Raw genomic sequence first — 223,252 nt, forward strand, 5'->3', positions numbered from 1 at the left:
GCCCGCGCGAGGCCGGCCGAGCCGTCGACCTGCCGGCCGATCTCCTGCACGGAGGCGCCGAGTTCCTCGGCCGCCGCCGCCACGGTGCCGACGTTGCTGRCCGCCTCCTCGGCCGCGGCCGCGACGGTGGTCGACTGCCCCGCGGTCTCGGCCGCGGTCTCCGTCATGCCGCGGGCCGTGGCCTGCAGGCCGACCGCCGCGGTCGAGACCTGCGCGACGATCCCGCCGACGGCGTCGGCGAACCGGTCGGCGACCTGCCGCATCGCGAGGCCGCGCTGACGCGCCGCGTCCTGCCGGGCCGCCTCGGCCTCGGCCTCGAGCTGCCGGGTGCGGATCAGGTTGTCCTTGAACACCTGCACGGCCGCCGCCATGGCGCCGATCTCGTTGCGCCGCCGGAGGCCCGGGACGGCAACGGCGGAATCCCCGGCCGCGAGGGCCTCCATGGCCGCGGTGATCCGCCGGATCGGCCGGAGCACGCCGCGGAACAGGGCGAGCAGCCCGAGGGCGACGAGCAGCAGGGTCGCGACCAGGGCCGCCCCGTCGCGCCACAGGGTGCTCCGCGCCGCGCCGGACAGGGCCTCGGCCCGCGCGACCATCTCGTCGAGGCAGACGAAGGCGAGGTCGACGAGGGTCACCTGTTCGGGCGTGTCGAGCTTGCGCGCCTGGGCGAGCGTCAGGCCCGGCGGCGCGCCGCGAGCCAGGGCCTGCGCCACGGCGCGCCGGCGGGCGAGGGGGGCGCCCTCGAAATTGTTCTCCCGGGCTCGCCGGAACGCGGCCTGGACCGTCCCGGACGCCTCGGCCGCGGCCTCGATCGCCGCGTTCCAGGCCGCGTCGAGCCGTCCCCGCTCCTCGGCGGCCGCGACGGTCTCGTCCAGCGACCAGGACGCGCCGGCCGCCAGGGATGTCTGCACGCGCAGCGCGACGGCGCCGTTGGCCATGCGCGTCGCCCACGCCGCCCGCTTCAGGGCGAGGTCGCGCCGGAGGAGCCCGTCGGACAGCGGGATCGCGGCGTCCACGGCGTCGCTCGTGGCGATCAGGGCATCGAGCATGGCCTGGAGGGCGGCCCTGGCCTCCGCCGTCACCGCGCCGTCGCGACGCGCGCCCGGCACGTCCAGGGCGGCGTCGACCCGCGGCCGGAGGCGATCGAGGCGGCCGCTCGCCTCGTGCAGCCGGCCGAGGGTCGCCGCCACGGCGGGCATTTCCAGACCGTCGAGGAGCGGCCGGGCCGCGGCGAGCCCCGCGATGGCCCGCTGCCGGTCGGCGTAGAGCGACGCGCGGGTCTCGGCCTCGACGGGCTCGGCGGCGGCGAGGAACTGCAGCGTCGCGCCCCGCTCGAACCGGGTCACGTTCAGCGTCTGGAGGAGGGCGCGGCTCGCCCGCACCAGCGCGATGACCCGCTCGGCCTCGGCGGCGTGCTGCCGCGCCTCCCGCACGGTGCCCGTCGCGAAGCCGAGCATGATCGTGGCCATGACGACGAGGACGAGGCTCATGGTCGTCCGGATGGACAGGTCCCCTACGCGCATCGTGCCTCGGCTCCGGTCGCCCGATCGGCCGGGCATACCAGATCATAACAAGTTTTTCCCCGCACAGCCGGGACAATGCGGGCACACTCAGGCACCGAACTGTCTTAAAATTTCCCCTTCCGAACTATTTATCTGCCAAACGACCGGATAATGGTCGGGCACAAGCGCAGATATTCTCAGTCACCAATCGATCGGACGCGGATTTTTTGCAGAAACACTTCTATCTTCCCTGTGTGCAACGACACTCACGCTCGGAACGGCGCGCCGTCCGAGGGGTCTCGCGTCCCTCTCGAGCTGCGCCGCGTCAGCCGGCCAGAAGCGCGGCGAAATGGGCGACGAGCCGCCGGGCGACCTCGTCCTTGCCGAGGCGCGGCCAGGTCTCCACGGCGCCGTCCCGCCGGATCAGGTGCACCGTGTTGTCGATGCCGCCCATGACGCCGCCCTCGGCCGACACGTCGTTGGCCACGATGAGGTCGCAGCCCTTCCGGGCGATCTTCGCCCGGGCGTGCTCGACCACCGTGTCGGTCTCGGCCGCGAACCCGACCACGAGGGGCGGGCGCCCGGCCGGCCGGCGCGCGATCGTGGCGAGGATGTCGGGGTTCTCGACCAGCGGCATCGGCGCCGGCCCGGCGCCGTCCTTCTTGATCTTCTTGCTGCCCGCCTCCTGCTCCGGGCGCCAGTCGGCGACCGCGGCGGCGAAGACCGCGATGTCGGCCGGCAGCGCCGCCTCGACGGCGGCCAGCATCTGCCGGGCGGTCTCGACCCGCACGACGGCGACGCCCGGCGGGTCGGGGAGCGCCACCGGCCCGGAGACCAGGGTCACGGCGGCGCCGGCCGCGGCGGCGGCGGCCGCGATGGCGTGGCCCTGGCGGCCCGAGGAGCGGTTGGCGATGTAGCGGACGGGGTCGATCGGCTCGTGGGTGGGGCCCGAGGTCACGAGCACGCGCCGGCCGGCCAGGGGTCTGTCCCCCGCCGGCGCGCCGAGCATCCGCTCCAGCGCGTCGGCGATCTCGTTGGGCTCGGCCATCCGGCCGGGCCCGGATTCGGGCTCGGCCATCCGGCCGGCATTCGGCCCGACGATCCGGACGCCGTCGCCCTCCAGGACCGCGCGGTTCCGGCGGGTGGCGGGGTGCGCCCACATCTGGACGTTCATGGCCGGCGCGATCAGGATCGGCAGGGTTGTGGCCAGCAGGACCGTGGTCGCGAGGTCGGCCGCGTGACCGCCGGCCATGCGGGCCATCAGGTTGGCGGTCGCGGGCGCCACCACCACGGCATCGGCCTGACGGGCGAGCTTGATGTGGCCGATCTCGGCCTCGGAGGCGCGGTCGAACAGGTCGGTATGCGCCCGCTCACCGGCGAGCGCGGCCGCCGCCAGCGGCGTCACGAATTCCCGCGCCCCCGCGGTCAGGACCGGGCAGACGCTGGCGCCCCGCTCGCGCAGCCGCCGGATCAGGTCGAGGGCCTTGTAGGCCGCGATGCCGCCGCCGATGACGAGGAGGACGCGGCGATGGGCGAGGGTCTCGGTCATGCCGCCGACCCTCTGCGCGCCGGCGCGCGCGCGTCAAGCCGCCTCAGGCGGCGGCCGGGACGGCCGGCGCCTTCAGGCCGCCGAACCGGCGCTCCCGGCGGCCGAACTCGGCCACGGCCTCGGCGAGATCGTCGGGTCCGAAATCGGGCCACATCCGCTCGGTGAACAGCAGCTCGGCGTAGGCCGCCTCCCACAGCATGAAGTCGGAGAGGCGGCGCTCGCCGCCGGTGCGGATCAGCAGGTCGACATCCACCGGCGAGCCGTGCATCGGACCGGCCACCAGCTTGCCGAAGCTCTCGCGCGTCGGCTCCTCGCCGGCGAGGCGCTGCGCCGCCGCGATGATCGCGTCGCGGGCCGAGTAGTCGACGCAGATCCGCAGATGCAGCCGGGTCCCCGCCGCCGTGGCGGCCTCGGCGGCCGCGATCGCCTGGGGGATGCCGTCGGGCAGACGGTCGCGCCGACCGACGACGCTGAGACGGGTGCCGGTGCGGGCGAGGCGCTGGGTCTCGTTGCGCAGGTACGAGCGCAGGAGCCGCATCAGGCCGCCGACTTCCTCGGCCGGCCGCTGCCAGTTATCCGCCGAGAAGGCGTACAGCGTGAGCGTGCCGATGCCGTGATCCGGGCACGCCTCGGCGGTGCGGCGGATCGCCTCGACGCCCCGGTGGTGGCCGGCCAGCCGCGGCAGGCCGCGCTGCGTCGCCCAGCGCCCGTTGCCGTCCATGATGATCGCGGCGTGCAGGGCTCCCGGCACCGCTTCGCTTTGCATCGTAAAGTCTCCCGGCATGGGCGTGGCGTAGAGGTCTATCGAAACGGGATTAACATTCCCGGCGGGACGGGCGGTCTCACGCCGTTTTCGTGGCCGGATCGAGGCCGCGGACACCGGACTCGGGGCCGCGCTCGGCCGCCTCCGCAGCGTCGCGCACCACCTGCTCCAGCACGCCGAGATAGCCGATGAAGCGCCGACGCCCGACCGCCGTGAGGCGGCAGATCGTCTGCGACCGATTCTGCGCGAAGCGCTTCTCGAGGCTCACCAGATCCGCCTCGCTCAGAACGGCCAGGTGGCGGCTGAGATTGCCGTCGGTGAGCCCGCACAGCCGCTTGAGATCCGGGAAGGGCAGCCCCTTCGGGTGCGCCACCAGGGAGGTCAGCACGCTCAGGCGCGCCCGCTCGTGGATGATCCTGTCGAGCCCCTCGTAGGAGAAGCGCCCCTCGGAACGGTCAGCGGTCGTCATCGAAGGCCCGGGCCCCGTGATGGATGATCCCGGCCAGCCACGCCTGGCCGATCAGGAAGGGCAGGCCCATCGTCCAGGGCGACAGGGCCCGCGTCTCGGCCGAGACCGCCAGGACGGCGAGGCCGGCGAGCAGGTACCAGGCCCCGACGCCCTGGACCGCCCGGGGCAGGATCCGCGCCGAGGCGAAGAGGCCGAGGCCGACCAGAACCTGCCAGAGACCCGGCAGCATCCAGACCTCGCCGGGCGCGAAGCGGGCGATGACCAGGGCGAGGCAGGCCCCCGCGCCCGCGGCCGGCAGGAACACCTCGATGGCGTTCCACACCATCGCGTCGGCGAGGCCGGAATGCAGGCGCCGGCTGCGCCGGACCGCCTCGACGCCGATCATCGCGAAGGCCGCGAGGGCCGCCGCGATCCAGAGGCCGAAGAACAGGCCCGGCCGCGCCGCGGGATCGCCGAGCCACAGCGCCTGCCCCGCCGCGCAGGCGAGCGCGAGGCCGCCGGTCCCGGCGACCGTCGCCGCGCCCAAGCCGCGGAACGCCGTGTCGCGGGCGATCTGCGAGCGGATGGCCACGATGTCGGCCAGCGCCTTGTCCAGGTCCTGCATGTGCCTCAAGCCCCCGGCCGCAGCATGCCGCACATCCCACTTTGCACCGCAAAGTATCGACGGGGTCGGCCCACCGCAAGCCGATTTCCGCGCGCGCATGCCGATCTTCTCAGCATCCGGGACCGCGGTCGAGTTCGCCCCCGGGTGAATTCTACCTATCGGTTGTATTCGCCACACCGTCTTTAGTGGAACGCCACGGCGCTCCGCGGCCGGTCCTCGGCATGGCCGGCGGCGGACGAAAGCCGTCAAACCGCACCCGCGCAGGGTTTCTCGGAGCGCGATCCGGGCCCATATTGTTCTCATGCCCGCACCGAAGAAACCGCGCGCCGCCTCCGTGACGGCCACGTCCGCCAAGGCGTCGAAGCCCGAGCTGAAGCCCCTGGACACCTATCTGGCGGAGCTTCTGAACCCGGCGCTCAACCGGAACCGTCCGGCCACCGTCGAGTCGCCCCCCGAGGCGCCGGCACGGCCGGGCCGCAAGGCGGGGGGCAGGAAGGGCAACCCGAAGGACGGGGTGCCCGCGGCCGCGACCCGGAGGGCCGAGATCGCCCGCGACGGCTTCGCGGAGGCGCCCCAGGCCGGCTACGCGCTCGGCGACGCGGCCGATGTCGACCCCCGTCTGGCGCAGGCGCTCGGCCTGACGCCGCCCGAGGACGGCCCCGCGCCGGAGGGCGCCGAGCTGCCGGATCCCGGCGGCGACGGCGGCGCCTCGGCGACGGTGAGCGCGCTGGAGCGGCTGCTCACCGAGGGCAACCCGCTGTTCAAGGACGGCAAGACCTGGACGCCCCACCGGCCGGAGCGGCCGCAGAAATCCGAGGGTGGCGTCCGGTTCACGCTCAAGTCGGAATTCACGCCGGCCGGCGACCAGCCCCGGGCGATCGCCGAGCTCGTCGGCGGCGTGCAGGCGCTGGAGCGCGACCAGGTGCTGCTCGGCGTCACCGGCTCGGGCAAAACCTTCACGATGGCCAAGATCATCGAGGAGACGCAGCGCCCGGCGCTGATCCTCGCGCCCAACAAGACGCTGGCGGCGCAGCTCTACGGGGAGTTCAAGGCTTTTTTCCCCGACAACGCGGTCGAGTACTTCGTCTCCTACTACGACTACTACCAGCCCGAGGCCTACGTCCCGCGCTCCGACACGTTCATCGAGAAAGAATCCTCGATCAACGAGCAGATCGACCGGATGCGCCACGCCGCGACCCGCGCCCTGCTGGAGCGGGACGACGTCATCATCGTCGCCTCGGTCTCGTGCATCTACGGCATCGGCTCGGTCGAGACCTACACGGCGATGTCGTTCACGGTCTCGCTCGGCGAGCGGATCGAGCAGCGCCAGCTCATCGCCGACCTCGTGGCCCTGCAGTACAAGCGGATCCAGTCCGACTTCGCCCGCGGCACCTTCCGGGTGCGCGGCGACTCGATCGAGCTGTGGCCGGCCCACTTGGAGGATCGCGGCTGGCGGATCGGCCTGTTCGGCGACGAGGTCGAGAGCATCGTCGAGTTCGACCCGCTCACCGGCAAGACCATCTCCGAGCTGAAGTTCGTGAAGGTCTACGCCAACTCGCACTACGTCACGCCGCGCCCGACGCTGCAGCAGGCGATCAAGGGCATCAAGCACGAGCTGAACAGCCGGATCGAGGAGCTGACCAAGATGGGCCGCCTCATCGAGGCGCAGCGCATCGACCAGCGCTGCACCTTCGACATCGAGATGATCGAGGCGACCGGCGCCTGCAACGGCATCGAGAACTACTCGCGCTACCTCACCGGCCGGAAGCCGGGCGAGCCGCCGCCGACCCTGTTCGAGTACCTGCCCGACAACGCCCTGGTCTTCACCGACGAGAGCCACGTCACCGTGCCGCAGATCGGCGGCATGTACCGGGGCGACTTCCGCCGGAAGGCGACGCTCGCGGAGTACGGCTTCCGGCTGCCCTCCTGCCTCGACAACCGACCGCTGCGCTTCGAGGAGTGGGACGCGATGCGGCCGATGACGGTCCACGTCTCGGCGACGCCCGGCAAGTGGGAGATGGAGCAGACCGGCGGCGTCTTCGCCGAGCAGGTCATCCGCCCGACCGGCCTGGTCGACCCGGTGATCGAGGTGCGCCCGGCCCGCAGCCAGGTGGACGACCTGCTGGGCGAGGTCCGGGAGGTGGCGCAGGCCGGCTACCGGACCCTCGTCACCACGCTCACCAAGCGCATGGCCGAGGACCTCACCGAGTACCTGCACGAGAACAGCGTGCGGGTGCGCTACATGCACTCCGACATCGACACGCTGGAGCGGATCGAGATCATCCGCGACCTGCGGCTCGGCGCCTTCGACGTCTTGATCGGCATCAACCTGCTGCGCGAGGGCCTCGACATCCCGGAATGCGCCCTGGTGGCGATCCTCGATGCCGACAAGGAGGGCTTCCTCCGCTCGGAGACCTCGCTGATCCAGACCATCGGCCGCGCCGCCCGCAACGCCGACGCGCGCTGCATCCTGTATGCGGACACCATCACCGGCTCGATGGAGCGGGCGATGGCCGAGACCGAGCGCCGGCGCGCCAAGCAGCTCGCCTACAACGCGGAGCACGGGATCACGCCGCAGAGCGTGAAGCGCGGCATCGCCGACATCCTGAGCAGCGTGTTCGAGCGCGACCACGTGCAGGTCGATACCGGGCTCGCCAAGGACGCGATCACGGTCGGCCACAATCTCAAGGCCGTGATGGCGGACCTCGAGAAGCGCATGCGGGCGGCCGCCGCCGACCTCGACTTCGAGGAGGCGGCGCGGCTGCGCGACGAGCTCAAGCGGCTCCAGGCGACCGAGCTGCTGGTCTCCGACGACCCGATGGCCCGGCAGGGCGACGTGGAGCGCGAGGCCGGCAAGTTCGGCCGGAAGCCGCCGCGCGGGGGCAGCCGCATCGCCAGGCCCGACCTCGACAATATGGGCCCGGGGACGGACCGGGAGCTGCCGGTGGGCGGCGCGGCGCCGGTCTGGCAGGAGCGGCCGAAGCCGCGCTCGACGCAGGGGCTCGGCGGTCAGAAGCCCAAGTACAAGGGCGGCGGTGGGCGACGGCGGGGCTGACCCGGCCGCCGGGACCTCAGGCGGCCTCGCTGCCGCGGCCGAGGCCTTGTCCCGACCCGGCCTCGCCGGCATCGACGATGGCCTGCGCGATCCGGACCACGAGGACGTGGCAGGCCTCGTCGTAGGCGTGGGAATCCGCGCGGACCGCCGCCTCGACGACGGTCCCCGCCTGCTCGCGCACGATCTCGCGGGCGGTGCGCAGCGCGTCGGCGTAGGGCTCAAACGGTCGGGGCATCGTCGCGCTCCGGAGACGCCGGGCCTGGCCCGGATAGGCGGCTGGAACGAGCCGGGCGACGAAACTGTTCCCCCGGCCGCTGGACGTCGATGCCGCAGCGGCCCAGATCAGCCGCGATGAGTGACGAGCACGCGATGGCCTCAGAGACCAACCCGCCCCCGACCCTCGACGACGAGACCCTGGCCTTCGCGGGCCGGGTCTTCCAGTACGCGCGGATGGGTCACGCCGAGGAGCTCGCCGACCTGTTCGGGCAGGGGCTGCCGGCGAACCTGCGCAACGACAAGGGCGACAGCCTGCTGATGCTCGCCGCCTATAACGGTCAGGCGGAGGCCGCCCGGGTGATCTTGGAGGCCGGCGGCGACCCGGAACTCGCCAACGACCGCGGCCAGACGCCGCTCGCCGGCGCGGCCTTCAAGAACGACCTCGCCGTCGCGCAGCTCCTGCTCCTGCACGGGGCCGCGGTGGACGGGACCGGCGACGGCACCCGCACCGCGCTGATGACCGCCGCCATGTTCGACCGCACCGAGATGGTCGACCTGCTCCTGCAGCACGGCGCCGACCCGGATCGCCGCGACGCCTCCGGCCAGAGCGCCGCCGACATGGCCCGGGCGATGGGCGCCCAGGCGACGCCGGCGCAGCTCGACGGGGCGCCCCGGCGACAGGCGTGAGGCCGCGTCGCGAGAAGACCTGTTCGGGCGCGACAGGCGCCGCACACGGGAGCACGACCTTGTCGCGATGGATCGGGGCCGCCCTGCTGGCCTGCCTTGCCGGAACCGCCTCCCTCGGTACGGCCTCCGCCGCCGAGACGCCCTGGCCGGCCTTCGGGCACGACCCGAGCAACCGCAACTTCTCCGAGCTGACCCAGATCAACCGCGACACGGTCGGCCGGCTGCGTCCCGCCTGGATCTTCCAGACCGGGGTCACCGGCTACTTCCAGGCCCAGCCGGTGATGGTGGACGGCACCCTCTACGTCTCCACGACGCAGAACAACGTCGCCGCCCTCGACGCGAAGACCGGGAAGCCCCTCTGGACCTACATCCACAAGCCGCGCACCGAGAAGATCTTCGGCCCGCCCTCCAACCGCGGGGTCGCGGTGTCGGGGGGCCTCGTCTTCGAGGCGACCATGGACGGGCAGCTCATCGCCCTGGACGCCAGGACCGGCCGGATCGTCTGGGAGAAGGAGGCGGTGCGCCCGGAGGAGGGCGAGACCGAGACCGCCTCGGGCCTCGCCGCGACCCTCGGCGGCAAGCCCGTCCAGGGTTCGAGCCGCCTCGGCTTCAAGATGCCGCCGCTCGTCGCCGACGGGCTCGTCATCGTCGGCGTCACCGGCGCCGGCTACGGCCTCCACATCGAGGACGAGGCGGGCGGCCTCGACGGCGGCTCGGTGGTCGGCATCGAGGGCGGATACGGGCGGCGCGGCTGGCTCGCGGCCTACGACGCGAGGACCGGCGAGGAACGATGGCGCTGGTACGTGACGCCCTCGGAGGGCTGGGAGGGCGGCTTCGTGGAGAAGACCGCCGACGGCACGCCGCTCCACCGCGACATCGCCGCCGAGAAGGCGGCGGCCCCCGCCAACCGCGACGCCTGGCGGGTGGGCGGCGGCTCCCTCTGGATGACGCCCGCCTACGACCCCGATCTCGGCCTGATCTTCCTCGGCACCGGCAACCCGGCGCCGCAGAATTTCGGCCTGTCGCGCCCGGGGGACAATCTCTACACGATGTGCCTCGTCGCCCTCGACGTGAAGACCGGGAAGCTGCGCTGGTACTTCCAGCAGGTGCCACACGACGAGTGGGGCTACGACGTCGCCGCGCCGCCCTTCCTGCTGGACATGCCGGGCGGCGCCAGGGCGGTGGCCTCGGCGAGCAAGACCGGCTGGATCTACGTCCACGACCGCGCCACGGGGAAGCTGCTCGCGCGCTCGGCCCCGCTGATCGAGCAGAAGAACCTGTTCGCGCCGCCGACCCCGCAGGGCACCGTGGTGGCGCCCGGCCCGCTCGGCGCGGTCTCGTGGCCGCCCACCGCCTATGACGGGACGCGCGCCTACGTGCAGGTCCGCCACGGGGCGACGACCTACACGGTGAAGACCGTGCCGGCCGCCGCGGGGCGTCCGGAAATCCGCTACACGGAGACCGGGGAGGCCAGGGGCGAGCCGTCCTTCAGCACGCTCACGGCCGTCGATCTCGCGGACGGCGGCCGGATCGCGTGGTCGGTGCGCGGCGCGAGCCGCCTCTCCGGGGGCACCCTGGCGACCGCCGGCGGGCTCGTCTTCTCGGGCGAGGAGGACGGCCATCTCGACGCCCACGACGCGCGGGACGGCCGGATTCTCTGGCGCTTCCAGTGCGGGGCCGGCATCAGCGGGCCGGCGATGACCTACGCGCTGGACGGCAAGCAGTACGTCGCGGTGGCGGCGGGCGGCGCCTCGTTCACCAGGGCGTCGGGCTTCGGCACCGGCGACGCGCTGCTGGTCTTCGCACTGCCCGATTGACCGCGGCCGGCCCACAGCGCGGACGGATGTCGCGGCGCGCGGGACTCTCGACGCTGCGGCGGGACGGGACGCCCCGGCGCGGCCCCTTGGCTAGTGGGCCACGAAGAGGGACAGCGCGCACAGGGCACTCGCGCCCAGCGCGAACGTCACGTCGGTCCAAGCGAAACGAGCCCTGCCAGGCATGCAGAATCTCCGCGCGAATACCGACCAACAAATTCCCGGACAAGTTGTTGCCGTCCGCTACCGGACAGAAGCCTCGCGGACGGTGGCCGGAGACGTTCGAGGAGGCAGGCCGGGACGGGTACGCTCACGACGCGCGGCCTTCCGCGGCCGGCGCGTGATGTCCGGGCGCCCGGGGCGCTTCAGCCCGCCGCGACGGCGTAGCGGGTGCGCAGGCGCAGGCCGAACACTGCCATCATGAACATGCAGCAGGTGGCGTTGTTGCCGTTGTAGAGCACCGTCTCGAAGGAGGCCGAAACCAGCCCGAGGAACCACAGCCTCAGGAACAGCATGGTCTCCGCGTCGAGGCGCGTCCCGCCGGCCACGCGCTGCAGGTCGCGCACCGGGGCGAGCACGAAGGCCACCACGGTTAGGGCGAGGAACGGCAGGCCGCCGATCAGCGCGGTGTCGAGATAGGCGTTGTGGGCGTGGTCGACGGTGTTGACCCAGGTCAGCGCCTCGGAGCCGGCATACATGGTCCGCTCAGTCATCCAGAAGGCGCCGATCCCCCAGCCGCGCCAGGGCCGGATCGCGATGTTGTCGATGGCGAACTGCCAGATCTCGCTGCGGCCCGTGAAGGTCGCGTCGGTGAGCAGCGAGCCCACCGCCTCCTGGATCGGCGGCGCCAGCACCGAGCCGATCGAGATCAGCGAGAACCCGATCACCGGGCCGAGGAGCAGCAGGCGGCGCAGGAATCCGCCGGTCAGGACCTGGCACAGGCCGGTCACGGCGAGGATCACCGGCAGGAGCAGGATCGCGGTCTTGGAGCCGCTCGCCACCAGGAACCCGGCCGCCAGGAGCACGATCGCCCAGCCGAGGACGCGGCTCGCCACCCTGGCGACGTAGAGGCCCACGATCACCAGGATCACCATGGCGGCACCGGCCTCGTTCTTCTGCGGGAAGATCCCGCGCCAGAGGCCCGGGTGGCTCGGATCGGAATTGACGTCGAAGGCCGAGTGGATCGCGAGGTTCGGCACGAAGGCGACCGCGAGGTAGGAGGCGAGCACGATGACCAGGGCGGACCCGGCCATGGTCAGCGCCAGCTGGCGGGGCGAGCGGGCCACGATCAGCACGCCCGCCGAGAGCATCGCCGCGATGGCGAAGAGCGCGAGCCGCCGCAGCGACAGGCTCGGCTCGACGGAGAGCAGCGCCGTCGCCCCGAGCCAGAGGGCGCAGAGCACGAGGGGGCGGGTCACCAGGGGGCGGAGGTGGCGCACGCCGATCCGGTGGATCGCCGCCGCCATGGCGGCGCCGGCGCTGAGGAACAGGATCTGCGTCAGCAGGCTGCCGTCCTCGGAGGCCGCGAGCATCGACCGGTCGGACAGGTCCTTCAGCCAGACGTGGTTCCAGAGCAGGACGAAGACGGCGCCGTTCAGGAGCACGCGCAGAACGTCCGGCACGTCGCGGCCCGCGACGCCGCGCTGCCGCCCGTCGGCCGGGATCCCGATCGCCGCGTCCGCAGAAGCCATGCCGTCCCACCGCGAGGCCGCGCCGCGCGGCCAGGACCATTCTAGCGGCCCGCAGGTGCGGGGCGATGGAAAATCAGATGTTGCACCCCGCGATCGCGCGATAACCTTGACGCGATGCCGGCGGGGTCAGCGCCGCATCGTGTACTGCGAGCGGCCGGCGGATTGCCGCATCAGGAAGGACGCCATCTCGGCCAGTTCCGGCGCCTTCGAGCGGAAGGTGACGGACAGCGCCAGCAGCGTGTCCTTGTGGTCGAGGCCCGGGTAGAGCCGCTCCTGGACCGGGACGTGCTCGGCCCGCAGCTTGGCGGCGAGGCTGACCGTGTGCCGCGGCTTCACCACGGTGTCGGCGTCGCCGGTCGCCAGGAAGGCGGGGGGCGAGAGCGGGCCCACGAAGGCGACGGGCTGCGTGGCCTCCGGATCGGGCGCCTTGCCGAACACCTTGACGGTGGTGTCCTGGTCGAACGGCAGGAAGTCGTAGGGGCCGGACAGGCCGGCGACGGCCTTGATCACCTTGGGATCGACCCCGGCGGCGATCACGTAGCGCGGGTCGAGGCCGAGCATCACGGCGTTGTAGGCGCCCGCCGAGTGGCCGGCGAGCACGATGCGGCGCGGGTCGCCGCCGTATCCGGCGATGTTGTCGCGCACCCACGCGATGGCCTCGGCGCCGTCCTCGAGGAAGCCGGGGAACGGCGCCTCCGGGTAGAGCCGGTAATCGGGCAGCACCGTGACGAAGCCCTGCGCCGCGAGGGCGTGCCCGACGAAGGCGTAGTCGTCCTTGGCGCCGCTCTGCCAGGAGCCGCCGTAGAAGAACACCAGGACCGGCGCGTTCTCGGCGCCCGCGGTGGGAACGTAGACGTCGAGCCGCCGCCGCGGACCCTCGCCGAAGGGCTGGTCCTTCGCGGCGAGCCGCCCCCCCGGATCGCGCGGGCCGATCGCGTCGAACAGCGCGAGCGGCGAGGCAGCGGTGAAGCCGAACGCGGCGAGCCCGAGGCAGAGGAGGCTAGCGAGCGCGGTGAGGAGACGTGTCATATCCCATCCGGTTGTCCCGACCGGGCCATACCGCACCGCCCTCGGGGCGGATTGATGACGCTCTCGGGGCGGAGCACGAAAAATCAGGTCCGCAGCACGAAGCAGGCGCCGCCGACCTTGCGGATGCGGCCGCACAGGTCGTCGGCCGCCTGCCGGCTCTGCGCCGGGATGCGGATCCGGTAGAAGGCGCGGGTCCCGCGGTTGCGCAGGCGCGTGCCGATGATCATCGGCCGCACCTCGCCGATCACCCCGGCGTAGGCGCTCCGCGCGCGGTTGAAGCTCTGCAGCGCCAGAGCCTTGGAGAAGTTGCCGGCGAGCTGGATGCCCCAGGGGGCGGCCGGCCCCTCGTTGAGGCCGAGGGCGAAGCGGTCGCCGCGCGACGGGACGCGCAGGCTGGCGGTGACCTGCAGGCAGGTCTGCGGCGCTTCCGGCTTGGTCTCCCTCTTGGCCTCCTTCTGGTCCGTCGCGTCCTTCTCACCCTTCGCCTCGGACTTGCTGTCGGACCTGCCGTCGGACGTGGCGGGCGCGCCGCCCTCCGGGAACTCGATCGCCTTGCCGGGGCCGGTCCGCCAGTCGTCCACCGGCTGGCCCGTGATGTTGGCCACGTAGGCCCGCGTCTCGGCGGGCAGGCCGCCGTCGCCGGCGAGCCACTTGCTCACCCGCGCGGCGCCGCCGTTATAGGCCGCGGCGGCGAGGCCCAGATTGCCGAACTGGGTCCTCAGGTCGGCGAGCAGGTGGGCCGCGTGCGGGATCGCCTGCTCGGGATCGAACGGGTCGAGGAGGCCGCGCTCCCGGGCGGTCCCGGGCATGAACTGCGCGACGCCCTGCGCGCCGGCCGGGCTCACCACCCCGACGCGAAAACTGCTCTCGCGCCAGATCAGGCGCGTCAGGAACGGCACCGGCAGGCCGCGGGCCTTGGCCGAGTCGTCGATGAGGCGGCACAGGGCCTGCTCGACGGTCTCGGTCGCCCCCTCGGACGGGGCGGCCGCGGCCGGCTGCGCGCAGGCGAGGGCGATGAGCAGCGCGCCGAGGCGCAGGGGCGGGGCGGTCACGCCGCGCATGTAGCGACGCGCGGGGTAGGATCAATCCGCACGGCCAACCTTCCTGGGGGAACATCCGGCGCCGGCGCACGAGCGTTGCACCTTTGCACACTGGCGCGACCGGGCCGCGCCGTCGTAGCGTCCCGGGCTCAGAGAGCCGCCTCCGACGCGGCCCCACGGGAGGAACCGTCGATGTCCGATCCGGCAACCCTGCGCGGCCTGTCAGGCCTGAGCCCGGCGCCGGCCCCGCTCAGGGGCTCGGCGCTCGTGATGATCGACCTGCAGCAGACCTACCGGGAGGGCGTGATGCGGCTCGACGGCGTCGAGCCCGCGCTCCGCGAGGCGGCGGCGCTCCTGCGACGGGCGCGCGAGGCCGGGATCCCGGTGATCCATGTCCGCCACGATGCCGGGCCGGGCTCGCCCTACGACGTGACCGCCCCGATCGGCCAGATCAGCCCGGAGGTGGCGCCGCAGGGCGACGAGCCGGTGATCACCAAGGCCTATCCGAGCTCCTTCGTGGGCACCGACCTCCAGGCGCGGCTCGAGCAGACCGGCGTGAAGGACGTCGTCCTGGCGGGCTTCATGACGCATATGTGCGTCAACTCCACCGCCCGGAGCGCCTTCAACCTCGGATTCCGCCCCACCGTCGTGGCGGCCGCCACGGCGACGCGGGACCTGCCCGGGCCGGACGGCGCCGTGGTGCCGGCGGCCCAGCTCCAGGCCGCGAGCCTCGCGGCCCTCGGCGACCTGTTCGCCGTGATCGCGCGCGGGCAGGGCGATATCCCCGACTGAGACAGCGGACCGCTCCCGGCACCGGTCGAGGCCGCGCGATCAGGCCTGGAGCCGCCCGATCTCGGCGATCACCGCCCCGAGGCCCGGCCGCCCGTCGGGATCCGGCCCGGTGCAGGCCCGCGCCAGGGCGCGCAGGGAGTCCGGCGGCGCCGCGCAGCGGTCGAGCAGCTCGCCGATCAGGATGCCGACGGCGCGGACCTCGACCCGCGCCAGCGCCGCGCCTTGCGGCCCGTCCGGCAGGGCCGAGGCCGCCCCGAAATCGCTGAGCACGGCCGCGCCGGTCCCGGCATCCCAGAGCGTGTTGTGGGCGTAGACGTCGCCGTGCAGCAGGCCCCGCCCGTGCAGGTGCGCCACCGCCTCGGCCACGGCGCGGGCGATCCGCAGGACCGTGTCGGCGCCGAGGCGCAGGTCCGGGTCGTAGACGTCGCGGCTGCAGCTCGCGAGGCTCGGCGGCCCGGCGAGCGCGCGCCAGTGCGCCGGCAGGAGCCGGAGCAGCAGGCCGCGGGCACCGTCGGGATGGCCCTCGAGCCGGCCGAGCGCGCCCGTGAGGGCCGGGTGCGTCCCGGCGGCAAGGCAGGCCTCCATCTCCCGCTCGGGCAGGCCGTCGCTGGTCATCGCGCCCTTGAACAGCTTCAGGGCCACGTCCTCCCCGCCGGCCGGTCCCCGCCACCGCGCCCGGTGGACGCGCCCCGAGGCGCCCTCGCCGAGCAGGTCGCCGAGGGTCAGGTCCGTCCACGGCACCGCAGGGGCCGCCACCGGCGCCGTCGCCGGCTCGGCGGGGTTGCCGGCGTAGGCGATCCAGGCGAGGCGGGGCAGGCGTGCGAGCCACGGCGGCAGCGCGGCGAGACGGTTGCAGGCGAGCCGGATCAGCTCGAGGTCGCCCGCCCCCGACAGGCTGTCGGGCAGCGCCGTGAGCCGGTTGCCCGCCAGCATCAGCTTCTGCAGGCGCGGCCGCTCGCCGAGGGCGGCGGGCAGCTCCGCGATCGCGTTGTCGGTCAGGGTCAGCCAGCGCAGGTCGCGCGGCAGCGACTCCGCCGGGACCTCGCGGATGCCGCAGCCGCGGAAGCCCAGCTGGCTCAGCGCCGGGCAGGCGCCGAGCACCGGCGGCAGGCGCGGGAACGGGTTGCCGGAGCAGAACAGCACGCGCAGGCGGTGGAGGCGGCCGAGATCGTCCGGCAGGTCGGTGAGGCTGCCCCGGCCGAGATCCAGCACCTCGAGGGTGTCGGCGAGGGCGAAGACCTCGCGCGGCACCTCCGTCAGGCCGTCGGGCAGCCGCAGCTCGCGCGCGCCGCCGAGATCGCCGCGCCGCAGGGCGGCGAGGGTTTCGCGCCGGTCCAAGCCTCAGCCCCGCTTGAAGAACGCGTCGGCCGCGCCCTGCGCCGCCTGCTTGGCGGCCCGCGCCGCCTCGAGCCGGGCGATCTCGGCGCGCAGGAGCGCGACGCGCTCGTCGAGATCCCCGAGCGAGAGCGTGTCGAGGGGCTGCCCGATCTCGTGGGCCACGGCCTTGCGCGGCCGGTCGTCGTCGTCCCGCACGTCGTGTCCTCCCTACAGGAACGGTGTTCCGGCCCCGTCCCAGGCGAGGCCGAGACGGGCCGCCACGGTGGCGCCGATATCCGCGAAGGTCTCCCGTCGGCCGATCGGCCGGCCGGCCACGCCGGGGCCGAAGGCCAGCACCGGGACCTGCTCGCGGGTGTGGTCGGTCCCGGTCCAGGTCGGATCGTTGCCGTGGTCGGCCGTGATCACCGCGAGGTCGCCCGGTGCCAGCGCCGCCAGGATCTCGGGGATCCGCGCGTCGAACGCCTCCAGCTCCGCGGCGTAGCCCGGCACGTCGCGACGGTGGCCGTGCTCCGTGTCGAAATCGACGAGGTTGACGAAGATCAGGCCGCCCTCCGGCAGCGTCGCCAGCGCGTCGAGCCCCGCCGTCACGCAGGCCGCGTTCGGGCCCGGCCTGATCTCGCGCCCGGTGGCGCGGTGTGCGAAGATGTCGCCGATCTTGCCGACGCTCACGACCGCGCGGCCGGCCGCCTCGGCGCGGTCGAGCAGCGTGCGCCCGGGCGGGGCGACGGCGAGATCCTTGCGGTTGCCGGTCCGGCGGAAGCCGGTCTCCGGCGCGCCGATGAAGGGCCGGGCGATCACCCGGCAGACGCGGTAGGGGTCGCACAGGCGGCGCGCCACCCGGCACAGGTCGTAGAGCCGCTCCAGCCCGAACGCCTCCTCGTGGGCGGCGATCTGGAACACGCTGTCGGCCGAGGTGTAGCAGACCGGCCGGCCGGTCCGGAGATGCTCGGCGCCCAGCGCGTCGATGATCGCGACCCCGGGCGCGTGGCAGTCGCCCAGGATGCCCGGGAGGCCGCCCTCGGCGACGAGCGCGCGGACCAGCTCCGGTGGGAAAGCCGGCCGGGTATCGGGGAAATGCCCCCAGGGCTCGGTCAGGGGCAGGCCGGCGATCTCCCAGTGGCCGGAGGGCGTGTCCTTGCCGGCGGCCGTCTCCACCGCGTGGCCGTAGGCGCCGCGCGGCGGGCCGGCCGGGGCGAGGTGCGGCGGGATCCGGCCCGAGGCCCCGGCGGCGGCCAGGCCGAGCCCGAGTTCGGCGAGGTGGGGCAGGCGCAGGGGGCCCGCGCGCAGCCCCGCCCGGTCGCCGCGGCCCTCCGCGCAGCGCTCGGCGATGTGCCCCAGCGTGTCGGACCCGGCATCGCCATACGTGTCCGCGTCCGGGGCCCCGCCGATGCCCACGGAATCGAGGACGATGATGAGCGCCCGCGCCACGGTCAGGCGGGCTCCAGCTCGGCGGGGGCGTCGCTCTCGAGGGCGAAGGCGGCCTTGAACAGGGCGCGGGTGTAAGGCGTCTGGGGGTTCGCGAAGATCGTCTCCGCGGCGCCCTCCTCGACCACGCGGCCGTTCTGCATGACGATCACGTAGTTGGCGAGCGCCCGCACCACCTTCAGGTCGTGGCTGATGAACAGGTAGGCGAGGCCGCGCTCGCGCTGGAGGTCGCGCAGCAGGGTCACGATCTGCGCCTGGACCGAGCGGTCGAGGGCCGAGGTCGGCTCGTCGAGGACGACGAAGCGGGGATTGAGCACCATCGCCCGCGCGATGGCGATGCGCTGGCGCTGGCCGCCGGAGAACTCGTGCGGGTAGCGGTCCATGGCGGCCGGATCGAGCCCGACATCGGTGAGCGCCTTGGCGACCACGGCCCGGCGCTCCGCTCGGGAGCGCGCCGTGCCCTGGACCACCAGTCCCTCGGCGACGATGTCGGCCACCGACATGCGCGGCGACAGGGAGCCGTAGGGATCCTGGAAGACCACCTGCATGTCCTTCCGCAGCGGGCGCATCTGCGCCGCGCCGTAGCCGTCGATTGCCTTGCCGAGGAAGACGATCGGGCCCTCCGAGCCCGTGAGCCGCAGGAGGGCGAGGCCGAGGGTTGTCTTGCCCGAGCCGGACTCGCCGACGACGCCGACGGTCTCGCCGGTCCGGACCCGCAGGGAGACGCCGTCCACGGCCCTGACGTGGCCGGTGGCGCGCCGGAGCAGGCCCGACTTCAGCGGGAACCAGACCTTCAGGGGGCCGGCCTCCAGGAGCGGGGCGGCGTCGGCCGGGACGGGGTTGGCCCGGCCCTTCGGCTCGGAGGCGATCAGGCGGCGCGTGTACGCGTGCTGCGGATCCGCGAAGACGGCCTTGGTGGCGCCGGCCTCCACGATCTTGCCCTTCAGCATCACGCAGACGCGGTCGGCGATCCGCTCGACGATGCCGAGATCGTGGGTGATGAACAGCATCGCCATGCCGAGGCGCTTCTGCAGGTCGGCGAGCAGCGCCAGGATCTGCGCCTGCACGGTCACGTCGAGGGCCGTGGTCGGCTCGTCGGCGACCAGGAGGTCCGGCTCGCAGGCGAGGGCCATAGCGATCATCACGCGCTGGCGCTGGCCGCCGGAGAGCTCGTGCGGGTAGGCGCCCATGCGCCGCTCGGCATCGCGCAGCCCTACGAGCTCCAGAAGCTCCAGGATCCGCCGGCGCGCCGCCTTGCCGGCGAGGCCGCGGTGCAGGCCGAGCACCTCGCCGATCTGCCGCTCGATCGTGTGGAGCGGGTTCAACGAGGTCATCGGCTCCTGGAACACCATGGTGATGTCGGCGCCGCGCACGTCCCGCATCGCCCGCTCGGGCAGCCGCGCGAGGTCGCGGCCCGCGAACAGGATCCGCCCGTCCTGGCGGGCCGCGGGGTCGAGGAGGCGCAGGATCGCCAGCGCGGTCACCGACTTGCCGGACCCCGATTCGCCCACGAGCGCGACGGTCTCGCCGCGGCGGATGGTGAAGGAGACGCCGTCGACCGCCACGGTCTCGCCCTCCCGCGCGCGGAACGCCACGGAGAGGTCCTCGACGGCGAGGAGCGGCTGGGGATCGGCCTCTGACATGGACCCCTTATAGCGCGCCCGGCCCCGGACCCTAGCCCGCTCGGACGCCGCACGGGGCGGGCCGGCACGACGCGGCCGGACGGGCCGGCCGGCGGTCCCGGAAGGTCGGCCCTGCGTCCGGCCGGGCCCGGACCTAGCGCAGCGGCGCCCCGGGATCGATCGCCGGCAGCTCGTTCGCCGGGAGCCCCGTTCCCGCCTGGGCCTGCGGTCCGGCCGCGCCGCGGGCGCGGTTGGCGAGGGCGACGGTCAGGCGCTCGGCGGTCTCGGGCTGCATCACCGCCAGGACCTCGGACATCTTGCGGGGGTTCATGGCCAGCACGATCGGGACCAGCACGTCGAGCCCGAGCCGGTCGAAGACCCGGGCGGCGTCCTTGGGCTTCATCGCCTCGTACATCGTGACGATGTTCTTCAGGGCCTGCTTCTCGGCATCCTCCTTCGCCTTCGCGACGGCGTCGACCTTGTCCTCGGCCTTCTTGAGGTCGCCGAGCCCGGTCTCGAGCTTGCGCTCGGCCTCGCCCAGCATCTTCTCGCGCAGCTCGAGCTCGTCGCTCTTCTGACGCAGGGCGTCGCGCCGGGCACCGAGCTTCTCCAGGAGCAGGCGCTCGGTGGGCGAGGCCGAGCTCCCGGCCGCGGGCGGTGCGGACTGGGCCGGGGCCAGGGGAGGGGCCGACGGCTGCTCGGGCGCGGCTGCCGGCGCCTCCTTGGCGCCCACCGAACCGGTCGTCACCGGATCGAAGGGCTCGAAGCCGGTGCGCGCCCGGGCGACCGCGCGCCCGTAATCCGGCAGCGCCGCGCTCTCCGGCAGGCCGGCCTGCAGCAGGCTGAGCAGCTTGAGCACGAGCAGCCCACCGGCCGCGAGCGCCACGGCGTCGATGAGGCGCAGCCGAAACTGCCGGACGGGCTTCCGGCGCGCGCGCCGCTCGGGCGTCGCGGCGCGGCGTATCCGCTCCTCGGGATCCGGCTTCGGCGGCGGGATCTTCGGGGCCTTGACCCCGGTCACGCGGCGCGCGCCCGGACGCGGGCGAGGGCGCGCTCGCTCATGGCGAGCGCCGCCGCGGCCGCCACGCCGAGGCGCTCCCCGTTCGGACTGGCGTGCTCCGGCCGGCGCTCGGCCGGGATCTCCGGCGCGCGCGTCGGCTCGGGGACCGCCTGCGGCGCGGGCCTCGGCTCGGGCGCGGGCTCGGGACGGACCGGCACGGCGCGCATCTGCGCCACGATGGCCCCGATGCGGGTGATCACGCCCTCGCCGGCCTCGACCTGCAGCCGCAGCTCGCCGGCGCGGATCGTGGCGGTCTCCAGGCTCGCGTTCAGGGTGCGGTCGCCCTCGTCGATCGCCGCCCGCAGGCCCGCGATGGCCCGCTCGGCCGTGCCGGTCGCGACCATCAGGTCGCCGATGGTCTGGCGGAGGGCGGCCTCGTCGCCCTTCATCTGGCCGATGCGGCGCGAGAGCCGGAGGGACGTGACGATGGTCGCCGCCAGGAGGACGGCGACCAGGATGTCGGCCGCGAGGGTGACGAAGAGACTCATGACCGGACCCTCATCGGCACTAATTGTCCGAGCGGTTGTTCATCGAGGCCTCGTAGGCCTGGATCGTCGTGCGCGAGCGGCGCAGCGGCCGGGTGACCTGGACGGCGATGTGGCCGTCGACCCGGCCGATCCGCCCCTGCGTCAGCGCCCAGTCGCCGCAGCGCACGGTGATGAGGTCCGAGGGCTTGGCCTCGAACATCAGCGTCTCGCCGACCTTCAGGCTCATGACCTGCTTCAGCGGCAGCATCATCTCGTGCAGCACCGCGTCCATGGTCACGTCGGCCTGCCAGATCTCGGTGGCGAGATGGCCCTCCCAGACGTGGTCGCGGCCGAGCTTCTCGCCCATGAAGCTCTGGGTCAGCAGCTCCCGGATCGGCTCGATCGTCGCGTACGGGAACAGGATCTGCAGCATGCCGCCGCGCCCGTCGACATCGAGGCGCAGGCTGATCAGGATCGCGGCGTTGCCGGGCCGCGTGATGGTGGCGAAGCGGGGGTTGGTCTCGATCCGGTCGATGCCGAAGCTCACGGGCGAGAGCGGCTGGAACGACATCTCGAGATCGCCCAGCACGATCTCGACGAGGCGGCGCACCAGCGTCATCTCGATGGCGGTGAAGGGCCGGCCGTCGAGGCGGCTCGACGAGCCGCCGCGCTTGCCGCCGAGCAGCAGGTCGAAGGTCGCGTAGGCGAGGTTCGAGTCGACCGTGACGAGGCCGGAATTCTCCCACTGCTCGGCCCGGAACACGCCCAGCAGCGTCGGCAGCGGGATCGCGTTCAGGTAATCGCCGAAGCGCACCGAGGTGATGTTGTCGAGGGTCACCTCGACGTTGTCCTGGAACAGGTTGCGCAGGGAGGTCGACAGCAACCGGATCATCCGGTCGAAGACGATCTCCAGCATCGGCAGGCGTTCGTACTGGACGACGCCCGAATCGACGATGGCCTGCACGCCCCCGGCCCCGGAGGCCGAGAGCTCGCGCATGGAGAAGCCGAGGACGCCGTCGATCTCGTCCTGGTTGAGCACCCGGTCGTTGCCGGCGAGCTCGGGGAGGTTGTCGCTCTCCCCGTCCTCGATCATCGTCGCCCATTCGGCGGCGACGTCGCCCGCGTTGCGCGTGGTGCCCTGCTCGGCGAGCGCCGCGCCCCACTCCTCGGCCAGCGACGTGTCGCCGCCCTCGGCCCCCTGCTCCAGGAGGGCTGCCGACCAGTCGTCCTCGGGGAGTTCGTCCTCGGGTTCCATCAGGCGTGCTCGATCGGGGCCCGGCGCGGCGCGGCGCGCGATGGACGGGACGGGGTCGCGGGCGCGCTCACTGGACGATCACGTCCTTGAACAGCACCGCGTCGACCTTGGCGGGGTACAGGGCGATGTTGATCCGGCGCAGAAGCTCCTCGCGCAGCCGGAACAGGCCCATCGAGTTGGTGATGTCGCTCGCGCGCAGCTCGCGCATGTAGACCTGCAGCGCGTCCTCGACCCGCGGCATCAGGGGCTTCACCTCCTCCTCGACCTTGGCGTCCTTCAGCTCCAGCGAGATCCGGACCTTCGCGTACTTGGCCTTGTCCTGGGGCAGCTCGGGAGAGAGGTTGAGGAGCATCTCGCGCACGTCGACGAAGACCACGGCCTTCTTGGCGTCCGGGCCGGCGCCCTTGGCGTCGCCGTGCCCGCCGCCATGGCCGCCGCCCTGCGCGGCTTCCTTGCCGTCGCCCTGGCCGCCGCCGCGCATCATCAGGAAGGCGCCCGCGCCGCCGCCCGCGATCAGGACCGCGAGGGCCACCATGATCATGAGCTTCTTCTTGCCCTTCGGGGCGCCCTCGGCTTTGGCCTCGCCGTCCTCGGCGGAAGCCTTTTTCGGCGTCTTGGCCATGGAATAATGCTCTCTCGCGGGAGACCGCGCGCCAGGTACACCTGGATATCGGAGCATCACGGTTAACGCGCCGTTAAGGAGGCAATTCCTGCCGGGTCAGGTTTGCCGCGGCGCAGCCCCCGCGCCGCCGCGACACGCGAGCGTCGCTAACCAAGTCCCTGTCACACCGCTAAAATTTGCCGCAGACGGGTTTGGCACAGCGGATGCTGAATGGATCGTTGCCGCCTCCGCGGCCCGCGAGTCCCAGAGTCCACGATGCAGAATGCCCTCTTCGTCGGCGTGTCGAGCCAGATGGCGCTCCAGCGGGAGCTGGACGTGATCGCCAACAACATGGCGAACGTCTCGACCACGGGCTTCAAGGCGCGGAGCACTCGCTTCGAGGAATACCTGATGCCGGTGGCGAGCGCGGATTCGTTCGCCCGGCCCGACCGGCGCCTGTCCTACGTCATCGACCAGGGCACCAGCCTCGACCTCGGGCAGGGCCCGATCGAGCAGACCGGCAACCCGCTCAACGTGGCGGTCAAGGGCGCGGCCTTCATCGCCGTGCAGTCGCCCCAGGGCGAGCGCTACACCCGGAACGGCGCCTTCGAGCTCGACGCGCAGGGCACGCTCGTCACCAGCGACGGCTACAAGGTCGTGGGCGAGGGCGGCCCGATCAGCATCAACCCGCAGGAGACCGGCCTCGCCATCGGCCCCGACGGCACCGTGTCGACCAACCTCGGCATCCGCGGGCGGATCAAGCTCGTCACCTTCGCCAACCCGCAGCGGCTGACCAACGAGGGGACCAACCTCTACGCCTCGCCGGAGCCCGCCCGCCCCGCCGGGATCGACGGGCGCCTGGAACCCGAGTCGCTGGAGCGCTCCAACGTCCGCCCGGTGATCGAGATGACCCGGCTCATGGACGTGAACCGGACCTACGCCATGGTGTCGAGCATGATCTCGCGCCTCGACGACCTGCGGGGCACGGCGATCCGCCGCCTCGCCGACGTCGCCTGAGGAGGCCTGACCGATGCGCGCCCTCTACTCCGCCGCCACCGGCATGGCGGCCCAGGAACTCAACGTCCAGGTCATCTCCAACAACATCGCGAACCTGCGCACCACCGGCTACAAGCGCCAGCAGGTGCACTTCCAGGATCTGCTCTACCAGAACATGCGCCGGGCCGGCGCCTCGACCTCGCAGCAGAACACCCAGCTCCCGGCGGGCCTCAGCCTCGGCTCGGGCGTGAAGACCACCTCCACGGCCCGGGTGATGTCGCAGGGGACGCTGTCCTCGACCGAGAAGGATTACGACGTCGCGATCCGCGGCGACGGATTCTTCCGGGTGACGCTGCCGGACGGCCGCACCGCCTATTCCCGCGACGGCTCCTTCGACCTCTCGGCCCAGGGCCAGCTCGTCACCCGCGACGGCTACCTGCTCGATCCGGCGATCACCGTGCCGCAGAACGCGACGTCCGTGACGATCAGCGCCACGGGCGTCGTGCAGGCGAACATCCCGGGCCAGACGGCGCCGCAGGCGCTGGGCCAGTTCCAGCTCTCGCGCTTCGTCAACAAGGTCGGCCTCGAGTCGATCGGCGACAACCTGTTCGTCGAGACCGCCGCCTCCGGGCAGGCGATCAGCGGCCTGCCGGGCGCCGACGGCTTCGGCAACCTCCAGCAGAGCTACCTGGAGGAGGCGAACGTGAACGCCGTCACGGAGATCTCGTCCCTGATCGCCGCGCAGCGCGCCTACGAGATGAACTCGAAGGTCGTCACCGCCGCCGACCAGATGCTCTCCACCACCACGCAGATGTTCCGCAGCTAACCGCGCGACCCGCACCCCGCTTCAGGTCCCTGAACATGTATGCCGGCATGCATCCCGACCCGCTCGATCCCGACTTCGGGACCCTCGACCTGCCCCGCATCGCCGCGGGGGCCGGGGACGACATCAGCCCGATCGTGCGGCGCGTCCCGCGGCGGGTAATGCCCCTCGGCGCCGCCGTCATCCTGCGCGCGCTGCTGGCCTTCCTCACCTTCGCGGCCCTCGGCGCCCTGGCGATCCCGGCCATGGCGCGGGCGGAGGGCCTGCGGCTGCGCGGCGACGTCACCGCCCGGGGCGACGTCCTGACGCTCGCCGATCTCGTCGAGGGCGCGCCCGAGCGCCTGGCCACGCGCCCGCTGTTCCGCGCGCCCAGCCTCGGCGCCACCGGGACGATCCAGACCCGCCGCATCCTCGACGCGGCCTCCGCCCTGGGCCTCAGCGGCCTGGAGACCGGCGGCCGGCTGCAGATCGCCGTGCAGCGCGCCGCCCGCCGCCTCGGGCCGCCGGAGATCGAGGCGGCGCTCAAGCGCGGCCTCGAGACCGGCTACGGGCTCAACGCCCAGAACATCGCGGTCCGCCTCGACGGCGACGGACCGACCCTGCTGGCGCCGCTGGACCTCGAAGGGCAGGCCGCGGCCCTGGACCTGACCTACGATCCGCGGACGCGCCGCGTCGCGGGCCTCGTCACCCTCGGCGAGCGGCAGGTCTCGCTGCGCGTCTCCGGCGTAGTCGTGGAGCTGCGCGAGGTGGCGGTGCTCACCCGGAACCTCAACCGCGGCGAGCCGGTCAGAGAGGGCGACGTCGCCCTGGAGCGGCGCCCGCGCGAATCCGTCGCCCCCGACGCGCAGGGCAGCGCCACGACCATCCTCGGCGAGGTCGCGCAGAACACCCTCACGGCCGGCACCGTGCTGCGGGTCACCGACACGGCCCCGCCCGACCTGGTCGCCCGCGGCGAGAACGTGACCATCGTGTACGAGACGCCGAGCATCAGCCTGTCGATGCGCGGCCTGTCGAACGATTCCGGCCGCATGGGCGCCGTCGTCAACGTCGTCAACGTCGCCTCCAAGAAGGTCCTGCAGGCCACCGTGATCGGCCCCGGCCGGGTCTCGGTGAGCCCCAGCCCCGCGGCCCGGCAGGCCGCCGGCGCCGCCCCCGTCCAGGCGACCGCCTCCCTGCGCTGACCGCCCGCCCTGCACGCGTCGAAGAGTGATAGCCCGATGGCCCGTCGCACCGTCCTGAACCCGCTCGCCGCCGCCCTGATCGCCGGCGCGCTCGGCGCCTGCAACACCGCCGACCGCCTCTCGCAGGTCGGCCTGACCCCGGCCCTGTCGGCGATCGAGGACCCGACCGCGCAGCCGGGCTACAAGCCGGTGCGGATGCCGATGCCGGACGTGCAGCCGGTCTCGTACGCGCCGAACTCGCTGTGGCGCACCGGCTCCCGCGCCTTCTTCAAGGATCAGCGCGCCGCCAAGCTCGGCGACATCCTGACCGTGAAGGTCAAGGTCACCGACCAGGCGAACATCAGCAACGAGACCAAGCGCTCCCGGGCCAACACCGAGAGCTTCGGCCTGCCCAACGCCCTGGGCCTGGAGAACAACGCGGTCGGCAAGTCCTTCGGCGTCGGAAGCACCGCGCTGCTCTCCGCCACCTCGGCCATGGCCAATGACGGTGCCGGCTCGGTCCAGCGCACCGAGTCCGTCCTGACGAACGTCGCCGCGGTGGTGACCCAAGTCCTGCCCAACGGCAACCTCGTGGTCGAGGGCAAGCAGGAGATCCGGGTCAATTTCGAGGTGCGCGAGATGATCGTCGCCGGCGTGGTGCGGCCGGAGGACATCGAGTCCGACAACACCATCGACTCGGCCAAGATCGCCCAGGCGCGCATCGCCTACGGCGGCCGGGGCCAGATCACCGACGTGCAGCAGCCGCGCTACGGCCAGCAGCTCGTCGACATCCTGCTGCCGTTCTGAGGCACCTCAGGACGGCTCCTCCGGCTCCGGCCCGCGCGTCACGTCGAGGCCGGAACCGGCGCCGGGGGGCGGGCCGACCTTGACCGGCGCGCCGGTGCGGGCGGCCTCGTAGATCGCCTCCATCAGGACCTGGTCCTGCAGCCCCTCCTCGCCGGGCGTGCGGGGCCGCAGGTTCTCCTGGATGCAGCGCGCGAAGTGGTCCAGCTCCAGGGCGAACTGGTTCTTCGGGCTCAGGACCTTCTCGTCCCGGGCGGCGTTCCTGCCGTCGCGGTGGCCGATGTAGAGACGCTGGCCCTGGTAGGCGAAGGCGTTCTGGAGATCGACGGAGGCGGTCCCGGTGTGCAGCGTCAGGCTCCGCGCCTCGTAGACCCCGTAGCTCGTCAGGCACTGGGCGATCACGCCGGACGGGAAGTGGAGGGTGAAGCTCGCCGTCTCCTCGACCTCGCGGTACTTGGGATCGTCCGGCGGCGAGTGGATCTGGGCCTGGATCAGGTTCGGCTCCTCGCCGAGAACCGCGCGGGCGGTGTTCAGGCAGTAGAGCCCGATATCCGGCAGCGAGCCGCCGCCCGCCAGCGCCTTCCGCAGACGCCACTGCTCCGGCAGACCCGTGGTCTGGCCGTTGAACGCCTGGATCAGCCGCGGCCGGCCGAACTCGCCCGATCGCGCGAGCTTGATCACGGCCCGGTTGTGGGGCTCGTACTGGCACCGGTAGGCGATCATCAGCTTGACGCCGGCCTTCGCGCAGGCCGCGATCATCTCCCGGCACTCGTCCGAGGTCACCGCCATCGGCTTCTCGCAGAGCACCTGCTTGCCGGCCGCGGCGGCCGCCACGACGTTGTCCCGGTGCACGCCGTTCGGCGTGACGATGTAGACCGCCTGGACGTCGGGGTTGGCCTTCAGCCGATCCCACGCGTCGTAGCCGTAGACGGCGTCGTCTGGCAGCCCGTACTGCCGCGCCACGAGCTTCGCCTTGTCGGGCGAGCCCGACATCACCGCCGCGAGACGGGCGCGCTTGCTCTCGCCGAACGCCGGCAGGATCTCGTCGAGGCTCAGGCGCCCGAGACCCACCACGCAGTAGCCGACGCGCTGGCCCGGCGGCTGCGGCGCCGGGCTCGGGGCGGGCGGCCGGTCGCCCGGCCCGCGCCAGTTCGGGAACATCACCTTTCCGCCCTGCACGGCGCCGGTATCGGCCGGGACCGCGGGCGCCGGCGGGGCGGCCTGCGCGCCGCCGCCGGCCGCGGCGCCGGCCAGGGCGCCCCCGGCCGCGAGGAGAGTGCGTCGTGAGAGCCGGGTGTCGTCCGCCATGTGCCTCGCCGTGTCGCCGGATCGGGAGGGCCGCGCCTGGGGCGCCGCCCGCGCCGGGAGCCGCCGGATGGCGGAACCGCGCCCTCAGTGAACGCGACCCGGCTCCGGGCTGTTTCCGTCGAGGAGCGCGGCGCGCAGACGCGCCACCTCCGCCTCGCTGGCGGCGAGCCGGCGCGCGACCGCCTCGGGCTCCGTCGCCGCGCGGGTCTCGGCGAAGCCGAGGCCGACCGACTCGCCCGCGCGCCAGGCCACGAAGGCGCGCCGGGTCTCGCCGCGACAGGGGATGAACAGCTCGACGCAGTCGGGGAGCACGGCCTCCGCCGGCAGCCGGACCCGCGCCCCGTCGAGGGACACGTCGCGGACCGTGCAGTCGATCTCCGGGAGGAAGGCCGCGACGCGCAGCCGCCCGCCCAGGCAGACGCGGCGTCGGGCAGTGCGGCGGCGCTCGACCACGATCGTCTGACCCTGACGGTTTCGGTTGCGGGGACAACCGCCATCCAGCCCAAACGGCCCCCGCCCGTCCAATTTAACCGTCTGTTTACCTTAACAGCAGGTTCAGGCGGGCGGCGGCGGGTCGGGCGCCTCGACCTCGCCGCGGCGCTGCAGCTGCAGGGCGACGAACCAGCACAGGGACGCCCAGGCGGCGCCGATGCACCAGCCGGCCAGGACGTCGCTCGGCCAGTGCACGCCGAGATAGATGCGGCTGATGCCGACGAGCAGCGTCACGCTCACCCCGAGCGCCAGGACCAGCGCCTTGGCGCGGCGGTTGCGCTCGATCCGGGCGATCAGGGTCGCCAGGGTCAGGTAGGCGATCGCCGACATGGTGGCGTGGCCGCTCGGGAAGCTCGCCGTGAACACCTCCATGCCGTGGGGCACGAGGTCCGGCCGGGGCCGATGGTAGAAGATCTTCAGCACCGTCGAGACCAGCTCGCCGCTCCCCACCGCGGCGAGGACGTAGAGACCGATGCGTCGGCGCCCGGACACGCCGAGATAGGCCGCCACCGCGCAGGTCAGGAACAGCACGGTGAAGACGCTGCCGAGCCCGGTGATGTCGCGCATCGCCTCCTCGAGCCAGGGCGGCCCGATCGGGTCGGCGAGATCGGCGGGATTGCGCAGGGCGAGCAGGATCCGCCGGTCGAGGGCCGCGGTGGAGCCCTCGCCGACCTCGTGGGCGAGGTAGAAGAACCCGTAGCCGAGGATGCTCAGGCAGAGCAGGGCGACGAGGGGACCGACCTCGTTCAGGCGCAACCGCAGCCAGACCGCCATCGCGGGCTCGATCAGCCGGTTCTGCCGCAGGTTGCCCGGCGCCCTCATGGCGCGGTCTCCCGGTGCGCGTCGACATCCATCAGGCATTCTCTCCGAAGGGCAGGCGGGCGACGGCGTCCCAGGGGCCGCCGCGGTAGCGCCAGAGCAGGGTGCCGGGGGCGGTGAACCGGAACGGCACGAACCCCGCCGACAGGTCGGCGTGCAGCGCCCGGGCCGTGTCCGGCGACACCTTGTTCTGCACCGTGACGTGCGGGCGCCAGCCCTGCCGGTCCTGGGCGGTGAGGTGGGCCGCGAATTCCTGCGCGAGGCGGCCCCGGAAGCGCGCCAGCGCGTCGGAGTCGAGCGCGTAGGCGACGCCGCGGCCGGTGAAGCGCAGGCCGGTCACCGCGACCTCCGGCGGCGGCACCGTGCGGGCGAGGGCGGTGATCGCCTCGATCACGCCCCGCTCCCGGTCGCCCGGCAGGTGGTGGAACAGGGTCGCGTGCGCCGGGATGCGGTTCAGGGCTTCCGGGAAGTGGCGGCGCCGCTCGCCGTCGAACCGCGCGAAAGTCGGCTCGTCGAAGGCGAGCGTCAGGATCAGGGGGGCCGCGTCGATCATCGGGGCCAGATGGCGCCCGCGGGCGCTCAGGTCCAGTACAGGATCCGCGCGGCCGGCAGGTCGCGGGCGAGGCAGGCGGTGAGATGGGCGCGCATCGCCTGCATCAGGGGCTTCGGGAAGACGTGCTTCACCGAGCCGAACTTGGTGCGCTTCTCGACGCGCTCCGCCTCGTCCAGCGGCAGGTCCGAGCCGGGATACCAGCCGCGCAGCACCGCCTTCGAGCCCGGCGTGAACCGGTGGGTGATGAGTTCGGCGGTGAGGTCGAGATCGGGCACGCCGGCCAGCGCGTCGGCGGCGGCGCGGACCAGCCCGGCATAGGCGTCCTCCCAGTCCGGGACCGGCAGGATCGGCGCGACGGTCAGGCCGACCGGGTAGCCGGCCCGCGCCGCCGCCGCCAGGGCGGCGAGCCGCGCGTCGAGGGGATCGGTGCCGCCCTCGTAATGCGCGGCCGCCCGCGGATTGACCGAGAAGCGGATGCGCGTGCGCCGGTTTTGCGGCAGGTCGAGGAGCGGTTCGACCGCGGCGAACTTGGTGGTGAAGCGCAGCTGCACCGGCGTGTCCCAGGCGCCGAAATGCCGGATCGCCGCCGAGAGCGAGCCGGTCAGGTGCTCGATGCCGAGGGGATCGGTGTAGCAGGACGCCTCGAAGGTGGTCCCCTCCCGCGCCCGCTCGGCGGAGGCCGACGTCACCGCGCCGCGCCCCGCATAGTCCGCGAGGTTGTCGAGGATCGCCGCCAGATTGGCGTAGGCGCGGGTCACCGGCGGCCCGGACAGAGAGCCCGCGAGGTAGCAGTACTGGCAATGGGCCGGGCAGCCCTCGGCGAGGTCGAAGCGCCAGTCGGCCGAGGGCGGGATCGGCTGCAGTCGCAGCTTGGTCGGCGGGGCGACCGTCAGCGCGAGGGTCGCCTTGGCGGCCGCGTAGGCGCGGCGCGGATCCGGCTCGCGCGGGCTCGGCAGGCGATTGGACGCCAGCCGCTCCACCGGCAGGCCCAGCGCCTCGGCGCGGGCCAGCATGGCGCGCCCGTGGGCGTGCTCCAGGGCGGCGGGCATCACCAGCACGCGGCGCGGGCGCCACAGCCGCACCGGGCGGGCGGGCTCCGGGCGGATGGGCTCCGGGCGGATGGGCTCCGAGCCCCCGGGTTGCTCCGGGCGATCGCGGGTCTGGACGGCCGGTGCGGGCGAGGGCGTCATGCCTGACGAACGCGCGGTCCCGGTGCCGGGTCCGGCCTAGTCGCCCGCTCGCGGTGCGGCTAAAGCACCGTCATGTCTGCAGGCAGGGAGAGCGTACATGTCGGCCGCGACGGCTGGTTATTCCTCATCGGGGGGACCAACCGGGTCATGGACCGGTATCGCGGCGGCCTGCGGCACTGGCTGCTGCTGCGCGGCTGGACACGGCTGATCAAGGCCCGCGCGCGGCGGGCCGAGAGCCTCGGCATCCGCTGCCTGCACGTGATCGTGCCGGAGAAGCTATCGGTCTACGACGACAAGACCGACGGCCTGCGTTACGCCCCCGGCAAGGCCTCGACCCGGCGGCTGGCCCGCAGCCTCGCCCGGCATCCGGCCTATCTCGACCTTCTCGCCCCGCTCCGCGCCGCCCGGAACGGGCCGGTGCCGCTCTACCTGCGCACCGACACGCACTGGACCGCGCAGGGCTGCCTGCTGGCCTACCGCGCGATCATGCGGGCGCTCGGGGCGGTCCCGCCGGCCGACATCGGCGCGCGTCCGGGCATCGTCTCGGACCAGCTCATGGATCTCGGCGAGAAGCTGCCGGAGCGGCCGCGCGAGCGCCTGGAACGGTTCATGCTGCAGCGCGACGCGTCGCGGGTCGAGACCGGGCCGCTGCTCGCCGCCTACGAGGCGGAAGGGCGCGACCGGGAGGTGCATGTCGGCGCGCATGTCGTCTACCGGAACGCGTCACCGGCGGCCGATCCGCGCCGGCTCGTCCTGTTCGGCGATTCCTGCGCCCATTTCGACCCGTTCCTGCTGACCGGGCTGCTCGCCGAGAGCTTCAGCGAGGTGCACTTCGTCTGGTCGTCGAGCCTCGACTGGGCCTATATCGAGCGGGTCCGCGCCGACATCCTTCTGTTCGAAATCGCCGAGCGCTTCCTCGCCAAGCTCCCGAAGGACGATTTCGACGTGGCCGTCGCCGGCCAGCGCGGGACCGGCGGCCGCCTCGCGAAGCTCCGGGCCGGCGGCCTCGACGCCGTCGGCCGCGGGGCGAAGCCTCAGTAGATGGCCTGATCCAGGCGGGCGAAGTCGGCGACGCTCGCCGCCTGATACTTCGCGAAGGATTCCGGCGCGCAGGCGATGCCGATCATCAGGACGAGGAGCGTCGCGAGGCACGCGAGCGTCGCGGTGACCACGTCGGCGTGGCGCCGCAGGGCGTGGATCACCAGGCACCCGAACGTGAACAGGGCCGCCTCGGCGACGGGCACCAGCGCGAACGACATCACTTCACCTCCATCGATCCCCCACCGGGTCGGGCAGCTGCGGCACGCGCACGGCGACGGGTGGGTGACGCGAGACATGGCGGACTTTGCTGCACCGCAACAGACAGGCGGGCGCAGGCCTGCCTTGCGTGGCGTTCGCGGGCGGACGCGTCCCTTCACACCGACCGCGCGAGGCCCATCTCGGTCGGACCTCTCGGACAGGCGGAGACGACGATGGGCCTCCTCGTAGACGGCATCTGGCGCGACCAGTGGTACGACACCGCCGCGACGGGCGGCCGCTTCGAGCGCAAGGCCTCGGCCTTCCGCAACTGGGTCACCGCCGACGGGTCGGCAGGCCCCTCCGGCGCGGGCGGCTTCCGCGGCGAGCCGGGGCGCTACCATCTCTACGTGTCCCTGGCCTGTCCGTGGGCGCACCGCACGCTGATCGGCCGGACGCTGAAGGGGCTGGAGGACGCGATCTCCGTCTCGGTGGTCGACCCGCACATGGGCGCGGAGGGCTGGGTCTTCGGCGACACGCCGGGCGCGACGCCGGACCCGATCCACGGCGCCCGGCGCCTCTACGAGGTCTACCTGGCGGCGGACCCGTCCTACAGCGGCCGGGTCACCGTCCCGACCCTCTGGGACCGGGAGCGCGCCACCATCGTGTCGAACGAATCCGCCGAGATCCTGCGGATGCTGAACGACGCCTTCGGGGGCACCGGCCCCGACCTCTATCCCCCGGACCTGCGCGCCGAGATCGACGCGGTGAACGGTCGCGTCTACGACCGCGTGAACAACGGCGTCTACAAGGCGGGCTTCGCGACCACGCAGGAGGCCTACGCCCAGGCCTTCGAGGCCCTGTTCGCGGAACTCGACGCGCTCGAGGCGCGCCTCGACCGGAGCCGCTACCTCTGCGGGGACCGGCTGACCGAGGCCGACATCCGGCTGTTCACGACGCTGGTGCGGTTCGACGCGGTCTATGTCGGACACTTCAAGTGCAACAGGCGCCGGATCGCCGACTACCCGAACCTGTCGAACTACCTCCGCGACCTCTACGCGCTGCCGGGCGTCGCGCCGACCGTGAACCTCACCCACATCAAGCGGCACTATTACGAGAGCCATCCGACCATCAATCCGACGGGGATCGTGCCCCTCGGGCCGGACCTCGACCTCGCCGCGCCGAACGACCGGGCCCTGCGGTTCGTGGGCTAGCGGGCCGCCCCGCCCGGCGTCCCTTCCGCGCCCGTGCGGGTAGGGTTGAGGGCGTCCGGCGCGTCCGCGACACACCTCCCGTCGCGCCGGTCCGGGCGCCGTGCCCCTCGACGGCGTGCGCGGCGCGCCTAGTTCGGCTCTCAACCGGAGGATGCCCGACACGCCATGACCAACAGCCTGCGCCTCGCGCTGCTCTGCGCCCTCGTCAGCCTGCCCTCCGCGGCCCGCGCCCAGGCGGCGCTGCGGCTGGAAGGGACCTGCGAGAAGCTCGTCATCGGCACGCAGGACCTGAGCGCGGCCTGCAGCAACGTCCTGACGAACGCGGTGAGCCGCAACCGCACGAGCTTCGACTTCACGACCTCCGACGGTCAGACCCTCAGCTTCAGCGGCAACGGCGCCCAGCAGGAGGCCACCGAGGAGACCGATCCGCTGCAGCCGATCAACGTCGTCACCACGGGCAAGGACGGCGCCCCGATCCTCGCGATCGGCGCCTGCCGCTTCTCGACCCCGGAAGCCGGGCGCACCGCGATCACCTGCGAGGCCAGCACCGCCGACGGGCGTCCCTTCGCCGGCACGTTCGTGACCGCCGCCAAGGCGGCGGCGGGCGCGCCGGCCGCCGCGCCGCCGCGCTGAGGATCCGGCCCTCCGGGCTGGTCAGACCGGGGCGGAAGCCCCATTTAAGGCGCTCCACGAAAAAGGTTCCGAAGCCAGACCGATGCTCAACGAAACCCTCGCCGCGGGCGGTACCCCGGCCGGCGACACCGGCTCCCTCATCAAGGACACGACCACCGCGAGCTTCCGTCAGGATGTCATCGCCGAGTCGATGAACCGGCCGGTCCTGGTCGATTTCTGGGCGCCCTGGTGCGGGCCCTGCAAGCAGCTCACGCCGGTCCTGGAGAAGGTCGTCCGGGAAGCCGCGGGCGCGGTCGTCCTCGCGAAGATGAACATCGACGAGCATCCCTCGATCGCCGGTCAGCTCGGCATCCAGTCGATCCCGGCGGTCATCGTCTTCCAGAAGGGCCAGCCGGTCGACGGCTTCATGGGCGCTGTCCCCGAGAGCCAGATCAAGGAGCTGATCGCGCGCGTGGCCGGTCCGCAGCAGGACCCGCTGGAGGCGGCCCTCGCCGACGCGGCGGCCCTGATCCAGGAAGGCGACCTCGCCGGCGCCGCCGAGATCTACGCGGCGGTGCTGGAGCAGCAGCCCGACAACGTCACCGCGCTGGCCGGCCTCGCCAAGATGCAGCTCGACGCGGGCGAGATCGAGAACGCCAAGCGCGTCCTGGCGATGGTTCCGGAGGCGAAGGCCGGTGACCCGGCGCTCGTCGGCATCCGCGCCGCCCTGGAACTCGCCGAGCAGGCGGCGTCGCTGGGCGACCTCGCGGGCCTGCAGCGCGAGGTCGAGGCCAACCCGGACGCCCATCAGGCGCGGTTCGACCTCGCGCTCGGGCTCGCCGCCCGGGGGGAGCGCGGCCAGGCGGTCGATCACCTGATCGAGCTGCGCAAGCGCGACAAGGACTGGAACGAGGACGGTGCACGCAAGCAGCTGCTGCAGTTCTTCGAGGCCTGGGGCGTGATGGACCCCGACACGATCCGCGGCCGGCGCAAGCTTTCGGCACTTCTATTCTCGTGAGGCACCGGCTCGCGCGCCGGCCCACCGTTCGGCCCCTCTGGGAGGCGCCATGAGCACCCATGCGAGCTACAAGGGCCCCGCGGATTGCCCGGCCGTGATCCCGGTCTTCCCGCTGTCCGGCGCGCTGCTGCTGCCGCGGGGACAGATGCCGCTCAACATCTTCGAGCCGCGCTATCTCGCGATGGTTGACGATGCCATGCGGACGGACCGGATCATCGGGATGATCCAGCCCGACCCGGAAGGGTCGGGCGGATCGAATCCGAAGCTCTACCGCGTCGGCTGCGCGGGCCGTGTCACCCAGTACGCCGAGACCGGCGACGGCCGGTACCTGATCTCGCTCACCGGCGTCACCCGGTTCCGGGTCGAGAGCGAGCTGGCCTCGATCGGCCCCTATCGCCGCTGCCACGTCTCCTACGACGAGTTCGCGGTGGACTTCGAGCCGCGGGCGGGCGAGGAGCAGGTCGACCGCGAGGGCGTCCTCAAGGCGCTGCGCGATTTCGTGGAGTCGAACGACCTCAAGGTGGACTGGGCCGGGATCGACGAGGCGCCCGACGAGGCGCTGGTCAACGCCCTGTGCATGATGAGCCCGTTCGGCGTGCGCGAGAAGCAGGCGATGCTGGAGGCTCCCGACCTGAAGACCCGGGCCGAGATCCTGATCGCGGTCACGCAGATGGAACTGGTTCGCGGCTCGGGTCCCGAGTCGCCGATGCAATAGGTTGCCCCACCGATGTCCAACGATCTCACCGCCCCCGTCGAGGCGACCCGCGTCGACCCGAAGCTCCTGGAGATCCTGGTCTGCCCGCTGACCAAGGGCACCCTGGAATACGATTCGGCCCGGCAGGAGCTGATCAGCCGCTCGGCGAAGCTCGCCTACCCGATCCGCGACGGGATCCCGATCATGCTGCCCGAGGAAGCCCGGCCGCTCACTGACTGAGCACCGCGAGTCGCTCCGGCCGTCCCGCGCGCGGCCCCTCACAACCCGAGAGGGCGGCGCGGCGCGCTGGTCGGCTGCCCGCGCCCGCCGACGGATCCGATCATGGATCCCGCCCGGCCCGATCGAGGCCGGTTGCTCAATCGCCGGCCCGCCCCGAGACGCCCGAGGCTCTCCCGCGCGGGCAGCTTCGGCCGCGGTCTCGCGGGCGCTTTCCCGCGGGCCCGGCGATCCTCGACATGCGCGTGCAGGACCTCGGCCGCCTCCGTCTCCTCCGTGATGAGCGGAGACTTGGACGCTCCGGTCGGCAGATCAGTCCACAGCATCGTCCGCAACGAGCTTGACTATTGGCCGGGGGACTGTCGGCCGTAATCTATCTTGAACAAGCGGGGGGCAGCCATACTCTTGCCGCTTCCATCGTTCAGCGTCGAGTCATCCTCGATCGATGATTCTGACCGTGCACGCCGCTTCCGGCGGTGTCCGCTTCGCTGAAAGATTGCATCGCATGACCAAGCTGACCGCGGTCGCGGCCCTCGCCGCCGGCCTTCTCCTCCCGACGTGCCTGCCCGCCAGCGCGGGGCCGAGCGCGCATAACGGGCGGTGGTCGGTGGAGCTGGTGACGGAGAGCGGCCTGTGCAGCGCCCGCTACACCTACGCGCTCGCGATCCGCGAGGGGCAGGTGCAGCTCATTTCCGGCAGCGCCGGGGCGCAGGTCAACGGCCACGTGCGGCCCGACGGCAGCGTCGGCATCACGGTCAGCAACGGGACGGCGAGCGGCACCGGCACCGGCCGACTCCAGGCCGGCAGCGGCGCCGGCACCTGGAAGGTCTCGTCCCTGTGCTCGGGCCACTGGACCGCGCGGCGCAGCGACACCCGCACCGCGCAGGCCGACTGAGGTCGCTCAGGCGGCCGCGGCGAGCCAGCTCCGCGCCTCGTCGATGCGGGCGCGCTCGAACACCTTGATCTGGGTCGGCGACACGAAGTTGAAGGTCTCGGCCAGCGCCTTCAGCCAGGGCGCGTCCGTCACCAGGGCGACGTGGCTGATGCTCTTCATCATCGAGATGCCGAAGCGCGGGTCCTTGAAGAAGGCCGCGGGCTCCATGCCCTCGAAGGCGCGGATATCCTCGAGCAGCTTGATCTTGCCGCCCTTGTCGAGGTCGGCCTTCATCGCGGTCATCGCCGCGTTCATCTCCTCGTCGGTGATCTTCCCGTCGACCACGATCTCGGCGACATTCGAATCCGGCGTCTTGGTGTAGGTCAGCACTGATCGCTCCTCCGGGAACCGCATGCGTCCCGTAGCCGGTCTCCGACCAGGGTCCGCCGCCCGTGACCTGAGCCATACCCGATCGCGGGACGAACCGGTATGGCTCCGGACCCTCGCTCTGACGTGCCTCCCGACGGCGAACCGGCGTTCACGAGACCGGGAGGCCCGCGAAGTCTCCTACAAAAAACTCTGCGGGTCGACATCGATGGCGACCCGGACGTTGCCCCGCACCTTCGGTCCCCGGGCGATCCAGGCGCGCAGGTAGGCCTGGAGATCGACGTTGCGCTCGGTCTTCACGAGCAGCCGGAACCGGTAGCGGCCGCGCACCAGGGCGAGGGGCGCCTCGGCGGGGCCCAGGACCATCACGCCCTCCGGCGGCTCGGCGGCGCGGGCGAGCGCCTGCCCGTGCGCCTCCGCGACCTCGCGCTCGCTCGCCGAGACGATCAGGGCCGCGAGCCGCCCGAACGGCGGCAGGCCGGCCGCCTCGCGGGCCTGGATCTCCTCCGCGTAGAAGCGCTCGGCGTCGCCCGAGAGGAGCGCCGCGATCACCGGGTGGTCCGGCTGGTAGGTCTGGACCAGGGCGCGCCCGGGCTTCTCGCCGCGTCCGGCGCGCCCGGTGACCTGCTGGAGCAACTGGAAGGTGCGCTCCGCCGCCCGCGGGTCGCCCGAGGTCAGGCCGATATCGGCGTCGAGGACGCCGACCAGCGTCAGGAACGGGAAGTTGTGGCCCTTGGCCACGAGTTGCGTGCCGATCACGACGTCGCACGCGCCGGCCGCCACCGCCTCGAGTTCCTGGCGCAGACGCTCGGCGCCGCCGGGAAAGTCGCTCGACAGGACGACGATGCGCCGGTCCGGGAACATCTCGGCCGCCTCCTCGGCGATCCGCTCGACGCCGGGCCCGCAGGCGGTGAGATTGTCGAAGGTTCCGCACTCGGTGCAGGCCTCCGGCCGGCGCTCCGCGTAGCCGCACTGGTGGCAGACCAGCGCCCGGCGGAACCGGTGCTCCACGAGCCAGGTCGAGCAGTTCTTGCACTGGTAGCGGTGGCCGCAGGCGCGGCAGAGGGTCAGCGGCGCGTAGCCCCGGCGGTTGAGGAACAGCAGCGCCTGCTCGCCGCGCTCCAGGGTGCTCTTCACCGCGTTGACCAGCGGCGGGCTGAGGAAGCGGCCGCGCTCGGGCTGGTCGAGGCGCATGTCGATCGCGGCGATGTCGGGCAGGCGCCGGCCGCCGAAGCGCTCGGGGAGCAGGACGTGCCGGTAGCGCCCCCGCGCGGCGTTGACGCGGGTCTCGATCGCGGGCGTCGCCGAGGTCAGGACGACCGGGCAGCCCTCGAGGCGCCCGCGCACCACCGCCATGTCGCGGGCGTGGTAATGGACGCCGTCCTCCTGCTTGTAGGCCGTCTCGTGCTCCTCATCGACCACGATCAGGCCGAGCCGCGCGAAGGGCAGGAACAGGGCGGAGCGCGCGCCGACCACCACGAGCGCCTCGCCCTCGGCCACGGCGGCGCGCAGGCGCTCGCGCCGCTTGCCGCCGATCCCGGAATGCCATGCCGCCGGCCGGACCCCGAACCGGGCGGCGAACCGGTCGAGGAACTGCGCCGTCAGGGCGATCTCGGGCATCAGGATCAGGGCCTGCCGCCCGGCCCGGACGCAGGCCGCCACCGCCTCGAAATAGACCTCGGTCTTGCCGGAGCCCGTGACGCCCTCCAGCAGGACCGGGCGGAGATCGTCGGATTCCCGCGGCTGCGGCCGGTCCCACGGGAAGGGGGCGACGAGGGCCGCCACCGCCTCGGCCTGCGCGGGCGAGAGCGGCGCCCGCGGGAAGTCCGGGTCGGGCCGCGGCGCGACCGGCTCCGGCTCGACCGCGACGGTCTCGAGGACGCCGTCGTCGATCAGACCGTCGACCACCGAGAGCGAGACGCCGGCCTCCTTGGCGAGCGCGCTCTTGCCGCGCAGGGCGCCGTCGGCCGCCGCGGCGAGCACCTTGGTGCGGGCCGGGGTCGGCCGGGACGGGGGCTTGTCGGTGAGGCGCACGGCGACGCGGGCGGTCTCGCCGGCGGCCGCCTCGTCGGGCAGCCGCAGGACCATGGCGAGCGCCGAGCCCTTCGGCGCCAGCGTGTACCGGGCGATCCAGTCGACGAGGCTGCGCAGCGGCTCCGACAGGGGCGGGTAGGGGAGGCGGCCGGTCACGGGCCGCAGGTTCGAGCCGCCGGGCGTCTCGGCGACGCCCCAGACCACCCCGACGATCTCGCGCGGGCCGAGCGGCACCTGCACCACGTCGCCCGGGGCGAGGTCGAGCCCGGCCGGCGCCACGTAGCTGTAGGGCGTATCGAGGGCGAGCGGGATCAGGATCTCGGCGACGGCGGGCATGCGGGGCTTTTCGGGCGGGTCCGTTCCGGGTCCGTACCATAGGCGCGGGAAAAGAACCCGCCGCTTCAGCGATCCCGCAGCGCCGGCACGAGCGGCAGGGCCGCGAGGCTCAGCGCCGCCATGGCCCAGAAGGCCGATGCGCCGAACGCCCCGTAGAGCGCCCCGGAGGCCAGGGTCGCGGCCACCCCCGACAGGCCGAGGCCCAGCGTCCCGTAGAGCGCCAGCGCGGTCGTCCGGAGATCGGCCGGCGTCGACGCCTCGATGAGCCCCAGGCAGGCGAGGTGCAGGAGGGCGAAGCTCAGCCCGTGCAGGGACTCGGCGGCGGCGAGCCAGGGAAGCGCGGTCGTGGATGCCAGCACCGCCCAGCGCAGCCCCCCCGCGCAGGCCGCAACCGCGATGCCGGTCGCCGGGCCGATCCGCGCCAGCAGGGGCGGTCCGACCAGCAGGAAGACCAGGACCTCGGCGGCCACCGAGACCGACCAGAGCAGGCCGGCGGTGGTCGCCGCGATCCCGGCGGACCGCCACAGGATCATGGCGAAGCCGTCGTGCATCGCGTGCGCGCCGATCACCAGGGCGGCGACCAGCACCGTGCGGCGGAAGCGCGGCAGGGCCACCAGGGCGGCGAAGCCCCGCCACCGCGCCCCGGCCTCGGCCGCGCCGCCCGGAGGAGCGGCGGGCAGGGCCAGGGCGGCCGCGCCGGCGGCCAGGAACAGGCCGCCGCTCGCCACGAGGGCGGCGGCGAAGCCGTGGAGGCCGATCAGCCAGCCGGCCGCGGCGGTGCCGACGATGAACGCGGCCGAGCCCGCGCCGCGGACCCAGCCGTACTGGAACGCCGCGCCGCCGCGCGCGGCGGCCAGGGCCAGCGCGTCGGCGAGGGGCGCCGGGGCCGCGGTGCCCGCCGCGTAGAGGAGCGCCGGCCCGATCAGCTGCGCCAGCCCGGTGCCCGGCAGGTGCGCCAGGGCGCTGAGCCCGGCCAGCGCGAGGCTCGCCGCCAGGACGGATCGCCCGGCCCGGTGGCGGTCGGCGAAGGCGCCGGCGAGGGGCCCGACCGCGAGACGCAGGGCGCCCGCGGCGGCGAGGAGGAGGCCGATCTCGCCGGGCGTCAGGCCGCGCGCGGCGAGGAAGCCCGGCAGGACCGGCGACAGCACCCCGTAGGCGCCGTAGAGCGCCGCGTAGAGGACGAGGAATCGGGCGAGCCCGCCCCACCGTCCCGCCCCTGTCGCCCGCCGCTCCATCGGCGGAGCGTAGCACCGGCGGGCGTCCCGGAGTCAGGTCCGCGCCGGGCTTTCGTCAGCAGGGTCGGCGGACGGCGTAGCGGTAGCGCCGCCCCTGCGCGTCGAGCAGTTCGCTGTCCGGCCCTTCCTGCCACACGACCTCGTCCTCGGGACGGGCCGCGTCGGTCAGGGTCGCCCCGCGGACGATGTCGAGGCTGAGGCCGAACCCGTAATTGGTCGCGGTCGCGTCGGTGATCGCGGCCGAGATGTCGGCCTCGTCGGGCAGGCAGGCGAACAGGACGCCGTCGGCGATGGCGAGGGTGTAGGTTTGCACGGATGGCCTCCAGGAGGCTCGAGGAGCGTGGACCGGCTGCGAGGGGCCGAACCTAGGCATCGCGGCCCGGATGTGAACCCTCTCCACCGAGATGCTGCATTGCACCATTTCGTGAGCACGAGCTCCGCGCGAGCCCGCGCCGCGGCGCCTCAGCGACCCAGATGATCGTCGAAGAAGTGCGCCAATTCTCCGAAGACCTCCCTGGTTTCGGGCGCGTCCGGCGTGAACAGGTACTGCGCGTGGGACATGCCCTCGAACACCTGCAGCGACGCCTCGATCCCGGCGGCGCGCAGCTTCCGGTGGGTGCGCACCGTGTTCGACAGGAAGAGGTCGCGGGTGCCGGTGACCAGGATCGCGGGCGGGAGGCCGGCCAAGTCGCCGTAGATCGGCGAGAGCTGCGGGTCCTTCAGGTCGCGGCCGGCGGCGTAGAGCTTGGCGGCCGGCGTCAGGTAGCCGGAATAGCTGACGAGCACGTTGTCGAGCCACTCGTTGGTCCGGTAGCTGTCGCCGGTCTCGGTCATGTCCGACCAGGGCGTCCCGAGGCCGATCGCCGCGGGCAGCGCCAGCCCCTCGGCCTTGGCGCGGAGCATCAGGGCCAGGGTCATGCCGCCGCCCGTTGAGGTGCCGAACACCGCCATGTTCCCGGGCTTCTGCATGGACAGCATGGCCCGCCACACGGCGGTCGCGTCGTCCATGGCGGCCGGGTAGGGCGCGTCCGGCGGCATGCGGTAATCCACCGAGATGACCTTGTAGCCGCCGAGGCCGGCCATCAGGATCGCCTCCAGCGTTCCGGCCTCGCCGGGATTGTAGACGTAGCCGCCCCCGTGGATGTGCAGGAGGAGCCGGTCGCGGTTGGCCTCGGGGATCTGCCGGGGCTGGATCACGAAGGCCTTCACGCCGCCGATCACCGCGGCCTCGCTGGTGACGCCCAGCTTCTCGCGGAGCGCCGGCAGGGTGGCGGCTCCGGCGGCAGCGAGCTTGTCGACCAGCGCCTTCCAGGCCGCGGCGTCCGGCGGGTTCGCGTTCCAGGCCGGCACCCGGTAGGGCGCCGCCACCGCGGTGCGGAATTGCGGGCTCGTCGTGTCGGGGACCGGCACGACCTTGGCCGGCACCGTCCGCGGCCCCGGGGCGGCGTTGGCCGCGCCCATCTCGGCCTCCAACTGCGCGAAGCGCGGCACGGCCCGCTCCGCGGGCGGGGCCTGCCCGAAGGCGGCCGGGGTGCCGCAGGCGATCATCAGCAGCGCGGACAGGCTCAGGCGCATCTCGATTCCTCCCGCGGCAGCCCGTTCCGCGACCCGTCTCGGCGGGTGCCGGCCGCGCTCGGCCGATACCTATCGGAGCGGGCGGCCCGCGACAGCCGCCCGGGTGACGATCGCGGCCGCGCGGTCACGCACCGAGCCGCGGGAGCGCGGCCGGCGTCTCCGGCTCGACCACCAGGGTCGCCGGCACGGCGCCGTCGCCGGCGAGGGCCTCGGCGATCGCCTCCGGCCCGATCGGGTCCTCGGCCGCGTCGGCGACGCCCGACGGCTCCGGCGTGATCCGGGCGGTCTCCCGGCGCGGCCCGGTCTCGGCCGCCGCCGCGTGCTCGTCGGCGACGCCGGTCACCGCCCCGGGCGCGATCAGCCCGATGGCGGCCGCGTGCTCGGCCATGGCGACGCTGTCGGCGGCGAGCACGAGGCTCGATCCGGCCCGGGCAACGGCGCCGGCAAGCCGGACGATCTCCTCCACCCGTGCGGAGCCTCGGGACACGTTGCGGATGTAGACCGCCAGCACCCGCCCGGGATTCTCCTCGACGATCTGCGCGTAGACCTCCGGGTCATGCTGGCCGCTGTCGCCGATCAGCACGAAGGGCAGGTCGCGGTAGAGGGCGAGCATGTGGCGGATCAGCGCGTGCTTGTGGTCGGTGGCCCGGCGCGGCAGCGGGTGGGTCCAGGAGAGGCCCCATTCCCGCAGGAACAGCACCGGGCCCGCCGGGATGCCGTGGCGCTGGAAGAACTCCGAGAGCATCTCGTAGAGACCCCAGGGCGCGCGGGACACGTAGAGCATCGGGTTGCCCTCGTCGCCGCCGGCGCCCGCGTGGAGGGCGCGGTAGAGGGCGGCGACGCCCGGGAAGGCGACCCGGCTCTCGGCATCCTCCACGAACAGGCGCCAGAGCATCTTGAGCTTGTTGGCGACGCCGGTGCGCATGACCGTGTCGTCGATGTCGCTGACCACGACGCAGCGGCAGCGGTCGGGCGGGATGAACACCGCGCCCTCGGCGGGGATCGGCGGATCGGCATCGAGGAGAAGATCGACCGCGTGCCAGTCACCCGTCTCGGCCGGGGGCGTGCGCGGGTGCAGGTGCACGCGGAAATAGCCGTCCCGGTCGGTCTCGACCCGCACGGCATCGTCGCCGAACCGGGCGGTGATGCCCGCGCCGGCGATCGTCCGCCGGGCGATGCGGCGGCGCAGGTCGCGCCACTGCGCTCGAAGGGATTCGGGATCCTCGCCGGGAATCCCCGGCGACTGCCGGAAGACGCGGCCGATGAGGAACACCTCGTCCCGTGACCCGTAGCCGCGGTAGGGCTCGACCACGAGCCCGCCCCGGCCCTTGCCGCCACGCCCCTGCGCGCGGCGGACCGGCCGGGTGAGGACCCGCAGCGCCTTCGTGGCACCCCTGCGCGCGCGCGAGGCCATGGCGAACGGCCGCCGTCCGGGCGCTCAGGCCTGAGGCAGTTCGGGGCTGAGCCCCATCGCGTCGAGGCCTTCCTCCAGGAGGTCGCCGGCGTCGGGAGAGCCCAGGAGTTCCCGCGCGGCGCCCTCGCCGGCGGCCTCGCGCTCGCGGGCGAAGCGGACAGCCTCGCTCCACTCCTCCGGCTCCATGTCGCCGCGCCCGACGTAGAGGAGGGCGAGCAACTCGGCACGGGAATCGTCGTCGAGCCCGGCGATCAGGCCGCGGACCTCGGACTCGGTGGCGTCGTCGGTGCCGGAGACCAGGACGTCGGTGGCGCCGTCATCGATCGGGTTCGAACCCGAATCCGGGTCGGTATTGCCCTCCTTCACCTCGATGGCGCGCAGCCGCATGACGATGTCGGTGACGGTCTCGACGGCGATGTCCATGCGCTGATCTCCGGGCGCTGAAAGGGTCGGGCCAGCGGGGCCCTCAAGCCGCGACAACGGGCGAGCGGGCGCCGGGTTCGCCCCGTCCCCATCGAAGGGGGCTTGCGTGGTCCGCGCCACTTTCCGGCTCAGCGACCGTGAGTTAGAGGCTGCGAGACTGTTCCGACATCCGGATCGACATCGGCGATAGACGTGATTTCTACAAAGACTGCCACGACATCGCCTGCCGATACCGTCATTCCCCCTGCACGCGACGCCGCGTCCCGGCGCTCGGGCCGGCGCTCCGGCAGGCGCCTCGCGGCCCTCGCGGCGCTCTCGGCGCTGGCCGGATCCGCGCTGATCGGGACGCGCCCCGCCGAGGCCCGGTCCGCGGGCTACGAGGGCAGCGCCCCGAGCTGTTTCCTGACCGGGGGCGGCGCGCTGGAGATCTGCCGCGAGGGCTCGGAGGCCGAGGGCGTCCTCATCGCGCCGGCGCCCTGCGCCTTCGTGCGCGGCGTGCAGATCCTGCGGCTCGCCCGCTCCGAGGCGCCCGGCCCGCTCCAGGCCGTGTTCCAGGGCCAGACGCCGGTGGCGTCCCGCCGGGACGAGCCGTGCCCGGAGCGGCGCGCCACCGACAGCCGCGACGGCGGCGCCCTGCGCACCGGCCGCACCTTCGAGGCCCTGGTCACGACGTTGCCGCCCTCGGCCGACCGGTTCTGGGTCGACCTGCCGGAGGAGCGCGCGCGGACGCGCGGCTGGTCCGAGCCGACGCCGTCCGCGGAGGGCATCGGCCCGCGCGACCCCATCGCCGTGACGGGCCGGACCTGGGCCGGCGAGGCCTACAGCTACGTCTTCCTGCTCGGGCAGGAGCGCGTGGGCGTCACCGGCGGCGACGCGGCCGAGCCCGAGCGCCGCGGCCGGCGTCGGCGCCGGCGGGCGGAACCGGACGCGCCGGCGACGGGCCCGGCCGACGTCCGGCGCCGCGTCCAGATCGAGGCGCGCACCCTCGACTTCCAGACCTTCGAGATCCGGACCCGCACCGCCGACGGCTACGGGCTGGCCTGGACGCCGTTCGAGGCGGGCGCCGGCCGCGGCCGGCGCGCCGACCCGCCCGTCCCCGCCGCGGTGGTCGACGAGGCGGGCAAGCCGGTCACGTCGGCCTGCACGGCGCCGGCCTTCGAGACCCACGGACTCGCCGGCTCGATCAGCGTCGTCGACCGCACCTATCACTACGTCTACACCGACGTGCTGCCCGAGGATTGCGGCCTCGCCCCCGAGAAGCGCCGCACCGGGCTGTTCCTGCGCACCGCGCAGGACCTGTCGGGGCCGAAGGTCTGGTCGACGGCGCGCAAGCTCGCCGGGCCGCTGCCGCCCGGGACCCTCGTGCGGGTGGCCCGCGCCAAGGGCATGCCGCGCTGGGCGGTCTCCTACACGTGCCAGCGGCCCGCCAACGCCCCGGGCGGTCCGGTGGCGGATATCTGCCTGCAATACACGGCCGACCTGAACCTCGACGGGATCGGCGCCCTCAAGCTCTACGCCGATCCGGTGGAGGCGGGCCGCTCCGCCGCCTATCTCGGGCTGCGCTCGGGGGGCGACGGCAGCGGCCGGTACGACCGGAGCGCGCATTTCTGGATGACCGACGCGGAGGGCAACCTCGACACGCCGGCGATCTACCCGAACAAGGCGGGCTTCCTGACCTGGCTCGACCGGCTCGCCCCGACCGCCTCCGGGCGCGACGCCTCGAGCCTGTACGGGCGGCCCGTCTACTGGGGGACGTGGACGGTGCGCCCGATCGGCGCGCAATAAGTCGCAGGAGGCGCTATATGGGCGGCCGACAAGCCGCGCGAGGCGTGCCTGACGGACCCGATGGAAACCCATATCGACCTGTGGTTCGCCGCGAGCATCGTGGCGATCTCGCTGCTGCTCTCGGCCTTCTTCGCGGGCGCGGAGACGGCCTTCACGGCCGCCTCGCGAGCCCGAATGCACGCCCTGGAGCAGGCGGGCGACCCGCGCGCCGCGATCGTCAACCGCATCCTGGCGATCCGCGAGCGCTTCATCGGCGCGATGCTGATCGGCTACAACATCGTGGCGATCGGCGCCTCGGCCTTCACCACCAGCGTGCTCACGGCGCTGTTCGGCAAGAGCGGCGTCATCTACGCGACGATCGGCATGTCGGTGCTGGTCATCGTCTTCGCCGAGGTGCTGCCGAAGACGCTGGCGATCTCCAAACCCGACAAGGCCGCGCTGCTCACCGCCCGCCCGGTGGCCTTCGCGGTGGCGCTGATGGGCCCGCTGGCCATCGCCATCGAGCACGTCGTGCGGGTGATGCTGAAGCCGTTCGGCGTCACCATCGGCGAGCACCAGTCGATCCTCACCGCCGCCGAGGAGCTGCGCGGGCAGGTGGCGCTGATGCACCGGGAGGGCGGCGTCGCCAAGGCCGAGCGCGACATGCTGGGCGGCCTCCTCGACCTGTCGGACCTGTCGGTCTCCGACGTGATGGTCCACCGCACGAAGATGCGGGCGATCGACGCCGACCAGCCCTCCGAGGACATCGTCCGGGCGGTGCTGGCCTCGCCCTACACCCGCATGCCGCTGTGGCGCGGCACGCCCGAGAACATCGTCGGCGTCCTCCACGCCAAGGACCTGCTGCGGGCGCTCGACGCCGCGGGCGGCGACGCCTCCGGCCTCAAGGTCGAGGCGCTGGCCCTGGAGACGTGGTTCGTGCCGGGCACGACGTCGCTGCGCGCCCAGCTCAAGGCCTTCCTGACCAAGAAGACCCACTTCGCCCTCGTGGTCGACGAGTACGGCGAGGTGATGGGGCTCGTGACCCTGGAGGACATCTTGGAGGAGATCGTCGGCGACATCGCCGACGAGCACGACGTCACCGTCTCGGGCGTGCGCCCGCAGGGGGACGGGTCGGTGAACGTGGACGGCGGCGTGCCGATCCGCGACCTGAACCGGGCCATGGACTGGGACCTGCCCGACGAGGAGGCGACCACCATCGCCGGCCTCGTCATCCACGAGGCGCGGACCATCCCGGACCAGGGCACCGCCTTCAACTTCCACGGCTTCCGCTTCCAGGTGCTGCGGAAGGCCAAGAACCGGATCACCACGCTGCGCATCACGCCGCTGACCGCGGCGGGGCTCCAGGCGGCCGCGCTGCCGGACGCGTCGCGCGACGCGGTGTGATGGCGGCAGGCGACCGCCGCGGCCGGAATCCGCGCCCGCGCCGCGACGCGCGCGGGGCGGTCCTCAGCCCGGCATCGCCTCCAGCCCCTCGGCGCGAATCCAGTCGCGGGTGCGGTCCAGCGCGCGGCCGAGCCGGTCGAACAGGGCGTCGATCTCGTCCGGCGCGATGATCAGCGGCGGGCAGACGGCGACGCGGTCCCCGGCAAGCGCCCGCACGATCAGCCCCTCGCCCTGCGCGAAGGCGACGCAGCGGGCGGCCACGCCCTTCTTCGGGTCGTACTGCCGCTTGCTGGCCTTGTCGGCGACGATCTCCAGGCCGCCGATCAGCCCGAGGCCGCCGGCCTCGCCCACGATGTCGTGCCCGGCGAGCGCCGCCAGGCGGCGCTGGAACTGCGGCGCCTTCTCGGCCGCGCCCTCGATCACCCGGTCGCGGCGGTAGATCTCGATCGCCTTCAGGGCCACCGCGGCGGCCACCGGGTGCCCGGAATAGGTGGTGCCGTGGCCGAAGGTGCCGATCTTCTCGCTCTGGCCGATCAGCGCCTCGTAGAGCGGTTCGTCGATGCTCACGCCGCCGAGCGGCATGTAGGCCGAGGTCAGGGCCTTGGCGAAGGAGATCGAATCGGGCCGGGCCCCCAGCGCCTCGCTGCCGAACCACGTGCCGAGCCGGCCGAAGCCGCAGATCACCTCGTCGGCGATGAAGCGGACGTCGTACTTGGCCAGCACCGCCTGGATCGCCGCGAAGTACCCCCGCGGCGGCACGATCGCGCCGCCCGCGCCCATCACCGGCTCGGCGATGAAGGCCGCGACCGTCTCCGGCCCCTCGCGCAGGATCGTCTCCTCCAGCTCGGCGGCGAGGCGCGCCGAGTAGGCTTCCTCGCTCTCGCCCGGCTCGGCGCCCCGGTAGTGGTGCGCGGGCGAGACGTGCAGGAAGCCCGGCAGCGGCAGGTCCCAGTCGGCGTGGTTCGCGGCGAGCCCGGTCATCGAGGCGCTCGCAACCGTGACGCCGTGGTAGCCCTTCTGGCGGGCGATGATCTTCTTCTTCTGCGGCCGCCCCAGGGCGTTGTTGTAGTACCAAGTCAGCTTGACCTGCGTGTCGTTGGCCTCCGACCCCGAGGAGGTGAAGAAGATCTTCGAGGTCGGGACCGGCATCAGCTCCTTCAGCGTCTCGGCGAGCTCGATGCCCGGATCGTGGCTGCGGCCGGAGAACAGGTGCGTGAAGGGCATGCGCGCCATCTGCGCCCGGGCCGCCTCCACGAGCTCCGCGTTGGAGTAGCCCAGCGCCGTGCACCACAGGCCGGACATGCCCTCGATGTAGGAGCGCCCCTCGGTGTCGTAGACATGCACGCCCTCGCCCCGTTCCAGCACCAGCGGGCCGGTCTGTCGGTGCGTCGACAGGTTGGTGTAGGGATGGAGGAGGGTTTCGACGTCGCGGGTCGCGAGGTTCGAGAGCATGGTTCGCAAGGTCCTCGTGCGCGGGTGACCGCCGCCACACTACCGACCCGATGCCCCGTCAGGTAGCCCGGAGGATCCGCGTCCGGCCGTTGCCGGACGCATGCCGCCAGCGCTACTCCAGCACCGCCCCTCGCCGCGCCCGACCGATGCTCAATCCGGAAGCCTACGTCGCCCAACCCGCCCCCGGCCGCGCCTGCGGCGCCTGCACGCTGTGCTGCAAGGTCTACGACGTGCCCGCGGTCGAGAGCGTCGCGGGCCAGTGGTGCCGCCATACGAAGGCCGGCCAGGGCTGCGCCATCCACGCCACCCGCCCGGACCATTGCCGGGCCTTCCACTGCCTCTGGATGACGGAGGGATGGCTCGGCCCGGAATGGAAGCCGGACCGCGCCAAGATGGTGCTGAGCCTCGATCCGCTCACCCGCAACATGAACGTGCAGGTCGATCCCGGACAGGCGAACGCTTGGCGGCGCGAGCCCTATTACGGGCAGCTCAGGCGCTGGGCCGTGGCCTCGGTGCCCCTGCGCCGGCACGTGCTGGTCCACGTCAACAAGAGCACCACCGTCATCCTGCCGGACCGCGACGTCAGCCTCGGGATCGTCGGCGCCGACGAGCGCATCGTCACCACCGACCGGATGACGCCCCAGGGCCCGAGCTTCGACGTCCGGAAAGTGCCGGCCTGAACCGGGCGACCGGCCAGACCCGGGGCAGGGTCAGCGCTCGGTGCCGGAATGCCGCCGCATGACCGGGGATTCGACCACCAGGAACGTCATCTGGAACAGGATCAGCCCCGTCTGGTCCGTCACCTCGATCCGCCAATCCTCGCCGAGGGCGATGCGCTGGGCGTCCTGCCTCAGGATGTCGCCGGCGCGCCGGACGGCTTCGAGCCGGGCGGATTGCCAGTCCGGCAGCTCCGTTCCCGCGCCGTCCAAGATCGTGGATCCGTCGTGGATGTTGAAGTGATAGCGCGGCATCCACACGTCCCGGTCGGGTCCAGGCGGGGGATGCGGGTACCCCTCACTCGCGGCCGTGCCGAGTCCCGTCGCCGCGATTGACGGACCCGTTACCCCACGCGCGCGGGCTCGGCCATATACGGGGTTAGAGTCGCGGCCGGGATCTCGGGACCGCGTCGCGGCGCCGACGCCATGTCGCGACGCGCGAGCCTTGCGGATCCGGCCGGTTTGCCCGAGTGATCGGCCATGACGACCGTTCACGATTTCAGCGTCTCCGCGGCCGACGGAACGCCGTACCCGCTCGCGCAGCACCGCGGTCAGGTGCTGCTCATCGTGAACACGGCCTCCCGCTGCGGCTTCACCCCGCAATACGAGGGGCTCGAGGCGCTCTGGCGCCGGCACCGGGATGCGGGCCTGACGGTCCTGGGCTTTCCCTGCAATCAGTTCGGCGCGCAGGAGCCGGGCGACGCCGTCGAGATCGCGAGCTTCTGCGCGCTGCGCTACGACGTGAGCTTCCCGGTGCTCGCCAAGGTCGCGGTGAACGGGTCGGGCGCCGATCCGCTCTACGCCCATCTCACCCGGGCCCGGACCGGGCTGTTCGGCACGCGGGCGGTCAAGTGGAACTTCACCAAGTTCCTGGTCGGACGCGACGGCCGGGTCATCGCCCGGTTCGCGCCCGGGACGAAGCCCGCGGCCCTGGAGGCTAAGATCCAGGCGGCCCTGGCCGAGCCCGCCTGAGCCGCGCCCGCGTCAGACCGCGTCGAGATCCGCGGCCTCGGCGGAGACCGCGCGGCGCGCGTCGATCCGTTCACGCACGCGCAGCACCGTCCGCAGGGGCGCGATCGGGAACGGGCGCACTGACTCGCGCAGGATCCCCGCCAGGAACCGGATCTCGGCAATCTTGCGCAAGGTCAGATCGGGCGCTCCGGCGCCCTGTGCTCGGCGCTCGAGGTCCGAGAGGGCGTCGAACAGCGCGTAGCGCCCGTCGAGATCGCGGGAAAACTGTTTCGACGCGATCAGATTGGCCAGTTCGCCTTCAAAACTGCAACGGACAGGCTGATCGGAACGCATCGTCGACTCGAACACAATGTACTTCGAACCCTAAAACAGTGTTCGCGCTTTGTCAGCCGCCGACGCGGGGCGGGCGCCGCGAATGCGGGATTGTTGCGCAATTGCATCTGCGCGACCGCGCCGGATCGCGGCCCGGGCTCAGCCGCCGGCCGCGACGAACGCGGCGGCCGCCTCGAACTCCGTCCGGCGCGCCTCGAGGCGGGCCTCCGCCTCGGCGTCGCGCCCCCAGACGGCGGCCTGATAGGTCTCGTCCACGTGGGCCGCGGCCCAGGCCTCGGCCGGCGTCAGCCGGCCCTCGAGAACCGCCAGGGCGATCAGCAGGGAGCCGGTCAGCGTGGTCAGGGTGTGCAGGCCCGCCAGCCGGAACGGGTCGGTCACCGCGTTCACCGCAGCGGAGAGCGCCTGGATCGTGTCGGCCGGCTGCGCGACTTGCATGACGCCCTCGCTCAGGATCACCCGCGCACCGAACGCGTCCCGTGCCCAGGCGAGGATCGGATCCCAGGCCTCCGCCTGGGCCGCCACGAGGCGCTCCGGATCCCCGGCGCGGTAGGCCACGAGATCGGTGCCCGCGTAGGCGCAGAGATCCGCCGCGACCTCGGCGAGGCGGGGCGTGACGCCGTCGATCGCCGTGTTGGCCAGCCGGGTCAGGGGCATCCGCGCGGGGTCGATCGCCGTGTCCTGGGCCTGCCACTCCGCCGCGACGCGCTCGGCCAGGGTCCGGCTGGGGAGACGCAGAGGGTTGCGGGCCGGCGTGTTGGCCGGACGTCCGTCCAGGGTCAGCCGGAACCCGTCGGCATCCTCGGAGAAGCCGGCTTCCTTGTAGAAGCGGTGGGGCAGGGCCGGCTTGGCGTGGCCGCGGGCGGCCCGGACCGGGTCGGGCCTGTCACCGTCGCTCGGTTGCCCGAGCCAGTCTGTCGTCTGATCGCTCATGGAGGCGAGATAGGCGCTTCCGGCCCCGCGCGCGAGCCTCCCGCGATCAGGAGCCGGTCGCGAGCCCCTCGAGGAGCAGCGCCTCCAGCGCGGCGGCACTCGGGACCACCGTCACGGCCCCGGCTCCGTAGAGCGCGTCCGGCGGATGGTAGCCCCAGGCCACCCCGACGGCCGTTGCACCGGCCGCCACGCCCATGGCGATGTCGAAGGTGGTGTCGCCGACCATCACGGTGGCCTCGGGCTCGCAGCCCGCCTCGCGGATCGCCTGCTGCAGCATGGTCGGATCCGGCTTCGACGGCGCGTCGTCGGCGCTCTGGGTCGTGGCGAACCAGTCCGCCCAGCCGTAATGCGCGATCAGCCGGTCCACACCGCGCCGCGACTTCCCGGTGGCGAGGCCGATCAGCACGTCGGAGCGCCCGTGCAGCCGGGTCAGCAGGTCGGCCATGCCGGGGAACAGGGGCTCCTCGTGGGCGGGGTCGAGCCGCAGGCGGTTGTAGGCCTGCTTGTAGCTCTCCGAGAGTTCCGCGACCGGGCCGTCCTCGCCGACGAGGCGCCGGAAGGCCTGCGGCAGCGACAGGCCGACCACCGACAGGGCCTCCCGCCGCCCGGGCGCCGGCAGGCCGTTCTCCGCGAACGCCACCTCCTGGGCCGCCACGATCAGGTGCTGGCTGTCGACGAGGGTGCCGTCGACGTCGAAGACGACGAGCCTCATCGCGACCGACGCGCCGGAAGTCGCGCCGCGAGCCGCCCCGCCGGCGCGGGTAAAAGGAGGCGGGTCCCCGTCACGGCTTCCGGCCCGGCTGGGCCGGCGCGGCCGCGGCGGGCTGGCCGCCGGGGATCCGGGTCCGCTCGTAGCCGAGCCGGCACCGGATCAGGAAGCGCCGGCGCTTGCCGCCGCGCAACCCGCGCTGATGCGAGGCGCGGTTGCAGGCCGCGTAGGAGCGCCGCCGGCGCTCCGCGCGGGCACTGTTGGCGGTGCGCGGGGCGGCCTGCGCGGGCGCCGCGCCCGGGGCGGGCGCCGGGGCCGGATGCGGGGTCGCCGTCTCGGGGGGGTGGGTGCCGTTCGCCGTCGGCGCCGCCCTGGTCGTCTCGCCCGGCGCGGCATGCGCGATCGGCCCGGTGAGGCACAGGGCGGCGAGGCAGGCCAGCATCGCGAGCTTCATGTGTCAGGGTCTCGAACCGCCGGGAACAGGCCCCGCGGCGGATCGGCGGGGCGCGGGGCAGCATATGAGGCGGCGCGGCCGGTTGCCAAGGCATGCGCCGCGCGGGACGCCCGGACCGCACCCGACTTTCACCGGAGATGCCGCGGCGCTGACGGGCGCTCGCGTGACGGTTATCTGGGGGACGGGAAGGGTGATCCGGCGATGAACCTCGTGCTGCTGCCCGGCTTCATGACCGATGCCGACCTCTGGTCGGACGTGGTCGCGCGCCTCGCCGAGGTGGGTCCGATCACGCACGGCGACCTCGCGCGGGACGCCGCCATCGCCGACATGGCGCGCCGCGTCGTCGCGGAGGCGCCGCCGCGCTTCGGGCTCGTGGGCTTCTCCATGGGCGGCTACGTCGCCCGCGCGGTCGCCCGGCTCGTGCCGGACCGGGTGGAGGCGTTGGTCCTCGTCGCCACCTCGTCGCGGGCCGACACGCCGGCCCAGGCGCGCCGGAAGGCGGCCGCCGTCGCCCATATCCGCCAGCAGGGCTACCGGGGCCTCAGCCGGTCGGCGATCCTCCAGTCGGTGCACCCGGACCGCGCCGGCGACGGCGCCCTCCTGAGCCGGATCCGGCAGATGGGCGACCGCCTCGGCGGAGAGGTCTTCCTGCGCCAGGCCGGGCAGGCGCGCGAATCCGATGGCGACCGCCTCGGCGCGATCGGCTGCCCGACCCTGGTCGTGGCGGCGGCCCAGGACGCCCTGCGCAGCCTCGACGAGGCGCGGGAGCTCCGCGACGGCATCCCAGGCGCGACGCTGAGGGTGATCGACGGGTCGGGCCACATGCTGCCGCTCGAGGCCCCGGACGCGCTGGCGGACGTGATCGTGCCCTGGCTGCGGGCTCAGGCCTCCGGAGCCTCGACGATCGGGTCGTAGCGGGCGGCGTCGAAGCCCAGGAGGTTCCAGCTCTGCGCCATGTGGGGCGGGAGCGGCGCGCTCACGTCGACCGGCTTGCCGGTCCGCGGGTGCGGAATGACGATCCGCCGGGCGAGCAGGTGGAGGCGGTTCTGGATGCCGCCCGGCAGCTCCCAGTTCTCGACGGAGAAGTATTTCGGGTCGCCCACGATCGGGTGGCCGATATGGGCCGCGTGGGCGCGCAGCTGGTGCGTGCGGCCGGTGACCGGCTTGAACGACAGCCAGGACAGCTTCTGGGCGGCCTGATCGACCATCGCGTAGTAGGTCAGCGCGTGGCTCGCGCCCTCGTCGCCGTGCTTGGCGACCCGCATCCGCGCGTCGGCGTCGGTGGGCTCCTCCTTGGCGAGGTAGGTCGAGACGCGCCCCTGCCGGACCCGCGGCACGCCCGCGGTGAGCGCCCAGTAGATCTTCCGGGCCGCCCGCGAGCGGAAGCTTTTCGCCAGCGTCGCGGCGGCGAGCCGGGTCTTGGCGATGATCAGGCAGCCGGCCGTGTCCTTGTCCAGCCGGTGGACGAGGCGCGGCTTCTGGCCGTCCGGACCCGTGAGGGCGGCGAGCAGGCCGTCCACGTGCCGGACCGTCCCCGAACCGCCCTGGACCGCGAGGCCGAAGGGCTTGTTGAGGATCATCATGTCGGCATCCTCGTAGAGGATCAGCGACCGGATGAAGGCGGCGTCGTCCTGCTCGCGGGCGGCGCTGCGCGGCCGCTCGGTGGGCTGGTCGAGGCGCAGCGGCGGCACGCGCACGCTCATGCCCGGCTCCAGCCGGTCGTTCGGCTTGGCGCGCTTGCCGTCGACCCGCAACTCGCCCTTGCGGACGATGGTCTGCACGCGGGTGAAGGGCAGGAGCGGGAAGCGGGCGGTGAGGAAGCGGTCGATCCGCATCCCAGCCTCGTCCGGCTCGACGGTCAGGGTCTGCACGCCGGAGGCGAGGGTCGCGGAGGCGGCGGCGCGCTGCTCGCGCCGGGTCGGACCGGGCGCGGGGGCAGAGGCGAGGGCCGGGGAGGGGGCCGCCGAGCGCTTGGCCGGCGGCCGGCCGCCGGGCTTGCCCGCCGCGGCGTCGCGCGGTGCGGCGTCGCGCGGTGCGGCGGCGTCGCGGCGCGGCTTCGGCGGCCGGGCCGGCGCCGGGGCCGCAGCGGCCTGCGCGCCCCAGGGATCGCGGGTGCCGGCATCCTCGCCGCGGTTGCGGGCCGCGCGCTCGGCGGCGTCGCGGGCGCTGGTGCGCGGGCCCGTGCGGGCGCGGCCGTCGGCCTGGGCCTTGCCGCCCCTGAACTTGCTGGCGCTGGACTTGCCGGCCTGAGGCTTGCGCCCCGTCGGCCCGCCGCTTCTGGGAGGTCGTATCGTCATGCTTCCGCCGGCACCCGTCTCCGCGTCGGACGGAGCGTCCGGGCGCATGGGCCGCGGCGTCGCGGACGTCCGGACCGATGGGATTGCCCGGCTGTAGCATCGCCCGCGCCGAGCGGCAAAGGCGGTGGGCCGGCCCGGTCCGTCAGGGCTCCGCGCGCCACGCGTCGCGGAGGCGGGCCTTCAGGCCGGCGGGGAAGAGGTCGGGACCGCCCGGCACGTCGAGCCCGTCCAGATCGCACCACCGCGCCACGCAGGCGGTGCCGGAATCCTCGTGGAAGACGAAGCGCTCCTGCCCGTCGAACCGCCGCGGCGGCAGGGCGACGGGGAACAGGAACAGCACCTCGTGCCCGACCTGCCCCTCGTGCGTGAAGATGTTCTCCATGACGCGGGGGCCGCCGAGCACCGAGACGGTGACGCCGAGCTCCTCCTGGAATTCCCGGATCACGGCGTCCTCGACCCGCTCGCCGAACGTGACGCTGCCGCCGAGCGGCCGGACGCCTTTCAGCCGCCCGTCATCCGCGCGGACCTCGGCCACGAGCAGGCTGTTGCCGCGCCGGGGCAGACCCAGTGCCTTCACGCGAATCTCCGCAGGGGGCCGCCAGACCGTCATCCCGCACGGGCTAGCCCGTCGTCGGCGAGGCCGCAACGGACCGGCGCACAGCGCGCCGATCCACGGCAACAACCGGACACACGGTTGACGCCCGCCCCCGCTACGGCCAAGCTGTGCTCGACGGTTCCCCTCGGGGATCAAAAGGGAACGCGGTGAGGGGTTCGCCCCGAAGCCGCGGCTGCCCCCGCAACTGTAAGCGGCGAGCCCTTCACCACCACGTCACTGGGTCCACCCCGGGAAGACGGTGCGAGGGCGGCGACCCGCGAGCCAGGAGACCTGCCGTCAGCCGTGGTCACACGCGAAACGCGCCGGGCGGGGTGTCCTGGCGGGTGTCGAGGCGACGCCAGTCCCGAGGGGAGGCGGCCGCCGAGGCCTCGTTCGCGGTGACGTGCCACAACAAGCGCGCCCGCGACGCCGTTCCCCATGCCCGTCTCCGCCGTCTCGAACCCCTCGAGCCCTGTCGCAGCACGCCGTCGCGCGCCCGCACGGGCAGAGGCTACCGGACAGCGAGCGCATTGTAATGTTATTACAATGCTTGTAGGACGCGGGGGCCGGCGCGCGCCGTGCACGGACCGCTTTCCCCATGTCTCTATCGACCCATCGCTCCCGCCCCGGCGGGCGGGCCCCGCTCTGCGGCGTTCTCCTCGCGCTCCTCGCCAGTCCGACCGCCGCCCAGGAGGCGGTCACGCTGGATGAGCTGTCCGTCGCCGGCGCGGGCGGCGACCCGAGCCGCCTGCCGCCGAATGGCCTCAACCTGCGCACCCCCGACCGGACCGCGAGCCGCCTCGGCCTGACGCCGCTGGAGACGCCGGCCAGCCTCGACATCGTGTCGGGCGAGACCGCGCGGCTGCGCGGCCAGGACACGATCGCCGAGGCCGTGACTCAGGACGCGACCGGCATCACCACCATCGCGGCGCCCGGCAACGGCAACGGCGCGTTCACGTCCCGCGGCTTCGCCGGCCCGAACTCGATCCAGCAGCTCTACGACGGCACGCGCTTCTACGTCGGCGCCAACACCGTGACCTTCCCGTTCGACACGTGGAACGTCGAGCGGATCGAGGTGCTGCGCGGGCCGTCCTCGGTGCTCTACGGCGACGGCGCCATCGGCGGCGTCATCAACGTGGTGCCCAAGAAGCCGGTCTTCGTGCCGATCAACGCCGCCCGCGCGGTGATCGGCACCGACGGGGTCGCGCGGCTCGCCCTCGATTCCGGCGGCCCGCTGGGCCAGGCTGAGTACGGCGACACCTTCGCGTACCGCCTCAACGTCAGCGGCAACCGCGCCGACGGCTGGATGCGGCCGGAGGGCGATTTCCGTAACCTCGCGGTCTCCGCCGCCCTGCTGTTCCGGCCGAGCGCCGACCTCGCCTTCACCCTGAGCCACGATCTCGGCTACCAGGAGCCCGCCCGCTACTGGGGCACCCCGCTGGTCGAGGGACGGATCCCGGATCTCATCCGGTTCAACAACTACAACGTCCGCGACGCGAAGATCACCTGGGCCGACAACTGGACCCAGCTCAAGACCGAGTGGTCCCCCTCGGCCGACATCACGATCCGCAACACCGCCTACCGGCTGACCAGCCGGCGCCACTGGCTCGACGTCGAGCAGTACAGCTACAACCGCGGCACCGGGCTCGTGGACCGGGGCGACTACCTGGAGATCTACCACAACCAGGAGCAGGTCGGAGACCGCCTCGACGCGACGTTCCGGGGCAGCCTGGTCGGGCTGCCGAACCAGTTCGTGGCCGGCTTCGACGTGAATCACATCGACTTCCGCCACACCAACAACTTCTACTTCGACCAGACCACGAGCGTGCCGCTCACCGGCTACGATCCGGGCCTCTTCCCGCAGAACGGCCGGGCGCGTCCGGCCTACGCGACGCAGACGAGCCAGGCCTCGGTCTTCGCCGAGGACCGGCTGATCCTGTCGGACAAGCTGTCGTTCCTCACGGGCGTGCGCCTCGACGTGCCGACGCTGAACCGCGAGGACTTGCAGACGGGATCGCGGTTCGAGAAGACCTACCGGGCGCTCGGCTACCGGTTCGGCCTCGTCTACAACCCGACGCCGGACAGCGCGCTCTACGCCCAGTACAGCTTCGCCACCGACCCGGTGAACAGCCTGATCACGCTGTCGCAGTCGCTGGCGGGCTTCAAGCTCGCGACCGGCGATCAGGTCGAGATCGGCGCCAAGGGGCTGGCCTTCGACGGCGCCCTCGAATGGACCGTCGCGGGCTACCGGATCGTCAAGGACAACCTGATCTCGGCGATCCCCGGCCAGCCGACGCTGTCCACGCAGGTGGGGAGCCAGTCCTCGCAGGGCTTCGAGCTGGCGCTCGGCTGGCGCTTCGCGCCGGGCTGGCGGCTCGACGGCAACCTCGCGCTCCTCCACGCGCAGTACGACCGGTTCGACCAGACGGTGAACGGCGCCACCGTCTCGTATGCCGGCAACCAGCCGATCGACGTGCCCGAGCGCGTGGCCAACCTCTGGCTGACCTGGGACGTCACCCGCGACTGGACCGCGCGGGTCGGGCTGCAGAACGTCGGGCAGGTCTACAGCGACTTCGGCAACACGGCGCGGCGCCCCGCCTACAACCTCGTCAACGCGGTCCTGGACCATCAGGTGACGGCGGACTCGCGCCTGTCCGTGCGGGTCTACAACCTGTTCGACAAGGTCTACGCGATCTCGGGCAACGCCGTGAACGGGGTCGGGACCAACTGGCTGCTCGGGCGCCCGCGCTCGGTCGAGGTCGCCTACACGGTGACGTGGTGAGCCGACCGCGCCGGCTCGGCAAGGCGGGACGGCGCTGGCTGCTCCTGTTCCACCGCTGGGCCGGGATCGCCGCGGGGCTGTTCTTCGCGCTGTGGATCGGCTCCGGGCTGGTGATGCTCTACGTGCCGTTCCCGGCGCTCACCGAGGCCGAGCGGCTGTCGCGGCTCGCCCCGATCGCCTGGGATCAGGTCGCGGTCGCGCCGGACGCGGCGCTGCGGGCCGGCGGGCTCGCCGGCGTGCCGGCCGCCTTCGGCCTGGAGATGCGGGGCGACGAGCCGGTCTACCGGATCGCCGGCCACGACGGCACCCGGGTGACGGTCTCGGCACGGACCGGCGCGCGGCTCGGTCCGCTGACACCCGCAGACGCGCTGCGTGTCGCGGCCGGTGGTGCTCCGGCTGCGCAGGCCGAGCAGGTCGCGCGCGACCAGTGGACCGTCACGGCCCGCTACGACCCGCTCCGGCCCTTCCTGAAGGTGGCCCTCGGCGACGCCGCGGGGACCGAGCTCTACGTGTCTGCGGTGACCGGCGAGATCGCCCTCGACACGACACGCTTCGAGCGGGGCTGGAACTGGGTGGGTTCGGTGGCGCACTGGATCTACCTCACGCCGCTGCGGGCCCGGCCGGAGCTGTGGCGGACGATCCTGTTGTGGCTCTCCGGTTTCGCCGCCCTCGGCGCGCTGAGTGGAGGCGCGATCGGGATCTGGCGCCTGCGCCTTCGGCGGCGCTACGCGGCCGGGGCGGTCACGCCCTATCGCGGGCTGGCGCGCTGGCACCACCTGCTCGGCCTCGCGGGGGGCCTCGGCTTGAGCACGTTCATCGTCAGCGGCTGGATCTCCATGAACCCGAACCGCTGGTTCAGCGCGACCAGCCCGCCGGTAGCGTTGCGCGCCGCCTATGCCGGAACCCCGCCGGCGCTCGGCCTCGATCCGCACCGGCTCCGCGATGGCGCCATGCCGGATACGCGCACCCTGCGCTTCGCCGCCATCGGTGGACGCTGGTGGATCGTCGCCGAGACGGCGGACGGCCTCCGGACGGTCGCAGCGGACGGCGCGACCGCCCTCGACGCGCGCAGCATCGCGACGGCCGCGGCAGACGGTTTCGCGGACGGTCCCCTCCGGTCGATCCGCCCGTTATACGCCTACGACGCCTACTGGTATCCCCACGGGGCCGACCCACGGCCGCTTCCGGTGCTGCGCCTGCGCTTCGGCGACGCGGCCGCCACGTGGCTCCACGTCGATCCCCGGGACGGCACGATCCTCCAGCGCCTGGACCGCTCGGGCCGGATCAACCGCTGGCTGTTCGACGCCGCGCACCGGCTCGACCTGCCGGGGCTCACCGGCAACCGCCCCCTGCACGATACGGCCCAGTGGGTCCTGAATCTCCTGGCGGCGGGCATCGCGGTCACCGGGATCGTGGCGGGCTGGCGCAGGCTGCGTCGGACGCTGTCCGCCTGAGGTCGGTTTCAGCGTGTGCTGTCGAGCGGTCGAGATCGGCCCGGCGGTGGCTTCCGATCCGGTCGTGCTGCGCGTCAGGACGACAGCCCGGAGGCGGACGCAAATACCTCCACGTCCGGCCTGTGCGCCTGTCGGTATTCACGGGGGCTCACGTCGTAGCGATCCTTGAAGCGGCGCGCGAAATGCGCCTGGCTGCTGAAGCCACAGCCATAAGCCAACAGGCCGATCGACAGGGTGGCGCAGGCCGGGTCGGTCAGGCGCTTGGCTGCCACCTCCAGTCGGCGTCCCCAGATGTAGTCGGAGATGTGCCGGCCGCGCTCATGAAACAGCTCCTGCAGCCGCCGCAACGACACGCCCATCGCGGCGGCGAGCCGGGGCGGGTCCAGGTTCGGATCGCTCAGGTTCGCCTCGACATAGGCCTTGGCGCGCTGGACCGTGACGTTGCCGTGGATGGAACGCGGCGCCTCCTGCGCCATCCGTTCGGCGAGGCTCGCCACGATCAGGTCGACGCCGATCGATGCCATGCGCTCGGCCGCGTCAGGAGTGAGGCGATCGCTGACCCGGACGAGTTCCTGAAGGTACGAGCCCGTCAGGGTCGTCGAGGCGAGGTCCGCTGCGGCCGTGAGCGCGGTGTAGAGTCGGGACGGGCCCAGAACGGTCTCGAAACGCTGGCGCGGCAGATCGATAACCAAGGAGTCGCCGGTCTCCGCCTCCATCACGGGTGAACTCGAGTCGAGCAAGATGAGGTCGCCCGGCTTGGTCTTCGCCTCCCGGTCAAGCTGCTGGATTGTATCCCGTCCGGACAGCTTCAGGAGCACGAAAACCCGATCGGGGTTCCCGCGGCGTCGCGCTTCGGCGTCCGTGATTCTGGTCCGCACGGTTGTGTGCCAGAAATGCGAGATCGGCATCGCGCCGATACACGTCACGTCCAGCCGTCCCTGGAACGGGAGACCATCCGGCGTCTCGATCTCGGCAGGCACGAGCCGCTCGTTGACCAGCTCCCGCCATTGGCGGACCGCGTTTCTGGGATGAATCCCGTCTGTCGAGAAAAACGGTTGCATCTGCCGCCTGGGCACCCCTGTCGCCACCCGGTGGCGAAGATCGGGAACCCCGGCGTTTATTGTATATAATCTACCTTCACAACAGGTAGGCGGGGGACAAGGGGCGGAGCAGCGGCGCCCGGCCAAACAGCGCCGTCCGGAAGCGGACCGGCGATGATCCATCCCTCTCGAGCATGATCACGATTCCGCGGCCTGATGTCCGACCCTAGAACCGCGCCGTCAGGAACAGCCGCACGTTCCGCCCCGGCAGCAGGATCTCGTCCTTCTTGAACGAGGTCGAGTTGCGGATATCGTCGTTCAGGAGGTTGCGGCCCTGGAGGCCGAGGGTGATCGCGCTCGCCCCGTAGACCGCAGGATCGACGGCCTTGGTGTAGCTCAGTTCGGCGCGCAGGTCGTCGTAGCCGGGGGTCGGCGTCTCGTACACGGCCGTGGCGTCGTGGCTGAAGGCGTGGAGCAGGTTCACCCGCGCGAACCACCCGTCGGCCCGCAGGTAGACGCCGCCGCCGAGCCGGTAGGGCGGGATGCGCGGCACGTTCGCGCCGTTGTCGAACTGAGCGCGGACGAAGTCGAACTGCGCCTCGACGCCGGCGAAGCCGTTGCCCACCGGCACGAGGTCGTACTGGCCGATGATCTCGGCGCCGTAGAAGGTCGCGTTCTGCTGCTGGTAGACGATCTGCCGGTTGTCGGTGCCGACGCCGCAGGAGGCGAAATCGTCGTCGCAGGTCAGACCCGTGTAGTTCCGGTAGATGAAGCCGGTGTAGCGGGTGAAGTAGCCGGTGGCGTCCAGGCGGAAGGGCCCCTCGGCCCGCCGGATGCTGGCCTCGACGGTCCGGGCTCGCTCCTTCTTGAGATTCGGGTTGCCGATCTCAAAGGTCGCGGTGGCGTCGTGCGGGCCCTGCGAGAACAGCTCGTAGCCCGTGGGACCGCGCTCGACGTAGGAGCCGGTGAGGCTCGCCACGAAGCCGTAGGGCAGGTCCTGCAGGGCGCCGATGCTGGCGCTCTTCGGGGCGAAGCGCCGGGTGCGCGCGTACTGGAACGGCTCCTGTCCGTCGACCGGCACGTAGTCGGCGGGGAACTGCGCCGCCGTGCTCGAGAGCCGGTCGACCTCGTAGCGCCCGGCCGCCTGCAGCCGCGTGCCCGGGCGCAGTTCCAGCTCCTCGAAGAGGTAGACCGCGTTCGCGCGCGACTCCGTCTTCGGCAGGAACGATTCGAGCTGCGTGTTGATCACGCGCCGGTCCGACTGGAAGCCCAGAGCGCCGGTGAGCCTGCCGAACTCGGTGATGACCGGGACGTGCTGGAGTTCCAGGCGTCCCTCGGCCTCGCGGTTCTTGAAGATCGCCTGGACGCCCTCGATCCCGTCGTCGCCGATCCCGACCTCGTTGTGGCGGTAGACCGAATAGCCCGCCCAGTAGCGGATCACCTCGAAGGGCCCGTCGAGCGGACGGTACTCGCCCCGCGACAGGACCCGGTCCTGGTTCGGGGTCAGGCGGGTCCGGTCCTGCTCGGCCACGCCGCCGGGGATCGCGTAGACCGCGTCGTAGTGGCTGAAGGAGATGCCCACGAAGCCGCGGTCGCCGATCGCCGAGATGCCGACCGCGCCGCCCTGCGACTCGTTGTACGAGTTGCGCTGGATCCCGCCGGGGATCGCGTAGCTGTCGTTGGCGGTCTTGAAGCCGTCGGCGTGGACCGCGATGCCGTCGGCGCCGGCGTCCACCGTGGCGGCCCCGAGCCGGCCGTTATCCACGCTGGAGAAGCCGCTGGTGACCTGCCCCTGCACCCCGTTCGCCGGGATGAAGGTCGGGACCCGGTTGTTGTCGGCCGAGACGACGCCGCCGATGGCCCCCGAGCCGTAGCGCAGGGTCGCGGGACCGCGGATCACCTCGATCCGGTCGGAGACCAGCGGGTTCACCGGCACGGCGTGATCCTCGCCGAGGTCGGACACGCCGCCGTTGACGATGCCGTTCTCCTGGATCCGCACCCGGGCATTGTCGAGGCCGCGGATGATCGGTCGCGAGGCCGCACCCGGCGCGTAGGTCGTGCCCGAGATGCCCGGACGGTCGAACAGGGCGTCGCCCAGGGTCCGGGGCTGGTCGCGCGCGATCTGGTCCTGGGTCACCACCGTCACCGGTGAGAACGTGTTGGTCGCCACCGGCAGGACGCCGATCGGCACCGCCGCATCCGCCGCGACCGCGCCGCGCGACGGCTGGATCGGGCTCGGGCTGGTGACGCTGATCTCGTCGAGGGCGACGGCCTGCTGCGCCCGCGCGGCGGAGGGCGTGAGGAGGCCGGCGCAGACGGTCGAGGACAGGACCGTGCTGGCGAGGAAGCCGAAGCGGCGCGAGGGAGGCATCGAGACTCACAGAGTGTTATATCGTTTCATTGTTGCGGCCCGTCGGATTGGTGCAAGCGTTAATCCCGCGCCCGTCGGACACGGTCGAGAAACGTTACATCGTTGCAACAGCCGCCCAGGTGGCGCTTCGGCGAGATCCCTCGATGCGGATTGAATTTGAAACGTTATAACATTTTGATGCCATCATGACCCAGCGCGACACCCGCCTTCCCGTCACCGTCCTGTCCGGCTTCCTCGGGGCCGGGAAGACGACTTTGCTCAATCACGTGCTCAACAATCGCGACGGCCGCCGCGTCGCGGTCATCGTGAACGACATGAGCGAGGTGAACATCGACGCCGATCTGGTCCGCGCCGGGGGCGCCGACCTGTCCCGGACCGACGAGACCCTGGTCGAGATGACCAACGGCTGCATCTGCTGCACCCTGCGCGACGACCTGCTCGCCGAGGTCCGGCGGCTGTCGGAGACGGGGCGGTTCGACTACCTGCTGATCGAGGGGACCGGCATCGCCGAGCCGCTGCCGGTCGCATCGACCTTCTCGTTCCGCGACGAGGCCGGCCGGTCGCTCTCGGATCTCGCCCGCCTCGACACGATGGTGACCGTGGTCGACGCGGTGAATCTGCTGAAGGATTACGGCTCGGCCGCCTTCCTGCGCGAGCGCGGCGAGACGGCGGGCGCCGAGGACACGCGCACGCTCGTGGACCTGCTCGTGGAGCAGATCGAGTTCGCCGACGTGGTGGTCATCAACAAGGCGCGCGACGTGCCGGCCGAGCACCTCGCGCTGGTGCGCTCCGTCGTGCGCGGCCTGAACGCCGATGCCCGCATCCTCGAGACCGATCACGGGCGCGCGCCGCTCGCCGAGATCCTCGACACCGGCCTCTTCGACGAGGAGAAGGCGCAGCAGCACCCGCTCTGGTTCAAGGAACTCTACGGCGCCCACGCGCACGTGCCGGAGACCGAGGAGTACGGGATCGCCTCCTTCGTCTACCGGGCCCGGCGGCCCTTCGACCCGGAGCGCTTCAACGCCTTCGTCAACGCCACGTGGCCGGGTCTGATCCGCGCGAAGGGCCACTTCTGGCTCGCGACCCGGCCGGACTGGGTCGGCGAGTTCTCCCTGGCGGGCGCCGTGGCCCGGGTCTCGGCGATGGGGTTCTGGTGGTCGGCCGTGCCGCGGCGGCGCTGGCCGGAGGCGCCCGAGTTCCAGGCGCGGCTCCGGGACGTCTGGAGCGAGGTCTGGGGCGACCGGCGCCAGGAGCTGGTCTTCATCGGCACCGGCATGGACGCCGCGGCGCTTACGGCAGCGCTGGACGCCTGCCTGATCGAGACCGGCGCGGACCGGGCGCCGTTCGATCCCGCGCCCTATCGCGGCCTGCCGGACCCGTTCCCGGCCTGGCGCCGCGCGGCCTGAGGGCGACGGTCAGGTGGCCAGCGCCTCCGCCTCGTCCTCGGCCTCGATCTCGGCATCCGCCTCGGTCGTCTGACCGGATGCGCCGGCCGCCTCCGCGAGGCCGCGGGCCGCCTTGCGCAGGAGCTTCCGGAGGCGGCGGCGGTCGGTCTTGTCGAGGTGGTCGAGCAACTCGGCCTCGACCTCCTCCTGGATCCGCTCGATGGCCTCGGCCTTGGCCCTGCCGGTCTCCGTGAGCTGGACCCGCACCACGCGGCCGTCGCCCGATTCGGCCCGGCGCTCGACGATGCCGAGGGCCGCGAGCCGCGTGACGGTCTTGGAGGCGGTGGGCGGCCGGACGCGCAGCAGGGCGGCGAGATCGCCCATCGTCATCGTGCCGGCCGCGGCGAGCGCCTGCACCACCTGCTCCTGGCCGGCGAACAGGCCGAGCTTCGCCAGACGATCGCCGGTCCGTGCCCGGTGCAGGCGCGCCGCCTGCACCAGCGCCCAGCCGACGCTGCGCACGCCGGGCGGCCTCAGCTTCTTGGACGGGAGTCCGAGCACCGCGGCCTCGTCCTGATGATCGCGCTTCTGCTTGTCGCCCACCGGAGCGCCCGAATTAGAGCCGGCGGCCGCCGGACGATCCTGAATCTGCACCGTCCACCCCCATCAAGCGGCCGCCCAGGTCCCTGTGGCGCCGACCGGTGACGGTGCGATGACGGGGCTGGCGCGGAGGCCCGCTCAGCAGTGCATGAGACGCTGGAGACGGTCCAGGATGTCCTCGCCGGTGCAGGGACGGGCGATGAACTCGGCATGCTCGGGCATGCGGGCCGGGTCCGGGGCCGCGCGCCCGGACACGATCAGGATCGGCAGTTGCGGCCGCGCCTCGGCCACGGAGCTCGCGAGGTCGAAACCGTCGGTCTTTCCCGAGAGCTGCACGTCGGTGACCAGCCCGCAGATGTCCGGGCGCGCCTGCAGGATACTGAGCGCCCGCTCGGCCGAGGCGCACTGGACGGTGTCGTAGCCGCCTTCCTCCAGCACGTCCCCGAGGTCCATGATCGTCAGCGCCTCGTCCTCGACGAGGAGGATTACCGGCCGATCGCCGCTCGAACCCGTCTGCTCGCTCGCCACTGTGTACTCCCTTCGGCAGCACCCGGCCGCGCGGGCCGCCGCACGCATCTCCAGCCGTAGGCCCAACGGCAGAAACGGTCCCGGGTTGCAGGCCGGCACGGGGGCTCGTCACGGGAAAGTGGAACGCGCGGCCCTCATGTCGATGTCGGCGCCAGCTCGGTCACCACCCCGGCGACAGCCTCGATGAGCCGGTCGAGATCCGCCGCACCGATCGTGAGCGCGGGGGTGAGGTAGACGATGTCGCCGAAGGGCCGCACCCAGACGCCGCGGGCGAGCAGTTCCGCCTTCAGGACGGCCAGATCGGGCGCCCGCGCGAACTGGACCGCGCCGATGGCTCCGAGGACCCGGACATCCGCCACGCCGGGCACCCGCCGCAACGGCTCCAGCCCCGCGGCGAGGCGCTCCGCGACGGCGCGGGCCTGGCTCAAGCGCGGCTCGGTCTCGAACAGGTCGAGGCTGGCATTGGCCGCCGCGCAGGCGAGGGGGTTGGCCATGAAGGTCGGGCCGTGCATCAGCGCCGCCGCCGGATCCTCGGACCAGAACGCCGCGAACACTTCCGTGCGGGCGATCGTGGCGGCGAGCGCCATCGTGCCGCCCGTGAGCGCCTTCGACAGGCACAGGATATCGGGCACGATCCCCGCCTGCTCGCAGGCGAACAGGCTGCCGGTGCGCCCGAAGCCGGTGAAGATCTCGTCGGCGATGAGCGGCAGCCCGTGGCGACGCGCCAGCCCGGCGACCGTCGCCAGCACCTCCGGCGGGTGGGTCCGCATCCCGCCGGCCCCCTGCACCAGCGGCTCGACGATCACCGCCGCCAGGGTGTCGCGATGGGCCGCCAGGGCCGCGTCGAGCGCCGCGGTCTCGGCCGCGCTGCGCGGCAGGTCGCAGAAGATCTGGCTCGGCAGGTAGGCACCGAAGCGGCGATGCATGCCCTCCTCGGGGTCGCAGACCGACATCGCCCCCATCGTGTCGCCGTGGTAGCCGCCGCGGAACGCGAGGACCTTCGTCCGCCCGCTCACGCCGCGGTTGATCCACATCTGCGCCGCCATCTTGAGCGCGACCTCCACGGCGACCGAGCCCGAATCGCTGAGGAAGACGTGGTCGAGATCGCCCGGCAGCAGGGCGGCGAGCCGCCGGGCCAGGGCCTCCGCCGGCGCGTGGGTGAGGCCGCCGAACATCACGTGGGGCATGCGCGCGAGCTGGTCGGCCACCGCGCCCGCTATGTGTGGGTGATTGTAGCCGTGCACCGCGGTCCACCAGGAGGCGATGCCGTCCACGAGCTCGCGCCCGTCGGCGAGGCGGATGCGGGTGCCCTGGGTCGCGACCGCCTCCAGGGGCGGCGCCGCGCGGCGCATCTGCGTGTAGGGCCGCCAGAGATGGCCTGCGGGCGTTGCGAGGGTCATGCGCCTGGCATGATGTGGCCTCGGACGGGGGTCAAGGACCGGCACCCGCCGCTTGACATTGTCCGCGCGGCACCGCCCATCCCCGTCCCCATGGACAGCCTCGACGCCTTCGCCACCGGGAAACTCGACGCCCTCGAGGCCGGCAGCCTGCGCCGCAAGCTGGTGCCGACCGAGCGCGGCGCCGGCGCCGCGGCGGCGCGGCGGGGACGGGCGCTCGTCTCCTTCTCGTGCAACGACTATCTCGGCCTCTCGCATCACCCGCGGGTGATCGCGGCGGCCCAGGCCGCGGTCGCGAGCCACGGCGCGGGGGCGGGCGGGTCGCGGCTCGTGACCGGCGACCACCCCTATCTCGGCGCCCTGGAAGCCGGCCTCGCGCGCCACAAGGGCACGGAGGCCGCTCTGGTCTTCGGCAGCGGCTACCTCGCCAATCTCGGCATCACCCCGGCGCTCGCCGGGCGGGGCGACCTCGTCCTGCTCGACGAGCTGTCCCACGCCTGCATGTGGGCGGGCGCGCGGCTCTCGGGCGCGCGTGTCCTGACCTTCCGCCACAACGATCCCGGCGACCTCGCGGCGCGGCTCGCCGAGCACCGGCCGCACCACGGGCGCGCCCTCGTGCTGACCGAGCGCGTGTTCAGCATGGACGGCGACCGGGCGCCCCTCGGCGACATCCTGGGCATCGCCGAATCCTTCGACGCCTGGACGCTCGTGGACGACGCCCACGGCATCGGCGTGGTCGAGGACGGACCGCGGGCGCCCCTGGAGATGGGCACCCTGTCGAAGGCGCTCGGCTCGTACGGCGGCTATCTCTGCGCCTCGCGCCCAGTCATCGACCTGATGACGAGCCGCGCCCGCAGCTTCGTCTACACCACCGGCCTGCCACCGGCCTCGGCCGCCGCGGCCCTGGAGGCGCTGGCGATCTTGGAGGCGGAGCCCGAGCGCCGGGCCCGTCCCCTCGCCCTCGCCCGGCGCTTCACCGCCCGCCTGGGCCTGCCGGAGGCCGAGAGCGCGGTCGTGCCGGTCCTAGTCGGCGAGGCGCAGGTGGCGCTCGACATCTCGGCGGCGTTGGAGGCGCAGGGCTACCTCGTGGTGGCAATCCGCCCGCCGACCGTGCCGGCCGGCACCGCGCGGCTGCGGGTCGCCTTCTCGGCCGCCCACGACGAGGCCCAGGTCGACGCCCTCGCGGAGGCCGTGGCCGCCCTGATCGGTTGAGCGCGGGCGCTTCTTGGTGATCGCGCCAATTCTCATATCTGCGGGCCGAACACGCGGCTGCGGACACCATTCGTCTCTGCGAGCGCAGCGAAACTAGCCAGGGCAGCGCGACTGCTGAGATCGTGGCGCCAAACTGGATTGCTTCGCTGCGCTCGCAAAGACGGTGAGGGCGTCGCGACAACCTGCTAAGGCGTTTCGCGCATCGAGAACCCGATCCGGCCGCCCGAGGTCGGGCGACATCATCGAGAGGACGACGCCATGGACGCCACCGCGCTGCGAGCCCTCCAGGCTCCGATCAAGGACAAGTACCGCACCGCGCCGGACGCGGCGGTCATCACCTTGAAGGCCAGGGGCACGCTGGACGACACCAAGATCGCCTGCAAGGTCGAGACGGGCCGCGCCATCGCGGAGGCCGGGCTGCATCCGGCCACGGGCGGCTCGGGCGCGGAGCTGTGCTCGGGCGACATGCTGCTGGAGGCGCTGGTCGCCTGCGCGGGCGTGACGCTCAAGGCGGTGGCGACCGCCCTGGAGATCCCGCTGCGCGCCGGCACGGTCAGCGCCGAGGGCGACCTCGATTTCCGCGGCACCCTCGGGGTCGACAAGGAGGCGCCGGTGGGCTTCCGCAACATCCGCCTGTTCTTCGAGCTCGACACCGACGCGTCGGAGGACAAGCTCGCGCAGCTCCTGAAGCTGACCGAGCGCTACTGCGTCGTGTTCCAGACCCTCAATCACAAGCCGGAACTGTCCGTCGCCGCGACGACGGCCTGACGGAGGGCAGCATGGCGGGCGGCATCACCCAGGCCGAGTACTGGAACGGCGAGGTCGGGACGCGCTGGGCGCGCAATCAGGCCGTCCTCGACGCGATGTTCGTCCCGCTGACGGAGGCGCTCTTCGCCCGCGCGGGGCTCGCCCCGGGCGAGACGGTGCTCGACATCGGCTGCGGCGCGGGCGCCACGACCCTGGAGGCCGCGCGCCGGGTCGGGCCCGGCGGGAGCGTGACGGGCGCCGACATCTCGGCGCCGCTCCTCGCCGTGGGGCGGGATCGCGCCGAGGCGGAGGCCCCCGGGAGCGCGCCGCTCCGGTTCGTCGAGGCCGATGTCGAGACGGCCGATCTCGGCCGGTTCGACCACGTCGTGTCGCGGTTCGGCGTGATGTTCTTCGCGGATTCCGCCCGCGCCTTCGCCAACGTGCGCCGGATGCTCCGGCCGGGCCACCGGATGACCTTCCTGTGCTGGCGGCCTCTCGCCGAGAACCCGTGGGTGGGCGTGCCGCGCGACGCGGTGCTGCCGCTCCTGCCGGAGGTGCCGCCGCCGCCGCAGCCCGACACGCCGGGTCCGTTCCGCTTCGCCGACGCCGACCCGCTCGTCGCGCTCCTGCGCGGGGCCGGGTTCGACGCCGTCACCTGCGATGCCCTCGACCGGGACATCGTCCTCGGGCAGGGTGAGACCGACGCGGCGGCGGTCGCGGCGGCCACCCACGTCGCCCTGAACCTCGGGCCGAGCTCCCATCTCGTCCGCGAGGCCGCGCCGGATCTCCGGGCGCGCGCCGAGGCGGCCGTGGCGGAGGCCCTCCGGCGGCACGCGGCGGGCGGCGCCGTGCGCCTGCGCGCCGCCTGCTGGCTCGTCCAGGCGGGATAGGTTCCGCGCCGCTGCTCGCTCTCACCGTCTTCGCGAGCGGAGCGAAGCGATCCAGCCCGCGCGACGATCCGGGGCGTCCCGCTGCCCTGGGTCACTGCGCTGCGCGCGAGATGACGAACGGCGCGACGGCCGCCGAAGGGTCGATCGGAAACGGTCTCAGAGACCCAGCGCGCCGCCGTCCGAGCGCGGGTCGTGGGTCGCCTCGATCCGCCCGTTCCGGGGATGGCGGACCAGCATGCCGGCATGGCCGAGCGAGTCGATGTAGGAGCCGCCGAGTTCCTCGATCTCGTGGCCGAGTCGGCCGAGGGCCGCGATGCAGGCCGGATCGAACCGATCCTCCACCTTCACGCTGAGGGAGGGCGCGCCCCAGGTGCGCCCGTAGAGCAGGCGCGGCGCGTTGACCGCGTCCGCCACCGACATTCCGTAATCGGCGTAGCGGGTGAAGATCTGGGCTTGGAACTGCGGCTGCCCGTCGCCGCCCATGCTGCCGTAGCTCATCACCCGCCCGTCGTCGAAGGCGGCGAGCGCCGGGATCAGCGTGTGGAAGGGGCGCCGGCCCGGCTCCAGGGGATTCACGGCCTTCGGGTCGAGGGAGAACGACATGCCCCGGTTCTGCCAGCAGATTCCGGTGGCGGGCAGGACCGTGCCGGAGCCGTACTCCCAGTAGACCGACTGGATGTAGGAGACGGCGAGGCCGTCCTTGTCGATGGCGCCCATCCAGACCGTGTCGCCGTGACCGGGATCGGGCAGGGGCACCCCGGCGGCGCGGCCCATGTCGACGAGCGCGGCCTCGCGGGCGAGCCGGTCCGGGGTCAGGAAGGTGGCGGGATCGTGCCGCAGGCGGGCGAAATCGGTGACCACCCGGTCGCGGATCGCGAAGGCCCGCTTCGTCGCCTCGATCAGCCCATGGTAATGGGCCGTGGTCTCGGGCTCGGCGATGTTGAGACGGTCGAAGATCCCGAGGATCAGGAGCGCCGCGAGCCCCTGGGTCGGCGGCGGGAAGTTGTAGAGCGTCGCGTCGCGGCGGCGGATCGACAGGGGCGCCCGCTCGACCGCCGCGAAGGATTCCAGATCCGCCCGGGTGACCGGCGCGCCGAGGCGCTCCAGGTCGGCGGCGATCTCCCGGCCGATATCGCCGCGGTAGAAGTCGCCGAGGCCCGCATGGGCGAGCTGCTCCAGGGTGGCGGCGAGCAGCGGGAGGCTCCGGGTCTCGCCGGCCGGGAACGGCTTGCCGTCCTTCAGGAACGTCCGCGCGAAGTTCGGGGCGTCGTGGAGGGTGTCGAGTTCCTGGGGCACGTAGTGCGCCTCCGACGGGGAGACCGGGACGCCGGCCCGCGCCTGCGCGATCGCGTCGGCCAGTAGGGTCTCCAGCGGGAGGCGGCCGCCCAGCGCCCGCGCCAACTCCAGGGCGAGGCGCCAACCGCCCACCGCGCCGGCGACCGTCACCATCGCGTCGGGGCCGCGGGCGGGGATCGCGTCGTAGCCCTTCTCGCGATAGCGCGGGATCGTGGCGAGGCGCCCGGCCGGACCGCAGGCCTCGATGCCGCGCACCCGCCCGCCGCGCTCGCGCACGAGCCAGAAGCCGTCGCCGCCGATTCCGTTCATGTGCGGGTAGACCACCGCGATGGAGGCGGCCATTGCCACCATCGCCTCGATGGCGTTGCCACCCTGCGCCAGGACGGTCTGGCCGGCCTGGGCGGCGAGGCTGTGGGGCGCGGCGACGGCGGCGGACGTGAAGACGGGGGTCTCGGGCATCGACGGTCCTGTGGTGTACCGGCCGCAGGGTTAGGCGAGCGCGCGGCTCCTGCAAAGGTCGAGCGTGCTCGACCAGCACGCCGTGCTATTCTGCGGCCCGCACTGTCGCCGACAAGCGGCCCATGGTCCGGAAGCTCATAGCCTTTTTTGCCCTGGCCCTGTCGGCCGTGCCCGCCGCGGCCCAGCAGCACGTGCCCTCGGTCTTCGAGGGCGCGGGCGCCGATCCGCGCGTCTCGGTCTCCCAGCCGGAGACCACCAGCCAAGCCTCCGGCGGCTACGTCCGCTCGGTCGAACCCTCGCTCGGCCCGCTCGGCGATCCGCTGGGAATCCGCCCGGTCCTGAAGGAGCGGGGCATCGAGTACAGCCTGACCTACATCGTCGACGGGCTCGGCAACCCGGTCGGCGGCCTGCGGCAGGGCGCGATCGTCGAGGACCGCCTCAATCTGCGCCTCAACCTTGACCTCGACCGGCTCGCGGGCTGGCAGGGCGCGACGGTCCACGCCAACGCCTACTTCATCCACGGCACCGGCCTGTCGCGCTACTACGTCGGCAACCTGCTCACGACGAGCGTCATCGAGGCGCTGCCGTCCACGCGGCTCTACGTTCTCTGGCTCGATCAGAGCCTGATGGACGGCCAGCTCGGGATCCGGATCGGCCAGCAGGCCGCCGATACCGAGTTCTTCGTCAGCCAGACCGCGACCCTGTTCGTGAACTCGACCTTCGGCTGGCCGGCCATCACCGGGCTCGACCTGCCGAGCGGCGGCCCGGCCTACCCGCTCGCGGCGCCGGCGATCCGGGCCAAGTACGTGCCGGGCAACGGCTTCTCCCTGCAGGTCGGCCTCTACGACGGCGATCCGGCCGGCGCGAACCGCCCCGGTCGAGATCCGGAGGCGCAGCGCCTCGACCGGACGGGCACGAATTTCCGCTTGCGCGATCCGGCCCTGGTCATCGCCGAGGCCACCTACGCGTACAACATCGCGCCCGGCGCCCGGGGATTGCCCGGGGACATCACCCTCGGCGGCTGGCAGCATTTCGGCCGGTTCGACAGCCTGCGCTTCGACATCACCGGCGTGCCGCTGGCCGACCCGAACGCCACCGGGATCGGCCGGCCGGTGCGCGGCAATGCCGGCCTCTACGCGATCTACGACCAGACCCTCTACCGGGAATCCGGCAAGGACGACGAGGGCCTGGGCTTCTTCGTGCGCGCCGCGTGGTCGCCCACCCGCTCCAGCCTGATCGACGCCTACGTGGATACCGGCCTCGCCTACAAGGGCCTGCTCGACGGGCGCGACGACGACACGGTCGGCCTCAGCTTCGCCTACGCCCGCATCGGCGACGACGCCCAGCGGGCCGACCGGGACACGATCCTCTACACCGGGATGCCGATGCCGCGCCGCCGCGCCGAGGCGGTGATCGAGGCGACCTATCAGGCGGTGGTCGTGCCGGGCTTCACGGTGCAGCCCGACGCGCAGTACGTCATCCGGCCGGGCGCCGGCGTCGCCGGTCCGGACGGGCGCCGGCTGCGCAACGCGGCGGTGCTCGGCCTGCGCGCGACCGTGCAGTACTGAGCCGGCCTGCGACCGCGGCACCCGGAACGCTCCCGGGCCTCCGCCTCTTTCAGCAGCATGTTGATTTTCGAGTGGGTCGTCGGCGTCCTGTTCGGCGCCGTCCTCCTGGCCGGCGTCGCGCGCCGGCTCGGTGCGCCGTATCCCGCCTTCCTGGCGCTGGGCGGCGTCGGCCTCGCCTTCGTGCCCGGCGTCCCGAACCTGCGGCTCGATCCCGAACTGGCGCTCGCCCTGTTCCTGGCCCCGGTCCTGCTCGATGCCGGGTTCGATGCCTCGGTGCGGGACCTGAAGGAGAACTGGCGCGCGGTGCTCGGGCTCGCGGTCGGGGCCGTGGCGGTGACGACTGTCGCGGTCGCGGTCGTGGCGCGGCTCGTCGTGCCGGACATGCCGCTCTCCGCCTGCATCGTGCTCGGCGCCGTGGTCGCGCCGCCCGACGCCGTGGCGGCGCTGGCGGTGCTCAAGCACGCGCCGATGCCGCACCGGCTTGCCACGATCCTGCGCGGCGAGAGCCTGCTCAACGACGCGGCCTCGCTGCTGATCTACCGGCTCGGCGTGACGGCCGCGATGGCCGGCACCTTCCACCCGGCGGAGGTGGCGCCGGCCTTCCTCCTGGGCGTGGTCGCGAGCCTCGTCGTCGGCCCCTGCCTCGGCCTGCTGTTCGTGGCCGTGACCCGGCGCGTGACCGATCCGGCGAGCGCGATCGTGCTCCAGTTCGTCGCCGCCTTCGGGATCTGGCTCGCCGCGGAGAGGCTGGAGCTGTCGGGGGTCCTGACCATCGTGACCTTCGCGGTGACGGTCGCCCGCCGGGCACCCGGCGTCACCGCGCCCCGCGCCCGGGTGATCTCCTACGCGGTCTGGGACACGGCAGTGTTCGTGCTCAACGTCCTGGCCTTCGTGCTGATCGGCATCCAGATCGACCCGATCCGGGATCGGTTGAGCGGCGCGGACGCGTGGCAGGCGCTGATCCTCGCGGGCGCGACCTTCGCCACCGTGGTCCTGACCCGCCTCGCCTGGGTGATGCCGACCACAGGGATCCGCGGGTTCGGCCTTCGGCAGGCCGGCGCCCCGGCGCGGCTGGGCCCTGGGATCGCCCTGTCGTGGGCGGGCATGCGCGGGATCGTCACCGTGGCGGCCGCCCTGGCGCTGCCCGCCGAGTTCCCGCACCGGGATCTCGTGGTGGTCACCGCCTTCGTCACGGTGCTCGGCACCCTGATTATCCAGGGCCTGACCCTGCGGCCGCTGCTCGCCCGTCTGCGGCTGGAGGACGATGATCCGGTGGGCCGGGAGACCGGTTGGGCCCGCGCGGCGGCCTACGAGGCCGCCCTGGAGAGCCTCGCCGACGCCGAGAACGAGCCGGCGACCGACGCCCTGCGCGCCGAGTTCCGCGCGGCCCTCGCGGAGGCCGAGGCGCACGACGAGGGCTTGGCGCCGGAGAGCCTGCCGGCGGATGCCGCGCGGCGGCGCGCCGTCGAGGCCGCCCGCGACGCGGTGCTCGCCCTGCGCCGCCAGGGGCGGATCGGCGACGACGCCTACTACCTGCTGGAGGAGGAATTCGACTGGGCCGAACTCAGCGCGACCCCGCGCGCGGAGACCTGAGCGCGCCCCGTCAGACGCCCTTGCGCGCGGCGATCCGGGCCTCGATCGCGTCCCAGACCGCGACCGACAGGTCGGGGCCCCCGAGTCGCTGGATCGCCCGGATGCCGGTGGGGGAGGTGACGTTGATCTCGGTGAGGTGCCCGTCGATCACGTCGATGCCCACCAGGATCAGGCCCCGCCGCGCCAGTTCCGGGCCGATCGTGGCGCAGATCTCGCGCTCGCGGTCGGTGAGCTCGGAGGCGGAGGCGGCGCCGCCGCGCACCATGTTGGAGCGGATGTCGTTCGCGGCCGGCACGCGGTTGACCGCCCCCATCGGGACGCCGTCGACCAGGATGATGCGCTTGTCGCCCTCGGTGACCCGGTCGAGGTAGCGTTGCACGACCCAGGCCTCCCGGAAGGTCGTGGCGAACAGGTCGAACATCGAGCCGAAATTCGGGTCCTTCTCGGTGACCTTGAACACGGCCGCGCCGCCGTGCCCGTGCAGCGGCTTCATCGCCACGGTCCCGTGCTCCAGCCGGAAGGCCTCGATCTCCGCCTTGTCGCGGCTGATCAGCGTCGGCGGCATCAGCTCGGGGAAGTCGAGGACGAACAGCTTCTCGGGCGCGTTGCGCACCTCGAAGGGATCGTTGACCACGAGGGTCTCCGGATGGATCCGCTCGAGCATGTGGGTGGCCGTGATGTAGGCCATGTCGAAGGGCGGGTCCTGGCGCATCAGCACCACGTCCGCCTCGGCGAGGTCGATCCGCTCCGGCGGCCCCAGGGTGAAGTGCGCGCCCTCGACGTCCTGCACGGTCAGCCGCTCGACGCGGGCCGTCACGCGCCGGCCCTGCATCGAGAGCCGGTCGGGCGTGTAGTAGACGAGCGCGTGCCCCCGCCGCTGGGCCTCCAGCAGCAGGGCGAAGGTGGTGTCACCCGCGATCCGGATGTTCTGGATCGGGTCCATCTGGACCGCGACGGTCAGGCTCATACCAAACGCCCCTCGCCAACGGCGGGCAACTCGACCGGGTCCCGTCTCAATCGTCGGACAGGGACTTGCTGCCCGTGCGCTTGTCGTAGTCGCCGATCGCCGCCCGGCATTCCGGGGACAGGCGCTTGCGGTTGCGCATCATGCAGCGATCCGCGTCCTGGCTGTTCGGATCGACGCCCGCGCATAGGCGGAAATAGTCGTTCGCGCAGCCGAGCTGCAGGCCCTGATCCTCCCGCTGGGCGTAGGCGGGGCCGGCGGTCAGCGCGAACAGCGCCAGCGCCGCAGTAGCCAAGCCGCGGCGGCGGAAGGCGCGCAGGGATCGTTCCGGAACCAGTCGCATTCAGCGGTGTCCTCAATCTCGATCGGGCGGAGAGCCGACACGGCGGTCCCGCCATCGCCCGTGCCCGGCATATCGGTCGGGCCGGGCGGTAGGCAAGCGCCGAGGGTCCCGACGGGTTCCGCGCGGCAACGTCGCGGCCACGCTTCGCCGCGGTGTGGCGCGCGGGTCGCACAGCGCCGCCGCCCGGCGGGCCGTCCGCACATAAGAAGGCCCCGTCCGGATCGGACAGGGCCTCAAGTCGAAGGGAGGAAACGCCCGCCATGGGCGCGAACACCCACGCAATTCACGCGCCAACTCCCGCCAGCACCGCGATTCCCGGCCGGGGCCCGGAAAGACTCCGTTAACCACGTCGTGCTGGATTGTTTCGGTAGCCCTTGCCGACGCCCTCCGAAGGGCCCGGGCCAGATGCTCGGACCGCCGACAGGAGCCGGAGACCATGACCCTCATCAAGCCGCTGGAGACCGGCGAAGCCCGTTCGTCGAAGCCCGCCGCCGATCCGGCACGCAGAGCCGCCCAGGCCCCGTCCGCCACCCTGATCCCGTTCCCGGGCGCGGAGTCGCGGCGGACCTGCCGGATCCCGCGCTCCGGCGAGCGGCGCGGCGAGATCCTCCTGTTCCTCGGCGTGCGCTACGAGCGCCTCGCGTCCTGAGGACGTCCCCGCGCATGTCAGCCCGGCCGCGCGACACCACCGACGGTTCTCCCATGTCAGCCCCGGATCGCCGGCAGCCCGACCGCGCGCGCACCGCGCTGCGCCTCGCCCCCGCCGGCGCCGCGCTCGCCCTGCTCGCGGCCTGCACCCAGAGCGGCGATTTCGGCCGGCCGCGCACGGGGGTCTGGAACGGGCTCATCGACACGACGGGCAGCTTCAGCACCCGGGATCGCGGGCGCCTCCTGCTCGATTCCGGCCTCACCGACGACGAACTGACCCTGCGCGACCGCGCGTGGCGGTTCGTCGCGCCGGCCAGCAACTTCACGGCCTTCCAGGACACGGTGTTCGGCCTCGCCAGCGCCCACGCGCTCCCGCCGACGTGGCGCTACGAGGAAGTCGGCGCCTATTACGAGGCCCTGACGGAGGAGCCGTCCCGCTCCCCAGTCTCCCGCTACCGGAAGCTCAGCGACGACGCGACCGCCGACGCGCGGCTGATCCCGCTCTTCGTGGCGCTGGCCGCCCGCGTCATCGACGCGGATGCCGCTCGCCTGCGCAGCCTGCCCTTCGCCAAGACCCTCGACGACGCCGCCGTGCGGGATGCCGTCCAGCGGGTCGCCGAGAACCGCTGCCTGATCGCCTGGGTGCGCTTCGAGGCCGGCCTACGGCTCGCCCGCTACCGGTTCGCGCTGGAGCACCTGTTCGCGGCCGCGCCGGCGCCGGAATCGGTCTCGGCCGAGCGGTCCATCCTGATGCTGGCCGCGCGCCGCAACCTGCTCGACCCGCTCCTGCCGCCGGACGCCGCGGCCCGGTGCGGCCTCGGGCCGCTTCCGCTGCCGCCCCCACCGGCCGCGCAGGCGGAACCGCTGGTGGTCAAATACTGAGCGCTCAAGGCCGCCCCGGGATGAAGGCCGTGCCGCGCGGATGGCCGGAGGCCGGACTCCGCCGGCCCTAGTACTTCAGCCCGGTGTCGCAGAGGACGGTCACGGCGGTCGCGTCGCGGGGGAGACGCCCGGACGACAGCAGCGCGACCGTCGCGGCGACGTTGGCCGCCGCCGAGTAGCCGACGTGCAGGCCCTCCCGCGTCGCCAGGGCCCGCCGCCACTCCTCGGCCGCCGCGTCGGTCACCGGGATGGACAAGTCCATCAGGCCGGCCGTCCAGTGCGGCGGGACGCTGCCGTAGCCGGTGCCCTGGATCAGGTGCCGGTGCTTCGTGACCGGCGATCCGCCGAGGGGCTGACAGCCCGCCGGCTCGACCGCGGCGCAGATCACGGACGGGTTGCGCGCGCGCAGGGCCGCGGCCACGCCGAGGAAGGTCGCGCCCGTGCCCACGGCCGCCACCCAGGCATCGACCCGGCCGGACGATTGCGCCCAGATCTCCGGTCCGGTCGTGTCGCGATGCGCGCGCACGCCCTCCGGCGCATGGAACTGGTCGATGTAGAAGCCGCCCCGCTCGGTCGCGACGCGCTCCGCCGCGTCCGCGGCCGCCCGCACGTCGGCGCCGGTGACCTGCCCCGGGACGCCGTCCACCTGCGGCACCCGCACGACCTCGGCCCCGAGCGCCTCAAGCATCCGCACGCGCTGGAGACTGTTCCCGGCCGACATCGTGACCACGAGCGGGTGCCCCAGGGCCGCGCAGGCCACCGCGAGGCCGGCCCCCATGTTGCCGCTGGTCATCTCCACCACGGGCGCCCCCGCGGCGAGGCGGCCGTCCGCGCGCGCGGCCAGCAGGATGGCGCGGGCGGCGCGGTCCTTGACGCTGCCGCCGGGCTGCATGAACTCGGCCTTCGCGAGGATGCGGCCCGGACCGGGATGGACGCGGTCGAGGGCGACGAGCGGCGTGTTGCCGATCAGATCGAGGGCGGATCGCGTGATCCCGGCGGCCGAGGACGGCATCGTCGCGGCGGCTGCGGTCATCGCGTCGGCGGGGCCGGCGCCGTCATCCGGGAGAACGCGGGGCCGCGGGGGCTCAGCACCGGCCGACCGGCGCCGCGGACCCGTGCGGCGTCCTCGCTCAGCGTCCCGCTCCCTTGCCCGACGCATCCTTGCCCGAAGCGTCCTTGCCGGGCGTGTCTTTGCCCGCGGACGCATCGTCCGTCGGCGTGTCGGTGGTGCAGGAGACGGCCTGGACGGCGGCGTTGGCGGCGGGCCTCTGGCTCGGGAGACCGGCGATCACCCGCACCACCACGAAGCCGCGCGCGTCGGGCGCGACGATGCGCACGTCGCGGCTCGGATCGTTCTCGTCGTCGTCGGCCAGCGCCTCGTCGTACTGCGCCCGGGTCAGGATCACGAGATCCAGGGCCCCGCGGACCGCGGCCTGATCGGTCACCGCGTAGAACGCCCCGCGGCGGGCATGCGCGGCGAGCGAGAGCGACAGCGGACCGGTGCGGGCCGAGACGCGCATGGGCCCGTCCGCGAGGTTGTAGGCGCAGACGCCCACGGCGACCGCCGGATCCGGGATCGGCAGCCACGCCTCGGGCGGGGAGGGGTCGTCGCCGGTCGCGACCGCGTAGATCGATTGCGGATGGTCCAGGTTCTCGCTGGTGCGGGCGCGCGAGACCGCGTCGGCCTCCGACAGGGCGGGGATCGCCAGGACCGCCGCGATGTGGACGATCCCGGCGAGCACGAGGCCGATCAGCGTGGCGTAGACGAAGCGCAGGCTCACGGGGCGCACCCCACGCGGGTGATGGCCGGCACGGCACTTCGGTCGAGGGACCCGACGCTGGCGGCGACCGGCGTATCGTACAGGCGCAGGGCGAGGCGGACCGGCCCGCTCGCCCGCGGGCTCGGGAGCCAGTTGCCCGGCTGGACATCCGGCGCGAGCGTGATCGTGAAGCGCCCGTCGGCCGTGCGCAGCACTTCCGTGGAGGTGAAGCCCTCGCGCAGCGGCGCGCGGCCGGGTTCGCGCGCGCCGCGCCCGGCGACCGTGACGGTCCAGGCGCGGGCGGGCGGCGTCGCGCCGCCGATCCGGTACGTGCAGGTCGCGTCGAGCGCCTGACCGGAATCGTCGACCGCCGCGGTCAGAAGCAAGCCCTCACCGACCGCCAGGGGGATCTCGCCGCGGCGCGCGTTGACGGCGCGGGTGTAGGGATCGGCATTCGCCGCGCCGGCCCGCGGCCACGCGGTCCAGGCTCCGACCTGCACGCCGCCGAACGGGTAGCCGCCGCTCGTGGCCCAGTCGGCGCTGGCGAGTCCCAGGACGGCGCCCAGCGCCAGGGTGTAGGCGGCGAGGCCGGCGATCGAGCTCTTGCGCCAGAGGCGCAGGACGAAGCGCGCAGCGCCGTTGCGTGGGGCGCCGGCGAACACGGAGGTCCGGCCGAGCGCCTCGGGGATCGTGAGCTTCATGCGCTCACCGCACCTCGGTGAAGCCGCCGACCGGGCGGGCGCCCTCGGCGACCTCGCGCAGCTGACCCGACGGCGGCGCCGCCGCCCGATCGCCGGGCTTCCGGCCGGTCCTCGGCGCGCTTCCGGCGCCGGCAGGCGCGTCCGCGGCCGAGCCGGGCGCGCGCTCGACGGTGCGGAACAGGCCGTTGAGGCCGCTGATCACCTCGAAGGAGCGGCGCGAGAGCTTTCCGTAGGCGCTGGCATTGGGATCGGTCGGCGCGGTCGGGCCGCCGGAGGCCTGCTGCTGGGCGGCGCGCGGGCTCTCCTTCAGGCCGGGCAGGCCCTTGATCTCGATGCCCTGGTGGGCCGGCTCCATGACGTCGTGCCAGAGCTGGGCCGGGAGGGAGCCGCCGGTGAGCTTGTTGGTCGAGGTGTGGTCGTCGTTGCCGAACCAGACGGCGCCGACGTAATTGCCGGTGTAGCCGACGAACCACGCGTCCCGGTAGGCGTTCGTCGTGCCGGACTTGCCCGCCACCTTCACGCCCTCGAGCTGGGCCCGCTTGCCGGTGCCCTCCTCGACCACCTTGTTGAGCATGAAGTTCATGTCCGCCACGACCTGGGGCGAGAGAACCCGCTCGGGCGCCTCGTCGGCGTGGCGGTAGATCACCTCGCCGGACGAGTTCTTCACCTCGATGGCCGCGTAGGGCTTGGCGCGGAAGCCGCCGTTGGCGAACACCGCGTAGCCCGCCGCCTGGTCGATGACCGTCACCTCGTCCGAGCCGATCGGCATCGAGACCGTGTCGATCAGGTTCGAGGTGATGCCCATCTTGTGGGCGAGTTCCGTGATCTTCGCGCGGCCCGCCTTGGCGGCCTTGGCCTCATGGCTGATGCCCATCGCCTTGCCGAGGGCGATGGAGATCTTGATCGGGATCGTGTTGATCGACTTCGCCACCGCGAGCCACATCGGAACCCGGCCGGCATAGGAGCGGCCGTAATTCTGCGGGCACCAGTTGCCGATGCAGACGGGGCTGTCGACCACCGTCGTGTCAGGCTTGAACAGCCCGGAGGCGAGCGCGGCCGAGTAGACGTAGGGCTTGAACGAGGAGCCGGGCTGGCGCAGCGCGTCGGTAGCGCGGTTGAACTGGCTCTCGCCGTAATCCGCGCCGCCCACCATGGCGCGCAGCGCCCCGTCGGGATCGAGGATCACCATGGCGGCCTCGTCCACGTCGTAGGCGTCGCCGGATTTGCGCAGGATGTCGGCCACTGCCTCGTCGGCCCGCTTCTGGATCGCGAGGTCCAGCGGCGTCTTCACGGTCAGCACGCGGTCGTTGCGCAGCTTGCCCGCGTCGGCCATCGCCTTGATCTCGCCGAAGGCCCAGTCGAGGTAGTAGTCGGCGGTGATGTCGCGGGTGCGGGTCACCGGCGTCGCCGGGTTGCGGAGCGCCGTCTGGATCTGGCCCTCGGTGACGAAGCCCGCCTCCACCATGTTGTGCAGCACGTCCGCCGCCCGCGCGCGCGCCGCCGGCAGGTTGACGTGCGGGGCGTACTTGGTCGGCGCCTTGAACAGGCCCGCCAGCATGGCGGCCTCGGCGAGGCTGATGTCCTTGAGCGGCTTGCCGAAATAGTAGTCCGCCGCCGCCACCGCGCCGAAGGTGCCGCCGCCCATGTAGGCGCGGTCGAGGTAGAGCTTCAGGATCTCGTTCTTGGTGAGATGGCTCTCGAGCCACAGGGCCAGGAACGCCTCGTTGACCTTCCGCTCCAGGGAGCGCTCGTTCGTCAGGAACAGGTTCTTGGCGAGCTGCTGGGTGATCGAGGACCCGCCCTGCGTGCCGCTGCCGCCGCGGGAGTTGTTCACCAGCGCCCGCAGCGTGCCGATCGGGTCGATGCCCCAGTGCTCGTAGAAGCGCCGGTCCTCGGTGGAGACCAGCGCCTTGATCATGATGTCGGGAAAGTCGTCGAGCTTCAGCGAGTCGTCGTGCTTGATGCCGCGCCGCCCGACCTCGGTGCCGTAGCGGTCGAGGAAGGTGACGGCGAGATCCTGCTGCTTCAGCCAGTTCTCGCTGGTGAGCTGGAAGGCGGGCTGCGCCAGCGCGAGCATCAGGATGGCGCCGCCGGTCCCGATCGTCACTCCCTCGCTCGTCAGGTCGAGGGCGACGCGCTTCCAGTCGCGCACCGCGAAGCGGCTCATGACGCGCTGGAAGCGCTCGTAAGCCTGACCCGTCGACTGGCCGCCGTCGTACAGGCTCGCGTTGACCCAGGCGTCGAAGGCGAGGGCGGCGCGTTCGAGGCGGACCTTGATCTCGGTGAACGTCGGCAGGCGCACGATGTCGAACCCGGCTTGTCGAGCGCCTCTGCGGCGGAACCTGGCGGCGGATGGTCGGGCGCCCGCGCCGCGGACACGAACCCTGCGCCGGCGCCACCGCACGGCATCCGACGTCCATAGCAGGATCCGGAACCGGCGGCGAGGCTCTGCGCAGTCTCGTGATTCGCCGCGGACGAGCTTGGCCTTAACGCACGACGGGGCGATCCGGTCGCATGGCAATCGCAGGGCGGCCGTCGGCGACACTCGGCTGCCACGCTTGCAGCGCTGCCGCGCCTCGGGCAGAGAGGCGGCTTCCCATCCGAGAGACTTTCCCGATGCCCAAGCCCGAGGCGCCGCGCCGCGGGGCGGTCGAGCCGTTCTGGCGGACCAAGACGCTCGAAGCCATGACCCCGTCCGAGTGGGAGAGCCTGTGCGACGGCTGCGGCCGGTGCTGCCTGATGAAGCTCGAGGACGAGGATACCGGCGAGGTCCACCACACCGATATCGGGTGCACCCTGCTCGACGGCCTCACCTGCCGGTGCCGTGACTACGCGCGGCGGCAGAAGCGGGTGCCCGACTGCGTGCGCCTGACGCCGGAGGCGGTGCGGTCGATCGCCTGGCTGCCGCCGACCTGCGCGTACCGGCTCGTGCGCGACGGGCAGCCGCTCTACCCGTGGCACCCCCTGGTCTCCGGCCGGGCCGCGAGCGTGCACGAGGCGGGCATCTCGGTCCGCGGCCGGCTCGCCGGCAACGAGGAGGAGTTCTCGGAGGACGAGTTGCCGGACCGGATCGTGGCTTGGCCGGGCCTCGATCCCGGCGCGGTGTGAAGCGACCGCACCGGACGTCCCCTCGAGCGATCGGCCGAGTTCGCGAGCCTCGGTCGGTACGCCCTAGCCGGCCCCGGCGTGTCGGCCGAGCAGCCGGCCTCCGGCCAATCCGTTCGCCGCGATCACGATGGCGACCGCCGCCGCGTGGAACAGCAGGTCCGTGGCGGTGGCGTCGTGCGGGTGGACCGGCATCAGCAGCGCCGCCGCCGCCGCCGCCACCGCCAGCCCCCCGAGGGCGGCCGTGAGGTTCGGCCGCAGCGGGCAGGCGCGCCGCAGCATCACGACGATCAGCAGGGACAGCGGCACCGAGACGCAGATCAGGAAGCTGAAGCAGCCCGTGATCGCGTGCTCGCCGGGCAGGTCGGCCCCCGGCGCGATCCAGTCGCGCAGGCAGCCCAGGCCGCTCGCCCCGACCCAGAGGGCGAGGGGCGGCAGCGGCAGCAGCGCCCAGCGGCCGGACCGTCCCGGCACGCTGGTGGCGAAGGCCGCGTAGGCGGCCGTGATCGCCGTCAGCACCGCGCCCAAAGCCGCGAAGGCCAGATCCGGCACGTGCATGCGCAGCATGAAGCCGCCGGTCCCGACCCAGGCGGCGAGGACCACGCCGATCACCAGCGTCGCACCGAGCCAGAGGGCCGCGCGTGCCTCCGGGGCCGGCAGCGGCCGCACGGGTTCGAGCCCGACCGCGAGTTCCTCGACCAGCCGCTCGTGGCGGGACAGGTCGCCGCCGGCCCAGTTGCTCCCCTCTCCGGGCATCACTCCCGCTCCTGCGTCAGGCTGGCCCGGAGCGCCTTCAGCGCCCGGTGCAGGTTCACCTTGAGGGCCCCCTTGCTGCGGCCGGTGAGGGCGGCGGTCTCGTCGAGCGACAGCTCGCGCAGGCCCAGGTGCTCGACCGCCTGCCGCTGGCCGTCGGGCAGGGCCGCCACCGCCCTGGCCAGGGCGGCGGCCCGGTCCCGCGCCTCCAGCCCGTGGCCGGGGGCCGGCCCCGGATCGACCTCCGCCTCGTAGGCCAGCGGGTCGTTGACCTCCCGCGGGCGCCGCCCGGTGCGGCGCAGCCGGTCGATCGCCCGCCGCTGGGTGATGGCGCGCAGCCAGGGCAGGAACGGCCGGGCCGGATCGTAGCTCGCCCGAGCCCGGTGGACGGTCATCAGCGCGTCCTGCACGACGTCGTCCACCGCCTCGCCGCGCACGCCCTGCGCCCGCGCGATCGCCGAGACCACGGGCAGACAGGCCTTCAGCACCGCGCGATAGGCGGCCGCGTCGCCGCCCTGGGCCGCCGCCATCAGGGTCGCCAGTTCCTGTTCGAGCGCCATCCGGGCTCCGCCGTCGTTCCGTCCCCCGGCACGCGGCGTGTCTACCCCACGGTCCGATCCCGACGCCAGCACCCAGCCGCGCGCGGGCATCCCGCCCGGGACGGCGAGGATCATCGCACGGCCTCCCGGACCGTCGCGGCGTGCGACGTTGCGGGAGACGCGGCGAGGCGCGCGGCGCCCAGGATCCGCCCGTCCTCGGACTGGAGCAGCAGGGCCGCCGTCTCGCCCTCGGGACGCGCCGACGCGAAGGTCGCGGCGGAGCCGGACCAGCGCCCAAGGTCGCGCACCGACCGGACGATGTTGGCCTGCTCGATGGTGCGCCCGGCATTCTCGCCGCGCAGCACGCGGGTGGTGTGGCTCGGATCGTACCCGATCAGGAGGACGCGGCCCGCGGCGCCGCCGGCCCCGGCACCGATCTGCGCGACGACCTGCTCGCCGTCGCGGGCCAGCGTCACGGGAATGCCGGGCCCGGCCTGCCGGGCGCGCGCGATCGCGGCGCGCAGGCCGGCCTCGTCGGAACCGACCAGCCCGACCTGCCCGTCGACCACCGCCTGCGGCGTGTAGGTGGATCCGCCGAGACGGGCCGCGTAGGCCTCCTGGCGGGCGGTGGCGGCCGGCAGGGCGTAGCGATCGCGCCAGTCGAGATGGTTCCAGTAGGTGACGTGGAACGCGAGCGGCAGGACATCGCCCTGCGCCCCCGCCGGCTCGTGGGCGAGGCGGCCGATCAGCGCCTCCGCGGGCGGGCAGGAGGAGCAGCTCTGCGAGGTGAACAGCTCGACGACGACGGGGCGCTCCTCCGCGTCGGCCGGGTAAAGGCTGCCGCACAGCAGGGCGGCGGCGATCAAGAGGGCAGGGCGCATGGCCGGAACTCCCGCACGCCGGCGGTTCGGACCCGGCGTACCGGCTCCTTCGGCGGCGGCGCGGCGGCGGTTACACCGGCGGCGCGAGCTCGAAGGCGTCGACGTCGCGCAGCAGGGCGACGAAGGCCCGGGCGCCGTGGTCGAGCGCCGCGCGGCCCGCCTCGGCCGTGCCGAGCCGCGCGTCGCCCATGGCGCCCGAAGCCTGGAGATCGCCGGCCTTCCACGCGAAGGCGGCGGGGCGGCCGGCGCGCAGGTGGGTGAAGTCGCGGATCATCGACAGCGTGCGCGGCGGGAAATCCGCGACCCGGTCCGTCCGGACGAGGTCCGGCCGCAGGGCCAGCATCAGCGCCGTCTCGATGCCGCCGGCGTGGATGCCGTGGGCGATCTCGTCCGCCGGGAACAGACCCTCGGGATAGCCGAGCCGCGCCCAGGATGTCGTGACCGCGACCATGCCGAACCGGGCGCGCAGCTCGCCCGCCACGAGATCGATGAGCGCGCTGTTACCGCCGTGGCTCGTGACGATCACCAGCTTGCGGCAGCCGGCGCGGTGGGCGGCCGCGCCGATGCCCGTCCAGGCGGCCAGCGCCGTTCCAGTCTCCAGGGAGAGCGTGCCGGGAAACGCGTCGTGCTCGTCGGACTTGCCCACCGGCTGGACCGGCAGCAGCAGCACGTCGAGATCCGCCGGCACGCCGTCGCGCACCCGGGCGAGGTAACCCTCGGCGATCACGGTGTCGGTCGCGAGGGGGAGGTGGGGACCGTGCTGCTCGACGGCGGCCACCGGCAGGACGGCGATCGCGCGACCCATGTCCCGTTGGGTGAAGTCTTCGGTGGTCAGCTCGGACCAGAACTGCGCCGTCATCTCTGCCGCGGCCTCCGCCCGCCCCGCATGCGGCGGGTCCGGAAGGCGATCTAGCCGGCAGGCCGGCGCCGAGTCGACCGTCGCGCCGGCGATCCTTCCTCAGACAACCGGTCCCGCGCCGGCCCGGATCGCGTCAGGCGAACAGCGCGTCGATGTCGTCCTGGGAGGGCGTGGCGTCCACGGCCTGCGGGCCGTTCAGCATGAGGTCCTCGGCCCGGGTCCGCCGGGCACGCTCGGCGGGATCCATGGAGGCCGCATCGCGGGCCTTCACGGCGCCGACGAAGCGGGCGAGGCGCTGCTCGAACAGGCGCAGCGATTCGACCACCTTGGCGATCCGCTGGCCGGTGATGTCCTGGAACGCGCAGGCCTCGAAGATCGTGTTGATGCGCTCCTCGACCGCGTCGCGGTAGCCCGGCCCGTCGGGCAGGCCGAGCATCGCCTCGGCCGCCTCCATGATCGTGTTGGTGGCGCCGGCGGTCGCCTCCACGACGCTGCCGAGCTCCTCGTGCGCCATGGGGATCCGGTCGCGACTCATCTCGTTCGCGCGCAGCGCCCCGATCTCCTCGCGGAGATGGGCGATGTAATCCGCGATCTCGATCAGCTCGGAGATCACGGTCTGCGGCTCGCGAAGCCGCAGATCGGGCTGCCGTGCGGCGGCTGACGACATGCTCTCCTCCTCGGATCTGTGGCCGTCCTCGCCGGCCACGCCACGTCTCGGCGTCCGGCGGCGCGGGAGCGATCCGTCCGGACGCGCGGTGGTCGAAGACGGGAGGCCGGTCAGCTGCCGCAGACCGCCTCGATCTTCGACTTCAGCGTGGCCGCGTTGAAGGGCTTGACGATGTAGTTGTTCACGCCGGCCTTCTTGGCCGCGATCACGTTCTCGGTCTTCGATTCGGCCGTCACCATGATGAACGGCGTCGTCCGAAGATTTTCGTCGGCGCGCACGTGACGGAGCAGCTCGTAGCCGGTCATCGGCTCCATGTTCCAGTCGGAGATGACGAGCCCGTACTTGCGACCCTTCAGTCGTGCGAGCGCCTCGGTCCCGTCGGAAGCGTCGTCGACCTCCTCGAAGCCGAGCTGCTTCAGTAGATTGCGAATAATGCGGACCATCGTCTGGTAATCGTCGACAACGAGGATCGGCATGCTCAGGTCGAGAGCCATCGAACAACTGCTCCGTATTGCCCGGCGGGAAGCCGCGGCGGCTCCCGGATAGATTAACGCTTCGCTAACGCTGCAATTTAGCTGCGCTGCACAGCATTTCAAATAGGGCATGCGCATTGCGAAGCCGTTAATCGGCGCGGGCGGCGCATGGCCGCCCGCGCGGCGTCGCCTCGCTTGACCCTCCGGGCGCCTTTCGGCAGGGTCCGGCCGCGTCGGGCCCCTCGCGGACATGTCAGGCGACCCTATCCGACCCTTCCGAGCACTCGACCCGAACCGATGGCCACAGGCGACGACACGGCCGCGCGACCCTTCACGATCTGCCGCGCCGACGCCCCCGTCCCGCCGGCCCTGGCCGGGGCCGTGGCGGCGATCGGCAACTTCGACGGCGTCCATCTCGGGCACCGGATGCTCGTCGACAGCGTGCGCGCCGCCGCCCGCGCGGCCGGCCGGCCGGCCGCGATCCTGACCTTCGAGCCGCACCCGCGGGCCTACTTCACGCCCGACGCGCCGATGTTCCGGCTGACCGGCCTCGCCGCCAAGGAGATCGTGTTCGCGCATCTCGGCCTCGACGGGCTGATCGTGCGCCGCTTCGACGGGGCCCTGGCGGAGACCGGCGCCCGCGCCTTCGTGCTCGACTTCCTGAAGCGGTCGCTGGGCCTGTCCGGCGTGGTCGTCGGACACGATTTCCACTTCGGCCGCGGCCGCGAGGGCACGCCCGCGATCCTGGCCGACCTCTGCCGGGAGGCGGGGATGAGCTGCCACATCGTGGCGCCGGTCGCCCTCGGCGGCGAGACCGAGCCGGTCTCCTCCAGCGCGATCCGCGCGGCCCTCGCGGCCGGCGACGTCGCCCGCGCCAACGCGCTGCTCGGCTACCGCTGGTTCGTCCTCGGCGCGGTCCGCCACGGCGACAAGCGGGGCCGCCAGCTGGGTTTCCCCACCGCAAACGTGATGCTGCCCGATTGCGGGCTCGCGCACGGCATCTACGCGGTGCGGGTCCGCCTGGCCTCGGGCGCGTTCCGCGACGGCGTGGCGAGCTACGGCCGCCGCCCGACCTTCGACGACGGCGCACCGTTGCTGGAGACCTACCTGTTCGACTTCTCCGGCGATCTCTACGGGCAGGACATCGCCGTGGAGTTCGTCGGGTACATCCGCGGCGAGGAGCGGTTCGCCAGCGCCGAGGCGCTGGTCGAGCGGATGCATGTCGACGCGGCCGCGGCCCGGACCATGCTGGCGCGGGATGAGACCCCGTCGATGCTGACCTGAGCCCCGCGGGCATCGCGGCGCGCGCGGATCGTGTAGAAGGCACCATCGAGCAGGAGGCGGACGTGCTGGGTCGTTACGAGCGCGCGAACAACGGCGAGGCGGTCGTCGAGTACGGCGACGGCACCATGCGGGTGGTCAAGCCCGGCAGCTTCGTGCGCTGCGCGGTGACCGGCGAGCCGATCCCGCTGGACGCCCTGCGCTACTGGAGCGCCGCCCGCCAGGAGGCCTACGTCTCCCCCGAGGCGATCCTCAGGCGGCTCAAGGAAACCGGCCGCCCCTGACGGTCACGGCGCGCCGAGCGCGCCGCGGATCTGCCCGCGCAGGGCGGCCACGTCGTCGAGCGCGAGGCGCACGCGCAGCACCCGCACGCCTGCCGCGAAGGCCGGCGGCAGGCGCACCGCGTCCTTCTCGGTGGTGACGAGCGCGGCGTCGAGGCGCCGGGCCGCCTCGGAAAGCGCCGCCAGCTCGCGCGCCCGGTAGGGATGATGGTCGGGGTAGGGGCGCGTCCCGACGATCACCGCCCCCGCCTCGGCCAGGGTCGCGAAGAACTTCTCCGGGCGGCCGATCCCCGCGAAGGCGAGGCAGCGGCGGCCGGCCAGGTCGTCCGTCTCCGGGACGAGGCGCGCCCGGTGGACGGGCAGGCCGCGCCGCGCGGCCGCCCGGGCGACCGCCTCGCCCCCGGCCCCGTCGCCGATCACGATCAGGCCGCCGACATGCGGCCACTGCCGGGCGAGCGGCGCGCGCAGCGGCCCCGCCGGGAACGGCAGGCCGTTGCCGAGGCCGGCGGGTCCGTCGACCACCGCGAGGCTGAGGTCCTTGGCGAGGCTCGGGTTCTGGAGGCCGTCATCCATCACGACGACGTCGGCGCCGAGGCTCCGGCACAGGGCGGCCCCGGCCGGGCGGTCGCGGGCGACGATCGCGGGCGCGATGCGGGCGAGGAGCAGCGGCTCGTCGCCGACATCGGCGGCGGCGTGGTGCGCGGGATCGACCCGCACCGGACCCGCGAGCCGGCCGCCGTAGCCGCGCGACAGGAAGGCCGGCGCGGCGCCGAGTTCGGCGACGAGGCCCGCGACCGCCAGGGCGGCCGGCGTCTTGCCGGCACCGCCGAGGGTGAAGTTGCCCAGGCACAGGACCGGGCAGCCGGCCCGCGCGCCGGGGCGGTCCATCCGCCGCGCCGCGAGCGCCCCGTAGGCCGCGCCGACCGGCGCCAGCGCGCGCGCGGCCGGGTGATCCGGCCCCGCGGCCCAGAAGGCCGGCGGTCGCATCAGGCCCGCGCGAGCGGGCGCGCGGGGCTGCCGCGATCGAGGCGCTGGAGCTTCATCTGCGCCACGAACGGGTCGAGGACCGCGAGCGTGCGCGCCACCGCCCCCTCAAACGGCTCCAGGGCACGCTGCCCGGCGCGGGCCATGTCGGCGAGGCGCTCCCGGTCGCCGAGGAGCTCGGCGGCGACCGCCGCCAGCTCGACGCCGTCGCGCACCGGCATGGCGCCGCCGGCGCGGTCGAGGGCGTGGTAGATCACGCCGAAATTCTCGGTGTGCGGCCCGTGAAGCACCGCCGAGTCGAGCCGCAGCGGCTCGATCGGGTTCTGGCCGCCCCGCGGAACCAGGGAGCCGCCGAGGAACACCAGGGGGCTGAGGCGGTAAAACAGCCCCAGCTCGCCGATCGTGTCGGCGACGTAGACCTCGGTCGACGGATGGGGCCGCCCGCCGGTGGATCGTTGCGCGCTGCGCAGGCCGACGGCGTTCGCGCAGGCGACGGCCTCGCCCCCCCGGGCCGGGTGACGCGGAGCGATGATGGTCAGGAGCTGGGGGAACTGCGCCTTCAGCATGGCGTGCGCGTAGGCGACCATGGCCTCCTCGCCGGAATGCGTGCTCGCCGCGACCCAGACCGGCCGGTCGGCCACCATGGATCCCAGATAGGCGAGCTGCTGCGCGTCGGCCGGCGGCACCGAGGCGTCGAATTTCAGGTTGCCGGCGATGCTCACCCGCGGCGCGCCGAGCTTGGCGAAGCGCTCGCCGTCCTCCTGGGTCTGCGTGAGGCAGATCGCGATCCGCGCCAGGAGCGCCTTCGCGGTGCGCGGGCAGCGCTCCCAGCCCCGGAACGAGCGCTCCGACATGCGCCCGTTGACCAGGATCAGCGGGATCTCGCGCTCGTCGAGCGCCAGGATCGTGTTCGGCCAGATCTCCGACTCGGCGATCACCGCGAGGTCCGGCTGCCAGTGGTCGAGGAACCGTCCGACCCAGCGCGGCGCGTCCAGGGGCATGTACTGATGCACCGCGCCCGGAGGCAGCCGGACGCCGACCAGCTCGGCGGCCGCGCGCGTGCCGGTGGTGACGAGGACCGAGAAGCCGCGGGCGATCATGCCCTCGACGAGCCCGATCAGCGACAGGGCTTCGCCGACGCTGGCGCCGTGCATCCAGGCAAGCGGCCCGACCGGCCGGGCCCGGCCCGGCAGGCCCCGCCGCTCCGGGAGCCGGCGCGGATCCTCCTTGCCGCGCTGCGCACGCCACGCGAGCAGGCCCGTCAGCGCCGGCTCGCCGATGCGCAGGCCGGCCCGGTAGGCCTGTAGCGGCAGGGTCACGGAGGGGCGCCTCACGCGAGGTCTCCCACCGGCGCCTGGCCGATCTCAGGGACCTGGTCGCGGTAGAGCGCCGCCCGGTCAGAGCGCCCGACGAGCGCGTAGGCACGGGCGTGGACCCGGTTCATCTCGGCCTCGACGAAGCGTCGGAGCGTCTCGAATGCTTCGCCCTCGCAGTCCCGAGGGACGTAGATCGGGTCGCCCAGCACGATCGCGCCGCGGCCGAAGGGCAGCCCGAGGCAGGCCCGGTCCCACGAACTGAAGCGCAGGTGCCGGCTCGTCACCACGGCCGCCGGGACGATCGGCCGGCCGGAGAAGCGCGCGAGGGTGAGAATCCCGGCATCGCACCGGCGGGAAACCTTCGGTACGTCGGCGCTGAAGGCCACGGATTCGCCGGCCTTCAGCGCCCGCAGCATCGCCCGCAAGCCCTCCGCGCCGCCCTTGGCGCGCTGATCGGTGGCGCGGCCGCGGCCGCGGGCGCCGGAGGCGCGCATCACGCGGACGCCGAAGCGCTCCAGCGCGATGGTGTTGATGTTCCCGTCCGGGTTCCGCGAGATGATCGTCGCCACGCGGTCGCCCGGCCGGCGCAGAAGCGGCATCATGATGTGCTGGCCGTGCCACATGCCGAGGATCAGCGGCGTGCGCGCATCGATCCACCCGTCCGCCGCGCCCGCGGACGCCTCGCCCGCGTGGATCTCGAAGCGGTTGGTGAGGCGCACGAGCCGCAGATAGGCCGCCGCGAGACGGCCGAGGAGGCGTTGCACGGGGGGCTGGCGGAGGAGACGCTTACCGAGGCTCATGTCACGCTTGGGGCGGGCCGGCGTGCCGCCGCCCGATCGGGTCCGGATCGAATTCGACCGCGCATGGTCTAGCTCCCGCTCCGGAGACGAGACAATCGGCCTCGTCCACAACCACACGGTTAGGCCGCCGGGATCGGCGGGCGTTCCGACGCCGCGGATGCTCCCGCGGCGCGGCGAAAACACGGCAGCGGGCCTTGTTTAGATCAATTCCAGACTATAGATTGGAATGGATCCAAAGAAGGAGATTCGCATGGCCGCCGCCCTCGACAGCGCCGCCGACCTGCACGCCGAGGCGCGCCGCGCCTTCGTGCTGCGCTACGTGCAGCCCGGCCTCGCCGGCCTGATCGACGGCTCGGTCTCGACCCTCGCGCCGATCTTCGCGGCGGCCTTCGCCACCGGTCACAACGGCGCGACCTTCCTGGTGGGGCTCGCGGCCTCGGTCGGGGCCGGCATCAGCATGGGGTTCACCGAGGCCCTGTCGGACGACGGCGCCGTCACCGGCCGCGGCGATCCGTGGCTGCGCGGCCTCGTCTGCGGGGCGATGACCACGCTGGGCGGCCTCGGCCACACGCTGCCCTACACGATCCCCGACACGCTCCCGGCCGGCTGGCCGAACCCGTTCGTCCTGGCCACGAGCCTCGCGGTTCTGGTGGTGATCGTGGAACTCGCGGTCATCGCGGCGATCCGCACGCGCTTCATGGCGACGCCGTTCTGGCGCGCGGCCCTGCAGGTCATGCTCGGCGGCGCGCTGGTGCTGGTGGTTGGGATGCTGATCGGAAGCGCTTGACGGGACGCGCCGCGCCCGCGATGCGGGGCGCCTTTCCCCGTGTCGAGGGTGACCACCGGCGTTGACCTTCCGCCTCGCCCATCTCAGCGATCCGCATGTCGGGCCCCTCGGGCCGGTGCGCCTCCGCCAGCTCCTCGGCAAGCGCGCCACCGGCTACGCCAACTGGCGGCGGGGGCGCTCGCGCAGCCACGATATGACCGTGCTGGAGGCCCTGGTCACCGATCTGAAGGCGCAGGAGGCCGCGCACGTCGCCTGCACGGGCGACCTGTGCAACATCGGCCTGCCCAGCGAGTGGGAGACCGCCCGCACCTTCCTGGAAGCCCTCGGATCCCCCGAAGCGGTGAGCTTCGTGCCGGGCAACCACGACGCCTATGTCCGCGGCTCCCTGGAAGGCCTGCTCGCCGCCTGCGGCCGCTACACGGGGGACGATTCGGGCTCCTGGGGCCACTTCCCGTACCTGCGGCGCCGCGGCCCGCTGGCCCTGGTCGGCCTGTCCAGCGCGATCCCGACGAAGCCCTTCGTGGCGACCGGCCGCCTCGGCGCGTCGCAGCTCGCCGCGGCCGAGACCCTGCTCCGCGCCCTGGCCACCGAGCCCGGTCGGCCGTTCCGTGTGGTGATGATCCACCATCCGCCGCAGCCCGGCGGCGCCTCACCGGGGCGCGAGCTCAAGGACGCGGCGGCGTTCACCGCGATGATCGGGCGGGCCGGCGCGGACCTGATCCTGCACGGTCACAATCACGTCACCAGCACCGCCCGGATCGCGGGGCCGGACGGGCGGACCGTCCCGGTCATCGGAGCTCCCTCCGCCTCGGCGCGCGCGGACGGTCACGGCGCGATCGCGTCGCGCCGGGCCTCCTACCTGCTGTTCGAGATCGGCCGGGCGGACCAGGGGTTCTCGGTCACGGCCCGTCGGCGGGGCCTGGACGCGTCGGGCACCGTGGGCGATCTCGGCACGCTCGACCTCGGCGCGCCGGGCGGAGCCTGAGGGCGTGAGCCGGCACGGCCGTCGTGACGGCGGTGCCGGCCCCATGATCGGCAACGATGCGGTTCAGATGCCGGCGACCGCGAGGTCGGCGCGCTGCTGTCGGCTGAGACTTGCTTCGTAGCGCTCGGCCTGGAGGCGGGTGAGACCGCATATCAACGCGAGTGTCCCGCGATACACGGTATAGGTGCCGTCGTGAGTCGGCCTGACGCGAATCACCTCTGCCATGGGAGCCTGCCTTATGCTGGAGGTTGCCTGCTTTCGTCTGAGGAAATCGTCCCTTCTCGCTGGATTGGCCGGTCGAACGCGCGAACGAGGGCGAGGTTATCAGTCGTTCCAAAGGTGGCAAGGGTCGTATACGTCGAAATGCTTAGGTCCTTCTGCTGCAATGCGGCAAAGCCTTGGCCGGCCTCGCGATCCGCGGGTGCGCAAAAAAGCGGCCGCCGTCTTGCATTTTGAATATGCTGCGCGGGCCGGCCGGGAGCCGCCCGGGCGGCGCGAATCGTAGGATGGATCCCGCCCGTCCGGGCGCGAAAGGACACCCCATGCAGCTCTGGCGTCTGACGGCGACCGACCTCGCGGCCCTGATCCGCTCCGGCCAGGTCTCGGCCCGGGAGGTGGCGCGGGACGCCCTCGACCGGCTCGATGCGGTCAACGGGCGGATCAACGCCGTGGTCGAGCACCGGCCCGAGGACGTGCTGGCGCAGGCGGACGCGGTGGACGCCGCTCGCGCGCGCGGCGAGGCCCCCGGTCCGCTGGCGGGCGTGCCGGTCACCGTCAAGGTCAACGCCGACCAGCGCGGCTTCGCGACGACGAACGGGCTGCGCCTCCAGCGCGATCTCGTGGCGACGGACGACAATCCCGTCGTCGCCAACCTGCGCCGGGCCGGCGCCGTGCTGCTCGGGCGGACCAACACCCCGGCCTTCTCGCTGCGCTGGTTCACCACGAACCAGCTCCACGGCGACACCAAGAATCCCCGCGACCCGGCGCTGACGCCCGGCGGCTCCTCCGGGGGCGCCGGCGCCGCGGTGGCGGCCGGGATCGGCGCCATCGCGCACGGCACCGACATCGCCGGCTCGGTGCGCTACCCGGCCTATGCCTGCGGGGTGCACGGGCTGCGCCCGAGCCTGGGCCGGATCCCGGCCTGGAACGCGTCCTCGCCCGAGCGCGGCATCGGTCCCCAGCTGATGGCGGTCTCCGGCCCGCTCGCCCGCAGCATCGCCGACGTGCGCCTCGGCCTCGAGGTCATGGCGGCGCCCGACCCGCGCGACCCGTGGTGGGTGCCGGCACCGCTCGAGGGACCGCCCGTCGCGCGCGAGGTCGCGCTCTGCGTGCGGCCCGGGGGGCTCGCTACCGCACCGGAGGTCGAGGCCGCCCTGCGCGAGGCCGCGCGACGCCTGAGCGAGGCCGGGTGGGCGGTCACGGAGATCGCCGACACCCCGCCGATCCGGGAGGCGAGCGAGCTGCAGCTCCAGCTCTGGCTCGGCGACGGCTACGCGGCGGTCCGGGCCGCGGCCGAGCGGGAGGGGGATCCGGCGGCGATCGGCCTCCTGGAGAGCTTCCGGCCGCGGGCCGAGGCGATGGCGCCCGACGCCATCGCCCGGGCGCTGACCCGGCGCGCGACGCTGGCGCGGGACTGGGCGCTGTTCCTGGCCGAGAACCCCGTGCTGCTGGTCCCGGTCTCGGGGGAGTTGCCCTTCCCGGACGGGCTCGACCGCACCGGCGATGCCGGGATCGCCCGGGCCTTCGAGGCGAACCTGCTGCAGGTCGGGCTGGCGCCGATCGGCGTCCCGGCGCTCACGGTGACGACGGGCCTCGTCGGGCGGACACCCGTCGGCGTGCAGCTGGTCGCCGCCCGCTACCGGGAAGACCTCTGCCTCGCGGCCGGCGCGGCGATCGAGGCCGGCGGCGTGCCGGAGATGCCGGTCGACCCGGCCTGAGGCGCAACCGCGTCCGCCGGAACCGAACCGTCGCCGCCCCGCTTCTACAACCATTGGTTGCAAAAGGCGCGGCATGTCGATGATCGCCACCGGCGGGTGCCTCGGGAGCACCCTGCTCTGTCTCCTGACCGCGTCGTCGGGACCGCTCCTCGCCCTGGCGGGCTTCTTCGGCGGCGGCACGGCCGGGGGCCTGCTGGGCGCACTGGCGGTCGCGGCCCTCGGCCGGGGTCGCGCCTGATCGGGGCGCGGCCGGCCTCAGGGCCGGCCGGCGGCGCCGAGGTTGGCGAGCAGGGCCGCGAAGAGCCGGGCCCGCTGCGGCAGGGTCTCGATCAGCACGTGTTCCTCCAGGGTGTGGTAGCCCTGGCCCAGCGGTCCGAGCCCGTCGAGGGTCGGGATGCCGTTGGCGCCGGTGAAGTTGCCGTCCGAGCCGCCGCCGGCGCTGCGATGGGGCAGGGGCTGGCCGAGCGCCTCGCTCAGCGCACGCGCCTGCTCGTAGAGCGCCATGCAGCCGGCATCCGGCTCCCAGACCGGCCGGGTCACGCCGCGGGTCACGGTGAAGCGGACGCCGTCCTCTTCGCCCGACAGGGCCAGCATCCGCTCGACGCCGCGGTCGAGGTCGGCCTGCCGCTTGGCCATGCTGAGCGCCTGCCCGCGGCAGACGGTCGGGACGCAGTTCACCCACTGCCCGCCCGAGACGATCCCGGTCGAGACGGTGCAGTCGGCATCCGACAGCGCGTCGATGGCGAGGATCTTCCGCGCCATCGCGCGGATCGCCGAGCGCCCCTCGTGGGGCGAGGCGCCGGCGTGGCTCGGGCGGCCCAGGGCCTCGAGGTCGAAGCGGGCGATGGCGTAGCGGCCGGTGACGACCCCGTTCTCGGGCTGGCCGGGTTCGGGCACCAGCACGACGGCGTGGCGGGCGGCCTCCGCCTCGATCAGGTCGCGGGTGGAGGGGCTGCCGATCTCCTCGTCGCCGGTGAACAGGACGGTCACCGGCAGCGGCGTCTCGATCCCGGCCGCCGCCAGGGCGCGGATCGCCGCGAGCGCGATGACGTTGCCGCCCTTCATGTCGAGGATGCCGGGACCGTAGGCGCGGTCGCCCTCGATCCGCCACGGCAGGCTCCCGAGGGTGCCGACCGGATGCACCGTGTCGAGGTGGCCGAGCACCAGGATGCCGGGCGCGTCGCGGTCCCGGTGCGGCAACCGGGCGCGGACGCAGTCGCTCAGGCCCATGCGGCCCGGGATCGTCTCGACGGTCGCCCCGAGAAGCGCGAGGTCGCGGGCGGCGACGCCCATCATGCGATTGACCGCCGCCGCGTCGTGGGTGGGGCTCTCGCACAGCACCCAGGGCTGCAGGGTCGCGAGGATCTCGCGCGCGTCGAAGGACAGGTCCGGGATCATCGGGCGTTCTCCTCGGCGAACGGATCGGCGACGCGCGGCCAGTAGAGGCCGGACCGCTTGGTGTAGGGGATCGCGCCGTAATCCGGCGGGACGGCGCCGGGCGCCGCGACGTAGCGGACCTCGCTCGCGATCGGCGCGAAGGCGGCGTAGAAGTGCTGCATCGACTTCACCACGACGATCCGCTTGTCGTCGAGGCTCAGGCCGAGGCCCGTGAACGCGTCGGGCGCGAAGGCCTGCTGGCGCTTGTGGGTCAGCACCACGTGGATCCCGTCCGCCTCCACCCAGGCCGCGGGGCCGAGTTGGGCCCGGCCGCCGCTGAGGCCGGTCTGGCTGTGGTCGTCCGACAGGCCGCGGACCGTGACGCGCAGGTCCACCGGGTTCCCGGAGGTCACGCCGCACTTGCCGCCGATCCGGAGGGTGAAGGTCGCCCCGAGGCCGGCCTCGTGGCAGATGCCGACCGCGCCGGGATCCCAGATCAGGCCGAGCGCCACGTCCGCGATGCCTCGCTCGGCGAGGCGGGCGAGGATCGCGGTGTTGTCGGAGGGTGCGCCCGCGCCGGCATTGTCGGCGAAGTCGGCGAGCACCATCGGGCGCGGGTCGCCGGAGGCGAGCGCCCGGTCGATGGCCGCGTCGATCGTGTCGCAGTGGCTCGCCGCCTCCTCCCGCATCGCCCAGACGGCCCGGGCCAGCTCGTCGGCCAGCGCCTGCGCCTTGCCAGCATCGCCGTCGGCCACGACCAGCATCTTGGCGCCGACATCGGCCACGTCGCCCCAGGGAAAGCCGTGCCCGAAGGAGACCGACAGGATGCCGTCGCGCCCCTCCAGCGCCTCCATGCGGCGAACGAAGCCCGCGACCGGCTCGCGGCTGGTGCGCCACATGTTGACGATCCGGCAGTCGGCGTAGGCCATCACCGGCCGGATGTTCTTCGCCACGGTCCGGACGACCAGGGGGTACAGGTCGCGGGCGCGGTCCACGATGTCGGTGTGGGGGTATTCCTTGTAGATCACGATGACGTCTGCGCTGGCCCGCATCGTCTCGGTGAGGTGGCAGTGGAGGTCGAGCTCGACGCCGATCGTGGCCTCCGGTCCCACGATGGCGCGGATTTGCTCCAGGGTGTCGCCCTCGCAGTCGTCGTACCCCTCGGCCACCATGGCCCCGTGCATGAACAGCAGCACGGCGTCGACCGGCATCGCGGCCTCCAGGTCCGCCAGCAGCGCGTCGCGCAGCTCCTCGTAGACGGCGCGCAGGGTGATCCCGCCGGGCTGCGCGAAGGTCGAGAGGCTCTCGACGACGGTGTGCCCGTCCGCCTCGGCCAGCGCGCGCCAGGCCTTGAGGCCGATATTGCTGAGGCTCGGCGGGTTCCGGCTGCCGTCCCGGCGGGCGTAGTCGGCGTGGAACGCCGACCGTCCGGTGGGCAGCGGCGCGAAGGTGTTGGTCTCGGTGGCGAGGCCGGCGATGAAGATCTTCAAGGTCCTGTCCCAATCCCTCCCGGCCGCCGGGTCAGGCGGGGCTCGGGGTCAGCGTGATGACCGTCTCGGTCGCCGCGTCCACGGCCGCGCGGCCGTAGAGCATCGGCACGTAGTCCTGGCGCCCCCAGACCGGGGCCAGGTCGGCGTAGTGCGGACTGCTCGGGTCCCCCGACTGGCCCGGCACGTTGATGAAGACCGCGCGGTCCCAGTCGCCCACGTCCACGACCATGCGGAACGAGGCGCCGTGGGTGAGCCGGAACGTGTCGGTCCGGTACTCCGCGTGCATGACCGATGCCGCGGCGCCGCCCACGGGCAGCGGGCCGACGTCCCAGCCGGATCCGGGCGCCAGGGCCGTCAGCGGGTGCGCGAACAGCGCGTGGTGCAGGCGGCCCCAGGACCAGTCCGCGGGGTCGGCGCCCATCCGCTCCCGGCAGGTGCGAAGGCCGGCGCCGAGGGCGTCGGTGAGCAGGGACGCGCGGGTCGCCGGGTCGAGACCGGTCTCCAGCCGCTCGATCAGGCTCTGCGTGTCGCCGGGCGGGAGGAGGCGGCGTGTCCCGGCATCGGGCACGAGCGCCGCGACCAGGGCCGGGCGGAGGTGCCGCACCCAGACCACCTCGATGAGGGCGGCCGCCGCGGAGCCGTGGTGCAGCGCGCCGTCGAACGCGGCCAGCAGGGCCTGGGCCGCGGCGGCGTCGGGATCGCCCGCCGCCGGCAGGGCGCGCATCAGGTCGGCCAGCCGCCGGGCCGGCTCGGAGACCACGTCGCCCTGGAGCGCCCGCGAATCCGCGAGGCTGTGCCGGTCCTGCCCGCCGAGGACCGCCCGGATGCGGCGGGCGCGCCAGGGCTCGGCCCACTCGAACCCGACCCTCCGGTCCTCCGCGGGATAGTCCGGCGGCAGGTTCATCTCGTTGGCGGTGGCGAGCCAGCCCGCTTCCGGATCGACGCTTCGGGGCAGGGCGGCGGGATCGTGGAAGCCGGCCCAGTCGTAGCGGCCGTCGCCCGGCGCCGGCAGCAACCCGTCGTGGCCGGGCCGCACCGGCGCCTTGCCGGCCATGAACCACGCGATCCGCCCCGACGCGTCGGCGTAGAGCTGGTTCACCGAGGGCGCCGACCAGTGGCGCAGGGCCTCGCCGAAGCCCTCCGGCGTCGTGGCGCCGAGATAGGCGAGGCTGCCGAGATAGGCAGCAGCGCCGGGCTCCGACCAGACGGTCCGCAGCGCGAAGGCGCGGCCCCTCTCCTCGCGGAGGACCGGCCCGTGCCGGGTGAAGCCGAGGATCACGGTCTCGTCCGGGCCGCCGCGCACCGGGATCCGCTCGGCGACGCGCGCGATCCGCTCCCAGCCGTCGCCGGAGCGGTAGCGGTCGGGATCGGCCGGGTCGGTCGCGCAGACGAACAGGTCCTCCTGATCGATCGGCGCGATCGTGAGGCTGAAGGCGGCGTGGCCGTTATGACCGATGGAGATGCCGGGCAGGGCCGGCTCGCCGGCCCCGATCACGTCGAGCCCCGGCGCGGTGAGGTGGACGGCGTAGCGCAGCGAGGGCTGCAGGTAGACCCGGTGCGGGTCGCTCGCCAGGATCGGCCGCCCGGTGGCGGTGCGGGACGGCGCCACCGCCCAGTTGTTCGAGCCCTCGGCCGGCTCCTTCGGCGCGGCGCGGGGACCGCGCGTGACGGCCCCGTGCGCGTCGACCTTGGACCAGTCCCAGGCCTCGGCGCGCGTCGCCGCCATCCGGTCCGGGTCGAACCCCACCGTCGCCGTGGCCAGCCGGAAGGCGTCGAGGAGATCGTCGGGCCAGTCGGCGGCGTCGAGCCCGTCCGGGATGACCGGGTCGTGCGGCGGGCTGATCCGCTTGCGCAGGTCGTCGACGGCCAGCCCGTCCGCCAGGCTCCGAGCCCGGGCGAGCACCCGGGCGCGGGCGACCTCGGAGAGGACGTTGCGGATCAGCGCGTGGCTGCGGATGCGCACCACGTCCTCCGGCTGCCACAGCGCCGGGCGCGTGTCCGTCACGGCGAATTCCGGCGGGCGCAGGTCGGGCCGCGCCTCGGTGAGGGCGACGTAGGCGTTGATCCCCGCCACGAAGGCGGTGACGATCGCCCGCGTGTCCTGCGGCCCGTAGGCCGCCCACTCGGCCGCCATGTCGCCGCGGTAGAGGAACAGCCGGGCGGCCCGGTCCTGGGCGAGGTAGCCGGGTCCGAAATCCGCCGCCAGCAGGCCGAGGCCACGCTTGCGCCAGAGGTCGAGCTGCCAGAGCCGGTCCCGGGCGGCGTTGAACCCCTGCGCGCGGAACGCGTCGAGCGCGGTGCCGGCGCGGATGTGCGCCAGCCCCCAGCGGTCGACGCGGATCTCCGCCGGCCCGTCGAGGCCGGGGAGGGCGTAGGCCGTCCCGCTCACAGAGCCACTTCGATGAGATGCGGCCCCTTGCTGGCCAGCGCGTTCTGGAACGCCTCGATGAAGTCCGGCAGGGTCTCGACCCGCCGCCCCGCGACGCCGAAGCCGCGGGCGAGGCTCACCCAGTCGATGGCCGGATCGTCGAGGCTGAGCATGCCCAGCGCCTTCGGACCGGGATTGAGCGCGCCGACATTGGTGAGTTCGGCCCGCAGGATCGCGTAGGACCGGTTCGACCAGACGAGCGTCACCACGTCGAGGTGCTCGCGGGCCTGGGTCCAGAGCGCCTGCACCGTGTAGAGCCCGCTGCCGTCGGCCTGCAGGTTGATGACCTTGCGGTCGGGGCAGGCCACGGCCGCGCCGGTCGCCATCGGGATGCCCAGCCCGATCGAGCCGCCGCTGAGCTGGAGCCAGGTGTGGGGCGCGGCGTCCCGGGTCAGGGCGAAGAAGTTGCGGCCCGTGGTGATCGACTCGTCGCAGATCACCGCGCCCTCGGGGATCAGCGCGCCGAGCACCTGCCCGATCGTGTCCTGGTCGAGGGGACCGGAGGTCGGGAGCTTCGGCCGCGGCCCGACGGCGACCGGCTCGGCGGGCGGGGCCGCGACGGCCTCGGCGAGCCGCTCGAGGGCGTCGATCTGATCCTCCTCGGGCGTGGCCAGCGTGATCGTGGTGCTGCCCTCCGGCGCCAGGAGGCTCGGCTTGCCCGGGTAGGCGAAGAAGCCCACCGGCGGGGTCGCGCCGATCAGGATGATGTGGCGGAAGCCCTTCAGGGCGTCGATGCCCTGGTCGATCGGGTAGGGGAGGCGCTCGATCGGCACGGTGCCGGCGCCGCGATCGATCCGGGCGTTGGAGGTCATCGCCATCAGCCGGGCGCCGGTCTTGCGGGCGATCCGATCGGCGATGACCCGGCCCTCGCCCCGCACGGCCCGGTCGCCGAGATGCAGGAGCACCGGCTCGCCGCTCTGGAGAGCCTTCACGGCCGCCGCGATTGCGTCGTCGCCGGCCCGCGCCCGCTCGGGGATCGGCGGCACCGGCGCGGGGCCGGCGCCGGGATCCCAGGCGGTGTTGGCCGGCAGGATCAGGGTCGCGACCTGTCCCGGGGCGGTCCGGGCGGCCGCGATGGCGGCGGCGCCGTCGGAGCCGATCTCGGTCGCGCTCATGCCGGTCCGCACCCAGGAGGACATCGGATGGGCCAGCCCCTCGATGTCCGAGGTGAGCGGCGCGTTGTACTCGCGGTGGTAGGTGGCGTGCTCACCGACGATGTTGACCACGGGGGTGCGCGCCTTCTTGGCGTTGTGGAGGTTGGCCAGCCCGTTGGCGAGGCCGGGCCCGAGATGGAGCAGGGTCGAGGCCGGCTTGTCGGCCATGCGGGCGTACCCGTCGGCGGCGCCGGTCGCCCCGCCCTCGAACAGGAACAGGACGCAGCGCATGCCCTCGACCCGGTCGAGGGCGGCGACGAAGTGCATCTCGGAGGTGCCGGGATTGGTGAAGCAGACCTCGACCCCGCCCTCCACGAGGGTCCGGACCAAGCTCTCGGCCCCGTTCATGGCGCGCGGCGTCTCGTCGGTCACGGGCGTCTCCTTCGGGGGCCGGCCGTCCGGGCTGGCGACTCGCATTTTTTATTATCGTGGCGCAGCGGGCGCCACGCGCAAGGGGCGACGTCCGGCATCTTCTGTTCGCCGGACGCAGGGCCTAAGCCTGAGCGTGGCGCGGGAATTGCGCCCGGCGCGCCGCAACTTCGACGATTGGGATCCGGATGACATCTCGCCGCCTGATTGCCGCCGCCCTGGCGGGTACCGTGGCCCTGACGGGATCGGCCAGCGCCGAGAGCGTCCTGCGCATCGCCATGACGGCGAGCGACATCCCCACCACGACGGGCATGCCCAACAACGGCTTCGAGGGGATGCGCTTCCTCGGCTACCCGATCTTCGAGGGGCTGATGCAGTGGGACCTCAAGAGCACCGCCAAGCTCGCCGGCATCGTCCCGGCGCTGGCTGAGCGCTGGGAGCAGGACCCGAACGACAAGACGGTCTGGACCTTCCACCTGCGCCAGGGCGTGAAGTTCCACGACGGGACGTCGTTCAACGCCGACGCGGTGATCTGGAACCTCGACCGCTACTTCAAGAACGACAGCCCGCAATTCGAGCCGCAGGGCGCGGGCATCTCCCGGGCGCGGGCGCCGCTGGTCGGGAGCTACAGGAAGGTCGACGATTCGACCGTGCAGATCACCACCACCCAGGTCGCCTCCTACTTCCCCTACATGGTGGTCTACCTGCTCTTCACCTCGCCCGCCTCCTTCGAGAAGGCCGGGCGCGACTGGAGCAAGGTCGCGGCCCTGCCGGCGGCCGGCACCGGCCCGTTCAGGATCACCCGCGTCGCCCCGCGGGAGGCGGTCGATCTCGCCAAGTTCGACGGCTACTGGGACCCGAACCGGATGGCCAAGGTCGACAAGGTCCGGCTGCTGCCGATCCCGGAGGCCAATGCCCGCGTCGCCGCCCTGCGGGCCGGCCAGGTCGACTGGATCGAGGTGCCGGCGCCCGACGCGATCCCGTCGATGAAGCAGGCGGGCTTCACCATCACCACGGGCTCGTACCCGCATGTCTGGCCCTACTTCTTCAACATGGGCGCCAAGGACAGCCCGCTGAAGGACGTCCGCGTCCGGCAGGGCCTGAACTACTGCATCGACCGGGCCGGGATCGTGGAGCTCCTCAACGGCACCGCCGAGCCCGCGAGCGGGTGGCTGAACGACCGGGACCCGAATTTCGGCAGCCCGAAGAACCGCTACACCTTCGACGCCGCGAAGGGGAAGGCGCTGCTGGCCGAGGCCGGCTACACCGACAAGAAGCCGCTGAGCCTCAAGGTGATGATCTCCTCCTCCGGCTCGGGGCAGATGCTGCCGATGCCGATGAACGAGTACCTGCAGGAGAACCTGAAGCAGGCCTGCAACGTCGACCTGACCTTCAACGTGGTCGAGTGGCAGGTGCTGCTGAATGCCGGCCGCGCGCTACCCGACGCGCCGACCCTCCAGGGCGCGATGGCGCTCAACGTCTCGTCGCCCTCGTCGGACCCGGCCGTCATGGCGCGCTACTTCGCGGGGGACCGGTTCCCGCCGGCCGGCTTCAACTTCCCCACCTGGAAGGACGACGCGTTCGACGCCGCCCTCAAGGCGCTCGCCGAGACCACCGACGCCAAGGTGATCGACGCCCAGACCAAGGTCGCCCACGAGCGCCTCGTGGACAATCCGCCCTGGCTGTTCGTCGTCCACGACCTCAATCCCCGCGGGATGTCCAAGAAGGTCCAGGGTTTCGTCTCGCCGCAATCCTGGTTCGTCGACCTCACCCTCGTCAGCGTGCAGTGACCCTATGCCCGACATCGATCCCGTACACGCCTCCGCGGCCGAGCTCGGCCGCGCGATCCAGGCGCGGACCCTCTCGCCGGTCGACGCCGTCGACGCCCTCCTCGGCCGGATCGACCGGCTGGAGCCGAAGCTCCAGGCCTTCACGGAGGTCTTCGCCGCCGATGCCCGCCTCGCCGCCGAGGGGGCCGACCGGGCGATCCGGTCCGGCCACGCCGTGGGGCCGCTCCACGGCGTCCCGGTCGTGCTCAAGGACCTGATCGACCTGGAGGGCCGGATCACCATGGGCGGCTCGGCCGCTCACCGGGCGCGCCGGGCCGCGCGCACCGCGACGATCGCCCGGCGCCTCATCGGCCAGGGCATGATCGTGCTCGGCAAGACCCACACGGTGGAGTTCGCCTACGGCGGCTGGGGCACGAACCAGCATCTCGGCACGCCGTGGAACCCTTGGGACGCCGAGACGCCGCGCACCCCCGGCGGGTCGAGCAGCGGCACCGGCGTGTCGGTGGCGGCCCGGATGGCGCCCTGGGGCATCGGCACCGATACCGGCGGCTCGGTGCGCCTGCCGGCCTCCTTCTGCGGGCTGACGGGCCTCAAGGTGACGGTCGGGCGCGTCTCGACCTGGGGGATCGTGCCCCTCTCGATGACCCTCGACACGCCCGGACCGCTGGCCCGCACCGTGGAGGACACGGCGCTGCTCTACGAGGCGATCTCCGGCCCCGATCCCCGCGATCCGACGACCCGCGGGGTCGCGCCGGACGCGCCCTGGCCGGCGCTGAACCGCGGGGTCCGCGGCCTGCGCCTCGGCCGGATGCCGGCCTCGGAGCGGGACGGGGTCGCCCCCGACATGCTGGCCGCCTACGACGCGGCCCTCGACCTCCTGGCCCGGCAGGGCGCCGAGATCGTCGACGTCGTCCTGCCGTTCCGGTTCAGCGACTGCGTGGCCATGAGCCAGATCACCAACGCGGAGGCTTACTTCGTTAACGGGGATTTGGCGGAGGATCCGTCCGCCCAGCTCGGCGACGCCGTCCGGGCCCGGATCCTGGCCGGCGCAAACGTCTCGGCCCAGGAGTATCTCGGCACGCTCCACCGCCGGGCCACGATGAAGCAGCAGTACGACGCCGCCCTCGCGGGCATCGACGCCCTCCTGACGCCGACCACGGAGAGCGCGGCCGTCGCGCTCGACGCCGTCGACGAGGCGCACCTCCCGTCGCGCTTCACCCGTTTCGGCAACCTGCTCGATCTCTGCGCCCTGGCGCTGCCGAACGGCTTCACCGCGTCCGGGCTGCCGCTCTCGCTGCAGATCGTCTGCCGCGGCTACGAGGAGACGACGGCGCTGCGGATCGGACAGGCCTACCAGCGCGCGACCGACTGGCACCTGCGCCGGCCGCCGGTGTGAGACCCGCGGAGTCTCGGCGCCTCCGGCGTTCGGCAGCGGACCTGCCGACGCCCCCATCCTGCGGGAGACCGCGGGCGATCCGGTGACGCGGAGACGGGATCCACGGCCCCGTCAGGCCCGCCAGAAGGTCAACAGCCACCAGACGCCCGTCAGAACGAACCAGAGGAATCTCACACCTCTGATGAGTTCATTGATCCCGAAATACTCCATGAGGAAGCCGCCCAGGCAGGCCACATAGATGAAGGCGATGACCGTGGCCGTGGCCGGCGTGAGGATCCCGAATCCCCAGACCGCGGCGACGACGGCGAGGCCGAACGCGCACAGGCCGAAGGCGAGAAGGACGGGATGCGCCGCGCACCACTGCGCCACCCTGTCGTTGTCTGCGGACACGTGCTGCATGTGCGCCCCCGAATCGATGACTGACATCGACCATAAGGGCCGCGGCGTCCGGTTCTCGTGACGACGCGCACAGGATCGGCGCGGGCCCGGCGGCGGATCCACATCCTGCGTGCGGCGGCTCGGTGCGGCGGTGCCGGAGCGCGGCAGCGTCAGGCTGCGCCGCTCGGGGACGCATCGATCACGCGGCCGGAGCCTGCCCGGCCACGACGACGCCGAGCGTGTCGAGGAGCGACGACCGGGCACGGCTCACCCGGCTCTTCACGGTGCCGACCTGGCAACCGAGCATGACCGCGGCCTCCTCGTAGGTGTGACCCTCGGCACCCACCAGCAGCAGCGCCTGACGCTGCGCGGAGGGCAGGTCGCCGAGACGCTCCCAGACGACCTTGAGGGTGCTGGCATCCTCTTGGTCGGACGGGCTGGTCATCTGCCCGGCATGCGTCCCGTCCACGTCCTCCACCTCGCGCCGCGTCTTGCGCAGGTCGGTGTAGAACTGGTTGCGCAGGATCGTGAACAGCCACGCGGTGAAGTTGGTGCCGGGCCGGAACCGCTGCTGGTTGGCCCAGGCCTTCACGAAGGTCTCCTGCACCAGGTCGTCGGCGCGGCTCACGTCGCCCACGAGCGACAGGGCGAAGGTGCGCAGGGCCGGCAGGGCTTTGATGATGTCGCCGCGGAAGTCGAAGGGGACCGTCTCGCCGTGCGCCGTGACCGCCGCCTCGAAGCGGGACACCAGGGCCGCGAGCTGCGCCGGCAGGGGCTCCAGCTCCACGACCTTGAAATACTCCCGGATCGGCAGGGCGAGGTGCTGGCCGATGGAAGCGGCGTAGCCGGCCCCGTCCCGGGTGCCCGCGCCTCCGTCTGGCCGGTCCGCAGCGTCCTCAGTCATGAACGTTTCCGCCTCCAACGCTGGTATACTGGAATAGCTCTAACGTCGGTAGCGGTGGAATCCTGAACCGATGCCAAACGCTCCCAATTGTGACAGGGAATTTAAGCATGGTGACCGGGGTGACAACGGCGGCCGGATCCGGGCCCCCGGGCTGGCAGCGGCGGGCCGGTCGATGCAGAGTGCGCAGCGTCAGGAGAGCGGGATGACCCACGATCACGCGCAGCACGCGCATGGCCACGACGATCACCACCACGATCATCACCACGGCAGCGACCTGTCGCCGGTCGAGGCCCGGGTGCGCGCCCTGGAATCGCTGCTGACCGAGAAGGGCTACGTCGACCCGGCGGCCCTCGATGCCCTGGTCGAGCTCTACGAGACCAAGGTCGGCCCCCACGCGGGGGCCCGGGTCGTGGCCCGGGCCTGGACCGACCCCGCCTTCCGGGCGCGGCTCCTGGCTGACGCCACGCCGGCCATCGCCGAGTTGGATATCGGCGGCCGCGGCGGCGAGCACATGGTGGTCGTCGAGAACACGCCGGAGATCCACAACCTCGTCGTCTGCACCCTGTGCTCCTGCTACCCGTGGCCGGTGCTCGGCCTGCCCCCGGTCTGGTACAAGGCGCCGCCTTACCGGGCGCGGGCGGTGATCGACCCGCGCGGCGTGCTCGCCGAGTTCGGCGTGACGCTGCCGGAAACCACCCGCATCACCGTCTGGGACTCGACGGCCGAGACCCGCTACATGGTCCTGCCGATGCGCCCGACCGAGACCGAGGGCTTCTCCGAGGAGGCCCTGGCCGCCCTCGTCACCCGCGATTCCATGATCGGTACGGGCCTGCCCAGGGCGATCCCGGTCGCGCCCGCGGAGATGCCGGTATGAACGGAGCCCAGGATCTCGGCGGGGCGCACGGCTTCGGGCCGGTGGTGCCGGAGCCGGACGAGCCGGTCTTCCACGCCGCGTGGGAGCGCCGCGTCTTCGCTCTGGCCATGGCCATGGGCTACACGGGCGCCTGGAACCTCGACGGCAGCCGGGCCAACCGCGAATCCCTGCCGCCGGCGGAATATCTCGCGTCGAGCTACTACGAGATCTGGCTCAGGGCGCTGGAGAAGCAGGTCGTCGGCACCGGGCTGGTGACGCCGGCCGAACTGGCGAGCGGCCGATCCGCGGAGAAGGCCAAGCCCGTCGCGCGGGTCCTGGCCCGCGAGGGCCTGGAGCAGCGCTTCCGGGCCGGCTTCCCGAGCAGCCGCGCCGCCGATGCCCCGGCGCGCTTCGCGGTCGGCGACGCCGTCCTGGCGCGCAACAGCCACCCGACCGGCCACACGCGGCTGCCCCGCTACGTGCGCGGCAAGCGCGGCCGGATCGTGCGCGTCGACGGGGTCTACGTCTTCCCCGACACCAACGCCTACGGGTCGGGTGAGAACCCGACCTGGCTCTACACGGTCGCCTTCACCGCGCAGGTACTGTGGGGCGAGAGCGGCGACCCGGGCGGAGTCGTCACGGTGGCGGCCTTCGAACCGTACCTGGACCCCGCGTGACCGCGCCGTCGCCCAGCCCCTTCGCGGCGCCCTGGGAGGCGCAGGTCTTCGCCCTGGTGGTCTCTCTGCGCGAATCCGGGCTGTTCACGTGGTCGGAATGGGCGGACCGCCTCGGCCGCCAGATCCGCCCCACCGAGGCCCCCGAGCAGGCGGCCGATTACGGCGCGTGGCTCGCGACGCTGGAAGCGCTCCTGGCCGAGCGTGGCGTGGCGGGGCCCGAGAGCGTCGCGGCGCGGACCGAGGCCTTCCTGCGGGCCGCGGAGGCCACGCCCCACGGCCAGCCGATCCGCCTGGAGAACGACCCGCTCTACCGGCCCTGAGCCCGCAGGCTGTCGAGCGGCACCGGCGCGGCGTGCGATCGGCCGCTCATCAGCTGGTCGAGCAGGGCCAGAACCTCGGCCCGCCCGCAATTGCGGGCGGGCTCGAACGGCGTCCAGGTCTGGGTGAAGTCGAGGCGCTCGAACACGTCGCGGTAGCGGCGCAGCTCGCTCGGCGTGAGCGGCACCCCGCGCACGAAGGCCTTGTGGGCCGAGATCGTGGTGGCGCGTCGGAAATCCGCCGGGTCGAGCTCGAACTTCAGGGCGTCGCCGCAGAAGCAGATCTTTCGCCCGCGATCGTACAGGATCGCGTGGCCATCGAAATGGCCGGCGGTGCGGTGCAGCTCCAGCCCCGGCAGCGGCTCGAGGAAATCGTCGTAGGGCCAGCTCACCTGCAGCGCCGCGCTCCACGCGAAATCGGCCGCCGGCAGGCACACCTCCGGGTCGAACCGGTCCTGGAGCTGCGTCAGCGCCCCGTAGGAATGCGGGTGCGAGGCCGAGAGCACAGCCATCCCGCCGAGCCGCTCGATCTGGTCGAGGGCGGCCTCGCTGAAGACCGGGCAGCCCTCGAAGCCCATGTTCCCGTGCTCGGTCTGGATCAGATAGGCGGACGGCCCGATGCCGGAGACCGGCTCGTTCCAGAAGCGCCAGACGCCCGGCTCGAGCTCCTGCCAGTGGCAGGGAAAGGCCTCCTGCGCCTCGCGGGCGGTGCGGAAGCGCCAGCCGTCCTGCGGCACGACGTGGCGGGCGTCGAGGCACATCGGGCAGGCGGCCGGCACCTCGAAGTGCCGCTGCCAGAACCCGCAATTGTCGCAGGTGTAGGCGGGCAGCTTCAGGGCGCCCGCGAAGGGCAGATAGCCGGGCATCGTCTGGGACCTTCCTCGGGGCAGTGTCTATAAGATGGCCCCGGTTCAGCCGCCCTCTCCGTCATCGCGAGCGCAGCGAAGCGACCCAGGGCAGCGCGACACCGGGGAGCGTAGCGCCGGCTGGATTGCTTCGCTCCGCTCGCAAAGACGGCGGCACGCCTATCAACCGGAACGGGTGTAACAGGCGGCGCGGTCGGTTACAGCTGTCAGGTCCGCCCGGGCAGGCGGCGCGCCGACCGGGCGGCGTGGACGGTGCCGGCGAGGCCGACGAGGGCCAAGCCGACGAGGCCGCCGACCACGACGTCGCGGGTGCGGCTCGTGACGAACTCGGCGCGGCTCGCCTTGGTCCGACCGGAGAAGCGCCCGTCGATCCCGGCCGGGCCGGGCACTGGGGCCTCGAGATTGCCCGCCATCTCGGGGATGGTCTCGTCGGAGAGCTGGGCCGACCACATGGAGGCGGCCTTGCGGTCGGCGAGCGCCGGCGCCAGCGCCTGGGCGGCCGCCATCATCACCGAGGACCGGCCGACCCAGACCTCCCGGCGCGGGTGCTCGACCGCGTACAGGATCGCGTCGGCGCAGAGCCGCGGGTCGAAGACCGGGTCCGGCGCGTACTGGCGGTGGCCGGTGCGGTTGCGCGCCCAGTTGAACTGCGGCGTGTTGACCGCAGGCAGGTAGATCACGCTGAGGCTGACATTGACCCGGTCGTGCAGCAGCTCGCAGCGCAGGGCGTCGGTGAAGCCCGAGACCGCGAACTTGGCCGCGCAGTAGGGCGCCTGCAGGGGCGCCGCCCGGATCGCGAGGCCCGACGAGACCTGGATGATCGCGCCGCGGTCGCGCTGCTTCATGTAGCGCAGGGCGGCGAGCGTCCCGTAGACCTGGCTGAGATAGGTGGTCTCGGTCACCCGCCGGTACTCGTGCGGGGTGATTCGGTCGGCCGGGTTCACCACCGTCGACATGGCATTGTTCACCCACGCGCGGATCGGGCCGAGCTCGCGCTCGACCCGCTCAGCGGCCGCGTCCACGGCCTCCGAGTCGGCGACGTCGGCGCCGATCGCCAGCACCGGCTGGCCGTAGGCGGCGAGCGCCCGCTCGGCCGCGGAGAGACGGCCGGGATCCCGCGCGATCACCGCGACCGACCAGCCGCGCGCGGCGAATTCATGCGCGGTGGCGAGCCCGATTCCGGCCGTGCCCCCCGTAACGACCGCAACCCGTGCCATACCGACCTCATCCACGACAGACCGAACCGGCAACACGGTGCGGCGCGCTCGGTTGCGCCGCCCGATTGGGCCGGAACGTCACGGGGATACCGATCGCGACGCCGATTTCGCGGACCGGGACGCAACGTCCGACCGCGGCCGCTGTTGACTGCCTGTAACGCGTCATGCCGAACCATCGAGGGTCGCAGCCATGCGCACTGGACGACGCTTCTCCCTCTTCTCGCTCCCGATCGATCCCTGGCCGCAGGCGTCCCTGGCCGAGCGGACCGCCGTCGGGATGGTCCTGACCGGCCTGCTGCTCGTGCCGGCCTGCGCGGTCGGGGCCGCGCTCCTCGTGTTTACGACGCTCGCGGCCCACGTGTACTGGTCCTACGATCTCGGCGCCTCCCTGCACGCGTTCATCGCCCGGCATGCCGGGGCCGCCGTCGCGCGGCGCGGCCGGCTCGTCCACAAGGCCTGACGCGCGGGAGCGGATCGACGGCCGGGCGGCGTTGAGCCGTGCCGGTCCACACGGCCCGGCCGCGCGGCCCCCGCGATCCCTGTGCGTTCGCCTCGGTCCGATTTGACCTGACGGTCTCTCGTGGGCCAGTCAGGTTCGGAACCGAGAGATCGCCATGTTCCGTACCCTGATGTCTGCGCGGCGCTTCGCGCCGCTGTTCTGGTGCCAGTTCTTCTCGGCGTTCAACGACAATTTCCTGAAGAACGCGCTCGCCTTCCTGATTCTGTTCGGGATCGGCGGCCAGGCGGACGCCCATGCCGGCGTCCTCGTGACGCTCGCGAGCGCCGTGTTCATCGGGCCGTTCTTCATCCTGTCGGGTCTCGGCGGCCAGTGGGCCGACCGCTACGACAAGGCGCTGATGGCGCGGCGGCTCAAGTTCGCCGAGATCTTCGCGGCCGGCACCGCCGTGCTCGGCTTCCTCCTGCACTCGATCCCGGTGCTGTTCGTGGCGCTCGGCCTGTTCGGGACGATCGCGGCGCTGTTCGGCCCGATCAAGTACGGGATCCTGCCGGACCATCTCCGGCGCGAGGAGCTGCCCGCCGGCAACGCGCTCGTTGAGGCGGCGACCTTCCTGGCGATCCTGCTCGGCACGATCGCGGCCGGCGCGGCCTCGGCGATGGGCGGCTCGGGACTCGTGTTCGGCGTCCTGGTGATGGGCTTCGCCGTCCTGTGCTGGCTCTCGGCCCGGATGATCCCGGCGACCGGCGAGGGGGCGCCGGACCTGCGCGTCGACCCGAACGTCGCCCGCTCGACCTACGCGCTGCTGCGCGACCTCTGGGCCGACACGCGGCTGTGGCGCGGCTCGCTCACGGTGAGCTGGTTCTGGCTGGTCGGCGTGGTGGTGCTGTCGCTGCTGCCGGTACTGGTGCGCGGCGCCTTCAACGGCACCGAGACGGTGATCACGCTGCTGCTGGCGCTGTTCTCGATCGGCATCGCGGTCGGCTCCGGCCTCGCCTCGTGGCTCGCCAGCGGCCGGATCGTGCTGCTGCCGACGCCGGTCGGCGCGGTGCTGATGGGCCTGTTCGGCCTCGACCTCGCCTGGACGATCGGCCACCTGCCGGCCCCGCCCGCGGAGCCGATCGGCCCCCTCGGCTTCCTGCAGACCGGCCACGGCCTGCGCACCGGGATCGACTTCCTCGGTCTCGCGATCTCCGGCGGCCTCTACATCGTCCCGTCCTTCGCGGCCGTGCAGGCCTGGGCCGAGAAGGCGATGCGCGCCCGGATCATCGGCGCCGTCAACGTCATGACGGCGGCCTTCATGGTCGCCGGCACCCTGGCGCTCGCGGCGCTGCAGGGCGCTGGCCTCACGATCGCGAGTCTCCTCGCGGTGGTGGCGGTGCTGAACCTGATCGTCGGCGCGCTCGTGTTCGCGACCCTGCCGACGAGCCCGTTCCGCGACTTCCTGTCGATCCTGTTCCGGGCCTTCTACCGTCTGGAAGTGCGCGGCTTCGACAACCTCGCGGCGGCTGGCCCGAACGCCATCATCGCCCTCAACCACGTCTCGTTCCTCGACGCGCCGCTCGCGCTGTCGCTCCTCGAGCAGGAGCCGGTCTTCGCCATCGACAGCGGGATCGCGCAGCGCTGGTGGGTGCGCCCGTTCCTGCGCATCACCAAGGCGATGCCGCTCGACCCGACCCGGCCGCTCGCCACCCGGACGCTGATCAACGCGGTCAAGAGCGGCGAGACCCTGATCATCTTCCCCGAGGGCCGGCTCACGGTCACCGGCAGCCTGATGAAGGTCTACGACGGCGCCGGGCTGATCGCCGACAAGTCGGGCGCGATGGTCGTCCCGGTGAAGCTCGACGGCCTGGAGCGCACCGTCTTCTCGCGGCTGTCGCGCGGGCAGGTGCGCCGCCGCTGGTGGCCCAAGGTGACCGTGACGGTGATGCCGCCGGTGCGGCTGACTGTGGACCCCGCGCTCAAGGGCAAGGCGCGGCGGCAGGCGGCGGGCGCCGCCCTCTACGGGATCATGTCGGACCTCCTTTTCCGCACCGCCGACATCGACCGCGGCCTGATGGCGGCGCTGATCGAGGCGGGCGAGCGCCACGGCTGGGGCCGCAACTCCCTGGAGGATCCGGTCGGCGGCCGCCTCAGCTACAGCCGGCTCGTGATGGGCGCCAACATCCTCGGCCGCAAGCTGATGCCGCTGGCGCCCGTGGGCGGCCGGATCGGCGTCATGCTGCCGAACGCCAACGGCGCCGCGGTGACGCTGTTCGCCCTCGCCTCCGCGGGCCGGGTGCCGGCGATGATCAATTTCTCGGCCGGCCCCGCCAACGTGCTCTCGGCCTGCCGGGCCGCGGAGGTCAGCAAGATCCTGACCTCCCGGGCCTTCATCGAGAAGGGGCGGCTGGGGTCGCTCGTCGAGGCGATCCGCGGCTCGGTCGAGCTGATCTACCTGGAGGACGTGCGGGCCGGGATCACGACGGGGGACAAGATCCGCGGCCTCCTGGCGCCGCGCCGACCCCTGGTGGCGCGCGCCGGCGAGGATCCGGGGGCGGTGCTGTTCACCTCGGGCAGCGAGGGCACGCCGAAGGGCGTTGTGCTCGCCAACCGCTGCATGCTCGCCAACGTGGCGCAGGTGGCGGCCCGGATTGATTTCGGCCCGATGGACAAGGTGTTCAATGTCCTGCCGGTGTTCCACGCCTTCGGGCTCACGGCCGGGCTGGTCCTGCCCCTGGTCTCGGGGGTGCCGGTCTACCTCTACCCGTCGCCGCTGCACTACCGGATCGTGCCGGAGCTGATCTACGGCTCGAACAGCACCGTCCTGTTCGGGACCGACACGTTCCTCACGGGCTACGCCCGGTCGGCCCATTCCTACGACCTGCGCTCCCTGCGCTACGTCGTGGCCGGCGCCGAGGCCGTGAAGGAGACCACCCGGAAGACCTGGGCGGAGAAGTTCGGGCTGCGCATCCTGGAGGGCTACGGCGTCACCGAGTGCGGGCCTGTCGTCGCCCTCAACACGCCGATGTTCAACCGGTTCGGCACGGTCGGGCGGATCCTGCCCGGCATCGAGACCCGCCTCGAGCCGGTGCCGGGAATCGACGAGGGCGGCCGCCTGTCCCTGCGCGGGCCGAACATCATGCTGGGCTACCTGCGCGCCGAGAAGCCCGGCGTGCTGGAGCCGCCGCCGGGCGGCTGGCACGACACCGGCGACATCGTGGCGATCGACCCGATGGGCTTCGTCACCATCAAGGGTCGGGCCAAGCGCTTCGCGAAGATCGCCGGCGAGATGGTGTCGCTCGCCGGCATCGAGACGCTGGCCGCCGAGCTCTGGCCCGACCGTCCGAGCGCGGTGGCGGCGGTGCCGGACGCGCGCAAGGGCGAGCGGCTGATCCTGTTCACGCAGGAGAAGGGCGCGACCCGGGCCGCCTACCAGAGCTTCGCCAAGGGCCGCGGCGCCTCCGACGTCGCGATCCCCGCCGAGGTGGTGGTGCTGGACGCGATCCCGATGCTCGGCACCGGCAAGGTCGACCAAGTGGCCGTCACGAAGCTCGCACTGGAGCGGGCGAAGGAGAACGCGGCGGCCTGACGGTCGCGGCCCCGCGCGCCGCGTCACCCAAACGGGGGATGCGGGGCTCCCCGGGATCCGCTCGTATCGTGAATACAGCCGTGATTCGAACCGCTTGACGCGTTCGGGGCGCGGGTCTGAGGGGGACTCGGGACGCAACGGCGAGGGACAGATCATGCGGAAGGGCAGGCGAGTTCCGGCTTGGCTGGCGAGGCGGACCTACTTCAAGCGGATCGAGCGCTGGGTGAAGCCCGGCAAGGCGCGCAAGGCGGCGCAGCCCCCCGAGACACCGGCCGCCGCGATACCCTCCAACGTCGTGCCGTTCCCGATCCGGATGAATCGGCCGGATCGGCCCGCCTTCGAGGACCTGCGGGGCGTCGGCACGGCCTAGAGGCCGGCTCCGCCGGGGGCTTGCCGGGCGCGCGGGAACACGGGATCCTGCGCCGTCGGAGCCGAGACCGGGAGGATGCGTGCCGCACGACGGGTCGGATCCGCGCGCGTCGGCGCCTCCCCGGAAGCGGGCGAGGGGCCTGCGCGCGGCGCTCGGGGCGACGGCGCTCGGTCTCGGCCTCCTGGGGGCCGGCACCGCCGCGCTCTGGCGCTACGCCGACGCGCTGCCGCCCCTCGACCTGGCCGCGGCCGAATCACGCTCGACGGTGGTGCTGGATCGGTCCGGCACGCTGCTGCGCCCCTTCGCGACCACGGACGGGCGCTGGCGCCTGCCGGTCACCGCGGAGGCGGTCGATCCGCGCTACCGGGCGATGCTGCTCGCCTACGAGGATCGCCGCTTCGCCGCGCATCCCGGCATCGACCCGGCCGCGGTGCTGCGCGCCGCCGGCCAGTGGCTGACCCGCGGCCGCATCATGTCCGGCGCCTCCACCCTGTCGATGCAGGTGGCGCGCCTCGTCGAGCCGCGGCGCGAGCGGTCGCTCGAGGCCAAGCTCCGCCAGATGGCGCGGGCGGTCACGCTGGAGCGGCGCCTCGGCAAGGCCGGATTGCTCGACCTCTACCTGGCGCTGGCCCCCTACGGCGGCCCGCTGGAGGGCGTGCGCGCGGCGAGCGTTGCGTATTTCGGGCGCGAGCCGGTCCGGCTGACCGCCGCGCAGGCGGCCCTGCTCGTCGCCCTGCCGCAATCGCCCGAGACCCGCCGTCCGGACAGGTTTCCCGAGCGCGCCCGCGCCGCCCGCGACCGGGTCCTGGCGGTGGCCGTCGCGCGGGGCATCCTCACGGCGGCGGAGGCCGAGGCCGCCCGGGCCGAGCCGGTGCCGACGACGCGCAAGCCGTTCCCGATGCTCGCGGCGCACGCCGCCGAGGAGGCGGTGGCGGCCGATCCCGGTGCCGCCACGATCCGCCTCGCGATCGACGGGCGCCTGCAGGAGCGGCTGGAAACCCTGGCGGCCGAGCGCGCCGCCGCCGCCGGCCCGGACCTCTCGGCCGCGATCCTCGTCCTCGACAACCGAGACGGCCGGGTGCTCGCTCAGGTCGGCAGCGCCGGGTACCTGGACCCCGCCCGGCGCGGCGCCATCGACATGACCCTGGCGGTGCGCTCGCCCGGCTCCGCGCTGAAGCCCTTCGTCTACGCCATGGCCTTCGCGGACGGTCTCGCGCATCCCGAGACCCTGTTGGAGGATCGCCCGGCGCGCTTCTCGGCGAGCTACGCGCCGGAGAATTTCGACCTGACCTTCCAGGGCACGGTCACGGCCCGGCGGGCCCTGCAGCTCTCGCTGAACGTGCCGGCGGTCGAGCTGATGGACGCGGTCGGTCCCGCCCGCTTCATCGCCCGGCTGCGCGCCGCCGGGGCCGGGATCCAGCTCCCGCGGGAGGCGGCCCCGGGGCTGCCGGTCGCGCTGGGCGGACTCGGCATCACGGTCACCGACCTCGCCCGGCTCTACGCGGGGCTCGCCCGCGGCGGCGCGGTTCCGGACCTGCTGCGCCGCGCCGACGGGGTCGCGGCCGAATCCCGGCACCGCGTCGCCGAGCCCGTGGCGGCCTGGTACATCGCCGACATCCTGCGCGGGACACCGCCGCCGGAGAACGCCCTGCCGAACCGCATCGCCTACAAGACCGGCACCTCCTACGGGTACCGCGACGCCTGGGCCGCCGGCTTCGACCGCCACGCGACGATCGTCGTCTGGGCCGGGCGCCCGGACGGTGCCGCGGTGCCGGGGCTCGTGGGCCGCACCGTCGCGGCGCCGATCCTGTTCGACGCCTTCGCGCGCCTCGGGATCGAGACCGAGCCGGTCCCCCAGCCGCGGGACGCGCTGGTGGTCGGGACGGCGGGCCTGCCGCCGCCGCTGCGGCACCTGCGGCGCGAGGCGGCCGAGGCGGCGGCACCGGCGCTGCGGATCGCCTATCCGCCGGACGGGGCGCGGATCGATCTCGGCCTCGCGGCGGACCGGCACGGCGCCGCGGAGGGCGGCCCGGGTCTCGCCCTCAAGGCCCTGGGCGGCGTGCCGCCGCTCACCTGGCTGGTCGACGGTCAGCCGGTCGTGCAGACGCCGCGGCGGAAGGCCGAGTGGGCCCCGGGGGGCGCGGGCTTCGCGCGGATCTCGGTCCTGGACGCGACCGGCGCCAGCGACAGCGTGTCCGTCCGCCTCGAGTGAGCCGACGGCGGGGTCCTTCGGCTCAGCGACCGAGGCCGCGCTGGGCGCCGGCTGGGCCGCGCACCTCGCAGGATTCCAGCGCCGCGGCGAGGCGCGCCGCGCCGGCCGCGGACCCGTAAGACAGGTTGAGGACAGTGGAGAGGATCCCGACGCTCACGAGCACGCCGAGGGCGGCCGCACCGAGCAGAACGGCGGTGATCAGCCTGTTGCGCCGCAGGTCCGCCGTCAGCGCCCCGATGAGGTCCCGGTTGTGTTCGGCGAGACCGTTCCGCGCCGCCACCAGCTCGTTGTACATGTTCGTGATGGCGTTGGTGGACATGTACACCAGCAGCAGGTGGACGACGAAGTCGTCGTCCGTCGTGGTGTTGAGGGCGGCCGCGATCCGCACGGCGAGCTGACGCTCCCAGGGCTGGAGATCGCGGCCGTGGACCGACCGGTAGAACCGCTCGAGGTTGGTCACGGCCGGAGGGCATCCCGCCACGCCGTGTGGAAGTTGCGCCGCAGGCGGCGGCCCTCGACCCGCAGGCGCATCGGCGCGCTGTTCGCCAAGGCCTGCCAGGTCGTGTTCTGCACCCGCAGGGCCTCGATCAGCCGCTCGCCGATCCGCTCGATCTCGATGACGCGAAAGTTCGACTGCTTCCGCAGGGATCGCACGAGGTCGGACGATTCGAGATAGTCGAAATTGGTCGCCTGGGCGGTGTTCTTCGCCAGGATCGCCCGGTCGCACTCGATCAGCATGGGCCGGAGCTCGCGCAGGACCTCCAGGGCTGTGGGATCCACCGCGCCGGCCGCGACGACCACGGCGAGGCGGACATTCGCCTCCCGGCAGCTCTCCACGATGATCTCGGTGCACCGACGGGTCGTCTCGGTGTCGCCGGCCGGGAAGTCGACCACGACGAGGCGCTCGGCCGCCTCGGTCACGCGCTCGATCAGGTCCTGGCACAGGGTCGGGTCGACGCGGCCCGTGCTGTCCTCGGCGCGCAGCCGCTGCCGGATGGCGATGATACCGGGACGGCGCGGGACGAAGTTGTCGCTGCCGGGCGTGGTCTCCTGCATGAGCGCCGTGTGGAAGTGCCGGTTGGCCGGGTCGGTGTCGATCGCCAGGACCGGACCGACCTCCGCGCAGAGATCCGCCACCTGCAGGGCGATGGTCGTCTTGCCGACGCCGCCCTTGCCGCCGAGGCAGAGCACGAGAACCTTCGCGGCGGCGCCCAGGAGATCGCGCTGGAAGTCCTGGATCTAGTCCGGGCTGTACCAGGCCGGAACCTTGCTCTGCGTCGTGTCGGTCATGCGGTGTCTCCTTGCTGATACGCGCGGGGTGGCCGCCGGACGCGCGCTCCGCGCGCGGCACCGGGCTGCGGGATCTCGGGGGTTCACGGGCTCGGGCCGGGCCGCACGGCCCGCGTAGGCGGGACGCGGCGCGCGCCGGCTCGACGGCGCGCCCGGGATGCCGGTCGCATCACGCGCGGGATCCGGTCGTGCACGGGTCGGCACAGGCGCGGCCGCCTCGTGCTCGTGGCCCGGATGCGGACGGCCGACGCTCGGGTTCCGCGATGACGTCCGTCGCCACGATCTGCACTCCGTTGCTGGATCCGCTTCGCCGACGGCTCCGGCCGCAAGTCTTCCTCGCCGCGGCCGATGGCCATGCATGATCATGCTCGGACCTATGGAAGACGCAAGCCTCGAAAAATCGGATCCCTTCTCGACGAATGCTCTAGAATGAGATCGTTAATGAAGGTTTATATTTATGTAATATGCAATAATGAGCGAAGTACGACTATTACATCTGCATGAACACACAACATCCCGGACATCGTCCGCAATTCGATCGATTCGGCCGGCCGGAATCCGCGCGGGTCATCTGGGATGCGGGCCTTACCCGGCTCTGTCGGCGGTGACCCGGTCGTCACCGCGCCGCGGCGAGGGGCGCGAACACGTCGATGAGGCCGTTCACCAGGATCTGGGTCCCGACGCACAGGAGCAGGAAGGCGAAGAGGCGGCCCATCACTCGGGCGCGGGCCGGGCCGATGAAGGCGACGACCCGGTCGGCGGAGGCGTAGAGAACCGCGACCGTGGCGGCGACCGCGAGGGCCGCCAGCGTGACGCCGATGTAGAAGCCGAAACGCTCCGCGTAGGCCTCCGGCCGGTTGGCCCCCAGGGTGATGGCGACCGCGATCGTCCCCGGCCCGGTGGTGAACGGGAGCGTCAGGGGGAAGAAGGCGATGTCGGAGAGGGGGCCGGGCGCCGGGTCGCCCGGCGGCTCCGCGGGGGCCGGGCCGCGGCCCGCCGACCCGGAGGCCTCGGCCTGCTTGCGCGCCTCCCGGGCCTCGGGCCGGTTCAGCTGGGTCCAGGCCGACGACATGACCACGAGGCCGCCGGCGATGCGCAGCGCACCCAGGGTGACGCCGAAGAAGTTCAGGATCGGCGTGCCCGCCCAGAGGGCGCCGAGCATCACCAGGGCGGCGTAGACGCCGATCCGGCGCGACAGCAGCACGCGCTCGGCATGGCTGAAGGCGCCCGCCACCTGCGCGAAGATGAAGGCGCCCCCGACCGGGTTCACGATCGAGAACAGCGCGGACAGGGCGAGCAGGAACTGCTGGGTGGTGAAGTCGAGGCTCATCGGGGTCAACCCGGGGAGGGGGCCGGCACCAGCACCCGGGCCGGCGCGAGGCGGCGGGCGCGCCGCACCTGCTGAACGGCCACCGGCCGGTACAGCTGCTTCGTCGCGTCGACCACGTGCAGGCCCGCGAAGGGCAGGGACAGGCCGGTGCCGAGCCACTCCCAGGCGGGCCCGGTGCGCAGCATCAGGCGCGAGCGGGCCGGCGGCATGTACAGGGTCTCGGCCCAGCTCACCGGCGAGAACAGCGTGTCGCGCATGAGCCGCCCGAGCTGCGAGCGGCTGTAGGGCTGGCCGTGGCCGAAGGGCGTCGCCTCCCGGCGGGCCCAGACGCCCCGGCGGTTGGGCACCACGAGGATCATGCGGCCGCCCGGCGTCAGGGTGCGCCAGACCTCCTGCAGCAGCTCCGTCGGGCTCTCCACCGATTCGAGGGCGTGGACCAGGATGACCCGGTCGATGGCGGCCTCCGGCAGCGGCATCATGGTGGGATCGGCGAGCGCCGCGCAGGAGCGCCCGGTGCCCGGCCAGTTCACCACGCCCTGCGAGGCCGGCATGAAGGCGAGGGTGCGCTCGGCGATGCAGTGGACCGGCCCGAGATACGGCGTCGCGTAGCCGATCCCGAGGACGCGCAGCCCCGAGACCGAGCCGAGGAAATCGTGGAGCGCGCGGCCGACCACGCGGTGCGTCGTGCGGCCCAGAGGGCTGGCGTAGAAGGCCCGCAAGCCGTTGACGTCGAGGCGCATGGAGGGACAGGAGATCGCGGACGGAACGGTCGTCGTAACCAATGGTGAGCCGCGCGCCGCGCGGCAAGCGCCGGAGGAACCTCGCCGGACCATCACCTGTTCACGGCAACAGATTTCGCGCCGCTTCGCGCCCGTTCGCGTTCTTGGGAGACCCCGTCCGATGGCCGCCGAGACCGAGATTCGCACCTTCCTCTGCCGCAGCGACAACATCGGCGTGCTGATCCGCGATCCGCAGACCGGCGCCTGCGCGGCGATCGACGTGCCGGAGGCCGGACCGGTCCTCCGGGCCCTCGACGAGACCGGCTGGCGGCTGACCGACATCCTCGTGACCCACCGGCACGCCGACCATGTCGAGGGCATCCCGGAGGTGAAGCGGGCGACCGGCGCCCGGGTGGTCGCCCCCGCCAGGGCCGGCGACGCGGTCCCGCAGGTGGACGTGACCGTGCGGGAGGGCGACACGGTCACGGTCGGCAGCCTCGAGGCGCAGGTCTGGGAGACGCCGGGCCACTGCGCCGACCACGTGACCTACTGGTTCGCGGAAGCCGGCCTCGTCTGCGCCGGCGACACCCTGTTCACCCTCGGCTGCGGGCGCGTGATGGAGAGCCCACCCGAGACCCTCTACCGCTCCCTGCGGCGCTTCGACGACCTGCCCGACGCCACGCAGGTCTTCAGCGGCCACGACTACGTACTCTCCAACGCGCGCTTCGCCCTGGCGGCCGATCCGGACAACCCGGAGCTGAGGAAGCGCCTCGCCGAGGCCGAGCGCGCCCAGTCAGAGGGGCGGTTCCTCATCCCTTCGACCATGGGTGCGGAGCGGGCGACCAACCCGTTCCTGCGCAGCGGGCAGCCGGCCCTGGCGCGATCCGTCGACCTTCCGCCGGAAAGCGATCCCGAGGCGGTGTTCGTCGCCTTACGGGCGTGGAAGAACCGCTTCTGACGCAGGTGATAACGAGAAAAATTTGTTGCCTTCTCAAGGCAAACTGACACATAGGGGTGTTTAAGCGGTCCTAATCCGCTCAGGTAACCGGGCTCCCGGGGGGAAGCCGTAACGTCAACGCGAAGCGCCGGGACGCTTCAGCCGGTATGATGGGGGTCCGTCTCGCCCTACCACCTGTCCACTTCCCGCCTTCCGCTTCCTTTCCTCAAGCCAGAGTCCGACGGGTCCAAGGAGGAGGCGCTCAGCGCCAAGGCCAAGATCACCGTCGCCGACGCCGAATCCGGCACACTCCGCGAGAACGGTGAGGCGGCCAGTCCAGCCCGCCCGCGGGCGCCGGTCGCGGCCGACGTGCGGCTCCTCGGGATCGCCACCGAGCACCTCTCGCGGCTCGGGCCCAAGCGCGTGACGGTCGTGGCCGTCGCCGCCGAGGCCGGCATGACGCACGCGAACGTGTACCGCTACTTCCCGTCGAAGGACGCGCTCCTCGACGCGGTGGCGGGCCGCTGGCTGCGCGAGGTCGAAGCCCGGCTCGCCGGCATCGCCGACGCGCCCGATCCCGCCGACGACAAGATCGAACGCCTCCTGACCGCCCTCGCGACGGTCCAGCGGGACGCCCTGTTCGACGAACCGAACCTGTTCGCGGTCCATCTCGACGCCACCGTCTCGGCACGGCCGATCGCCCGGCGGCACCGCGTGCGGCTGCGCAGCCTCGTCGAGCGCGTGGTCGAGGAGGGCATCACCTCCGGGATCTTCTCGGCTCGGGACCGGGAACGGGCGATCGCCTACATCTTCGACGCGAGCTACCGCTTCACGCATCCGCTGGCGATCCAGCACGATGCCGAGGTGCCGCGCGACCTGATCGAGGCCCGGTTCGGGGCCGTCATCCACGCGATCCAGCGGGTCCTGCGCTCCGGCATCCTCTGATCCGGCGCGCACCCACAGGCTCTCTCGAAGGCCCGGACAGACTGTCCGGGCCTTCGTCGTTCGTGCGGCCTCCCGCGCCGCACGCCGCCCGCCGCGACCCGAAATGACAGGATTCCAGATCTGTCATCGCGGCTTCGCGGCCGTCCGGCGCCAGGGTGCACTGCACCTAAAACACTCGCGACGTTGACGTTTCGGAGGCACCGTCGGGACGCTCGAGGGCGATCCGACGGCCCGGACGCGCCGCCCGCGCGGCCCTCATCGGGTTGAAGCCACGGTGCTTTTCCGCCACACAGCCGCGCAGATTTCAGAGTGGCGAATCCGGCCTCGGACCCTGACGGACGAGCGGCTCCGGCCTCGCGCAACGCATCACCGAAGTCGAACGCAGCGGAGACACATCCGACATGGCTCGCAACAAGATCGCGCTCATCGGCGCCGGCCAGATCGGCGGCACCCTGGCCCTTCTGGCCGGCCTCAAGGATCTCGGGGACGTGGTGCTGTTCGACATCGTCGACGGCGTGCCGCAGGGCAAGGCGCTGGACATCGCCGAGGCCGCCCCGGTCGAGGGCTTCGACGCGACCTACGCGGGTGCCAGCGACTACGCCGCCATCAAGGGCGCCGACGTGGTGATCGTGACCGCCGGCGTGCCGCGCAAGCCCGGCATGAGCCGCGACGACCTGATCGGCATCAACCTCAAGGTCATGCAGGCCGTCGGCGAGGGCATCAAGACCCACGCGCCGGACGCCTTCGTGATCTGCATCACCAACCCGCTCGACGCCATGGTGTGGGCGCTGCAGAAGTTCTCGGGCGTCCCGACCAACAAGATCGTCGGCATGGCCGGCGTGCTCGACTCGGCGCGCTTCCGCCACTTCCTCGCCGAGGAGTTCAAGGTGTCGGTGGAGGACGTCACGGCCTTCGTGCTCGGCGGCCACGGCGACGACATGGTGCCGCTGACCCGCTACTCGACGGTGGCGGGCGTGCCGCTGACCGACCTCGTCAAGCTCGGCTGGACGACCCAGGAGAAGCTCGACGCCATGGTCGACCGCACCCGCAAGGGCGGCGGCGAGATCGTCAACCTGCTCAAGACCGGCTCGGCCTTCTACGCGCCCGCCGCCTCCGCCATCGCCATGGCCGAGAGCTACCTGCGCGACAAGAAGCGGGTCCTGCCCTGCGCCGCCTACCTCGACGGCCAGTACGGCGTGACGGGCATGTTCATCGGCGTGCCGATCGTGATCGGTGCCAACGGCGTGGAGCGCGTGCTCGAGGTGACCTTCGACGCGGCCGAGAAGACCATGTTCGACAAGTCGGTCGCCTCGGTGACGGGACTCATCGAGGCCTGCAAGGGCGTCGACAGCAGCCTCGCCTGACCGGTAAGCGGATACCGGGCAGCGCGTAGCGGTCGGAGATTCGAATCTCGATCACTCGATTTCTCTACGCGTCGCCCGCTGCCACCTATTCGCTCCTCCTTACGAGGCTCCGATGAATATCCACGAATATCAGGCCAAGGCCGTGCTGAAGGAGTTCGGCCTGCCCGTCTCCCGCGGCGTGGCCATCTTCAACCCGTCGGAGGCCGAGGCCGCCGCCAAGGAGCTCGGCGGCCCCGTCTGGGTCGTGAAGAGCCAGATCCACGCGGGCGGCCGCGGCAAGGGCACCTTCAAGGGCGCGCCCGAGGGCGCCAAGGGCGGCGTGCGCGTCACCAAGTCGATCGACGAGGTCAAGCAGTTCGCCGGCGAGATGCTCGGCCAGACGCTGGTGACCATCCAGACCGGCCCGGCCGGCAAGCAGGTCAACCGCCTCTACATCGAGGAGGGCGCCCAGATCGCCGAGGAGTTCTACCTCTCGATGCTGGTCGACCGCGCCACGGGCGGCGTCGCCTTCGTGGTCTCCACCGAGGGTGGTATGGACATCGAGGCGGTCGCCCACGACACGCCCGAGAAGATCCACACGATCGCGGTCGACCCGGCCACCGGCGTGATGCCCCACCACGGCCGCGCCGTCGCCGAGGCGCTCGGCCTGTCGGGCGCCCAGGCCAAGGAAGCGGCCGCGCTGACCGAGAAGCTCTACGCGGCCTTCGTGGCCAAGGACATGAGCCTCCTGGAGATCAACCCGCTGGTGCTGACCGCCGACGGGCACCTCAAGTGCCTCGACGCCAAGATGGCCTTCGATTCGAACGCCCTCTACCGGCACGCGGACATCATGGCGCTCCGCGACGAGACCGAGGAGGACGCCAAGGAGATCGAGGCGTCCAAGTACGACCTCGCCTACATCGCGCTCGACGGCACGATCGGCTGCATGGTCAACGGCGCCGGCCTCGCCATGGCGACGCTCGACATCATCAAGCTCTACGGCGAGGAGCCGGCGAACTTCCTCGATGTCGGCGGCGGCGCCTCGGAGGAGAAGGTCACGGCGGCGTTCAAGATCATCACCGCCGACCCGAACGTGAAGGGGATCCTCGTCAACATCTTCGGCGGGATCATGAAGTGCGACGTGATCGCCAACGGCGTGATCGCGGCCGTGAAGGCCGTGGGCCTGCAGGTGCCGCTGGTGGTGCGCCTCGAGGGCACCAACGTCGAGCAGGGCAAGGCCATCATCCGCAATTCCGGCCTCAACGTCATCCCGGCGGACGACCTCGACGACGCCGCCCAGAAGATCGTCGCCGCCGTGAAGGGAGCCTGATCATGTCGGTGATGATCGACGCCAACACCAAGGTCATCTGCCAGGGCTTCACCGGCAAGAACGGGACCTTCCACTCCGAGCAGGCCATCGCCTACGGCACCAAGATGGTCGGCGGCACGAGCCCCGGTAAGGGCGGCTCCAGCCATCTCGGCCTGCCGGTCTTCGACACGGTCGCGGAGGCGCGCGAGGCCACCGGCGCCGAGGCCTCGGTGGTCTACGTGCCGCCGCCCGGCGCCGCCGACGCGATCTGCGAGGCGATCAGCGCCGAGGTGCCGCTGATCGTCTGCATCACGGAGGGCATCCCGGTGCTCGACATGGTGCGGGTGAAGCGGGCGCTGACGGGCTCGAAGTCGCGCCTCGTCGGGCCGAACTGCCCGGGCATCGTCACGGCCGGCGAGTCGAAGATCGGCATCATGCCGGCCAACATCTTCCGGCCGGGCTCGGTCGGCATCGTGTCCCGCTCGGGCACGCTGACCTACGAGGCGGTGTTCCAGACCTCCAATGCCGGCCTCGGCCAGACCACGGCGGTGGGCATCGGCGGCGACCCGGTGAAGGGCACCGAGTTCATCGACGTGCTGGAGCTGTTCCTCGCCGACCCGAAGACTGAGTCGATCGTGATGATCGGCGAGATCGGCGGCTCGGCCGAGGAGGAGGCTGCGCAGTTCCTCAAGGACGAGGCCAAGCGCGGGCGCAAGAAGCCGATGGTCGGCTTCATCGCCGGCCGCACGGCGCCTCCGGGCCGCCGCATGGGCCATGCCGGCGCGATCATCTCGGGCGGCAAGGGCGGCGCCGAGGACAAGATCGCCGCCATGGAGGCCGCGGGCATCCGCGTGTCGCCGTCGCCGGCCCGGCTGGGCTCGACGCTCGTCGAGGTGCTGAAGGGCTAAAGGCCCGCGCGCCTGCGTCGCGGCCATCGCAGGGCCGCGACGCCCATATCGGGCGTGCAGACGATCTCAGCGGGGCGGTCACCCGCCCCGTTTCGGTTCGAGGGCGCTCCGCCGCGCTGACGGGGAGCCCGGAGGGCAGGGGAGCCTGCCCGCGCGATCAGGATGGACGCACCATGGCACGCCAGGACGTGAACGAAGCGCTCCTCGAAACCTCGTTCCTGTACGGCGCCAACGCCGCCTACATCGAGGAATTGCAGGCGGCCTACGCCCGCAACCCGTCCTCGGTGGATCCGGAGTGGCAGACCTTCTTCAAGGGGCTCGGCGAGGACGAGACCCTGGTCGAGAAGAACGCCGCCGGCGCCTCCTGGGAGAAGCCGCACTGGCCGGTGCCGCTCAACGGCGAGCTGGTCTCGGCGCTCGACGGCAACTGGGGCGCCCTGGAGAAGGCGATCGGCGACAAGATCGTCGCGCGGGAAGCCAAGGAGCCCAAGCCCGGCAAGCCGCAGGACAGCGTCACCGCCACCACCGGCGTGTCGGTCGAGCAGGCGACCAAGGATTCGGTGCGGGCGATCATGCTGATCCGCTCCTACCGGATGCGCGGCCACCTGCACGCCAAGCTGGACCCGCTGGGACTCGCGCCGCGGGGCGATCACGAGGAGCTGCACCCGCAGCATTACGGCTTCACCGAGGAGGCCGACTGGGACCGTCCGATCTTCCTCGACAACGTCCTCGGCCTGCAGTTCGGCACGATCCGCGAGATCGTCGGCATCCTGGAGCGGACCTACTGCCAGACCCTCGGCGTCGAGTTCATGCACATCTCGGATCCGGCCGAGAAGGCGTGGATCCAGGAGCGCATCGAGGGCAAGGACAAGGAGATCTCCTTCACCCCCGAGGGACGCCGGGCGATCCTCAACAAGCTGATCGAGGCCGAGGGCTTCGAGAAGTTCCTCGACCTCAAGTACACCGGCACCAAGCGCTTCGGCCTCGACGGCAGCGAGGCGATGATCCCGGCGCTGGAGCAGATCATCAAGCGCGGCGGCGCGCTGGGCGTGCGCGAGATCGTGCTCGGCATGGCCCATCGCGGCCGGCTCAACGTGCTCACCAACGTGATGGCCAAGCCCTTCCGGGCGGTGTTCCACGAGTTCAAGGGCGGCTCGGCCTCCCCGGCCGAGGTCGAGGGCTCGGGCGACGTGAAGTACCACCTGGGCGCGTCCTCGGACCGCGCCTTCGACGGCAATAACGTCCACCTGTCGCTCACCGCCAATCCGTCCCACCTCGAGATCGTCGACCCGGTGGTGCTCGGAAAGGTCCGCGCCAAGCAGGACCAATGGGCCAAGCCCAACATCGAGCGCCGCACGGTGCTGCCGCTCCTGATCCACGGCGACGCCGCCTTCGCGGGCCAGGGCGTGGTGGCGGAGTGCTTCGGCCTGTCGGGCCTGAAGGGCCACCGCACCGGCGGCTCGGTGCACTTCATCATCAACAACCAGATCGGCTTCACCACCGATCCGCGCTTCTCGCGCTCGTCGCCGTACCCCTCCGACGTCGCCAAGATGGTCGAGGCGCCGATCTTCCACTGCAACGGCGACGACCCTGAGGCCGTCACCTTCGCGGCGAAGGTGGCCGTCGAGTACCGGCAGAAGTTCGGCAAGCCGGTCGTGATCGACATGCTGTGCTACCGCCGCTTCGGCCACAACGAGGGCGACGAGCCGGCCTTCACCCAGCCGAAGATGTACCAGCGGATCCGCAAGCATCCGTCGGTGCTGGAGAGCTACGGCCGCAAGCTCGTCGAGAACGGCTCGGTGACCCAGGAGGCGCTCGACGCCCGCAAGGCCGAGTTCCGCGGGATGCTCGACAGCGAACTCGACGTCGCCAATAACTACAAGGCGAACAAGGCCGACTGGCTCGACGGCCGCTGGTCCGGCGTGAAGGCCGTGCACGAGGACGTGGACGACCCGCGCCGCGGCCGCACCGCCGTGCCGGCCGGGACTCTGCAGGAGATCGGGCGCAGGATCACGCAGGCGCCGCCCGGCTTCCACCTGCACCGCACGATCCAGCGCTTCATGGACAATCGCGCCAAGGCGGTGGAGACGGGGGTCGGCATCGACTGGGCGACCGCCGAGGCCCTGGCCTTCGGGGCGACGCTCCTCGACGGCAACCGGGTCCGCCTGTCGGGTCAGGACGTGGAGCGCGGCACGTTCTCGCAGCGCCACGCGGTGGTGATCGACCAGGAGAACGAGCAGCGCTTCACGCCGCTCAACGCCATCCGCGAGGGGCAGGCCGCGATCGAGATCATCAACTCGATGCTCTCCGAGGAGGCGGTGCTCGGCTTCGAGTACGGCTACTCGCTCGCCGAGCCGAACGCCCTGGTCCTCTGGGAGGCCCAGTTCGGCGACTTCGCCAACGGCGCCCAGGTGGTGATCGACCAGTTCATCGCGTCCGGCGAGCGCAAGTGGCTGCGCATGTCGGGCCTCGTGCTGCTGCTGCCGCACGGCTACGAGGGCCAGGGGCCCGAGCACTCCTCGGCCCGCCTGGAGCGCTACCTCCAGGCCTGCGCCGAGGACAACATGCAGGTCGCCAACGTCACGACGCCGGCGAACTACTTCCACATCCTGCGCCGGCAGCTGAAGCGCGACTTCCGCAAGCCGCTGGTGCTGATGACGCCGAAGTCGCTGCTGCGCCACAAGCGCGCCGTGTCGAACCTCGACGCGCTCGCCGAGGGCTCGACCTTCCACCGCGTCCTCTGGGACGACGCCGAGGAGGAGGGCGCGCAGAACAAGCTCGTGCGCGACGACAAGATCCGCCGCGTCGTGCTGTGCTCCGGCAAGGTCTACTACGACCTGCTGGAGGAGCGGGAGAAGCGCGGCCTCAACGACATCTACCTGATGCGCGTCGAGCAGCTCTACCCGTTCCCCCTGAAGGCGCTGGCCAACGAGATGGCCCGGTTCCGCAACGCCGACGTGATCTGGTGCCAGGAGGAGCCCAAGAACATGGGCGCCTGGTCCTTCGTCGAGCCCTACCTCGAGTGGGTGCTCGGCCAGGCCGGCTCCGCGGTGAAGCGCGCCCGCTACGTCGGCCGTCCGGCCTCCGCCTCCACGGCGGTCGGCCAGATGTCGAAGCACCAGGCGCAGCTCCAGGCCTTCCTCAACGAGGCCCTGGCGGTCTGATCGTCCGGCCATGGCCTACTTCCTGCTCCGCCTGGAACCGCCCCGCCCGAGCTTCCCGTTCGACGCGACGGAGGCCGAGAAGGCGCTGTTCTCGGCGCATTCTGGCTACTGGATGGAGCAGGCGGCCGCCGGCACCGCCATCGCGGTCGGACCCGTCTTCGAGTCCGGCGGCACCTGGGGCCTCGCCCTGGTCGAGGCCGACGACGCGGCCCGGGCCGAGGCGCTCGGCGAAGCAGATCCCGTCCTGATGGCGCAGGCAGGCTTCCGGTACACCGTCTCGCCCGTTCCATCCCTGATCCTGCGGCGCTGACGTCGCGGCCCGACATCCAGAGGAGGCCCCCCGCGGGGCAGAAGAGAGCATGGCAACCGACATCCTCGTCCCGACCCTCGGCGAATCCGTGAGCGAGGCCACGATCGGCCGCTGGTTCAAGAAGCCCGGCGACACGGTCGCGGCCGACGAGCCGATCGTCGAGCTCGAGACCGACAAGGTCACCCTGGAGGTGAACGCCCCGGCGGCCGGCGAGCTCGGCGAGATCCTGGTCAAGGACGGCGAGACCGTGGAGCCCGGTGCCCTGCTCGGCTCGATCGTCGAGGCCGGAGCCGGCGGCGGCACGGCCAAGAAGGCCGCTCCGAAGGAGACCGCCGAGACCAAGGCCGAGAGCCGGAGCGAGGCCCCGAAGGCCGCCGCGCCCGCGAAGGCCGAGGCGCCGGCCCAGGAATCGTCGGCCGGCTACGGCAACCACGGCGATGCCGCCGCCCCCGCGGCCCAGCAGCGCCCGGTCGGAGACAACGGCCCGGCGGTGGCCAAGCTCGCCCGGGAATCGGGTGTCGACCCGTCGTCGGTGAGCGGGTCCGGCAAGGACGGCCGCATCACGAAGGGCGACATGCTCGGCGCCATCGCCAAGGGGCCGGCCCCGTCGGCGCCCGCCAAGGAGGCCCGTCCGACCCTGCCGCGCGCCCCCTCGGCGCCGGACGACGCCGCGCGCGAGGAGCGCGTGCGCATGACGAAGCTGCGCCAGACCATCGCGCGCCGCCTGAAGGACGCGCAGGACACCGCGGCGATGCTGACGACGTTCAACGACGTCGACATGTCGGCCGTGATGGCGATGCGCAGCCAGTACAAGGACATCTTCGAGAAGAAGCACGGCACGAAGCTCGGCTTCATGGGCTTCTTCACCAAGGCGGTGATCGGCGCCCTCAAGGACGTGCCGGCGGTCAACGCCGAGATCGACGGGCAGGACCTCGTCTACAAGAACTACTACCACATCGGCATCGCGGTCGGCACCGATAAGGGCCTCGTCGTGCCGGTGGTGCGCGACGCCGACGACCTGTCGATCGCCGGCATCGAGAAGAAGATCGCCGGCTTCGGCAAGAAGGCCCGCGACGGCAAGCTCTCCATCGAGGAGATGCAGGGCGGCACCTTCACGATCACCAACGGCGGCATCTACGGCTCGCTGATGTCGACGCCGATCCTCAACGCGCCGCAATCCGGCATCCTCGGCATGCACCGCATCGAGGAGCGCCCGGTGGTCCGCGCCGGCAAGATCGAGGCGCGGCCGATGATGTACCTCGCCCTGTCGTACGACCATCGCATCGTCGACGGTAAGGAGGCCGTGACCTTCCTGGTGCGGGTCAAGGAGGCGCTGGAGGATCCGGCGCGCCTCGTGCTGGACCTCTGAGGCAGCCATGTCGAGCGCTGAGAACAGGGTCGCGATCGTCACGGGTGGTAGCCGCGGCATCGGCCGCGCGGTGGCGCTCCTCCTGGCGGAGCGCGGCTACGCCGTCTGCCTGAGCTACGTGTCGGACGCCGCCGCCGCGCAGGGCGTGGTGGACGCGATCGCGGCCAAGGGCGGACGGGCGCTCGCCGTGAAGGGCGACGTCGGCAACGAGGCCGACGTCATCGCCCTGTTCAAGGCGGCCGACGGCCTCGGCCGCCTCGCGGCGCTCGTCAACAATGCCGGCGTGGTCGACGTGAAGTCTGACGTCGCCGACATGAGCGTCGCCCGCTTGCAGCGCATGATGACCACCAACGTGGTCGGCAGCTTCCTGTGCGCGCGGGAGGCGGTGCGGCGCATGTCGATCAAGCGCGGCGGGGCAGGGGGCGCGATCGTCAACCTGTCCTCGGTGGCGGCGCGCCTCGGCGGCCCCGGCCAGTTCGTGGACTACGCGGCCTCCAAGGGCGCCATCGACTCGCTGACGATCGGGCTTTCCCGCGAGGTCGCCGCCGACGGCATCCGCGTCAACGCGGTGGCGCCCGGCATCATCGCCACCGAGATCCACGCCAGCGGCGGCGAGCCGGACCGGGTCGAGCGTCTCGGCCCCGGCGTCCCGATGAAGCGGGCCGGCACCGCCGAGGAGGTGGCCGCACCGATCGTGTGGCTCCTCTCGGACGAGGCCTCCTACACCACGGGCGCCATCCTCGACATCGGCGGCGGCCGCTGAAGCCAAGCCCCACCTGACATTCCCTGCCCGTCTCGCACGCGGCACGACCGAGCGGAAGCGAAGCCTCATGTCCTACGATCTCGTCGTCATCGGCACCGGCCCCGGCGGCTACGTCTGCGCGATCCGCGCGGCGCAGCTCGGCCTGCGGACCGCGGTGGTCGAGAAGCGCGCGACGCACGGCGGCACCTGCCTCAATGTCGGCTGCATCCCGTCCAAGGCCCTGCTGCACGCGTCCGAGGCCTTCGAGGAGGCCAACACGCACTTCGCCGATCTCGGCATCGACGTCGGCACGCCGAAGCTCGACCTTAAGAAGATGATGGCCTTCAAGGCCGAGGGCGTCGCCGGCAACACCAAGGGCGTCGAGTTCCTGCTCAAGAAGAACAAGGTCGACACCTTCCACGGCACCGGCCGGATCGCCGGCGCCGGCCGCGTCGAGGTCATCGCCGAGGACGGCGGCAACCAGATGCTCGAGACGAAGAGCATCGTCATCGCGACCGGCTCGGACGTGGCGCGCCTGCCCGGCGTCACCATCGACGAGAAGGTCGTGGTCTCCTCCACCGGCGCCCTGGAACTCGACCGGGTGCCGAAGAAGCTCCTCGTCATCGGCGCCGGCGTGATCGGGCTGGAGCTGGGTTCCGTCTGGCGCCGGCTCGGCTCCGAGGTGACCGTGGTCGAGTATCTCGACCGGGTGCTGCCGGGCATGGACGGCGAGGTCGGCAAGCAGTTCCAGCGGATCCTGACCAAGCAGGGCATCGCCTTCAAGCTGTCCACCAAGGTGACGGGCGTCGAGGTCGGCAAGAAGGGCGGCGCGGGGGTCACGGTCGAGCCGGCCGCGGGCGGTACGGCGGAGACGCTGCAGGCCGACGTGGTCCTCGTCTGCATCGGCCGGACGCCCTACACGGAGGGCCTCGGCCTCGACACGGTCGGTGTCCAGCGGGACGACAAGGGCCGGATCCTCACCGATTCCCACTACGCCACCAACGTCACCGGCATCTACGCCATCGGCGACGTGATTGCCGGCCCGATGCTCGCCCACAAGGCCGAGGACGAGGGCGTGGCGATCGCCGAGATGCTGGCCGGCCAGTCCGGCCACGTGAATTACGGCGTGATCCCGAACGTGGTCTACACGTTCCCGGAGGTCGCCTCGGTCGGCAAGACCGAGGAGGAGTTGAAGAAGGACGGCGTGGCCTACAACGCCGGCAAATTCCCCTTCACGGCCAATGGCCGGGCCAAGGCGAACGGCACCACCGACGGGTTCGTGAAGGTGCTGGCCGACGCCCAGACCGACCGGGTACTCGGCGTGCACATCGTGGGCGCGGATGCCGGCAACCTGATCGCCGAGGTGGCGGTCGCGATGGAGTTCGGCGCCTCGTCGGAGGACATCGCCCGCACCTGCCACGCGCACCCGACGCTGACCGAGGCCGTCAAGGAAGCCGCGCTGGCGGTCAACAAGCGCGCCATCCACGTCTGACAGGCAAGGCCCACGGCTGCGCAGATTGCTACCTCGGCGGCCTCGACCGCCTGCGCGAAGGCCCCCTCTCCCGTGCGGGAAAGGGGGCCCTCGCGTTCCGTCACACACCGCGCGCCTCGAACCTGACTGGCCCGCAGAGCGACGGCCCGGCGCGGGGTCAGGCGATCTTGCGCCTGGAATTCGGCAGGTCGGCGATCCGCAGCAGCGCGCTCGGCGCGGGCGGGGCCGTCAGGGCGTTCAGCAGATACGGCCGACGCAGGCCCAGCGCGTTGTGCAGGGCGAGGTCGATGTCGCGGGCGTAGAACGGCATCCGCAGCACGGCGTCGACGCCGAAGTAGCGGCCGGCCTGTGCGACGGGCTCCAGCTCGGACGTGGTCAGCAGGGTGATCCGGGTCGGGAGGCCGAGGGGCTGGATCTGGCAGGCCAGTTCGAGCCCGTCGATGCCGCCGAGCTTCACGTCGATGAAGGCGAAGTCGTAGGCGGCGAGCTTCAGCTGCTTGAGGGCGTGGCGGCCGTCATCCGTCTCGTCGAGCTCGATCGCGAACCCGCTGCGCGCCACGACGCGGCTGATGGCCGACCGCCCGGCCGGAGTCGAGCAGGCGAGCAGGGCCCGGGTCGGTGCGCGACGGCGGGCATCCGCGTGGAGCAGCGGCTCGATATGGCTCGGGTCGAGGGGCGTCTTCAGGACTTCGTAGGCGCCGAGGCTCGTGGCGATCTCCTGCCAGTGCGGCAGCACGCGGGTCGCCACCAGCACCAGGCAGGGGGGCTCCGCACCCGCCCGGCGCGCGACGGCGACGGCTTCGGGGCCGCTGAGATCGTCGAGCTGCATTCCCACGAAGGCCAGGGTGGGACGGTGGCGGAGGAGGATGTCGCAGAGCGCCTGACCCGAGGTCGCCTCATCGATCACCGCGCTGGGATCGAATCGCAGGACGATCTCTCTCAGGGAGACGCGGCGGCCCGGATCGCAATCCGCGATTACGACACGTGCCGGCGCCCTCCCATCCTGAAGATCCATGACGCCCGCCTAACCCCATCCCGTTCGTTGCCCATATTGGCTGAAGATCGTGACGAAGCTCTTAAAGAGCGGGATTCTGCACTGGGCGAACCGGAAGACGCGCCTATAGACGATGATGAAGGCTCTCGAAGTCGAAGTTTTTAGCAATCTTGCTCAATGGCCAGCCCGCGGATGGGCCGCCGCGTAGGCACTCATGAGGCGGGCGGCGTCGACCTGCGTGTAGAGCTGCGTCGTGGAGAGCGAAGCGTGGCCCAGGAGTTCCTGGATCGCCCGGAGTTCGCCCTGGCGCGCCAGGAGATGGGTTGCGAAGGAATGCCGCAGGGCGTGCGGTGTGGCGCTCTCGGGCAGGCCCAGGGCGCCGCGGGCGCGCGCGACCGTGTACTGGATGATGCGCGGCGAGAGCGGGCCGCCCCGGGCACCGAGAAACAGCGGTCCCTCCGGCGGCAGCGGCAGGGGACAGGCGGCGACGTAGTCCGCCACGGCCTGCGCCACGACGGGCAGGATCGGCACCATGCGCTGCTTGCCGCCCTTGCCGAGCACGGTGACCTGATCGACCCCGGGCAGGGGTGCGTCGCGGCGGGTCAGGCCCAGGGCCTCGGAGATGCGCAGCCCCGCGCCGTAGAGCAGCGCCAGCACGGCGGCGTCCCGGGCGAGGACCCAGGGCTCCCGCTCCTCGCCGGCGCGGATCGCGGTATCGGTCAGCGCCACCGCGGCGGAGACGGGCAGGGGACGGGGAAGCCGCCGCGGGACCTTGGGCGAGCGCACACCGCCCAGGGCCGAGACGGTGCCGAAGCCCTCCCGCTCGAGGAAGCGCGCGAAGGAGCGCAGACCCGCCAGCATGCGCATCAGCGAGCGCCCGGAGACCTCGTCGGCCCGGCGCGCGGCCATGAAGCCGCGGATGTCCCGCACCTTGAGGCCGATCAGCATCGGGATCGTCGGCGTCCCCTGACGGGACGCGAGGTGGTGGAGGAACTGCCGGAGGTCGCGCCCGTACGCCTCGACGGTGTTGGACGACATCCGCCGCTCCCGCGCCAGCGCCTCGATCCAGGCGAGGACGGCGTCGCGGAGGCGGGCGTCCCCCGGAAACAGCAGCCGGTCGCCCTGGGTCTCGCGAGTGCTCGCATGCGTGCTCATGGCGACACTCGACCGGATCCTCCTTGCCGGGAGCTTAATGCCGGTCGCGGTCCGTCCCCGGCGCCGGGCTCGTCCCGCGCGGCGCGCCGTGCCAAGCTGACGCGATGACCCTCCTCGCCTACGCGGCCGCCGCCCTCGCCGAGATCGCCGGCTGCTTCGCGTTCTGGGCCTGGCTGCGGCTCGGGCGGTCGGCCTGGTGGGCGCTGCCGGGCCTCGCCTCGCTGGCGGCCTTCGCGGCCCTCCTGACCCTCGTGGACAGCCCTGCGGCGGGGCGCGCCTTCGCGGCCTACGGCGGCGTCTACGTCGCGGCCTCGGTCCTGTGGCTGTGGCTCGCGGAGGGTCAGCGGCCCGACCGGTGGGACCTCGCGGGCAGCGCGGTCTGCCTCGCCGGAACGGCGCTGATCCTCCTCGGTCGCCGGGGGTGAGTTCGACCCGGCACCGTGCCGGGCCGGCCACGGCCGACCGCTTCCGCGCCCGGAACCTTGGTGAAACCAAGCGTTCACGATACGTACGGCAGCCTCGGGCCGTTCACCGAGCCGTGGAGCCCCATGACCAGCGCCGTCCGCATTCTCGGGATCGACCCCGGACTCCGCCGCACCGGCTGGGGCCTGATCACCGCGCAGGGCACGAAGCTCACCTACGGCGATTGCGGGGTCGTGACCTCGGACGGGGAGCTTCCGCTGGCCCTGCGGCTGCGGGAGCTGTTCGAGGGGATCGGCCGCGTCGTCGAGGCCGTGCGGCCCGACGAGGTCGCCGTGGAGGAGACCTTCGTCAACAAGGACGCCCAGGCGACGCTCAAGCTGGGCCATGCGCGGGCGATGGCGCTGCTCGTGCCGGCCCTCGCCGGACTGCCGGTGTTCGAGTACGCCCCCAACCTCATCAAGAAGACCGTCGCGGGCTCCGGCCACGCCGAGAAGGTGCAGATCCAGGCGATGGTCCGCTTCCTTCTGCCGAAGGCCGAGTTCCGCGTCGCGGACGCCGCCGACGCGCTGGCCATCGCGATCACCCATGCCAGTCACCGGGACGCCCACGCCCTGCGGCAGGCGCATCTGCCGGGGGGCAAGCGCCGCTCGCTCACCGGTCAGGCGGCCGCGGGACAAGGGCTCGAGGGGAAGGGCTTCTCGGCCGCCGCGGCCGCGCGCATCGAGGCCGCTCTGGCGAAACAAGGCTGACGGGATCGGGAAGAACTTGGTGGGGGAAGTAGGACTCGAACCTACGAAGCTTACGCAGCGGATTTACAGTCCGCCCCCTTTGCCGCTCGGGACATTCCCCCAAGGCGGGCATCGCCCGCGGCGCCCTTATGGTGAGGGGTGGGCCGGGTGTCAACGCTTATGGTGGACCGATCCGCCTCGCCGGACGCGGCAATCGTGGAGAGCGGGGCGGTTTCGCTCGGCGTCGCCGCGATCCGGGCGGCCGCGCTTGCCGGGTCGACCCTCTTCCGGCCTCGCGGTGCCCGCGGCTCCGCCATTGGGACGAAAACGCGAACGTTCCGCGACTCCGGGGATTCACAAAGGAATCCGGATCGGCCACGGTGTGGCGATGTCGCCCTGCTTCGCCGGCCCTTGACCCGTCCCGCCCCGTCCCTGCGGTCGCACCAGCGCACGCTGATGGCCCTGGTCGCGGCCATGGCGAGCGGGGAGGCGGCCCATGTCCGGAAGATCCTGGCGGCGGTCACGCCGGGCGGGGGCAAGTCGCTGCTGCCGGTCATCGCCGCGCACCGGCTGATCGAGGCGGGGCTCGTCGAGCGCGTGGTCTGGGTGGTGCCGCGGGATTCCCTGCGGCTGCAGGCCGAGGAAGCCTTCGCCGACCCGCTTTGGCGCGCGGCCTTCGGGCACGCCCTCAGCGTCCGGGCCGCCGACAACGAGCGCGATCCGGCGCGCGGTCTGGCCGGCTACGTCACCACCTATCAGGCCGTCGCCGCCGCCCCGGCGCTCCACCTCGCGGAGGCGCGGGCGCACCGCACCCTGCTGGTGGTCGACGAGGTTCATCACCTGCCGGTCCCCGGTCGCCCGGGCGCCGACGAAGCCTCCGCGGAGGATGCCGAGGCGGGGGCGTGGTCCCGCGCGATGCTGCCCGTCATGGAGGCGGCGACCGTGCGCCTGTACCTGTCCGGGACGCTGGAGCGGGCGGACGGGCGGCGGATCCTCGGGCTGCCCTACCAGCCCGCCGCACCCGGCCGCGGGCCGGAACTCGACCTCGACGCGACCGGCCTCGCGGTCATCGGCTACTCGCGGGCGCAGGCGCTGGCCGAGCGGGCGGTGCTGCCGGTGACGTTCGGCGCCCTCGACGGCGAGGCGAGCTGGCTGGAGGGCGGCCGGATCGCCGGCGACAGCCCGCGCGTCGGGCCGCACCGGCTCGGCGCGGGCGCGGTCCGGATCACCACCCGGCCGGCGCTGTTCACCGCCCTGCGGACCGGCTTCGCCCGCGACCTTCTGAGCGAGGCGTTCTTCGCCACGAAGCGCCTGCGCGCCCGGCGCCGGGCGGAGCGCGATCTCCCGCCCGGCGAACCGGCCCGGGGGCTCGGCAAGCTCCTCGTGGTGGCGCCCGATCAGGCGAGCGCGCGGGCCTATCTCGCGACCCTGCGCGACTGGATGCCGGCGGGGCAGGGCGAGCGCGATGTCCGTCTCGCGACCTCCGGTCAAGGCGACGCCCACGCGGCTCTGGCAGCGTTCCGGCTCACGCCGGAACCGGCCGTGCTGGTGACGGTAGCGATGGCGTACGAGGGGCTCGACGCCCCGGAGGTCGCGGTGGTCGCGGCCCTGACCCATATCCGCTCCCGGCCCTGGCTCGAGCAGATGCTCGCCCGGGCCACCCGGGTCGATCCCCATGCCGGCCCCTACGACGGGCAGCAGGCGCTAATCTTCCACCCCGACGACCCGCTCTTCGCGCGGTTCCGCCTCGAACTCGAGACCGAGCAGGGCAGCAGCGTCCGGCCGCCCCGCGAGCGGCCGGCGAGCGCCGTCGTGCCCGAGCGAACCCGCTGGCGCGACGACGAGCCGGGCGGGATCACGCCCCTGGAGAGCAACGCGATCGGGATGCGCTACGCCCTGCTGCGCCCGCGCCTCCCCGAACCGGTCGCCGCGGCGCCCGCGCCCGAACCGCCCTCCGTCACCGAGCGGACCCTGCGCCAGCGGCTCGCCGCCGCGGTGGCCGCCCAGGCGGTCGAGGACGAGACCTCGCTGCGCGTGCCCCGCGGCGGCAATCTCGCCCACCGCTACAACGCTGTTCTCAAGCGCGTGCTCGGCAAGGGCCGCGCGACCATGACCCTCCCGGAGCTGGAGGCGGCCCTGTCGTGGCTCGAGCGCAACCGCCTCTCCGACCATCTCGACCGCCTCGACGGCGATGCCCGCTACGCGTGGTCGGCCCGGCAGCGCCGCGGGCGCTGGCAGCCGGAGCGCGCCGCCGGCCGCTGAAACGCCCGGGAAGGAGACAGCCGTGACCGAGAGCCTCCCCGCCGCCTTCGCCGCGACACTCGCCGCGTCCGAGCCGCCGAGCGTCTGGGACGCCCCGCTCGCCGCGCTCTGGTGGCTCGCCCGGGACGCGTCCGGCCCGGCCTCCGCCGCCTGGGAGCGGGCGCACCGCCTCGTCCAGGACGCCGGCGGGTCCGACGCGGCCTGGGTCCACGCCCATCTCCACCGGGTCGAGGGCGACGACGGCAACGCGCGCTACTGGTACGCCCGCGCGGGCCGCCCGGTCCCGGACGGCACGCTCGCGGAGGAGCGGGCCGCGCTCGTCCTCGCCCTCTGGCCGAGGTCGTGATCGCTCCGGGCCGCGCCGCGCCGACCGTCCCGAGCCTGCCGAATCGCGGAACGCCAAGGCTCACAGCCAGTTGAATGGCCGCCCGACGCGGAGATCGGGCCTCGATTATCGGAGCGGATCCATGAGCCTCCTCGGCAGCATCGTCAGCAAGATCCTCCATCCGTTCGGTGGCGGCACCGCGGACGCCGCGCCCAACGCCGGCTCCGGCGGCCAGGCCGGCACGAGCACGCCCTCCACGTCGGCCCCCGGCTCGGCCGGCGGCAGCGAGCCCGTGGACGTCGCGGCGGTGCTCACCGGCCTTGCCGAGAAGAACCCGCAGACGCTCGACTGGCGGCACTCGATCGTCGACCTGATGAAGCTGCTGGGCCTCGATTCCGGCCTCGCCGCGCGCAAGCAGCTCGCCGACGAGCTCCACTACACCGGCGACAAGGACGATTCGGCCAGCATGAACATCTGGCTGCACAAGCAGGTCATGCAGAAGCTCGCCGAGAACGGCGGCAAGGTTCCGGACGATCTGAAGCACTAGGTCATCGAGTCCGGGATCGACGAGGCTCGCCGCGGACGGTCTCGACCGGCGCCGCGGCGAGATCGCTTCTTGACCACGTCGTGCGCCGGCGGTGCGCACCGGCGGCGACACTTGCGGAGGGGGCCTTGCGGCGCCTCCGTGTTTATCGGTCACATGACCCGCGTCACGCAGCGCCGAATCAGGCGGCGCCGAGGAGCGAACGGTCATGGAGACCCCGACCGGAGACCACAGCGGCGCGTTCGAGGCGTCCCCGCTCGCCGCGATCGCCGCGGCGGTCGCCCGCGGTGACGTCGCGCGCATCGCCGCGCTGGCGCCCGGCCTGGATCTCTCCGTCCGCGGCGGCCGGAACCTCACCCTGCTCGAATGGGCGATCTGGAACGCGCGGCCGCGCGCGCTGTCGGCCCTGCTCGACGCGGGGGCGGACCCGTCTGTGCCGGGGCTCGATCAGGAGACCGCGCTGCACATGGCAGCGATGGTCGAGGATCCGACCTACCTGGAGATCCTGCTGCGCCACGGCGCGCCGGTCGACCCGGCGAGCCCGCGCGGTCAGTGGACGCCGCTGTTCCGCGCCGTACAGAACCGGCGCGAGGCGCATATCGGGCTGCTGCTGCGGGCCGGCGCGGACCCGAACCGGGTCGACGCCACCGGCAACTCGCTGCTCCACGTGGCGGCACAGGTCGGCGCGGCCAATCCCTGGGTGCTGAGGCTGCTCGAGGCCGGGGTCGACCCGACCCTGCGCAACGCGCAGCAGAAGACCTTCCAGCCGTACTTCTTCACCACCCCCGAGCGCCTGCTCAACGCTTCCGGGCGCGAGACCCGCGCGGCGGTCCGCGCGTGGCTCGCCCGCAGCGGCGTGCCGGCGGATCCGGAAGGCTGACGGCCCCCTCCGACGCCGATCCGCGTCAGCGCCCGGTGCGGACCCGGGTCCAGAGGCGGGTGACGAAGCGCTGGGTGCGGTCGTCCCAGGCGGTGTTGATGGACAGGCGCTGCATCGTCGCCTCGTCCGGATAGATGCCGGGATTGCTCAGGATCTCGGGCTTCACGAACCTCTTCGCCGCGAGGTTGCCGCTGGCGTAGGAGACGAAGTTGGTGTTGGCCGCCGCCACCTCGGGCCGCATCATGTAGTCGATGAAGGCCAGCGCCTCGGCCGGGTGGGCGGCATCCTTCGGGATCGCGAAGGTGTCGAACCACATCAGGGCGCCTTCCTTGGGCACGACGTAGGCGATGTCGATCCCGTTCTTGGCCTCCTCGGCCCGGCGCTTGGCCTGCATGATGTCGCCCGAATAGCCGACGGCCAGGCAGATATCGCCATTGGCCAGCGCCTGGATGTATTCCGACGAGTGGAACTTCCGCACGGCGCCGCGCACCTTGTAGAGGGCGTCGGTCACCAGGGTCATGTCGTCCCAGCGCTTGGAATCCGCCTTCGCGCCGAAGGCCGGGAGCATGCTGGGGATCAGGTCCTCGGGGCTGTCGAGCACCATGATCCCGCACTCCTTCAGCTTGTTGGCCGAAGCAGGATTGAGGACGACGGACCACGAATTGACCGCCGCGCCGGCGCCCAGGCGCTCGCGCACCGCGGCGACGTTGTAGCCGATGCCGGTCGTGCCCCACATGTAGTCGACCGCGTAGGTGTTGCCGGGATCGTAGGCCGCCAGCCGGCTGGTCACCTCGGGCCAGAGGTTGCCGAGGTTCTTCAGCTTGGACTTGTCGAGGGGCAGGAACGCGCCGGCCCGGATCAGCCGCTGCAGGTACGGTCCCGACGGCACGACGATGTCGTAGCCCGACCGGCCGGCGAGCAGCTTGGTCTCCAGGATCTCGTTGTTGTCGTAGGTGTCGTAGACGACCTTGATCCCGGTCTCGCGGGTGAAGGCCTCGAGCACCTGCGGGTCGATATAGTCCGACCAGTTGTAGATGTTGACGACCCGCTCCTCGGCGGCCGGTGCCGGCCGCACGAGGGGCAGGACCGCCAGGAGCCCTCCCGCGAGGACGGCCGCGGCCGCCGCCAGGACGGTCCGACGCGGGCCGATCACCGGCTCCTCGCGGCCACGATCATGATCTCGACCAGGTACTCCGGCGCGGCGAGCTTGGCCTCGACGGTGGCGCGGGCCGGCGCGTTCTCCGGAGACACCCAGGCGTCCCAGGCGGCGTTCATCTCCGCGAACGTCGCGATGTCGGCGAGGTAGATGGTGGCCGAGAGGATCCGCGCCTTGTCGCTGCCGGCCGCGGCGAGCAGCCGGTCGATCTCCGACAGGATCTGCTGGGTCTGGATCGTGACCCCGGTGCCGACCGTGTCGGACGCGACCTGCCCGGCGAGGTAGACCATGTCGCCGAAGGTGACGGCCTGCGACATCCGCTTGCCCGGCTCGATCCGCTGAATGTCCATACCCGTCTCCACATCCTCGAGAACCGGCGTATCTGCCGCCGCACCGGCCCGGCCGTAAAGGGCCGCGCGCGCACGCGCCGCGGGAACCCGAGGAAAATCGTCATCGGCGGTCGGGGTGCGGGCAACCGTCGCGGGCCTCGAAGCGTTCTGCCGCCATCGACAATCACGCCTTGGGGTCAGTCATGGGTATTCTCTGGACCATCATCATCGGGTTTCTCGCCGGCGTCATCGCCAAGTTCCTCATGCCGGGCCCGAACGAGCCCGCCGGCTTCATCCTGACCACGATCCTCGGCATCGTCGGCGCCTTCGTGGCGACCTTCCTGGGCCAGGCGATCGGCTGGTACGGGCCGAACCAGGGCGCGGGCTTCATCGGCGCCATCGTGGGGGCCGTGGTCGTGCTGTTCATCTACGGCCTGATCGCCGGCCGCCGCACCACCACCTACTGACCCGTCCGGCAGGTCCGGATACGACGAGGGGCGCCCCGCGGGGCGCCCCTTTTTTTTGACCGACGCATTCCGGTAGCGAGTCTCAACACAGCGCTCTCCGTCATCACGAGCGCAGCGACGTGACCCAGGGCAGCGCAACGATGTCGAACGTCGCGCTGCCTGGATTGCTTCGCTGCGCTCGCAAAGACGGAGGCGCCGAAGCCCTCCGAGGGCTGAGGCTCAGAGATGCTCGGACGCGGCCTTCACGGCGCAGTGGCCGGTGGCGCCGCGCACGGCGAGGCCCACGCCGACCACGAGGGCCAGCAGGCTCAGGAGCTTGTTGGGACGGGGCTGCGCGGCGGCGGCGGCGATGCCGAGGCCCAGCGCCACCGAGACGGCGCGCTCCGTCGTCGACAGGTTCGGCTGCCCGCTGAAGATGTCGTGCATCATGTCGTTGGCCATGAGGGTCTCCGATTGGGAAGTCGCGGGGGAACGCGGCATCCGGCGCCCCGTTCCCGGCCGACGACCGGTGTGACCCGACCTCGACGGGGCAACAAAAAGGGCGCGGCCCCGGAGGACCGCGCCCGTCTAAGACATCCCCGCCGACCGAGGCCGGCGCGGGCGTCCCGCGTGCTTACTCGCCGGCCTCGCGGCGGCGCTCGCCACGGTGGCGGCCGCCCTCGCGGGGCTCGCGCGGCTCGTCGCCGCGCTCGGCCCGGTCGGCGTCGCGCTGAGCCTTCACCTTCTCGGTGATGTCCTCGCCGGTCTGCTGGTCGACGACCTTCATGGACAGGCGGATCTTGCCGCGGTCGTCCTGACCGAGGAACTTCACCTTGACCTTGTCGCCTTCCTTGACGACGTCCGTCACCTTGGCGACCCGGTTCGCGGCGAGCTCCGAGATGTGGACGAGGCCGTCCTTGGCGCCGAAGAAGTTCACGAAGGCGCCGAACTCCATGCACTTCACGATCGTGCCGTCGTAGATCACGCCGACCTCCGGCTCCGCCACGATCGAGCGGATCCAGTTGTAGGCCGCCTTGATCGCCTTGCCGTCGGCCGAGGCGATCTTCACGACGCCCGTGTCCTCGATGTTGATCTTGGCGCCGGTCTTCTCGACGATCTCGCGGATCACCTTGCCGCCGGTGCCGATCACGTCGCGGATCTTGTCCGTCGGGATCTGCATCGTCTCGATGCGCGGCGCGTACTCGCCGAGTTCCGGACGGGCCGCCGTCAGGGCCTTGGCCATCTCGGCCAGGATGTGGGCGCGGCCGTCCTTCGCCTGGGCGAGGGCGATCTTCATGATCTCCTCAGTGATGCCGGCGATCTTGATGTCCATCTGGAGCGAGGTCACGCCCTCGTCCGTGCCGGCCACCTTGAAGTCCATGTCGCCGAGGTGATCCTCGTCGCCGAGGATGTCGGACAGGACCGCGAAGCGCTCACCCTCCAGGATGAGGCCCATGGCGATGCCCGCCACCGGACGGCGCAGCGGCACGCCGGCATCCATCAGCGACAGCGAGCCGCCGCAGACCGAGGCCATCGAGGACGAGCCGTTGGACTCGGTGATCTCCGACACGACGCGGATCGTGTAGGGGAACTCGTGGGCGGGCGGCAGGACCGGGCGGATCGCCCGCCAGGCGAGCTTGCCGTGGCCGATCTCGCGGCGGCCCGGCGAGCCCATCCGGCCGGTCTCACCGACGCTGTAGGGAGGAAAGTTGTAGTGGAGCAGGAAGCGCTCCTTGTAGGTGCCTTCCAGCGCGTCGATGAACTGCTCGTCCTCGCCGGTGCCCAGCGTCGCCACGACCAGCGCCTGGGTCTCGCCGCGGGTGAACAGGGCCGAGCCGTGGGCGCGGGGCAGGACGCCGACCTCGGAGAGGATCGAGCGGACCGTCTTCACGTCGCGGCCGTCGATGCGGGCGCCGCTGTCGAGGATGTTCCAGCGGACCACCTTCGACTGGGCCTCCTTGAAGGCGGCCTTGACCTTCTCGGCCGGGAACTTCTCGGCGCCCTCGGGGCAGAGGGCGGCCATCACCTTCGCCTTCACGGCGTCGACGGCGGCGTAGCGCTCCTGCTTGACGGTCTTGGTGTAGGCGGCGCGGAGCTCCGCCTCGCAGACCTCCAGGACGGCCTTCTCGACGTCGGCGTTCTCGGGGGCCTTGAAGTCGCGCGGCTCCTTGGCGGCCTTCTCGGCGAGGCGGATGATCGCCTCGATCACCGGCTGGAAGTGCTTGTGGCCGAACATCACGGCGCCGAGCATCACCTCCTCGGAGAGCTCCTTGGCCTCCGACTCGACCATCAGCACCGCGTCCTGCGTGCCGGCGACGACGAGGTCGAGGCTCGACTCTTCCTTGGTCTCGGTGACCAGCGGGTTCAGCCGGTAGCCGCCGTTGATGTAGCCGACGCGGGCGCCGCCGATCGGGCCCATGAACGGCACGCCCGAGATGGTCAGGGCCGCGGAGGCCGCGACCATCGCGACGATGTCGGGATCGTTCTCGAGATCGTGGGTCAGGACGGTGACGACGACCTGCGTGTCGTTGCGCCAGCCGTCGATGAAGAGCGGGCGGATCGGGCGGTCGATGAGGCGGGAGACCAAGGTCTCCTTCTCGGAGGGACGGCCCTCGCGCTTGAAGTAGCCGCCCGGGATGCGGCCGGCGGCGTAGGCGCGCTCCTGGTAGTTCACGGTGAGCGGCATGAAGTCGATGCCGGGCTTCGGCTCCTTGGCGGCGACCACGGTCGCGAGCACCGAGGTCTCACCGTAGGTGGCGATGACGGCGCCGTCGGCCTGGCGCGCGACCTTGCCGGTCTCCAGGACGAGCTTGCGGTCGCCCCACATCAGCTCTTCGCGTTGAACGTCGAACATTCTCAATCTCTTCCTTGCCTGCGGCGGGCCCAAGCCCGGCGCCGCCCGGGGGCAAGACGGCGAGACACTGCGCCCGATAACGCTCGGCGAAGTGTCTCGCGATCCTGCCCCGACGCTGGCGCCTCGAAGCGGCCCGCTTGACGGACGGCCGGACCCATTCCGGCAGCCCGCGATGGTGAAACGCGGCCCCGGGCCGGGCCCGGAACCGCGCGAGACGTGCCTTAGCGGCGGATGCCGAGACGCTCGATGAGGGCGCGGTAGCGGGCCTCATCCTTGCGCTTGACGTAATCGAGCAGCGAGCGGCGCTGCGAGACCAGCTTCAGGAGGCCGCGGCGGGAATGGTTGTCCTTGCCGTGGGTCTTGAAGTGGCCGGTGAGGTTGGTGATCCGCTCGGTGAGGATCGCCACCTGGACCTCGGGGGACCCGGTGTCCTTGGCGTCCTTGCGGTGTTCCTTGATGAGCGCGGTCTTGCGCTCTGCCGTGATCGACATCGCGTGCCTTTCGGGTTGTGCTGGTCGGATGCGGCGCCCCAAACGGGCGCGCGCGGGCTCGGCGTTCGGCCGGTGCCGGGATGTCGTCCAGCACGGTCACAGCGCCAAGCGGCTCAAGCCCCGCCCGGCAACCCGGGTCGAGGCCGCGCGATCCATACACGAAACCGACGGTTATGCCAGTCCCGAGCCGGGCGGGCCGCAGCGGTGGTGCGTCGCGGCTGTCCGGGCCCGTCCAAAGAACGGTTAACGCCGCCGTGCTACCCGGAACCGCTCACGCGACGCGGCCCGGCGATGAACGGCACCTTCTCGGATGCGTGCGGCGTCGCCGTCGCGACGCTGCTCGGTATCCCCCTCGTTCTCCTGCCGGGCTACGCCCTGGGCGGCCTGACCGGCATCCTCGGGTTCCGCACGCTCGCGCCCGGCGACCGCCTCCTGTGCGGGGCGCTCCTCGGGATCGGGCTGCTGCCGGCCCTTGACAGCCTGCTGATCCAGGCGGGCGGCGTCCCGGTCGCGGCCCTCGCGACCGGCGCCCTCGGGCTCGCCGCGCTGCGGCCGGTCGCGCGGAGCCTGCGCGAGTCCCTCGACCGGGCGGCGCTCGCCCTCGCGCTGCTCTGGCTCGGCGTCGTGGCCTACGCGCTGATCGACGTCGATACCGGCACCGCCCTCTACCGGCCCGTGACGATCATCGACCTCGTCAAGCACGCCGCCCTGACCCGCGCGATCATGGAGCACGGATTGCCGCCGGTGGACCCGTTCTTCGCCCGGCCCGAGCGGGCGGGCTACTATTACGGCTTCTACACGCTCACCGCCCTGGTCGACTGGGCGGGCGAACGGCTGGTCGACGGGCGGACCGCCTTCGCGGGCGTGGCCTTCTGGACCGGCCTCGCGCTCCTCGGCCTGATCGACCGTCTGCTCGCGGCGACCGGACTCGTCGCGGACGCCGCGCCCCGGCTCGTGCGCCGCGCGGTGCTGATGCTGCTGCCGGCCGGAAGCCTCGACATCCTGCTGGTCCTCGCCGACCGGACGACGTCCGGGACTTGGCTGCCGGTCCCGGAATGGCTGAACGAGCAGGTCCTCAACTGGCCGGCCTCGCTGGTCTGGGTGCCGCACCACGTCGCCGGCGCCCTGGCCGGGTGGCTCGGACTCCTGGCCCTGGCGGAGGTCGCGGACCGGACACGGCCGGACAGGCGCGCGGAGGCGGCGGCGATCGGCGTCGCGGCACTCGCCTTCGCGGCCTGCGCGGGCCTGTCCGTCTGGGTCTGCCTCGGCACGGCGGGTGCGGCCGGTGCCTGGCTGGTGCTGCTCGGCCTGGAGCGCCGCTGGCGCGCCGCGGCCCGGCTGGCGGTTGCCGGCCTGCTCAGCGCCGCGCTGGCCGCCCCTTACCTGCTGAGCGTCCTGGCCAACCGGACCGACGGCGGCGCGCCGATCCGGTTCTCGATCCGGCGATTCGGGCCGCTCGACGGCCTCGTCGACGAGCCGGCCCTGAGCGCGCTCCGCCTGATCCTCCTGCCGCTGAACTACTACACGGCCCTGGGGGTCTGCGCCGCCGGTGCGCTGCTGTTCTGGCGCCTCGTGCCGCGCCGGGAGGCGCACGGGCGCGAGGCCGGGCGCCTGCTCACGCTCTGCGCCGCGGCGAGCCTGCTCCTCGGCGGCGTCCTGCGCTCGGCGATCCTCAACAACGACCTCGGCGCGCGCGTGGTCCTGCTCGCGCAGGTCGCGACCCTGGTCTGGACCGTGGTGGCCCTGACCCGCCTGAGCGAGGCGCGGCGGCTCCGGTTCCCCGGTCTCCTCGCCGCGCTGCTGATCCTCGGCTACGCGACGACCCTCTACGGCTTCGTCGGGATGCGCGCCTATCCCGCCTCGGACCGGCCCGCCTTCGCCCGCCTCGCCGGCCGTCCCGATATCGACCGGGCGCTGCGCGCGGCCTACGCCTGGGCGGGCACGCACCTGCCCCGGGACCTGGTGCTGCAGCAGTCGCCGGTGCCGCACCGGGTGTTCGATTTCGGGCTCTACGGCCTCCAGCCGACGGGGGTGGCCGACGCGGAGGCGCGCCTGTTCGGCGCCCCGCCGGACGCCGTGGCGTCGCGGCTCGCCGACGTCGCGCCGGTCTTCCGCGACCGCCTGGACGGCGCCGATGTGCGGCGGCGCGCCGAAGCGGCCGGGATCGGCGCCCTGGTCGTCACCGCGCAGGACGCCCCCTGGAGCAGCCCCGATTCCTGGGTCTGGCGCAGCCCCGCGGTCTACGCCGATCCGCTCGTCCGGATCCTGCGGGTCCAGGATCTCCGTGGAGGATCTCCGTGACTGAACCCAGTCCCGCGGCACCCACCCGCCCGCGCGCCGGGCAGGCCCTGCGCTGGCTCTGCGCCCAGGCGCTGCTGCAGGCCGGCGCCGTCGTCGTCGGCTTCGCCTGCTTCGTGCTGCTGTTCCAGACGGATCTGTGGTCCGGCGTGACGATCCTGTTCTACCGCGGACTGATCCTGCTCGCGGTCGCCTTCCTGCTGACCCTGGCGGTCACGGCGGCGCTGGCCGGGCTCGGCCGGGCCTGGGGATTGCGCCGACGGGACGCCCTCGGCGCCTGCGTCCTGTCGCTGTCCCTGAACCTCAGCGCCTTCGTGATCCTGCCGGTGACGGTCGACCGGTCGATCAGCGTGTTCCTGCTCGGCCAGATGGCCGCCCATCCCGGGGAGCGCTTCACGCCTGAGCGCGCGCGGGCGGTGTTCGAGCGGGTCTATCTCGGCGAGTTCCGGCAGATGGAGCGGCGCTTGGCCGAGCAGCAGGCCTCCGGCAACGTCGCGCGAGCGGGTGACGGCTACGTCATCACCTCGCAGGGCAGCGCCTTCATCCGCTTCTGCGGCCTCGTCGCCCGGGCGTTCCGGACCGACACCCGGATGATCGCCGCCGCACCGTCCCCGCCCGGCGGAGGCGACTCGGAAGCGCGCGGCGGGGCCCCTGAACCCGATCCCGTGGGCGCGGTGCGGCGGTAGGCTGTATCGACTCGGGATGAGGACGGTGCGGCGCCGGTCCGGGCGGTTCCGCGGAGGCCGCCGTCCGGGCATGAAAAGTGCCGGGTGACGGTCCGGGCGAGGGAGAACGGACGCGATGGCGGAGTCCGCGGTGACCACGGGTGAACGGGCGGGCGCGGGGGCGGGGCGCGGACTCGCCCGGAGCCTCACCGCGCCGGGCCTCGTCGCCATCGGCCTCGGCGCCACGATCGGCGCCGGCATCTTCGTGCTCACCGGGACGGCGGCGGCGCAGTACGCGGGCCCGGCGCTCAGCCTCTCCTTCGTGATCGGCGGCGTCGCCTGCGGCCTCGTCGGCCTGTGCTACGCCGAGCTGGCCGCCATGATCCCCGAGCCGGGATCGACCTACACCTACACCCGCGCGAGCCTCGGGCGGCTTCCCGCCTGGATCATCGGCTGGGACCTCGTCCTCGAGTTCGCCGTGGCGGCGGCGACCGTGGCGGTGGGCTGGTCGGGCTACGCGCAGTCCCTCGCGGCGGAGTTCGGCCTGCGCCTGCCGCCGGCCCTGGCCGGGGCGCCCGGCGCCGGCGGCCTCGTCAACCTCCCGGCGGCCGGGATCGTGCTGCTGCTCAGCGCCCTGCTGATGCGCGCCACCGCGGAGGCGTCCCTGGTCAACGGCCTGCTGGTCGCCTGCAAGGTCGCGATCATCCTGGCTTTCGTGGGTGTCGGCGTGGCCCATCTGCGGCCCGAACTCTGGCACCCGTTCGTGCCGGAGAATGCCGGGACCTTCGGCGCCTACGGCTGGAGCGGCGTGTTCCGCGGCGCCGCAGTGGTGTTCTTCGCCTTCGTGGGCTTCGAGACCGTGGCGACGGCCGCGGGCGAGTGCCGGGCGCCGCAGCGCGACGCGCCGGTCGGCCTGATCGGGTCGCTGCTGATCACCACGATCCTGTACGTGTCCATGGCGGCCGTCCTCACGGGACTCGTGGCCTATCGCGACCTGGACGTCGCCGACCCGGTGGCCAAGGCGGTCGACGTGATCGGCCTGACGGGCTTCGCCACGATCATCAAGGCCGGCGCCCTGATCGGTCTGACCACCTCGGCGCTGACCGCTCTCTACGGGCAGAGCCGGATCTTCTTCGCCATCGCCCGCGACGGGCTGCTCCCGAGGATCTTCTGCCGGGTCCATCCAGTAACGCGGGTGCCCGTGGCGAGCCAGCTGGTGATCGGCCTGTTCACGGCGGCCGTGGCGGGGCTCGTGCCCATCGACGTCCTGGGCGAGATCGTCAGTATCGGCACGCTCCTGGCCTTCTGCCTTGTCTGCGCGACGGTGCTGATCCTGCGCCGGACCGCTCCGGACCGGGCGCGCCCGTTCCGCGTGCCGGCGGTGACCCTCATCGCGGGACTGGGGATCCTGTCCTGCGTCACGCTGATGGCCTCGCTCCCGGCCGACACCTGGATCCGCCTCGCGGTCTGGCTGGCGATCGGCCTCGCGATCTACGCCGGCTACGGCCGGCGGCACGGCCGGCTCAGCTGATCAGGTTGATGGTGGCCTGCGCGAGCGTCTTGATCGAGGCCGAGGCGCTCAGGCTCAATTCGTAGTTCCGGACCACCCGCTGGAGGTCGGCCGATTCGACCGCGACGTTGACGTTCGGCAGACGGACATAGCCGGTCGGGTCGGCCCCGGGATTGGTCGGGTCGTAGCGGGTGCGGAAGCCGGTGGTGTCGCGGACGATCCGGCCGACCGGGTCGCGGGGGCTGTCGGCCGCCACCGGGGCGAACACCGCGATCTTGCGGGCGTAGGGGGCACCGCCCGGGGTGGTCGGGACCGAATCGGCGTTGGCGAGGTTCTCGGAGATCGCGCGGATCCGCCCGCTCTGCACCTGCCGGCCGGCGGCCAGGGCGCCGGCGGCCGAGTTGAGGGCGCTGGTATCGGGCATGCGCGGGCCCTGTCGACGGCGAGGATCTGACCGAATCCTTGCCGAACAGCATTAACCGGGGGTTAAGACGCCCGCGCGGAGAGGCTCAGCGCGTCCCGAAGATCCTGCCCGTCGGTCAGGCGGAGGCCGCGGCGGCGCAGCGCGGCCAGCATCGCGCGGTCGGGGAACGGGCAGTAGGGCAGAACGGGCTCGGACCGCCCCTCCGGCAGGGTTCCGCTCCGGGTGACGTCCTCGAGCAACCGGTCGAGCATCCCGCGCCCGTGGGCGTGGAGCGCCACCGAGGCCCGGGTCGCGGTGGTACCCTCGGGCAGCGCCAGCGCCTCCTGGGCGAGGATCGCGCCGGTGTCGATCGCGGCCGCCAGCCGGTGCAGGGTCATGCCGAACTGCCCGGGCCCGTCGGCCAGCGCGTGGATCGTCGGCACCGGGCCCCGGTGGCGTGGCAGCAGGCCGGGATGCCCGTTGATCCCGCCGAGCCGCGCCAGCCCGATGGTCTCGGGCTTCAGGATCTGGTCGAAATGGTAGGTGAGGATCAGGTCCGGCGCCGCGTCCCGGAGGGCCCGCGCGACGTCGGGACCGTTGACGTCGTCGACCGTCAGGGTCGGGACGCCGAGGCGGCGGCACAGGGTCCTGAGCGGCGTCGCCTCCGGCGCGTCGCCGCTTCCCGACGCCGCCTGGGTCAGGGGCGCCAGGGGCCGCAGCAGGTCCGGCAGGCCGAAATTGACCGCGAGGTAGGGCAGGATCCCGGGGCCCGAGCGCGCGAGGTGCCGCCGGATCTGCCCCGTGAGGCCGCCGCTCGACGGCCGCTCGGCGTTGGAGAGCCCGACCAGCGCGATGTCGGCCCGGAGATCGGCGACGAGCCGGCGCACCGCGCGGGCGTTCGGCAGCGCCTCCAGAACGAACAGCGCGATCCGGGGTCGCGCCATCAGCGCCGCTTCCGGCGCTGGAAACGGAAGGCGTAGAGGCCGGCCTTGCGGACGTTCTCGGGCAGGAGCAGCACGGTGCGCGCGAGCGCCGTGAGGATGAACGGGAACGCGATCACGTCGCGGTTGGCCGCGATGCCCTTGGCGATCCGCACGGCCGCCTCCTCGGCGCTGATCTCGAGCGGCCGCCAACCCTTGAGCTCGCCGCCCATCGGCGTCTTCACGTAGCCCGGGGTGACGACGTTGACCTTCACGCCGCGGGGCGCGACCTTCTGGCGCAGGGCGAGACCGTGGGCGACGAGCGCGGCCTTGGCACCGCTATAGGCCGGCGCGTCCTGGAGCGGCGCGTAGGCCGCGAGCGACGACAGCAGCACGATCTGGCCGCGCCCGCGCTGGAGCATCAGCGTCAGGGTGGGCAGGATCACGTTGAGTGTGCCGGTGTAGTTGATGTCGGCGGTCTCGAAGGCCACGTCCTCGGCCTCCACCTGCCCTTCCTGGTTGCCGCCGTTCACCGCCGCGTTGGCGATGACGAGGTCGAGGGGGGCCTCGGCATCCGACCGGTGGACCAGCGCCACGGTGGCGGCCCGGTCGCGGGTGTCGAGGCGGGCGGTCTCGACGGCGGCGCCGCTGGCGCGGCAGTCCCGGGCAACCGCCTCCAGCCGCTCGGCGTTGCGGCCGACGAGGATGAGGCTCGCGCCGGTTTGCGCGTAGTGGCGCGCCAGCGCGGCGCCGATGCCGCTCGACGCGCCGGTGATCAGAATGCGGGGCATGGGGCGGGTTACGCCGCCGCGCGGGGAAAGATCAAGGCCGGGAACGGCTCACCGGCGGTTAAACGCGCTTCAAAGGCCGCCGAATGGCGACGGCTCGGGAGCCGGGCGAGCCCGGTCAGTAGACCGGCGCGAGCTCGCCGTCGCGCTCGGCCACCTCACTCACCGCCCGCGCCGCCGCCAGCATCGCGTCGGGGAGGGCGGCCTCCATCCGCGGTACCGAGCCGGCCACCGCGCGGTCGATCGCCTCCTTGGAGAAGAAGCCGCCGTTGACCTGGGTCCGGTGCAGGACCACGCGGCGGAAATCCGCCATCAGGTCCGTCTCCGGCGGCGTCGGATTCTTCCAGAAGCTGTCGAGGTCGCCCTGATGGGTCAGGCCGGCCATGTTGTAGATCGCGGTGCCGACCGCGTGGGTCGGGCAGCCCATCTCCAGGGACAGCATCCCCACCGTCGAGTTGACGATGACCACGCCGCGGGCGCCCTTGATCAGGGCCGGCAGGTCGCCGCCGTCGATGAAGTCGAGCCGGTCGCTGACGCCGTGGCGGCGGGCCGAGGCGCGGGCGAACTTGCGCCAGTTGATCAGGCCGCTGTCGAGCGGGTGCAGCTTCACCAGCAGCCGGGTCGGCGCCGACGAGCCGTCCGCGAAGGACTTGATCACCCGGTCCATGAAGCCCTCGACGCCGAGGAACGGCGAGTGGACCCGGATCTGGTAGTCGCTGTCGAGCTGCAGCGGCAGCAGGAAGTAGTCGCAGCCGACCGCGCGGTAGATCTCGTCGCAGCGCGCCGCCTCGCGGCGGGTATGCGCGCGGCGGGCGAACTTCTTGATCCAGCCCGCATACTCGGCCGCGATATGGGTCGGCCGGTGGCTGCGGAAATGGGGGAAGAGGTAGGGGAACAGGACGTTGGCGAGGTTGTAGCCGACGTCCCAGACGCTGCGCCGGGCCATGTCGCCCGTGGAGGGCATCGCCCGGCCGGGTTGCGGCAGGCGCCGCGCCAGGGCGCGGATCTCGGCGGCCGTCCGGGGGAGGGACGAGAAGCCGTTCACGCCGCCCAGCTCGCAGGTGATCCAGTTCGGGCGGATATAGCCCTCCTCGAACACGTGCACCCGCAGGCCGCGATACTCGGCGATCATGCGGGCCGCCTTGTGGAACGGCCGGCAATCGCCGAACAGCACGATGTCGGTCACGCCCTCGCGGTCGAGATAGGCGTCGAGATACTCGCCCCAGGTCTCGCGGCGACCGCGGTAATTATCGGCCTCGCCGCTCCAGAACAGCCAGTCGCCGGGGCAGAGATTGATGCGCCGGACAGAGTGTCCCCGCGCGCGCAGCGCCTGTCCGAGATCGGAGAAGAACGGCGTCGCGATGCCCTGCAGGAAGAGGAAGGTCGCGGGGCGGTCGCGGAGGGCGTCGAGGGCGGGCTGTTGCATTCCGCGGCGCTTCTGTCCTTGACCCTGGGCCGGATGAACCGAACCGGCGAGAGACTCTTGAGGTGGCACGGTGCCCGGCGAGCCCGCAATCCGAAGCCATGCCGCGGCATGGCGTTTCCGCGCCGGCGTGGCCCGTCTGCAACGGTCCCGCGTCTGCGGCCTAGCCTCCGGAATAGGCGGGCAATCGCGGCGACGATATGTCCAAATCCTTTCCAGGACATGGCGACGGCGACGCGCGCTCAGGTTGTCCCCGCGTTGCATCACCATCCCATGCCGGCGAAAATGCGCTACAGGCCTGTTCCGCACCTCACCCGACCGGAGCCGGACGCACCCACCATGCCCGCAGACCCGACCCCGTCGCTCTACGCGACCGGCCGCACGATCCGCCGCCTGCGGGCGGAGATCGAGGCCGCGACGGGCCTCGCCTTCGGTCCGGCGCGCCCCGGCGCCGTCGGCGCGACCTGGGGCGCGGGGAGCCTCGCCGGGCGCCTGCTGGCGCTGACGGGGCGGCGCCGGCTCGTGGTCGCGCCCGGGCCGCTCCTGAGCCCCTACGACTCGCCGGAGTCCGGCTTCGCATCCCTGCGGATCACCCTCGACGGGGCGCCTCTCGGCGGGGAGGGCGGCGTCCATTACCTCGACCCCTGGACCGGGGCGCCGATCGACCGCGCTACCTGCGCCGAGCGGGTGGCGTGGCTCGCCACGCGCTTTGCCGAGAACGACCGGCGGGTGGTCTATGTCGGGATGTCGCGCTGGAAGCGGCCCGCCCTCGACGTCCTGGGCGCGGGCCCCGCCGGCCGGCCGATCCACACCATGACCACCGAGGCCGCGATCGCCGCGGGACAGCGCCACGGCGGCCGCCTCCTCGCCTGGGCGACGCGGGCGCCAGGTCAGCTCGAGGAAGCCTGCGCGCGGGCCGGCCTGCCGCTGGCCCGCGTGGAGGACGGGTTCCTGCGCTCCGTGGGGCTCGGCGCCAGCCTGCAGCCCGGCGCCTCCATCGTGGTGGACGACCTCGGCATCTACTACGACCCGCGCCGGGAGAGCCGCCTGCAGCGGCTGCTCGCCGAGGCCGACTTCACCCCGGACCTCGTCGCCCGGGCGCGGCGCCTGCGCGAGGAGGTCGTGGCGCGCCGGCTCAGCAAGTACAATGTCGGCCTCGACGCCGCCGCGCTCGACTGGCCGGCCGGCCGGCGGATCGTCCTCGTTCCCGGCCAGGTGGAGGACGACGCCTCGGTGCGCCACGGCTCGCCGCTGGTCCGCTCCAACCGGGCGCTGCTGGAGGCGGCGCGGCGGCGCAACCCGGACGCGTTCCTGCTCTACAAGCCGCATCCCGACGTGGAGGCCGGCTTCCGGCCCGGCATCATCCCGGAGGCGGAGGCCCTGACCCTGGCCGACCGGATCGTGGGCGGCATCAGCATCGTCGACCTCCTCGACCGGGTGCATCACGTCGAGACCATGACGTCGCTCGCCGGGTTCGAGGCCCTGATCCGCGGCCTCACCGTGGCGACCCACGGCCGGCCGTTCTACTCCGGCTGGGGCTTGTCGGAGGATCTCGCGCCGGGCGCCGACCGCGGCCGCCGGCTGAGCCTCGACGAGCTGGTGGCCGGCGCCATGATCCTCTACGCGCGCTACCTCGACCCGGTGGCGATGAAGCCGTGCACGCCGGAACAGCTCCTCGACCGCCTCAGCGCGGCCCGGGCGGCGGCGCCGCGCAACGCCCTCTCCCTCGGCCGGACGGCCCACCTCGTGATGCGTGCCCGCTACGGCCTCCTCAATCCCGTCGTGCGGGCCCTGCGCAGCCGGCGCGGCGTCGGCCGCGAGGCCGGCGGCGGACCGCGCTAGGGCGGGGCGCGCGGCGCGAATCCGGTTCCGCGAGCCCCTGATGTGACACCAAAGCGATAGCGCGCGCTGCTAGAGTCCGCCCGCAGCCGCCCGCCCCGGGGCCGTTTCCGATCATTCCGGATCAGGAACGGCTCGCAAGCCCTTGCTCCCGCGCGCTGTTTCCTGCCGGACCGGATGCCGGCGGCGAGCAGGCCCGCCCCACGCCGAGTGCCCGTGTCTTGACGACGTTCCTCATCGCCACCGGTCTCGCGCTCGCCGTGTGCCTCGCCCTGGAGGTGTTCGCGGGCGACTCGACCACCCGGGCGAGCCTCGCGCCCCGGGATCTCGGCCTGCGGCTGCTCGGCTACCTGCTGATCCTGCTGTTCTGGTTCGAGTTCTCCTGGCGGCCCTGGCTCGCGGGGCTGACCTGCGTGATCACCGTGGCGATCCTGATCGTCGTCAGCCGCGCGAAGCGCTCGGTGATCGGCGAGCCGCTGCTGTTCAGCGATTTCGCCCTGTTGCCCCAGGTGCCGCGGCATCCGCAGCTCTACTACATCCCGCCCCTGTGGGACCCGCGCATCGCCGTGCCGGTCCTGCTCACCGCGGCGTTCACCGCGCTTTGGTACTGGATCGAGCCGAGCGTGCTGCCCGCCGCGACCCTGCCGCGGGTGCTGGCGATGCTCGGCCTCCCGCTCGCGCTCTGGCTGCTGGTCAAGGCCGCCCCGCGGCCGCCGCTCGCCCGGCTGATCGCCCGCTGGTTCCCCGAGCCCGACCTGGAGGCCGACGTGACCCGGGTCGGCCTCCCGGCGAGCCTCCTCGGCTACACCGCCCGCGCGATGGCGGGCGGCGTGCCGGTGCCCGCGGCGCCGACGCTGCCGGAGGGCCCGGGCGACGATGTCGTCGTGGTGATCCAGCTCGAATCCTTCGTCGATCCGGAGCGGCTCGGCGGCGCGAAACTGCCGGCGATGGACCTGTTCCGAACCCGGGCCGCGCAGTACGGGCGCCTGCGGGTTCCGGCGCACGGCGCCTACACGATGCGCAGCGAGCACGCGGTGCTCACAGGCCGTCCGTCCGAGAGCCTCGGCTTCGGCCGCTACGACCCCTACACGTCCCGCAGCGGCGACGAGCCGACGAGCCTCGCCCGGCTCGCCGGGAGTCGGGGCTTCGGGACCCTGTTCCTGCACCCGTTCCACCGCGACTTCTTCCGCCGGGCGCGGGTGATGGAGGCCTTCGGCTTCGCCGATCTCGTGATGGGCGAGGCGTTCGCGGAGGCGCCGCGCGTCGGGCCCTATGTCGGGGACGTCGCCCTCGGCGCGCGCCTCCTCGCGGAAGTCCGGTCCCGGCGCGCGCCGCTGTTCCTGTTCTGCGTGACCATGGAGAACCACGGCCCCTGGAAGCCCGGGCGGCTGCCGGGCATCGACGATCCGCAGGCGCAGTACCTCCATCACGTCGCCAATACCGGGCGGATGGTCGAGGATCTCGTCGCGGGCCTGGATGCCGTCGCCCGCGAACGCGGCCAGACCATCACGCTCTGCGTGTTCGGCGACCACGCACCGTCGCTGCCGAGCTGCAAACCGGGCTTCGGCGGGCGGACGACCGAGTACGCCCTGTTCCGCTTCGGCCGCCCGCAGGCGGTCCCGCGCCGCGCCGACATCGCCGCCGACGAGCTCGGTCGGGCGCTCCGCGGGGCCCTCGCGACGGCACCTGCGGACATCACCACGGGGACATGATACGGTTAAGCTTGCGCGGCATAAGCGTGGCCGTGCCACGCTGGTGACGCATTGCCCGCGGATAGCGCGACCGTCCGCACGGCGGCCGCCGCACCGGCGCGGTCGTTAAAGCGATCGCAGCGTTTGGCGGTCAAACTGGGTATCCCGGCCCGGGCCAGCGATGGCGCGGGCTCGGCGAGGAGAAATCTTTGTGATGCTGCGTAAGACGGCGTGCACCGCCCTGATGGCCGCCCTCGCGGCTGGATCTGCCGGCGGCTGCACGTACATGCCCGCGGCGGGTCCGACGGCGAGCGCGATCCAGGCCGGGGCCGAGGTCGCCACGGCCGACGGCGGGATCCTTGCCCGCTACGAGATCATCGACGTCACCCCCTCCGTGGTCGAGGCCCTGCGCGGCCGCCCCCTCGACAGCCTGCTCCCCTAGAATATGCTCGTCGCCGCCTGCCCGCGGCGGGTCCGACGGCGAGCGCGATCCAGGCCGGGGCCGAGGTCGCCACGGCCGACGGCGGGATCCTTGCCCGCTACGAGATCATCGACGTCACCCCCTCCGTGGTCGAGGCCCTGCGCGGCCGCCCCCTCGACAGCCTGCTCGCCTCCTTCGGCGACCATCGCCCCTCCTCCGAGCCGGTSATCGGCATCGGCGACATGGTCTCGGTCTCCATCTGGGAGGCCGGRTCCGGCGGCCTGTTCTCCGGACCCCTCGTCGCCGACCGCTTCTCCGCCGGATCCAAGTCCGCCCTCATCCCCGAGCAGCCCGTCGGGCGCGACGGCGCCATCTCGGTGCCCTATGCCGGCCGCATCAAGGTCGCCGGCCGCCGCACCCAGGACGTCCAGGCGCTCATCGAGAACGAGCTCGCCGGCAAGGCCATCCAGCCCCAGGTGCTGGTCTCGGTCACCCGCCCGATCTCCCAGGCCGTCACCGTCACCGGCGAGGGCGCCGCCGGCGCCCGCCTGCCGCTCTCGGGCCACGGCGACCGCATCCTCGACGTCATCGCCGCCGCCGGCGGCAACCGCGCGCCGGTCAACGAGACCTTCGTGCGGCTCTCGCGCGGGCCGGTGACCGCGACCGTGCCGCTGACCACRGTGGTGTCGAACCCGCGTGAGAACATCTACCTGCGGCCCAACGACGTGCTGACGCTCGTGCGCGACCCGCAGACCTTCATCGCGGTGGGCGCGCTGGGCAACAGCACCGAGCTGCCGTTCCAGGCCGACGGCATCACGCTGGCGCAGGCGCTGGCCAAGGCGCGCGGCCTGTCGGACTTCGCCGCCGACCCGGCCGGGACGTTCATCTTCCGGTTCGAGCCGGCCAGCGTCGTGCGCCGGCTCAGCCCCGGCTCGAAGCTNCGCGGCCTGTCGGACTTCGCCGCCGACCCGGCCGGGACGTTCATCTTCCGGTTCGAGCCGGCCAGCGTCGTGCGCCGGCTCAGCCCCGGCTCGAAGCTGCTCGGCACGCCTCTGGTGCCGGTGGTCTACCGGATCGACATGCGCGAYCCCAACAGCCTGTTCGTGTCCCAGGCGTTCCGGATGCGCAACCGCGACCTGATCTACGTGTCGAACGCGCCCTTCACCGAGGTCCAGAAGGTCCTCACCGCCTTCAACGGCGTCACCGGACCGGTCGCCTCCGCCGCGACGGCCTACGCCTACGCCAAGTAGGGACCAGGTCGTCGACAGGACCGCCGCGGAAAAAAATCGCGTTTCGCCGCGTCCTCGCGTATGGGCACTGGGTGCGGGGCGGGATCGAGGCTACGGAGCCGCATCCGCCGTCGCGCCGACGTGTCGCGCAAGGATGCCCAGAAGAGCCCGATGAAGATCGGACGTTTCGTCCCCGCCCACGGGCCGCTCCGGCCCGCGCTGATCGCCCTGAGCCTGTGTCTCGCGCTCCTGCCCGCCACCCAAGCGGTGGCCGACGTGGTGGTCGGCGTCGCGGTTCCGCGGTCTGGTCCCTACGTGGCGGTCGGCGAGCAGGTTCTGCGCGGCGTCGAGGCCGCCGCCCGGGACGCCAACGCCATGGGTGGCCTCGACGGCCAGCCCGTGACCCTCGACGTGCAGGACGATGCCTGCGACTCGAACACCGCCATGGCGGTGGCCAACCACTTCGTCCGGTCGAACGTCCGTCTCGTCGTCGGCCATGTCTGCTCCAACGCCTCGATCGCGGCCTCCGACATCTACGCCCAGAACGGGGTGGTGATGATCACCGCGGCCTCGGTGGCGGCCCGGCTCACCGACCGGGGGCTACCGAACATCTTCCGGGTCTGCGGCCGCGACGACGACCAGGCGCGCCTGTCCGCCGCCGTGCTGGCCGAGCGGTTCCGCGACCGGAAGATCGCGCTGATCCAGGACCAGACGCCGGCGGCGCGCAGCCTCGCCGCCGCCACCAAGGACAACCTCAACCGCATTGGCGTGAACGAGGCGCTGTTCCTGTCCTTCTCGCCGAGCGACGCCGACGACGCCGCCCTGGTCGACCGCCTCAAGGGCGCGGGGATCGAGGTCGTCTACTACGGCGGCGACGCCGCCGAGATGGGCCGCCTCGTGAAGATCGCGGCGGACCGGGGCTTCCGGCCGCAATGGTTCGGTACCTCGGCCATCGCCACGCCGGACTTCGCCAAGATCGCCGGATCGGCCAGCAACGGCGTGCTGATGACCTTCTACCTCGACCCGAGCCGGCAGCCCGCCGCCGTGGCCGTCGTGAAGGCCTTCAAGGCCGAGGGCGTCGATCCCACGGGCTCGACGATCTACGGGTACGCGGCCATGCAGGCGCTGGTGGCGGCCGGCAACTTCGCCCACTCCACCGAGCCGAGGCCGATCGCGCAGGCGCTGCACACCGAGCGCTTCGATCTCGTGCTCGGCACCGTTGGCTTCGACGCTAAGGGCGACGTCACCGCCCAGGGCTACGTGCTCTACGTGTGGAAGGACGGGAGCTTCACGCCGGCCGGCAAGTGAGGGGCGGGCCCCGCACAGGCAACCTCACAAGGTCTCTGCGGCCTCGACCTCCGCGCCGCGGCCGAGGCCGCGCAGCAGCTCTGCCAGATGCGGGCGGACCCGCAATTGCAGGGCGTGCAGCCGCCGCACCGCCGCGCTGAGTTCCCCGTGCCGCCCGAGCATCACGTCGGCGTAGCCGATCATGCGCGCGTTCGGCCAAGCCGGCTCGCGCAGGGCGTGGAGCCGCTCCACCAGGGCGGCGGCGGACGCGTCCGGCTCGGCCTGCGCGAACAGGGTCAGCAGCGCCGCCGTGGAGCGCGACAGGCCGTAATGGCAGTGGACCAGGAGATGGCCGGCCCCGTCGAGCGCCCGCCCGAAATCCAGGATCGCCGCGACGTGCTCCGGCTCGGGCGGGACGAGACCGTCGCCCGGGCCGAGGCAGTCGTGGAACCGGAGGGTCGTGCGGGCGTGGGCGCCGTAGGCGGTGAAGGCCGCGGGCTCCGGCGTGCCGGGATCGAGCAGCGACAGGACGTGGCTCACGCCGCGCGCGCCGTGGCCGGCCAGTTCCTCCAGGCCGCAGACGGTGTGCAGGGTGACGGCGGGCTCGGTTCGCATCCCGGGCGCCTAGCACGGGCACGGTCCGGTTTCGAGGCGCCACGGAACTGCCCGGGCCGCCCGCGGCTTTCGAGAACCGGCACGCACGTGCTACCTGCGACCCCCGATCCGGCCCGGACGGGTCGGACCTGCTCGGACGAGATGCCGTTGGACGAACCTCACCTCGCGCGATCCCCCGCGGCCGGGACGCGGCGCCGCAGCGTGCTGACCGCCGGCCTCGGCGCCGCCGCGGCCCTGACCGGGCCGCTCGCCGCGCCGGCCCGGGCCGAGTCCGCCCCGGAGCTGCGCTGGCGCCTGTCCTCCGCCTACCCGAAGACCCTCGACATCCTGTACGGCGCCCCCGAGGCGCTCAGCCGGATCGTCGCGGAGGCCACCGACGGGCGCTTCCAGATCCAGGTCCAGGGCCCCGGCGAGCCGGTCCCGGCCGAGGGCCTGCTCGACGCCGTGGCCGCCGGCACCGTCGAGATGGGACACGGTCCTGCGACCCTCGGCATGGCCAAGGATCCGACCTTCGCGCTGGCCACCGCGGTGCCCTTCGGCCTCAACGCCCGGGGCGCCGCCGCGTGGTGGCAGGCGGGCGGCGCCGCCGAACTCTTCGCCGAGGTCTTCGCCAAGGCCGGGCTGGTCTGCCTGCCGGGCGGCAACAGCGGCGCCCAGATGGGCGGCTGGTTCCGTCGCGAGATCAAGACCCTCGCGGACCTGCAGGGCCTGAAGTTCCGGATCGGCGGCATGGGCGGCCAGGTGCTCGCCAAGTTCGGCGTCCAGCCGCAGGCGGTGCCGGGCCCGGAGATCTACGCGGCCCTGGAGAGCAAGAAGCTCGACGCCGCCGAGTGGATCGGGCCCTACGACGACGAGCGGCTCGGCCTGCAGAAGGTCGCGCCGATCTACCATTATCCCGGCTTCTGGGAGGGCGGCGCCCTGCTGCACTTCTGGTTCAACGCCGAGAAGTGGAAGGCGCTGCCGAAATCCTACCAGGGGATCCTCCGGGCCGCGGCGGCCGAGGTCGGCGCCGACGTCCAGGCCAAGTACGACGCCCGCAACCCGCAGGCCCTGCGCCGGCTGGTGGCCGGGGGCGCGCAGCTGCGGCCGTTCCCCCAGGACGTCATGGAGGCCGCCCTCAAGAACGCCAATGACGTCTACGCCGAGATCGCCGCCAAGAACGCCGATTTCCGCCGCGTCTACGAGGCGATGCGGACCTTCCGCAACGAGGAGTACCTCTGGTTCCAGGTGGCAGAGTACACCTACGACAACTTCATGATCCGCGCCCGGGCGCGGGGCTGAGGCGCGCGCCGCCGCGGGAGGCCGGCGCGGCGCCCCGGGGGCGCTTCAAAGATGGGGACGTCGGGGCCGCGCCCGATTGCCACGCGATCGGGAACGGCTCTAGCGTCCGGCACGGCATCGGCGAGGGGAGGGCTGCATGTTCGGGACGCTGCGGGTCGGATTGGCTCTGCTCGGGGCGGCGCTGCCCCTCCAGGCCCTCGCACAGTCGGCCGCCAACTTGTCGGCCCTGCGCGGGCTGGTCCCGGTGGCCCGGCTGCAGACGACGCCCGACGGCAAGGCGGCGCTCGACGCGAACCTGCGGGTCACCGGCGACATCCAGAGCGGCGCGCTGAAGCAGCCGACGCTCCTGCCGTTCCCCGAGCAGCAGCAACTCGCCCTGCAGGACTGCTTCATCACCGACGGCAACGCCGCCAATCTCGCCGACGGCCTCGGCACCACGCTCGCCCGCGCCTACCACGCCAAGGCGACCTACAGCGACTACAAGACCTTCACCAGCATCGCGCCGGCGGTCGCCAACCTGATCGGCTACACCAACAACGTGATCAAGTCGGATTCGAATTCCGGCAAGTACTTCTTCGCCAATGCCACGACCAACGGCAAGCATCCGGTCTCGGACGAGGCCGCCGCGATCCTGTCGAACGGCGCCGTCACCGATGTCTTCGGCAAGGCCTACGACCGGCCGGCCGGGAGCCCCGGCGCCGACCGCTACGGCAATTCGCGGCCGTTCCAGACCCTGCCACGCCTCCTCTCGTATCGCGGCAAGGACTATTTCGGTGACGCGTCCGACAGCCTCGACTGGCTGCGCGGCCCCTCGCAGGACCTCGTGAACAGCCCGTCCTACCCGAGCGGTCACACCACCTACGGCTACACCGAGTCCATGGTGCTCGCGCTGCTCGTACCCGAGCGCTACCAGCAGATGGTCGCCCGCGCCGCCGAGTACGGCAACGACCGGATCATCGTCGGGGCGCACTACGCCATGGACGTGCTGGGCGGCCGGGCGACCTCGCTGCACGCCCTCGCGCACCTGCTCGCCAACGATCCGGCCTATGTCGGCCAGATCCGGAAGAACCCGGCCGTCCTCGACAAGGCGTCCGCCGAGGCCGACAGGACGGTCGGCGTGACGGATTACCGGACGCTCCTGACGGAGGCCCGCGCGGCGATGACCGAGGCGCTGAAGGCCGGCTGCGGCGACGCGGTGGCGGCCTGCGCGGCGAAGGATACCGGCCGGTTCAAGGACGCGGCCGCCAACGCCGCCTTCTACGCGGCGACCCAGACCTACGGCCTGCCCGTGGTGCATCCGGACACCGCCGGCCGGCGGGAGGACGTGGGCAAGGTCGCGCCGGAGGCCGGCCACCTGCTGACCGCGGCCTTCCCGGCGCTGACGCTCGACGAGGCCAACGCGATCCTCACCGAGACGCAGGGGCCGGGCGGCGGTTTCCTCGACGACGGCTCGGAATTCGGCGTCTACGCGCGCCTCGACCTCTACACGGCGGGCGGCAAGGCCGCCGCGCTGGCGGCGAGCCGGGCGGGGTCCAGCGCGACGCGCTGACACGCCGTGGCCGAGGGCCTGTCGGATCGCCGGCGGCGCGGATCTCCCAGAGAGGCAGGGCCGCCGGAGAGGGGTCCGTCGCGCCCCGGGCGCCCCGCCTGCGCGGGAAGCGCGCCGCCCCTCAACGCGCCCGTGGAAGGGCCGGACCGGGGCCCGCGCCTGCTCCGGACAGAAAAAAGGCCACTCCCGAAGGAGCGGCCCGAAGTCTAGGGAGGAAACGCCCAAGAAGGGCTGCGGAAGGGCGACGCCATCGCCTTCCCGCGCTGCACAATCTGCGCTCCTCGACAGAAAATTCAAGAGCATCAGGACAGCAGGGCTGTCCTTTCGTGCGCTCGCGCACGCGTCGCTTCCCGCCTGTGTTGAAAATGTCGCAGGCCGTCCAGCGCGATCGAAACCTGCATTGTCGCGGGCGGGACCGATCGATCGCCGTGCAAGTCCCTGATGAGGCGGGGTTTTGGCGGCTCGAGCCGGAGTTCGGCCAGTCGCCTCGACTGCGGCTTTTCATCCGCCCGGTCCGGACGGACGAAAATCCCGCCCGCTCTACCTTCTCCGGCCAAGGTTCCGGCGCGGCGCGCCAAGCAAGGAGCAGGTGAGCATGGCGATCCAGGGCGAACGGATCCGGATCCTCAACGATGTCGAGCCGCGCGAAGACGGCGCCTACGTCCTGTATCTCCTGCAGCAGGCCAACCGGGCGACGTTCAATCCGGCTCTCGAACTCGCCATCGAGGAGGGAAACCGCCTCGATCTGCCGGTCGTCGCCTGCTTCGGCCTGCTGGACGGCGCGAGCGGCTTTCCCGAGGCCAATGCCCGGCACTATGCCTTCCTGCTCCAGGGTCTCGCGGACGCGAAGGCAGGCCTGGAGAAGCGCGGGATCGGCTTCGTCATGCGCAAGTGCTCGCCCGCCAAGATCGCCATCGCCCTCGCCGAGGACGCCGCGCTCCTCGTGCTCGACCGCGGCTACCTCGCGATCCAGAAGGGCTGGTACCGGGAGATCGCCAAGTCGGTGAAGACGCGGATCGTCCAGGTCGAGGGCGACGTCGTCGTGCCGGTCGAGACGGCCTCGCCGAAGCACGAGTACGCCGCCCGGACGCTGAGGCCGAAGCTGAACCGGCTGTGGGACCCGTTCCTCGCGGCGCTGAAACCCCGCCGGGTGAAGCGCGCGGCCGATCGCCTGACGCTGAAGAGCGCGATCGACGTCTCCGATCCGGAGGCGGTGCTCGCCGGGATGACCCTCGACCGGGAGGTCGGCCCGGTGAAGCGCTTTACGGGTGGCGAGACGCAGGCCCGCAAGCGCCTGAAGGCGTTCCTGAAGGACGGGTTCTCGGGCTACGGCGCGGGGCGCAACATGCCGGAGGCGGCCGCCGCCTCGCACATGAGCCCCTACCTGCATTTCGGGCAGATCTCGCCGGTGGAGATCGCCCTGGCGGTGCGGGAGGCCAAGGTCGGCGATGCCGACGACCGCGGCGCCTACCTGGAGGAGCTGATCGTCCGGCGCGAGCTCGCCATGAACCACGTCTTCTACACGGAGGGCTACGACGCCTACGAGAGGGCCGTGCCGGACTGGGCGCGCAAGACCCTGGCCGAGCACGCGAAGGACGAGCGCCCCCACGCCTACTCGGAGGCGCAGCTCGCCGCCGGCGAGACCCACGACCGCTACTGGAACGCCGCGATGCGCGAGATGCGCGAGACCGGCTACATGCACAACCAGTTGCGGATGTACTGGGGCAAGAAGATCCTCGAATGGTCCCCGTCGCCCGAGGAGGGCTTCGCGCGGACGCTCCGCCTGAACAACCGCTACTTCCTCGACGGACGCGATCCGAACTCCTTCACCAACGTCGCCTGGGTGTACGGCCTGCACGATCGGCCCTGGCAGAGGCGCGAGATCTTCGGCACGGTCCGCTATCAGAGCGAGAACTCGCTCAAGAAGTTCGACGCCAAGGCGTATGTGCGGGCGGTGGAGAAGCTCTGCGCCGCCGAGGGCTGAGGCGGGACGGCCGCGCGCCCGCTGGGGCGCTTCGGTATCCTCGCAATCGTCGTACGATGACCGGACCGGGCGGCAGCGTATTGCGACGCTTGTCTTCGCGGAGGCTCAGTCGTCTCGCGCGCACAGGTTCGTGAAGAAACGCTTCCCCAGCTCGGATGTTTCGAGCCCACTTCCGGCCCGTCGCGGACGGCCGGACATGATCCGGCGACAACTCGGTCGGACCGGGGTCGGATCATCGCGCTGCTCGAAACTGAACGGAGGACGACGATGCGGATGAAGCTGGCAGGCGCAGCACTCCTCGCGCTCGGAACCTTGGCCGCCACGGCCGGTACGGCGGAGGCTGCCCAGGGCTGCGGCCCGGGCTTCCACCGGGGCTGGTCAGGCTGGTGCAAGCCGAACTGGCGCCCCTACGCGTACCGCCCGGTCTACTACGCCCGGCCGGTGGCCTACGGCTGGGGCCGTCCCTGGGGCTGGCACCATCGGTGGGGCTGGCGCCACGCGGGCTGGCATCGCCCCTGGGGCTGGCACCATCACGGCGGCTGGCATCGGGCGGCTTGGCACCACAGGTGGTGATCGGCTGAGCGGCGGGGCCGGCACGCCGGTGCCGGCCCTCGGCCGTCCCGCGCAGGGGGCCTTTCCTTGACCATTGCGCTATAGCGTCCGCTCTCACTGCGCGGTCGAGGTGCTCTTTCATGGTCGAGAAGCGGGACGAGGTGCGGGCCACGACGGATGCTCCGCCCCCGCAACGGTCGCGCTACCGCCGCTCGATCATGCGCCTGCGGTCGGCCTCGATGGAGGCCTATCCGCTCTGGCGCGGGCGGCTGCTCTTCCTCGTGGGCGGCATCGGCGTGGGCCTCGCCGCCGTGCTGATGGCCAAGGGCGCCGACCTCGCGCAGGACGGGTTCCGGCGGCTCACCGCGCCGTCGCCGCTGATCGCCCTGGTGCTGACGCCCGCGGGCTTCGCCCTCGCGGCGCTGCTCGCCCTCACGGTCTTCCCGAACTCGCAGGGCTCGGGCATCCCGCAGGTGATCGCCGCCCGCCACGCGCGGGATACCGGCTTCCGCTACTCCCTGATCTCGCCGCGCGTGGCCTTCGGCAAGGTGCTGGTCCTGTTTCTGGGCCTGTTCTGCGGCGCCTCCGCGGGCCGCGAAGGGCCGACCGTGCAGGTCGGCGCCGCGATCATGGCCGCCTTCGGCCGCCTGACTCCGGAGCGCCTGCCCGGGCTGCTCCTCGCGGGCGGCGCGGCCGGCGTCGCGGCGGCCTTCAACACGCCCCTCGCCGGCATCGTGTTCGGCATCGAGGAACTGGGACGCGCCTACGAGGCGCGCTCCTCCGGCCTGATCGTGGCCGGGATCGTGGCCGCGGGCCTGACCTCGCTCGGGCTCCTCGGCAACTATACCTATTTCGGGACGACCGACGCCGCCCTGCCGCTGGCGGCCAGCTGGATCGTGCCGCTGATCGCCGTGGTCGGCGGCCTCGCCGGCGGCCTGTTCAGCCGCCTCGTCATCCTGTTCGCCCGCGGCCTGCCGGGCGCGGCCGGACGGTTGATCCGGAAGCGGCCCGTGATCTTCGCGGCCGCCTGCGGGCTGTGCGTCGCCCTGTGCGGCCTCGCCTCCGGGGGCGCCGCCTACGGGACCGGCTACGAGGAGGCCAAGGCCATCCTCCACGGCGACGCGACGGCCGGCTGGACCTACGCGCCCCTGAAATTCGCCGCCACCGTGCTCAGCTCGATCAGCGGTATCCCGGGCGGCCTGTTCGCACCGTCCCTGGCGGTCGGGGCCGGCCTCGGCGGCACGGTCCACGGATTCCTGCCGGGCATGCCCGTCGGCGCCGTCGTGCTGATCGGGATGGTGGCCTACCTGACGGGCGTGCTGCAGGCGCCGATCACCAGCTTCGTCATCGTCACCGAGATGACCCAGAACCACGCGATGGTGATCCCCCTGATGGTCGCGGCGCTCCTGGCCGACGCGGCCTCGAAGGCGATCTGCCGCGGCGGCCTCTACCACACCCTGGCGGAGATCATGCTGGAACGGGCCGACGTGCCGGCGCAGCCCGTGGCGAAGACCGGCTGACCGCGTCCCCGACCGAGCGGCCGGACGCGGGTAAGAATAAAAGCGGACCGGTCCGGAATCCGCGGAACGGTCTCGCTTGGCGTCGGTTGAGGCAGCAGCATCAGGCCCCGCGCCGGGGCGCAGCCGGAGTGACGCCATGACCCTTCTGAAATGGGCCCTCATCTGCTTCGTGATCTCGCTGATCGCCGGCGGTCTCGGCTTCACCGGCATCGCCTCCGGCGCCGGCTCGCTGGCCCGCATCCTGTTCGGCCTGTTCCTGCTCATCGCCATCGTGATCGTGGTCATCGCCTTCGCGGTCGGCCAGGCGGTGTTCTGAGGCCGGCGCGGTGCGCGGCGCGGTCTGCCTCGTCACCGGGGCGACCGGCGGCATCGGCTACGAGACGGCCTTCGGCCTCGCGCGCCTCGGCGCGCGGGTCGCCATGGTCGGCCGGGACAGCGGGAAGCTGCAGGCCTGCGCCGACAGGATCCGCGCCGCGGTGCCCGGCGCCGCCGTGGAGCCGCACCGCGCGGATCTGTCCGCGCAGGCCGAGATCCGTCGGCTCGCCGGGACCCTGCGGGCGGCCTATCCGCGCCTCGACGTGCTGGTGAACAATGCCGGCGCGATCTTCGACCGGCGCACGCTGACCGTCGACGGGATCGAGCGGACCTGGGCGCTCGACCATCTGGGCTACGTGCTCCTGACCCTCGAGCTCCTCGACACGCTGAAGGACGCGGCGGCGGCGGGCGGGAAGCCGCGGATCGTCAACGTCGCCTCGGCGGCCCATTACCGGGGGCACATCGACTTCGACGACGTCGAGGGCGCCCGGCGCTACCGGGCGATGGGCGCGTATGCCCAGGCCAAGCTCGCCAACGTGCTGTTCACCTACGCGCTCGCCCGGCGCCTGCGCGACAGCGGCATCACGGCGAACGCCGTCCATCCGGGGGTGGTCAATACCGGCTTCGCCAAGAACACCGGCGGCCTGCTCGGCGCGGCCTGGGCGCTGATGCGGCCGTTGCTGATCACGCCCGAGAAGGGCGCGCGGACCTCCCTCCACGTGGCCAGCGACCCGGGCCTGGACGGGGTCACGGGCCGATACTTCTCCCACGGTCGGCCGAAGGTCTCCTCGGCCGAGAGCCGCGACGAGGCCGTCCAGGAGCGGCTCTGGGCGCTGAGCCTCCGGCAGGTGGGCCGGAGCGACTGAAGATCGGAGCGTTCGGTGGCGGCGGTCTCAGGGGGGCGGCGGGTCGAGAAGCACCCAGAGTCGCGCGATCCTGCCGTCCACGATCTCGGCAACGTCCGTCCCGGTGACCGCGACCGGGCCGCCCTCCGGACCGGCTTCCCAGCGCAGCGATCCCACGCCGTGGTGTCCGGCGGCCCTGCCGACGGGCACGAAGCGGAAGGTCGGCCCGAACCGGTCTAAGAGCGCCCCGGCGACCGCGGCGATCGCGGCCCGCCCGCGCACGACGTTGTCCGGCTCGAACAGGGTCGGCTCGGCCACGTAGAGCTCGGCCAGGGCGGCCGCCCGCGCGCCGGCGTCCCGCGCGTTGAAGATCCGCGCGAGATTGGCGCGCAGCAGCCGGTCGTAGTCGGGCTCTGCCGCCGGCGCGGCCTCCGTGCCATCGGACATCGCGCGTCTCCTTCGAAGGGGGTTGTCGGGCGTGCCGCGCGGCGGCCGGCGGCTCATATCAGGCGGCCGCCGCCGTCGATGTGCAGGGTCTCGCCGTTCATGAAGCCGTTGCTCATCAGGAAGACGACGGCGGCACCGGCCTCCTCGGCGGTGCCGAGGCGTCTCTGCGGCAGCCTCTCGGTCAGCCCGGCCACGTAGGCGTCGCGGTGGGCGCCGAGTGTGCGGGCCAGGAGCGGGGTGTCGGTGGTGCCGGGCGAGAGCGCGTTCACCCGCACCGGAGCCAGTTCGAGCGCGAGGCCGCGGGCGAAGGCCTCCATCGCGGCCGACGCCGCCGCCAGCACGGCGGTCCCCTGCGCGCTCGGGCGGTCCGCCAGGGCGCCGGAGATGAGGGTGACCGAGCCGTCCCCGGCGAGCCGGCCGCCGAGGGCGCGCAGGGCATGAATGGCAGCCCAGATTCGCTCGTCGAAGGCCCGCGCGAGGTGCTCGACCTCGGCCTCGAGGACCCTGCCGGCCACGAAGGTCCCGGCCAGCAGCGCGAGGTGGTCGACGCGGGGGATGTCGGCCAGAGCGGTCGCGATCGTCTCGGGCCGCGTCACGTCGGCGGCGCGCCAGCCGGCGAAGCCGTTCTCCGCCGCGGCGCGCTCGGCGCCCACCGCGTGGCGGCCGACGACGACGACCTCCGCGCCCGCCGCCCTGGCCTGGCGGGCGGCCGCGAGGCCTATGCCCGAGGTGCCGCCGAAGACCACGACGGTGCGATCCTGAAGGGTGCTGCTCATGGCGGGAAACCTAGCCGGTCGTCGCCAGCGCGGCGCCGATGGACGGGAGATTGGGCCAGCGACCCCTCCTTGATAATCGGTCCGCTCTTCGCTTCAGTCGTTCCGTCATGGAACAGATCGGCCTCGACCGGCTCACGGGCATCGTCGCCTTCGCCCGCTCCGCCTCCCTCGGCAGCTACTCGGCGGCCGCCCGCTCCCTCGGCATCTCGCCCTCGGCGGTGAGCAAGAGCGTGCAGCGGCTGGAGGCGCGGCTCGGCGTGAGCCTCTTCACCCGGACCACCCGCTCGCTGACCCTGACGCCGGAGGGGCGCGACCTGCAGGAGCGCGCGCTGCGGCTCCTCCGCGAGGCCGAGGCGATCGAGCAGGCCGCGGTCGCGGCACGCTCCGAGCCCGCCGGCACCCTGAAGGTGGCGGCGTCGATCCCGGTCGGCGTCCACCTGCTCGCGCCGGCCCTGCCGCGCTTCCGCGCGCGCCATCCGAAGCTGTCGGTCGACCTGCGCCTGAGCGACCGCTTCGTGGACCTGATCGAGGAGGGCATCGACGTCGCGATCCGGGTCGGCGACCTCGCGGATTCCCGGCTGGTCTCGCGCCGCCTCGCGCCGCACCGGGTCTGCGCCTTCGCGGCCCCGGCCTATCTGGCGCGGCGCGGCACGCCGCGGCATCCGGATGATCTGGTCCACCACGACTGCGTGAACTTCCGCTTCCAGAGCACGGGGCAGGCCCTGCGCTGGCCGTTCCACGTGGGCGGCCGCAGGGTCGAGATCACGCCGGATACCGGCATCGTCGCGGATTTCAGCGACGCGGTGACGGCGGTGCTGGTGGCCGGTGGCGGTATCGGCATCTCGCCGACCTACATCGCCGCACCGCATGTCGGGCGGGGCGCGCTCATCCCGATCCTGCAGGACTTCGCGGTCGAGCGCTCGGTCTTCACGGCGCTCTGGCCGGAGAGCCGGCGCGGCAGCCCGAACGTGCGGGCGTTCCTCGCTTTCCTCGACGAGGTCTTCCCGTCGCCTGTCCCCTGGGACGGCGTGCTCGCGCCGGCCCCGACGCCCGGTGCGGCCGCCTGACCGAGGTCCGTGCGCGCCGGCGAGGCGGCACCCCTCAGGCCGCCGCCCGGACCTTGTGGTCGCCCTGCTGCTGGATCTCGATGAAGACCCGGGTCACGTCGGGGCTGCGCGCCTTCAGCGCCCGGTCGAGGCGCGTGACGAGGCTCTCGACCTCGCCGGCGCTGAGATCGTCGGTCATGTCGATGCTGAGATTGACCAAGATGTCGGACGGGCCGAGGTGCTGGGTCAGCACCTCGTTGACGTGGACCACGCCCGGCTCGCCGCGGACCAGCTCCGCGATCGCCGCCACGACCTCGGGATCGGCCGCCTCGCCGATCAGCAGGCCGTGCGTCTCGACCATCAGGAACGCCGCCATGCCGATCAGCACGAGGCCGATGCCGACCGACGCCCAGCCGTCGAGGCTCGGCATCTCCAGGAGGTGGGACAGGGCCACGCCGGCGAGCGCGATCAGCAGGCCGATCAGGGCGGCGGTGTCCTCCGCGAGCACCGTGAACAGGGTCGGGTCCTTGCTGCGCCGGATCGCCCGCACGGCCGAGTGCTTGCCCTTCTCGGCCCAGAACTGGCGCATCGCAACGAAGAACGACGTGCCCTCCGCCGCGATGGCGAAGCCCAGGATCGCGACGTTCACCCAGAGGCCGGGCAGGCGGTAGCCGAACAGCTCGGCATCGACGTCCGGCTCGGGATGGCGGACCCGCTCGATCCCCTCGTAGACGGCGAACAGTCCGCCGCCGAGGAAGATCATCAGCGCGACCACGAAGGCGTAGAAGTAGATCTCGCGCCCGTAGCCGAACGGGTGGCGGGCGTCGGCCGGGCGCTCGGCCCGCTTCATGCCGACGAGGAGCAGCACCTGGTTCGCCGTGTCGACCACCGAGTGCACGCCCTCGGCGAGCATGGCGGTCGAGCCGGTCAGCGCCCCGCCCACGAACTTCGCCGCCGCGATGGCGAGGTTGGCGCCCGCCGCCGCGTAGATCGCTCCCGTGCTCTCGTGCGCCATCCGGAACTCCCTGCGCGGTCTGGGGGACACCGGGCTCTCGGACCCCGGCACGGCGCCGCCGCCGCGGCGATGCAAGCGTCGCGGCGCGCAGGTTGTTCCCGTGTGGACGCGGGCCGGTGCCCCGTGCAACCTGCGGCCGCTCAAGGAGTCCCGGAGACAGCATGGCCGACGCCCGCTACGATCCCGACAACATCTTCGCCAAGATCCTGCGGGGCGAGATCCCCTGCCACCGCGTCTACGAGGACGCCCACACCCTGGCCTTCATGGACGTGATGCCCCAGGGCGAGGGCCACACGCTGGTGATCCCGAAGGCGCCGGCCCGGGGCCTGCTCGACGCCGACCCGGACTCGCTCGGCGCCCTGATGGCGAGCGTCCAGAAGGTCGCCCGCGCCGTGAAGGCGGCGTTCCGGGCCGAGGGTCTGACCGTGTTCCAGTTCAACGAGCCGGCCGGCGGCCAGACCGTCTTCCACCTGCACGTCCACGTCATCCCGCGGCGCGAGGGCGTGCCGCTGAAGCGCCACGAGGGCGGGATGGCCGATAACGGGGTCCTCGCCGAGCACGCCGCCCGCATCCGCGCGGCGCTCGAGGCTCACGCCTGACGGTCAGGCCTTACGATCAGGCCGCGCTCGCCGAGTCGCCCGACTGGGCCATGCTGGCGAGCAGCCGGCGCAGGGCGGCGTTCTCGGTCTCGAGCTCGCTGATGCGCTTCAGCAGCAGGGTCACGGAGGCGTCCGTCGCGGCCGGATCGGGCGAAGTGCCGGCCCGGGCCGGCGCCTCGAAGGTCACGCCGATGCCGTCCTCCCGGCGCCAGCGCAGGGTGGCCCGGTAGGTCCGGTCCTTCTGCGGGATGTAGAGATCGAACGCGTCCGGAAGCGTGGTGGCCTCGCTCATCACGAGGCGCGCGCCGGTGGGGGACATGTCGCGCACCAGGCAGTCGAGGCTCGACGACCCGTTGTTGAAGACGATGCGGCCCTTGAGGAAGACCCTCTGGCGCGCCTCTCTGCGATGCTCCGACATGCGGGCGGCTCCGGACAGCTGACGGTTCCGCGAAACCTGCACGCGAGCCCTTAAGGAATCTTGGTCGCGATCGCCGAGTCGAGGCCCGCTATAGGGCTCGATACCGGTAACGTGCTGCCGCCAAGGCTCCGGAAGAGCGAGTCCGCGCCCCGGGCCGGTCCGATTTACCTGCGACGACTTCGGTTCGTCGTTCCGTGGCCGGAGCGGCGACCCGGCAGGACCGCGCCGATCGTCCCGACGCCGTCCCGCTCGCCGTGACGGACGGGGCCCGCTTAGGCGATGAAGCGCCGGTCCACGGTCTGGAACAGGTAGAAGCCGTTGAAGCGCACCGCGGTGTCGGCGGCCCGCCCGTCGAAGTCGAGGGGCTGCCGGCCGCCGTCGCCCAGCTTGCCGCCGAAGGTCCAGCGACCCGCGCCGATGAAGGGTGGGACCGTGCTGGCCTCCGGCACCGCGCAGCAGAGGCCCTCCTCGCCCTTGAGCTGGAACAGGTTGTAGCTTCGCATCCGAAGTCCTCCGCCTGGCCGCCCTCGAAGCCAATTTTCCCAATACAAGATTTCACATTGCGAAGAATCGGCTTGACCGTGCTCATAATGGCACAATCGGTCGAGTTTGTGACGGTCAAGTTTCAGGGACGTTTCGGTTCAACTCGTCGATCCAGATCCGCGCCGACCCGTCGGAGGGCGCGCGCCAGTCGCCCCGGGGCGACAGGGAGCCCCCCGCCGAGACCTTCGGCCCGTTCGGGAGCGCCGAGCGCTTGAACTGGCTGAAGCCGAAGTAGCGGCTCAGGAACACCCCGAGCCAGCGGCGGATCTCCGGGAGGTCGTAGGCGACCCGCTTGGTTTCCGGGAAGTCGGGCGCCCAGGTGCCGCGCTCCCTGTCGCCCCAGGCGTGCAGCGCCAGGAAGGCGATCTTCGAGGGCCGGAACCCGTACCGGAGCGTGTAGAACAGGTTGAAATCCTGCAGCGCGTAGGGGCCGATCGTGCCCTCGGTGCTCTGCGGGCTGTCGTCCTGGTCCACCGGCACCAGCTCGGGGGAGATCTCGGTGTCGAGGATCGCCTGGAGCGTGCGCGCCTCGTCCGGGCCGACCTCGCCGTTGCCGATCACCCAGCGGATCAGGTGCTGGATCAGCGTCTTGGGCACGCCGGCATTGACCGCGTAGTGGCTCATCTGGTCGCCGACGCCGTAGGTGCACCAGCCGAGCGCCAGCTCCGAGAGGTCGCCGGTGCCGACCACGATGCCGCCGGCGTGGTTGGCGAGCCGGAACAGGTAGTCGGTGCGCAGGCCCGCCTGCACGTTCTCGAAGGTCACGTCGTAGACCGCCTCGCCCTTGGCGAAGGGGTGGTCCATGTCGGCGAGCATCTGCTTGGCGGCCGGGCGGATGTCGATCTCGGCGGCCGTGCAGCCCAGCGCCTTCATGAGCGCGTGGGCGTTGGTCTTGGTGGCGTTCGAGGTGGCGAAGCCCGGCAGCGTGTAGGCCAGGATGTCCGAGCGCGGGTATCCCAGGCGGTCGAACGCCTTGGCGATCACGATCAGCGCGTGGGTCGAATCGAGGCCGCCGGAGACGCCGATGACGGCCTTGCGGGTGCCGGTGGCCTCCAGGCGCTTGGCGAGGCCGGCGACCTGGATGTTGTAGGCCTCGTAGCAATCCTGCGCGAGGCGCGACGGGTCGGCCGGCACGAACGGGAAGCGCTCGATCCGCCGGATCAGGCCGAGATCGGCCTCGGGCGGGCTGAGCCGGAACGGCACCCGGCGATAGGGCAGGGCGCGGCCGCGCGCGTCGTCGTCGAAGCTGCCCGCCTGCAGGCGCTCCTGGGCGATCAGGTCGAGGTCGATGTCGGCCAGCGTCGTCACCGGCTTCTTGGGGAAGCGCTCGCCCTCGGCGAGGCGCACGCCGAGCTCGTCGACGCTGGTCTGGCCGTCCCAGGACAGGTCGGTGGTCGATTCGCCCTGGCCGGCCGCCGCGTAGACATACGCGCAGGCGCCCCGCATCGAGGCCGCCCGGGACAGGAGCGCCCGCGACTCGGCACGGCCCACCGTGATCGGGCTGCCCGAGAGGTTCGCCAGCACGGTGGCGCCGGCGAGCGCGGCGCGCATGCCGGGGGGCTCGGGCACCCACAGGTCCTCGCAGATCTCCACCCCGACCACGAGGCCCGGCAGGTCCTCGGCCGGGAACAGCAGGTCGGTGCCGAACGGCGCGTCCTGACCGGCGACCCGGACGGTCTCGCCGACGATCCCGGCGCCGGAGGCGAAGTGGCGCTTCTCGTAGAACTCCCGGTAGTTCGGCAGGAAGGTCTTCGGGACGACGCCGAGCAGGCGGCCGCCCTGGATGGCGAGCGCGCAGTTGTAGACGCGGTGCCGCCAGCGCAGGGGCGCGCCGACGATCAGCAGCGGCCGGAGACGGGCCGAGTCGGCGATCACGCGGGCGGCCGCGGCCTCGACCGCGTCGAGCAGGGTCTGCTGGAGCAGCAGGTCCTCGATCGCGTAGGCCGAGAGGCCGAGCTCGGTGAAGACCGCCAGCACCGCGCCCGAATCGTGGCAGGTCCGGGCGAGGTCGAGGATGACGTCGGCGTTGCGCTCGGGCTCCGCCGGATGGCTCCGGCCGGTGCAGGCCGCGACCCGGGCGAAGCCGTGGCGGTAGAGGGAGCGGAAGCGCGCCGGCGATTCGGAGGTGGCTGGAGACACGGGCACCTGTCCGGGTGAGGGGTGGCTGCGGGTTACTATAGCGGACGCGGGCGGGGGGCGGCGCGGAGCCTGTTCGCGCCCTGGCCGGTTCCCGACGTCATCGCGAGAGACTGCTCTGCGGCGGACCGGGACGGGGCCCAGATCGCGATTTCCGGTCCATGGGGCGTCGTTACCTCGAGATTCCGCGTTCGAATCGGTCGCCGGTGGCCGTGACGGCCCGGCCGCGGCGATGCGGGGCCCTGCCGGAGCGCCGGGCCGATCGTCCCGCATGGTTTCCGCACCGCGGCCGGCGGCAAGCCTCCATTAACGACGAATGGCCTAACTCAGGAACAGCCGCCGCGCGTCGGCGGATCCCTGTTTCGAGTATCGTCTGAGAACCCATGCGCGCATCGGGACGGCCTCCGTACTCCCACCGTGACCCCGCCCGCCCTGTCCGCGGCGGCGACCGCTCGGGCCTCTCCCTGGGAGCCCTGGCGCACCGGCTGATGGCGCTCCGCGCGAGCCTCACCCGCCGCCTCTCCGGCTCCCCCGCGGGCCTGCCCGCCCGCCCGTCCTACGGCGCGCCCGGGCGCCGGGCCGAGCCGAGCTGGCTCACCCCGCCGGGCGCGATGGTCGGCCGCGAGGGCTCCGAGCGCGCCCCGCGCGCCGCGGCGCCCGAGCCACACTGGCCGGCCCAGGTCTTCGACGACCGGGCGAGCCTCGACGCCCTGGACGCCCCGATCTTCGAGAGCCGGATCGACCGCAGCGCCTCCTCGCCGGGCGTGCTGGTGCGCCAGCCGCGCCGCCCCGCCGCTATCGCCCCCGACTACGCGCCGGCCGCGGCTCCGCTCGCGGGCCATGCCGCTGGCCATGTGACCGGCCACGTGACCGACCACGTCGCGACGCCGGCCGCCGCGCCGGCGCCGGCCGCGCCCTCGGCGGTGCGCTACACCCGCACCCCCGATTCGGTTCTGCAGGAGCGCCGCCAGCGCGCCCTCGAGGCCGAGCGCGTCGCCCTGGAGCGCGCCCGTGCCGAGGCGCAGGCCGCTGCCCTCGCCCTGGAGACCGAGCGGGCCGCCCGTGAAGAGGCCGAGCAGGAGCGGGTCGAGCGCGCGCGGATCGCGGCCGAGGGCGCCGCAGCCGTGCCGGCCCTGCCGGAAGCCGCCGCGCCGGACGCGGAGCCGGTGCCGCTGTGGCGCCAGCCCTTCGTCGCGCCGCCGGGCGTCCGCTTCTTCCGCACGCCGGACCGCCGCCCGGTCCGGCCCGCGGTCGAGCTGGCCGCCTCCACGGCGGCGATCGCCCCGGTCGCGGCCGCGTTGGTCGCCGCCGCGCCGGTCGAGACGGTCGCCGAGGCCCCGGCCCGCGACTGGTCGGACCTGCCGGACTGGTCCGAGGTCCAGCCCTGGTTCGACGGCGGCGACTGGTTGTCCGTCGATGCCTGGTCGGCCCTGGCGGCGCAGCCCGCCGAGGTCGCGCCGACCCCGGCCGCCGTCTCGGCGCCGGCGGCGTCCGACGAGCGCTTCGTCTCCATGCCCCTCGATATCTCGCACCTGCGGTCGCTGCCGCCGCGGCCGGTCTACGTGCTCGACCGGCTCGTCCGGTTCGACCAGCCGCCGCGTCCCGCCGACGGGCAGGATAACGGGACGGAGACCGGCCAGCGGATGGACGAGGCCGCCTCGATCCGGAGCGCCTTCCTGCCGCCCGTCGCGCCGCCGGCCGCGTCCGGCCTGTCGCTGGTCTTCGGCCCCGGCAGCGCCGCGGCGGAGCCTCCGGCCGCCCCCGCGTCCGAGGCGCCCCGCCGCGCGCCGGCTCTCAGCGCCATGGCAGCGCGGGCGGCGATCCGCGCGGCCGGCCAGCCGACCGCCGTCCCGCCAGCACCCCCGGCCGTGCCCGAAGCCGGTCCCGCCCCGGTCGTTGCCGCGCCGGTCGCCGCGCGCGCCGAGGCGGATCGCGTTGTGATCCCGATGACGCCGCGCCCGGTCCTGCTCCGCGGCAAGCTGGCGCCGCAGCCGGAGCCGGTCGAGACGGAGATCGAGGCGGAGATCGGGGTCGAGGCCGAGCCGGTCGCCGCTGCCGTCGAGGCGATCGAGGTCGCGGCCCTGCCGGCCCCCGCGCCGGCGTCGGTCCCCCTGGTGGCGCCGCGGGCACACCTGATCCCGGCCGGCCGCCACCTCGAGATCGCGCCGATCGAGAACGCCGATTACGAGCTGCCGTCCCTCGAACTGCTCGCCCTGCCGGCGCCGGGCGGCAGCGAGGAGGTCGACGCCGACGTGCTGGAGCAGAACGCCCTCAACCTGCAGCAGACGGCGGCGTGCGCGGCGACATCCTGGCGGTGCGGCCGGGCCCGGTCGTCACCCTCTACGAGCTCGAGCCCGCGCCCGGCACCAAGTCCAGCCGCGTGATCGGTCTGTCGGACGACATCGCCCGGTCGATGTCGGCGGTCTCGGCCCGCGTCGCGGTCGTGCCCGGCCGGAACGTCATCGGCATCGAGCTGCCGAACGAGACCCGCGAGACCGTGTTCCTGCGCGAGCTGCTCTCGTCGGCCGACTTCGCCGAGAGCAAGCACAAGCTGGCGCTGTGCCTGGGCAAGAACATCGGCGGCGAGCCGATCATCGCCGACCTCGCGCGCATGCCGCACCTCCTGGTGGCCGGCACGACCGGCTCGGGCAAGTCGGTGGCGATCAACACCATGATCCTGTCGCTGCTCTACCGGCTGAAGCCCGAGGAGTGCCGCCTGATCATGGTCGACCCGAAGATGCTGGAGCTGTCGGTCTACGACGGCATCCCGCACCTGCTCTCCCCGGTCGTCANGGCTGAAGCCCGAGGAGTGCCGCCTGATCATGGTCGACCCGAAGATGCTGGAGCTGTCGGTCTACGACGGCATCCCGCACCTGCTCTCCCCGGTCGTCATCGACCCCAAGAAGGCGGTCATCGCCCTCAAGTGGGCCGTGCGCGAGATGGAAGAGCGTTACAAGAAGATGGCCAAGATCGCCGTCCGGAACATCGACGGCTACAACGCCCGCATGAAGGAGGCCCGCGACCGGGGCGAGACCATCACGCGCACGATCCAGACCGGCTTCGACCGCCACACCGGCGAGGCGGTGTACGAGGACGAGGCGATGGATCTGGCGCCGCTGCCGTACATCGTGATCGTGGTCGACGAGATGGCCGACCTGATGATGGTGGCCGGCAAGGACATCGAGGGGGCGATCCAGCGCCTGGCGCAGATGGCGCGGGCGGCGGGCATCCACCTGATCATGGCGACGCAGCGGCCGTCGGTGGACGTGATCACCGGGACGATCAAGGCGAATTTCCCGNCTGGCGCAGATGGCGCGGGCGGCGGGCATCCACCTGATCATGGCGACGCAGCGGCCGTCGGTGGACGTGATCACCGGGACGATCAAGGCGAATTTCCCGACCCGGATCAGCTTCCAGGTGACGAGCAAGATCGACAGCCGCACGATCCTGGGCGAGATGGGCGCCGAGCAGCTTCTGGGCCAGGGCGACATGCTGTTCATGGCCGGGGGCGGGCGCACGACACGGGTGCATGGGCCGTTCTGCTCGGACAGCGAGGTCGAGAGCGTGGTCGCCCACCTCAAGCGCCAGGGCCGCCCCAGCTACCTCGACGCCGTCACCGCCGATGACGAGGAGGCGGTTCAACCTCGTCTACGACCGGGGCGCCTTCACGCNGGTGCATGGGCCGTTCTGCTCGGACAGCGAGGTCGAGAGCGTGGTCGCCCACCTCAAGCGCCAGGGCCGCCCCAGCTACCTCGACGCCGTCACCGCCGACGATTCGCCCGAGGAGCCCGCCAAGGAGGGCGGCCGGTCCGGCCGGGGCAAGGCGGCCGCGGCCGACAAGGCCGAGCGGTCCGACGAGCCCGAGGAGGAGGCCCCCGTCTTCGACATCGGCGCCTTCGCGGCGGCGAGCGGCGGCGACTCCGACGACCTCTACAAGCAGGCGATCGAGGTGGTGCTGCGCGACCAGAAGGCGTCGACGAGCTACATCCAGCGCCGCCTGCAGATCGGCTACAACCGCGCCGCCTCCATCATGGAGCGGATGGAGATCGAGGGCATCGTCGGCCCGGCCAACCACGCCGGCAAGCGCGAGATCCTGGATGTACGACGACGAGTGAGACGCTGTCCGGGCCGCCTCGCCACGGGGCGGCCCGGACGTCGCATCTTCGCCACAGGGCGAGGTTCTAAAAGGGGGCTGCGAAACCCGCCCCGTCTCTGCGAGCGGAGCGAAGCAACCCAGAGTAGCGCGACCTCCGGTATCGTGGCGCACCTGGATTGCCTTGCTCCGCTCGCGAAGACGAGGGGACGGCAAGGCGTCCGCAGCGGCCCGCCCACCTCTGTTTCGCCGCCGGAGCTTGCCCGCGGCTCCTCAGGAGACTCTGCCGATGATCGGCCGCCGCACCCGCACAGCCGGCTCCGTGATCGCCGCCGGGCTGTGGCTCGCGACCGCCAACCCGGCCCACGCGCAGGTCGGCGCCTTCATCGACAGCCTGTTCGGCCACAAGGAGGAGCCCGCCCCGCAGCCGGAGGCCGCCCCGGCGGCCCCTGCGCCGGCCAAGAAGGCCGCGCCCAAGGCCAAGGAGGCGAGCAAGGAGGCGAAGCCCGGCACGGCCAAGTCCGGCAAGGGCGGCGACAAGGCCGCCGACAAGGCGGACCACAAGGCGCCCGAGCCGAAGGTCGCGGCGGTGGGCGCGCCGACGGCGATCGTCACCGCCGACTCGGCCGATCCCGCCGCGCTGCTGGCGCAGGCCAACGCCTACTTCAACGGCATCAACACCCTGACGGGCAATTTCGTGCAGATCGGCGCCGACGGCCGCCGGATCGGCGGCAAGCTGACGCTCGTCAAGCCCGGCCGCCTGCGCTTCGACTACGACCAGCCCTCGCCGCTGGAGGTGGTCGCCGACGGGACCTCGGTGGCGGTGCGCGACCGCAAGCTGAACACCCAGGACCTCTACTTCATCGCCCAGACGCCGCTGAAATTCCTCCTGCGAGAGAAGATCGACCTCGCCCGCGACCTCACCGTCACCGACGTGGCGAGCGATCCGGGCAGCGTCCGCATCAGCCTGGAGGACCGCGCCACCCTCGGCGGCACCTCGAAGATCCAGCTGTTCTTCGACGCCGAGATGAAGACCCTGTCGCAGTGGCGGATCACCGACCCGCAGGGCTACGTCACCACGGTGACGCTCTCAAACCTGCAGAAGGGCAAGAGCGTCGACGGCAGCCTGTTCTTCATCAATTACGGACGGTCCGAGGACAAGGCGATGCAGCAGCAGATCCAGCAATCGCAGAAGTGACGGGGTCGCCCCGTCAGGGGGCGCCGAGCCCGGCCGCGTCGCCGGGCCGCCATCGGTTCAACTCCTGATCGATCGCGCCCTCCGTCCCGTGCAGGAACTCCGCGGTCGACAGGCCGGGGGCCAGGGCCGCGAGGTAGCTCACCACCACCGTGCCGGACCGGGTCGCCGCGCCCCCGGGCCAGAACAGGCCGGAATTGAGCGCCACCGGCACCACCGGCAGGCCGAGACGGCCGTAGAGCAACTCGACGCCGCGCTTGAAGCGAAGCGGCTCGCCGATCGCGCCGCGGGTACCCTCGGGGAAGATCAGGACCGACCGCCCCGCCGCGACCGCCTCCCGACCGCCGTCGATCATGGTGCGCAGGGCCTGGGTGCCCTTGGCCCGGTCGATGACGATCATCGGCGAGCGTCGGAGGAACCAGCCGACAACCGGAATCGCCAGCAGCTCCCGCTTCGCGACGATCGCCACGTCCGGCACCAGGACCAGGAAGGCCAGCGTCTCCCAGGTCGACTGGTGGTTGGCGACGATCAGGCAGGGCTCGTCCGGCAGGTGCTGGCGGCCCTCCTCGACGTAGCGCAGCCCCACGATGCGCCTGAGCCCGCCCAGAATCCCGCGCGCCCAGAGCCGCGTCGCCCGGCGGATCGGCCGCTGCGGCGAGCCGGACAGGAGGAAGATCGCCAGCGGCGCGAGGAACAGCGTGGTCCAGGCGGCCCAGTAGACGGCGAACAGGAGCGAGCGGGCGTGCGCCATGGCGGGCCTCGACGAGGGGCCCGGGACAGGGCAGGGCCCGGGCATAGCGCCTGCCGGTCGGTCGCGCACGGCCTTTTGCGGGGCGGGCGGTGAGCGGACTGTCGCGGGCCGCGAAATCGGCTATCGGAGCGCAACGCCGTCAGAACCCCAGCGCCGCCCGTGCAATTCACCGTCACCACCTGGAACATCAACTCGGTGCGCCTGCGCATCGACCTCGTGCTGCGCTTCCTCGCCGAGCACAGACCGGACGTGCTCTGCCTCCAGGAGACCAAGTGCCCGGACGACGCCTTCCCGCTGAAGGCCCTGCGCGGTTCGGGCTACGAGCACGTGATGTTCGCCGGCCAGAAGGGCTACAACGGCGTCGCGATCCTCTCCCGCTTCCCCCTGCACACCCGCGCCGTGATGGGCTTCTGCGAGCGTCAGGACGCCCGCCACATCTCGGCGGTGCTGGGGCCGGAGGCCGGGGCGGCCTCGGGGATCGTGCTGCACGATCTCTACGTCCCGGCCGGCGGCGACGTGCCGGACCGCGACCTGAACCCGAAATTCGCCCACAAGCTCGACTTCCTGTCCGAACTGCGCGCCTGGGGCGGCAGGCGCGTCTCCGGGCCGGCGATCCTCGTGGGCGACCTCAACGTCGCGCCCCTGGAGCACGACGTCTGGTCGCACAAGCAGCTCCTCGACGTGGTCAGCCACACGCCGGTGGAGACCGAGGCGCTGGAGGTGCTGCGCGGGGAGGCGGGCTGGATCGACGCGGCGCGCCACCTCACCCCGGAGCCGGAGAAGATTTACACGTGGTGGAGCTACCGCTCCCCCGACTGGTCGGCCGCCAACAAGGGGCGGCGCCTGGACCACGCCTGGGTGTCGCCCGACCTCGCCGGGACCGTCCGCAAGGTCGAGGTGCTGCGCGAGGCCCGCGCCTGGGAGCGCCCCTCCGACCACGCCCCGGTGACCCTCACGCTGGAGCTGTGACCGGGCGCGGAACTGCGGCGCGGTCCGAGCATTGCCCGCTCACGAACCCGTGACGTGAGCGAGCCCCGATGCGCAAGATCCTGATCGCTTTCCTCCTTCCCAAGGTCGTGTCCTACCTGCGCCGCCGCTACGGCGGCCCGCACGCCAACCGCAACCGGGCCTTCTGAGACGGCCCGGTCGCGGCCACCGCCTGTGACCCCCGGGCGCAGGCGGTGGCCGCGGCGACGGCCCTAGATCCTGCGGGTCCCAAGCCGAGGAGCCGCACCCGATGACCCAGGACCCGCGCGAGGCCGGCCCCCGGCCGCCCTTCCCCGGCGACCAGCAGCAGACCCGCCCGGGCCTCACCACGAAGATGACGCCGCGCCCCGACCACGGCGAGGAGAGCTACGTCGGCAAAGGCCTGCTCACGGGTCAGGCGGCGCTGATCACCGGCGGCGATTCCGGCATCGGCCGGGCGGTGGCCATCGCCTACGCCCGCGAGGGCGCCGACGTGGCGATCTCCTATCTCGAGGTCGAGCAGGAGGATGCCGAGGACACGAAGGCCTGGATCGAGAAGGCCGGCCGCCGTTGCCTGCTGCTCCCCGGCGACATCCGCGACGAGGCCCGGTGCCGGGATCTCGTTGCGCGCACCGTCGCGGCCTTCGGGCGCCTCGACATCCTCGTGAACAACGCCGCCGCCCAGGTGGTGAACGAGGGCCTCGACGATCTGGCGGCGTCCGACATCGAGGGCTCGTTCCGCGCCAACGTCTTCGCCATGTACTACCTCGCCCAGGCGGCGGTGCCGCACATGAAGCCGGGCGGCGCGATCGTGAACAGCACCAGCGTGCAGGCCAAGGTCGCCGGGCCGAACATGCTGATCTACGCCGCCACCAAGGGCGCGATCGCGAGCCTGACCATCGGCCTGTCGAACCTGCTGGCGCCGCAGGGCATCCGGGTGAACTGCGTCGCCCCCGGGCCGGTCTGGACGCCGATCCAGCCGATCGTGAAGAGCCCGGAGCAGATGGAGCAGCTCGGTGCGCAGACGCCGCTCGGCCGCGCCGGCCAGCCCGCGGAACTCGCGCCGGCCTACGTGCTGCTCGCCTCACGCGAGGGCAGCTACATGTCCGGGGCACTGGTGCCGGTCACCGGCGGCATGCCGATGCTCTGATCCCGCACCCGTCGCCGCTCTTTGCGGCGGCACCACGCCGTCGTCCCGAGCGCAGCGACGTGCCCCGGACCCGCGGGACATCCGCCGGGCGGGGCGCTCCCGGGCCGCTTCGCTGACGCCGGTCATCGCCGCACGGATGTTCGGGCAGACCCTCGACGGCGCGCGCGCGATCCATCAGACGTTGAGGGCGGATCGGTTCACAACGGCGGGACGGCCCGGAAGGCCGCCCGGGTCCGGCGCGCGGTGATGGCACCGCCGCGGACCCGAACGCTGACCCGCGCCATCCGGGCGCCGCCGATCCCGACGGAGACGACCATGAGCGACGCCCAGGCCCGGACCGCGCTGGTGACGGGGGCCGCCCGCGGCATCGGCCTCGCCACCGCGACCCGCTTCCTCGCCGACGGCTGGAACGTCGCCCTTCTCGACATCGACGGCCCGGGCGCGGCGGCGGCGGCCGAGCGGCTCGGCCGTCCGGACGCCACGCTCGCGGTGACGGCCGACGTCTCCGACCCCGAGGCGGTGGCGGCGGCGATCCAGCAGGTCGCCGACCGGTTCGGCCGCCTCGACGCCCTGGTCAACAATGCGGGCATCGCGATCTTCAAGCCGCTGACCGAGACCACCTTCGCCGACTGGTCGCGGGTGCTCGCCGTCAACCTGTCCGGCCCGTTCCTGTGCACGCAGGCGGCCGTCCCGCTCCTGTCCGAGCGCGGCGGCGCCATCGTGAACATCACCTCGATCTCGGGCCTGCGCGCCTCGACGCTCCGCACCGCCTACGGCACCAGCAAGGCGGGCCTCGCGCAGCTCACCAAGCAGCAGGCCGCCGAGCTGGCGCAGTACGGGATCCGCGTGAACGCCGTCGCCCCCGGTCCGGTGGACACCGCGATGGCCAAGGCGGTGCACAGCCCCGAGATCCGGGCGGATTACCACGACGCCGTCCCGCTCGGCCGTTACGGGCTGGAGACGGAGCTCGCGGAGGCAATCGTGTTCCTCTGCTCGGAGCGCGCCTCCTACATCACCGGTCAGCAGCTCGCCGTCGACGGCGGCTTCGAGTCGACGGGAATCGGCCTGAAGACGCTGCGCGGCGCGCGCAACATCTGAACGCGTCGGCCCGATCCGCCGGGTTCGGACAGGGTTCGTTAACCCTGCCGCCGTAGCCCGGAGGCTTGGTCAACAGGCGCGGGCACCATGCCGAGACTCGGCTCCATGATCGTCGACGGTCTAGCGTTCGTCCTCGTGGCGATCGCCCTCGCGGCGGTCGTCGCCGGCTACGAGCGGAACCTGCCGGATCCGTCCGCGTCACCCGCGCTGGTCGCCGCGGGCGCCCCCGTCTGGACCGACCCCGAGACGACGGGCTCGATCGCGCCGGCCGCGGGCCCGGTCGCCCGCTGGGCGGACGCGCGACCCCCGTTCGCGGCGCCGGAGTCGGATCGCGCCGCCGGCGGAACCTGGGTGAGCCCGCCCCGCCGCTGAGGCGCCGCGGGGCGGCTCACCGGGGCTCCCGCCGCGATCACAACTGATCGTTAACTATGGTTGCCGAACCTTCCACCGCACAGCGAAGCGGAGAGGCACCCATGGCGCGCGACGGCAACCGACCCCACCCGAGCGCCCTGGCGCGGTATCCGGTTCCGATCGAGCTGATCTCGGCCCTGTTCCGCGCCGACGACGCGGAGCGCGACCGGCTGCTCGCGCCGATGCCGGCCTACGGCCGCGCCCGGATCGCCGCCTACTGCGCCGAGCACGCGCGGCTCGAGGCGCTCGGCCTGAAGGTCGCGCGCTCCTGCGACGAGGCCACGCTGGTCAGGGCTGCGGGCGAAACGGTCGGCGCCGACCTCTTCGCGCGCTCGCGGGCGCCCGAACCGGCGCCGATCCAGCTCCAGGCCGCCTGACCGACCCGCCGCGCGGAGGCCCGGCCGGCCGAGAGTGTCGGCTCGATGAATGCCCGAGCGTGTCCGGGTTCACAGCGGCCGGCGCATCCTCCTGTCATCGGCCCGGCGCGTCCGGGCCGCAGGTTCAGGAGATCGTGTCATGATGCGCGCCAAGGTGATCGGCCTCGTCGCGGTGGCCGCCGCGGCTCTCGCGACCGCCACGACGGCCAACGCGGCGCCGTTCGGCTACGGGCCGCCCGATGCCGGATCGGTGATCGAGCGCGTGGCCGGAGGCTGCGGTCCGGGCTTCCATCCCAATCCCTGGGGCCATTGCCGGCCGAACGAGCGCGGCTGGGGCTGGGGCGGACCGCGGGGACCCTACGGCGGCCGGCCCGGCTATGGCGGCTACGACCGCGGCTACGGCGGCTATGGCGGCTACGAGGGCCCGCGCCGGTCCTACGGCGGCTGGTGATCCGCGTCGGCGACCCGAGTTCGGGTCGCCGCGCGCGATCCGGATCCGCGGCCGGCCTGTGCCGGGTCAGTGCTCGGCCATCGCGTTGTCCCCCTGGAACGGACAAACCCATATTCACGACGGCATAGAGCCGTATTAATCTCTTTCGGGACGCAACATAGTGTCCCGGAGATTCTTCGTCATGAGTCGCTATGTATTTGCATCCCTGATGATCGCCGGCCTGGTGGCCGGCGCCGCGCCGGCCGCCGCGCTCTCCGCGAAGGATTGCTCGGTCAAGTATCAGGCCGCCAAGCAGGCCGGCACGCTCAACGGCCAGAAGTGGAACGACTTCCGCAAGGCCGAGTGCGGTGCGGCGGCCGACAACGCCCCGACGACCGCGCCGAACCCTGTCTCGCCGACCGCGACGACAGCTCCGGCCGCGCCGCCGGCCGCCCCGCGCGCCGGGACGACGTCCGCCGCCGTGGCGTCGGCCACGTTCCCCCGCGCCGTCGATCCGAGATACGCCAAGGAATCGGCCGGCAAGGCCCGGATGCACACCTGCCTCGACAGCTACAACGCCGCGAAGGCTGCCGGCACGCTGGGCGGCATGAAGTGGATCGAGAAGGGCGGCGGCTACTACTCGGCCTGCAACCGGCAGCTCAAGGGCTGAGCGGCGGCGCTCCGGGGCGCCGAAGGCAGGCGGCCCGAGACGTACGCCGGCGGATCTGGATCCCGGGCACCGCCGCGCGGTCCCGGGATGCTGCCTTGAAACGGCTGCGCTGACGCAGCCCAGATGTCCGCATCACCCGGGTCGGGAAGGCCGACTCGGGTGACGGTACAGGGCCTCCGGATCGCCGGCGGTCCTAGAAGGGGATGTCGTCGTCGAGGTCGTAGCCGCCGCGGCTGCCACCGCCACCGCCGCCACCCGAGGAGGCCGGGGCCGGACGCCGCTCGCCGCCCTGGGCCCGACCGCCGCCGAAATCGCCGCCGCGATCACCACCCCGGCCACCGCCGAAGTCGCCGCCGCGGCTGATCTGGCCGCCGCCCTCGTCCTCCCCGGCGAAGTCGCCGCCGCCGCCGCCGCGCCCGTCGAGGATCGTCATCTCGCCGCGGAAGCGCTGGAGCACCACCTCGGTCGTGTACTTCTCGACGCCGGAATTGTCGGTCCACTTCCGGGTCTGGAGCTGGCCCTCGATGTAGACCTTCGAGCCCTTGCGCAGGTACTGCTCGGCCACCCGGGCGAGGTTGTCGTTGTAGATCACGACCGAGTGCCACTCGGTCTTCTCCTTGCGCTCGCCGGTCGCCTTGTCCTTCCACGACTCCGACGTCGCGAGCCGCAGGTTGCAGACCGGGTCGCCCGAACCGAGGCGGCGCATCTCGGGATCGCGCCCGAGATTGCCCACCAGAATCACCTTGTTGACGCTGCCCGCCATCGCTCTCTCCTAGTCGTACGGATCTCACAGGGCATCTGCCCGGCGGCGCGCGAACCATGCGCCCGGGCCTCCGGAGCGGCAACCGGCGGGGCGGGCTTGTGCCCGCTTTCCGCAGCGCCGACGGATCGATTTGTTCTATATCCGTTCCGTTTCGGCAGCAAGCCGCCCTCAGGCGACGCGGACGACGAGCTTGCCGAAATTCCGACCTTTCAACAGGCCGATGAACGCCTCCGGGGCGTTCTCCAGCCCCTCGACCACGTCCTCGCGGTAGCGGACGCGCCCGTCCTGGATCCAGCCGGCGACCTCCTTGCGGAACGTGTCCGCCTGCTCGGCGAAGTCCCAGACGATGAAGCCCTGGATGTGCAGCCGGTTGGTCAGGACCGCGCGCATCAGGCCGGGCAGGCGGTCCGGGCCGGGGGGCACCTCGGTGGCGTTGTAGGCGGAGACGAGGCCGCAGACCGGGATCCGCGCGAACGGGTTGAGCAGCGGCAGCACGGCGGCGAAGACCGCGCCGCCGACATTCTCGAAGTACACGTCGATGCCCTTCGGGCAGGCGGCCGCCAGCGCGCCCGGCAGGTCGGACCCGCGATGGTCGATCGCGGCGTCGAAGCCGAGCTCCTCGGTGAGGTAGCGGCACTTCTCGGGGCCGCCCGCGATCCCGACGGCGCGGGCGCCGTGGATCTTGGCGATCTGGCCGACCAGGGAGCCCACGGGGCCGGCGGCGGCGGCCACCACGACGGTCTCGCCGAATTTCGGCCGGCCGATGTTGAGGAGGCCGGTATAGGCGGTCATCCCCGGCATCCCGAGCACGCCCAGCGCCGTTGAGGGCGGGGCGGCATCGGGGTCGACCTTGCGCGAGCCCTTGGCGTCGGTGACGACGTACTCCTGCCAGCCCGCGAAGGCTGTCAGCAGGTCGCCCACGGCGTGATCCGGGTGGTTGGAGGCGACCACCTCGCCCACCGTCTCGGCGGTGATCGGCGCGCCGATCTCGACGGGCGCCGCGTAGGATTTCGCGTCGCTCATCCGGCCGCGCATGTAGGGGTCCAGCGACAGCCAGCGGGTGCGCAGGAGGACCTGGCCGGGTCCGGGCTGCGGCACCGGCACCTCCTCCAGGCGGAAATTCTCGGGCCGCGGCTCGCCGTGCGGGCGCGAGGCCAGGACGATGCGGCGGTTCATGGCGGTGGTCATTCCGGACTCCGGGACACGGGCTTCCGCCCCGATCTGGGGCGCCGGTCCTGCGAGGCAAACGCGCCGCCGCGATCGCGCGGCCGAGTCGCGCGTTGTCCCGACTCGAGAGCGCGGAGCGGCGGCATGCGGGAGACGGCACTGGGACTCGGGCTGGCAGCTATGGCGGCGGGGGCCGCCCTGGCCGGTCCCCTCGACGGCTATCGCGACCGGGCGCGGGTGCTGGTGCTGTCGGCGCCCGAGGCCGGGGACGCGCAGCTCCGGGCGCAGCGGGCGGCGCTGGCCTCGGTCCGCACCGGCGTCGCCGAGCGCGACCTCGTGGTGCTCGAAGCGGTCGGCGCGGGGGCCGAGGCGCGGGCCCTGCGCGAGCGCCTCGGCCTGCCCGCGGACAGCTTCCGCGCGGTCCTGGTCGGCAAGGACGGCGGTGCCAAGATCACCGAAGCGGCGCCGATCGCGCCGCAGAGGCTGTTCGCCACCATCGACGCGATGCCGATGCGCCGCAGCGAGATGCGCGAGCGCCGCTAGGGCCCGATCCCCTGTGAACGGCGGGGCCGCGGACACCATCGGTTAAGCCTACCGGCCTATCACCGAAACGTGTCGACGGCCGCGCACCGGCCGTCCGTTGAGGCCCGCCAGGACGCTCGGACGAGACGCTCGAATCGATGACCCGACAACAAGTCGCCACCGCCATCCGCCGCCTCGTCGACCTGCAGGTCGAGGATATCGAGCGCGCGGTCCGCGACGGCCACAAGACCATCGCGCTGAACGAGCTGGCGGACCTGAACCGCCAGCTCAAGGCCTTCGCGGCCGCCCTCAGGAAGGCGCCGGCCCGCATCTGAGCCGGATTCCCACGCTACCAGCGCGGCCCGCCCCAGCGACGGGGTGGGATGTCCTCCGGCGGCGGGGGAGGCGGCGGCGGCCCGCGGTCGACGACCGGCTCGTCGCAGACCCGCACCCGTCGCAGCACCGGCTCCCCGTCCGGACCGAAGCGCCGCCGCACGAATTCTCGGCACGCCTCCGGGGACGCTTCTGGGGGCGCCGCTGTGAAGCGGGGACCGCGGACTTCGGATTCGGGCCGCGGTCCCGGAGAGGGCGGCGGTGGCCGGCGCTCCGGCTCGTCGTCCTGGGCGGGCCCGCCGTCGCCGTGCGGCGGGTAGGGGCCGTCGAAATCGGCGGCCAGGGCCGGGCCGGCGGCGAGGAGCAGGGCGCAGAAGCCGGTTCGTAAGAGGAGACGACGTGCGGGCACGGTGGCCTCGGCGTGAGCGGGCACGCGGGGATCGCGGCCATCATCGCCGGAGGATGCGACCGGGCGCCTGAACCGCCTCCGAGCCGCGGTGTCGGCCGCCGTTCAGCCGGCTACTTCTGCATCGCGTTCACTTCGCACTGGGCGTAGTCCGCGCTCGCCTTCACGTAGGCATTGAGCTTCTGCAGGTAGGCCTCGGCGATCGGCCGGAAGGCCTGCGCCTGCAGGTTATAGGCCTTGATCGCGTCGTTGTAGCTGTAGGCCTCCCAGCCCGGGCAGCCCTCCTTGGCGTCGAGGCAGGCGGGCTTCGGCGGCAGCTCCGGCTTGGCCGGGCGCGCGGAGGCCGGCGGCGGCGCGGGCGGCGTGCAGGCCGCGGCTGCCGGCGCGGCGGCGGCCGGCGGCGGCGCGGCGGGCGCCGCCTTGGCGGCCGGCTTCGCGGCCTGGGTCGCGGGGGGCGTCGCGAAGGCGAGGGTCGGCGCGAGCAAGCCCGCGATCAGGAGAGGCGTGCCGCGCATGGCGTCTCGAAAGCTCCGCTGGGTCCGGGGCCGCCGGCGGCGGAGGACCGGGAGCGGGTTCTGCGGCATCAGGCCGACGGCGACAAGGGCTCCCGGACGGGCTCCCGGACGGGCTCCCGGACGGGCTCCCGGATAGGCTCCCGGCGGGCCGCCTGGGCCGGTCGCCTGCCCGGTGCCGGGGCCTTCGGGCCGCGCACGAGCGCCACGAGCGGGAGCGACAGGCCGACGGCCAGCACCCACCAGGCCGGCCGGATCGGCCCGGAGAAGTCCAGGTTGGCGGCGAGGACGAGGTTGGCCGGCACACCGCTGGCGAGGCCGTACCACGCGGCCTCCAGGCCGGCGGTCGCGAGCCCGGCGACGATCGCCAGGAAGAGGAGCGACCAGGGCCGCTCCGGCCACTGGAAGCGCCGCATCACCCGCCAGCCCATCAGCAGCAGGAACAGGCCCGCCGAGAAGACCGGGTCGGTGACGTCGATCTTCGACTGCAGGAAGTAGTGGACCAGGGCCGCCACGGCGATCGTGTAGGTGAGGCGGTGCAGGCGGTTCCAGTTCGGGCCGAGGTTGCGGATCGCCGCGTCCGTGGAGGTCAACCCTAAGGCGATCAGGCCGATCAGGGCCACGAAGCCGATCGTCAGGTAGAGCCGGAGCGCGATCTCGGAGATCACCTTGGTGAGGATCAGGTTCTGGTCGACGGCGTAGAGGGTCAGATGGGCCACCGCGTAGGCCATCACGGTGACGCCGAGCATGCGCCGCACGACGAGGACCTTCGGCCAGTCCGCGAGGCGGCGCAGTGGCGAGATCGCCAGCGAGAAGAGCAGGAAGCGCACCGCCCACTCGCCGGTGGCGTGGATCAGCGCGGTGATCGGCTTCGCCCCGAGGGCGTCGAGCCGGTAGGCGGCCGCGAGGTAGAGCGCGGGCGCGACGCAGCACGCGAACACCGCGAGCTTCAGCCAGGAGAGGCGGCCGGCCCGGTCGAGCCAGGGGAGGGGGATGCCGAGGGCGGCGGCCGAGCGATCGATCATGGGTCCGAACGGAAGCTTCGCGGTGGACGACGGCGCCGCGCCGGTGGCCCGGGCCACCGGCGGGAACGGCTGCCCGGGCCATCGGTGCCGTCACGGGTCGGTTCGCCGCGGGCGTTCGCGGGTTACAGGGCGGCGTTGACCTGTGTTGTGGTTGACCGCGCCGTTCCCGCGGCGAGATAGCGGGACGACGGACGTTGGAGGGATCCCATGCAGTATCGCACGCTCGGCCGCTCCGGCCTCAAGGTCTCGCCGATCTGCCTCGGCACGATGATGTTCGGCGGCCCCACCGACGAGGCCACGGCCGGCCGCGTCGTCGCCAGCGCCCGGGAGGCCGGGATCAACTTCATCGACACGGCCAACGTCTACACGGAGGGCCGCTCGGAGGAGATCACCGGCCGGGCGATCCGGGCGGAGCGCGACGCCTGGGTCCTGGCCACCAAGGTCGCCAACCCGACCGGGCCGGGCGTCAACGACCGCGGCCTCTCGCGGGTCCACGTGATGAAGGCCGCCGAGGACAGCCTGCGCCGCCTCGGCACGGATTTCATCGACATCTACTACCTCCACAAGGAGGACCACGACACGCCGCTGGCCGAGACGGTCCGGGCGATCGCCGACCTCGTGCGGGCGGGAAAGATCCGCCATTTCGGCGTCTCGAATCACCGCTCCTGGCGGGTCGCCGAGATCTGCCGGCTCTGCGACGAGGCCGGGATCGACCGGCCGGTGGTGAGCCAGCCCTACTACAACGCCTTCAACCGGATGCCCGAGACCGAGCACCTGCCCGCCTGCGCGCATTTCGGGCTCGGCGTGGTGCCGTACTCGCCGCTCGCGCGCGGCGTGCTCACCGGCAAGTACGACCCCGACGCGCCGCCGCCGGCCGAGTCGCGCGCCGGCCGCCAGGACGCCCGGATGATGCAGACCGAGTGGCGCCCGGAATCCCTGCGCATCGCCCGGACCTTGAGGGAGCACGCCGAGGCCCGCGGCATCACGGCCGGCCAGTTCGCCACCGCCTGGGTGCTGAACAACCGCCTCGTCACCGGCGTGATCGCCGGGCCGCGCACGGAGGCGCAGTGGCAGGAATATCTCGGCGCCCTGGACTACGCCTTCACCCCGGAGGACGAGGCGCTGGTCGACGGGTTCGTGGCCGCGGGGCATCCGACGACGCCGGGCTACAACGATCCGGCCTATCCGCTGGAGGGGCGGGTGCCGCGCAGCGGCTGAGCAAAGGCGATCTCCGACCGAACCCCTCGTCCCGGGGTGCGAGCGCGGCGAGCCTCGAAGGAGGGCTCCTTCGAGGCCTCCGCGACGCTCCGGCACCGCGGGACGAGGCCGAGGACGGGACGAGCGGGCTCGCGCGGCGCGGCGGATCCACCTTGCGCTCCGGGCCGAGGGCCGCTATCTAGCTCTCAACAGTTCTGATGGCAGTCGAGAGGCTGCGGTTCGGGAGTGGGCCCCACCGGGTCCGCTCTTTTTTTTCGCCGCACATCCTCTCGCCGCACGAGGCCCCACGCCGCGGGCGGCCAGGCAGAACGCCGCGAAGGTTGCGCGCTGAACACCCATGTCGTCCGAGATTGAAGCGGATCTGTCCGAGAAGCGCCTCGTCCGCGAGGCCGGAGTCGCCGCGCGCGTCGCGCAGGCGATCGAGGGGCCACTCGCGGGCCTCGGCTTCCGGCTGGTCCGGGTGCGGATGTCCAACGTCAACGGCTGCACCGTGCAGATCATGGCGGAGCGTCCGGACGGCACCTTCACGATCGACGATTGCGAGGCGGTGAGCCGCGCGATCTCGCCGATCCTCGACGTCGACGATCCGGTGGGCGGCGCCTACAACCTCGAAGTGTCCTCGCCGGGGATCGACCGGCCGCTGGTGCGGGTCTCGGACTTCGCCCGCTGGGCCGGCTACGAGGCCAAGGTCGAGCTGAGCCCGCCGCTGGACGGGCGCAAGCGCTTCCGCGGCATCCTCGGCGCGCCGGACCCGACGGGCGCGACCGTCCCGATCGACCTGCCCGACGTGAAGGAAGGGCTGCCGAGCCGCATCGACCTGCCGCTGAAGGACCTCGCCGAGGCCCATCTCGTCCTCACCGACGAGCTGATCCGCGAGTCGCTGCGCCGCGGCGGGCCGCCCGCCACGGACGAGGCCGACGAGGCCGAGGACGAGGAGGACGCCGCGGAGAGTGCGCCGGCGCCGGCGCGCGCACCCTTCCAGCCGAAGGGCCCCCGCAAGGCCAGTCCCGCGGCCAAGCCCCAGAAACAGGCCCGGACCGGCCCGAAGAAGCCGGTCGTGAGCAAGGCGGCCCGGCTCAAGGACCGCGACTCGCTGCACTGAGACCCGAGTGTCGGCCGTCACGCGGCCGACCCGAAAAATTTGACGGAAGAGAAGGACCGACACCGATGGCCGTCGTCAGCGCCAACAGGCTCGAACTCCTCCAGATCGCCGACGCGGTCGCCCGCGAGAAGGTGATCGACCGCTCCATCGTGATCGACGCGATGGAGGAAGCGATCGCCAAGGCGGCCCGCTCGCGCTACGGCGCCGAGACCGACGTTCACGCCGAGATCGACAACAAGACCGGGGCGCTGCGCCTGTCGCGCCACCTCCTGGTCGTCGACGAGGTGGAGAACGACGCCCGCGAGATCACCCTGGATCAGGCCCGCCGCTACAACCCCGGCGCGCTGGTCGGCGACGTCATCTCCGACACCCTGCCGCCCTTCGATTTCGGTCGCGTGGCCGCGCAGTCGGCCAAGCAGGTCATCGTCCAGAAGGTGCGCGACGCCGAGCGCGCCCGCCAGTTCGACGAGTACAAGGACCGCATCGGCGAGATCCTCAACGGCATCGTGAAGCGGGTCGAGTACGGCAACGTCATCGTGGATCTCGGCCGCGGCGAGGGCATCGTGCGCCGGGACGAGATGATCCCGCGCGAGACCTTCCGGCCGGGCGACCGCATCCGCTCCTACCTGTTCGACGTGCGCTCGGAAGTGCGCGGCCCGCAGATCTTCCTGTCGCGCTCGCACCCGCAGTTCATGGCCAAGCTGTTCGGCCAGGAAGTGCCGGAGATCTACGACGGCATCGTCGAGGTGAAGGCGGTGGCCCGCGATCCGGGCTCGCGCGCCAAGATCGCGGTGATCTCGCGCGACGGCAGCATCGATCCCGTGGGCGCCTGCGTGGGTATGCGGGGATCTCGCGTGCAGGCCGTCGTCGGCGAGCTGCAGGGCGAGAAGATCGACATCATCCCGTGGTCCGAGGACGAGGCGACCTTCATCGTCAACGCCCTCCAGCCCGCCGAGGTGGTGAAGGTGGTGCTCGACGAGGAGGCCGACCGCATCGAGGTGGTGGTGCCGGACGACCAGCTGTCGCTGGCGATCGGCCGCCGCGGCCAGAACGTGCGCCTCGCCTCGCAGCTCACCGGCTGGGACATCGACATCCTGACCGAGGCCGAGGAATCGGAGCGCCGCCAGAAGGAGTTCGCCGAGCGGACCCAGGTGTTCATGGAGGCGCTCGACGTCGACGAGACCGTCGGCCAGCTGCTCGCCGCGGAAGGCTTCCGCAACGTCGAGGAGATCGCCTACGTCGACATCCAGGAGCTCTCCGGCATCCAGGGTCTCGACGAGGAGACCGGCACGGAGATCCAGGCCCGCGCCCAGGACCACCTCGCCCGGATCGAGCAGGCGCACGACGCCCGCCGCACCGAGCTCGGCGTCGCCGACGAGCTGCGCGAGATCGAGGGCATCACCACGCCCATGATGGTCGCCCTCGGCGAGAACGACGTGAAGACCGTCGAGGATCTGGCGGGCTGCGCCACCGACGACCTCGTCGGCTACACGGAGGGCCGCGGTCCCGAGGCCGTGCGCCACGCCGGCTACCTCGACGGGTTCGACCTGTCCCGCGCCGAGGCCGAGGCCCTGATCATGGCCGCCCGCCTGAAGGCCGGCTGGATCGAGGCCCTGCCGGAGCCGGAGGCCGAGGAGGGTGCCGAGGCGGCCGAGGGCGACGAGGCCGCCCCCGCGCAGGCCGAGGCCTGAGGCGGGCGCCGGCGGCGGAGGCGCAATGGTCGCGGTCGACACGACCCTGCCCGAGGACGGGCTGGATGCCGGGGGGCTCGATGCCGGCCCCGGCCGCCGCTCGCCCGAGCGGACCTGCATCGTCACGCGCGTCGTCCAGGCGCCGGACGCGATGATCCGGTTCGTGCGCGGGCCGGACGGCAGCGTCGTGCCCGACCTGCGCGCCAAGCTTCCGGGCCGCGGCGCCTGGATCAGCGCCCGGCGCGAGGCTGTCGCGACCGCGGTGCGGAAGAACCTGTTCTCGCGGGCGTTCAAGGGGCCGACCCCGGCCGCCCCCGACCTGCCGGACCGGATCGCCGCCGGGCTGCGGGACGACCTGCGGCAGGCCATCGCCATGGCCAACAAGGCGGGCTGCGTGGTCGCGGGCTTCTCGAAGGTCGAGGCCGCGATCGGCGGGCAGCCGGGTGCCATTGCGGTGATTCATGCCGCCGAGGCGAGCCCGGACGGCCGGCGCAAGATCGCGTCGGCCTTGCACAGGCGCCACGGCGGGGCCATGTCAAGGATCCCGATCATCGATGACCTGTCCGAGGACGAATTGGACATGGCCTTAGGTCGGGATCATGTGATACACGCTGCGCTCGTCGCAGGAGCCGGAGCCGCCGGCTGCCTGTCGCGTTGGCGTCGGCTACGCTCCTTCGAGGGCGCCGCCGCGGCGACCGGGGAGCCCGATCCAGCCCGAATCGGCGGGATCGACGAAGCCTCACGTTGACGACGCAGGACTATTTTGACCGGCGCCACCGGGTGTCGGTTCACGGGACGATGGAAACCCTCAGGGTTCAGGCTGAATGAGCGATACGAACAACCCGGGCGACAAGACTCTGAACCGGACTTCCCCGAAGCCGCTCGGCCTCAAGCGGCCGATCGAGGCGGGCACCGTGCGTCAGAGCTTCTCCCATGGCCGCTCCAAGCAGGTCGTGGTCGAGACGGTGAAGCGCCGCGTGATCGGTGCGGCACCGGCCGCGCCTGCCCGCGAGCCTGCCCCCGCCCCGCGCCCGGCAGCCGCCGCGCCGACGGCGCCGCCCCCGCGTCCGGCGCAGCGCGCCGCCTCGGGTGTCGTCCTCCGCACCCTGAGCGAGCAGGAGAGCGCGGCCCGCGCCGCAGCCCTCGCCGACGCGCAGCGTCGCGAGGCCGAAGCGCGCCAGAAGGCGGAAGCCGAAGCCGCGGCGCGCCGCCGCGAGGCCGAGGAGCAGGCCCGCCGCGAGCGTGAGGCCGCCGAGGCCCGCCGCCGCGAGGAGGAAGAGCGCAAGGCAGCGGCCGCTGCCGCCGCCGCGGAAGCGGCCGAGGCAGCCAAGGCTGCTGCCGCGGCTCCGCCTCCCGCGCCTGCCGCTCCGGCTCCCGCCGCCGAGGCTGCCGCCGCCGCGCCGTCCAGCCCGGCTCCGGCACCTGCCCAGCCCGCCGCCACGCCGGCCCGCCCGGCGGCCGCCGCCGCTGCTCCGGCCCGTCCGGCCGCTCCGGCCCGTCAGACCGAGGCCGCGCGTCCGGCCGCGGTGCGTGCCACGCCCGCCGCTGCTCCGGCCGCTCCGCGTCCGCCTCTGACGCCGCGACCCTCCACGGGCGAGCCGCGCAAGACCATCACGGCTGACACGCGCAAGCCGCGCGACCTCAACTTCATGGCCCGTCCGGCCCCGGCCCCCGAGCCCGAGAAGAGCGCGACGCCGGCGACCGCGGCGCGTCCTGCCGGTGCGGGTGCCGCCGCGCGCCCGGCCGGTCGCGGAGCCCAGACCAACGACGATGAGTCCGAGACCAAGCGGGTGATCCGCCGTCCCGGCATGCCGCTCAAGATCATCACGCCGCCCAAGACGCCGAAGTCGCCGGGAGGCGACCGCAACCGCGGCCGTCTGACCATCGCGACCGCCACGTCGGGTGAGGACGAGCGCACGCGCTCCGTCGCCTCGTTCCGCCGCCGCCAGCAGCGGATGAGTGGCCGCGGCCATGTCGAGCAGAAAGAGAAGCTGTCCCGCGAGGTGACGATCCCCGAGACGATCACCATCCAGGAACTCGCCAACCGCATGTCGGAGCGGGCCGTGGACGTGATCCGCATGCTGATGAAGCAGGGCCAGATCCACAAGATCACCGACGTGATCGACTCGGACACCGCCCAGCTCATCGCCGAGGAACTCGGCCACACGGTCCGCCGCGTCGCCGAATCCGACGTCGAGGAGGGTCTGTCGTCCGACGAGCCGGATCTGGAGGAGGATCTCGATCCCCGTCCGCCGGTGGTCACCATCATGGGCCACGTCGATCACGGCAAGACGTCTCTGCTCGACGCGATCCGCAAGGCTAACGTGGTCGAAGGTGAGGCCGGCGGCATCACCCAGCACATCGGCGCCTATCAGGTCGCGTCGCCGTCCGGCGACATGATCACCTTCATCGACACCCCGGGCCACGCGGCGTTCACGTCGATGCGCGCCCGCGGCGCCAAGGTCACCGACATCGTGGTGATCGTGGTGGCGGCCGATGACGGCGTCATGCCCCAGACCATCGAGGCCATCCAGCACGCCAAGGCGGCCGGCGTCCCGATGATCATCGCGGTCAACAAGATCGACAAGCCGGACGCCAAGCCGGAGCGGGTCCGCACGGAACTGCTGCAGCACGACATCCAGGTCGAGTCGATGGGCGGTGAGACCCTCGAGTTCGAGGTCTCGGCCAAGACCGGCGACGGCCTGTCCGAGCTTCTGGAGGGCATCCAGATCCAGGCCGAGATCATGAACCTGCGCGCCAACGAGAAGCGCGACGGCGAGGGGACGGTCATCGAGGCCCAGCTCGACCGCGGTCGCGGCCCGGTGGCCACGGTCCTGGTCCAGCGCGGCACCCTCTTCACCGGCGACATCGTCGTGGCGGGCGCCGAGTGGGGCCGCGTGCGCGCCCTGATCGACGACCTCGGCGAGAACGTCCAGTATGCCGGCCCGTCCGTGCCGGTGGAGGTGCTGGGCTTCAACGGCACGCCCGATGCCGGCGACCGCGTGACCGTGGTGCCGAGCGAGGCCCGCGCCCGCGAGGTCACCGAGTACCGCGCCCGCCAGAAGCGCGAGCGCCAGAACGCCCGCACCGGCGGTGCCAACCGGTCGCTCGTCGACATGATGCGCGACCTGAAGGAAGGCGCCGGCCGCAAGGAGCTGCCGGTCGTCATCAAGGGCGACGTCCAGGGCTCAGTCGAGGCGATCTCGGGCGCGCTCGAGAAGCTCGGCAACGACGAGGTCGCGGCCCGCATCCTCCTGGCGGGTGTCGGCGGCATCACCGAGTCGGACATCACCCTGGCACAGGCCTCGAAGGCGGTCGTCATCGGCTTCAACGTGCGCGCCCTCAAGGAGGCCCGCGAGGCCGCCGAGCGGGCCGGCATCGAGATCCGGTACTACAACATCATCTACGATCTCGTGGACGACATCAAAGCCACGCTGTCGGGGATGCTGCCGCCGACCCTGCGGGAGGATCGCCTCGGCGAGGCGACCATCCAGGAGGTCTTCGAGGTCTCGAAGGTCGGCAAGGTCGCGGGTTGCCGCGTCACCGACGGCATCGTCGAGCGCGGCGCGCACGTTCGCCTGATCCGCGACAGCGTCGTGATCCACGAGGGCAAGCTCAAGACACTCAAGCGCTTCAAGGACGACGCGAAGGAAGTCACCTCCGGCCAGGAGTGCGGCATGGCCTTCGAGAACTTCGAGAACATGCGCGCGGGCGACGTGATCGAGTGCTACCGGGTCGAGGAGATCCGCCGCACCCTCTGACGCTCCGGACTCATCCGGACAGGGCGGCCGCGGCACCTGCCGCGGCCGTCTTTTCTTTTTTCAGGACGTGCGCCGTCCGCTCCGGCGGGCCGGCCCGAGACAGAATGGCCCAGAAACCGACCTCCACCGGCCCCTCGCAGCGCCAGCAGCGCGTGGCCGAACTCGTGCGCCACGCGCTGGCCGAGGTGCTCCAGCGCGGCGATATCCAGGATCCGGTGCTCGGCACGCATGTCGTGACCGTGCCGGAGGTGCGGATGTCGCCGGACCTGAAGCTCGCCACGGCCTACGTGATGCCGCTCGGCGGCCTCGACGAGGCGCCGGTGATCGCCGCCCTGGAGCGCCACCGGAAGGTGCTGCGCCAGGAGGTGGCCCGGCGGGTGAACCTGAAATTCGCGCCGGAACTGCGGTTCCGGCGGGACGAGACCTTCGACGAGGCCGCGCGCATCGACCGGCTGCTGCGGGACGAGCGGGTCCAGCGGGACCTCGAGTCCGGGCCCGAGGACGACGAACCGGAGACCGGGACGGGGCATTGAGTCCCGATACCAAGCAGAAAGGGACGGGGCATCGACCCCGGGGGACACGCGGACATGACGGTTTCCATGGAAGATTTTCCGCCGGCCGAGCGCCAGGCTCCCCCGCCGAGCGCTGAGCGCCGCGGGCCGGAGGGGCGCCGTCCGCAGCGCGGGCCGCGTCCGGACCGGCCGAAGCGCCGGGACGTCTCGGGCTGGGTGATCCTCGACAAGCATGTCGGCATGACCTCGACCCACGCGGTCGCGGTGGTGAAGCGCGCCTTCAACGCCAAGAAGGCCGGCCACGCCGGCACCCTCGACCCGCTGGCCTCCGGCATCCTGCCGATCGCCCTCGGCGAGGCGACCAAGACCGTCCCGTTCGTGATGGACGGCCGCAAGGCCTACCGGTTCACCGTCCAGTGGGGCATCGAGACCGACACCGACGATGCCGAGGGGCGTCCCGTCGCGACGAGCGACGCCCGCCCGGACCGGGCGGCGGTCGAAGCGGCGCTGCCGGCCTTCGTCGGCGCGATCGAGCAGGTGCCGCCGCGCTACTCGGCCATCAAGATCCAGGGCGAGCGCGCCTACGACCTCGCCCGCGAGGGCGAGACCGTGGAGCTGGTCGCCCGGCCGGTGCAGATCGACCGACTCGCCATCGTCGAGCACGACGGCGAGCGGACCGTGATCGAGGCCGAGTGCGGCAAGGGCACCTACGTGCGGGCCCTGGCCCGCGATCTCGGCCGGATGCTCGGCTGCTACGGCCACGTGGCCGCCCTGCGCCGGACCCGCGTCGGACCCTTCTCGGAAGCCGAGGCCTGCCCGGTCTCGGCCCTGACCGACGGCAGCCCCGAGGCGGCCCTCGCCTACCTGCGACCGGTGGAGACGGCCCTCGACGCCATCCCGGAGGTCGCGGTGTCGCGCGATCTGGGCCTGCGCCTGATGCGGGGGCAGTCGGTCATCCTGCGGGGCCGCGACGCCCCGGTGGAGGGCAAGGCCTTCGCGACCTGCGCCGGGATCCTGGTCGCCGTGGGCGACGTGGAGCGCGGCGAGCTGGTCCCGCACCGGGTGTTCCACCTCGGCGGCACGGCCCCTGGCCGCAGCGCCTGACACGCCGGCTCCGCGCCGCCGGAGCGCGCGGAGCCCCGGCCGGTCCAGGCCGGGCTGAGACGAGAGCGCGCAGGCGGAACGAACCTGAGCCGTGACGCTTTGGCCCCGGCGGACGGTCCGGAATGCTGATGCGTGAACTCGACTACGACGTGGCGGTGATCGGTGCCGGGACCGCCGGAATTGCGGCCCATCGCGCCGCGACGGCGGCGGGGGCGCGGTCGGTCCTGATCGAGCGCGGCCCCGGCGGCACGACCTGCGCGCGGGTCGGCTGCATGCCCTCGAAACTCCTGATTGCCGCGGGCACCGCCGCCCACGTCGCCCGCACCGCCGACCTGTTCGGCATCCGGGTTCCGGACGTCGCGGTGGACGGGCCCGCCGTGCTGCGGCGCCTCCGCGAAGAGCGCGACCGGTTCGTCGGCAGCGTCCTCGAAGGTCTCGACGATCTCCCCGAAGACGAGCGCCTCGGCGGCACGGCGCGGTTCGAGAGCGACCGCACCCTGCTGATCGACGACGCGATCCGGATCCGCTTCCGGGCCGCGGTCATCGCCACGGGCTCGAGCCCGATCGTCCCGGAGCCCCTGCGGGGCCTCGGCGCGGACGTCCTCACCACCGACACGCTCTTCGAGATCCCCGATCTCCCGGCCTCGCTGGCCGTTCTCGGGGCCGGTGCCGTCGGGATCGAGATCGCCCAGGCCATGGCCCGGCTCGGCGTCGCCGTCACGGTCATCGACGCGGGCGACACCGTCGCCGGCCTGACCGAGCCCGACCTCGCCCGGCAGGCCGCCGCGATCTTCGGTTCGGAGATGGATCTTCACCTCGGCGCCGAGGTTCGGGACGCCGTTGCGGACAGCGACGGCGTGCGTCTCGACTGGGTCGACCGCCACGGTCGCGACCAGGTCACGCGGGCGGCGCGGGTGCTGGCCGCCACCGGCCGTTCTCCGAACCTGGAGCCCCTCGGGCTGGAGGCGACCGGCCTTCGAATCGGCGAGACGGGCGTGCCGGACTTCGACCGGCGCAGCCTCGTCTGCGCCGGGGCACCGATCCTGATCGCCGGCGACGTCGACGGCTGGCGACCGGTGCTGCACGAGGCGAGCCGCCAGGGCACGATCGCGGGCGCCAACGCGGCCGCCCTCGTGGCGGGCCGCCCGGTCGCGACGCCGGAGCCGTGGACGAGCCTCGCGATGGTCTTCACCCATCCCCAGGCGGCGATGATCGGCGCGCCCTACGACCCGGAGGACGATCGACGGATCGTCGGCGCCCTGGATTTCTCCGGCCAGGGGCGCGCCCGCGTGGAGGGACTGAACCGCGGCGGCATGCGGATATGGGCCGATCGGTCCGGGCGGCTGCTCGGGGGCGAGATGCTCGGGCCGGCCGTGGAACACCTCGCGCACCTGCTCACGTACGCCGTCGCCGACAAGCAGACGGCCCAGGCCGTGCATGATCGCCCGGTATACCATCCTACGGTTGAAGAAGGGCTTATCAGTATTATGTCTAAGATCATACAGAGAAGCTGAGGCGTTGATCTTGCTGACATCACTAGCATTGCGCTCGGCCATTTCGGTCGCCATACCGGTCTGAATGAGCCGGTTTCGCTCCTGATGCCGCCCAGCCAGGCCCCCGATACGGACGTCGATCTCGACGTCATCGCGCCGGACGCGCTCGACCGCCTCGACCAGGGCGTGATCGGGCTCGATGCGGCCGGCACCGTCGTGGCCTTCAGCGAGGGCGCGAGCGCGATCTCCGGGCTGTCGCGCGAGGCCGTCCTCGGGCGCGACTATTTCCGCGACGTGATGCCGGGCACCAACGTGCCGAGCTTCCGCGGCCGGTTCCTGGCGGGCGCGCGCCGCGGCGCCCTGGACGAGACCTTCGACTACGTCTTCGGCCGGCTACCGCAGCCGCTCCGGGCCCGGATCCACATGCGTCACGGCCAGATCGGCGGCACGCGCCCGGTGACGTGGCTGACCATCGATCCCGTCGAGAGCCTCGGCGCCGACCTGTCGCGCGAGGCCGTGATGGCGGCGATCGGCCGGCGGGTGCGCGCCGAGCCGGTGGATGCCAGCCTCTGCGAGCGCGAGCCGATCCACATCCCGGGCTCGATCCAGCCCAACGCCGTGATGCTCGCGGCCGATGCCGGAACCCTCCTGGTCGCGGCCTACTCGGCCAATGTCGGCGAGATCATCGACCCGATCGAGCCGCCGCTTGCGGGTCGGCCCCTGGCGGACGTGCTGCCGGCGGAGGTCGTCGCGGCGATCCGCGCGCGGCTGGCGAGCGGGACCCTCGAGGACGGCGCCTCCATGCGCCGGACCCTGACCTTTCCGGATCGCGGCGCCTATCACGCCGTCGTCCACGCCCATGCCGGCCGCGTCATCGTCGAGATGGAGCTCGAGCCGGACTCGGCCGACGATTTCGCCACGGCGAGCCAGGTCGATACCGAGCTGGCCGTCGGTCGCCTGCGCGAGGCCGGGACCCTGGCCGAGGCCGCCCGGATCGCGGCTCTCGAGATCCGGGCCCTGACCGGCTTCGAGGCGGTGCTGGTCTACCGTTTCGACCCGGACTGGAACGGCGAGGCCGTGGCCGAGGACAAGGTGCCGGGCTGGTCGCGCAGCCTGCTGGGCCTGCGTTTCCCCGCCTCCGACATTCCCGCCCAGGCCCGGGCCCTCTACACCAAGGCCAAGAGCCGCTTCGTCATCGACCGTGACAGCGTCCCGGTCGGGCTGGTCTCGGCCCCCGGCGCCGGCAACGGCCCGATCGACCTGACCTTCGCCCAGCATCGCACGCTCTCGCCGATCCACCTGGAGTACCAGCGCAACCTCGGCGTGAACGGGTCCATGTCGATCTCGATCATGGTCGAGGGGCGGCTGTGGGGCCTGATGATCGGCCACCACCGCCGCCCGCACTACGTCACGCCGGAGACGCGCGCGGCCGCCACGGTGCTCACCGACGCCTTCGCCATGCGGGTGCAGGAGATCGAGTCGCGCCGCCTCTGGGCCGAGCGGCAGGCGCATCTCGACGTCGAGGGGCGCCTCGTGCGCGGCCTGACGCGATCCGACGACTTCGTGGCCGCCCTGACGGCCGGGACGACGACGCTGCTCGACCTGTTCAGCGCCACCGGCGCCGGCATCGTCTCGGGCGAGCGGGTCACGCTGATCGGCCGGACCCCGCCGGCAGAGATGGTGGCGGCGATCGCCAGCTGGCTGCGGGCGCGCGTGCCGGAGGGCGAGGTCGTCTACAGCAGCGACAGCTTCGGCGCCGACTTTCCGGAGGCTGGGCCGCATCGCGAGATCGCCAGCGGCCTGCTCGCGGCCTTCGTGGACGATTCGCGCGAGAACTTGCTGGTTTGGTTCCGGCCCGAGGTGCCCAGCACGGTCACGTGGGGTGGCGACCCGCGCAAGCCCGTGCTCGCCGGAAGCGGTCCCGTGGCGGTGCTGCCCCGCAGCTCGTTCGAGCGCTGGGTCGAGGAGCGCACCGGCTTCGCCGCGCCGTTCGCGGAATGGCAGGTCCAGCTCGCCGGCTCCCTGGCCGAGGCGGTCGAGGGCGTGGTGCTGCGCCAGCGGCGCAAGATCGACGAGCTCACCGGCCTGCTCGCCGAGAAGGAGCGTCTGCTCGAGCAGAAGGACCTGCTCACGCGGGAGATCGACCACCGGGTCAAGAACTCCCTGCAGATCGTCTCGGCCTTCCTGCAGATGCAGCGGCGCCAGATCGCCGACGGCGAGGCCCGGCAGGCCTTCGCCGACACCTCCGCGCGGGTGATGAGCGTCGCGCGGGTGCACGACAGCCTGTACCAGGCGGATCGGTTCGACGAGGTCGATCTCGGCCAGACCATCGAGAGCCTGTGCAACGACCTCGCGGGGCTGGCTGGCGACGGGCACGCGGTCGACCTGTCGGCGGAGCCCGGCCTGATGGTGCCCTACCGCAAGGCCGTGGCGCTCTCGCTGATCGCCACGGAACTCGTCACCAACGCCTTCAAATACGCGGCCAACCCGGCGGGCATCGGCCGCGTCGAGGTCAGAGTCTCGGCCTCCGGCCCCGGCGAGATCCAGCTGCGCGTCTGCGACGACGGGGCCGGCCTGCCCGACGACTGGGCGGACGCCAAGGCGCGGAGCAAGGGCTCCGGCCTGGGCATGAAGCTGATCCGGGCGATGCTCGACCAGATCAACGCCAAGCTCACCGTCGCCAACACTCCCGGCGCCTGCTTCACGATCACCGCGTGAGATCCCGCGAAGGCCTGCACGCGCGGCTGCGCGCCGCGACCGATCCGGCCCACCGGGCGCTGGAGGCGTCCCTCGACTGGCAGGCGCGGGTGGCGACGCTCGGCGGCTACCGGGAGCTGCTGGGACGCCTCTACGGCTTCCATGCGGTCTGGGAATCGGCCATCGGGTCCGGGCTCGCCGACGAGCCGTTCCTGGCGCCGCGCCGCCGACTCGCGCTCCTCGCGGCCGACCTCGTCCATCTCGGCCTCCAGCCCGGCGCGGTCGCGGCGCTCCCGAGACCGGCCGCTCCGGTTCTCCGCGGGCCGGCCGCCGCCACGGGCGCGCTCTACGTGCTGGAGGGATCGACCCTCGGCGGGCAGCTGATCGGCCGCCACATCGCCGGCCTGCACGGCTTCTCCGACGCGGGGCTCGCCTATTACCGGGCGCACGGGCCCGCCGCGGGGGCGATGTGGGCCGCCTTCCGCACGCGCCTGGACGCGTTCGGCGACGACCCGGCCGCGGAGGCCGCGCTCACCGGCGCGGCCGTGTCGACCTTCGCGGCGATGCGCGCGTGGCTCTGCCCGGTCCCGGAGCTGCCGGCCGCCGCCTGAGCCGCTCAGGCGGCGACGAGGGCGTCGCGCTCCGCCGCCAGATGGAGCATCAGCCGCTCGACGAGCCGCCCCGGTGGCCGGCCCGCCGGCCGGAGCAGCAGCGTCTCGATGGGAATCTCGGGCCGGAACGGCCGCAGCACGATGGGCAGCCCGCCGAGCGCCCGTGCCGGGACCGGATCGACGATGGCGGCGCCGAGTCCCTCGGCGACGAGGCCGCAGCGGGCCGCCGTGTACTCGGCCATCAGGGCGAAGCGCGGCGTCGCGCCGGCGCTCGCGAAGGCCGCCTCGGTGGCCGCCTGCACGGGGCTCGACCCGGCCGCGATCAGCGGCACCCCGGCGAGATCCGCCGCCGTGACGACGCGCCGGCGGGCCAGGGCGTGCCCGCGGGGCAGCGCGCACACGGCCGCGACCCGCAGGAACGGCTCGGCGCTCACCCCGGCATGGCCGGAGCGCGGCCGGGCCAGGCCGAGGTCACACTGGCCCGAGGCGGTCCACGACCAGATCGTGTCGGGGCTGGGGACGTGGACCGAGATGCGCAGATCCGGGCATTCCGCGTCGAGGCGGCGAATGGCGCGCGGCAGCAATCCGGCGGCCAGGGAGGGCTGGCAGGCGACGCGCAATCCGCCGGTGCCGCGCTCGCGGATCCGGCGCGCGGCCTGCTGCAGGTGATCGAGGCCCGCGTAGGTCTGCGCGACCTCCTGGGCGAAGGCCTCGCCCTCCGGGGTCGGGAACGCGTTGCCGTGCCCGCGCACGAACAGCGCGAAGCCGAGGGCCGCCTCCAGCTGCGCGATGGCGCGGCTGATATGGGGCTGCCCGATGCCCAGGACCTCGGCGGCCCGCGTCATGCCGCCGTGGCGCATCACGGCGCGGAAGAGGTCGAGATGTGCGGGGTTCATCATGCCGAAACTGCATGGACGCGGGTCAGCGCGGCATTTGACGGCATCGGCCGGGACGGTTGTCAATGCCGCCCGCCGTCCCGACCCCGAGGCCCGTCCCGCAATGCTCGCCTTCGCGCTCTCCGCCCTGCTCGCCGTGCTGGCGGGCGCCGGCCTCGTCCTGCAGCAGATCCTGAACGCCAATCTCCGCGCGGGCCTCGATTCGGCGTCCTGGGCCGGCGTCTCCAGCTACGCGGTCGGCCTCGCCTGCATGGCGCTCCTTGCCGCCGCCCTGCGCGATCCGGTGCCGACGACGAGCGTGGCGGAGCGGATCCCGTGGTGGACCTGGAGCGGCGGCCTGTTCGGCGCGGTGTTCATCGGGCTCGCGATCCTGCTGGTCCCGAAGCTCGGCGCCGCGACCTTCTTCGCGCTCCTCGTCACGGGCCAGATGGTCGCCTCGGTGCTGTTCGACCACGCCGGCCTGCTCGGCCTCGCGCAGCGGCCCGTCGACCTGCCGCGCCTCCTGGGGATCGCGCTCCTGATCGGCGGCGTCGTGCTGATCCGCCGCTAGAGCCGTGCGCGATCGCGCTGCAACCGAGCACGGCTCCAAGCCTTTGTCTTGACACGCTCTCTTGCGCCGGACCGGTATCCACTTCGGCGGAGAGCGCTCCAGGGCCGGATCAGGGCGTCTCGGCCAGCAGTCCCTCGACGAAGGGGGCGAGTCCGGTGCGGCGCGCCCGCCGGAGACGCTCGGCCGCCAGGATCCCCTGGAGGGCCCGGAAGGCGTTCTGCAGGTCGTCGTTGACGATGACGTAGTCGTACTCGACCCAGCGCTGGATCTCGGTCCGGGCGTTGGCGAGACGCTTCTCGATCGTCTCGGCGGAATCCTCCGCCCGGCGCTCCAGGCGCTGGCGCAGCTCGGCCATGCTGGGCGGCAGGATGAAGACCGTCACCACGTCCTGGGCGAGCTTGGACCGCACCTGCCGCGTGCCCTGGTAGTCGATGTCGAAGATCATATCCCGGCCGGAGCCCAGCACCTTCTCCACCGGCCGACGGGGCGTGCCGTAGAAGTTGCCGTGGACCTCGGCCCATTCGAGCAGATCGTCGCGCTCGCGCAGGTCGTCGAACGCCTCGCGATCGATGAAATGGTAGTGCCGCCCGTCGATCTCCGAGGGACGCCGCCCCCGCGTGGTCACCGAGATCGACAGGTCGAGCGCCCAGCTCGGATCCTGCGCGATCGCCCGCGTCAGGGTGGTCTTCCCCGCGCCCGAGGGCGAGGAGAGGATCAGGATCAACCCGCGCCGCGCGATCGAGTCGGAGACGCTCCCGGCCGGCTCGGTCATGCGCGTGGCTCCCCGACGTTTCGCATCCGTATCCTCACGTCCCGATCCGGCATCGTGCCCGGCATCGTGCCCGGCATCATTCGATGTTCTGCACCTGCTCGCGGAACTGCTCGACCACGGCCTTCAGGTCGAGTCCGATCCGCGACAGGCTGATATCGTTGGCCTTGGCGCACAGGGTGTTGGCCTCGCGGCCGAATTCCTGGGCCAGGAAGTCCAGCCGCCGGCCGATCGCGCCACCGGCCGCCAGCAGGTCCCGGGCGCTCGCCACGTGGGCGCGGAGCCGGTCCAGCTCCTCGCGGACATCCGCCTTGCCGGCGAGCAGCATCGCCTCCTGGTGCAGGCGGTCCGGGTCGAGGCCGCTGCCGCCGAGGGCCGCGACGGCCGCCTCCAGCCGTGCCCGCACGGCCTCGGGCTGGCGGGCCGGGTTCTCCTCGGCGGCCTGGGTCAGCGCGGCGATCCGGTCGACCTGGGCGGTGACGACCTGCTCGAGCTGGCGCCCCTCGGCGCGGCGCGCCTCGACGAGATCCGCGACCAGCTGGACCACGCCCGCGGCCAGGTCCCGGGCGAGGGTGTCGGTGTCGGCCGCCTCGTCCTCGACCTCGATCACGCCGCGCACGCCGAGCAGCCCGTCCATCGTGGCGGGGGCCACGCCCTCGGGGACCGGCACCCGGGCCACCGCCTGGGCGAGGCTCGCCAGGAGGGTCTCGTTGATCCGCACCCGCGCGGTCGTCTCCGGCTTGGTGAGGGTCAGCGTCAGCTGGCACTGCCCGCGGGTGAGTGTCTTCTGGAGCGCGGTGCGCGCGGTCTCGCCGAGCCCGTCATAGCCGGCCGGCACGCGGGTGCGCACGTCGAGGCCGCGCCCGTTGACGCTGCGGACCTCCCAGGCCCAGTGTACCGGTCCGGCACTGCCCGCCGTCCGGGCGAAACCGGTCATGCTCGCGATCTGGGCCACGCCGACCCCCGTCCCCGTGAAGATCGGGGCCTGTAGCACGGATCACTCCGGTGGGAAGAGGCCGGTCGCCGCCGTCGCCGCGTCGCGAGGCGCGTCGGGCGCGCGTCGAGCGCGCCGCACGCCCGGCCATCTCGGGCGGCGCCGTGCAGTCGAGCGGCACCCGGCACGCTGTTGGGACCGGTAGGGCCGCCCGCCCGCGAAGCGGGCCCCGTCCGCCGTCGCCCGCGCGGTCGCGGTGGTCACGTTTTCACTTTCGTGTCGCGCGGCCGACGTTGCATTCCGCAGTGAAGGTGTGCTCGAAATCCCGCTCGTCTGCACATGAACTCGGATGGCGCATGCCGCGATCAGTATTGGGGAGGACCGCGCTCACGCCGTTCGGGATGTCCGCGCTGGGCGTCGGCATCTGGGAGGATGCGCCGCACACGGGATGCGTGCGCGGGGACGCGACGATGGCGCGGATCTTCGGCCTGACCGAGGCCGAGGCGGCGGACGGCATCACCTGGGAGCGGCTCTCCGCGCTCTTCCACCCGGAGGACCTCGCCCGGGACCAGAGCGAGCGCCGTCGCGTCCGCGAGGAGGGCGGTCTCTTCGCCTGGGAGCACCGCATCGTGCCCGCGCCGGGCGTCGTGCGCTGGGTCCTGGCGCGGGGCCGGTTCGAGCGCCGCGCGGACGGGCACATCTACGGTCGGGGCATCGTGATCGACATCACCGACAGCCGGGTCGACGGCCCGTACGAGCCGCCGGTCGGTTTTCTCGGGGCTCCGACCGAGCCGGGGACCGCCGTCGAGCGGATGGCCGATTACGCGATGCGCCTGTGGGAGCTGGTCGGCGATCTCGGGCCCGGCGAGGCGACGCGGGTGCAGCCGCTGCTCGAAGCGCTGCTCTACGAGCTGGGACGGCAGATCGCGGCCTCGCTGTCGGGCGAGCCGCCGGAGGCGCCGCGGCGCCCGCGGAACCCGCGGGCGCATTGAGGGTGGCCCCGACGGCGCCGAAGCCGGCGGCGCGGACCGGCGCGGCTGCCTAGCGGCGGCCGCGCGGCGCCGGTGCCGGCTCGCTCAGGGTCGGGACCGTCTTGGGCGAGCCCAGATCGTAGCTGCGGTTCTTGAGGGGATCGAGGCGGGTGCCCTCGGAGGCGTCGAAGGCGCGCGTGCCCGGCGTGCCGGTATCCAGGGCGAAGGCCGCGTTGGTGTTGATCCCGTTGCCCGCGGGGGCGCCGCCCGGCGCGTAGGCCGAGGCGCGGCCCGGCGTGGTCGAATCCGGGCCCGGCTCGACCTTGTCGACGGCGTCCGGCGGCGCCTGCCGGCTCTTCTCGACCGCCCGCCAGCGGGCGACGTTGCGCTGGTGCGCCTCGAGGGAATCGGCGAAGGCGTGGCCGCCGGTGCCGTCCGCGACGAAGTACAGGTCCTTGGTCCGGGAGGGGTTGGCCACCGCCTCCAGGGCGGCGCGGCCGGGATTGGCGATCGGCCCCGGCGGGAGGCCCTCGATCACGTAGGTGTTGTAGGGGGTCGGCCGGTCGATCTCGGAGCGCAGGATCCCGCGGCCGAGGGTGCCGCGCCCGCCCACGAGCCCGTAGACGATTGTGGGGTCGGATTGCAGCTTCATCCGCTTGTTGAGGCGGTTGATGAAGACGCCGGCCACCCGGGGCCGCTCGTCGGCGCGGCCGGTCTCCTTCTCGACGATGGAGGCGAGGGTCACCATCTCGGCCGGGGTCCGCACCGGCACGTCGGCGCTGCGCCGCAGCCAGATCTGGTTCAGGACCTCGCGCTGCTTGGCCTTCATCAGGTTGACGATCTGCTGCCGGGTGGCGCCGCGCTCGAACTTGTAGGTATCCGGCAGGAGCGAGCCTTCCGGGGGGATCTCGTTGATCTCGCCGGCGAGCACGTCGTTGTCGTTGAGGCGGTTGACGATCTGCTCGGAGGTCAGGCCCTCCGGGAAGGTGATGGCGTGCTGGACCTGCCGGCCCGTGGCGATCGTGTCGAGCGCGTCGGAGATGCTCGCGTGCGCCTTGAAGACGTACTCGCCGGCCCGCAGCGCCGGCCGGCCGCCGAAGCGGGCGGCGAACTCGAACAGGCCGGTATGGTCGATCACGCCCTCGCGCTTCAGGGTCTCGGCGATCTCGGCCGTCCCGCTGTGGGTCGGGATGACCACGACCTTGTCGGCCGCGAGCGGGCCCGGCTCGCGCACCTGCCGCTGGAACAGCGTGATCCCGATCATTGCCGCGATGGCGATGACGACCGCGAAGGTCAGGGCGCCGCTGATCAGGCCCACGAGGCCGCTCCGCTCGCGCTCGGGCTTCTCCGGCGGCGGGGGCGCGACGGTCGGCTTGATCGCCTCGCCGGGCGAGCGCGGCGACAGCCGCTGCGGCAGGGCGGGCTCGTCCGTCGGATCCTGCGCGGCGGTCTCGGGCGCGGGCGTCTTTGAGCGGCGGAAGAACATCGGGATCCTGTCTGGGCCCGCGCGACCCGTAACGCGTCGCGGGCCGGGATCGGCTGCCCGCAACCGGGTGCGCACGTCGAGGGGCGTAACCCTAGTCGGGTTTGTGGCGAAATTGCCGTTCCGCGACGCGATAGGCGCCGATCGGCGCGCTCAGCCCGGGGGCTGGCAGGTGGCGCAGTAGAAGGTCGAGCGGTTCGCCTGCACGATGCGGGTGATCGCGCCGGCGCATCCGGGTCGGCTGCAGGGCAGGCCGACCCGGTCGTAGACCCGGAAGGCGTGCTGGAACGCGCCCGCGCTGCCGTCCGTGTGGGCGTAGTCGCGCAGGGTCGAGCCGCCGGCCTTCACGGCCTCCTCGAGGACCTGCACGATCGCCTTGGCCAGGGCGTTGGCCTTGGGCGTCGGGCGCCCGTCCGGCCGGGCGAGGCTCCCGGCCGGCGCCTCCGGATGCAGGCGCGCCCGGTGCAGCGCCTCGCACACGTAGATGTTGCCGAGGCCCGCGATCAGGCGCTGGTCGAGCAGGGCGGCCTTCAGCGGCGCGATCTTGTGGCGGAAGAGCTGCGCGATCACAGCCCCGGTCAGCCCGTCGAGGGGCTCCACGCCCATCCGGGCGAAGTGGCGGCAGGCCGCGAGCTCCGCGCTCGGGACCAGATCCATGAAGCCGAAGCGGCGGGCGTCGTTGTAGGTCACCGTGGCGCCGGTGCTCATCGCCATGACCACGTGGTCGTGCCGGGGCGTGCCCTGGGCGCCCTCGAGGTAGAAGTCTCCCGGGGACAGGTTGCTGCCGTCGGGCAGAGCCACGTCGAACCGCCCGCTCATGCCGAGATGCATGACCAGCGTCTCGCCCGAGTCGAGGGCGGCGGTGAGGTACTTCGCCCGGCGCGCGAGGCCCGTGACGGTCCGCCCCTCGAGGCGGGCGGCGAAGCGCTCAGGGAACGGGAAGCGCAGGTTGGGCCGGCGCAGGGTGACGCGGCTGAACCGTGCGCCGACCAGGGCGGGCGCCAATCCCCGCCGCACGGTCTCGACCTCTGGAAGCTCCGGCATCGCTCTCGCGGCATCTCCGTGCGCGGCGCCCCGTGCGCCGGATCCGGATATCGGCGGGATCGGTCCGGGCCGCAACCGCGGGGAACCGGCGCGGTTTGCCGCGCGTCCCGCGCCGAGGCCCGCCCTAGCGGCGGCGCAGGCGGACGTAGAGGGCGCCGCCGCCGCCATGGTGGCGGGCGGCCTCCTCGAAGCCGAGGACGATGCCGCGCAGATCCGGCCCCCGCAGCCAGTGCGGCACGCTGCGGCGGAGGACGCCCCGCTCGGAGAAGGCGTCCGCGTGGCCCGGGCCGCCCTTGCCGGTGACGACCAGCACGTAGGAATGCCCGGCGGCCCGGGCGCGGAGCAGGAAGCCCGTCAGCGCGGCGTGCGCCTCGGCCTGCACCATCCCGTGCAGGTCGATCCGCGCCTCGATCGCGAGCCGCCCCCGGCGCAGGCCGAGCTTGGCGTTCCGCTCCAGCCCGGCACTCGGCGCGTGCCGCTGGGGCGGCGCCTGGTAGGGAGCGGCGGTGGCCGGGCGCGCCGGCTCCGGGGCCGGCTTCGGCGGGTGCTTCGCCCGCGGCCTCTTGGCGGCCGGCGGCGCGCTGGGCTTCAGGATCGGCGCCGAGAGGGCCGGCATGGTGGCGGTCGGGCCCGGCGGCGGAGGTGTCTCGGGCACCGGGGCGGCGCGGCCCGGCAGCGGCGTGACCAGCTTGGCGATCGCGTCCCAGAGGCGGGTCTCTCCCGCGGTGAGGCGGCGCCCGCGGCGCGGGGCCCTCACGGCGCGGCTCCGGGCACCGCCGCGCGGCGCGGCAGCAGGACCACGAAGCCGATCGCGTCGCGGAGGTTGCCGGCGGCTACGCCGGCCTTCGCACCGGTACCGACGAAGAGGTCGCCGCGGGCAGGGCCGACGATCGCCGAGCCGGTATCGGCGGCGATGACGAGGCGCCCGGCCTCACCTGGAGTCGCGCCGGGGAGGGGGCCGGCGAGCCAGAACGGCAGGCCGTAGCGCCAGAGGGTCGAATCCACCGCCAGGCTGCGGCCCGGGCTGAGCGGGGCGTTCGCGGCGCCCGGCGGCCCGAGGGCCGGATCCGCGACCGGAGCGAGGCGGAAGAAGATGTAGGAGGCGTTGGCGCGGATCAGGCGCTTGGCGGTCTCGGGATGGGCGCGCAGCCAGCCGGTCCAGCGGGCGAGCGTCAGGCCCTCCAGGGGCAGGTGGCCCTCCTGGACGATCAGCTTGGCCACCGCCGTGTAGGGGCGGCCGTTGCGGCCGTCGTAGAGCACCCGCACCGCGCGCCCGTCCGGCAGCCGGACGCGCCCGGAACCCTGGACCTGCAGGACCAGCAGGTCGACCGCGTCGCGCAGCCACAGGATCGGCTTCGCCCGCGCGCCGAGGGCGCCGTCGTCGATCGCGGCCCGGTCGGGGTAGGGGGCGAAGCCGTCCGCGGTGGCGCGGGCGGCACGCAAGCCCGGGTCGAGCCCCGGGCGGGTCTCGCCGGGGCCGAGGGAGATCAGGTCGTCGGGGCGGGCCAGGACCGGCGTCTGGAAATCCGGGCCGGGCTCCAGGGAGCCGGTGAGTTCCGGCTCGAAATAGCCGGTCAGGAAGCCGGGCCGGTCCGCGCCGGGCCGCGCGACGCGGAACGCCTCGAACCGCTCGCGGAAGAAGGCGGCGGCGTCGGGCACGGGGCCGGCGGCGGCCGCGCAGGCCTCGGCGAGGGCGGCCGGATCTCCCGCGACGCCGTCGGGCTGGGGCAGGGCGGGCGGCGGGGCCGCGCAGACGCGGCGGAAGGCGTCGAGCGCCGCCTCAGCCCCCGCGCCGGGGAAGCCCGGCAGGTCCGCCGCGGCCACGGGGGTCAGCACCGCGCCGCCGACTGCCGTCGGCGCGGCGGACACGGCCTGACTCAGGAGGGACGCGAGGAGGGCGGCCGGGACTGCTCCGGACCGGGCGCGGGACATCGGCACGGCAAGATCGTCACGGAACGCCGCTCACGGACTCAGGCGCCGGCCTCGGTGGCCACGAGCTGCCAGTTCGGGTCCCGCGAGCCGAGCGTGCGGGCGAAGGTCCAGACATCCGGCACCTCGACCACCGTCTCGGCGCTGCCGTCCACCACCTTGCCGTCGGCGTCGCGGGTGGCGGTGATCAGGTTCGACAGGAAGCGGACGGTGACGTGCGCCACGCGGTTGCGCACCTCGACGGCGACGATCTCGGCCTTGTCGATCGACACGAAGGTGGTCTCGAGCGTCTGCCGGTTGCGCTCGCGCTCGGCGATCGCCCGCTCGAACGCCTCGCCGACCTCTTTCGAGAGGAGGCCGCGCAGGGTCTTCCGGTCACCCTTGGCGAAGGCGATCATGATGGCTTCGTAGGCCGACTTGGCGCCCTCGATGAAAGCGCGGGGGTCGAAGCTTGGCTCCGCCTGGATGCAGGCCTCCAGGCCGCGCGCGACCTCGGATCCCGGCTCGGCGATCCCGCGCCAGTCCCGCGGGGCGGCGGCGGGCTGCGGCGCGGCCTGGACCCGGTCGGCGCCGGGCAAGCGAACGACGTTGTCGCCGTCGGAGCGCGCCTGGGGCTCAGTCCGGCTGCGGTCGACCGGCTTGAACGGCGAGCGCTCGGCCCCCGTCTTCTGACCGAGCACCGAGCGCAGACGCCAGATCACGAAGACGGCCAGCGCGAGGAAGATGATCGTCGTAACGTCGAAACTGTCCTGCATCACCGATCCGATGGTGGCCGCGGCGAGACCCTGTGCCCCTTGCTCAGGTCGCGCGCGGTGCGGCGCCGGCTAAGCGCGCAGAGGTCTGGCCGACTCATATCCGACCAACGCGTCGGGAGCGAGCCGGTTGTGTCGGCCGGTTGATCGAAACCACGCGTCAATTGCGATCCGGTCGATATGGGTCGTGGGGGCCGCCGGCGCCAGCGCCGCGCCCGCTCGCTTGTCCAGGCTCGGCCCGCGTGTTAGCGGCCCTGCCGTTTGGGCAGTTCCGCGGCGTGATCCAGCCGCTCCCGCCGCGACAACAACCCGCGCCGGCCCTGCCGGTCGATCGAGAAGGATGATCCGCATGGCCGATTCCCCGGCAGCGAACGGCAACGGCGGCGGCATGCCGCAGGGCGATGCGCCGACCATCAACGCCCTGGCGCAGTACACGAAGGACCTCTCCTTCGAGAATCCGAACGCACCGCGCTCGCTCCAGCCCAAGGAGGGCCAGGGGCCGCAGATCAACATCCAGGTGAACGTCAACGCGCAGCAGCTCTCCGAGACCGATTTCGAGGTCGAGCTGAAGCTCGAGGGCGACGCCAAGATCCAGAACGAGGTGCTGTTCGCCTTCGAGGTGACCTATGCCGGCGTGTTCCGGCTCCTCAACATCCCGGCCGACCAGATCCATCCGGCGGTGATGATCGAGTGCCCGCGCCTGCTCTTCCCCTTCGCCCGCCAGATCGTGGCCGAGGCGGTGCGCAACGGCGGCTTCCCGCCGCTTTACATCGACCCGATCGATTTCGTCGGCCTCTACCGGCAGAAGGTGATGGAGCAGCAAGGCGCCCAGGGCCCGCTCGCCTCCTGAGGACCGGACGAGCCGGCGGCCGGTCAGCGGCCGCCGGGACCGCGATAGGCCGCCGCCAGGGCGCGCAGCGCCTCGGCGGGGCGCCCGGCCAGGCGGCGGGCGCGCAGCACCACGAAGGTGCGCGGCAGTTCCGGCAGCCCGAACCGGCCGCCGACCTCCACGGCACCGGCCGGGGCCGTGCTCGGCGCCAGGGCCGCCACCGCCAGCCCCGCCATCACGGCTGCCCCCACCGCCAGCACGCCGCCGCCGACGAAGACCTCGGTCCAGGGGAGCCCGGCCGCGTCGAGAACCCGCGTCGCCGCGCCCCGGACCGTGCAGGGGCCCGCGAGTCCCGCCAGCCGCAGCGTCTCGCCCGGCCGGGGCGCCGGGAAATCCGGTGCGGCGAACCAGCCCAGCCGCTCCTCCGCCAGGACCGCGCCGCCGTGGCCGGCCTCGTCCTCCGTCCGGAAGATCACCGCGTCGTAGCCGCCCTCGCCGGAGGATCCGAACGCGGCCGCGAGGTCGCGCGACGGGACGATCCGCACCTCCGTGATCAGCCCGGCCCGATCCAGGCCCAGGCGCCGCAGCAGCACCGGCAGGTCGGGGCCGGCGACGTGGTCGCTGATCCCGAGGCTGAGCCGGGCGGGCTGCGCCGTCGCCGCGTCGGCCACGGCGCTGTCATGGGCGTCCAGGAGGCGCCGAGCGGCCGGCAGGAACAGGGCGCCCTGGCGCGTCAGGTCCACGTGCCGCGGGGTCCGGTCCAGGAGGCGCGTGCCGAGCCGGTCCTCGAGCCGCTTCAGCCGCAGGCTGATCGCCGCCTGCGACGTGGCGAGCGCCTCGGCGGCACGGGTGAAGCTGCCGAGATCGACCACGCGCACGAAGGCCAGGACGCCTTCGAGGTCGAGGGGACGGTCGGCGACCATAACGCACTCTTATCGTAGATATCAGCGCCGATATGTCGCCGTTATCGAGGCGGCGTGCAAGCCTGCGGGCCTCTCCGGGAGTGCCCCATGCTGATCACCCGCTACCGCCATCGTCTGCCGGCCGACTACGCCATGGACAGGATCCGCGCGCGCGTCGCCGCCCGCGCACCGGCCTGGGACGCGGTGCCCGGCCTCGTCTTCAAGGCCTTCACGGTCGAGGACCGGGCGCGCGGGGCCGCCGCCAACGCCTACAGCTCTCTCTATCTCTGGCAGGATGCCGGCGCCGCCGCCGCGTTCCTGGCCGGGGCCGGGTTCGGCGCCGTGATCGCGAGCTTCGGCCGGCCGCGCATCGAGACGTGGCTGGCGGTCGCCGCCGCGTTCGGGCCGGGGGACGCGGCGGGCGCCCTCTCGGAGGAGACGCGTCTCGTCGGGCCCGCGGAGGATCTCGCCGCCCTGCGCGACGACGAGCGGGGACGCGGGCGCGACATCGCGGCCGGGCGCGACGTCCTCGCCACCGTGGCCGGGCTCGATCCCGACGGATGGCGCCTCACCCGCTTCACCCTCCGTGCCGAGGCGGCCGCCGGACTGTCCGGAACCGCGATCGCCCATCTCGCCGCGCCGGGCCTCGCCGCGGCGCGCGGCCGTTGATTTCCCACCCATCGAGGAGCCAGATCATGCCTCTGACCCGCATCTCCCTGCGTGCCGGGACGACCGAATCCTACAGGGCCGCCCTCGTCGCGGGTGTCTACGACGCCATGCGCGAGACCTTCGCGGTGCCGGAGGGCGACCTGTTCGCCCTGGTGCACCAGCACGACGCGTCGGACTTCGTCTACGGTCCCGACTATCTCGGGATCCGGCGCAGCGACCGCCTCGTGATCGTCCAGATCACCGCCAACGCGACGCGCGGCACCGCGCAGAAGCGCGCCCTCTACGCCGCCGTGACCCGCAACCTCGCCTGCGATCCCGGCGTGGCGCCGGGGGACGTCTTCATCAACCTCGTCGAGGTCAACCCGGAGAACTGGTCATTCGGGGAGGGGCTGATGCAGTACGGCCCGCCGGAGCCGTGAGGCCGGTGCAGCGAGTCCGCCGCGGGAGCGGTGCGGCGATGATGGCGGCGATCCGGGCTTGACCGTTCCGGGGGGGGAGTACAGGTCCGGGGCCCGAAACGGCTCCAGGATCGCATGGCCCCCACCGCAAACCTCGCCCTGATCAACCTGTTCATCGGGGACATCCAGGGCGGCCTCGGACCCTTTCTCGGGACCTGGCTGGCAGAATCGGCCTCGTGGAGCCCCGCGCGGGTCGGGTTCGTCATCACGCTGGTCGGCATCGGCACGCTGTTCCTGAGCGGACCGTTCGGCGCCCTGGTCGACCGGTTCCCGCGCCCGCGCCTGCTGATCGCGCTGGCCTGCGGGGCGATCCTGGTGGGAACGCTGCTGCTCCTGCCGGCCCGCAGCTTCCCGGCGGTGCTGTGCGCGCAGCTCTTCGCGGCGGCCGGCGGCACCCTGCTGCTGCCGGCCGTCGCGGCGCTGACCCTGGGTATCGTCGGCAAGGACCGGTTCCCCGCGCAGCAGGGGCGCAACCAGGCCTTCAATCACGTCGGCATCCTGATCGCCGCGGGCGCCATCAGCCTCGGCACCGGCTATTTCGGCCCGGCGATCGCCTTCTGGGTGCTGGGCGGTATGGCGCTGGCGGCGATCGTCGCGACGGCGACGATGCCGGCCAAGGCGTGGAGCCGCCGCCGCGCCGTCGGCTGGAAGGAGGACGACTCGGACGAGCCGGAGCGCAGCGGCCTCCGCCAGGTCCTGGGGAACCGTCGCCTGCTGGTGCTGACCGTGGCGCTGACCCTGTTCAATCTCGGGAACGGCGGCATGCTCTCGCTGCTCGGCCAGAAGCTGGTCGCGACCGCGGCCGACGCCACGACCTGGACGGCCCGCTACGTCATGGTGGCCCAGCTGGTGATGGTCCCGGTGGCGCTGTTCGCCGGATCGCTCGCCGACAAGCGCGGCCGCCGCCAGCTGCTGATGGTCGCCTTCGCGGTCCTGCCGGTGCGGGCGCTGCTATCCGGCCTCATCGACGATCCGGTCTGGCTGATCGCCGCCGAGGTGCTGGACGGCGTCGCCTCTGGCATCGTCGGGGTGGCGGTGCCGGTCATCGTCGCCGACCTGACCTGGGGATCCGGCCGGACCCAGACGGCCATCGGCAGCGTCAACGCCGTCCAGGGCGTCGGCGGCGCCCTGTCGGGCTGGTACGGCGGCCTGTCCTACGGGATGTTCGGCTGGACCGGCGCCTTCCTGGCCCTCGGCCTGCCGGCGCTTATCGCCCTCGCGCTGGTGATCTGGCTCGACGCGACGCCCGAGCCCGGCCGGCGCAGCCGCCGGCGGGAGCGGCGCAGCACCGCCGCTCAGGGAGCCTGAGCCGGCCGCGCGATCGGGAACCCCGCGTCGACCCGTCACCGGGCCCGTCCCCCGCGCGTTGCGGAGCCGCCGGAGAGCGCCGGCCCGACTGCCGCGCCCGACCTCGGATCGCCGCGTGGCGACGGCGGTGTGCCGAAGGCGGGGGCCTCTGGAAACGCGAAAACCCGGCCTCGGGGCCGGGCTTCGCGTCGGTGTCGCGGCCGTGGGCTCAGCCGATATGCGGGCTGCCGGTCGCGGCGGGGAAGCGGTCGGCCAGGGCGCGGCGCAGCTTCTCCAGGGCCCGGTTCTCGATCTGGCGGACGCGCTCCTTGGAGATGCCGAGCCGCTGGCCCAGGGCCTCCAGGGTCGCCTGATCCTCGGCGAGGCGGCGCTCGCGCAGGATGCGCAGTTCGCGCTCCGACAGCACGGTCAGGGCCTGCTGGAGCCAGCTCAAGCGACGCTCGCCGTCGACCGTGGCGCTCACGGTCTCGTCCGGCAGGTCGGCGCCGTCGACGAGGAAGTCCATCCGCTCCGACGAGGCGTCGCTGTCCTCGCCCACCGGGGCGTTGAGCGACATGTCGGGACCGGAGAGGCGCGCGTCCATCAGGGCGACGTCGTCCCGCGACACGCCGATGGCGCTGGCGATGCGGCGGTGGATCTCGTCGCCGACATGCTCCTCGGTGGATTGCATCAGCCGGGCGCGCAGCCGCCGCAGGTTGAAGAACAGGGCCTTCTGCGCGGAGGACGTGCCGCCGCGCACGATCGACCAGTTGCGCAGGATGTAATCCTGGATCGACGCGCGGATCCACCACGTCGCGTAGGTCGAGAAGCGGACGTCCCGCTCGGGCTCGAACCGGGCGGCGGCCTCCATCAGGCCGACATGCCCTTCCTGGACGAGGTCGGCCATGGGCAGGCCGTAGTGACGAAAACGCCCCGCCAGGGCGATGACGAGGCGCATATGGGCGGAGATCAGTCGGTGGAGGGCCCGCTCGTCACGCTCGTCCTTCCAGCGGACGGCGAGGCCGCGCTCTTCTTCCCGGGCCAGGAAGGGTGCCTCCATGGCAGTCCGTATGAACTGCCGTCGAATTCCCGCGATCTCAGCCATCCGCCTGCCTCTTGTTGTCGAGTGCTGTTGCGGCGTCGAGCCGATAGCCCGACGCGCAGGCGCCACCGGGAGGCGACGCCAGGCAACCGACAACGGAAGGCAAAACGCGAAAGTTCCGTCCCGATGCCCCACAATGCGACAACCGGGCGGCCACGAAATCGTGTTCTGTTCCGATCAGATGGGATCCGGCCGCGCGCCGTCCAGCCCGGATGTCCCGAAACGACCGGGCCGGTGCGCCGGTTCGGACCGGTCCGGGCACAAAAAACCCGGCCACAGGGGCCGGGTTCGATGTCGTCCGCGAGGGGAAGCGCGCCTCAGGCGGCCTCCTCCTGAATGTCGTCGCCCTCGCTGTCACCGTCGGCCTCGGCCTCGGGCTCCGCCTCGTTTTTCGCCCGACGGGGCGACTTGGCGAGGCTCTGCTCGATCAGCTTCAGGGCCTCGGTCTCGGTGATGCGGTTCACCGACGAGATCTCGCGCACGATCCGGTCCAGGGCAGCTTCGTAGAGCTGGCGCTCGGAGTAGGACTGCTCCGGCTGAGCCTCGGACCGGAAGAGGTCGCGCACGACCTCGGTGACGGCGAGCAGGTCGCCCGAGTTGATCTTGGCCTCGTATTCCTGCGCGCGGCGCGACCACATGGTGCGCTTGATCCGGGCGCGGCCGGTCAGCAGGTCGAGCGCCTTCTTGACCAGTTCCGGCTCGGCGAGCTTGCGCATGCCCACGCTGTTGGCCTTCGCGGTCGGGACGCGCAGGACCATCTTGTCCTTCTCGAACGATACGACGAACAGCTCAAGCTTGTAGCCGGCGATCTCCTGCTCCTCGATCGCGGTGATGCGACCGACGCCGTGGGCCGGATACACGACAGCCTCGCCGGTCTTGAAGCCCTGCCGGCCTGCGGTCGTCGTCTTCTTGGCTGTGGTCATGCGAGAAGGGCCTCCACTGGCGCGCAGCGTTCGGCGCCGCGCGAAACCGTGTTCTTCCGGGCGGGACACCCGGTCTGCCTCGCCGCTCCCGGACCCGGCGCCGAGCGCACGAATCCGGGCGTTCCCCGGCGCGGCCGTGCGAACGCCTGGCCCGCCCGCCGAAGTCGCCTCCAGCGGTCGAGCGCGTACTACTCCTAACCCACGAAAAGCGAAGGCGTTTCAGCCGGAGGGAGCACGTCAGGCGCGAGCGACGGCAGGCGGATTGTCTACCACAATCCGGCGCGCAGATCAAAGCATCCCTGAAGACGCACGCGCGGACCAAGCGCGGCGCCAAAGAGTTTTACACTGGTGCGGCGGGACAGGAATGACCTGGCCGCGTATCAGGCCCTCGTATGACGCAGCCCCGCCGCGGGGTTCAGCGGCGGCACGGGCCCGACAGATCTTCCCGCAATCTGGGAAGCGGGCCGCGGGCCGGCGTCAGAACCTGCGGGGCCGGCGCGGGGTCAGTCGCCCGAGCCGGGGTTGGGCGAGAAATGCGCCTCGAGCTTCCCGCTCTTGCCGTCCCAATCCTTGGCGTCGGCCGGGGCTTCCTTCTTCTGCGTGATGTTGGGCCAGGACTTGGCGTAGTCGGCGTTCAGCTTCAGCCACGTGTCGAGATTCGACTCGGTGTCGGGCTTGATCGCCTCGGCGGGGCATTCCGGCTCGCAGACGCCGCAATCGATGCACTCGTCCGGATGGATGACGAGCATGTTCTCGCCTTCGTAGAAGCAGTCCACCGGACAGACCTCGACGCAGTCCGTGTACTTGCACTTGATGCAATTGTCGGTGACGACGTAGGTCATCGGATGTCTTCGTCCTAAAACTCGACTTGGCCCGGGCGGAGCCTGGAGACGGCCCGCGCGCCCGGAGGGTGCTGCGAGGGGAACGCCGGTGAGACCCGACACGGGGACGGATCTCGGAGGCCCACGGCTCTAGACGCTGCCTCCCGGACTGACAAGCGTGC

212 protein-coding genes, 1 tRNA gene, 7 pseudogenes and 1 riboswitch are annotated in these 223,252 nt (G+C 72.7%); of the genes and pseudogenes, 111 read left to right on the forward strand and 109 right to left on the reverse strand.

The genetic code is table 11. From position 1 onward, the window contains the following. From ASG32_RS10395 to ASG32_RS10415, 5 genes are all read right to left on the reverse strand, one after another. Positions 1–1,523 (reverse strand): HAMP domain-containing protein (locus ASG32_RS10395; RefSeq protein ID WP_244491902.1); only part of this gene is annotated, 1,523 nt, incomplete at its 3' end. A gap of 304 nt (positions 1,524–1,827) precedes the next feature. Further along, positions 1,828–3,051: a bifunctional phosphopantothenoylcysteine decarboxylase/phosphopantothenate--cysteine ligase CoaBC gene (coaBC, locus tag ASG32_RS10400; RefSeq protein ID WP_056525422.1), complete on the reverse strand. Its 1,224-nt coding sequence runs from the start codon at positions 3,049–3,051 to the stop codon at positions 1,828–1,830. Between the two features lie 43 nt (positions 3,052–3,094). After that, a complete protein-coding gene (locus ASG32_RS10405) occupies positions 3,095–3,817 on the reverse strand; it encodes a di-trans,poly-cis-decaprenylcistransferase (RefSeq protein ID WP_020093610.1) in 723 nt (240 codons plus the stop codon). A 76-nt stretch (positions 3,818–3,893) separates the two neighbouring features. Next, on the reverse strand, positions 3,894–4,283 hold the full coding sequence (locus tag ASG32_RS10410) for a transcriptional regulator (RefSeq protein WP_020093611.1): 390 nt from the start codon (positions 4,281–4,283) through the stop codon (positions 3,894–3,896). Then, positions 4,270–4,887 (reverse strand): hypothetical protein, encoded by a 618-nt coding sequence (locus ASG32_RS10415; RefSeq protein ID WP_056525429.1) that lies wholly within the window; start codon positions 4,885–4,887, stop codon positions 4,270–4,272. Before ASG32_RS10415 ends, ASG32_RS10410 begins: the two co-directional genes overlap by 14 nt. A 301-nt stretch (positions 4,888–5,188) precedes the next feature. Between ASG32_RS10415 and uvrB the strand changes: the two genes are divergently transcribed. Further along, positions 5,189–7,942 (forward strand): excinuclease ABC subunit UvrB, encoded by a 2,754-nt coding sequence (uvrB, locus tag ASG32_RS10420; RefSeq protein WP_056525431.1) that lies wholly within the window; start codon positions 5,189–5,191, stop codon positions 7,940–7,942. Between the two features lie 16 nt (positions 7,943–7,958). Here uvrB and ASG32_RS10425 read toward each other — a convergent pair whose 3' ends face one another. Continuing rightward, positions 7,959–8,177: a hypothetical protein gene (locus ASG32_RS10425; protein WP_020093614.1), complete on the reverse strand. Its 219-nt coding sequence runs from the start codon at positions 8,175–8,177 to the stop codon at positions 7,959–7,961. 134 nt (positions 8,178–8,311) lie between these two features. Here ASG32_RS10425 and ASG32_RS10430 point away from each other — a divergent pair, with 134 nt between their 5' ends. Together ASG32_RS10430 and ASG32_RS10435 are read left to right on the forward strand one after the other, a co-directional pair. After that, on the forward strand, positions 8,312–8,845 hold the full coding sequence (locus ASG32_RS10430; protein WP_056525434.1) for an ankyrin repeat domain-containing protein: 534 nt from the start codon (positions 8,312–8,314) through the stop codon (positions 8,843–8,845). Positions 8,846–8,928: 83 nt separating this feature from the next. After that, positions 8,929–10,662 carry a PQQ-binding-like beta-propeller repeat protein gene (locus tag ASG32_RS10435; RefSeq protein WP_244491904.1) on the forward strand — a complete coding sequence of 578 codons (1,734 nt, stop codon included), beginning with the start codon at positions 8,929–8,931 and terminating at the stop codon, positions 10,660–10,662. Between the two features lie 362 nt (positions 10,663–11,024). Here the strand turns inward: ASG32_RS10435 and ASG32_RS10440 are convergent, their stop codons facing one another. From ASG32_RS10440 to ASG32_RS10450, 3 genes are all read right to left on the reverse strand, one after another. Then, positions 11,025–12,350, reverse strand: a complete 1,326-nt coding sequence (locus ASG32_RS10440; protein ID WP_056525445.1) for an O-antigen ligase — start codon at positions 12,348–12,350, stop codon at positions 11,025–11,027. Positions 12,351–12,476: 126 nt separating this feature from the next. Continuing rightward, positions 12,477–13,379 (reverse strand): alpha/beta hydrolase, encoded by a 903-nt coding sequence (locus tag ASG32_RS10445; RefSeq protein ID WP_042674716.1) that lies wholly within the window; start codon positions 13,377–13,379, stop codon positions 12,477–12,479. Positions 13,380–13,462: 83 nt separating this feature from the next. After that, the gene (locus ASG32_RS10450) at positions 13,463–14,440 is read right to left on the reverse strand and encodes a lytic transglycosylase domain-containing protein (RefSeq protein WP_056525449.1); all 978 of its coding nucleotides are present in this window, start codon (positions 14,438–14,440) and stop codon (positions 13,463–13,465) included. 171 nt (positions 14,441–14,611) lie between these two features. Here ASG32_RS10450 and ASG32_RS10455 point away from each other — a divergent pair, with 171 nt between their 5' ends. Then, positions 14,612–15,211, forward strand: a complete 600-nt coding sequence (locus ASG32_RS10455; protein WP_056525451.1) for a cysteine hydrolase family protein — start codon at positions 14,612–14,614, stop codon at positions 15,209–15,211. Between the two features lie 39 nt (positions 15,212–15,250). Here ASG32_RS10455 and ASG32_RS10460 read toward each other — a convergent pair whose 3' ends face one another. The 8 genes from ASG32_RS10460 to fliL form a co-directional block, all read right to left on the reverse strand. Beyond that, the gene (locus tag ASG32_RS10460) at positions 15,251–16,549 is read right to left on the reverse strand and encodes a leucine-rich repeat-containing protein kinase family protein (protein WP_056525454.1); all 1,299 of its coding nucleotides are present in this window, start codon (positions 16,547–16,549) and stop codon (positions 15,251–15,253) included. A gap of 3 nt (positions 16,550–16,552) precedes the next feature. After that, on the reverse strand, positions 16,553–16,744 hold the full coding sequence (locus ASG32_RS10465; RefSeq protein ID WP_012317818.1) for a DUF1192 domain-containing protein: 192 nt from the start codon (positions 16,742–16,744) through the stop codon (positions 16,553–16,555). A 12-nt stretch (positions 16,745–16,756) separates the two neighbouring features. After that, positions 16,757–17,977 (reverse strand): phosphopentomutase, encoded by a 1,221-nt coding sequence (locus ASG32_RS10470; protein ID WP_056525456.1) that lies wholly within the window; start codon positions 17,975–17,977, stop codon positions 16,757–16,759. A 2-nt stretch (positions 17,978–17,979) separates the two neighbouring features. Continuing rightward, entirely contained in the window at positions 17,980–19,617 is a 1,638-nt protein-coding gene (locus ASG32_RS10475) for an ABC transporter ATP-binding protein (RefSeq protein ID WP_056525459.1), read from the reverse strand. A gap of 133 nt (positions 19,618–19,750) precedes the next feature. Continuing rightward, positions 19,751–20,560, reverse strand: coding sequence for a hypothetical protein (locus ASG32_RS10480; protein ID WP_051123755.1), 810 nt, complete (start codon positions 20,558–20,560; stop codon positions 19,751–19,753). Positions 20,561–20,613: 53 nt separating this feature from the next. Then, on the reverse strand, positions 20,614–21,144 hold the full coding sequence (locus ASG32_RS10485; RefSeq protein ID WP_020093625.1) for a DUF6468 domain-containing protein: 531 nt from the start codon (positions 21,142–21,144) through the stop codon (positions 20,614–20,616). Positions 21,145–21,163: 19 nt separating this feature from the next. Next, positions 21,164–22,381, reverse strand: coding sequence for a flagellar motor switch protein FliM (fliM, locus tag ASG32_RS10490; protein WP_091681367.1), 1,218 nt, complete (start codon positions 22,379–22,381; stop codon positions 21,164–21,166). Positions 22,382–22,445: 64 nt separating this feature from the next. Next, positions 22,446–23,000, reverse strand: a complete 555-nt coding sequence (fliL, locus tag ASG32_RS10495) for a flagellar basal body-associated protein FliL (protein WP_020093627.1) — start codon at positions 22,998–23,000, stop codon at positions 22,446–22,448. 255 nt (positions 23,001–23,255) lie between these two features. Between fliL and flgF the strand changes: the two genes are divergently transcribed. From flgF to flgH, 4 genes are read left to right on the forward strand one after another with little or no spacing between them, the layout of a single operon-like run. Further along, positions 23,256–23,996, forward strand: coding sequence for a flagellar basal-body rod protein FlgF (gene flgF, locus ASG32_RS10500; protein WP_056525462.1), 741 nt, complete (start codon positions 23,256–23,258; stop codon positions 23,994–23,996). Between the two features lie 13 nt (positions 23,997–24,009). After that, positions 24,010–24,801 (forward strand): flagellar basal-body rod protein FlgG, encoded by a 792-nt coding sequence (gene flgG, locus ASG32_RS10505; protein ID WP_020093629.1) that lies wholly within the window; start codon positions 24,010–24,012, stop codon positions 24,799–24,801. Between the two features lie 35 nt (positions 24,802–24,836). Then, positions 24,837–25,979 (forward strand): flagellar basal body P-ring formation chaperone FlgA, encoded by a 1,143-nt coding sequence (gene flgA, locus ASG32_RS10510; RefSeq protein ID WP_170868142.1) that lies wholly within the window; start codon positions 24,837–24,839, stop codon positions 25,977–25,979. 36 nt (positions 25,980–26,015) lie between these two features. Next, positions 26,016–26,765 (forward strand): flagellar basal body L-ring protein FlgH, encoded by a 750-nt coding sequence (gene flgH, locus ASG32_RS10515; RefSeq protein WP_020093631.1) that lies wholly within the window; start codon positions 26,016–26,018, stop codon positions 26,763–26,765. Between the two features lie 6 nt (positions 26,766–26,771). Here flgH and ASG32_RS10520 read toward each other — a convergent pair whose 3' ends face one another. From ASG32_RS10520 to ASG32_RS10540, 5 genes are all read right to left on the reverse strand, one after another. After that, the gene (locus ASG32_RS10520; protein ID WP_056525465.1) at positions 26,772–28,070 is read right to left on the reverse strand and encodes a Gfo/Idh/MocA family oxidoreductase; all 1,299 of its coding nucleotides are present in this window, start codon (positions 28,068–28,070) and stop codon (positions 26,772–26,774) included. Between the two features lie 84 nt (positions 28,071–28,154). Further along, a complete protein-coding gene (locus tag ASG32_RS10525) occupies positions 28,155–28,523 on the reverse strand; it encodes a PilZ domain-containing protein (protein WP_056525476.1) in 369 nt (122 codons plus the stop codon). A gap of 102 nt (positions 28,524–28,625) precedes the next feature. Next, complete coding sequence (locus ASG32_RS10530; protein ID WP_020093634.1) at positions 28,626–29,384, reverse strand: phosphatase PAP2 family protein; 759 nt, start codon at positions 29,382–29,384, stop codon at positions 28,626–28,628. Positions 29,385–29,415: 31 nt separating this feature from the next. After that, the gene (locus ASG32_RS10535) at positions 29,416–29,934 is read right to left on the reverse strand and encodes a 2'-5' RNA ligase family protein (protein WP_056525479.1); all 519 of its coding nucleotides are present in this window, start codon (positions 29,932–29,934) and stop codon (positions 29,416–29,418) included. Positions 29,935–29,960: 26 nt separating this feature from the next. Further along, the gene (locus tag ASG32_RS10540) at positions 29,961–31,124 is read right to left on the reverse strand and encodes a spore photoproduct lyase family protein (protein ID WP_348271889.1); all 1,164 of its coding nucleotides are present in this window, start codon (positions 31,122–31,124) and stop codon (positions 29,961–29,963) included. A gap of 72 nt (positions 31,125–31,196) precedes the next feature. On the opposite strand from ASG32_RS10540, the gene ASG32_RS10545 reads away from it, so the two are divergent. Then, complete coding sequence (locus ASG32_RS10545) at positions 31,197–32,165, forward strand: hypothetical protein (protein WP_056525482.1); 969 nt, start codon at positions 31,197–31,199, stop codon at positions 32,163–32,165. Here ASG32_RS10545 and ASG32_RS10550 read toward each other — a convergent pair. Next, on the reverse strand, positions 32,159–32,383 hold the full coding sequence (locus ASG32_RS10550) for a hypothetical protein (protein ID WP_042671783.1): 225 nt from the start codon (positions 32,381–32,383) through the stop codon (positions 32,159–32,161). The genes ASG32_RS10545 and ASG32_RS10550 overlap by 7 nt on opposite strands. 213 nt (positions 32,384–32,596) lie before the next feature. Between ASG32_RS10550 and ASG32_RS10555 the strand changes: the two genes are divergently transcribed. The 6 genes from ASG32_RS10555 to ASG32_RS10580 all read left to right on the forward strand — a co-directional run bounded on the left by ASG32_RS10555 (position 32,597) and on the right by ASG32_RS10580 (position 37,030). After that, positions 32,597–33,574, forward strand: a complete 978-nt coding sequence (locus ASG32_RS10555; protein WP_056525485.1) for a glutathione S-transferase family protein — start codon at positions 32,597–32,599, stop codon at positions 33,572–33,574. Between the two features lie 165 nt (positions 33,575–33,739). Next, positions 33,740–34,207: a hypothetical protein gene (locus ASG32_RS10560; RefSeq protein WP_020093640.1), complete on the forward strand. Its 468-nt coding sequence runs from the start codon at positions 33,740–33,742 to the stop codon at positions 34,205–34,207. An 82-nt stretch (positions 34,208–34,289) separates the two neighbouring features. Beyond that, positions 34,290–35,204 carry a thioredoxin gene (gene trxA, locus ASG32_RS10565; protein ID WP_056525487.1) on the forward strand — a complete coding sequence of 305 codons (915 nt, stop codon included), beginning with the start codon at positions 34,290–34,292 and terminating at the stop codon, positions 35,202–35,204. A gap of 49 nt (positions 35,205–35,253) precedes the next feature. After that, a complete protein-coding gene (locus tag ASG32_RS10570) occupies positions 35,254–35,919 on the forward strand; it encodes an LON peptidase substrate-binding domain-containing protein (protein ID WP_020093642.1) in 666 nt (221 codons plus the stop codon). Between the two features lie 12 nt (positions 35,920–35,931). Then, positions 35,932–36,138, forward strand: coding sequence for a Trm112 family protein (locus ASG32_RS10575; protein ID WP_020093643.1), 207 nt, complete (start codon positions 35,932–35,934; stop codon positions 36,136–36,138). A 502-nt stretch (positions 36,139–36,640) separates the two neighbouring features. Beyond that, positions 36,641–37,030, forward strand: coding sequence for a hypothetical protein (locus ASG32_RS10580; protein ID WP_020093644.1), 390 nt, complete (start codon positions 36,641–36,643; stop codon positions 37,028–37,030). Between the two features lie 6 nt (positions 37,031–37,036). On the opposite strand, the gene ASG32_RS10585 is transcribed toward ASG32_RS10580, so the two are convergent. The 7 genes from ASG32_RS10585 to ASG32_RS10615 form a co-directional block, all read right to left on the reverse strand. Further along, positions 37,037–37,399: an STAS/SEC14 domain-containing protein gene (locus ASG32_RS10585; protein WP_020093645.1), complete on the reverse strand. Its 363-nt coding sequence runs from the start codon at positions 37,397–37,399 to the stop codon at positions 37,037–37,039. A gap of 177 nt (positions 37,400–37,576) precedes the next feature. After that, positions 37,577–39,766 carry a primosomal protein N' gene (locus ASG32_RS10590; RefSeq protein WP_042671779.1) on the reverse strand — a complete coding sequence of 730 codons (2,190 nt, stop codon included), beginning with the start codon at positions 39,764–39,766 and terminating at the stop codon, positions 37,577–37,579. Between the two features lie 65 nt (positions 39,767–39,831). Further along, positions 39,832–41,001 (reverse strand): MFS transporter, encoded by a 1,170-nt coding sequence (locus ASG32_RS10595; RefSeq protein ID WP_056525489.1) that lies wholly within the window; start codon positions 40,999–41,001, stop codon positions 39,832–39,834. A 55-nt stretch (positions 41,002–41,056) separates the two neighbouring features. Next, positions 41,057–41,314, reverse strand: a complete 258-nt coding sequence (locus tag ASG32_RS10600) for a hypothetical protein (protein WP_020093648.1) — start codon at positions 41,312–41,314, stop codon at positions 41,057–41,059. A gap of 149 nt (positions 41,315–41,463) precedes the next feature. After that, entirely contained in the window at positions 41,464–42,576 is a 1,113-nt protein-coding gene (locus ASG32_RS10605) for an alpha/beta hydrolase (protein WP_056525492.1), read from the reverse strand. A 124-nt stretch (positions 42,577–42,700) separates the two neighbouring features. Continuing rightward, positions 42,701–43,990 (reverse strand): phosphatase domain-containing protein, encoded by a 1,290-nt coding sequence (locus tag ASG32_RS10610; protein ID WP_056525495.1) that lies wholly within the window; start codon positions 43,988–43,990, stop codon positions 42,701–42,703. A gap of 24 nt (positions 43,991–44,014) precedes the next feature. Further along, positions 44,015–44,413 (reverse strand): DUF3775 domain-containing protein, encoded by a 399-nt coding sequence (locus ASG32_RS10615; protein ID WP_056525497.1) that lies wholly within the window; start codon positions 44,411–44,413, stop codon positions 44,015–44,017. Positions 44,414–44,605: 192 nt separating this feature from the next. On the opposite strand from ASG32_RS10615, the gene ASG32_RS10620 reads away from it, so the two are divergent. Then, entirely contained in the window at positions 44,606–46,198 is a 1,593-nt protein-coding gene (locus ASG32_RS10620; protein WP_056525499.1) for a hypothetical protein, read from the forward strand. A 60-nt stretch (positions 46,199–46,258) separates the two neighbouring features. Further along, on the forward strand, positions 46,259–47,581 hold the full coding sequence (locus tag ASG32_RS10625; RefSeq protein WP_056525502.1) for an HlyC/CorC family transporter: 1,323 nt from the start codon (positions 46,259–46,261) through the stop codon (positions 47,579–47,581). 63 nt (positions 47,582–47,644) lie between these two features. Here ASG32_RS10625 and ASG32_RS10630 read toward each other — a convergent pair whose 3' ends face one another. Then, complete coding sequence (locus ASG32_RS10630; protein WP_056525505.1) at positions 47,645–49,033, reverse strand: aminotransferase; 1,389 nt, start codon at positions 49,031–49,033, stop codon at positions 47,645–47,647. A 146-nt stretch (positions 49,034–49,179) separates the two neighbouring features. On the opposite strand from ASG32_RS10630, the gene ASG32_RS10635 reads away from it, so the two are divergent. Then, complete coding sequence (locus ASG32_RS10635) at positions 49,180–49,713, forward strand: hypothetical protein (protein ID WP_042671766.1); 534 nt, start codon at positions 49,180–49,182, stop codon at positions 49,711–49,713. A gap of 30 nt (positions 49,714–49,743) precedes the next feature. Here ASG32_RS10635 and ASG32_RS10640 read toward each other — a convergent pair whose 3' ends face one another. Next, complete coding sequence (locus ASG32_RS10640; protein WP_020093656.1) at positions 49,744–50,004, reverse strand: hypothetical protein; 261 nt, start codon at positions 50,002–50,004, stop codon at positions 49,744–49,746. 225 nt (positions 50,005–50,229) lie between these two features. On the opposite strand from ASG32_RS10640, the gene ASG32_RS10645 reads away from it, so the two are divergent. After that, on the forward strand, positions 50,230–50,721 hold the full coding sequence (locus tag ASG32_RS10645) for a glutathione peroxidase (protein ID WP_056525509.1): 492 nt from the start codon (positions 50,230–50,232) through the stop codon (positions 50,719–50,721). A gap of 12 nt (positions 50,722–50,733) precedes the next feature. On the opposite strand, the gene ASG32_RS10650 is transcribed toward ASG32_RS10645, so the two are convergent. The 4 genes from ASG32_RS10650 to ASG32_RS10665 all read right to left on the reverse strand — a co-directional run bounded on the left by ASG32_RS10650 (position 50,734) and on the right by ASG32_RS10665 (position 53,147). Further along, positions 50,734–51,054 (reverse strand): hypothetical protein, encoded by a 321-nt coding sequence (locus tag ASG32_RS10650; RefSeq protein ID WP_132366861.1) that lies wholly within the window; start codon positions 51,052–51,054, stop codon positions 50,734–50,736. A gap of 138 nt (positions 51,055–51,192) precedes the next feature. Beyond that, positions 51,193–51,984 carry an ATP12 family protein gene (locus tag ASG32_RS10655; RefSeq protein ID WP_056525512.1) on the reverse strand — a complete coding sequence of 264 codons (792 nt, stop codon included), beginning with the start codon at positions 51,982–51,984 and terminating at the stop codon, positions 51,193–51,195. A 46-nt stretch (positions 51,985–52,030) separates the two neighbouring features. Next, positions 52,031–52,696, reverse strand: coding sequence for an HAD-IA family hydrolase (locus ASG32_RS10660; protein WP_020093660.1), 666 nt, complete (start codon positions 52,694–52,696; stop codon positions 52,031–52,033). 70 nt (positions 52,697–52,766) lie between these two features. Next, the gene (locus ASG32_RS10665; protein ID WP_020093661.1) at positions 52,767–53,147 is read right to left on the reverse strand and encodes a hypothetical protein; all 381 of its coding nucleotides are present in this window, start codon (positions 53,145–53,147) and stop codon (positions 52,767–52,769) included. Positions 53,148–53,348: 201 nt separating this feature from the next. On the opposite strand from ASG32_RS10665, the gene ASG32_RS10670 reads away from it, so the two are divergent. Then, complete coding sequence (locus tag ASG32_RS10670) at positions 53,349–54,062, forward strand: alpha/beta fold hydrolase (protein WP_056525516.1); 714 nt, start codon at positions 53,349–53,351, stop codon at positions 54,060–54,062. On the opposite strand, the gene ASG32_RS10675 is transcribed toward ASG32_RS10670, so the two are convergent. Both ASG32_RS10675 and ASG32_RS10680 read right to left on the reverse strand, forming a co-directional pair. After that, positions 54,029–55,444: an RluA family pseudouridine synthase gene (locus ASG32_RS10675; protein WP_056525519.1), complete on the reverse strand. Its 1,416-nt coding sequence runs from the start codon at positions 55,442–55,444 to the stop codon at positions 54,029–54,031. The genes ASG32_RS10670 and ASG32_RS10675 overlap by 34 nt on opposite strands. 142 nt (positions 55,445–55,586) lie before the next feature. Then, the gene (locus tag ASG32_RS10680) at positions 55,587–56,054 is read right to left on the reverse strand and encodes an NUDIX domain-containing protein (RefSeq protein ID WP_056525522.1); all 468 of its coding nucleotides are present in this window, start codon (positions 56,052–56,054) and stop codon (positions 55,587–55,589) included. A gap of 104 nt (positions 56,055–56,158) precedes the next feature. After that, positions 56,159–56,353, forward strand: a riboswitch (cobalamin riboswitch). Between the two features lie 284 nt (positions 56,354–56,637). Between ASG32_RS10680 and ASG32_RS10685 the strand changes: the two genes are divergently transcribed. Further along, complete coding sequence (locus ASG32_RS10685; RefSeq protein WP_056525534.1) at positions 56,638–58,821, forward strand: TonB-dependent siderophore receptor; 2,184 nt, start codon at positions 56,638–56,640, stop codon at positions 58,819–58,821. After that, positions 58,815–60,275 carry a peptidase gene (locus tag ASG32_RS10690; RefSeq protein ID WP_056525536.1) on the forward strand — a complete coding sequence of 487 codons (1,461 nt, stop codon included), beginning with the start codon at positions 58,815–58,817 and terminating at the stop codon, positions 60,273–60,275. Before ASG32_RS10685 ends, ASG32_RS10690 begins: the two co-directional genes overlap by 7 nt. A gap of 74 nt (positions 60,276–60,349) precedes the next feature. On the opposite strand, the gene ASG32_RS10695 is transcribed toward ASG32_RS10690, so the two are convergent. Then, on the reverse strand, positions 60,350–61,336 hold the full coding sequence (locus ASG32_RS10695) for a helix-turn-helix domain-containing protein (protein ID WP_056526125.1): 987 nt from the start codon (positions 61,334–61,336) through the stop codon (positions 60,350–60,352). Between the two features lie 205 nt (positions 61,337–61,541). Then, positions 61,542–63,686 carry a TonB-dependent receptor gene (locus tag ASG32_RS10700; protein WP_199866099.1) on the reverse strand — a complete coding sequence of 715 codons (2,145 nt, stop codon included), beginning with the start codon at positions 63,684–63,686 and terminating at the stop codon, positions 61,542–61,544. A 185-nt stretch (positions 63,687–63,871) separates the two neighbouring features. Between ASG32_RS10700 and zigA the strand changes: the two genes are divergently transcribed. After that, on the forward strand, positions 63,872–65,092 hold the full coding sequence (gene zigA / locus ASG32_RS10705; RefSeq protein ID WP_056525541.1) for a zinc metallochaperone GTPase ZigA: 1,221 nt from the start codon (positions 63,872–63,874) through the stop codon (positions 65,090–65,092). Between the two features lie 9 nt (positions 65,093–65,101). Here zigA and ASG32_RS10710 read toward each other — a convergent pair whose 3' ends face one another. From ASG32_RS10710 to ASG32_RS10720, 3 genes are all read right to left on the reverse strand, one after another. Further along, complete coding sequence (locus ASG32_RS10710) at positions 65,102–65,674, reverse strand: MarR family transcriptional regulator (protein ID WP_020093671.1); 573 nt, start codon at positions 65,672–65,674, stop codon at positions 65,102–65,104. A 135-nt stretch (positions 65,675–65,809) separates the two neighbouring features. Next, complete coding sequence (locus tag ASG32_RS10715) at positions 65,810–66,199, reverse strand: response regulator (RefSeq protein WP_020093672.1); 390 nt, start codon at positions 66,197–66,199, stop codon at positions 65,810–65,812. A 134-nt stretch (positions 66,200–66,333) separates the two neighbouring features. After that, the gene (locus tag ASG32_RS10720; RefSeq protein ID WP_056525545.1) at positions 66,334–67,599 is read right to left on the reverse strand and encodes an adenosylmethionine--8-amino-7-oxononanoate transaminase; all 1,266 of its coding nucleotides are present in this window, start codon (positions 67,597–67,599) and stop codon (positions 66,334–66,336) included. A 90-nt stretch (positions 67,600–67,689) separates the two neighbouring features. On the opposite strand from ASG32_RS10720, the gene ASG32_RS10725 reads away from it, so the two are divergent. From ASG32_RS10725 to ASG32_RS10735, 3 genes are all read left to right on the forward strand, one after another. Next, positions 67,690–68,808 carry an 8-amino-7-oxononanoate synthase gene (locus ASG32_RS10725; protein ID WP_056525547.1) on the forward strand — a complete coding sequence of 373 codons (1,119 nt, stop codon included), beginning with the start codon at positions 67,690–67,692 and terminating at the stop codon, positions 68,806–68,808. A 258-nt stretch (positions 68,809–69,066) separates the two neighbouring features. Next, a complete protein-coding gene (locus ASG32_RS10730) occupies positions 69,067–69,576 on the forward strand; it encodes an OsmC family protein (RefSeq protein WP_056525551.1) in 510 nt (169 codons plus the stop codon). A gap of 11 nt (positions 69,577–69,587) precedes the next feature. Then, the gene (locus ASG32_RS10735; protein ID WP_056525552.1) at positions 69,588–70,445 is read left to right on the forward strand and encodes a class I SAM-dependent methyltransferase; all 858 of its coding nucleotides are present in this window, start codon (positions 69,588–69,590) and stop codon (positions 70,443–70,445) included. A gap of 156 nt (positions 70,446–70,601) precedes the next feature. Here ASG32_RS10735 and ASG32_RS10740 read toward each other — a convergent pair whose 3' ends face one another. Then, positions 70,602–72,200 carry a gamma-glutamyltransferase family protein gene (locus tag ASG32_RS10740; protein WP_056525555.1) on the reverse strand — a complete coding sequence of 533 codons (1,599 nt, stop codon included), beginning with the start codon at positions 72,198–72,200 and terminating at the stop codon, positions 70,602–70,604. 122 nt (positions 72,201–72,322) lie between these two features. Here ASG32_RS10740 and ASG32_RS10745 point away from each other — a divergent pair, with 122 nt between their 5' ends. Together ASG32_RS10745 and ASG32_RS10750 are read left to right on the forward strand one after the other, a co-directional pair. Further along, positions 72,323–73,768: a carbohydrate porin gene (locus ASG32_RS10745; RefSeq protein ID WP_056525558.1), complete on the forward strand. Its 1,446-nt coding sequence runs from the start codon at positions 72,323–72,325 to the stop codon at positions 73,766–73,768. Positions 73,769–73,825: 57 nt separating this feature from the next. Beyond that, on the forward strand, positions 73,826–75,361 hold the full coding sequence (locus ASG32_RS10750; RefSeq protein ID WP_042674088.1) for a sodium:proton antiporter: 1,536 nt from the start codon (positions 73,826–73,828) through the stop codon (positions 75,359–75,361). A 10-nt stretch (positions 75,362–75,371) separates the two neighbouring features. Here the strand turns inward: ASG32_RS10750 and gshB are convergent, their stop codons facing one another. Together gshB and ASG32_RS10760 are read right to left on the reverse strand one after the other, a co-directional pair. Continuing rightward, positions 75,372–76,328 (reverse strand): glutathione synthase, encoded by a 957-nt coding sequence (gene gshB / locus ASG32_RS10755; protein WP_056525561.1) that lies wholly within the window; start codon positions 76,326–76,328, stop codon positions 75,372–75,374. A gap of 46 nt (positions 76,329–76,374) precedes the next feature. Then, positions 76,375–76,668 carry a hypothetical protein gene (locus ASG32_RS10760; RefSeq protein WP_020093681.1) on the reverse strand — a complete coding sequence of 98 codons (294 nt, stop codon included), beginning with the start codon at positions 76,666–76,668 and terminating at the stop codon, positions 76,375–76,377. Between the two features lie 436 nt (positions 76,669–77,104). Here ASG32_RS10760 and ASG32_RS10765 point away from each other — a divergent pair, with 436 nt between their 5' ends. Together ASG32_RS10765 and ASG32_RS10770 are read left to right on the forward strand one after the other, a co-directional pair. Further along, a complete protein-coding gene (locus ASG32_RS10765; RefSeq protein WP_056525564.1) occupies positions 77,105–77,317 on the forward strand; it encodes a hypothetical protein in 213 nt (70 codons plus the stop codon). Positions 77,318–77,370: 53 nt separating this feature from the next. Further along, entirely contained in the window at positions 77,371–78,198 is an 828-nt protein-coding gene (locus ASG32_RS10770) for a hypothetical protein (RefSeq protein ID WP_056525566.1), read from the forward strand. A 67-nt stretch (positions 78,199–78,265) separates the two neighbouring features. Here ASG32_RS10770 and ASG32_RS10775 read toward each other — a convergent pair whose 3' ends face one another. The 4 genes from ASG32_RS10775 to ASG32_RS10790 all read right to left on the reverse strand — a co-directional run bounded on the left by ASG32_RS10775 (position 78,266) and on the right by ASG32_RS10790 (position 82,961). Beyond that, a complete protein-coding gene (locus ASG32_RS10775; protein ID WP_056525569.1) occupies positions 78,266–79,231 on the reverse strand; it encodes a cysteine synthase family protein in 966 nt (321 codons plus the stop codon). A 97-nt stretch (positions 79,232–79,328) separates the two neighbouring features. Further along, entirely contained in the window at positions 79,329–79,988 is a 660-nt protein-coding gene (locus ASG32_RS10780) for a hypothetical protein (protein ID WP_107351944.1), read from the reverse strand. After that, positions 79,976–80,659: a DUF1214 domain-containing protein gene (locus ASG32_RS10785; RefSeq protein ID WP_020093686.1), complete on the reverse strand. Its 684-nt coding sequence runs from the start codon at positions 80,657–80,659 to the stop codon at positions 79,976–79,978. The genes ASG32_RS10780 and ASG32_RS10785 overlap by 13 nt, the downstream gene beginning before the upstream one ends. Positions 80,660–80,663: 4 nt before the next feature. After that, complete coding sequence (locus tag ASG32_RS10790; RefSeq protein WP_056525573.1) at positions 80,664–82,961, reverse strand: PBP1A family penicillin-binding protein; 2,298 nt, start codon at positions 82,959–82,961, stop codon at positions 80,664–80,666. Between the two features lie 314 nt (positions 82,962–83,275). Between ASG32_RS10790 and ASG32_RS10795 the strand changes: the two genes are divergently transcribed. Then, positions 83,276–83,767, forward strand: a complete 492-nt coding sequence (locus ASG32_RS10795; protein ID WP_020093688.1) for a YcgN family cysteine cluster protein — start codon at positions 83,276–83,278, stop codon at positions 83,765–83,767. A 63-nt stretch (positions 83,768–83,830) separates the two neighbouring features. Here ASG32_RS10795 and ASG32_RS10800 read toward each other — a convergent pair whose 3' ends face one another. From ASG32_RS10800 to ASG32_RS10825, 6 genes are all read right to left on the reverse strand, one after another. Further along, a complete protein-coding gene (locus tag ASG32_RS10800) occupies positions 83,831–84,520 on the reverse strand; it encodes an NrsF family protein (protein WP_056525576.1) in 690 nt (229 codons plus the stop codon). Continuing rightward, positions 84,520–85,077 (reverse strand): sigma-70 family RNA polymerase sigma factor, encoded by a 558-nt coding sequence (locus tag ASG32_RS10805; RefSeq protein WP_056525579.1) that lies wholly within the window; start codon positions 85,075–85,077, stop codon positions 84,520–84,522. The genes ASG32_RS10800 and ASG32_RS10805 overlap by 1 nt, the downstream gene beginning before the upstream one ends. A gap of 110 nt (positions 85,078–85,187) precedes the next feature. Continuing rightward, positions 85,188–85,937 carry a DUF1223 domain-containing protein gene (locus ASG32_RS10810; RefSeq protein WP_056525580.1) on the reverse strand — a complete coding sequence of 250 codons (750 nt, stop codon included), beginning with the start codon at positions 85,935–85,937 and terminating at the stop codon, positions 85,188–85,190. Positions 85,938–86,007: 70 nt separating this feature from the next. Continuing rightward, a complete protein-coding gene (locus tag ASG32_RS10815; RefSeq protein WP_056525583.1) occupies positions 86,008–86,796 on the reverse strand; it encodes a creatininase family protein in 789 nt (262 codons plus the stop codon). A gap of 133 nt (positions 86,797–86,929) precedes the next feature. Then, positions 86,930–87,463, reverse strand: coding sequence for a protein phosphatase CheZ (locus ASG32_RS10820; RefSeq protein WP_042674092.1), 534 nt, complete (start codon positions 87,461–87,463; stop codon positions 86,930–86,932). Positions 87,464–87,573: 110 nt separating this feature from the next. Further along, positions 87,574–87,957: a response regulator gene (locus ASG32_RS10825; protein ID WP_012317888.1), complete on the reverse strand. Its 384-nt coding sequence runs from the start codon at positions 87,955–87,957 to the stop codon at positions 87,574–87,576. A 276-nt stretch (positions 87,958–88,233) separates the two neighbouring features. On the opposite strand from ASG32_RS10825, the gene ASG32_RS10830 reads away from it, so the two are divergent. After that, the gene (locus tag ASG32_RS10830) at positions 88,234–89,220 is read left to right on the forward strand and encodes a bifunctional riboflavin kinase/FAD synthetase (RefSeq protein ID WP_056525586.1); all 987 of its coding nucleotides are present in this window, start codon (positions 88,234–88,236) and stop codon (positions 89,218–89,220) included. A gap of 62 nt (positions 89,221–89,282) precedes the next feature. Then, entirely contained in the window at positions 89,283–89,501 is a 219-nt protein-coding gene (locus ASG32_RS10835; RefSeq protein ID WP_020093695.1) for a DUF2093 domain-containing protein, read from the forward strand. A 3-nt stretch (positions 89,502–89,504) separates the two neighbouring features. Here the strand turns inward: ASG32_RS10835 and lpxK are convergent, their stop codons facing one another. The 3 genes from lpxK to ASG32_RS10850 are packed head-to-tail and all read right to left on the reverse strand — an operon-like array spanning position 89,505 to position 92,598. Continuing rightward, positions 89,505–90,485: a tetraacyldisaccharide 4'-kinase gene (gene lpxK / locus ASG32_RS10840; protein ID WP_056525589.1), complete on the reverse strand. Its 981-nt coding sequence runs from the start codon at positions 90,483–90,485 to the stop codon at positions 89,505–89,507. Next, positions 90,485–91,816: a 3-deoxy-D-manno-octulosonic acid transferase gene (locus ASG32_RS10845; RefSeq protein WP_056525592.1), complete on the reverse strand. Its 1,332-nt coding sequence runs from the start codon at positions 91,814–91,816 to the stop codon at positions 90,485–90,487. Before ASG32_RS10845 ends, lpxK begins: the two co-directional genes overlap by 1 nt. Then, positions 91,813–92,598: a lysophospholipid acyltransferase family protein gene (locus ASG32_RS10850; RefSeq protein ID WP_056525594.1), complete on the reverse strand. Its 786-nt coding sequence runs from the start codon at positions 92,596–92,598 to the stop codon at positions 91,813–91,815. Before ASG32_RS10850 ends, ASG32_RS10845 begins: the two co-directional genes overlap by 4 nt. A 295-nt stretch (positions 92,599–92,893) precedes the next feature. Here ASG32_RS10850 and ASG32_RS10855 point away from each other — a divergent pair. After that, positions 92,894–93,385: pseudogene (locus ASG32_RS10855) on the forward strand (VIT1/CCC1 transporter family protein); the annotation flags it as partial. A 61-nt stretch (positions 93,386–93,446) separates the two neighbouring features. After that, positions 93,447–94,370 (forward strand): metallophosphoesterase, encoded by a 924-nt coding sequence (locus tag ASG32_RS10860; RefSeq protein ID WP_042674390.1) that lies wholly within the window; start codon positions 93,447–93,449, stop codon positions 94,368–94,370. A gap of 63 nt (positions 94,371–94,433) precedes the next feature. Here ASG32_RS10860 and ASG32_RS34430 read toward each other — a convergent pair whose 3' ends face one another. Continuing rightward, a complete protein-coding gene (locus ASG32_RS34430; RefSeq protein ID WP_012317896.1) occupies positions 94,434–94,595 on the reverse strand; it encodes a hypothetical protein in 162 nt (53 codons plus the stop codon). A gap of 317 nt (positions 94,596–94,912) precedes the next feature. On the opposite strand from ASG32_RS34430, the gene ASG32_RS10865 reads away from it, so the two are divergent. Together ASG32_RS10865 and ASG32_RS34435 are read left to right on the forward strand one after the other, a co-directional pair. Continuing rightward, positions 94,913–96,307: an amidase family protein gene (locus ASG32_RS10865; RefSeq protein ID WP_042674391.1), complete on the forward strand. Its 1,395-nt coding sequence runs from the start codon at positions 94,913–94,915 to the stop codon at positions 96,305–96,307. 73 nt (positions 96,308–96,380) lie between these two features. Further along, positions 96,381–96,545 carry a hypothetical protein gene (locus ASG32_RS34435; RefSeq protein WP_165923085.1) on the forward strand — a complete coding sequence of 55 codons (165 nt, stop codon included), beginning with the start codon at positions 96,381–96,383 and terminating at the stop codon, positions 96,543–96,545. A gap of 17 nt (positions 96,546–96,562) precedes the next feature. Here ASG32_RS34435 and ASG32_RS10870 read toward each other — a convergent pair whose 3' ends face one another. From ASG32_RS10870 to ASG32_RS10885, 4 genes are read right to left on the reverse strand one after another with little or no spacing between them, the layout of a single operon-like run. Further along, a complete protein-coding gene (locus ASG32_RS10870; protein WP_056525601.1) occupies positions 96,563–97,705 on the reverse strand; it encodes a M20/M25/M40 family metallo-hydrolase in 1,143 nt (380 codons plus the stop codon). Beyond that, positions 97,702–99,174, reverse strand: coding sequence for a M81 family metallopeptidase (locus ASG32_RS10875; RefSeq protein ID WP_056525604.1), 1,473 nt, complete (start codon positions 99,172–99,174; stop codon positions 97,702–97,704). Before ASG32_RS10875 ends, ASG32_RS10870 begins: the two co-directional genes overlap by 4 nt. A 31-nt stretch (positions 99,175–99,205) precedes the next feature. Further along, positions 99,206–101,563: a penicillin acylase family protein gene (locus ASG32_RS10880; RefSeq protein ID WP_056525608.1), complete on the reverse strand. Its 2,358-nt coding sequence runs from the start codon at positions 101,561–101,563 to the stop codon at positions 99,206–99,208. Continuing rightward, on the reverse strand, positions 101,560–103,104 hold the full coding sequence (locus tag ASG32_RS10885) for an acetolactate synthase large subunit (RefSeq protein ID WP_056526133.1): 1,545 nt from the start codon (positions 103,102–103,104) through the stop codon (positions 101,560–101,562). Before ASG32_RS10885 ends, ASG32_RS10880 begins: the two co-directional genes overlap by 4 nt. Positions 103,105–103,313: 209 nt before the next feature. On the opposite strand from ASG32_RS10885, the gene ASG32_RS10890 reads away from it, so the two are divergent. Then, positions 103,314–104,915, forward strand: coding sequence for an ABC transporter substrate-binding protein (locus ASG32_RS10890; protein ID WP_056525610.1), 1,602 nt, complete (start codon positions 103,314–103,316; stop codon positions 104,913–104,915). Between the two features lie 4 nt (positions 104,916–104,919). Beyond that, complete coding sequence (locus tag ASG32_RS10895) at positions 104,920–106,311, forward strand: amidase (protein ID WP_056525612.1); 1,392 nt, start codon at positions 104,920–104,922, stop codon at positions 106,309–106,311. 111 nt (positions 106,312–106,422) lie between these two features. Here ASG32_RS10895 and ASG32_RS10900 read toward each other — a convergent pair whose 3' ends face one another. Further along, a complete protein-coding gene (locus ASG32_RS10900) occupies positions 106,423–106,710 on the reverse strand; it encodes a hypothetical protein (protein WP_244491889.1) in 288 nt (95 codons plus the stop codon). A 178-nt stretch (positions 106,711–106,888) separates the two neighbouring features. Further along, on the reverse strand, positions 106,889–107,593 hold the full coding sequence (locus ASG32_RS10905; RefSeq protein ID WP_056525618.1) for a sigma-70 family RNA polymerase sigma factor: 705 nt from the start codon (positions 107,591–107,593) through the stop codon (positions 106,889–106,891). 202 nt (positions 107,594–107,795) lie between these two features. Between ASG32_RS10905 and nthA the strand changes: the two genes are divergently transcribed. Genes nthA through ASG32_RS10920 form a run of 3 tightly spaced genes read left to right on the forward strand, consistent with a single transcriptional unit; the run spans position 107,796 to position 109,443 of the window. After that, positions 107,796–108,467 carry a nitrile hydratase subunit alpha gene (gene nthA, locus ASG32_RS10910; protein WP_020093711.1) on the forward strand — a complete coding sequence of 224 codons (672 nt, stop codon included), beginning with the start codon at positions 107,796–107,798 and terminating at the stop codon, positions 108,465–108,467. Further along, a complete protein-coding gene (gene nthB / locus ASG32_RS10915; RefSeq protein ID WP_056525621.1) occupies positions 108,464–109,123 on the forward strand; it encodes a nitrile hydratase subunit beta in 660 nt (219 codons plus the stop codon). The genes nthA and nthB overlap by 4 nt, the downstream gene beginning before the upstream one ends. Continuing rightward, positions 109,120–109,443 (forward strand): nitrile hydratase accessory protein, encoded by a 324-nt coding sequence (locus ASG32_RS10920; protein WP_056525624.1) that lies wholly within the window; start codon positions 109,120–109,122, stop codon positions 109,441–109,443. The genes nthB and ASG32_RS10920 overlap by 4 nt, the downstream gene beginning before the upstream one ends. Here the strand turns inward: ASG32_RS10920 and ASG32_RS10925 are convergent. Both ASG32_RS10925 and ASG32_RS10930 read right to left on the reverse strand, forming a co-directional pair. Then, complete coding sequence (locus ASG32_RS10925) at positions 109,431–110,306, reverse strand: MBL fold metallo-hydrolase (RefSeq protein ID WP_056525627.1); 876 nt, start codon at positions 110,304–110,306, stop codon at positions 109,431–109,433. The genes ASG32_RS10920 and ASG32_RS10925 overlap by 13 nt on opposite strands. A gap of 206 nt (positions 110,307–110,512) precedes the next feature. After that, positions 110,513–111,523, reverse strand: a complete 1,011-nt coding sequence (locus tag ASG32_RS10930) for an SDR family oxidoreductase (protein ID WP_056525630.1) — start codon at positions 111,521–111,523, stop codon at positions 110,513–110,515. A gap of 190 nt (positions 111,524–111,713) precedes the next feature. Between ASG32_RS10930 and ASG32_RS10935 the strand changes: the two genes are divergently transcribed. From ASG32_RS10935 to pbpC, 4 genes are all read left to right on the forward strand, one after another. Further along, positions 111,714–111,983, forward strand: coding sequence for a hypothetical protein (locus ASG32_RS10935; RefSeq protein WP_020093716.1), 270 nt, complete (start codon positions 111,714–111,716; stop codon positions 111,981–111,983). Between the two features lie 154 nt (positions 111,984–112,137). Beyond that, a complete protein-coding gene (locus ASG32_RS10940) occupies positions 112,138–115,551 on the forward strand; it encodes an acyl-[ACP]--phospholipid O-acyltransferase (protein WP_056525633.1) in 3,414 nt (1,137 codons plus the stop codon). 154 nt (positions 115,552–115,705) lie between these two features. Then, a complete protein-coding gene (locus ASG32_RS10945) occupies positions 115,706–115,921 on the forward strand; it encodes a hypothetical protein (RefSeq protein WP_056525636.1) in 216 nt (71 codons plus the stop codon). A 139-nt stretch (positions 115,922–116,060) separates the two neighbouring features. Next, the gene (gene pbpC, locus ASG32_RS10950) at positions 116,061–118,133 is read left to right on the forward strand and encodes a penicillin-binding protein 1C (RefSeq protein WP_244491907.1); all 2,073 of its coding nucleotides are present in this window, start codon (positions 116,061–116,063) and stop codon (positions 118,131–118,133) included. A gap of 22 nt (positions 118,134–118,155) precedes the next feature. On the opposite strand, the gene ASG32_RS10955 is transcribed toward pbpC, so the two are convergent. From ASG32_RS10955 to ASG32_RS10970, 4 genes are all read right to left on the reverse strand, one after another. After that, positions 118,156–118,593, reverse strand: coding sequence for a hypothetical protein (locus ASG32_RS10955; RefSeq protein ID WP_056525643.1), 438 nt, complete (start codon positions 118,591–118,593; stop codon positions 118,156–118,158). Continuing rightward, entirely contained in the window at positions 118,590–119,324 is a 735-nt protein-coding gene (locus tag ASG32_RS10960) for an ArsA-related P-loop ATPase (RefSeq protein ID WP_244491890.1), read from the reverse strand. Before ASG32_RS10960 ends, ASG32_RS10955 begins: the two co-directional genes overlap by 4 nt. A 715-nt stretch (positions 119,325–120,039) precedes the next feature. Continuing rightward, positions 120,040–120,753, reverse strand: a complete 714-nt coding sequence (locus ASG32_RS10965) for a MarC family protein (RefSeq protein WP_042671900.1) — start codon at positions 120,751–120,753, stop codon at positions 120,040–120,042. Positions 120,754–120,758: 5 nt separating this feature from the next. Further along, complete coding sequence (locus ASG32_RS10970; RefSeq protein ID WP_042671901.1) at positions 120,759–121,493, reverse strand: methyltransferase domain-containing protein; 735 nt, start codon at positions 121,491–121,493, stop codon at positions 120,759–120,761. A 160-nt stretch (positions 121,494–121,653) separates the two neighbouring features. On the opposite strand from ASG32_RS10970, the gene gloB reads away from it, so the two are divergent. From gloB to lpdA, 10 genes are all read left to right on the forward strand, one after another. Further along, the gene (gene gloB / locus ASG32_RS10975; RefSeq protein WP_056525646.1) at positions 121,654–122,430 is read left to right on the forward strand and encodes a hydroxyacylglutathione hydrolase; all 777 of its coding nucleotides are present in this window, start codon (positions 121,654–121,656) and stop codon (positions 122,428–122,430) included. Positions 122,431–122,778: 348 nt separating this feature from the next. Then, the gene (locus ASG32_RS10980) at positions 122,779–123,354 is read left to right on the forward strand and encodes a TetR family transcriptional regulator (RefSeq protein WP_012317921.1); all 576 of its coding nucleotides are present in this window, start codon (positions 122,779–122,781) and stop codon (positions 123,352–123,354) included. A gap of 401 nt (positions 123,355–123,755) precedes the next feature. Beyond that, complete coding sequence (gene mdh, locus ASG32_RS10985) at positions 123,756–124,718, forward strand: malate dehydrogenase (protein ID WP_020093725.1); 963 nt, start codon at positions 123,756–123,758, stop codon at positions 124,716–124,718. Between the two features lie 112 nt (positions 124,719–124,830). Continuing rightward, positions 124,831–126,027, forward strand: coding sequence for an ADP-forming succinate--CoA ligase subunit beta (sucC, locus tag ASG32_RS10990; RefSeq protein ID WP_056525649.1), 1,197 nt, complete (start codon positions 124,831–124,833; stop codon positions 126,025–126,027). A 2-nt stretch (positions 126,028–126,029) separates the two neighbouring features. Continuing rightward, positions 126,030–126,914: a succinate--CoA ligase subunit alpha gene (sucD, locus tag ASG32_RS10995; RefSeq protein ID WP_010685286.1), complete on the forward strand. Its 885-nt coding sequence runs from the start codon at positions 126,030–126,032 to the stop codon at positions 126,912–126,914. A gap of 173 nt (positions 126,915–127,087) precedes the next feature. Further along, positions 127,088–130,078: a 2-oxoglutarate dehydrogenase E1 component gene (locus ASG32_RS11000; RefSeq protein WP_020093727.1), complete on the forward strand. Its 2,991-nt coding sequence runs from the start codon at positions 127,088–127,090 to the stop codon at positions 130,076–130,078. A 10-nt stretch (positions 130,079–130,088) separates the two neighbouring features. After that, complete coding sequence (locus ASG32_RS11005; RefSeq protein ID WP_042671905.1) at positions 130,089–130,388, forward strand: YciI family protein; 300 nt, start codon at positions 130,089–130,091, stop codon at positions 130,386–130,388. Positions 130,389–130,437: 49 nt separating this feature from the next. Next, on the forward strand, positions 130,438–131,757 hold the full coding sequence (gene odhB / locus ASG32_RS11010) for a 2-oxoglutarate dehydrogenase complex dihydrolipoyllysine-residue succinyltransferase (protein WP_056525652.1): 1,320 nt from the start codon (positions 130,438–130,440) through the stop codon (positions 131,755–131,757). Between the two features lie 7 nt (positions 131,758–131,764). Then, positions 131,765–132,520 (forward strand): SDR family oxidoreductase, encoded by a 756-nt coding sequence (locus ASG32_RS11015; protein WP_020093730.1) that lies wholly within the window; start codon positions 131,765–131,767, stop codon positions 132,518–132,520. 67 nt (positions 132,521–132,587) lie between these two features. Next, on the forward strand, positions 132,588–133,991 hold the full coding sequence (lpdA, locus tag ASG32_RS11020) for a dihydrolipoyl dehydrogenase (RefSeq protein ID WP_056525655.1): 1,404 nt from the start codon (positions 132,588–132,590) through the stop codon (positions 133,989–133,991). Between the two features lie 157 nt (positions 133,992–134,148). On the opposite strand, the gene ASG32_RS11025 is transcribed toward lpdA, so the two are convergent. Next, positions 134,149–134,898, reverse strand: coding sequence for a response regulator (locus ASG32_RS11025; protein ID WP_020093732.1), 750 nt, complete (start codon positions 134,896–134,898; stop codon positions 134,149–134,151). A 261-nt stretch (positions 134,899–135,159) separates the two neighbouring features. Next, positions 135,160–136,140 (reverse strand): tyrosine recombinase XerC, encoded by a 981-nt coding sequence (locus tag ASG32_RS11030; RefSeq protein ID WP_020093733.1) that lies wholly within the window; start codon positions 136,138–136,140, stop codon positions 135,160–135,162. 104 nt (positions 136,141–136,244) lie between these two features. Between ASG32_RS11030 and ASG32_RS11035 the strand changes: the two genes are divergently transcribed. Then, the gene (locus ASG32_RS11035) at positions 136,245–136,565 is read left to right on the forward strand and encodes a YnfA family protein (protein WP_020093734.1); all 321 of its coding nucleotides are present in this window, start codon (positions 136,245–136,247) and stop codon (positions 136,563–136,565) included. A gap of 123 nt (positions 136,566–136,688) precedes the next feature. Beyond that, on the forward strand, positions 136,689–137,312 hold the full coding sequence (gene ruvC, locus ASG32_RS11040; RefSeq protein WP_020093735.1) for a crossover junction endodeoxyribonuclease RuvC: 624 nt from the start codon (positions 136,689–136,691) through the stop codon (positions 137,310–137,312). 17 nt (positions 137,313–137,329) lie between these two features. On the opposite strand, the gene ASG32_RS11045 is transcribed toward ruvC, so the two are convergent. Continuing rightward, positions 137,330–137,413 (reverse strand) — tRNA-Tyr (locus ASG32_RS11045). Positions 137,414–137,702: 289 nt separating this feature from the next. Between ASG32_RS11045 and ASG32_RS11050 the strand changes: the two genes are divergently transcribed. The 4 genes from ASG32_RS11050 (at position 137,703) to ASG32_RS11065 (ending at position 141,302) form a co-directional block, all read left to right on the forward strand. Beyond that, on the forward strand, positions 137,703–139,553 hold the full coding sequence (locus tag ASG32_RS11050) for a DEAD/DEAH box helicase family protein (protein WP_082557826.1): 1,851 nt from the start codon (positions 137,703–137,705) through the stop codon (positions 139,551–139,553). Between the two features lie 22 nt (positions 139,554–139,575). Continuing rightward, the gene (locus ASG32_RS11055) at positions 139,576–139,899 is read left to right on the forward strand and encodes a hypothetical protein (protein ID WP_042671911.1); all 324 of its coding nucleotides are present in this window, start codon (positions 139,576–139,578) and stop codon (positions 139,897–139,899) included. A 121-nt stretch (positions 139,900–140,020) separates the two neighbouring features. Beyond that, a complete protein-coding gene (locus tag ASG32_RS11060; RefSeq protein ID WP_056525658.1) occupies positions 140,021–140,425 on the forward strand; it encodes a DUF3597 domain-containing protein in 405 nt (134 codons plus the stop codon). A 205-nt stretch (positions 140,426–140,630) separates the two neighbouring features. Beyond that, complete coding sequence (locus ASG32_RS11065) at positions 140,631–141,302, forward strand: ankyrin repeat domain-containing protein (RefSeq protein WP_056525661.1); 672 nt, start codon at positions 140,631–140,633, stop codon at positions 141,300–141,302. 25 nt (positions 141,303–141,327) lie between these two features. Here ASG32_RS11065 and ASG32_RS11070 read toward each other — a convergent pair whose 3' ends face one another. Then, entirely contained in the window at positions 141,328–142,455 is a 1,128-nt protein-coding gene (locus tag ASG32_RS11070; RefSeq protein ID WP_199866100.1) for a polyamine ABC transporter substrate-binding protein, read from the reverse strand. Further along, positions 142,452–142,808 carry a RidA family protein gene (locus tag ASG32_RS11075; protein ID WP_056525665.1) on the reverse strand — a complete coding sequence of 119 codons (357 nt, stop codon included), beginning with the start codon at positions 142,806–142,808 and terminating at the stop codon, positions 142,452–142,454. The genes ASG32_RS11070 and ASG32_RS11075 overlap by 4 nt, the downstream gene beginning before the upstream one ends. Before the next feature lie 182 nt (positions 142,809–142,990). On the opposite strand from ASG32_RS11075, the gene ASG32_RS11080 reads away from it, so the two are divergent. Next, complete coding sequence (locus ASG32_RS11080; RefSeq protein ID WP_012317940.1) at positions 142,991–143,254, forward strand: GlsB/YeaQ/YmgE family stress response membrane protein; 264 nt, start codon at positions 142,991–142,993, stop codon at positions 143,252–143,254. A gap of 219 nt (positions 143,255–143,473) precedes the next feature. Here the strand turns inward: ASG32_RS11080 and ASG32_RS11085 are convergent, their stop codons facing one another. From ASG32_RS11085 to rpsO, 3 genes are all read right to left on the reverse strand, one after another. Then, the gene (locus tag ASG32_RS11085; RefSeq protein WP_020093742.1) at positions 143,474–143,695 is read right to left on the reverse strand and encodes a YgaP-like transmembrane domain; all 222 of its coding nucleotides are present in this window, start codon (positions 143,693–143,695) and stop codon (positions 143,474–143,476) included. A 172-nt stretch (positions 143,696–143,867) separates the two neighbouring features. Beyond that, the gene (gene pnp / locus ASG32_RS11090; RefSeq protein ID WP_056525668.1) at positions 143,868–146,087 is read right to left on the reverse strand and encodes a polyribonucleotide nucleotidyltransferase; all 2,220 of its coding nucleotides are present in this window, start codon (positions 146,085–146,087) and stop codon (positions 143,868–143,870) included. Between the two features lie 221 nt (positions 146,088–146,308). Further along, complete coding sequence (gene rpsO / locus ASG32_RS11095; RefSeq protein ID WP_012317943.1) at positions 146,309–146,578, reverse strand: 30S ribosomal protein S15; 270 nt, start codon at positions 146,576–146,578, stop codon at positions 146,309–146,311. 291 nt (positions 146,579–146,869) lie between these two features. Here rpsO and ASG32_RS11100 point away from each other — a divergent pair, with 291 nt between their 5' ends. From ASG32_RS11100 to ASG32_RS11110, 3 genes are all read left to right on the forward strand, one after another. Next, complete coding sequence (locus ASG32_RS11100; protein ID WP_056525671.1) at positions 146,870–148,879, forward strand: hypothetical protein; 2,010 nt, start codon at positions 146,870–146,872, stop codon at positions 148,877–148,879. After that, the gene (locus ASG32_RS11105; protein ID WP_056525674.1) at positions 148,876–149,562 is read left to right on the forward strand and encodes a hypothetical protein; all 687 of its coding nucleotides are present in this window, start codon (positions 148,876–148,878) and stop codon (positions 149,560–149,562) included. Before ASG32_RS11100 ends, ASG32_RS11105 begins: the two co-directional genes overlap by 4 nt. 115 nt (positions 149,563–149,677) lie before the next feature. Continuing rightward, on the forward strand, positions 149,678–151,072 hold the full coding sequence (locus ASG32_RS11110) for an amino acid permease (protein WP_056525677.1): 1,395 nt from the start codon (positions 149,678–149,680) through the stop codon (positions 151,070–151,072). Here the strand turns inward: ASG32_RS11110 and ASG32_RS11115 are convergent. From ASG32_RS11115 to ASG32_RS11130, 4 genes are all read right to left on the reverse strand, one after another. Continuing rightward, on the reverse strand, positions 151,065–151,475 hold the full coding sequence (locus tag ASG32_RS11115) for a flagellar basal body rod protein FlgC (RefSeq protein WP_020093747.1): 411 nt from the start codon (positions 151,473–151,475) through the stop codon (positions 151,065–151,067). The genes ASG32_RS11110 and ASG32_RS11115 overlap by 8 nt on opposite strands. Positions 151,476–151,537: 62 nt before the next feature. After that, positions 151,538–152,398 (reverse strand): formyltransferase family protein, encoded by an 861-nt coding sequence (locus ASG32_RS11120; RefSeq protein WP_020093748.1) that lies wholly within the window; start codon positions 152,396–152,398, stop codon positions 151,538–151,540. Continuing rightward, positions 152,398–153,165 (reverse strand): SDR family NAD(P)-dependent oxidoreductase, encoded by a 768-nt coding sequence (locus ASG32_RS11125; RefSeq protein ID WP_056525680.1) that lies wholly within the window; start codon positions 153,163–153,165, stop codon positions 152,398–152,400. Before ASG32_RS11125 ends, ASG32_RS11120 begins: the two co-directional genes overlap by 1 nt. Positions 153,166–153,280: 115 nt before the next feature. Continuing rightward, positions 153,281–154,588 (reverse strand): capsular biosynthesis protein, encoded by a 1,308-nt coding sequence (locus ASG32_RS11130; RefSeq protein WP_056525683.1) that lies wholly within the window; start codon positions 154,586–154,588, stop codon positions 153,281–153,283. A gap of 336 nt (positions 154,589–154,924) precedes the next feature. Between ASG32_RS11130 and ASG32_RS11135 the strand changes: the two genes are divergently transcribed. The 6 genes and pseudogenes from ASG32_RS11135 to ASG32_RS11150 all read left to right on the forward strand — a co-directional run bounded on the left by ASG32_RS11135 (position 154,925) and on the right by ASG32_RS11150 (position 161,073). Next, complete coding sequence (locus ASG32_RS11135) at positions 154,925–156,427, forward strand: capsular biosynthesis protein (RefSeq protein ID WP_056525686.1); 1,503 nt, start codon at positions 154,925–154,927, stop codon at positions 156,425–156,427. Positions 156,428–156,645: 218 nt separating this feature from the next. Next, the gene (locus tag ASG32_RS11140) at positions 156,646–158,136 is read left to right on the forward strand and encodes an LTA synthase family protein (RefSeq protein WP_056525689.1); all 1,491 of its coding nucleotides are present in this window, start codon (positions 156,646–156,648) and stop codon (positions 158,134–158,136) included. A 223-nt stretch (positions 158,137–158,359) separates the two neighbouring features. Further along, positions 158,360–158,551, forward strand: a pseudogene (locus ASG32_RS33290) (sugar transporter); the annotation flags it as partial. A gap of 23 nt (positions 158,552–158,574) precedes the next feature. After that, positions 158,575–159,476: polysaccharide biosynthesis/export family protein (locus ASG32_RS11145; protein ID WP_244491908.1), on the forward strand; the 902-nt coding region annotated here is incomplete at its 3' end. A 1-nt stretch (position 159,477) separates the two neighbouring features. Then, positions 159,478–159,786: pseudogene (locus ASG32_RS35005) on the forward strand (sugar transporter); the annotation flags it as partial. Positions 159,787–159,936: 150 nt separating this feature from the next. After that, positions 159,937–161,073 (forward strand): branched-chain amino acid ABC transporter substrate-binding protein, encoded by a 1,137-nt coding sequence (locus tag ASG32_RS11150; protein ID WP_056526146.1) that lies wholly within the window; start codon positions 159,937–159,939, stop codon positions 161,071–161,073. A gap of 24 nt (positions 161,074–161,097) precedes the next feature. Here ASG32_RS11150 and ASG32_RS11155 read toward each other — a convergent pair whose 3' ends face one another. Next, a complete protein-coding gene (locus tag ASG32_RS11155; protein WP_056525693.1) occupies positions 161,098–161,667 on the reverse strand; it encodes a hypothetical protein in 570 nt (189 codons plus the stop codon). 147 nt (positions 161,668–161,814) lie between these two features. Here ASG32_RS11155 and ASG32_RS11160 point away from each other — a divergent pair, with 147 nt between their 5' ends. From ASG32_RS11160 to ASG32_RS11185, 7 genes are all read left to right on the forward strand, one after another. Then, positions 161,815–162,948, forward strand: coding sequence for a TRAP transporter substrate-binding protein (locus ASG32_RS11160; protein ID WP_244491891.1), 1,134 nt, complete (start codon positions 161,815–161,817; stop codon positions 162,946–162,948). 136 nt (positions 162,949–163,084) lie between these two features. Beyond that, positions 163,085–164,497 (forward strand): phosphatase PAP2 family protein, encoded by a 1,413-nt coding sequence (locus tag ASG32_RS11165; protein ID WP_056525699.1) that lies wholly within the window; start codon positions 163,085–163,087, stop codon positions 164,495–164,497. A gap of 595 nt (positions 164,498–165,092) precedes the next feature. Continuing rightward, positions 165,093–166,481, forward strand: coding sequence for a deoxyribodipyrimidine photo-lyase (locus ASG32_RS11170; protein WP_056525702.1), 1,389 nt, complete (start codon positions 165,093–165,095; stop codon positions 166,479–166,481). Positions 166,482–166,754: 273 nt separating this feature from the next. Beyond that, positions 166,755–167,054, forward strand: coding sequence for a hypothetical protein (locus tag ASG32_RS32365; protein WP_091679795.1), 300 nt, complete (start codon positions 166,755–166,757; stop codon positions 167,052–167,054). A 119-nt stretch (positions 167,055–167,173) separates the two neighbouring features. Continuing rightward, positions 167,174–168,553 carry a chloride channel protein gene (locus ASG32_RS11175; protein ID WP_056525705.1) on the forward strand — a complete coding sequence of 460 codons (1,380 nt, stop codon included), beginning with the start codon at positions 167,174–167,176 and terminating at the stop codon, positions 168,551–168,553. Positions 168,554–168,689: 136 nt separating this feature from the next. Continuing rightward, positions 168,690–168,869 (forward strand): DUF1328 domain-containing protein, encoded by a 180-nt coding sequence (locus ASG32_RS11180; RefSeq protein ID WP_010685332.1) that lies wholly within the window; start codon positions 168,690–168,692, stop codon positions 168,867–168,869. A gap of 10 nt (positions 168,870–168,879) precedes the next feature. Next, complete coding sequence (locus ASG32_RS11185; RefSeq protein ID WP_056525708.1) at positions 168,880–169,734, forward strand: SDR family oxidoreductase; 855 nt, start codon at positions 168,880–168,882, stop codon at positions 169,732–169,734. 27 nt (positions 169,735–169,761) lie between these two features. Here the strand turns inward: ASG32_RS11185 and ASG32_RS11190 are convergent, their stop codons facing one another. Together ASG32_RS11190 and ASG32_RS11195 are read right to left on the reverse strand one after the other, a co-directional pair. After that, on the reverse strand, positions 169,762–170,160 hold the full coding sequence (locus tag ASG32_RS11190; protein ID WP_056525711.1) for a nuclear transport factor 2 family protein: 399 nt from the start codon (positions 170,158–170,160) through the stop codon (positions 169,762–169,764). A gap of 53 nt (positions 170,161–170,213) precedes the next feature. Then, positions 170,214–170,936 (reverse strand): SDR family oxidoreductase, encoded by a 723-nt coding sequence (locus ASG32_RS11195; protein WP_056525714.1) that lies wholly within the window; start codon positions 170,934–170,936, stop codon positions 170,214–170,216. Positions 170,937–171,043: 107 nt separating this feature from the next. On the opposite strand from ASG32_RS11195, the gene ASG32_RS11200 reads away from it, so the two are divergent. Then, positions 171,044–172,003 carry a LysR family transcriptional regulator gene (locus ASG32_RS11200; RefSeq protein ID WP_056525717.1) on the forward strand — a complete coding sequence of 320 codons (960 nt, stop codon included), beginning with the start codon at positions 171,044–171,046 and terminating at the stop codon, positions 172,001–172,003. Between the two features lie 34 nt (positions 172,004–172,037). On the opposite strand, the gene ASG32_RS11205 is transcribed toward ASG32_RS11200, so the two are convergent. After that, positions 172,038–172,997 (reverse strand): cation diffusion facilitator family transporter, encoded by a 960-nt coding sequence (locus ASG32_RS11205; protein WP_020092741.1) that lies wholly within the window; start codon positions 172,995–172,997, stop codon positions 172,038–172,040. A 161-nt stretch (positions 172,998–173,158) separates the two neighbouring features. Between ASG32_RS11205 and ASG32_RS11210 the strand changes: the two genes are divergently transcribed. Further along, positions 173,159–173,596: an HIT family protein gene (locus ASG32_RS11210; RefSeq protein WP_056525720.1), complete on the forward strand. Its 438-nt coding sequence runs from the start codon at positions 173,159–173,161 to the stop codon at positions 173,594–173,596. A 16-nt stretch (positions 173,597–173,612) separates the two neighbouring features. On the opposite strand, the gene ASG32_RS11215 is transcribed toward ASG32_RS11210, so the two are convergent. The 3 genes from ASG32_RS11215 to ASG32_RS11225 all read right to left on the reverse strand — a co-directional run bounded on the left by ASG32_RS11215 (position 173,613) and on the right by ASG32_RS11225 (position 176,696). Beyond that, complete coding sequence (locus ASG32_RS11215) at positions 173,613–174,014, reverse strand: PilZ domain-containing protein (protein WP_056525723.1); 402 nt, start codon at positions 174,012–174,014, stop codon at positions 173,613–173,615. A gap of 272 nt (positions 174,015–174,286) precedes the next feature. Next, positions 174,287–174,517 (reverse strand): hypothetical protein, encoded by a 231-nt coding sequence (locus ASG32_RS11220; protein WP_020092738.1) that lies wholly within the window; start codon positions 174,515–174,517, stop codon positions 174,287–174,289. Between the two features lie 115 nt (positions 174,518–174,632). Beyond that, positions 174,633–176,696, reverse strand: a complete 2,064-nt coding sequence (locus ASG32_RS11225; RefSeq protein ID WP_056525726.1) for an NAD(+) synthase — start codon at positions 176,694–176,696, stop codon at positions 174,633–174,635. Between the two features lie 485 nt (positions 176,697–177,181). Here ASG32_RS11225 and ASG32_RS33790 point away from each other — a divergent pair. From ASG32_RS33790 to ASG32_RS11235, 5 genes and pseudogenes are all read left to right on the forward strand, one after another. Then, positions 177,182–179,388: pseudogene (locus ASG32_RS33790) on the forward strand (DNA translocase FtsK); the annotation flags it as partial. A gap of 98 nt (positions 179,389–179,486) precedes the next feature. After that, a pseudogene (locus ASG32_RS35010) lies at positions 179,487–179,992 on the forward strand (FtsK/SpoIIIE domain-containing protein); the annotation flags it as partial. Position 179,993: 1 nt separating this feature from the next. Further along, positions 179,994–180,364: pseudogene (locus tag ASG32_RS35015) on the forward strand (cell division protein FtsK); the annotation flags it as partial. Between the two features lies 1 nt (position 180,365). Continuing rightward, positions 180,366–180,789: pseudogene (locus ASG32_RS33295) on the forward strand (DNA translocase FtsK); the annotation flags it as partial. A 286-nt stretch (positions 180,790–181,075) separates the two neighbouring features. Then, positions 181,076–181,984, forward strand: a complete 909-nt coding sequence (locus ASG32_RS11235; protein ID WP_056525729.1) for an outer-membrane lipoprotein carrier protein LolA — start codon at positions 181,076–181,078, stop codon at positions 181,982–181,984. A 13-nt stretch (positions 181,985–181,997) separates the two neighbouring features. On the opposite strand, the gene ASG32_RS11240 is transcribed toward ASG32_RS11235, so the two are convergent. Then, positions 181,998–182,732, reverse strand: coding sequence for a lysophospholipid acyltransferase family protein (locus ASG32_RS11240; protein ID WP_056525732.1), 735 nt, complete (start codon positions 182,730–182,732; stop codon positions 181,998–182,000). A 159-nt stretch (positions 182,733–182,891) separates the two neighbouring features. Between ASG32_RS11240 and xth the strand changes: the two genes are divergently transcribed. The 7 genes from xth to ASG32_RS11275 all read left to right on the forward strand — a co-directional run bounded on the left by xth (position 182,892) and on the right by ASG32_RS11275 (position 187,834). Beyond that, entirely contained in the window at positions 182,892–183,701 is an 810-nt protein-coding gene (gene xth / locus ASG32_RS11245; protein ID WP_056525735.1) for an exodeoxyribonuclease III, read from the forward strand. Between the two features lie 268 nt (positions 183,702–183,969). Further along, positions 183,970–184,848 (forward strand): SDR family oxidoreductase, encoded by an 879-nt coding sequence (locus ASG32_RS11250; protein WP_056525737.1) that lies wholly within the window; start codon positions 183,970–183,972, stop codon positions 184,846–184,848. Between the two features lie 315 nt (positions 184,849–185,163). Beyond that, on the forward strand, positions 185,164–185,946 hold the full coding sequence (locus tag ASG32_RS11255) for an SDR family oxidoreductase (protein WP_056525740.1): 783 nt from the start codon (positions 185,164–185,166) through the stop codon (positions 185,944–185,946). 105 nt (positions 185,947–186,051) lie between these two features. Next, the gene (locus ASG32_RS11260) at positions 186,052–186,318 is read left to right on the forward strand and encodes a hypothetical protein (protein WP_020092729.1); all 267 of its coding nucleotides are present in this window, start codon (positions 186,052–186,054) and stop codon (positions 186,316–186,318) included. Between the two features lie 101 nt (positions 186,319–186,419). Continuing rightward, positions 186,420–186,734: a hypothetical protein gene (locus ASG32_RS11265; RefSeq protein WP_056525743.1), complete on the forward strand. Its 315-nt coding sequence runs from the start codon at positions 186,420–186,422 to the stop codon at positions 186,732–186,734. A 139-nt stretch (positions 186,735–186,873) separates the two neighbouring features. Next, positions 186,874–187,185, forward strand: a complete 312-nt coding sequence (locus ASG32_RS11270; RefSeq protein WP_056525746.1) for a hypothetical protein — start codon at positions 186,874–186,876, stop codon at positions 187,183–187,185. A gap of 181 nt (positions 187,186–187,366) precedes the next feature. Then, the gene (locus tag ASG32_RS11275) at positions 187,367–187,834 is read left to right on the forward strand and encodes a hypothetical protein (protein ID WP_056525749.1); all 468 of its coding nucleotides are present in this window, start codon (positions 187,367–187,369) and stop codon (positions 187,832–187,834) included. Between the two features lie 193 nt (positions 187,835–188,027). Here the strand turns inward: ASG32_RS11275 and ssb are convergent, their stop codons facing one another. Together ssb and ASG32_RS11285 are read right to left on the reverse strand one after the other, a co-directional pair. Next, on the reverse strand, positions 188,028–188,597 hold the full coding sequence (gene ssb, locus ASG32_RS11280; protein WP_020092725.1) for a single-stranded DNA-binding protein: 570 nt from the start codon (positions 188,595–188,597) through the stop codon (positions 188,028–188,030). Between the two features lie 168 nt (positions 188,598–188,765). After that, the gene (locus ASG32_RS11285) at positions 188,766–189,785 is read right to left on the reverse strand and encodes an NADP-dependent oxidoreductase (RefSeq protein WP_056525752.1); all 1,020 of its coding nucleotides are present in this window, start codon (positions 189,783–189,785) and stop codon (positions 188,766–188,768) included. A gap of 123 nt (positions 189,786–189,908) precedes the next feature. Between ASG32_RS11285 and ASG32_RS11290 the strand changes: the two genes are divergently transcribed. Together ASG32_RS11290 and ASG32_RS34440 are read left to right on the forward strand one after the other, a co-directional pair. Further along, positions 189,909–190,307: a DUF4174 domain-containing protein gene (locus ASG32_RS11290; RefSeq protein ID WP_056525756.1), complete on the forward strand. Its 399-nt coding sequence runs from the start codon at positions 189,909–189,911 to the stop codon at positions 190,305–190,307. 137 nt (positions 190,308–190,444) lie between these two features. Continuing rightward, positions 190,445–190,621 carry a hypothetical protein gene (locus ASG32_RS34440; protein WP_012320668.1) on the forward strand — a complete coding sequence of 59 codons (177 nt, stop codon included), beginning with the start codon at positions 190,445–190,447 and terminating at the stop codon, positions 190,619–190,621. A 14-nt stretch (positions 190,622–190,635) separates the two neighbouring features. Here the strand turns inward: ASG32_RS34440 and ASG32_RS33795 are convergent, their stop codons facing one another. From ASG32_RS33795 to ASG32_RS11300, 3 genes are all read right to left on the reverse strand, one after another. Then, positions 190,636–191,028, reverse strand: a complete 393-nt coding sequence (locus ASG32_RS33795; protein WP_139307692.1) for a hypothetical protein — start codon at positions 191,026–191,028, stop codon at positions 190,636–190,638. A 110-nt stretch (positions 191,029–191,138) separates the two neighbouring features. Further along, positions 191,139–191,540, reverse strand: coding sequence for a hypothetical protein (locus ASG32_RS11295; RefSeq protein ID WP_056525759.1), 402 nt, complete (start codon positions 191,538–191,540; stop codon positions 191,139–191,141). Positions 191,541–191,608: 68 nt separating this feature from the next. Beyond that, the gene (locus tag ASG32_RS11300; RefSeq protein WP_056526149.1) at positions 191,609–192,562 is read right to left on the reverse strand and encodes a protein-methionine-sulfoxide reductase heme-binding subunit MsrQ; all 954 of its coding nucleotides are present in this window, start codon (positions 192,560–192,562) and stop codon (positions 191,609–191,611) included. A 207-nt stretch (positions 192,563–192,769) separates the two neighbouring features. Between ASG32_RS11300 and ASG32_RS11305 the strand changes: the two genes are divergently transcribed. The 10 genes from ASG32_RS11305 to ASG32_RS11350 all read left to right on the forward strand — a co-directional run bounded on the left by ASG32_RS11305 (position 192,770) and on the right by ASG32_RS11350 (position 206,751). Further along, on the forward strand, positions 192,770–193,780 hold the full coding sequence (locus ASG32_RS11305; RefSeq protein WP_020092720.1) for an aldo/keto reductase: 1,011 nt from the start codon (positions 192,770–192,772) through the stop codon (positions 193,778–193,780). A 337-nt stretch (positions 193,781–194,117) separates the two neighbouring features. Continuing rightward, the gene (gene rimP / locus ASG32_RS11310; RefSeq protein WP_056525762.1) at positions 194,118–194,882 is read left to right on the forward strand and encodes a ribosome maturation factor RimP; all 765 of its coding nucleotides are present in this window, start codon (positions 194,118–194,120) and stop codon (positions 194,880–194,882) included. Positions 194,883–194,947: 65 nt separating this feature from the next. Then, the gene (gene nusA / locus ASG32_RS11315; protein ID WP_056525765.1) at positions 194,948–196,573 is read left to right on the forward strand and encodes a transcription termination factor NusA; all 1,626 of its coding nucleotides are present in this window, start codon (positions 194,948–194,950) and stop codon (positions 196,571–196,573) included. Between the two features lie 25 nt (positions 196,574–196,598). Next, on the forward strand, positions 196,599–197,321 hold the full coding sequence (locus ASG32_RS11320; RefSeq protein ID WP_020092717.1) for an RNA-binding protein: 723 nt from the start codon (positions 196,599–196,601) through the stop codon (positions 197,319–197,321). Positions 197,322–197,397: 76 nt separating this feature from the next. Continuing rightward, complete coding sequence (gene infB / locus ASG32_RS11325) at positions 197,398–200,334, forward strand: translation initiation factor IF-2 (RefSeq protein WP_056525768.1); 2,937 nt, start codon at positions 197,398–197,400, stop codon at positions 200,332–200,334. 104 nt (positions 200,335–200,438) lie between these two features. Next, positions 200,439–200,867 (forward strand): 30S ribosome-binding factor RbfA, encoded by a 429-nt coding sequence (gene rbfA / locus ASG32_RS11330; RefSeq protein ID WP_020092715.1) that lies wholly within the window; start codon positions 200,439–200,441, stop codon positions 200,865–200,867. Positions 200,868–200,933: 66 nt separating this feature from the next. Next, positions 200,934–201,950, forward strand: coding sequence for a tRNA pseudouridine(55) synthase TruB (gene truB / locus ASG32_RS11335; RefSeq protein WP_056525771.1), 1,017 nt, complete (start codon positions 200,934–200,936; stop codon positions 201,948–201,950). A gap of 128 nt (positions 201,951–202,078) precedes the next feature. After that, the gene (locus ASG32_RS11340; RefSeq protein WP_056526152.1) at positions 202,079–203,464 is read left to right on the forward strand and encodes a dihydrolipoyl dehydrogenase; all 1,386 of its coding nucleotides are present in this window, start codon (positions 202,079–202,081) and stop codon (positions 203,462–203,464) included. 84 nt (positions 203,465–203,548) lie between these two features. Further along, positions 203,549–206,161: a histidine kinase dimerization/phosphoacceptor domain -containing protein gene (locus tag ASG32_RS11345; protein WP_056525774.1), complete on the forward strand. Its 2,613-nt coding sequence runs from the start codon at positions 203,549–203,551 to the stop codon at positions 206,159–206,161. After that, a complete protein-coding gene (locus ASG32_RS11350; protein ID WP_056525777.1) occupies positions 206,158–206,751 on the forward strand; it encodes a biliverdin-producing heme oxygenase in 594 nt (197 codons plus the stop codon). Before ASG32_RS11345 ends, ASG32_RS11350 begins: the two co-directional genes overlap by 4 nt. A 5-nt stretch (positions 206,752–206,756) precedes the next feature. On the opposite strand, the gene ASG32_RS11355 is transcribed toward ASG32_RS11350, so the two are convergent. Continuing rightward, positions 206,757–207,650 (reverse strand): LysR family transcriptional regulator, encoded by an 894-nt coding sequence (locus tag ASG32_RS11355; RefSeq protein ID WP_056525779.1) that lies wholly within the window; start codon positions 207,648–207,650, stop codon positions 206,757–206,759. A 100-nt stretch (positions 207,651–207,750) separates the two neighbouring features. Here ASG32_RS11355 and ASG32_RS11360 point away from each other — a divergent pair, with 100 nt between their 5' ends. Beyond that, complete coding sequence (locus tag ASG32_RS11360) at positions 207,751–208,197, forward strand: DMT family transporter (protein WP_056525785.1); 447 nt, start codon at positions 207,751–207,753, stop codon at positions 208,195–208,197. Between the two features lie 109 nt (positions 208,198–208,306). Here the strand turns inward: ASG32_RS11360 and gmk are convergent, their stop codons facing one another. Together gmk and ASG32_RS11370 are read right to left on the reverse strand one after the other, a co-directional pair. Then, positions 208,307–208,969 carry a guanylate kinase gene (gene gmk / locus ASG32_RS11365; protein ID WP_056525786.1) on the reverse strand — a complete coding sequence of 221 codons (663 nt, stop codon included), beginning with the start codon at positions 208,967–208,969 and terminating at the stop codon, positions 208,307–208,309. Between the two features lie 76 nt (positions 208,970–209,045). Continuing rightward, positions 209,046–209,903: a YicC/YloC family endoribonuclease gene (locus ASG32_RS11370; RefSeq protein WP_056526155.1), complete on the reverse strand. Its 858-nt coding sequence runs from the start codon at positions 209,901–209,903 to the stop codon at positions 209,046–209,048. Positions 209,904–210,256: 353 nt separating this feature from the next. Here ASG32_RS11370 and ASG32_RS11375 point away from each other — a divergent pair, with 353 nt between their 5' ends. After that, on the forward strand, positions 210,257–210,892 hold the full coding sequence (locus ASG32_RS11375) for a PAS domain-containing protein (RefSeq protein ID WP_244491892.1): 636 nt from the start codon (positions 210,257–210,259) through the stop codon (positions 210,890–210,892). Positions 210,893–210,941: 49 nt separating this feature from the next. Here ASG32_RS11375 and mltG read toward each other — a convergent pair whose 3' ends face one another. From mltG to ASG32_RS11400, 5 genes are all read right to left on the reverse strand, one after another. Further along, positions 210,942–212,357 (reverse strand): endolytic transglycosylase MltG, encoded by a 1,416-nt coding sequence (mltG, locus tag ASG32_RS11380; protein WP_056525797.1) that lies wholly within the window; start codon positions 212,355–212,357, stop codon positions 210,942–210,944. A gap of 150 nt (positions 212,358–212,507) precedes the next feature. Further along, positions 212,508–213,398 (reverse strand): bifunctional DNA-formamidopyrimidine glycosylase/DNA-(apurinic or apyrimidinic site) lyase, encoded by an 891-nt coding sequence (gene mutM / locus ASG32_RS11385; protein ID WP_056525801.1) that lies wholly within the window; start codon positions 213,396–213,398, stop codon positions 212,508–212,510. Between the two features lie 124 nt (positions 213,399–213,522). Beyond that, positions 213,523–214,155 carry a Smr/MutS family protein gene (locus tag ASG32_RS11390; RefSeq protein WP_056525804.1) on the reverse strand — a complete coding sequence of 211 codons (633 nt, stop codon included), beginning with the start codon at positions 214,153–214,155 and terminating at the stop codon, positions 213,523–213,525. Then, positions 214,152–215,330: an MltA domain-containing protein gene (locus ASG32_RS11395; protein WP_199866104.1), complete on the reverse strand. Its 1,179-nt coding sequence runs from the start codon at positions 215,328–215,330 to the stop codon at positions 214,152–214,154. The genes ASG32_RS11390 and ASG32_RS11395 overlap by 4 nt, the downstream gene beginning before the upstream one ends. Before the next feature lie 38 nt (positions 215,331–215,368). Further along, positions 215,369–216,082 carry a Tim44/TimA family putative adaptor protein gene (locus tag ASG32_RS11400; RefSeq protein WP_020092701.1) on the reverse strand — a complete coding sequence of 238 codons (714 nt, stop codon included), beginning with the start codon at positions 216,080–216,082 and terminating at the stop codon, positions 215,369–215,371. Between the two features lie 346 nt (positions 216,083–216,428). On the opposite strand from ASG32_RS11400, the gene secB reads away from it, so the two are divergent. Then, entirely contained in the window at positions 216,429–216,929 is a 501-nt protein-coding gene (secB, locus tag ASG32_RS11405) for a protein-export chaperone SecB (protein ID WP_026604852.1), read from the forward strand. 23 nt (positions 216,930–216,952) lie between these two features. Here secB and ASG32_RS11410 read toward each other — a convergent pair whose 3' ends face one another. Next, complete coding sequence (locus ASG32_RS11410; protein ID WP_020092699.1) at positions 216,953–217,831, reverse strand: LysR family transcriptional regulator; 879 nt, start codon at positions 217,829–217,831, stop codon at positions 216,953–216,955. Positions 217,832–217,918: 87 nt separating this feature from the next. On the opposite strand from ASG32_RS11410, the gene ASG32_RS11415 reads away from it, so the two are divergent. From ASG32_RS11415 to ASG32_RS11425, 3 genes are all read left to right on the forward strand, one after another. Next, positions 217,919–218,479, forward strand: a complete 561-nt coding sequence (locus tag ASG32_RS11415) for a DUF4865 family protein (RefSeq protein WP_020092698.1) — start codon at positions 217,919–217,921, stop codon at positions 218,477–218,479. A gap of 26 nt (positions 218,480–218,505) precedes the next feature. Beyond that, on the forward strand, positions 218,506–218,898 hold the full coding sequence (locus ASG32_RS11420; protein ID WP_056525807.1) for a tautomerase family protein: 393 nt from the start codon (positions 218,506–218,508) through the stop codon (positions 218,896–218,898). Between the two features lie 114 nt (positions 218,899–219,012). Continuing rightward, entirely contained in the window at positions 219,013–220,245 is a 1,233-nt protein-coding gene (locus ASG32_RS11425; RefSeq protein ID WP_056525810.1) for an MFS transporter, read from the forward strand. A gap of 208 nt (positions 220,246–220,453) precedes the next feature. Here the strand turns inward: ASG32_RS11425 and ASG32_RS11430 are convergent, their stop codons facing one another. From ASG32_RS11430 to fdxA, 3 genes are all read right to left on the reverse strand, one after another. Then, the gene (locus ASG32_RS11430) at positions 220,454–221,329 is read right to left on the reverse strand and encodes an RNA polymerase factor sigma-32 (protein WP_012320644.1); all 876 of its coding nucleotides are present in this window, start codon (positions 221,327–221,329) and stop codon (positions 220,454–220,456) included. Between the two features lie 314 nt (positions 221,330–221,643). Next, positions 221,644–222,249 (reverse strand): CarD family transcriptional regulator, encoded by a 606-nt coding sequence (locus tag ASG32_RS11435; protein WP_020092694.1) that lies wholly within the window; start codon positions 222,247–222,249, stop codon positions 221,644–221,646. A gap of 503 nt (positions 222,250–222,752) precedes the next feature. Beyond that, positions 222,753–223,091, reverse strand: a complete 339-nt coding sequence (gene fdxA, locus ASG32_RS11440; RefSeq protein ID WP_020092693.1) for a ferredoxin FdxA — start codon at positions 223,089–223,091, stop codon at positions 222,753–222,755. Between the last annotated feature and the right edge of the window lie 161 nt (positions 223,092–223,252).

This window comes from Methylobacterium sp. Leaf361, from assembly GCF_001424445.1.
Taxonomy (GTDB): domain Bacteria; phylum Pseudomonadota; class Alphaproteobacteria; order Rhizobiales; family Beijerinckiaceae; genus Methylobacterium.

Bases quoted from the DNA above. Each gene is read 5' to 3' on its own strand.
- ASG32_RS11275 (WP_056525749.1), top strand. From the start codon at position 187,367: ATGAGTCGCTATGTATTTGCATCCCTGATGATCGCCGGCCTGGTGGCC.
- ASG32_RS11155 (WP_056525693.1), bottom strand. From the start codon at position 161,667: ATGCGAACCGAGCCCGCCGTCACCCTGCACACCGTCTGCGGCCTGGAG.
- ASG32_RS10430 (WP_056525434.1), top strand. From the start codon at position 8,312: ATGGCCTCAGAGACCAACCCGCCCCCGACCCTCGACGACGAGACCCTG.
- ASG32_RS34440 (WP_012320668.1), top strand. From the start codon at position 190,445: ATGACCCGACAACAAGTCGCCACCGCCATCCGCCGCCTCGTCGACCTG.
- ASG32_RS11150 (WP_056526146.1), top strand. From the start codon at position 159,937: ATGAAGATCGGACGTTTCGTCCCCGCCCACGGGCCGCTCCGGCCCGCG.
- ASG32_RS11015 (WP_020093730.1), top strand. From the start codon at position 131,765: ATGTCGAGCGCTGAGAACAGGGTCGCGATCGTCACGGGTGGTAGCCGC.
- ASG32_RS10725 (WP_056525547.1), top strand. From the start codon at position 67,690: ATGGACAGCCTCGACGCCTTCGCCACCGGGAAACTCGACGCCCTCGAG.
- ASG32_RS10640 (WP_020093656.1), bottom strand. From the start codon at position 50,004: ATGCCGCGCTATCACTTCAACATCCACGACGGATCCACGATCTTGGAC.
- ASG32_RS10685 (WP_056525534.1), top strand. From the start codon at position 56,638: ATGTCTCTATCGACCCATCGCTCCCGCCCCGGCGGGCGGGCCCCGCTC.
- ASG32_RS10760 (WP_020093681.1), bottom strand. From the start codon at position 76,668: ATGCGACTGGTTCCGGAACGATCCCTGCGCGCCTTCCGCCGCCGCGGC.
- infB (WP_056525768.1), top strand. From the start codon at position 197,398: ATGAGCGATACGAACAACCCGGGCGACAAGACTCTGAACCGGACTTCC.
- ASG32_RS11220 (WP_020092738.1), bottom strand. From the start codon at position 174,517: ATGCGAAGCTACAACCTGTTCCAGCTCAAGGGCGAGGAGGGCCTCTGC.
- ASG32_RS10900 (WP_244491889.1), bottom strand. From the start codon at position 106,710: ATGCAGCACGTGTCCGCAGACAACGACAGGGTGGCGCAGTGGTGCGCG.
- ASG32_RS10720 (WP_056525545.1), bottom strand. From the start codon at position 67,599: ATGACCCTCGCAACGCCCGCAGGCCATCTCTGGCGGCCCTACACGCAG.
- nusA (WP_056525765.1), top strand. From the start codon at position 194,948: ATGGCCGTCGTCAGCGCCAACAGGCTCGAACTCCTCCAGATCGCCGAC.
- ASG32_RS10815 (WP_056525583.1), bottom strand. From the start codon at position 86,796: ATGACGGCGCAGTTCTGGTCCGAGCTGACCACCGAAGACTTCACCCAA.
- ASG32_RS10785 (WP_020093686.1), bottom strand. From the start codon at position 80,659: ATGAAGCTCACGATCCCCGAGGCGCTCGGCCGGACCTCCGTGTTCGCC.
- ASG32_RS10810 (WP_056525580.1), bottom strand. From the start codon at position 85,937: ATGCGCCCTGCCCTCTTGATCGCCGCCGCCCTGCTGTGCGGCAGCCTT.
- ASG32_RS10970 (WP_042671901.1), bottom strand. From the start codon at position 121,493: ATGCGCCTCGACGTCAACGGCTTGCGGGCCTTCTACGCCAGCCCTCTG.
- ASG32_RS11420 (WP_056525807.1), top strand. From the start codon at position 218,506: ATGCCTCTGACCCGCATCTCCCTGCGTGCCGGGACGACCGAATCCTAC.
- ASG32_RS11075 (WP_056525665.1), bottom strand. From the start codon at position 142,808: ATGGACATTCAGCGGATCGAGCCGGGCAAGCGGATGTCGCAGGCCGTC.
- ASG32_RS10800 (WP_056525576.1), bottom strand. From the start codon at position 84,520: ATGCCCGGAGAGGGGAGCAACTGGGCCGGCGGCGACCTGTCCCGCCAC.
- ASG32_RS10635 (WP_042671766.1), top strand. From the start codon at position 49,180: ATGCTCAATCCGGAAGCCTACGTCGCCCAACCCGCCCCCGGCCGCGCC.
- ASG32_RS10485 (WP_020093625.1), bottom strand. From the start codon at position 21,144: ATGAGTCTCTTCGTCACCCTCGCGGCCGACATCCTGGTCGCCGTCCTC.
- trxA (WP_056525487.1), top strand. From the start codon at position 34,290: ATGCTCAACGAAACCCTCGCCGCGGGCGGTACCCCGGCCGGCGACACC.
- ASG32_RS11005 (WP_042671905.1), top strand. From the start codon at position 130,089: ATGGCCTACTTCCTGCTCCGCCTGGAACCGCCCCGCCCGAGCTTCCCG.
- ASG32_RS10555 (WP_056525485.1), top strand. From the start codon at position 32,597: ATGGGCCTCCTCGTAGACGGCATCTGGCGCGACCAGTGGTACGACACC.
- gloB (WP_056525646.1), top strand. From the start codon at position 121,654: ATGGCCGCCGAGACCGAGATTCGCACCTTCCTCTGCCGCAGCGACAAC.
- ASG32_RS11085 (WP_020093742.1), bottom strand. From the start codon at position 143,695: ATGGCCAACGACATGATGCACGACATCTTCAGCGGGCAGCCGAACCTG.
- ASG32_RS11410 (WP_020092699.1), bottom strand. From the start codon at position 217,831: ATGGTCGCCGACCGTCCCCTCGACCTCGAAGGCGTCCTGGCCTTCGTG.
- ASG32_RS10645 (WP_056525509.1), top strand. From the start codon at position 50,230: ATGACGACCGTTCACGATTTCAGCGTCTCCGCGGCCGACGGAACGCCG.
- ASG32_RS11065 (WP_056525661.1), top strand. From the start codon at position 140,631: ATGGAGACCCCGACCGGAGACCACAGCGGCGCGTTCGAGGCGTCCCCG.
- ASG32_RS10650 (WP_132366861.1), bottom strand. From the start codon at position 51,054: ATGCGTTCCGATCAGCCTGTCCGTTGCAGTTTTGAAGGCGAACTGGCC.
- ASG32_RS10680 (WP_056525522.1), bottom strand. From the start codon at position 56,054: ATGACGGTCTGGCGGCCCCCTGCGGAGATTCGCGTGAAGGCACTGGGT.
- ASG32_RS10410 (WP_020093611.1), bottom strand. From the start codon at position 4,283: ATGACGACCGCTGACCGTTCCGAGGGGCGCTTCTCCTACGAGGGGCTC.
- ASG32_RS10930 (WP_056525630.1), bottom strand. From the start codon at position 111,523: ATGGCACGGGTTGCGGTCGTTACGGGGGGCACGGCCGGAATCGGGCTC.
- ASG32_RS11080 (WP_012317940.1), top strand. From the start codon at position 142,991: ATGGGTATTCTCTGGACCATCATCATCGGGTTTCTCGCCGGCGTCATC.
- coaBC (WP_056525422.1), bottom strand. From the start codon at position 3,051: ATGACCGAGACCCTCGCCCATCGCCGCGTCCTCCTCGTCATCGGCGGC.
- ASG32_RS10560 (WP_020093640.1), top strand. From the start codon at position 33,740: ATGACCAACAGCCTGCGCCTCGCGCTGCTCTGCGCCCTCGTCAGCCTG.
- ASG32_RS10745 (WP_056525558.1), top strand. From the start codon at position 72,323: ATGGTCCGGAAGCTCATAGCCTTTTTTGCCCTGGCCCTGTCGGCCGTG.
- ASG32_RS10445 (WP_042674716.1), bottom strand. From the start codon at position 13,379: ATGACACGTCTCCTCACCGCGCTCGCTAGCCTCCTCTGCCTCGGGCTC.
- ASG32_RS11205 (WP_020092741.1), bottom strand. From the start codon at position 172,997: ATGGCGCACGAGAGCACGGGAGCGATCTACGCGGCGGCGGGCGCCAAC.
- ASG32_RS11120 (WP_020093748.1), bottom strand. From the start codon at position 152,398: ATGGCGCGACCCCGGATCGCGCTGTTCGTTCTGGAGGCGCTGCCGAAC.
- ASG32_RS10820 (WP_042674092.1), bottom strand. From the start codon at position 87,463: ATGTCGTCAGCCGCCGCACGGCAGCCCGATCTGCGGCTTCGCGAGCCG.
- ASG32_RS10615 (WP_056525497.1), bottom strand. From the start codon at position 44,413: ATGGACATCGCCGTCGAGACCGTCACCGACATCGTCATGCGGCTGCGC.
- ASG32_RS11355 (WP_056525779.1), bottom strand. From the start codon at position 207,650: ATGATGAACCCCGCACATCTCGACCTCTTCCGCGCCGTGATGCGCCAC.
- ssb (WP_020092725.1), bottom strand. From the start codon at position 188,597: ATGGCGGGCAGCGTCAACAAGGTGATTCTGGTGGGCAATCTCGGGCGC.
- mdh (WP_020093725.1), top strand. From the start codon at position 123,756: ATGGCTCGCAACAAGATCGCGCTCATCGGCGCCGGCCAGATCGGCGGC.
- sucD (WP_010685286.1), top strand. From the start codon at position 126,030: ATGTCGGTGATGATCGACGCCAACACCAAGGTCATCTGCCAGGGCTTC.
- secB (WP_026604852.1), top strand. From the start codon at position 216,429: ATGGCCGATTCCCCGGCAGCGAACGGCAACGGCGGCGGCATGCCGCAG.
- ASG32_RS11190 (WP_056525711.1), bottom strand. From the start codon at position 170,160: ATGTCCGATGGCACGGAGGCCGCGCCGGCGGCAGAGCCCGACTACGAC.
- ASG32_RS10595 (WP_056525489.1), bottom strand. From the start codon at position 41,001: ATGGAGCGGCGGGCGACAGGGGCGGGACGGTGGGGCGGGCTCGCCCGA.
- ASG32_RS10925 (WP_056525627.1), bottom strand. From the start codon at position 110,306: ATGCCCGGCTATCTGCCCTTCGCGGGCGCCCTGAAGCTGCCCGCCTAC.
- ASG32_RS10940 (WP_056525633.1), top strand. From the start codon at position 112,138: ATGTTCCGTACCCTGATGTCTGCGCGGCGCTTCGCGCCGCTGTTCTGG.
- ASG32_RS11240 (WP_056525732.1), bottom strand. From the start codon at position 182,732: ATGGCGCACGCCCGCTCGCTCCTGTTCGCCGTCTACTGGGCCGCCTGG.
- ASG32_RS11180 (WP_010685332.1), top strand. From the start codon at position 168,690: ATGACCCTTCTGAAATGGGCCCTCATCTGCTTCGTGATCTCGCTGATC.
- fliL (WP_020093627.1), bottom strand. From the start codon at position 23,000: ATGGCCAAGACGCCGAAAAAGGCTTCCGCCGAGGACGGCGAGGCCAAA.
- ASG32_RS11200 (WP_056525717.1), top strand. From the start codon at position 171,044: ATGGAACAGATCGGCCTCGACCGGCTCACGGGCATCGTCGCCTTCGCC.
- ASG32_RS11395 (WP_199866104.1), bottom strand. From the start codon at position 215,330: ATGTCCCGCGCCCGGTCCGGAGCAGTCCCGGCCGCCCTCCTCGCGTCC.
- ASG32_RS11135 (WP_056525686.1), top strand. From the start codon at position 154,925: ATGCCCGCAGACCCGACCCCGTCGCTCTACGCGACCGGCCGCACGATC.
- ASG32_RS10405 (WP_020093610.1), bottom strand. From the start codon at position 3,817: ATGCAAAGCGAAGCGGTGCCGGGAGCCCTGCACGCCGCGATCATCATG.
- fdxA (WP_020092693.1), bottom strand. From the start codon at position 223,091: ATGACCTACGTCGTCACCGACAATTGCATCAAGTGCAAGTACACGGAC.
- ASG32_RS10795 (WP_020093688.1), top strand. From the start codon at position 83,276: ATGCCCAAGCCCGAGGCGCCGCGCCGCGGGGCGGTCGAGCCGTTCTGG.
- ASG32_RS10625 (WP_056525502.1), top strand. From the start codon at position 46,259: ATGGAAACCCATATCGACCTGTGGTTCGCCGCGAGCATCGTGGCGATC.
- ASG32_RS11425 (WP_056525810.1), top strand. From the start codon at position 219,013: ATGGCCCCCACCGCAAACCTCGCCCTGATCAACCTGTTCATCGGGGAC.
- pnp (WP_056525668.1), bottom strand. From the start codon at position 146,087: ATGTTCGACGTTCAACGCGAAGAGCTGATGTGGGGCGACCGCAAGCTC.
- ASG32_RS11030 (WP_020093733.1), bottom strand. From the start codon at position 136,140: ATGAGCACGCATGCGAGCACTCGCGAGACCCAGGGCGACCGGCTGCTG.
- ASG32_RS11100 (WP_056525671.1), top strand. From the start codon at position 146,870: ATGAACGGCACCTTCTCGGATGCGTGCGGCGTCGCCGTCGCGACGCTG.
- ASG32_RS10530 (WP_020093634.1), bottom strand. From the start codon at position 29,384: ATGAGGGCGCCGGGCAACCTGCGGCAGAACCGGCTGATCGAGCCCGCG.
- ASG32_RS11260 (WP_020092729.1), top strand. From the start codon at position 186,052: ATGATCGTCGACGGTCTAGCGTTCGTCCTCGTGGCGATCGCCCTCGCG.
- ASG32_RS10450 (WP_056525449.1), bottom strand. From the start codon at position 14,440: ATGCGCGGCGTGACCGCCCCGCCCCTGCGCCTCGGCGCGCTGCTCATC.
- ASG32_RS11170 (WP_056525702.1), top strand. From the start codon at position 165,093: ATGGCGATCCAGGGCGAACGGATCCGGATCCTCAACGATGTCGAGCCG.
- ASG32_RS10580 (WP_020093644.1), top strand. From the start codon at position 36,641: ATGACCAAGCTGACCGCGGTCGCGGCCCTCGCCGCCGGCCTTCTCCTC.
- zigA (WP_056525541.1), top strand. From the start codon at position 63,872: ATGACCCAGCGCGACACCCGCCTTCCCGTCACCGTCCTGTCCGGCTTC.
- ASG32_RS10425 (WP_020093614.1), bottom strand. From the start codon at position 8,177: ATGCCCCGACCGTTTGAGCCCTACGCCGACGCGCTGCGCACCGCCCGC.
- ASG32_RS10890 (WP_056525610.1), top strand. From the start codon at position 103,314: ATGACATCTCGCCGCCTGATTGCCGCCGCCCTGGCGGGTACCGTGGCC.
- ASG32_RS10830 (WP_056525586.1), top strand. From the start codon at position 88,234: ATGGCCACAGGCGACGACACGGCCGCGCGACCCTTCACGATCTGCCGC.
- ASG32_RS11340 (WP_056526152.1), top strand. From the start codon at position 202,079: ATGCGTGAACTCGACTACGACGTGGCGGTGATCGGTGCCGGGACCGCC.
- gshB (WP_056525561.1), bottom strand. From the start codon at position 76,328: ATGAGCCTGACCGTCGCGGTCCAGATGGACCCGATCCAGAACATCCGG.
- flgA (WP_170868142.1), top strand. From the start codon at position 24,837: ATGTATGCCGGCATGCATCCCGACCCGCTCGATCCCGACTTCGGGACC.
- ASG32_RS10455 (WP_056525451.1), top strand. From the start codon at position 14,612: ATGTCCGATCCGGCAACCCTGCGCGGCCTGTCAGGCCTGAGCCCGGCG.
- ASG32_RS10965 (WP_042671900.1), bottom strand. From the start codon at position 120,753: ATGAGCCTCGACTTCACCACCCAGCAGTTCCTGCTCGCCCTGTCCGCG.
- ASG32_RS10520 (WP_056525465.1), bottom strand. From the start codon at position 28,070: ATGGCGGACGACACCCGGCTCTCACGACGCACTCTCCTCGCGGCCGGG.
- ASG32_RS10850 (WP_056525594.1), bottom strand. From the start codon at position 92,598: ATGAGCCTCGGTAAGCGTCTCCTCCGCCAGCCCCCCGTGCAACGCCTC.
- ASG32_RS11305 (WP_020092720.1), top strand. From the start codon at position 192,770: ATGCAGTATCGCACGCTCGGCCGCTCCGGCCTCAAGGTCTCGCCGATC.
- ASG32_RS11235 (WP_056525729.1), top strand. From the start codon at position 181,076: ATGATCGGCCGCCGCACCCGCACAGCCGGCTCCGTGATCGCCGCCGGG.
- ASG32_RS10750 (WP_042674088.1), top strand. From the start codon at position 73,826: ATGTTGATTTTCGAGTGGGTCGTCGGCGTCCTGTTCGGCGCCGTCCTC.
- ASG32_RS10590 (WP_042671779.1), bottom strand. From the start codon at position 39,766: ATGCCCGCCGTCGCCGAGATCCTGATCCCGCTCGCCCTCGATACGCCC.
- ASG32_RS11400 (WP_020092701.1), bottom strand. From the start codon at position 216,082: ATGCAGGACAGTTTCGACGTTACGACGATCATCTTCCTCGCGCTGGCC.
- ASG32_RS10885 (WP_056526133.1), bottom strand. From the start codon at position 103,104: ATGAACGGGGCCGAGAGCTTGGTCCGGACCCTCGTGGAGGGCGGGGTC.
- ASG32_RS10415 (WP_056525429.1), bottom strand. From the start codon at position 4,887: ATGCAGGACCTGGACAAGGCGCTGGCCGACATCGTGGCCATCCGCTCG.
- ASG32_RS11060 (WP_056525658.1), top strand. From the start codon at position 140,021: ATGAGCCTCCTCGGCAGCATCGTCAGCAAGATCCTCCATCCGTTCGGT.
- ASG32_RS11285 (WP_056525752.1), bottom strand. From the start codon at position 189,785: ATGACCACCGCCATGAACCGCCGCATCGTCCTGGCCTCGCGCCCGCAC.
- ASG32_RS10905 (WP_056525618.1), bottom strand. From the start codon at position 107,593: ATGACTGAGGACGCTGCGGACCGGCCAGACGGAGGCGCGGGCACCCGG.
- ASG32_RS10630 (WP_056525505.1), bottom strand. From the start codon at position 49,033: ATGCTCTCGAACCTCGCGACCCGCGACGTCGAAACCCTCCTCCATCCC.
- ASG32_RS10570 (WP_020093642.1), top strand. From the start codon at position 35,254: ATGAGCACCCATGCGAGCTACAAGGGCCCCGCGGATTGCCCGGCCGTG.
- ASG32_RS10605 (WP_056525492.1), bottom strand. From the start codon at position 42,576: ATGCGCCTGAGCCTGTCCGCGCTGCTGATGATCGCCTGCGGCACCCCG.
- ASG32_RS11250 (WP_056525737.1), top strand. From the start codon at position 183,970: ATGACCCAGGACCCGCGCGAGGCCGGCCCCCGGCCGCCCTTCCCCGGC.
- ASG32_RS11110 (WP_056525677.1), top strand. From the start codon at position 149,678: ATGGCGGAGTCCGCGGTGACCACGGGTGAACGGGCGGGCGCGGGGGCG.
- ASG32_RS11430 (WP_012320644.1), bottom strand. From the start codon at position 221,329: ATGGCTGAGATCGCGGGAATTCGACGGCAGTTCATACGGACTGCCATG.
- ASG32_RS10895 (WP_056525612.1), top strand. From the start codon at position 104,920: ATGCCCGACATCGATCCCGTACACGCCTCCGCGGCCGAGCTCGGCCGC.
- nthB (WP_056525621.1), top strand. From the start codon at position 108,464: ATGAACGGAGCCCAGGATCTCGGCGGGGCGCACGGCTTCGGGCCGGTG.
- ASG32_RS10670 (WP_056525516.1), top strand. From the start codon at position 53,349: ATGAACCTCGTGCTGCTGCCCGGCTTCATGACCGATGCCGACCTCTGG.
- ASG32_RS10770 (WP_056525566.1), top strand. From the start codon at position 77,371: ATGTCAGCCCCGGATCGCCGGCAGCCCGACCGCGCGCGCACCGCGCTG.
- ASG32_RS11375 (WP_244491892.1), top strand. From the start codon at position 210,257: ATGCCGCGATCAGTATTGGGGAGGACCGCGCTCACGCCGTTCGGGATG.
- ASG32_RS34435 (WP_165923085.1), top strand. From the start codon at position 96,381: ATGTCGATGATCGCCACCGGCGGGTGCCTCGGGAGCACCCTGCTCTGT.
- mutM (WP_056525801.1), bottom strand. From the start codon at position 213,398: ATGCCGGAGCTTCCAGAGGTCGAGACCGTGCGGCGGGGATTGGCGCCC.
- ASG32_RS10540 (WP_348271889.1), bottom strand. From the start codon at position 31,124: ATGACGCCCTCGCCCGCACCGGCCGTCCAGACCCGCGATCGCCCGGAG.
- ASG32_RS10865 (WP_042674391.1), top strand. From the start codon at position 94,913: ATGCAGCTCTGGCGTCTGACGGCGACCGACCTCGCGGCCCTGATCCGC.
- ASG32_RS10665 (WP_020093661.1), bottom strand. From the start codon at position 53,147: ATGAAGCTCGCGATGCTGGCCTGCCTCGCCGCCCTGTGCCTCACCGGG.
- ASG32_RS11255 (WP_056525740.1), top strand. From the start codon at position 185,164: ATGAGCGACGCCCAGGCCCGGACCGCGCTGGTGACGGGGGCCGCCCGC.
- ASG32_RS32365 (WP_091679795.1), top strand. From the start codon at position 166,755: ATGAAGCTGGCAGGCGCAGCACTCCTCGCGCTCGGAACCTTGGCCGCC.
- ASG32_RS11345 (WP_056525774.1), top strand. From the start codon at position 203,549: ATGCCGCCCAGCCAGGCCCCCGATACGGACGTCGATCTCGACGTCATC.
- nthA (WP_020093711.1), top strand. From the start codon at position 107,796: ATGACCCACGATCACGCGCAGCACGCGCATGGCCACGACGATCACCAC.
- ASG32_RS11435 (WP_020092694.1), bottom strand. From the start codon at position 222,249: ATGACCACAGCCAAGAAGACGACGACCGCAGGCCGGCAGGGCTTCAAG.
- ASG32_RS10535 (WP_056525479.1), bottom strand. From the start codon at position 29,934: ATGATCGACGCGGCCCCCCTGATCCTGACGCTCGCCTTCGACGAGCCG.
- flgH (WP_020093631.1), top strand. From the start codon at position 26,016: ATGGCCCGTCGCACCGTCCTGAACCCGCTCGCCGCCGCCCTGATCGCC.
- ASG32_RS10550 (WP_042671783.1), bottom strand. From the start codon at position 32,383: ATGTCGTTCGCGCTGGTGCCCGTCGCCGAGGCGGCCCTGTTCACGTTC.
- ASG32_RS10575 (WP_020093643.1), top strand. From the start codon at position 35,932: ATGTCCAACGATCTCACCGCCCCCGTCGAGGCGACCCGCGTCGACCCG.
- ruvC (WP_020093735.1), top strand. From the start codon at position 136,689: ATGACCAGCGCCGTCCGCATTCTCGGGATCGACCCCGGACTCCGCCGC.
- uvrB (WP_056525431.1), top strand. From the start codon at position 5,189: ATGCCCGCACCGAAGAAACCGCGCGCCGCCTCCGTGACGGCCACGTCC.
- lpdA (WP_056525655.1), top strand. From the start codon at position 132,588: ATGTCCTACGATCTCGTCGTCATCGGCACCGGCCCCGGCGGCTACGTC.
- ASG32_RS10775 (WP_056525569.1), bottom strand. From the start codon at position 79,231: ATGACCGCAGCCGCCGCGACGATGCCGTCCTCGGCCGCCGGGATCACG.
- mltG (WP_056525797.1), bottom strand. From the start codon at position 212,357: ATGTTCTTCCGCCGCTCAAAGACGCCCGCGCCCGAGACCGCCGCGCAG.
- ASG32_RS10655 (WP_056525512.1), bottom strand. From the start codon at position 51,984: ATGAGCGATCAGACGACAGACTGGCTCGGGCAACCGAGCGACGGTGAC.
- ASG32_RS11175 (WP_056525705.1), top strand. From the start codon at position 167,174: ATGGTCGAGAAGCGGGACGAGGTGCGGGCCACGACGGATGCTCCGCCC.
- ASG32_RS10700 (WP_199866099.1), bottom strand. From the start codon at position 63,686: ATGCCTCCCTCGCGCCGCTTCGGCTTCCTCGCCAGCACGGTCCTGTCC.
- ASG32_RS11290 (WP_056525756.1), top strand. From the start codon at position 189,909: ATGCGGGAGACGGCACTGGGACTCGGGCTGGCAGCTATGGCGGCGGGG.
- rimP (WP_056525762.1), top strand. From the start codon at position 194,118: ATGTCGTCCGAGATTGAAGCGGATCTGTCCGAGAAGCGCCTCGTCCGC.
- ASG32_RS10545 (WP_056525482.1), top strand. From the start codon at position 31,197: ATGTCTGCAGGCAGGGAGAGCGTACATGTCGGCCGCGACGGCTGGTTA.
- ASG32_RS11320 (WP_020092717.1), top strand. From the start codon at position 196,599: ATGGTCGCGGTCGACACGACCCTGCCCGAGGACGGGCTGGATGCCGGG.
- ASG32_RS11415 (WP_020092698.1), top strand. From the start codon at position 217,919: ATGCTGATCACCCGCTACCGCCATCGTCTGCCGGCCGACTACGCCATG.
- ASG32_RS11035 (WP_020093734.1), top strand. From the start codon at position 136,245: ATGACCCTCCTCGCCTACGCGGCCGCCGCCCTCGCCGAGATCGCCGGC.
- ASG32_RS10735 (WP_056525552.1), top strand. From the start codon at position 69,588: ATGGCGGGCGGCATCACCCAGGCCGAGTACTGGAACGGCGAGGTCGGG.
- ASG32_RS11215 (WP_056525723.1), bottom strand. From the start codon at position 174,014: ATGTCGGAGCATCGCAGAGAGGCGCGCCAGAGGGTCTTCCTCAAGGGC.
- ASG32_RS10695 (WP_056526125.1), bottom strand. From the start codon at position 61,336: ATGCAACCGTTTTTCTCGACAGACGGGATTCATCCCAGAAACGCGGTC.
- ASG32_RS10440 (WP_056525445.1), bottom strand. From the start codon at position 12,350: ATGGCTTCTGCGGACGCGGCGATCGGGATCCCGGCCGACGGGCGGCAG.
- flgG (WP_020093629.1), top strand. From the start codon at position 24,010: ATGCGCGCCCTCTACTCCGCCGCCACCGGCATGGCGGCCCAGGAACTC.
- ASG32_RS10730 (WP_056525551.1), top strand. From the start codon at position 69,067: ATGGACGCCACCGCGCTGCGAGCCCTCCAGGCTCCGATCAAGGACAAG.
- ASG32_RS11130 (WP_056525683.1), bottom strand. From the start codon at position 154,588: ATGCAACAGCCCGCCCTCGACGCCCTCCGCGACCGCCCCGCGACCTTC.
- ASG32_RS10675 (WP_056525519.1), bottom strand. From the start codon at position 55,444: ATGACGATACGACCTCCCAGAAGCGGCGGGCCGACGGGGCGCAAGCCT.
- ASG32_RS34430 (WP_012317896.1), bottom strand. From the start codon at position 94,595: ATGGCAGAGGTGATTCGCGTCAGGCCGACTCACGACGGCACCTATACC.
- ASG32_RS10610 (WP_056525495.1), bottom strand. From the start codon at position 43,990: ATGGCCTCGCGCGCGCGCAGGGGTGCCACGAAGGCGCTGCGGGTCCTC.
- ASG32_RS11210 (WP_056525720.1), top strand. From the start codon at position 173,159: ATGGCCGACGCCCGCTACGATCCCGACAACATCTTCGCCAAGATCCTG.
- odhB (WP_056525652.1), top strand. From the start codon at position 130,438: ATGGCAACCGACATCCTCGTCCCGACCCTCGGCGAATCCGTGAGCGAG.
- ASG32_RS11270 (WP_056525746.1), top strand. From the start codon at position 186,874: ATGATGCGCGCCAAGGTGATCGGCCTCGTCGCGGTGGCCGCCGCGGCT.
- ASG32_RS10475 (WP_056525459.1), bottom strand. From the start codon at position 19,617: ATGTCAGAGGCCGATCCCCAGCCGCTCCTCGCCGTCGAGGACCTCTCC.
- ASG32_RS10740 (WP_056525555.1), bottom strand. From the start codon at position 72,200: ATGCCCGAGACCCCCGTCTTCACGTCCGCCGCCGTCGCCGCGCCCCAC.
- ASG32_RS11000 (WP_020093727.1), top strand. From the start codon at position 127,088: ATGGCACGCCAGGACGTGAACGAAGCGCTCCTCGAAACCTCGTTCCTG.
- ASG32_RS10765 (WP_056525564.1), top strand. From the start codon at position 77,105: ATGACCCTCATCAAGCCGCTGGAGACCGGCGAAGCCCGTTCGTCGAAG.
- ASG32_RS11295 (WP_056525759.1), bottom strand. From the start codon at position 191,540: ATGCGCGGCACGCCTCTCCTGATCGCGGGCTTGCTCGCGCCGACCCTC.
- ASG32_RS11165 (WP_056525699.1), top strand. From the start codon at position 163,085: ATGTTCGGGACGCTGCGGGTCGGATTGGCTCTGCTCGGGGCGGCGCTG.
- ASG32_RS11360 (WP_056525785.1), top strand. From the start codon at position 207,751: ATGCTCGCCTTCGCGCTCTCCGCCCTGCTCGCCGTGCTGGCGGGCGCC.
- ASG32_RS10935 (WP_020093716.1), top strand. From the start codon at position 111,714: ATGCGCACTGGACGACGCTTCTCCCTCTTCTCGCTCCCGATCGATCCC.
- ASG32_RS11115 (WP_020093747.1), bottom strand. From the start codon at position 151,475: ATGCCCGATACCAGCGCCCTCAACTCGGCCGCCGGCGCCCTGGCCGCC.
- ASG32_RS10870 (WP_056525601.1), bottom strand. From the start codon at position 97,705: ATGATCCCGGACCTGTCCTTCGACGCGCGCGAGATCCTCGCGACCCTG.
- ASG32_RS11125 (WP_056525680.1), bottom strand. From the start codon at position 153,165: ATGCCCCGCATTCTGATCACCGGCGCGTCGAGCGGCATCGGCGCCGCG.
- ASG32_RS10660 (WP_020093660.1), bottom strand. From the start codon at position 52,696: ATGAGGCTCGTCGTCTTCGACGTCGACGGCACCCTCGTCGACAGCCAG.
- ASG32_RS11265 (WP_056525743.1), top strand. From the start codon at position 186,420: ATGGCGCGCGACGGCAACCGACCCCACCCGAGCGCCCTGGCGCGGTAT.
- ASG32_RS11195 (WP_056525714.1), bottom strand. From the start codon at position 170,936: ATGAGCAGCACCCTTCAGGATCGCACCGTCGTGGTCTTCGGCGGCACC.
- ASG32_RS11370 (WP_056526155.1), bottom strand. From the start codon at position 209,903: ATGACCGGTTTCGCCCGGACGGCGGGCAGTGCCGGACCGGTACACTGG.
- sucC (WP_056525649.1), top strand. From the start codon at position 124,831: ATGAATATCCACGAATATCAGGCCAAGGCCGTGCTGAAGGAGTTCGGC.
- ASG32_RS10805 (WP_056525579.1), bottom strand. From the start codon at position 85,077: ATGGCGCTCGAACAGGAACTGGCGACCCTGATGGCGGCGGCCCAGGGC.
- ASG32_RS10825 (WP_012317888.1), bottom strand. From the start codon at position 87,957: ATGGCTCTCGACCTGAGCATGCCGATCCTCGTTGTCGACGATTACCAG.
- truB (WP_056525771.1), top strand. From the start codon at position 200,934: ATGGAAGATTTTCCGCCGGCCGAGCGCCAGGCTCCCCCGCCGAGCGCT.
- flgF (WP_056525462.1), top strand. From the start codon at position 23,256: ATGCAGAATGCCCTCTTCGTCGGCGTGTCGAGCCAGATGGCGCTCCAG.
- ASG32_RS10945 (WP_056525636.1), top strand. From the start codon at position 115,706: ATGCGGAAGGGCAGGCGAGTTCCGGCTTGGCTGGCGAGGCGGACCTAC.
- ASG32_RS11300 (WP_056526149.1), bottom strand. From the start codon at position 192,562: ATGATCGATCGCTCGGCCGCCGCCCTCGGCATCCCCCTCCCCTGGCTC.
- rbfA (WP_020092715.1), top strand. From the start codon at position 200,439: ATGGCCCAGAAACCGACCTCCACCGGCCCCTCGCAGCGCCAGCAGCGC.
- lpxK (WP_056525589.1), bottom strand. From the start codon at position 90,485: ATGCGACCGCCGGCCTTCTGGGCCGCGGGGCCGGATCACCCGGCCGCG.
- gmk (WP_056525786.1), bottom strand. From the start codon at position 208,969: ATGACCGAGCCGGCCGGGAGCGTCTCCGACTCGATCGCGCGGCGCGGG.
- rpsO (WP_012317943.1), bottom strand. From the start codon at position 146,578: ATGTCGATCACGGCAGAGCGCAAGACCGCGCTCATCAAGGAACACCGC.